At 70.0% G+C, this 220,578-nt stretch carries 223 protein-coding genes, 3 tRNA genes, 2 pseudogenes and 1 riboswitch (2 of these 229 cut by a window edge); of the genes and pseudogenes, 133 read left to right on the forward strand and 95 right to left on the reverse strand.

Annotated features, from left to right (window positions below; translation table 11 throughout):
* The 9 genes in view from Q0599_RS09550 to Q0599_RS09590 are tightly spaced (at most 44 nt apart) and all read left to right on the forward strand, a layout consistent with a single transcriptional unit that may run on beyond the window.
* Positions 1–187, forward strand: the final stretch of a protein-coding gene (locus tag Q0599_RS09550) for a pilus assembly protein PilM (protein ID WP_298828821.1). The gene continues 893 nt to the left of window position 1, outside the view; the window shows 187 of its 1,080 coding nt (coding positions 894–1,080); the start codon falls outside the window, past its left edge; it ends in the stop codon at positions 185–187.
* Complete coding sequence (locus Q0599_RS09555) at positions 184–852, forward strand: PilN domain-containing protein (RefSeq protein WP_298828824.1); 669 nt, start codon at positions 184–186, stop codon at positions 850–852. The genes Q0599_RS09550 and Q0599_RS09555 overlap by 4 nt, the downstream gene beginning before the upstream one ends.
* A 7-nt stretch (positions 853–859) precedes the next feature.
* Entirely contained in the window at positions 860–1,570 is a 711-nt protein-coding gene (locus tag Q0599_RS09560; RefSeq protein ID WP_298828827.1) for a type 4a pilus biogenesis protein PilO, read from the forward strand.
* Positions 1,571–1,575: 5 nt separating this feature from the next.
* Positions 1,576–2,112, forward strand: a complete 537-nt coding sequence (locus Q0599_RS09565) for a pilus assembly protein PilP (protein ID WP_298828830.1) — start codon at positions 1,576–1,578, stop codon at positions 2,110–2,112.
* Between the two features lie 29 nt (positions 2,113–2,141).
* Positions 2,142–4,262: a type IV pilus secretin PilQ gene (gene pilQ / locus Q0599_RS09570; RefSeq protein WP_298829331.1), complete on the forward strand. Its 2,121-nt coding sequence runs from the start codon at positions 2,142–2,144 to the stop codon at positions 4,260–4,262.
* 44 nt (positions 4,263–4,306) lie between these two features.
* A complete protein-coding gene (locus Q0599_RS09575) occupies positions 4,307–5,941 on the forward strand; it encodes an Ig-like domain-containing protein (protein WP_298828833.1) in 1,635 nt (544 codons plus the stop codon).
* 3 nt (positions 5,942–5,944) lie between these two features.
* Positions 5,945–6,514, forward strand: coding sequence for a shikimate kinase (locus tag Q0599_RS09580; protein WP_298828836.1), 570 nt, complete (start codon positions 5,945–5,947; stop codon positions 6,512–6,514).
* A 37-nt stretch (positions 6,515–6,551) separates the two neighbouring features.
* Complete coding sequence (gene aroB, locus Q0599_RS09585) at positions 6,552–7,646, forward strand: 3-dehydroquinate synthase (RefSeq protein WP_298828837.1); 1,095 nt, start codon at positions 6,552–6,554, stop codon at positions 7,644–7,646.
* Positions 7,647–7,657: 11 nt separating this feature from the next.
* Positions 7,658–8,821 carry a deoxyguanosinetriphosphate triphosphohydrolase gene (locus tag Q0599_RS09590; RefSeq protein WP_298829332.1) on the forward strand — a complete coding sequence of 388 codons (1,164 nt, stop codon included), beginning with the start codon at positions 7,658–7,660 and terminating at the stop codon, positions 8,819–8,821.
* Between the two features lie 70 nt (positions 8,822–8,891).
* On the opposite strand, the gene Q0599_RS09595 is transcribed toward Q0599_RS09590, so the two are convergent.
* The 6 genes from Q0599_RS09595 to Q0599_RS09620 are packed head-to-tail and all read right to left on the reverse strand — an operon-like array spanning position 8,892 to position 16,334.
* Positions 8,892–13,079: a PilC/PilY family type IV pilus protein gene (locus Q0599_RS09595; protein ID WP_298828840.1), complete on the reverse strand. Its 4,188-nt coding sequence runs from the start codon at positions 13,077–13,079 to the stop codon at positions 8,892–8,894.
* Positions 13,080–13,116: 37 nt separating this feature from the next.
* Positions 13,117–13,767, reverse strand: a complete 651-nt coding sequence (locus Q0599_RS09600; protein ID WP_298828843.1) for a PilX N-terminal domain-containing pilus assembly protein — start codon at positions 13,765–13,767, stop codon at positions 13,117–13,119.
* Positions 13,761–14,834: a PilW family protein gene (locus tag Q0599_RS09605; protein ID WP_298828846.1), complete on the reverse strand. Its 1,074-nt coding sequence runs from the start codon at positions 14,832–14,834 to the stop codon at positions 13,761–13,763. The genes Q0599_RS09600 and Q0599_RS09605 overlap by 7 nt, the downstream gene beginning before the upstream one ends.
* 9 nt (positions 14,835–14,843) lie before the next feature.
* Positions 14,844–15,254, reverse strand: coding sequence for a hypothetical protein (locus tag Q0599_RS09610; RefSeq protein ID WP_298828849.1), 411 nt, complete (start codon positions 15,252–15,254; stop codon positions 14,844–14,846).
* A gap of 46 nt (positions 15,255–15,300) precedes the next feature.
* Entirely contained in the window at positions 15,301–15,906 is a 606-nt protein-coding gene (locus Q0599_RS09615; protein ID WP_298828852.1) for a GspH/FimT family pseudopilin, read from the reverse strand.
* Positions 15,903–16,334 carry a type IV pilin protein gene (locus tag Q0599_RS09620; protein ID WP_298828854.1) on the reverse strand — a complete coding sequence of 144 codons (432 nt, stop codon included), beginning with the start codon at positions 16,332–16,334 and terminating at the stop codon, positions 15,903–15,905. Before Q0599_RS09620 ends, Q0599_RS09615 begins: the two co-directional genes overlap by 4 nt.
* 256 nt (positions 16,335–16,590) lie before the next feature.
* Here Q0599_RS09620 and Q0599_RS09625 point away from each other — a divergent pair, with 256 nt between their 5' ends.
* From Q0599_RS09625 to mutY, 5 genes are all read left to right on the forward strand, one after another.
* Complete coding sequence (locus Q0599_RS09625) at positions 16,591–17,310, forward strand: transposase (protein ID WP_298828857.1); 720 nt, start codon at positions 16,591–16,593, stop codon at positions 17,308–17,310.
* A gap of 116 nt (positions 17,311–17,426) precedes the next feature.
* The gene (locus Q0599_RS09630) at positions 17,427–22,175 is read left to right on the forward strand and encodes a glutamate synthase-related protein (protein WP_298828860.1); all 4,749 of its coding nucleotides are present in this window, start codon (positions 17,427–17,429) and stop codon (positions 22,173–22,175) included.
* Between the two features lie 36 nt (positions 22,176–22,211).
* The gene (locus tag Q0599_RS09635; RefSeq protein ID WP_298828863.1) at positions 22,212–23,678 is read left to right on the forward strand and encodes a glutamate synthase subunit beta; all 1,467 of its coding nucleotides are present in this window, start codon (positions 22,212–22,214) and stop codon (positions 23,676–23,678) included.
* 146 nt (positions 23,679–23,824) lie between these two features.
* Entirely contained in the window at positions 23,825–25,831 is a 2,007-nt protein-coding gene (locus Q0599_RS09640; RefSeq protein ID WP_298828866.1) for a dynamin family protein, read from the forward strand.
* A 16-nt stretch (positions 25,832–25,847) separates the two neighbouring features.
* A complete protein-coding gene (gene mutY / locus Q0599_RS09645) occupies positions 25,848–26,897 on the forward strand; it encodes an A/G-specific adenine glycosylase (RefSeq protein WP_298829334.1) in 1,050 nt (349 codons plus the stop codon).
* Between the two features lie 7 nt (positions 26,898–26,904).
* Here the strand turns inward: mutY and Q0599_RS09650 are convergent, their stop codons facing one another.
* Genes Q0599_RS09650 through Q0599_RS09665 form a run of 4 tightly spaced genes read right to left on the reverse strand, consistent with a single transcriptional unit; the run spans position 26,905 to position 31,049 of the window.
* Positions 26,905–27,507 carry an LON peptidase substrate-binding domain-containing protein gene (locus Q0599_RS09650; RefSeq protein ID WP_298828869.1) on the reverse strand — a complete coding sequence of 201 codons (603 nt, stop codon included), beginning with the start codon at positions 27,505–27,507 and terminating at the stop codon, positions 26,905–26,907.
* On the reverse strand, positions 27,500–28,495 hold the full coding sequence (gene rapZ, locus Q0599_RS09655; protein WP_298828872.1) for an RNase adapter RapZ: 996 nt from the start codon (positions 28,493–28,495) through the stop codon (positions 27,500–27,502). The genes Q0599_RS09650 and rapZ overlap by 8 nt, the downstream gene beginning before the upstream one ends.
* Entirely contained in the window at positions 28,492–30,174 is a 1,683-nt protein-coding gene (gene recN, locus Q0599_RS09660; RefSeq protein ID WP_298828875.1) for a DNA repair protein RecN, read from the reverse strand. Before recN ends, rapZ begins: the two co-directional genes overlap by 4 nt.
* On the reverse strand, positions 30,174–31,049 hold the full coding sequence (locus Q0599_RS09665; protein WP_298828878.1) for an NAD kinase: 876 nt from the start codon (positions 31,047–31,049) through the stop codon (positions 30,174–30,176). Before Q0599_RS09665 ends, recN begins: the two co-directional genes overlap by 1 nt.
* Before the next feature lie 69 nt (positions 31,050–31,118).
* Between Q0599_RS09665 and hrcA the strand changes: the two genes are divergently transcribed.
* The 18 genes from hrcA to Q0599_RS09755 all read left to right on the forward strand — a co-directional run bounded on the left by hrcA (position 31,119) and on the right by Q0599_RS09755 (position 43,559).
* On the forward strand, positions 31,119–32,129 hold the full coding sequence (gene hrcA / locus Q0599_RS09670; protein ID WP_298829337.1) for a heat-inducible transcriptional repressor HrcA: 1,011 nt from the start codon (positions 31,119–31,121) through the stop codon (positions 32,127–32,129).
* Between the two features lie 25 nt (positions 32,130–32,154).
* Positions 32,155–32,231 (forward strand) — tRNA-Ile (locus tag Q0599_RS09675).
* 480 nt (positions 32,232–32,711) lie between these two features.
* The gene (nifB, locus tag Q0599_RS09680) at positions 32,712–34,283 is read left to right on the forward strand and encodes a nitrogenase cofactor biosynthesis protein NifB (RefSeq protein ID WP_298828881.1); all 1,572 of its coding nucleotides are present in this window, start codon (positions 32,712–32,714) and stop codon (positions 34,281–34,283) included.
* 25 nt (positions 34,284–34,308) lie between these two features.
* Positions 34,309–34,503 (forward strand): 4Fe-4S binding protein, encoded by a 195-nt coding sequence (locus Q0599_RS09685; RefSeq protein WP_298828884.1) that lies wholly within the window; start codon positions 34,309–34,311, stop codon positions 34,501–34,503.
* An 8-nt stretch (positions 34,504–34,511) separates the two neighbouring features.
* Entirely contained in the window at positions 34,512–34,892 is a 381-nt protein-coding gene (locus tag Q0599_RS09690; protein ID WP_298828887.1) for an iron-sulfur cluster assembly accessory protein, read from the forward strand.
* 14 nt (positions 34,893–34,906) lie between these two features.
* Positions 34,907–35,467, forward strand: coding sequence for a hypothetical protein (locus tag Q0599_RS09695; protein ID WP_298828890.1), 561 nt, complete (start codon positions 34,907–34,909; stop codon positions 35,465–35,467).
* An 11-nt stretch (positions 35,468–35,478) separates the two neighbouring features.
* Entirely contained in the window at positions 35,479–36,252 is a 774-nt protein-coding gene (locus Q0599_RS09700) for a 4Fe4S-binding leucine-rich repeat protein (RefSeq protein ID WP_298828892.1), read from the forward strand.
* The gene (locus tag Q0599_RS09705) at positions 36,245–36,580 is read left to right on the forward strand and encodes a nitrogen fixation protein NifZ (RefSeq protein ID WP_298828895.1); all 336 of its coding nucleotides are present in this window, start codon (positions 36,245–36,247) and stop codon (positions 36,578–36,580) included. The genes Q0599_RS09700 and Q0599_RS09705 overlap by 8 nt, the downstream gene beginning before the upstream one ends.
* Positions 36,581–36,592: 12 nt before the next feature.
* The gene (locus Q0599_RS09710) at positions 36,593–36,847 is read left to right on the forward strand and encodes a nitrogen fixation protein NifZ (protein WP_298828898.1); all 255 of its coding nucleotides are present in this window, start codon (positions 36,593–36,595) and stop codon (positions 36,845–36,847) included.
* Positions 36,844–37,182: a hypothetical protein gene (locus tag Q0599_RS09715; protein ID WP_298828901.1), complete on the forward strand. Its 339-nt coding sequence runs from the start codon at positions 36,844–36,846 to the stop codon at positions 37,180–37,182. Before Q0599_RS09710 ends, Q0599_RS09715 begins: the two co-directional genes overlap by 4 nt.
* A complete protein-coding gene (locus Q0599_RS09720; protein WP_298828904.1) occupies positions 37,179–38,345 on the forward strand; it encodes a cysteine desulfurase family protein in 1,167 nt (388 codons plus the stop codon). Before Q0599_RS09715 ends, Q0599_RS09720 begins: the two co-directional genes overlap by 4 nt.
* 15 nt (positions 38,346–38,360) lie before the next feature.
* Positions 38,361–38,573, forward strand: coding sequence for a putative nitrogen fixation protein NifT (gene nifT, locus Q0599_RS09725; protein ID WP_298828907.1), 213 nt, complete (start codon positions 38,361–38,363; stop codon positions 38,571–38,573).
* Position 38,574: 1 nt separating this feature from the next.
* Positions 38,575–38,832, forward strand: a complete 258-nt coding sequence (locus Q0599_RS09730; RefSeq protein ID WP_298828910.1) for a hypothetical protein — start codon at positions 38,575–38,577, stop codon at positions 38,830–38,832.
* A 12-nt stretch (positions 38,833–38,844) separates the two neighbouring features.
* Positions 38,845–39,993 carry a DegT/DnrJ/EryC1/StrS aminotransferase family protein gene (locus tag Q0599_RS09735; RefSeq protein ID WP_298829339.1) on the forward strand — a complete coding sequence of 383 codons (1,149 nt, stop codon included), beginning with the start codon at positions 38,845–38,847 and terminating at the stop codon, positions 39,991–39,993.
* A gap of 29 nt (positions 39,994–40,022) precedes the next feature.
* The gene (locus Q0599_RS09740) at positions 40,023–40,847 is read left to right on the forward strand and encodes an SIR2 family protein (RefSeq protein WP_298828913.1); all 825 of its coding nucleotides are present in this window, start codon (positions 40,023–40,025) and stop codon (positions 40,845–40,847) included.
* Between the two features lie 22 nt (positions 40,848–40,869).
* Positions 40,870–41,175 (forward strand): 2Fe-2S iron-sulfur cluster-binding protein, encoded by a 306-nt coding sequence (locus Q0599_RS09745; protein WP_298828916.1) that lies wholly within the window; start codon positions 40,870–40,872, stop codon positions 41,173–41,175.
* A 629-nt stretch (positions 41,176–41,804) separates the two neighbouring features.
* Positions 41,805–41,916, forward strand: a riboswitch (cyclic di-GMP riboswitch).
* Positions 41,917–41,974: 58 nt separating this feature from the next.
* A complete protein-coding gene (locus Q0599_RS09750) occupies positions 41,975–43,267 on the forward strand; it encodes a serine hydrolase (protein ID WP_298828919.1) in 1,293 nt (430 codons plus the stop codon).
* Positions 43,268–43,349: 82 nt separating this feature from the next.
* Positions 43,350–43,559, forward strand: coding sequence for a hypothetical protein (locus Q0599_RS09755; protein ID WP_367180921.1), 210 nt, complete (start codon positions 43,350–43,352; stop codon positions 43,557–43,559).
* Positions 43,560–44,249: 690 nt separating this feature from the next.
* On the opposite strand, the gene Q0599_RS09760 is transcribed toward Q0599_RS09755, so the two are convergent.
* The 6 genes from Q0599_RS09760 to Q0599_RS09785 all read right to left on the reverse strand — a co-directional run bounded on the left by Q0599_RS09760 (position 44,250) and on the right by Q0599_RS09785 (position 48,384).
* Entirely contained in the window at positions 44,250–44,792 is a 543-nt protein-coding gene (locus Q0599_RS09760; RefSeq protein WP_298828921.1) for a hypothetical protein, read from the reverse strand.
* Positions 44,793–45,177: 385 nt separating this feature from the next.
* Positions 45,178–45,414: a zinc ribbon domain-containing protein gene (locus Q0599_RS09765; protein ID WP_298828924.1), complete on the reverse strand. Its 237-nt coding sequence runs from the start codon at positions 45,412–45,414 to the stop codon at positions 45,178–45,180.
* A gap of 10 nt (positions 45,415–45,424) precedes the next feature.
* On the reverse strand, positions 45,425–46,387 hold the full coding sequence (gene draG / locus Q0599_RS09770; protein WP_298828927.1) for an ADP-ribosyl-[dinitrogen reductase] hydrolase: 963 nt from the start codon (positions 46,385–46,387) through the stop codon (positions 45,425–45,427).
* Positions 46,380–47,228 (reverse strand): NAD(+)--dinitrogen-reductase ADP-D-ribosyltransferase, encoded by an 849-nt coding sequence (locus Q0599_RS09775; RefSeq protein ID WP_298828930.1) that lies wholly within the window; start codon positions 47,226–47,228, stop codon positions 46,380–46,382. Before Q0599_RS09775 ends, draG begins: the two co-directional genes overlap by 8 nt.
* A gap of 53 nt (positions 47,229–47,281) precedes the next feature.
* Positions 47,282–47,890 carry a hypothetical protein gene (locus Q0599_RS09780; protein ID WP_298828933.1) on the reverse strand — a complete coding sequence of 203 codons (609 nt, stop codon included), beginning with the start codon at positions 47,888–47,890 and terminating at the stop codon, positions 47,282–47,284.
* Positions 47,890–48,384 (reverse strand): group II truncated hemoglobin, encoded by a 495-nt coding sequence (locus Q0599_RS09785; protein ID WP_367180922.1) that lies wholly within the window; start codon positions 48,382–48,384, stop codon positions 47,890–47,892. The genes Q0599_RS09780 and Q0599_RS09785 overlap by 1 nt, the downstream gene beginning before the upstream one ends.
* A 286-nt stretch (positions 48,385–48,670) precedes the next feature.
* Between Q0599_RS09785 and nifH the strand changes: the two genes are divergently transcribed.
* From nifH to nifK, 3 genes are all read left to right on the forward strand, one after another.
* A complete protein-coding gene (nifH, locus tag Q0599_RS09790) occupies positions 48,671–49,555 on the forward strand; it encodes a nitrogenase iron protein (protein WP_298828936.1) in 885 nt (294 codons plus the stop codon).
* Between the two features lie 78 nt (positions 49,556–49,633).
* Positions 49,634–51,097: a nitrogenase molybdenum-iron protein alpha chain gene (gene nifD / locus Q0599_RS09795; protein WP_298828939.1), complete on the forward strand. Its 1,464-nt coding sequence runs from the start codon at positions 49,634–49,636 to the stop codon at positions 51,095–51,097.
* Between the two features lie 27 nt (positions 51,098–51,124).
* Positions 51,125–52,684 (forward strand): nitrogenase molybdenum-iron protein subunit beta, encoded by a 1,560-nt coding sequence (nifK, locus tag Q0599_RS09800; RefSeq protein ID WP_298828942.1) that lies wholly within the window; start codon positions 51,125–51,127, stop codon positions 52,682–52,684.
* Between the two features lie 75 nt (positions 52,685–52,759).
* On the opposite strand, the gene Q0599_RS09805 is transcribed toward nifK, so the two are convergent.
* Positions 52,760–53,935, reverse strand: coding sequence for an AI-2E family transporter (locus Q0599_RS09805; protein ID WP_298828945.1), 1,176 nt, complete (start codon positions 53,933–53,935; stop codon positions 52,760–52,762).
* 165 nt (positions 53,936–54,100) lie between these two features.
* Here Q0599_RS09805 and Q0599_RS09810 point away from each other — a divergent pair.
* Positions 54,101–54,540 (forward strand): annotated as a pseudogene (locus tag Q0599_RS09810) (glutathione S-transferase family protein).
* Between the two features lie 4 nt (positions 54,541–54,544).
* Here Q0599_RS09810 and Q0599_RS09815 read toward each other — a convergent pair.
* Both Q0599_RS09815 and Q0599_RS09820 read right to left on the reverse strand, forming a co-directional pair.
* Positions 54,545–55,306 (reverse strand): ABC transporter permease, encoded by a 762-nt coding sequence (locus tag Q0599_RS09815; RefSeq protein ID WP_298829343.1) that lies wholly within the window; start codon positions 55,304–55,306, stop codon positions 54,545–54,547.
* 2 nt (positions 55,307–55,308) lie between these two features.
* Positions 55,309–56,235, reverse strand: a complete 927-nt coding sequence (locus Q0599_RS09820) for an ABC transporter ATP-binding protein (protein ID WP_298828948.1) — start codon at positions 56,233–56,235, stop codon at positions 55,309–55,311.
* A gap of 148 nt (positions 56,236–56,383) precedes the next feature.
* Between Q0599_RS09820 and Q0599_RS09825 the strand changes: the two genes are divergently transcribed.
* The 27 genes from Q0599_RS09825 (at position 56,384) to nifA (ending at position 77,731) form a co-directional block, all read left to right on the forward strand.
* Complete coding sequence (locus tag Q0599_RS09825; protein ID WP_298828951.1) at positions 56,384–56,707, forward strand: hypothetical protein; 324 nt, start codon at positions 56,384–56,386, stop codon at positions 56,705–56,707.
* 6 nt (positions 56,708–56,713) lie between these two features.
* Positions 56,714–56,980, forward strand: coding sequence for a hypothetical protein (locus Q0599_RS09830; protein ID WP_298828954.1), 267 nt, complete (start codon positions 56,714–56,716; stop codon positions 56,978–56,980).
* Between the two features lie 166 nt (positions 56,981–57,146).
* Positions 57,147–58,559 (forward strand): nitrogenase iron-molybdenum cofactor biosynthesis protein NifE, encoded by a 1,413-nt coding sequence (gene nifE / locus Q0599_RS09835; RefSeq protein ID WP_298828957.1) that lies wholly within the window; start codon positions 57,147–57,149, stop codon positions 58,557–58,559.
* A gap of 1 nt (position 58,560) precedes the next feature.
* Positions 58,561–59,979: a nitrogenase iron-molybdenum cofactor biosynthesis protein NifN gene (nifN, locus tag Q0599_RS09840; RefSeq protein ID WP_298828959.1), complete on the forward strand. Its 1,419-nt coding sequence runs from the start codon at positions 58,561–58,563 to the stop codon at positions 59,977–59,979.
* A gap of 22 nt (positions 59,980–60,001) precedes the next feature.
* On the forward strand, positions 60,002–60,415 hold the full coding sequence (nifX, locus tag Q0599_RS09845) for a nitrogen fixation protein NifX (RefSeq protein ID WP_298828962.1): 414 nt from the start codon (positions 60,002–60,004) through the stop codon (positions 60,413–60,415).
* Entirely contained in the window at positions 60,412–60,888 is a 477-nt protein-coding gene (locus Q0599_RS09850; RefSeq protein WP_298828964.1) for a NifX-associated nitrogen fixation protein, read from the forward strand. Before nifX ends, Q0599_RS09850 begins: the two co-directional genes overlap by 4 nt.
* Positions 60,881–61,078, forward strand: a complete 198-nt coding sequence (locus Q0599_RS09855; RefSeq protein WP_298828966.1) for a CCE_0567 family metalloprotein — start codon at positions 60,881–60,883, stop codon at positions 61,076–61,078. The genes Q0599_RS09850 and Q0599_RS09855 overlap by 8 nt, the downstream gene beginning before the upstream one ends.
* Positions 61,075–61,380 (forward strand): ferredoxin III, nif-specific, encoded by a 306-nt coding sequence (gene fdxB / locus Q0599_RS09860; protein ID WP_298828968.1) that lies wholly within the window; start codon positions 61,075–61,077, stop codon positions 61,378–61,380. The genes Q0599_RS09855 and fdxB overlap by 4 nt, the downstream gene beginning before the upstream one ends.
* 6 nt (positions 61,381–61,386) lie before the next feature.
* The gene (locus Q0599_RS09865) at positions 61,387–61,746 is read left to right on the forward strand and encodes a nitrogen fixation protein NifQ (protein WP_298828970.1); all 360 of its coding nucleotides are present in this window, start codon (positions 61,387–61,389) and stop codon (positions 61,744–61,746) included.
* 108 nt (positions 61,747–61,854) lie between these two features.
* Positions 61,855–62,676: a molybdate ABC transporter substrate-binding protein gene (gene modA / locus Q0599_RS09870; protein WP_298828972.1), complete on the forward strand. Its 822-nt coding sequence runs from the start codon at positions 61,855–61,857 to the stop codon at positions 62,674–62,676.
* Positions 62,677–62,679: 3 nt separating this feature from the next.
* Entirely contained in the window at positions 62,680–63,360 is a 681-nt protein-coding gene (gene modB, locus Q0599_RS09875) for a molybdate ABC transporter permease subunit (RefSeq protein WP_298828974.1), read from the forward strand.
* Complete coding sequence (gene modC, locus Q0599_RS09880; RefSeq protein ID WP_298828976.1) at positions 63,357–64,433, forward strand: molybdenum ABC transporter ATP-binding protein; 1,077 nt, start codon at positions 63,357–63,359, stop codon at positions 64,431–64,433. Before modB ends, modC begins: the two co-directional genes overlap by 4 nt.
* Positions 64,430–65,218, forward strand: coding sequence for a TOBE domain-containing protein (locus Q0599_RS09885; RefSeq protein ID WP_298828978.1), 789 nt, complete (start codon positions 64,430–64,432; stop codon positions 65,216–65,218). Before modC ends, Q0599_RS09885 begins: the two co-directional genes overlap by 4 nt.
* Before the next feature lie 191 nt (positions 65,219–65,409).
* Positions 65,410–66,630 carry an IscS subfamily cysteine desulfurase gene (locus tag Q0599_RS09890; RefSeq protein WP_298828981.1) on the forward strand — a complete coding sequence of 407 codons (1,221 nt, stop codon included), beginning with the start codon at positions 65,410–65,412 and terminating at the stop codon, positions 66,628–66,630.
* 19 nt (positions 66,631–66,649) lie between these two features.
* Positions 66,650–67,078, forward strand: a complete 429-nt coding sequence (gene iscU, locus Q0599_RS09895; RefSeq protein WP_298828983.1) for a Fe-S cluster assembly scaffold IscU — start codon at positions 66,650–66,652, stop codon at positions 67,076–67,078.
* A gap of 24 nt (positions 67,079–67,102) precedes the next feature.
* Positions 67,103–67,531 carry an iron-sulfur cluster insertion protein ErpA gene (erpA, locus tag Q0599_RS09900; RefSeq protein ID WP_298828986.1) on the forward strand — a complete coding sequence of 143 codons (429 nt, stop codon included), beginning with the start codon at positions 67,103–67,105 and terminating at the stop codon, positions 67,529–67,531.
* Positions 67,532–67,542: 11 nt separating this feature from the next.
* Positions 67,543–67,866 carry an iron-sulfur cluster assembly accessory protein gene (locus Q0599_RS09905; protein WP_298828989.1) on the forward strand — a complete coding sequence of 108 codons (324 nt, stop codon included), beginning with the start codon at positions 67,543–67,545 and terminating at the stop codon, positions 67,864–67,866.
* A 15-nt stretch (positions 67,867–67,881) separates the two neighbouring features.
* Positions 67,882–69,789, forward strand: a complete 1,908-nt coding sequence (gene hscA, locus Q0599_RS09910; RefSeq protein ID WP_298828992.1) for a Fe-S protein assembly chaperone HscA — start codon at positions 67,882–67,884, stop codon at positions 69,787–69,789.
* A gap of 109 nt (positions 69,790–69,898) precedes the next feature.
* A complete protein-coding gene (gene fdx, locus Q0599_RS09915; protein ID WP_298828995.1) occupies positions 69,899–70,234 on the forward strand; it encodes an ISC system 2Fe-2S type ferredoxin in 336 nt (111 codons plus the stop codon).
* Between the two features lie 148 nt (positions 70,235–70,382).
* Entirely contained in the window at positions 70,383–71,534 is a 1,152-nt protein-coding gene (gene nifV, locus Q0599_RS09920; protein ID WP_298828998.1) for a homocitrate synthase, read from the forward strand.
* Positions 71,522–71,869, forward strand: a complete 348-nt coding sequence (gene nifW / locus Q0599_RS09925) for a nitrogenase stabilizing/protective protein NifW (RefSeq protein WP_298829000.1) — start codon at positions 71,522–71,524, stop codon at positions 71,867–71,869. The genes nifV and nifW overlap by 13 nt, the downstream gene beginning before the upstream one ends.
* Positions 71,870–71,888: 19 nt before the next feature.
* Positions 71,889–72,737, forward strand: a complete 849-nt coding sequence (locus Q0599_RS09930; protein WP_298829002.1) for an electron transfer flavoprotein subunit beta/FixA family protein — start codon at positions 71,889–71,891, stop codon at positions 72,735–72,737.
* Positions 72,738–72,748: 11 nt separating this feature from the next.
* The gene (locus Q0599_RS09935; protein ID WP_298829004.1) at positions 72,749–73,867 is read left to right on the forward strand and encodes an electron transfer flavoprotein subunit alpha/FixB family protein; all 1,119 of its coding nucleotides are present in this window, start codon (positions 72,749–72,751) and stop codon (positions 73,865–73,867) included.
* 16 nt (positions 73,868–73,883) lie between these two features.
* On the forward strand, positions 73,884–75,191 hold the full coding sequence (locus Q0599_RS09940) for an FAD-dependent oxidoreductase (protein WP_298829006.1): 1,308 nt from the start codon (positions 73,884–73,886) through the stop codon (positions 75,189–75,191).
* A complete protein-coding gene (locus Q0599_RS09945; RefSeq protein ID WP_298829008.1) occupies positions 75,188–75,481 on the forward strand; it encodes a ferredoxin family protein in 294 nt (97 codons plus the stop codon). Before Q0599_RS09940 ends, Q0599_RS09945 begins: the two co-directional genes overlap by 4 nt.
* Positions 75,478–75,933 (forward strand): ferritin family protein, encoded by a 456-nt coding sequence (locus tag Q0599_RS09950; RefSeq protein WP_298829010.1) that lies wholly within the window; start codon positions 75,478–75,480, stop codon positions 75,931–75,933. The genes Q0599_RS09945 and Q0599_RS09950 overlap by 4 nt, the downstream gene beginning before the upstream one ends.
* A 112-nt stretch (positions 75,934–76,045) precedes the next feature.
* Positions 76,046–77,731 (forward strand): nif-specific transcriptional activator NifA, encoded by a 1,686-nt coding sequence (gene nifA / locus Q0599_RS09955; RefSeq protein WP_298829013.1) that lies wholly within the window; start codon positions 76,046–76,048, stop codon positions 77,729–77,731.
* 159 nt (positions 77,732–77,890) lie between these two features.
* On the opposite strand, the gene Q0599_RS09960 is transcribed toward nifA, so the two are convergent.
* A complete protein-coding gene (locus tag Q0599_RS09960; RefSeq protein WP_298829016.1) occupies positions 77,891–79,663 on the reverse strand; it encodes a DUF885 family protein in 1,773 nt (590 codons plus the stop codon).
* 331 nt (positions 79,664–79,994) lie between these two features.
* Here Q0599_RS09960 and Q0599_RS09965 point away from each other — a divergent pair, with 331 nt between their 5' ends.
* Both Q0599_RS09965 and Q0599_RS09970 read left to right on the forward strand, forming a co-directional pair.
* Positions 79,995–83,150 (forward strand): amidohydrolase family protein, encoded by a 3,156-nt coding sequence (locus Q0599_RS09965; protein ID WP_298829018.1) that lies wholly within the window; start codon positions 79,995–79,997, stop codon positions 83,148–83,150.
* Complete coding sequence (locus Q0599_RS09970; protein ID WP_298829020.1) at positions 83,147–84,508, forward strand: amidohydrolase family protein; 1,362 nt, start codon at positions 83,147–83,149, stop codon at positions 84,506–84,508. Before Q0599_RS09965 ends, Q0599_RS09970 begins: the two co-directional genes overlap by 4 nt.
* A gap of 172 nt (positions 84,509–84,680) precedes the next feature.
* Here the strand turns inward: Q0599_RS09970 and Q0599_RS09975 are convergent, their stop codons facing one another.
* From Q0599_RS09975 to Q0599_RS10000, 6 genes are all read right to left on the reverse strand, one after another.
* Complete coding sequence (locus Q0599_RS09975) at positions 84,681–85,397, reverse strand: hypothetical protein (RefSeq protein WP_298829023.1); 717 nt, start codon at positions 85,395–85,397, stop codon at positions 84,681–84,683.
* Complete coding sequence (locus Q0599_RS09980; RefSeq protein ID WP_298829026.1) at positions 85,390–85,830, reverse strand: hypothetical protein; 441 nt, start codon at positions 85,828–85,830, stop codon at positions 85,390–85,392. The genes Q0599_RS09975 and Q0599_RS09980 overlap by 8 nt, the downstream gene beginning before the upstream one ends.
* A 44-nt stretch (positions 85,831–85,874) precedes the next feature.
* A complete protein-coding gene (locus Q0599_RS09985; RefSeq protein WP_298829029.1) occupies positions 85,875–87,365 on the reverse strand; it encodes a cysteine synthase in 1,491 nt (496 codons plus the stop codon).
* Positions 87,366–87,397: 32 nt separating this feature from the next.
* Complete coding sequence (locus Q0599_RS09990) at positions 87,398–88,894, reverse strand: aminotransferase class V-fold PLP-dependent enzyme (RefSeq protein ID WP_298829032.1); 1,497 nt, start codon at positions 88,892–88,894, stop codon at positions 87,398–87,400.
* Between the two features lie 72 nt (positions 88,895–88,966).
* Positions 88,967–89,341, reverse strand: coding sequence for a DsrE family protein (locus Q0599_RS09995; RefSeq protein ID WP_298829035.1), 375 nt, complete (start codon positions 89,339–89,341; stop codon positions 88,967–88,969).
* A 34-nt stretch (positions 89,342–89,375) separates the two neighbouring features.
* Positions 89,376–89,741 carry a hypothetical protein gene (locus Q0599_RS10000; protein WP_298829043.1) on the reverse strand — a complete coding sequence of 122 codons (366 nt, stop codon included), beginning with the start codon at positions 89,739–89,741 and terminating at the stop codon, positions 89,376–89,378.
* 265 nt (positions 89,742–90,006) lie between these two features.
* Between Q0599_RS10000 and Q0599_RS10005 the strand changes: the two genes are divergently transcribed.
* Positions 90,007–91,608 carry a winged helix-turn-helix domain-containing protein gene (locus tag Q0599_RS10005; RefSeq protein ID WP_298829047.1) on the forward strand — a complete coding sequence of 534 codons (1,602 nt, stop codon included), beginning with the start codon at positions 90,007–90,009 and terminating at the stop codon, positions 91,606–91,608.
* Positions 91,609–91,745: 137 nt separating this feature from the next.
* Complete coding sequence (locus tag Q0599_RS10010) at positions 91,746–93,014, forward strand: hypothetical protein (protein WP_298829051.1); 1,269 nt, start codon at positions 91,746–91,748, stop codon at positions 93,012–93,014.
* Between the two features lie 49 nt (positions 93,015–93,063).
* On the opposite strand, the gene Q0599_RS10015 is transcribed toward Q0599_RS10010, so the two are convergent.
* A complete protein-coding gene (locus Q0599_RS10015) occupies positions 93,064–93,576 on the reverse strand; it encodes a glycine zipper 2TM domain-containing protein (RefSeq protein WP_298829053.1) in 513 nt (170 codons plus the stop codon).
* Between the two features lie 109 nt (positions 93,577–93,685).
* Positions 93,686–94,243, reverse strand: a complete 558-nt coding sequence (locus Q0599_RS10020) for an HNH endonuclease (RefSeq protein ID WP_298829055.1) — start codon at positions 94,241–94,243, stop codon at positions 93,686–93,688.
* Positions 94,244–94,404: 161 nt separating this feature from the next.
* Between Q0599_RS10020 and Q0599_RS10025 the strand changes: the two genes are divergently transcribed.
* From Q0599_RS10025 to Q0599_RS10065, 9 genes are read left to right on the forward strand one after another with little or no spacing between them, the layout of a single operon-like run.
* Positions 94,405–95,073 (forward strand): TetR/AcrR family transcriptional regulator, encoded by a 669-nt coding sequence (locus tag Q0599_RS10025; RefSeq protein WP_298829057.1) that lies wholly within the window; start codon positions 94,405–94,407, stop codon positions 95,071–95,073.
* Positions 95,074–95,098: 25 nt separating this feature from the next.
* Positions 95,099–96,889 (forward strand): acyl-CoA dehydrogenase C-terminal domain-containing protein, encoded by a 1,791-nt coding sequence (locus Q0599_RS10030; RefSeq protein ID WP_298829059.1) that lies wholly within the window; start codon positions 95,099–95,101, stop codon positions 96,887–96,889.
* Positions 96,890–96,912: 23 nt separating this feature from the next.
* Positions 96,913–97,350, forward strand: a complete 438-nt coding sequence (locus tag Q0599_RS10035) for a DUF2147 domain-containing protein (RefSeq protein ID WP_298829061.1) — start codon at positions 96,913–96,915, stop codon at positions 97,348–97,350.
* A 5-nt stretch (positions 97,351–97,355) separates the two neighbouring features.
* Positions 97,356–99,740 (forward strand): 3-hydroxyacyl-CoA dehydrogenase/enoyl-CoA hydratase family protein, encoded by a 2,385-nt coding sequence (locus Q0599_RS10040; RefSeq protein WP_298829063.1) that lies wholly within the window; start codon positions 97,356–97,358, stop codon positions 99,738–99,740.
* A 24-nt stretch (positions 99,741–99,764) separates the two neighbouring features.
* Positions 99,765–100,964: an acetyl-CoA C-acyltransferase gene (locus Q0599_RS10045; protein WP_298829065.1), complete on the forward strand. Its 1,200-nt coding sequence runs from the start codon at positions 99,765–99,767 to the stop codon at positions 100,962–100,964.
* Positions 100,965–101,020: 56 nt separating this feature from the next.
* Entirely contained in the window at positions 101,021–101,902 is an 882-nt protein-coding gene (locus tag Q0599_RS10050) for an alpha/beta fold hydrolase (protein ID WP_298829067.1), read from the forward strand.
* Positions 101,899–102,675, forward strand: coding sequence for an enoyl-CoA hydratase (locus Q0599_RS10055; protein WP_298829069.1), 777 nt, complete (start codon positions 101,899–101,901; stop codon positions 102,673–102,675). The genes Q0599_RS10050 and Q0599_RS10055 overlap by 4 nt, the downstream gene beginning before the upstream one ends.
* A 12-nt stretch (positions 102,676–102,687) precedes the next feature.
* Entirely contained in the window at positions 102,688–103,416 is a 729-nt protein-coding gene (locus Q0599_RS10060) for an SGNH/GDSL hydrolase family protein (protein WP_298829071.1), read from the forward strand.
* On the forward strand, positions 103,413–104,243 hold the full coding sequence (locus tag Q0599_RS10065) for an NAD(P)-dependent oxidoreductase (protein WP_298829073.1): 831 nt from the start codon (positions 103,413–103,415) through the stop codon (positions 104,241–104,243). Before Q0599_RS10060 ends, Q0599_RS10065 begins: the two co-directional genes overlap by 4 nt.
* On the opposite strand, the gene Q0599_RS10070 is transcribed toward Q0599_RS10065, so the two are convergent.
* The 15 genes from Q0599_RS10070 to Q0599_RS10140 all read right to left on the reverse strand — a co-directional run bounded on the left by Q0599_RS10070 (position 104,244) and on the right by Q0599_RS10140 (position 120,087).
* On the reverse strand, positions 104,244–104,837 hold the full coding sequence (locus tag Q0599_RS10070; protein ID WP_298829075.1) for a flavin reductase family protein: 594 nt from the start codon (positions 104,835–104,837) through the stop codon (positions 104,244–104,246).
* A complete protein-coding gene (locus Q0599_RS10075) occupies positions 104,834–105,733 on the reverse strand; it encodes an alpha/beta hydrolase (protein ID WP_298829077.1) in 900 nt (299 codons plus the stop codon). The genes Q0599_RS10070 and Q0599_RS10075 overlap by 4 nt, the downstream gene beginning before the upstream one ends.
* A gap of 11 nt (positions 105,734–105,744) precedes the next feature.
* Positions 105,745–106,515, reverse strand: a complete 771-nt coding sequence (locus tag Q0599_RS10080; RefSeq protein WP_298829079.1) for an SDR family NAD(P)-dependent oxidoreductase — start codon at positions 106,513–106,515, stop codon at positions 105,745–105,747.
* Complete coding sequence (locus Q0599_RS10085; protein ID WP_298829081.1) at positions 106,512–107,900, reverse strand: four-carbon acid sugar kinase family protein; 1,389 nt, start codon at positions 107,898–107,900, stop codon at positions 106,512–106,514. Before Q0599_RS10085 ends, Q0599_RS10080 begins: the two co-directional genes overlap by 4 nt.
* A 5-nt stretch (positions 107,901–107,905) precedes the next feature.
* Positions 107,906–109,180 (reverse strand): ribulose-bisphosphate carboxylase large subunit family protein, encoded by a 1,275-nt coding sequence (locus tag Q0599_RS10090; protein ID WP_298829082.1) that lies wholly within the window; start codon positions 109,178–109,180, stop codon positions 107,906–107,908.
* Between the two features lie 27 nt (positions 109,181–109,207).
* Positions 109,208–110,182: a quinone oxidoreductase gene (locus Q0599_RS10095; RefSeq protein ID WP_298829083.1), complete on the reverse strand. Its 975-nt coding sequence runs from the start codon at positions 110,180–110,182 to the stop codon at positions 109,208–109,210.
* A 4-nt stretch (positions 110,183–110,186) separates the two neighbouring features.
* Entirely contained in the window at positions 110,187–110,417 is a 231-nt protein-coding gene (locus tag Q0599_RS10100) for a hypothetical protein (RefSeq protein ID WP_298829084.1), read from the reverse strand.
* A gap of 16 nt (positions 110,418–110,433) precedes the next feature.
* Positions 110,434–111,867 (reverse strand): aldehyde dehydrogenase, encoded by a 1,434-nt coding sequence (gene aldA, locus Q0599_RS10105; RefSeq protein WP_298829085.1) that lies wholly within the window; start codon positions 111,865–111,867, stop codon positions 110,434–110,436.
* 26 nt (positions 111,868–111,893) lie between these two features.
* Complete coding sequence (locus Q0599_RS10110; RefSeq protein ID WP_298829087.1) at positions 111,894–113,636, reverse strand: PQQ-dependent dehydrogenase, methanol/ethanol family; 1,743 nt, start codon at positions 113,634–113,636, stop codon at positions 111,894–111,896.
* Positions 113,637–113,685: 49 nt separating this feature from the next.
* On the reverse strand, positions 113,686–114,264 hold the full coding sequence (locus Q0599_RS10115) for a Rieske (2Fe-2S) protein (RefSeq protein ID WP_298829088.1): 579 nt from the start codon (positions 114,262–114,264) through the stop codon (positions 113,686–113,688).
* A gap of 128 nt (positions 114,265–114,392) precedes the next feature.
* Positions 114,393–115,352, reverse strand: coding sequence for an AEC family transporter (locus Q0599_RS10120; RefSeq protein WP_298829089.1), 960 nt, complete (start codon positions 115,350–115,352; stop codon positions 114,393–114,395).
* A gap of 10 nt (positions 115,353–115,362) precedes the next feature.
* On the reverse strand, positions 115,363–116,355 hold the full coding sequence (locus Q0599_RS10125) for a phosphotransferase (protein ID WP_298829345.1): 993 nt from the start codon (positions 116,353–116,355) through the stop codon (positions 115,363–115,365).
* Positions 116,356–116,387: 32 nt separating this feature from the next.
* Positions 116,388–117,164: an SDR family NAD(P)-dependent oxidoreductase gene (locus Q0599_RS10130; protein WP_298829091.1), complete on the reverse strand. Its 777-nt coding sequence runs from the start codon at positions 117,162–117,164 to the stop codon at positions 116,388–116,390.
* Positions 117,161–118,342 (reverse strand): acyl-CoA dehydrogenase family protein, encoded by a 1,182-nt coding sequence (locus tag Q0599_RS10135; protein ID WP_298829347.1) that lies wholly within the window; start codon positions 118,340–118,342, stop codon positions 117,161–117,163. The genes Q0599_RS10130 and Q0599_RS10135 overlap by 4 nt, the downstream gene beginning before the upstream one ends.
* Complete coding sequence (locus Q0599_RS10140) at positions 118,342–120,087, reverse strand: thiamine pyrophosphate-binding protein (protein WP_298829092.1); 1,746 nt, start codon at positions 120,085–120,087, stop codon at positions 118,342–118,344. The genes Q0599_RS10135 and Q0599_RS10140 overlap by 1 nt, the downstream gene beginning before the upstream one ends.
* A gap of 127 nt (positions 120,088–120,214) precedes the next feature.
* Here Q0599_RS10140 and Q0599_RS10145 point away from each other — a divergent pair, with 127 nt between their 5' ends.
* From Q0599_RS10145 to Q0599_RS10165, 5 genes are all read left to right on the forward strand, one after another.
* Complete coding sequence (locus Q0599_RS10145) at positions 120,215–121,768, forward strand: class I adenylate-forming enzyme family protein (RefSeq protein WP_298829093.1); 1,554 nt, start codon at positions 120,215–120,217, stop codon at positions 121,766–121,768.
* 88 nt (positions 121,769–121,856) lie between these two features.
* On the forward strand, positions 121,857–122,534 hold the full coding sequence (locus tag Q0599_RS10150; protein WP_298829094.1) for a GntR family transcriptional regulator: 678 nt from the start codon (positions 121,857–121,859) through the stop codon (positions 122,532–122,534).
* A gap of 163 nt (positions 122,535–122,697) precedes the next feature.
* Positions 122,698–124,581: an ABC transporter ATP-binding protein gene (locus Q0599_RS10155; RefSeq protein WP_298829096.1), complete on the forward strand. Its 1,884-nt coding sequence runs from the start codon at positions 122,698–122,700 to the stop codon at positions 124,579–124,581.
* A gap of 71 nt (positions 124,582–124,652) precedes the next feature.
* The gene (locus Q0599_RS10160) at positions 124,653–125,360 is read left to right on the forward strand and encodes an NAD(P)-dependent oxidoreductase (protein WP_298829098.1); all 708 of its coding nucleotides are present in this window, start codon (positions 124,653–124,655) and stop codon (positions 125,358–125,360) included.
* Between the two features lie 182 nt (positions 125,361–125,542).
* Positions 125,543–125,758, forward strand: coding sequence for a hypothetical protein (locus Q0599_RS10165; protein WP_298829100.1), 216 nt, complete (start codon positions 125,543–125,545; stop codon positions 125,756–125,758).
* A 64-nt stretch (positions 125,759–125,822) separates the two neighbouring features.
* Here the strand turns inward: Q0599_RS10165 and Q0599_RS10170 are convergent, their stop codons facing one another.
* The gene (locus Q0599_RS10170; protein WP_298829102.1) at positions 125,823–127,253 is read right to left on the reverse strand and encodes a toll/interleukin-1 receptor domain-containing protein; all 1,431 of its coding nucleotides are present in this window, start codon (positions 127,251–127,253) and stop codon (positions 125,823–125,825) included.
* 131 nt (positions 127,254–127,384) lie between these two features.
* Here Q0599_RS10170 and Q0599_RS10175 point away from each other — a divergent pair, with 131 nt between their 5' ends.
* Both Q0599_RS10175 and Q0599_RS10180 read left to right on the forward strand, forming a co-directional pair.
* On the forward strand, positions 127,385–128,293 hold the full coding sequence (locus Q0599_RS10175; RefSeq protein ID WP_298829103.1) for a DUF808 domain-containing protein: 909 nt from the start codon (positions 127,385–127,387) through the stop codon (positions 128,291–128,293).
* A gap of 184 nt (positions 128,294–128,477) precedes the next feature.
* Complete coding sequence (locus Q0599_RS10180) at positions 128,478–128,777, forward strand: flagellar basal body protein (RefSeq protein ID WP_298829105.1); 300 nt, start codon at positions 128,478–128,480, stop codon at positions 128,775–128,777.
* A gap of 7 nt (positions 128,778–128,784) precedes the next feature.
* On the opposite strand, the gene Q0599_RS10185 is transcribed toward Q0599_RS10180, so the two are convergent.
* The 3 genes from Q0599_RS10185 to Q0599_RS10195 form a co-directional block, all read right to left on the reverse strand.
* On the reverse strand, positions 128,785–129,432 hold the full coding sequence (locus Q0599_RS10185) for a cold shock and DUF1294 domain-containing protein (protein ID WP_298829106.1): 648 nt from the start codon (positions 129,430–129,432) through the stop codon (positions 128,785–128,787).
* 108 nt (positions 129,433–129,540) lie between these two features.
* A complete protein-coding gene (locus Q0599_RS10190) occupies positions 129,541–130,242 on the reverse strand; it encodes a DUF2726 domain-containing protein (protein ID WP_298829108.1) in 702 nt (233 codons plus the stop codon).
* A gap of 108 nt (positions 130,243–130,350) precedes the next feature.
* Entirely contained in the window at positions 130,351–130,848 is a 498-nt protein-coding gene (locus Q0599_RS10195) for a DUF3016 domain-containing protein (protein WP_298829110.1), read from the reverse strand.
* A 103-nt stretch (positions 130,849–130,951) separates the two neighbouring features.
* On the opposite strand from Q0599_RS10195, the gene Q0599_RS10200 reads away from it, so the two are divergent.
* The gene (locus Q0599_RS10200; protein ID WP_298829112.1) at positions 130,952–131,521 is read left to right on the forward strand and encodes a hypothetical protein; all 570 of its coding nucleotides are present in this window, start codon (positions 130,952–130,954) and stop codon (positions 131,519–131,521) included.
* Positions 131,522–131,569: 48 nt separating this feature from the next.
* The gene (locus Q0599_RS10205) at positions 131,570–132,721 is read left to right on the forward strand and encodes a tetratricopeptide repeat protein (RefSeq protein WP_298829114.1); all 1,152 of its coding nucleotides are present in this window, start codon (positions 131,570–131,572) and stop codon (positions 132,719–132,721) included.
* 10 nt (positions 132,722–132,731) lie between these two features.
* Here the strand turns inward: Q0599_RS10205 and Q0599_RS10210 are convergent, their stop codons facing one another.
* Positions 132,732–134,762, reverse strand: coding sequence for a S9 family peptidase (locus Q0599_RS10210; RefSeq protein ID WP_298829115.1), 2,031 nt, complete (start codon positions 134,760–134,762; stop codon positions 132,732–132,734).
* 38 nt (positions 134,763–134,800) lie between these two features.
* On the opposite strand from Q0599_RS10210, the gene Q0599_RS10215 reads away from it, so the two are divergent.
* Entirely contained in the window at positions 134,801–135,613 is an 813-nt protein-coding gene (locus tag Q0599_RS10215) for a cobalamin-binding protein (protein ID WP_298829116.1), read from the forward strand.
* On the opposite strand, the gene Q0599_RS10220 is transcribed toward Q0599_RS10215, so the two are convergent.
* Complete coding sequence (locus Q0599_RS10220; protein WP_298829118.1) at positions 135,601–136,962, reverse strand: class II 3-deoxy-7-phosphoheptulonate synthase; 1,362 nt, start codon at positions 136,960–136,962, stop codon at positions 135,601–135,603. The genes Q0599_RS10215 and Q0599_RS10220 overlap by 13 nt on opposite strands.
* A gap of 95 nt (positions 136,963–137,057) precedes the next feature.
* Here Q0599_RS10220 and malQ point away from each other — a divergent pair, with 95 nt between their 5' ends.
* Complete coding sequence (gene malQ, locus Q0599_RS10225) at positions 137,058–138,569, forward strand: 4-alpha-glucanotransferase (RefSeq protein WP_298829120.1); 1,512 nt, start codon at positions 137,058–137,060, stop codon at positions 138,567–138,569.
* On the opposite strand, the gene Q0599_RS10230 is transcribed toward malQ, so the two are convergent.
* The 3 genes from Q0599_RS10230 to Q0599_RS10240 all read right to left on the reverse strand — a co-directional run bounded on the left by Q0599_RS10230 (position 138,566) and on the right by Q0599_RS10240 (position 140,384).
* Positions 138,566–139,393, reverse strand: coding sequence for a metal-dependent hydrolase (locus Q0599_RS10230; protein ID WP_298829122.1), 828 nt, complete (start codon positions 139,391–139,393; stop codon positions 138,566–138,568). The two genes, malQ and Q0599_RS10230, sit on opposite strands and share 4 nt — an antisense overlap.
* Positions 139,394–139,445: 52 nt before the next feature.
* A tRNA-Ser gene (locus tag Q0599_RS10235) sits at positions 139,446–139,533 on the reverse strand.
* Between the two features lie 29 nt (positions 139,534–139,562).
* Positions 139,563–140,384 carry a symmetrical bis(5'-nucleosyl)-tetraphosphatase gene (locus Q0599_RS10240; RefSeq protein ID WP_298829123.1) on the reverse strand — a complete coding sequence of 274 codons (822 nt, stop codon included), beginning with the start codon at positions 140,382–140,384 and terminating at the stop codon, positions 139,563–139,565.
* Between the two features lie 48 nt (positions 140,385–140,432).
* Here Q0599_RS10240 and Q0599_RS10245 point away from each other — a divergent pair, with 48 nt between their 5' ends.
* The 7 genes from Q0599_RS10245 (at position 140,433) to Q0599_RS10275 (ending at position 146,340) form a co-directional block, all read left to right on the forward strand.
* Positions 140,433–141,749, forward strand: a complete 1,317-nt coding sequence (locus tag Q0599_RS10245) for a hemolysin family protein (RefSeq protein WP_298829124.1) — start codon at positions 140,433–140,435, stop codon at positions 141,747–141,749.
* A gap of 44 nt (positions 141,750–141,793) precedes the next feature.
* Positions 141,794–142,999, forward strand: a complete 1,206-nt coding sequence (locus Q0599_RS10250; RefSeq protein WP_298829126.1) for an alpha/beta fold hydrolase — start codon at positions 141,794–141,796, stop codon at positions 142,997–142,999.
* A 67-nt stretch (positions 143,000–143,066) separates the two neighbouring features.
* Positions 143,067–143,618, forward strand: a complete 552-nt coding sequence (locus tag Q0599_RS10255; protein ID WP_298829127.1) for a Spy/CpxP family protein refolding chaperone — start codon at positions 143,067–143,069, stop codon at positions 143,616–143,618.
* Between the two features lie 58 nt (positions 143,619–143,676).
* A complete protein-coding gene (locus Q0599_RS10260) occupies positions 143,677–144,324 on the forward strand; it encodes a DUF502 domain-containing protein (RefSeq protein ID WP_298829128.1) in 648 nt (215 codons plus the stop codon).
* A 45-nt stretch (positions 144,325–144,369) separates the two neighbouring features.
* Positions 144,370–144,582, forward strand: a complete 213-nt coding sequence (locus tag Q0599_RS10265; RefSeq protein ID WP_298829129.1) for a hypothetical protein — start codon at positions 144,370–144,372, stop codon at positions 144,580–144,582.
* A gap of 8 nt (positions 144,583–144,590) precedes the next feature.
* On the forward strand, positions 144,591–145,748 hold the full coding sequence (locus Q0599_RS10270; protein ID WP_298829130.1) for a cache domain-containing protein: 1,158 nt from the start codon (positions 144,591–144,593) through the stop codon (positions 145,746–145,748).
* Entirely contained in the window at positions 145,684–146,340 is a 657-nt protein-coding gene (locus Q0599_RS10275; RefSeq protein WP_298829132.1) for a GGDEF domain-containing protein, read from the forward strand. Before Q0599_RS10270 ends, Q0599_RS10275 begins: the two co-directional genes overlap by 65 nt.
* A 12-nt stretch (positions 146,341–146,352) precedes the next feature.
* Here the strand turns inward: Q0599_RS10275 and Q0599_RS10280 are convergent, their stop codons facing one another.
* Positions 146,353–148,662: an NADP-dependent malic enzyme gene (locus Q0599_RS10280; RefSeq protein WP_298829133.1), complete on the reverse strand. Its 2,310-nt coding sequence runs from the start codon at positions 148,660–148,662 to the stop codon at positions 146,353–146,355.
* Between the two features lie 110 nt (positions 148,663–148,772).
* Complete coding sequence (locus Q0599_RS10285) at positions 148,773–149,531, reverse strand: hypothetical protein (protein WP_298829135.1); 759 nt, start codon at positions 149,529–149,531, stop codon at positions 148,773–148,775.
* A 109-nt stretch (positions 149,532–149,640) separates the two neighbouring features.
* Between Q0599_RS10285 and Q0599_RS10290 the strand changes: the two genes are divergently transcribed.
* Complete coding sequence (locus Q0599_RS10290) at positions 149,641–150,000, forward strand: hypothetical protein (protein WP_298829137.1); 360 nt, start codon at positions 149,641–149,643, stop codon at positions 149,998–150,000.
* Here the strand turns inward: Q0599_RS10290 and Q0599_RS10295 are convergent.
* Together Q0599_RS10295 and Q0599_RS10300 are read right to left on the reverse strand one after the other, a co-directional pair.
* A complete protein-coding gene (locus tag Q0599_RS10295; RefSeq protein WP_298829139.1) occupies positions 149,997–150,317 on the reverse strand; it encodes a hypothetical protein in 321 nt (106 codons plus the stop codon). The two genes, Q0599_RS10290 and Q0599_RS10295, sit on opposite strands and share 4 nt — an antisense overlap.
* A complete protein-coding gene (locus Q0599_RS10300; RefSeq protein WP_298829142.1) occupies positions 150,314–151,519 on the reverse strand; it encodes an alpha/beta hydrolase in 1,206 nt (401 codons plus the stop codon). Before Q0599_RS10300 ends, Q0599_RS10295 begins: the two co-directional genes overlap by 4 nt.
* Before the next feature lie 183 nt (positions 151,520–151,702).
* Between Q0599_RS10300 and Q0599_RS10305 the strand changes: the two genes are divergently transcribed.
* The 3 genes from Q0599_RS10305 to Q0599_RS10315 are packed head-to-tail and all read left to right on the forward strand — an operon-like array spanning position 151,703 to position 153,488.
* On the forward strand, positions 151,703–152,260 hold the full coding sequence (locus tag Q0599_RS10305) for an HPF/RaiA family ribosome-associated protein (RefSeq protein ID WP_298829143.1): 558 nt from the start codon (positions 151,703–151,705) through the stop codon (positions 152,258–152,260).
* Positions 152,257–152,580, forward strand: a complete 324-nt coding sequence (locus Q0599_RS10310) for a hypothetical protein (RefSeq protein WP_298829145.1) — start codon at positions 152,257–152,259, stop codon at positions 152,578–152,580. The genes Q0599_RS10305 and Q0599_RS10310 overlap by 4 nt, the downstream gene beginning before the upstream one ends.
* Positions 152,577–153,488: a hypothetical protein gene (locus Q0599_RS10315; RefSeq protein ID WP_298829147.1), complete on the forward strand. Its 912-nt coding sequence runs from the start codon at positions 152,577–152,579 to the stop codon at positions 153,486–153,488. Before Q0599_RS10310 ends, Q0599_RS10315 begins: the two co-directional genes overlap by 4 nt.
* Here the strand turns inward: Q0599_RS10315 and Q0599_RS10320 are convergent.
* From Q0599_RS10320 to prfB, 9 genes are all read right to left on the reverse strand, one after another.
* Positions 153,485–153,952 carry a YbhB/YbcL family Raf kinase inhibitor-like protein gene (locus Q0599_RS10320; protein ID WP_298829149.1) on the reverse strand — a complete coding sequence of 156 codons (468 nt, stop codon included), beginning with the start codon at positions 153,950–153,952 and terminating at the stop codon, positions 153,485–153,487. The genes Q0599_RS10315 and Q0599_RS10320 overlap by 4 nt on opposite strands.
* Complete coding sequence (locus tag Q0599_RS10325) at positions 153,949–154,890, reverse strand: helix-hairpin-helix domain-containing protein (protein WP_298829152.1); 942 nt, start codon at positions 154,888–154,890, stop codon at positions 153,949–153,951. Before Q0599_RS10325 ends, Q0599_RS10320 begins: the two co-directional genes overlap by 4 nt.
* A gap of 153 nt (positions 154,891–155,043) precedes the next feature.
* Complete coding sequence (locus Q0599_RS10330; RefSeq protein WP_298829154.1) at positions 155,044–155,241, reverse strand: hypothetical protein; 198 nt, start codon at positions 155,239–155,241, stop codon at positions 155,044–155,046.
* A 244-nt stretch (positions 155,242–155,485) separates the two neighbouring features.
* Positions 155,486–155,561 (reverse strand) — tRNA-Thr (locus tag Q0599_RS10335).
* 25 nt (positions 155,562–155,586) lie between these two features.
* The gene (locus Q0599_RS10340) at positions 155,587–156,255 is read right to left on the reverse strand and encodes a histidine phosphatase family protein (RefSeq protein ID WP_298829156.1); all 669 of its coding nucleotides are present in this window, start codon (positions 156,253–156,255) and stop codon (positions 155,587–155,589) included.
* A gap of 10 nt (positions 156,256–156,265) precedes the next feature.
* Positions 156,266–157,276: a class 1 fructose-bisphosphatase gene (locus Q0599_RS10345; RefSeq protein WP_298829158.1), complete on the reverse strand. Its 1,011-nt coding sequence runs from the start codon at positions 157,274–157,276 to the stop codon at positions 156,266–156,268.
* A 3-nt stretch (positions 157,277–157,279) separates the two neighbouring features.
* Positions 157,280–159,955, reverse strand: a complete 2,676-nt coding sequence (gene pepN / locus Q0599_RS10350) for an aminopeptidase N (RefSeq protein ID WP_298829159.1) — start codon at positions 159,953–159,955, stop codon at positions 157,280–157,282.
* Positions 159,948–160,649 carry an HAD family phosphatase gene (locus Q0599_RS10355; RefSeq protein WP_298829161.1) on the reverse strand — a complete coding sequence of 234 codons (702 nt, stop codon included), beginning with the start codon at positions 160,647–160,649 and terminating at the stop codon, positions 159,948–159,950. Before Q0599_RS10355 ends, pepN begins: the two co-directional genes overlap by 8 nt.
* A gap of 13 nt (positions 160,650–160,662) precedes the next feature.
* Positions 160,663–161,767, reverse strand: a protein-coding gene (gene prfB, locus Q0599_RS10360; protein WP_298829162.1) for a peptide chain release factor 2 whose coding sequence is annotated in 2 segments (ribosomal slippage) — positions 160,663–161,685 and positions 161,687–161,767 — 1,104 coding nt in all. Because the reading frame shifts where the segments join, the coding sequence is not laid out codon by codon here.
* 184 nt (positions 161,768–161,951) lie between these two features.
* Between prfB and Q0599_RS10365 the strand changes: the two genes are divergently transcribed.
* The 6 genes from Q0599_RS10365 to Q0599_RS10390 all read left to right on the forward strand — a co-directional run bounded on the left by Q0599_RS10365 (position 161,952) and on the right by Q0599_RS10390 (position 167,972).
* Entirely contained in the window at positions 161,952–162,248 is a 297-nt protein-coding gene (locus Q0599_RS10365) for a hypothetical protein (protein ID WP_298829163.1), read from the forward strand.
* Positions 162,239–162,817 carry a tetratricopeptide repeat protein gene (locus Q0599_RS10370; protein ID WP_298829165.1) on the forward strand — a complete coding sequence of 193 codons (579 nt, stop codon included), beginning with the start codon at positions 162,239–162,241 and terminating at the stop codon, positions 162,815–162,817. The genes Q0599_RS10365 and Q0599_RS10370 overlap by 10 nt, the downstream gene beginning before the upstream one ends.
* An 89-nt stretch (positions 162,818–162,906) precedes the next feature.
* Positions 162,907–163,164 carry a DUF4212 domain-containing protein gene (locus tag Q0599_RS10375; RefSeq protein ID WP_298829167.1) on the forward strand — a complete coding sequence of 86 codons (258 nt, stop codon included), beginning with the start codon at positions 162,907–162,909 and terminating at the stop codon, positions 163,162–163,164.
* Position 163,165: 1 nt separating this feature from the next.
* Positions 163,166–165,289 carry a sodium:solute symporter family protein gene (locus Q0599_RS10380; protein WP_298829169.1) on the forward strand — a complete coding sequence of 708 codons (2,124 nt, stop codon included), beginning with the start codon at positions 163,166–163,168 and terminating at the stop codon, positions 165,287–165,289.
* A gap of 140 nt (positions 165,290–165,429) precedes the next feature.
* Positions 165,430–167,337 carry a DUF294 nucleotidyltransferase-like domain-containing protein gene (locus tag Q0599_RS10385; protein WP_298829171.1) on the forward strand — a complete coding sequence of 636 codons (1,908 nt, stop codon included), beginning with the start codon at positions 165,430–165,432 and terminating at the stop codon, positions 167,335–167,337.
* Positions 167,334–167,972 (forward strand): PolC-type DNA polymerase III, encoded by a 639-nt coding sequence (locus Q0599_RS10390; RefSeq protein WP_298829174.1) that lies wholly within the window; start codon positions 167,334–167,336, stop codon positions 167,970–167,972. The genes Q0599_RS10385 and Q0599_RS10390 overlap by 4 nt, the downstream gene beginning before the upstream one ends.
* A gap of 7 nt (positions 167,973–167,979) precedes the next feature.
* Here the strand turns inward: Q0599_RS10390 and Q0599_RS10395 are convergent, their stop codons facing one another.
* The 3 genes from Q0599_RS10395 to Q0599_RS10405 all read right to left on the reverse strand — a co-directional run bounded on the left by Q0599_RS10395 (position 167,980) and on the right by Q0599_RS10405 (position 169,985).
* Entirely contained in the window at positions 167,980–168,480 is a 501-nt protein-coding gene (locus Q0599_RS10395; protein ID WP_298829176.1) for a hypothetical protein, read from the reverse strand.
* A 134-nt stretch (positions 168,481–168,614) separates the two neighbouring features.
* Positions 168,615–168,989: a hypothetical protein gene (locus tag Q0599_RS10400; protein ID WP_298829178.1), complete on the reverse strand. Its 375-nt coding sequence runs from the start codon at positions 168,987–168,989 to the stop codon at positions 168,615–168,617.
* A gap of 45 nt (positions 168,990–169,034) precedes the next feature.
* Positions 169,035–169,985: an alpha/beta fold hydrolase gene (locus Q0599_RS10405; protein ID WP_298829180.1), complete on the reverse strand. Its 951-nt coding sequence runs from the start codon at positions 169,983–169,985 to the stop codon at positions 169,035–169,037.
* Positions 169,986–170,060: 75 nt separating this feature from the next.
* On the opposite strand from Q0599_RS10405, the gene Q0599_RS10410 reads away from it, so the two are divergent.
* Positions 170,061–170,549: a GNAT family N-acetyltransferase gene (locus Q0599_RS10410; protein WP_298829182.1), complete on the forward strand. Its 489-nt coding sequence runs from the start codon at positions 170,061–170,063 to the stop codon at positions 170,547–170,549.
* A 41-nt stretch (positions 170,550–170,590) separates the two neighbouring features.
* Positions 170,591–172,294: an acyl-CoA synthetase gene (locus tag Q0599_RS10415; RefSeq protein WP_298829183.1), complete on the forward strand. Its 1,704-nt coding sequence runs from the start codon at positions 170,591–170,593 to the stop codon at positions 172,292–172,294.
* On the opposite strand, the gene Q0599_RS10420 is transcribed toward Q0599_RS10415, so the two are convergent.
* A complete protein-coding gene (locus tag Q0599_RS10420) occupies positions 172,281–172,793 on the reverse strand; it encodes a hypothetical protein (RefSeq protein WP_298829185.1) in 513 nt (170 codons plus the stop codon). The two genes, Q0599_RS10415 and Q0599_RS10420, sit on opposite strands and share 14 nt — an antisense overlap.
* A 20-nt stretch (positions 172,794–172,813) precedes the next feature.
* Positions 172,814–173,899, reverse strand: a complete 1,086-nt coding sequence (locus tag Q0599_RS10425; protein WP_298829187.1) for a Tat pathway signal protein — start codon at positions 173,897–173,899, stop codon at positions 172,814–172,816.
* A 141-nt stretch (positions 173,900–174,040) separates the two neighbouring features.
* Between Q0599_RS10425 and Q0599_RS10430 the strand changes: the two genes are divergently transcribed.
* The gene (locus Q0599_RS10430; RefSeq protein ID WP_298829189.1) at positions 174,041–174,724 is read left to right on the forward strand and encodes a transglutaminase family protein; all 684 of its coding nucleotides are present in this window, start codon (positions 174,041–174,043) and stop codon (positions 174,722–174,724) included.
* Positions 174,721–175,176, forward strand: a complete 456-nt coding sequence (locus tag Q0599_RS10435) for a PaaI family thioesterase (RefSeq protein ID WP_298829190.1) — start codon at positions 174,721–174,723, stop codon at positions 175,174–175,176. Before Q0599_RS10430 ends, Q0599_RS10435 begins: the two co-directional genes overlap by 4 nt.
* A gap of 19 nt (positions 175,177–175,195) precedes the next feature.
* On the opposite strand, the gene Q0599_RS10440 is transcribed toward Q0599_RS10435, so the two are convergent.
* Positions 175,196–175,930, reverse strand: coding sequence for a response regulator (locus Q0599_RS10440; RefSeq protein ID WP_298829192.1), 735 nt, complete (start codon positions 175,928–175,930; stop codon positions 175,196–175,198).
* A 177-nt stretch (positions 175,931–176,107) separates the two neighbouring features.
* Here Q0599_RS10440 and Q0599_RS10445 point away from each other — a divergent pair, with 177 nt between their 5' ends.
* From Q0599_RS10445 to Q0599_RS10455, 3 genes are read left to right on the forward strand one after another with little or no spacing between them, the layout of a single operon-like run.
* Positions 176,108–177,088 carry a hypothetical protein gene (locus Q0599_RS10445; protein WP_298829193.1) on the forward strand — a complete coding sequence of 327 codons (981 nt, stop codon included), beginning with the start codon at positions 176,108–176,110 and terminating at the stop codon, positions 177,086–177,088.
* 12 nt (positions 177,089–177,100) lie between these two features.
* The gene (locus tag Q0599_RS10450) at positions 177,101–177,364 is read left to right on the forward strand and encodes a hypothetical protein (protein ID WP_298829194.1); all 264 of its coding nucleotides are present in this window, start codon (positions 177,101–177,103) and stop codon (positions 177,362–177,364) included.
* Positions 177,361–178,545, forward strand: a complete 1,185-nt coding sequence (locus Q0599_RS10455; protein WP_298829195.1) for an MFS transporter — start codon at positions 177,361–177,363, stop codon at positions 178,543–178,545. The genes Q0599_RS10450 and Q0599_RS10455 overlap by 4 nt, the downstream gene beginning before the upstream one ends.
* Here the strand turns inward: Q0599_RS10455 and Q0599_RS10460 are convergent, their stop codons facing one another.
* A complete protein-coding gene (locus Q0599_RS10460; protein ID WP_298829196.1) occupies positions 178,546–182,157 on the reverse strand; it encodes a PAS domain S-box protein in 3,612 nt (1,203 codons plus the stop codon).
* Between the two features lie 202 nt (positions 182,158–182,359).
* On the opposite strand from Q0599_RS10460, the gene Q0599_RS10465 reads away from it, so the two are divergent.
* Both Q0599_RS10465 and Q0599_RS10470 read left to right on the forward strand, forming a co-directional pair.
* Entirely contained in the window at positions 182,360–183,172 is an 813-nt protein-coding gene (locus Q0599_RS10465) for an alpha/beta hydrolase (RefSeq protein WP_298829197.1), read from the forward strand.
* An 11-nt stretch (positions 183,173–183,183) separates the two neighbouring features.
* The gene (locus Q0599_RS10470; protein ID WP_298829198.1) at positions 183,184–183,615 is read left to right on the forward strand and encodes a hypothetical protein; all 432 of its coding nucleotides are present in this window, start codon (positions 183,184–183,186) and stop codon (positions 183,613–183,615) included.
* Here the strand turns inward: Q0599_RS10470 and Q0599_RS10475 are convergent.
* From Q0599_RS10475 to Q0599_RS10485, 3 genes are read right to left on the reverse strand one after another with little or no spacing between them, the layout of a single operon-like run.
* Complete coding sequence (locus Q0599_RS10475) at positions 183,600–184,565, reverse strand: NAD-dependent epimerase/dehydratase family protein (RefSeq protein ID WP_298829200.1); 966 nt, start codon at positions 184,563–184,565, stop codon at positions 183,600–183,602. The genes Q0599_RS10470 and Q0599_RS10475 overlap by 16 nt on opposite strands.
* Positions 184,562–185,785: an MFS transporter gene (locus Q0599_RS10480; RefSeq protein WP_298829201.1), complete on the reverse strand. Its 1,224-nt coding sequence runs from the start codon at positions 185,783–185,785 to the stop codon at positions 184,562–184,564. Before Q0599_RS10480 ends, Q0599_RS10475 begins: the two co-directional genes overlap by 4 nt.
* Positions 185,778–187,265 (reverse strand): PLP-dependent aminotransferase family protein, encoded by a 1,488-nt coding sequence (locus Q0599_RS10485; RefSeq protein WP_298829203.1) that lies wholly within the window; start codon positions 187,263–187,265, stop codon positions 185,778–185,780. Before Q0599_RS10485 ends, Q0599_RS10480 begins: the two co-directional genes overlap by 8 nt.
* A gap of 175 nt (positions 187,266–187,440) precedes the next feature.
* Between Q0599_RS10485 and Q0599_RS26155 the strand changes: the two are divergent.
* A pseudogene (locus Q0599_RS26155) lies at positions 187,441–187,629 on the forward strand (DUF2917 domain-containing protein); the annotation flags it as partial.
* Positions 187,630–187,649: 20 nt separating this feature from the next.
* Here the strand turns inward: Q0599_RS26155 and Q0599_RS10490 are convergent.
* From Q0599_RS10490 to Q0599_RS10515, 6 genes are all read right to left on the reverse strand, one after another.
* Positions 187,650–188,165 carry a VOC family protein gene (locus tag Q0599_RS10490; protein WP_298829205.1) on the reverse strand — a complete coding sequence of 172 codons (516 nt, stop codon included), beginning with the start codon at positions 188,163–188,165 and terminating at the stop codon, positions 187,650–187,652.
* 31 nt (positions 188,166–188,196) lie between these two features.
* On the reverse strand, positions 188,197–189,171 hold the full coding sequence (locus Q0599_RS10495; protein WP_298829207.1) for a pyruvate dehydrogenase complex E1 component subunit beta: 975 nt from the start codon (positions 189,169–189,171) through the stop codon (positions 188,197–188,199).
* A gap of 20 nt (positions 189,172–189,191) precedes the next feature.
* Entirely contained in the window at positions 189,192–190,148 is a 957-nt protein-coding gene (locus Q0599_RS10500; protein ID WP_298829209.1) for a thiamine pyrophosphate-dependent dehydrogenase E1 component subunit alpha, read from the reverse strand.
* 118 nt (positions 190,149–190,266) lie between these two features.
* A complete protein-coding gene (locus tag Q0599_RS10505) occupies positions 190,267–190,857 on the reverse strand; it encodes a hypothetical protein (RefSeq protein WP_298829211.1) in 591 nt (196 codons plus the stop codon).
* Complete coding sequence (locus tag Q0599_RS10510) at positions 190,854–191,081, reverse strand: helix-turn-helix transcriptional regulator (protein ID WP_298829213.1); 228 nt, start codon at positions 191,079–191,081, stop codon at positions 190,854–190,856. The genes Q0599_RS10505 and Q0599_RS10510 overlap by 4 nt, the downstream gene beginning before the upstream one ends.
* 16 nt (positions 191,082–191,097) lie before the next feature.
* The gene (locus Q0599_RS10515) at positions 191,098–191,526 is read right to left on the reverse strand and encodes a DUF2975 domain-containing protein (protein ID WP_298829217.1); all 429 of its coding nucleotides are present in this window, start codon (positions 191,524–191,526) and stop codon (positions 191,098–191,100) included.
* Between the two features lie 113 nt (positions 191,527–191,639).
* On the opposite strand from Q0599_RS10515, the gene Q0599_RS10520 reads away from it, so the two are divergent.
* Positions 191,640–192,710 (forward strand): aldo/keto reductase, encoded by a 1,071-nt coding sequence (locus Q0599_RS10520; protein WP_298829219.1) that lies wholly within the window; start codon positions 191,640–191,642, stop codon positions 192,708–192,710.
* A gap of 6 nt (positions 192,711–192,716) precedes the next feature.
* Here the strand turns inward: Q0599_RS10520 and Q0599_RS10525 are convergent, their stop codons facing one another.
* A complete protein-coding gene (locus Q0599_RS10525) occupies positions 192,717–193,769 on the reverse strand; it encodes a DUF2332 domain-containing protein (RefSeq protein ID WP_298829221.1) in 1,053 nt (350 codons plus the stop codon).
* Between the two features lie 33 nt (positions 193,770–193,802).
* Between Q0599_RS10525 and Q0599_RS10530 the strand changes: the two genes are divergently transcribed.
* Complete coding sequence (locus Q0599_RS10530) at positions 193,803–194,429, forward strand: rhomboid family intramembrane serine protease (protein ID WP_298829223.1); 627 nt, start codon at positions 193,803–193,805, stop codon at positions 194,427–194,429.
* 13 nt (positions 194,430–194,442) lie between these two features.
* Here the strand turns inward: Q0599_RS10530 and Q0599_RS10535 are convergent, their stop codons facing one another.
* A complete protein-coding gene (locus Q0599_RS10535; protein ID WP_298829225.1) occupies positions 194,443–195,456 on the reverse strand; it encodes an AraC family transcriptional regulator in 1,014 nt (337 codons plus the stop codon).
* 195 nt (positions 195,457–195,651) lie between these two features.
* Here Q0599_RS10535 and Q0599_RS10540 point away from each other — a divergent pair, with 195 nt between their 5' ends.
* The 4 genes from Q0599_RS10540 to ybaK are packed head-to-tail and all read left to right on the forward strand — an operon-like array spanning position 195,652 to position 198,768.
* Positions 195,652–196,482: a class I SAM-dependent methyltransferase gene (locus Q0599_RS10540; RefSeq protein WP_298829227.1), complete on the forward strand. Its 831-nt coding sequence runs from the start codon at positions 195,652–195,654 to the stop codon at positions 196,480–196,482.
* Positions 196,483–196,503: 21 nt separating this feature from the next.
* Entirely contained in the window at positions 196,504–197,703 is a 1,200-nt protein-coding gene (locus Q0599_RS10545) for a vanadium-dependent haloperoxidase (protein WP_298829230.1), read from the forward strand.
* A 2-nt stretch (positions 197,704–197,705) separates the two neighbouring features.
* On the forward strand, positions 197,706–198,230 hold the full coding sequence (locus tag Q0599_RS10550; protein ID WP_298829231.1) for an N-acetyltransferase: 525 nt from the start codon (positions 197,706–197,708) through the stop codon (positions 198,228–198,230).
* 49 nt (positions 198,231–198,279) lie between these two features.
* Complete coding sequence (gene ybaK / locus Q0599_RS10555) at positions 198,280–198,768, forward strand: Cys-tRNA(Pro) deacylase (RefSeq protein WP_298829232.1); 489 nt, start codon at positions 198,280–198,282, stop codon at positions 198,766–198,768.
* Here ybaK and Q0599_RS10560 read toward each other — a convergent pair.
* Together Q0599_RS10560 and Q0599_RS10565 are read right to left on the reverse strand one after the other, a co-directional pair.
* A complete protein-coding gene (locus Q0599_RS10560; protein WP_298829233.1) occupies positions 198,725–200,113 on the reverse strand; it encodes an MATE family efflux transporter in 1,389 nt (462 codons plus the stop codon). The two genes, ybaK and Q0599_RS10560, sit on opposite strands and share 44 nt — an antisense overlap.
* Positions 200,114–200,201: 88 nt before the next feature.
* Positions 200,202–200,615, reverse strand: coding sequence for a DUF3717 domain-containing protein (locus tag Q0599_RS10565; protein WP_298829235.1), 414 nt, complete (start codon positions 200,613–200,615; stop codon positions 200,202–200,204).
* Between the two features lie 89 nt (positions 200,616–200,704).
* Here Q0599_RS10565 and senA point away from each other — a divergent pair, with 89 nt between their 5' ends.
* Together senA and Q0599_RS10575 are read left to right on the forward strand one after the other, a co-directional pair.
* Positions 200,705–201,928: a selenoneine synthase SenA gene (senA, locus tag Q0599_RS10570; protein WP_367180924.1), complete on the forward strand. Its 1,224-nt coding sequence runs from the start codon at positions 200,705–200,707 to the stop codon at positions 201,926–201,928.
* A 14-nt stretch (positions 201,929–201,942) separates the two neighbouring features.
* On the forward strand, positions 201,943–203,148 hold the full coding sequence (locus Q0599_RS10575; RefSeq protein WP_298829236.1) for an alkane 1-monooxygenase: 1,206 nt from the start codon (positions 201,943–201,945) through the stop codon (positions 203,146–203,148).
* Here Q0599_RS10575 and Q0599_RS10580 read toward each other — a convergent pair.
* On the reverse strand, positions 203,127–204,227 hold the full coding sequence (locus tag Q0599_RS10580) for a substrate-binding domain-containing protein (protein ID WP_298829237.1): 1,101 nt from the start codon (positions 204,225–204,227) through the stop codon (positions 203,127–203,129). The genes Q0599_RS10575 and Q0599_RS10580 overlap by 22 nt on opposite strands.
* A gap of 64 nt (positions 204,228–204,291) precedes the next feature.
* Here Q0599_RS10580 and Q0599_RS10585 point away from each other — a divergent pair, with 64 nt between their 5' ends.
* From Q0599_RS10585 to Q0599_RS10620, 8 genes are all read left to right on the forward strand, one after another.
* Positions 204,292–205,005 carry an ABC transporter permease gene (locus Q0599_RS10585; protein WP_298829238.1) on the forward strand — a complete coding sequence of 238 codons (714 nt, stop codon included), beginning with the start codon at positions 204,292–204,294 and terminating at the stop codon, positions 205,003–205,005.
* Positions 205,006–205,007: 2 nt separating this feature from the next.
* Positions 205,008–205,688 (forward strand): phosphate ABC transporter ATP-binding protein, encoded by a 681-nt coding sequence (locus tag Q0599_RS10590; protein WP_298829239.1) that lies wholly within the window; start codon positions 205,008–205,010, stop codon positions 205,686–205,688.
* Positions 205,685–206,530 carry a substrate-binding domain-containing protein gene (locus Q0599_RS10595; RefSeq protein WP_298829240.1) on the forward strand — a complete coding sequence of 282 codons (846 nt, stop codon included), beginning with the start codon at positions 205,685–205,687 and terminating at the stop codon, positions 206,528–206,530. Before Q0599_RS10590 ends, Q0599_RS10595 begins: the two co-directional genes overlap by 4 nt.
* Positions 206,531–206,613: 83 nt before the next feature.
* Positions 206,614–207,408, forward strand: a complete 795-nt coding sequence (locus Q0599_RS10600) for a xanthine dehydrogenase family protein subunit M (RefSeq protein ID WP_298829241.1) — start codon at positions 206,614–206,616, stop codon at positions 207,406–207,408.
* Between the two features lie 55 nt (positions 207,409–207,463).
* Positions 207,464–208,393: a MoxR family ATPase gene (locus Q0599_RS10605; RefSeq protein WP_298829243.1), complete on the forward strand. Its 930-nt coding sequence runs from the start codon at positions 207,464–207,466 to the stop codon at positions 208,391–208,393.
* 263 nt (positions 208,394–208,656) lie between these two features.
* Positions 208,657–209,835, forward strand: coding sequence for a VWA domain-containing protein (locus tag Q0599_RS10610; RefSeq protein ID WP_298829245.1), 1,179 nt, complete (start codon positions 208,657–208,659; stop codon positions 209,833–209,835).
* A 3-nt stretch (positions 209,836–209,838) separates the two neighbouring features.
* Positions 209,839–210,387: a CoxG family protein gene (locus Q0599_RS10615; protein WP_298829247.1), complete on the forward strand. Its 549-nt coding sequence runs from the start codon at positions 209,839–209,841 to the stop codon at positions 210,385–210,387.
* Between the two features lie 10 nt (positions 210,388–210,397).
* Complete coding sequence (locus tag Q0599_RS10620; RefSeq protein WP_298829250.1) at positions 210,398–211,399, forward strand: XdhC family protein; 1,002 nt, start codon at positions 210,398–210,400, stop codon at positions 211,397–211,399.
* Between the two features lie 23 nt (positions 211,400–211,422).
* Here Q0599_RS10620 and Q0599_RS10625 read toward each other — a convergent pair whose 3' ends face one another.
* From Q0599_RS10625 to Q0599_RS10655, 7 genes are all read right to left on the reverse strand, one after another.
* Positions 211,423–213,114, reverse strand: coding sequence for a winged helix-turn-helix domain-containing protein (locus Q0599_RS10625; protein ID WP_298829252.1), 1,692 nt, complete (start codon positions 213,112–213,114; stop codon positions 211,423–211,425).
* 80 nt (positions 213,115–213,194) lie between these two features.
* Positions 213,195–213,614, reverse strand: a complete 420-nt coding sequence (locus Q0599_RS10630; protein WP_298829254.1) for a VOC family protein — start codon at positions 213,612–213,614, stop codon at positions 213,195–213,197.
* A 54-nt stretch (positions 213,615–213,668) separates the two neighbouring features.
* Positions 213,669–213,941 (reverse strand): DUF4242 domain-containing protein, encoded by a 273-nt coding sequence (locus Q0599_RS10635; RefSeq protein ID WP_298829256.1) that lies wholly within the window; start codon positions 213,939–213,941, stop codon positions 213,669–213,671.
* Positions 213,942–214,035: 94 nt separating this feature from the next.
* Complete coding sequence (locus Q0599_RS10640) at positions 214,036–214,383, reverse strand: DUF1127 domain-containing protein (protein ID WP_367180926.1); 348 nt, start codon at positions 214,381–214,383, stop codon at positions 214,036–214,038.
* On the reverse strand, positions 214,283–214,834 hold the full coding sequence (locus Q0599_RS10645; RefSeq protein ID WP_298829260.1) for a hypothetical protein: 552 nt from the start codon (positions 214,832–214,834) through the stop codon (positions 214,283–214,285). The genes Q0599_RS10640 and Q0599_RS10645 overlap by 101 nt, the downstream gene beginning before the upstream one ends.
* A 31-nt stretch (positions 214,835–214,865) precedes the next feature.
* Positions 214,866–215,468, reverse strand: coding sequence for a nickel-binding protein (locus Q0599_RS10650; protein WP_298829262.1), 603 nt, complete (start codon positions 215,466–215,468; stop codon positions 214,866–214,868).
* A 414-nt stretch (positions 215,469–215,882) separates the two neighbouring features.
* A complete protein-coding gene (locus Q0599_RS10655) occupies positions 215,883–216,770 on the reverse strand; it encodes a VCBS repeat-containing protein (protein WP_298829264.1) in 888 nt (295 codons plus the stop codon).
* A gap of 206 nt (positions 216,771–216,976) precedes the next feature.
* On the opposite strand from Q0599_RS10655, the gene Q0599_RS10660 reads away from it, so the two are divergent.
* The gene (locus Q0599_RS10660) at positions 216,977–217,759 is read left to right on the forward strand and encodes a quinoprotein dehydrogenase-associated SoxYZ-like carrier (RefSeq protein ID WP_298829266.1); all 783 of its coding nucleotides are present in this window, start codon (positions 216,977–216,979) and stop codon (positions 217,757–217,759) included.
* Positions 217,756–218,721 carry a quinoprotein relay system zinc metallohydrolase 1 gene (locus tag Q0599_RS10665; RefSeq protein ID WP_298829267.1) on the forward strand — a complete coding sequence of 322 codons (966 nt, stop codon included), beginning with the start codon at positions 217,756–217,758 and terminating at the stop codon, positions 218,719–218,721. Before Q0599_RS10660 ends, Q0599_RS10665 begins: the two co-directional genes overlap by 4 nt.
* Here the strand turns inward: Q0599_RS10665 and Q0599_RS10670 are convergent.
* Both Q0599_RS10670 and Q0599_RS10675 read right to left on the reverse strand, forming a co-directional pair.
* The gene (locus Q0599_RS10670) at positions 218,718–219,128 is read right to left on the reverse strand and encodes a phage tail protein (protein WP_298829268.1); all 411 of its coding nucleotides are present in this window, start codon (positions 219,126–219,128) and stop codon (positions 218,718–218,720) included. The two genes, Q0599_RS10665 and Q0599_RS10670, sit on opposite strands and share 4 nt — an antisense overlap.
* Positions 219,125–219,577 (reverse strand): phage tail protein, encoded by a 453-nt coding sequence (locus Q0599_RS10675; protein ID WP_298829269.1) that lies wholly within the window; start codon positions 219,575–219,577, stop codon positions 219,125–219,127. The genes Q0599_RS10670 and Q0599_RS10675 overlap by 4 nt, the downstream gene beginning before the upstream one ends.
* Before the next feature lie 275 nt (positions 219,578–219,852).
* Here Q0599_RS10675 and Q0599_RS10680 point away from each other — a divergent pair, with 275 nt between their 5' ends.
* Positions 219,853–220,578, forward strand: partial view of a PQQ-dependent methanol/ethanol family dehydrogenase gene (locus Q0599_RS10680; protein WP_298829271.1) — the beginning only. Its footprint extends 1,014 nt past the window's final position; only the first 726 of its 1,740 coding nucleotides appear in the window; it begins with the start codon at positions 219,853–219,855; its stop codon lies off the right edge, out of view.

A 220,578-nucleotide genomic window follows, 5' to 3' on the forward strand; every position in this document is an offset into this window, starting at 1 on the left:
CGGCGGCACCGCGACGCTGCCGGGGCTGAAGGACCGCGTCACCGAACTCACCGGCTTTGCCTCGATGGTGGTGAATCCGTTCGAGAACATGAAGCTCGGCTCGGCCGTGCGCGAGAGCAAGCTGCGCCGCGAGGCGCCGTCCTACCTGACCGCCTGCGGCCTGGCGATGCGGAGGTTCCTGCAGTGATCCTGATCAACCTTCTTCCCCACCGGGAAGAAAAGCGCCAGCGCAGGAAGATTGCCTTCTTCGCCGGCCTGGGCGTTGCGGCGGCGGCGGGCTTGGCCGTGGTCGGCCTGTGGTACCTCGTCGTGCAGCAACTCACGTCGGCCCAGCAGGCACGCAACGACTTCCTCACCGCCGAGATCAGGAAGCTGGAGGTGCAGATCAAGGACATCGCCACGCTGCGCGCCGAGATCGAGTCGTTGAAGGCGCGCCAGAAGGCCGTGGAGGACCTGCAGCTCGACCGCAACGTCCCGGTCCACCTGCTGAACGAACTCGTCAAGCAGACCCCCGAAGGCATCTACTTCAAGTCCATCAAGCAGGATGGGCAGGGACTGACCGTGGCCGGCATCGCTCAGACCCAGGAGCGGATTTCCGAGCTGCTGCGCAACACCGCCTACAGCTCGGAGTGGCTGGTCAAGCCCGAGCTGGTCGAGAGCAAGTCCACCACGGCGCAGGGTGCGAACAAGGAGCAGCGCAAGCTGTTCGAGTTCGCCATGCGCCTGTCGGTGAAGCGGCCGCAGGACGCGGCTTCGGCTCCTGCGGGCGCGTCGGCGCCTGCAGGTGGGGCTTCGGCAGCGGCTCCGGCGGCGGCTGCATCGCTGCCGGCAGCGACACCCAAGAAGGCGTGAGGATGTCATGGCAGTCAAGCGAGGCATGAACGTCGACCTGAACTCGGTGTTCGAAGGCGCCGCGTCGCAGTTCCGCGGCCTGAATCCGAATGAGCCCGGGCAATGGCCAGTGCTTCCCAAGCTCATGACCTGGGGTGGTCTGGCCCTGGTGATGGTGGTGCTGGGCTGGTTCTTCCTGCTGTCCGATGCACACGATGGACTCGAGGCGGAACGCAACAAGGAAGCGAGCCTGAAGAGCGACTACCGCAACAAGCTGGCGCAGGCTGTCAACCTGGGCGAGTTGCGCAAGCAGAAGCTGCAGGTCGAGGAATACGTGACGCAGCTCGAGAAGCAGCTTCCCGGCAAGGCCGAGATGGATGCGCTGCTTTCCGACATCAACCAGGCAGGCATCGGGCGCGGGCTGCAGTTCGAACTGTTCCGACCCGGAAACGTGATCATCAGAGACTATTACGCTGAACTGCCGATCGCGATCAAGGTGTCCGGTCGCTATCACGACATCGGGGCGTTTGCGGCGGACATCGCCAACCTCTCGCGCATCGTCACCCTGCACAACCTCAACATCGCGGCCGCATCGAAGACCAGCGACGGCGCCCTCGGCATGGACGCCACGGCGCGGACCTACCGCTACCTGGATCCGGCCGAGATCGAGACCATGAAGGCCGAGAAGGCCAAGGCGGCCAAGGGAGCGCGGCCCGGCGCGGCGGGGGCGAAGAAATGAGGGTCATGACGATGGGCATTCTGCGTCCGGCGCTCCCGGTCCTCGCGCTGGCGTTGCTCGCCGGTTGCGCCGCGGAGCAGGAAGAACTGACGCAGTGGATGGAGCAGCAGCGGCGCGAAGTCAAGCCGAACGTGACGCCGCTGACCCCACCGAAGAAGTTCGTGCCCCAGGCCTACACGGCCATCGGCGGTGTCGAGCCCTTCAGCGCGCAGAAGCTCACCGTGGCGCTCAAGCAGGAAGCGCGTCAGCCCAACTCGCTGCTCGCGGCGGAGATCAATCGGCGCAAAGAGCCGCTGGAAGCCTACCCGCTGGACAGCATGCGCATGGTCGGCAGCGTGACTCGCAGTGGCAGGCCCTATGCCCTGCTCAAGGTGGACAACCTGCTCTACCAGGTCAAGCAAGGCGACTACATCGGCCAGAACTACGGAAAGATCACCGGCATTTCGGAGACGGACGTGACGCTCCGGGAAATCGTCCAGGACGCAGCAGGCGAGTGGATCGAGCGCGCCAGCGCCCTCCAACTCCAGGAGACGGCGCGATGAAGAGCAACCAGGAGAATCGGATCATGAGCATGTGGCGCGTTCGCGCACTGGCACTCGTATTGGGCATCGGCGCGCCGCTGGCGGGCTGGGCCCAGAACGCCATCCAGTCGATCAACAGCACGCAGCAGGGCACGGCCGAAGTGGTTCGCATCGAACTGAGCGAGCCCCTGACGGCGATCCCTGCCGGCTTCACGATCCAGACTCCGCCGCGCATCGCCATCGATCTGCCGGGTGTCGCGAACGCGCTCGGGCGGAACTCCGTCGAGATCAACCAGGGCAACCTGCGCAGCGTCAACGTTGCCCAGGCCGGCGAACGTACCCGCCTGGTCCTGAACCTGAAGCAGGCCACCAACTACAAGGCACAGCTGCAGGGCAAGGCCCTGGTGCTGGTGCTCGACACATCGCCTGCGCAGGCGGCGCAGCCGACGCAGTCCGGCGAGCCCGTGCGATTCGCGGAAAGTCTCAACCGCGAACAGCTGGCCCTCAAGGACATCGACTTCCGCCGCGGCACCGACGGTGCCGGGCGCGTGGTCGTCGAGTTGGCGAACAATCAGGTCGGTGTCGACATCCGCCAGCAAGGGCAGAGCCTGGTGGTCGAGTTCCTGCGCTCGACGCTGCCGGAAAACCTGCGCAAGCGCTTCGACGTCACGGACTTCGGCACGCCGGTGCAGTCGATCACCACCGCGCAGCAGGGCGACCGCGTGCGCATGACGGTGAACCCGCGTGGCAACTGGGAGCACAGCGCCTACCAGAGCGACAACCAGTTCGTGCTGGAGGTGCGTCCGCAGAAGGTCGACCCGAACAAGCTGACCCAGGGCCCGGGCTACGCGGGCGAGAAGCTTTCGCTGAACTTCCAGAACATCGAAGTTCGCGCCCTGCTGCAGGTGATCGCCGACTTCACCAACTTCAACGTCGTGACCAGCGACACCGTGACCGGCAACGTGACCTTGCGGTTGAAGGACGTGCCCTGGGACCAGGCGCTGGACATCATCCTTCAGGCCAAGGGCCTGGGCCTGCGCAAGTCGGGCAATGTCATCTGGATCGCGCCCAAGGACGAACTCGCCGCCAAAGAGAAGGTCGAGCTGGAGTCGAAGGCACAGGTTGCCCAGCTGGAGCCGCTGCGCACGCAGTCGTTCCAGCTGAACTATGCGAAGGCGGAAGAGGTGGCCAAGGGCCTCAGTGGCCAGGGGCAGGGCGGCGGAGGCAGCTCCGGCATGAAGATCCTCTCGCCGCGCGGCAGCGTGATCTTCGAGACGCGCACCAACCAGATCTTCGTCAGCGACATCCCCTCGAAGCTCGAGGAGATCCAGATGCTGATCAGCAAGATCGATGTGCCCGTGCGCCAAGTGCTCATCGAAGCACGCATCGTGATCGCCGACGACAGCTTCGGCAGTTCGCTGGGCGTCAAGCTCGGCGCCGTCGATCTGCGCGGTGTGCGCGGCGGCCTGCCGGGCTACCGCGTGTCCGGCGACACCCGAGTGTCGGTCGGCGGCAACCTCAACGCCGTGGGCGGCCAGACGCTTCAGACCGACCAGCTCAACTTCAGCGACACCACTTTCGTCTCGCTGCCGGCCATTGGGCAGGGCGGCTACAACCCTGCCACGTTCGCGCTGTCGCTGTTCGGCGCCTCGTCGAATCGCTTCCTGAATCTGGAGATCTCCGCGCTCGAGGCCGACGGCAAGGGCAAGGTGGTGTCGAGCCCGCGGGTCGTCACCGCCGACCAGCAGAAGGCGCTGATCGAACAAGGCACCGAACTGCCGTATCAGACGGCGACTTCCAGCGGTGCGACGGCGCTGCAGTTCCGCAAGGCCAACCTCAAGCTCGAGGTCACGCCCCAGATCACGCCGGAGGGCAGTGTGATCCTCGACGTCGACGTCAACAAGGACAGCGTCGGCCAGGCCACGGCGGCCGGTTTCGCGATCGACACCAAGCACGTGAAGACGCAGGTGCTGGTGGAGAACGGCGGCACTGTCGTGATCGGCGGCATCTTCGAGCAGACCGACCGCACCGACGTGTCGAAGGTGCCGTTCCTCGGCGACGTGCCGGTACTCGGCCACCTGTTCAAGACGACCACCAAGTCTTCCGAGCGCACCGAACTGCTGATCTTCCTCACGCCCAAGGTCGTGACTGACCGCACCGGCGCCCTTTGACGGGCGCCCACCGAGACATCTTTGCAAGAGAGCGAGCAATCGTGATGAAACTGGCCAAGGCGATCTGGATCCTTTTGTGCGCGTTCGCGCTTGCGTCCTGTGGCGGAAGCGGCGACGCGGGGGACTCGCCGTTCACGCCGGGTGACGGAACCGGTACGGTTCAGGTAGGGGATGTCGTGCTGACGCTGTCGAGCGCGCTGCTTGCCAACACGGGATCCGAGACTTCGTCGGTCACCGTCACCGTCCTCGACGGCTCGCGCAACGTGATCGCAGCCGTCCCGGTCACGATCACGGCGGACTCCGACGCCGTGCTGCAGGTGAGCGCGGCGGAGACGGACGACACGGGCAACATCACGGCGACCCTGTCGATCGGCGCCAATCGTGCCAACCGCGTCATCACGGTGACGGCCTCGGCGGGCGGCGTCACCCGCACTGCAAACGTTCAGGTGTTCGGCGCGAAGATCCAGGCGACGGTGTCGCCGGCGCTGCTCGATCCGTCGGAGGCCGGCGTCGTCCGCTACACCGCCGTGGATAATGCCGGCAACCCGATGCCCGGGCAGCAGGTGCAGATTACTGCGGCAGGAATGGATCCGGCCTCGGCATCCGGCGTCACCGACGCCAGCGGCGAGTTCGTCTTCAACTACACGGCGCCCGCCACGCCCGGCGACTACACGATCAGTGCAACGGTGGCGGGAGCCACCGATGTGCAGACCATTCAGGTTCAGATAGCAGGTGTGGTGCCGGTGGTCACGACCACGATCGACTCCGGATCCGTGCGGGTCAGCCCGAGTGTCGTGGCCGTCAACCTGCCAGGCAGCCAGTCGAACCGAGCCGAGGTGCGCGCATTGTTCGTTGGTCCGGACAACCAGCCGATCAAGAACGTTCGTGTCCGCTTCGACCTCGCCGGTGATCCGCTCAATGTCGGCGGGTCGTTCACGGTCGGCAGTGCGCCGGACATCCTGTACAGCAATGCCGACGGCGTCGTCACGACCTTCTACGTCCCTGGCACGCGTTCAAGCCCGACGGACGGAGTCACGATTCGAGCCTGCTACGGCGTGAGCGAATCGGATCCCAACCTCCTCAACTGCACCACGTTCGCCACCCAGACTTTGACGGTCAGCTCCGACCCGCTCAGTGTGACGATCGGTACGAACGGCCTGGTCACAGTGGGAGACCTGACCTACACGAAGCGCTTCAACATCGTGGTTGTCGATGCCGCAGGCAATGTGGTGCCTGACGTCAGTCTGGTGGCATCGGTCGATCTCCCCTCCTACCGCAAGGGGGGCTATACCCTCGCCGGCGCCTGGGTTCAGAGTCTGCAGGCGATCTGTCCGAACGAGGACCTCAACCGCAATGGCGTGCTGGAGGCCGGGGAGGATGCCAATGGCGACGGCATTCTCTGGCCCCGCAAGGCGGACGTGAGCATCCGGCTGCTGTCCCAGAAGACCGATGCGGCCGGCAGTGCGATTCTGGAAGTGACGTACAACCAGGACCATGGCACTTGGGTGGACGCGCTGATCACGGTCGCCGCCTCAGGAATCGCCGGCACGGAGGGCCGGGCCTCCTACCTCCTCTCGCCCGTCCCCGTGGATGCGGCGTCGGCTGCCAATACCAGCGCGTCTCCGGCGTATCGGCTCAGTCCGTATGGGGTGTCCAACGACTGCGCAAGTCCCAACTGAAGCTTGTCCAGAGCGATCGCCCTCATCGGCATGCCCGGCGGTGGCAAGTCCACCGTCGGTCGACAACTGGCCCGCCGACTTGGCTGGGCCTTTGTCGATTCCGATGCGCTGATCGAGCAGCGCATCGGCGGTTCGATCCGCAGCTTCTTCGATCGTGAGGGCGAGGAGCGGTTTCGCGACATCGAGCAGGCAACGATCGACGAACTGACCCGCGAGCCGGAGCCCCGCGTCATCGCCACCGGCGGCGGGGTCTGCCTGCGCGAGGCCAATCGGCAGGCACTGAACTCGCGCTGCACCGTCGTCTACTTGCGCTCGACGCCCGACGAACTGCACCGTCGGCTGCGCCACGACACCCAGCGCCCCCTGCTGCAGGTGGCTGATCCGCTGACGAAGCTGCGGGAGCTGTTCGCGAAGAGAGATCCGCTCTACCGCGCATGCAGCCACTTCGTCATCGAAACCGGACGACCGTCGGTGCCGACGCTCGTCAACATGATCCTGATGCAGCTCGAGCTGGCCGGCATCGTCGCTCCCCACCTGGCCGAGTCGCCGGTGGACCCGCGGCCGAAGCGCTGAGTCAGGGGATCGGCGCTGCGCGCCGTACACTCGCCGCATGAGTCTCTTCGCTCCGGAGCGCGTCCGCATCGAGCTGGCGGAGCGCAGCTACGACATCCTCATCGGCTCTGGTCTGCTCGGCGATCGGGCCAGCTACGACGGCCTGCCGCTCGGCGCCGACGCGATGATCGTCACCAACACGACGATCGCGCCCTTGTATGCCGAGCGCCTGCGAGCGATGCTGGCGGACAGGTATCGACACGTGCACGTCGTCGAACTGCCCGACGGCGAGAACCACAAGGACTGGACGACACTCAACCGGATCTTCGACGCCTTGCTCGGCGCGGGCTGCGACCGCAAGACGGTGCTGTTTGCCCTCGGCGGCGGTGTGATCGGTGACATGACCGGCTTCGCGGCCGCGAGCTACATGCGCGGCGTGCCGTTCGTGCAGGTCCCGACGACGCTGCTCGCGCAGGTGGACTCCTCGGTTGGCGGCAAGACGGCCATCAACCATCCGCTGGGCAAGAACATGATCGGCGCCTTCTACCAGCCCGTGCGTGTGATTGCCGACCTGGAGACACTGGCCAGCCTGCCCAAGCGCGAGATTGCAGCCGGGCTGGCCGAGGTCATCAAGTACGGGCCAATTGCCGACGACGACTTCCTGGCCTGGATCGAGGCGCATGCGGACGACTTGCTCGCCCTCGATCGTGCGGCGCTCGCGCATGCCGTCAGGCGCTCCTGCGAGATCAAGGCGGATGTCGTGGCGCAGGATGAACGCGAGTCGGGCCTTCGCGCCATTCTCAACTTCGGCCACACCTTCGGCCACGCCATCGAGGCCGGGTTGGGCTATGGCGAATGGCTGCATGGCGAGGCGGTGGGCTGCGGCATGGTGATGGCGGCCGACCTGTCGCGCCGACTGGGTCTGATCGACACGTCGTACGCGCAGCGGATCCGCCGCCTGGTCGAGCGCTGCGGTCTGCCCGTGCGCGGGCCCGGTCTCGGAGCTGACCGCTACCTCGAACTGATGCGAGTGGACAAGAAGTCCGAAGGCGGCGAGATCCGCTTCGTCGTCATCGAAGTGCCGGGCCGCGCTGGCGTGCGCGCGGCGCCCGATGCGATGGTGCGCGAGGTGCTCCAGTCGAACTGCGCGTGAGCGCGGACGAGATGACGTTCCCCTACGCCAGCCGCCCGGCGCTGACGCGTGGCCGACGTCACCCGGAGACGCCGTCGCCGCCGCGCGATGACTTCCAGCGCGATCGAGATCGCATCGTGCACTGCACGGCGTTCCGCCGACTCGTCTACAAGACTCAGGTCTTCCTGAACCACGAAGGCGACCTGTTCCGCACCCGCCTCACGCACTCCCTCGAGGTGGCGCAACTGGGGCGCTCGATCGGGCGAGCCCTCGGCCTCAACGAAGACCTGATCGAAGCCATCGCCCTGGCCCATGACCTCGGGCACACGCCCTTCGGCCACGCGGGCCAGGACGCGCTGCACGCCTGCATGGTCGCCCACGACCCTCACGGCGGGGGCTTCGAGCACAACTTCCAGAGCCTGCGCGTCGTCGACCGGCTCGAGGAGCGCTATGCCGCCTTCGACGGCTTGAACCTCACGTTCGAGACGCGCGAAGGAATCCTCAAGCATTGCAGCCGGCGCAATGCCGAGTGGCTGCTGTCCCATGACCCGACCGGGGTGGGCCGACGCTTCGTCGAGCGCAGCCAGCCGAGCCTCGAGGCCCAGCTGTGCAACCTCGCCGACGAGATCGCCTACAACGCGCACGACATCGACGACGGCGTGCGCTCCGGCCTGCTCTCGCTCGATCAGCTCGAGGACCTGACGCTGATCCGTCGCTTCCTCCAGGAGGTGCGCCGCACCCACCCTGCGTTGACGGGCCGGCGCGTGCTCTTCGAGACCTTGCGCCGGGTGCTCTCGCAGCAGGTCCACGATGTTGTCGACACGACGCGGGAAGCGCTCGTGCGTCGGGGTGTGGCGTCTGCCGACCAGGCACGCGAATTGCCACCGCTGGTCAGGTTCGGCGATGAGATGCGTCAGCTGACTGACGAGGTGCAGCGCTTCCTGCGCGTCAATCTCTACCGCCATCCGCAAGTGGTGGCCACCACCGGGCTGGCCCGCGACGTGCTGCGCGAACTGTTCGAGCTGTATGTCGCTGACCCGCGGCAGGTGCAGAGCCAGCGGCCTGGGGGCCGCAGCCTGCCCAGGACGGTGGCCGACTACATCGCCGGCATGACCGACCGGTTCGCGCTCCAAGAGCATCTACGGTTGACCGGCCGCCACCTGGAATGGCCGGCGCGGCCGCGCGCAACGGACTGAGCACCGACGGCGCCCCCCCGAAAAAGAAGCCCCGGCCGGAGCCGGGGCGGATGACCGAAGTCCGGGTCGATCAGTTGGCCAGCTCGCGCCACGAGATGCGACGCGTCGAGCCCGGCGTCGTGCCGACCGGGATCGGTGACACCACGGTGCGGTCGTCGGACAGCCGGGTCAGGCTGATCACCTTGCCACTGGGCAGACGAACGATGGTCGGCCTCGTGGCGACGGCGTTGCCCAGCAGTGTCGAGACGACGCCTGTCGACGACGTGACTGCGCCACCGGTGCGGTAATCGAAGAAGTTGATGTAGCTGGTGCCGCCCACCGTGCACGCACCCGGGTTGATGACGTTGGTGGTGAAGACCAGCGTCCCCAGGGCGAGCTGCGGGTCGGTGTTGGCGCGCTCGCTTGGCTCGGGCAGGTCGATGAACCAGCCGCCGTTGATGGCGAAGTCCACGGGGTTCGAGGTTCCGAACCGCACCGTCTGCGAAGGCGCGCACACGGTTGCACCCGCCGGGCAGCTGCCCGAAGTCATGAACTGCTGAACGAAGTTGCCCGCTGCGCGCGGACTGCCCCAGCCGGTCGATCCGAGATCGTCCTTGATGGCATAGATGGTCTGCTGCCTCGTGTCGGTCAGATCGCTCACGCCGAGATAGCGGCCGGTGCCGACGTAGACGACGGCCTTGCCGCTGACCAGGCCGAGTTCCGGGCGCGCCGTGACCGGCTGCGGGTTCGACAGCGAGTCGCGCAAGGTGGCGAGCAACTGGGCGTCGTAGCCGCTGGCACCGATGTCGCCGTTGACGTCGAAACGCCAGACGTTGCCGAGGTTGTCGCCGCCGTAGACGCGCAACGTGGTGTTGTTGACATCCGTGCGGTCCACCCAGGCACGGATGTGCGCCAGGCCGCTCGGCGTGATGGCGTCGCCCGCGCCGGTGTCGATGGTGCGCAGCAGCGTGCCGTCGCTGGCCCGCACCACGTAGAGCCGTCCGCGACCATCGCCGGGGGAGACGTTGTTGTAGCCAGACGCGAAGATCACCACCCAGGTGCCATCCTTCAGCTTGGTGATTTCCGGCTTTCCGAAGCTCAGACCGAGGTTGGCGTCGGTGAACTCCCACAGGGCCCGAGGAGCGTTCGGATCGGTGACGTCCAGCGCGTAGTAGCCGCGCCCGCCCGCCCCGAGGCCACCGACCAGGATGGTCTTCCACGCGCCGCCGATTTGGATGTCGCCGCCGATCGGGCTGCCGTCGACGTAGTACTGGTGAGCGTTGCCGTAATTCTTGTCGGCCAGTCGGTACAGGTTTGGCATCACCATGCTCGGCACGTAGGCCCAGATCTCCGCGCCGTTGGTCGCATCGAAGGCGTGCAGCATGCCGTCGTTCGCCCCGACGTAGACGACGGCGCGGCGGCTCTCGGTGCTCGTCTTGAAAGCACTGTAGCCGGTGTCGGCATAGTTGAAGAGCGCCTTCTTCACGTACAGCGCCTCGGAGTTCACGATGTCGCCGAGCAGGTGTGCACGCGCCCGGTAGTACTTCGCGATGTCGCTGAGCGATCCCTCGTTGCTGCGGTCGCCCCGAATGAAGTCGACGAGTTTCTCTCCCGCTGCGTCGTACTGGTCGGCGGTGGACAGGCAGGTGGCAGCCCAGTTGCAGAACTGGCTCAGCCCGCGGCCTGTCGCGGTGATGTGTGCGGTCTCGAAGTAGGACTGCTCGCCGGTCGTCAGGTTGCCCCAGGCGAAGGTCTTGAGCTTGTTGCCCGAACTGCCGTCGAAGGTGTAGATGGTGCGAGACGTGTTCGCGTCCAGCGCCGACTGCGCCGACCAGTCGCCGGCCTGGTTGACGATCTGTCCGGTGTCGACATTGATCTGCTGCCCGGCCAGTTCGCCGGTCCATTCGTTCCTGCCCGCGGTGAAGCGCGAGATGAACACGTAGTTGTCTGCCGCCGAGATGTTCGGGTTGCTGGTCGTGGCTGCGGCGGCAGCCCCGCGGCGCGTCTCGATGGCGGCCAGCGCGGCCGAGAGGCCCGAAAAGAGGCCGGCGGGGTCCTTGGCGCTGAAGTAGGTGCCTCGGCCGTTCACGGCGGCGTGCCACAGGTCGTCGATGTTCGGCGGCGAGTTGTTGACCGGGATCGGCCAGTTGCACGCGCCGCTGGACTGCCAGGTGCAGATGCCGTTGGCGGGATTCGCTGCCGTCCCGTTGGCGACGTCGAAGAAGTCGCCGCTGATGGCGCTGCGGTAGTTCTCGTCGAACAGCATGTAGCCCGACACGCCCAGGCCCAGCGTGAAGGTGGTCATGTGCTGGTGGCGCGCGACGTCGGCGCCGCCGACCGGCACGTTGTTGTCGCACAGGTCGCCGCCGTTGGCCGCGGCACACACGCCGGCGCCGGCGGTGCCGGTGCGCAGGTCGGTCTCGTAGTAGTACGCCGCGACGTCGGCCAGCGTGTTGCTGGTGCCGGTGCCGTCGAGCAGCGGTCGGGGCAGCGCGCCGTCGGCGTCACCGATCGCGGTCGATCCGTTCAGTTGCACGGGCGTGCCGGTCTCGTTCCAGTAACCGTCGGTGGACAGCAGGGTGAAGTTCTGCTGGCAGGAGTACTGCATCGGATCGACCACCGTCGAGCCATTCAGCGTCGTGCCGTTGAGCCGGCCGCCGAACAGCCGCCCGACGCGCGACAGCGTGCCGCGCAACGGGGTCGCATTGCTGGGCCGCGCCGCGGTCAGCTTGCTGAACCAGTTCTCCTTGTGGGTCAGTTCGAACTGGTTGAAGTTCAGGTAGTCGCTGCCGGTGTTGTTGTTGATGCTGATGTAGCCGAGCCGGTACTGGTTCGAGAGGTTGCCGAACGCGAAGCTGGCCGAGGTCTTCATCGACTGCATACGTGTGCGGTAGTAGGTGAACCAGTTGGCGAAGTTGGTCATCTCCTCGGCATAGGTGCAACTGGCGGCAGCGGCGCAGTCCGAGCGCGAGGCGGCGCGGGGATAGCTCGTCACCGTCGGGATGATCTCGACGCGGCTGAAGGAGCCGGGGTAGCCGCCCGGCGTGGCCGGCGTGCCTGGACTCGGCGCCACATAACCCCCGAACACGGGCGTGGCGGGGTTGGTGCTGAAGCAGGTGCCGGTTCGCGTGAAGGACACTGCATAGGAGATGTTGCCGGCACTGACCGGCGCCTGGATGCGCACCGTGTCCCCGCCATTGCTGGTGCTGGCCGTGTAGCCGGTGCCGCCGGCGTTGATGAGGTCGCGGATCGAGTTGCCCAGGGTGTCGCGGTTGTTCGTCGTGACCGTGCTGGCCGACAGCAGATTCACGCCGTTGACGGTGACCGCACTGACGGTGACGTTGCAGTTGAGCGAGTTGATGCGGAACTGCGCCGATGCGGCGACTTCGGTGACCGGCGGGGTGCCGGCGACGCCGGCGGTGAAAAACTTCGTCGGGATGCGCAGTTCCGAGTAGGTCGGCGTCTGCAGCGCCTGGCACGAGCCGGCGGGTGGCGCCGCGGCGCGCGCGTTCGCGTCGCTGTTGCACCAGCGCACCGGCGCCGGATACCTGAAGGCAACGGTCGCGGTGGCCTGGCAGTTGCGCAGGTTGGGCGCGTCGCAGTACTCGCCCGGGTTCATGGTGTAGTAGTGCGGGCCGAAGGTGCGGGCCTGGGTGGTGGCCGCGTCCGGTGCCCCGATGGCGAGGAAGCCGGCGCCGGTGGCCGTGGTCGCACGGCGCGTCGTGTAGTTCTTGCCCGCCACCGTGCCCGGCAGCACGTAGTTGCCGTTGCGCAGGCAGTCGGCGTAGGTGGAGTCGGTGCAGTACTCGACGTCGGCGTAGCCGCTGATGAGGTTCGTGGTGGCGGCGGACTGGACGCCATAGGCGTCGTTGCGGACGCTCGTCCAACCCGTCGTATTGGCCGAGTTCTGCGTCGGCCAGGACGTGCCGTTGGCGTACAGCGGCGGCATGTAGGTGATGGCCGGGTTGTAGTAGGAACCGTTGAAGCTCGGGCTGCGGTACGGCGGCTCGTTGACGCAGCTTGCGTCGAAGCTGCCGCTGTTGTCGGGCGCGGCGCCGCTGGAGCGGCAGATGTTGTCGTTGGCCGAATCCGGCAGGTAGTCCCAGTCCATGCTCCCCGAGTCGTCGAGGATGAACATCAGGTTGGGCAGCACGGCGTTCGGTGCCGAAGTGACCAGGGGGACCTGGGCGATGTCGGTGGTCGCGGCGTGCGACACGCCGGCCAGCGCCGCTGCCGCCAGCAAAGGCAGCAGGGGGAGGAAGTTGCGGGGGGTCTTCATCGTCGTTTCCCTGATCGTTCGTTGCTCGGCGTCTCGATCACATCGCCACGATGGATTGCACGAAACTCACTGTGTTGCGCGGGCCGTCCACCCGCACCGTGATGCGGTAGTAGCGCTGGCTGGGGACGGCGAGGCCGACGACGCCGGAGCCGCGGCTGCCCCCCTCGGAGCCGACCGACACCGGCGAGGCGCTGCAGCCGATGCCCGACTCCGGCGGTCCTTCGGCGTTGCAGAGGCGATGGATGACGAAGCGCACGCGATTGCCCGTGGTGGCGTCGCGCGCGATCTCGTTGACGCGGCCGGTGCTCTCCCACGCCGTCCAGGCCTGCTCCCAGCTGGTGCTGGCATCGGTAGGGTCGGTATTGAGGGGCCGATTGGCGAAGTAGGCCAGGTTGCCGCCGCCCGGGTCCTTCCCCGTGTGCAGCGTCGCCGGGGCATTGGCGTTGCGGTCCTCGAGCCAGGCGATGGCGGTCTCGATGCCGGTGTCGGCGGCATGCGTCGCCGACTGCTGGAACGCCAGGTTGCCAGCCACCCGGTTGCCGGTGAACACCGAGCGCATCAGGCCAATGCCGGCCAGCGTCATCGCCGCGAGCACGATCAGCGCCAGCACCAGCACGACACCCTGCTGGCCGCGCCGACTCGTGGCACGGCGAGCTGCCGTGCGGTGGTGAAGGGTAGGGGTCAGCATCCTGTCTGTGCTCCTAGCCACGCCATGTTGCGCACCGGCACCGTGGTCTCGAAGACCTTGTAGCGGTAGCTCTGCCACTCGGCGTTCGCGCTGAGGTCGATCGGCGCCGCGTCGCTGGCTCGCCACTGCGGCGGCGGAATGACCGGGTCGTCGACGCCGAGCTTCTTGTCGAATTCGCCGCTGCGGGCGACGACGACCATCTGCATCGCCGAGACGCGGGCCCAGTCGCACTGCGTCGCGGGTGTCGCGCGGACGTATTCGTCCACCGCGCCGTCCATCGGGATGGTGGCGTCACGCCCGTAGACCGCACGCAGACTGACGATGCCGTGGCTGATCGGCGTCCATACCGCGGGGTCGTCGGCGCCGTTGCGGCAGTCGTTGGCGCGGTAGTCGCACACGGTCAGGTTGCCGTTGCGGATCGCGTACGCGAGGAAGCGGGGGTTGCGCCCCAGGTTGTAGAGCGTTCCGTTGACCATGCCCGGCACGCCCACCCCGACCGTGACGGTCGGCGGGCTCGGCGCGTTCGTGGCCAGAACCTCCTCGAGCGTGAGGACGCACGGTGCCGGTCGCACCTCGGCGGCGGCGATGACGAGATGGCCACGGTCGAACGAGGTGGGCGTGGCCACCGAGTAGACGTTCTGGGATGTCTGTGCGGAGATCAGGTCTCCCTCGGGCGACCCGCCGGTGTCGCCGTACATCACCAGCAGGGTGTCGGTGTTGGGGTCGCCGTCCGGAATCACTGCCGCTCCCGGGTTGACGACGACCGGCGCCAGCGCCGGCAGCGTCCAGCCACCCGGCATGGTGATGCGACAGCCGAGGATGGGGAACGCATTGCCTCCGTAGCCCGCCTGGCGCAGTTCCCGCTGCAAGGATGTGAGCGTCAGCGTGCCGGCCATCTGTGCGTCGTCGCCGCCGACGGTGGCGCGGCGCGAGCCCTCGGAAAGCTGGAAGACCTGCATGACGACGAGCACGGCGATCAGACCGATGACCAGGCCGACCATGACCTCGACCAGGCTGAGGCCGCGGGCACGACGCATGCGCTTGTGGGGATGGAGCTGTGTGTTCACGGACCGCTCCTACTTGATCTGTGCCACGACCGTGACGAAGTGCACCGGGTCGGCTGCTGGCTCGTTCGGCGCCTTCCAGTTGACGCGCACCGTCACGAGGGTGCTCGGGTCGCCTGCCGGACCGGCGGCAACCGGATCGACGGTCGGCGGGTTGTCCGCGACGCCGGGCAGCATGTTGCCGTCGGTGATTCTGGCCAGCCAGGCGTTGTACTCCGGCCCGCCCGTGGCGAAATTGGCGCTCAGGTTGGCAAAGCTGCGGTTCCCCACCCACATCTGGCCGATCAGTTCGTTGGCCAGCAGTACGGCGTCGGCACGGTACTTGGCCTCGCTCGACTGCTTGATCGATACGGTCTGCAGGCCGACGAGTGCAAGCACGCCGAGCGAGAAGATGAGGATCGCGATGAGGGCCTCGAGAAGCATGACGCCAGCCTGGCCGGCTGGAGGGCGACGAAGGCGTTGGTTCATGTCAGCAGGCCTGAGGATCGCCGGGGTCCCGGGCGGGGTTGCACATGCGCGCCTGGCCCGCCGGCGAGACGACGATGCGCAGGCAGCTCACGTCGCCGCCGATGTCGGCGCAGGTGCCGCCAGCGGGATTGGTGAGGTTGATGACGACGTTGCCAGCGGGCACCTCGGCCAGTCGGCCGAGACCGCTGAACACCAGGCTCGACTGCGTGGCTGCGACCTGCGTGCTGCCGGAACCGCTGGCAGCCGGTCGCGTCTGCAGGATGAAGGGTGCCGCCGCGTCGCTCGGCGCGGCATTGCATCGGCCTTCGACCTCGGTGGCATCGGCGTTCGGGTCGAGGTTGATGACCCAGTTGGCCCCGGTGGTGGACAGCGCGCAGGAGCCGTCCAGCGTGCTGGTGAGCTGGAACCGCACGCGCGCGTTGCGCGCGACAGCCTCGGACTTGGCCAGCTGGATGCCCGTCAGGATGGCTTCCCCGGTGGCGCGGATGCGCGAGTTCACGATGGCGCCGGTGAAGGACGGCACGGCGGCCATCACCAGCATGGCCACGATCGCCAGCGTGACGAGCAGCTCGACGAGCGTCAGACCACGTTGCGGCCGCGCGCTCATGAGCACAGTCCGCCCTTGCGTGAAACCCAGCAGTTGTTCGGCGCAGGCACCGTCCAGCCTGCCGGCACGGCCGCCGTAGCGCGCTGATTCGCCTGGTTCACGGTGAAGCTGAAGCCGAGCACGCCAGCCTTTCCCGTCGCGGTGAGCGTGTAGCCGACGGCCGTCTCGGTGCCGTTGCAGGAGAAGTCGAAATTACGGTTCGTGGCGTCGTTCGCGCAGGCCGGGGAGCCGACGTAGGTGCGGCGGTCCTGGAACCACTGCTCGAGCTGCACCTGCTTCGACGCCAGCGTCGAAGTGGCATCCTGCAGTCGGCCGCGGGTCACGTAGTCGTTGTACCCAGGCACGGCGAACGCGCTGATGATGGCGATGATCGCGACGACGATCATCACTTCGATCAAGGTGAAACCGCTGGCGAGTGTTCTCTTCACTGTGCTCTTCCCATGCGCCGCTGTCCGGCAATGGCTTCCCGAAACCGAAGGTCTGCACACGCAGCGCGTACGGACCGACTCCTGTGGCAGCGGACTGTAGACAACCCCACCGCGCGGCAGCGCTGGCGCCCGACGGACGGGCGGGGCAGCCCGACGAGTGGCGCGGCACGTCGGCGCGGTGCCAACTATTCACGCACCATGCCACCGGCAGAATGGAGGTCGTGGAGCCTTATTCCTTTGCCGCTGGAAAGCACTGATGGCGCGTCTGCCCCGCCTCTGCGTCCCCGGTCTGCCTCACCTCGTGGAGCAGAGCGGCCACAACGCGCAGCCCGTCTTCCTCGACGGCGTTGACCGCGGCAGTTATCGCGCCGCCCTGGCGCGAGCCGCCGTCGACTGCGGCGTGGCCATCCATGCATACTGCCTCGAGCCCGGGCGCGTGCTGCTGCTGGCCACCCCGCGAGAGGCAGAAGGCCTGAGCCGCGTCATGCAGCGCGTCGGCAGGCGCTACACGGCCGAATTCAACCGCCGCCATGGCCGCAGCGGTACGCTCTGGGCCGGGCGCTTCCGCGCGACGGTGCTCGATGCCGACAGCGAGATGGTCGCGGCGATGTGCCACGTCGAATCGGACGCGGCGCTGGCGGGCGATGGCGCAGTGGCGGCTGGCGAGCGCATTTCCAGTGCCGCGCACCATCTCGGCCTCGCGGTCGACCCACTGGTCACGGATCACGCGCGATTCTGGGCGCTGGGCAACACACCGTTCGAACGGCATGCGGCATATCGCTTGCTAGTCACACATCCGCTGCATCCGGAGCAGCGGCGGCGCTTCGACGATGCCGTGCGCAAGGGCTGGGCATTGGGCTCGGCCGCGTTCCTCGCGGCGCTGGCGACTTCGACGGCACGCAGGCTGCGGCCGTTGTCGCCAGGGCGGCCGCGACGCCGTCTCGATCGCAGTGTTGATAAAGCTGTCCCCAATTAATTGCCCCACTCTGGGAAACCAGATATTAATTAGGGTCAGGATCCAATTAATCTTCTTGTGACGCTTGCTGCACTGCAGTATCCTGCGGATCGATTCCGCCATGCATGGAGAGCGCCATGTCGCAAGCCCACCCCCTCACCGCCGCCTCGCAGACATTGGCGCAAGCCGTCGACCAGGGCCTGTACAGCCCCGTCAACGAACACGATGCCTGCGGCGTCGGTTTCGTCGCGCACATCAAGGGGCAGAAGGCCCATGCAATCGTCGAGCAGGGCCTGAAGATCCTCGAGAACCTGGATCACCGCGGTGCGGTCGGCGCCGACAAGCTGATGGGCGATGGCGCCGGCATCCTGATCCAGATCCCCGACGAGTACTACCGCGCCGAGATGGCGAGCAAGGGTGTGGAACTTCCTCCCCCCGGCGAGTACGGCGTGGGCATGATCTTCCTGCCCAAGGAGCACGCCTCGCGGCTGGCCTGCGTGCAGGAACTGGAGCGCGCCGTGAAGGCCGAAGGCCAGGTGCTGCTCGGCTGGCGCGACGTGCCGGTGGACAGCGAGATGCCGATGTCGCCGGCGGTGCGCACCAAGGAACCGGTGATTCGCCAGATCTTCATTGGCCGCGGCCCTGACGTGATCGTGCCCGATGCGCTGGAGCGCAAGCTCTACGTGATCCGCAAGACGGCGTCGGCGGCGATCCAGCGACTCAAGCTGACGCACAGCCGCGAGTACTACGTGCCCAGCATGAGCTGCCGCACGATCATCTACAAGGGTCTGCTGCTGGCCGACCAGGTCGGCAGGTACTACAAGGATCTGCAGGACCCGCGCGTGGTCTCGGCGCTCGCCCTCGTCCACCAGCGCTTCTCGACCAACACCTTCCCCGAGTGGCCGCTCGCGCACCCGTATCGCATGGTTGCGCACAACGGCGAGATCAACACCGTCAAGGGCAACTTCAACTGGATGCGCGCTCGCGAAGGCGTGATGAAGTCGCCGGTGCTCGGCGATGACCTTAGAAAGCTCTATCCGATCAGCTTCGAAGGCCAGTCCGACACCGCGACCTTCGACAACGCGCTCGAGTTGCTGACGATGAGCGGCTACTCGCTGGCCCATGCCGCGATGATGATGATCCCGGAGGCGTGGGAGCAGCACGAAGGCATGGACGCCCGCCGCCGCGCGTTCTACGAGTACCACGCCGCGATGATCGAGCCGTGGGACGGCCCGGCGGCGATGGTCTTCACCGACGGCCGCCAGATCGGCGCCACGCTGGACCGCAATGGCCTGCGGCCGGCGCGTTACATCGTCACCGACGACGACTTGGTGGTGATGGCGTCCGAGTCCGGCGTGCTGCCCATCCCCGAGAACCGCATCGTGCGCAAGTGGCGCCTGCAGCCGGGCAAGATGTTCCTCATCGATTTCGAGCAGGGCCGCATCGTCGACGACGAGGAACTGAAGAACCAGTTCGCCTCGGCCAAGCCCTACCGGCAGTGGATCGAGAGCGTGCGCGTCAAGCTCGAAGAGACGCCGCTGGAGCCCGAGTCGCTCGGCTTCCGCGAGTCGCTGCTCGACCGCCAGCAGGCCTTCGGCTACACGCAGGAGGACATCAAGTTCCTGCTCAGCCCGATGGCCGCGGCCGGCGAGGAAGCGATCGGCTCCATGGGCAACGACTCGCCGTTGGCGGTGCTGTCGGACAAGAACAAGCCGCTGTACAACTACTTCAAGCAGCTGTTCGCGCAGGTCACCAATCCGCCGATCGACCCGATCCGCGAGGCGATCGTCATGTCGCTGGTCTCCTTCATCGGCCCGAAGCCGAATCTGCTGGACATCAACGCGGTGAACCCGCCGATGCGCCTGGAGGTGCCGCAGCCGATCCTCGACTTCGGGGACATGGCGCGGCTGCGCCAGATCGAGAAGCACACCGGCGCGAAATTCAAGAGCTACGTGCTCGACATCACCTACCCGCTCGCCTGGGGGGGCGAAGGCGTGGAGGCCAAGCTCGCGTCGCTGTGCGCAGAAGCGGTGGACGCGATCGCCAGCGGCCACAACATCCTCATCATCAGCGACCGCGCGATGGACCGCGACAACGTCGCGATCCCCGCCCTGCTGGCGCTGTCGGCGATCCACCTGCACCTGGTGCGCGAGGGTCTGCGCACCACCGCTGGCCTGGTCGTCGAGACGGCCTCCGCGCGCGAAGTGCACCACTTCGCCGTGCTGGCGGGCTATGGCGCCGAGGCCGTTCATCCCTACCTGGCGATGGAGACGCTGGCTTCCCTGCACAAGGAGCTGCCCGGCGATCTGTCGGCCGAGAAGGCGATCTACAACTACGTGAAGGCGATCGGCAAGGGGCTGTCGAAGATCATGTCCAAGATGGGCGTGTCGACGTACATGAGCTACTGCGGCGCTCAGCTCTTCGAGGCGATCGGCCTGGACAGGCCGCTGATCGACAAGTACTTCCGCGGCACCGCCAGCCAGGTGGGCGGCATCGGTGTGTTCGAGGTCGCGGAGGAGGCGATCCGCATGCACCGGGCGGCCTTCGGCAACGACCCGGTGCTCGCCGGCATGCTCGACGCCGGCGGCGAATACGCCTGGCGCGTGCGCGGCGAGGAACACATGTGGACGCCCGACGCGATTGCCAAGCTGCAGCACAGCGTGCGCGGCAACAGGTTCGAGACCTACAAGGAGTACGCGCAGATCATCAACGACCAGTCGCAGCGCCACATGACGCTGCGTGGCCTGTTCGAGTTCAGGGTCGACCCGGGCAAGGCGATCCCCCTGGACGAGGTGGAGCCGGCGTCCGAGATTGTCAAGCGCTTTGCCACCGGCGCGATGTCGCTGGGTTCCATCTCTACCGAGGCGCACACCACGTTGGCGCTCGCGATGAACCGCATCGGCGGCAAGAGCAACACCGGTGAAGGCGGCGAGGACCCGGCACGCTACCGCAACGAGATGAAGGGCATCGCGATCGCCGACGGCACCAAGGTCAGCGAGGTGATCGGCACCAAGGTCATCGCGGCCGACTACGCGATGAAGGCCGGCGACTCGCTGCGCTCGAAGATCAAGCAGGTCGCCTCGGGCCGCTTCGGCGTGACGACCGAGTACCTCGTCTCGGCCGACCAGATCCAGATCAAGATGGCCCAGGGCGCCAAGCCGGGTGAGGGCGGCCAGCTGCCGGGCGGCAAGGTGTCCGAGTACATCGGCTTCCTGCGCTACAGCGTGCCGGGCGTCGGACTGATCTCGCCGCCGCCGCATCACGACATCTACTCGATCGAGGACCTGGCGCAGCTCATCCACGACCTGAAGAACGCCAACGCGCGCGCCAGCATCAGCGTGAAGCTGGTGTCCGAAGTCGGGGTCGGCACCGTCGCGGCCGGCGTGGCCAAGGCCAAGGCCGACCACGTGGTGATCGCCGGCCACGACGGCGGCACGGGCGCGTCGCCGTGGAGCTCGATCAAGCACGCCGGCACGCCCTGGGAACTGGGCCTCGCGGAGACGCAGCAGACCCTGGTGCTCAACCGCCTGCGCGGCCGCATCCGCGTGCAGGCCGACGGCCAGATGAAGACGGGCCGCGACGTGGTGATCGGCGCGCTGCTCGGTGCCGACGAGTTCGGCTTCGCCACCGCGCCGCTGGTGGCCGAAGGCTGCATCATGATGCGCAAGTGCCACCTGAACACCTGCCCGGTCGGCGTGGCCACGCAGGACCCGGTGCTGCGTGCCAAGTTCGCCGGCAAGCCCGAGCATGTCGTCAACTACTTCTTCTTCGTCGCCGAGGAGGCGCGCCAGATCATGGCGCAGCTGGGCATCCGCAGGTTCGACGACCTGGTCGGCCGCGCCGACCTGCTCGACACGAGGAAAGGCATCGCCCACTGGAAGGCGCGCGGGCTGGACTTCAGCCGCGTGTTCTACCAGCCGGAGATGCCGGCCGAGGTGTCGCGCCGCCACGTCGAGAGCCAGGACCATGGCCTCGACCGCGCGCTCGACGTGCGGTTGATCGAGAAGGCGAAGGCCGCGCTCGAGCGCGGCGAGAAGGTGCAGTTCCTCGAGGATGCGCGCAACGTCAACCGCACCGTCGGCGCGATGCTGTCGGGTGAGCTGATTCGCCGCCACCCGGAAGGCCTGCCCGACCAGACCATCTTCATCCAGATGGAAGGCACGGGCGGGCAGAGCTTCGGCGCCTTCCTCGCCAAGGGCATCACCATCTACCTGATCGGCGACGCCAACGACTACACCGGCAAGGGCCTGTCGGGCGGCCGCATCGCCATCCGCCCGAGCATCGAGTTCCGCGGCGACGCGACGAACAACATCATCGTCGGCAACACCGTGCTCTACGGTGCGACCAGCGGCGAGGCCTTCTTCCGCGGCGTGGCCGGCGAGCGCTTCGCGGTTCGATTGTCGGGTGCCACGGCGGTGGTGGAGGGCACGGGGGACCACGGCTGCGAGTACATGACCGGCGGCACGGTGGTCGTGCTCGGCAAGACCGGCCGCAACTTCGCCGCCGGCATGAGCGGCGGCATCGCCTACGTCTACGACGAGGACGGTTCGTTCGCCACGCGCTGCAACACGGCGATGGTCGCGCTCGACAAGGTGCCGACCAAGGCCGGGCAGGAGGCGGGCAGCGATCGCTCCATCTGGCACAGGGGCGAGGCCGACGAGGTGCAGCTCAAGCGTCTGATCGAGGACCACCACAAGTGGACGGGCAGCCTGCGGGCCCGGCACATCCTCGACCACTGGAACGAGTCGCGCGGCAGATTCGTGAAGGTCTTCCCGCACGAGTACAAGCGGGCCCTGGGCGAGATCAACGCGGCCAAGGAAGCCGGCGACACGATCGCCAAGGCGAAGTTGTCCGAGAAGAAGTCGAAGACGGTGCCGGCGAAGTAAGCCGCGCTCCGACGAACAGCAAGAGCAGGAACGATCATGGGAAAAGTCACCGGCTTCATGGAGTACGAGCGCCTCGAGGAGGGCTACGCACCCGTCGGCGAGCGCCTGAAGAACTACAAGGAGTTCGTCATCGGGCTCAAGGCCGACGAGTCGAAGATCCAGGCGGCGCGCTGCATGGACTGTGGCACGCCGTTCTGCAACAACGGCTGCCCGGTCAACAACATCATCCCGGACTTCAACGACCTGGTGTATCGCGGTGACTGGAAGAATGCCTTCGCGGTGCTCGACTCCACCAACAACTTCCCCGAGTTCACCGGCCGCATCTGCCCCGCCCCCTGCGAGGCCGCGTGCACGCTGAACGTCAACGACGACGCGGTGGGCATCAAGAGCATCGAGCACGCCATTGTCGACCGCGCCTGGGCCGAGGGCTGGGTCGTCCCCCGTCCGCCGACGGCGAAGACGGGCAAGAAGGTGGCAGTGATCGGCTCGGGCCCGGCCGGCTTGGCCGCGGCGCAGCAGCTCGCGCGCGCCGGCCACGACGTCACCGTGTTCGAGAAGAACGACGCCCCCGGCGGCCTGCTGCGCTACGGCATCCCCGACTTCAAGATGGAGAAGTCGCACATCGACCGCCGCGTCGAGCAGATGAAGTCCGAGGGCGTGAGCTTCCGTACGAACACCCTGGTCGGCCAGCTGCCCGAGGGCAGCAAGGTCACCAATTGGGCGAAGGAGATCGTCTCCGCGGAGCAGCTCAAGAGCGAGTTCGACGCCGTGCTGCTGGCCGGCGGGGCGGAGCAGTCGCGCGATCTGCCGGTGCCCGGCCGCGACCTCGAGGGCATCCACTTCGCGATGGAGTTCCTGCCGCAGCAGAACCGGCTCAACGCGGGTGGCAAGGTGAAGGGCCAGATCCGCGCCGACGGCAAGCATGTCGTCGTGATCGGCGGCGGGGACACCGGCAGCGACTGCGTCGGCACGAGCAACCGCCACGGCGCGAAGAGCGTGACCCAGTTCGAGCTGCTGCCGATGCCGCCCGAGCACGAAGACAAGCCGCTGGTCTGGCCCTACTGGCCGATCAAGCTGCGCACCTCGTCCAGCCACGAGGAAGGCTGCGACCGCGAGTTCGCCATCGCCACCAAGGAGTTCATCGGCGAGAAGGGCAAGGTCTCGGCGCTGAAGTCGGTGCGCGTCGAGTGGAGCAACGGCAAGATGACCGAGGTGCCGGGCAGCGAGAAGATCATCCCGGCCGACCTGGTGCTGCTGGCCATGGGCTTCGTCAGTCCGGTGGGCAGCGTGCTCGAGGCCTTCGGCGTCGACAAGGACGCGCGCGGCAACGCCCGCGCAGGCACCGAGGCCGCCGGCGGCTACAAGACCAATGTCGACAAGGTGTTCGCCGCCGGCGACATGCGCCGCGGCCAGTCGCTGGTGGTGTGGGCGATCCGCGAAGGCCGCCAGGCTGCGCGAGCCGTCGACCTGTACCTGATGGGCTGCAGCGAGCTGCCGCGCTGAGGCGCCCCGGCGCCGCAGCGTGACCAATCCGTCACGCCGCGCGCCGCGGTGGTGAGCAGTTGTTTCGCCGCGAGGGAGACAGGGCAGGAGGGTGGGGGCCATGGGCTACCATCCCCCCGATTCAAGGGATCTGCCTGCCACCGCTCATGACGCATTCGTTTGCCAGCAGCCTCGACGCCCTGAGCGGATGGCGCCGCTCGCTCGTGAGCCGCCTGGACGAGGTCGGCCGCTTCCTTTCCGACCACGACCTCTCCGATGCCACCGCGCAGGCGCAGCTCGAGGGCCTGCGCGAGCGGCTTGGCCAGGAGAAGCTGGTCGTCGCCTTCGTCGCCGAGTTCTCGCGCGGGAAGTCCGAGCTGATCAACGCCATCTTCTTCGCCGACGCCGGCCGGCGCATCCTGCCGGCGACGCCGGGCCGCACCACGATGTGCCCGGTCGAGCTGGCCTGGGATGCGAGCGAGCCGCCGGCGCTGTCGCTGCTGCCCATCGACACGCGCCTGACCGGGCAGTCGCTCGGTGAGCTGCGCAAGCTGCCCAAGGCCTGGAAGCTGGTCAGGCTGGATGTCGGCGACCCGCAGCGCCTGGCCGAGTCGCTGCGCGAGGTGATGCGCACCGACTGGGTCAGCAAGGACCAGGCGCGCGAGCTCGGCTTCTGGAACGACGAGGCGCAGGACGAGAACCCGCCGCTGGACGAACTCGGCCGTGTCGAGGTGCCGGCCTGGCGCCATGCGCTGATCAACTATCCGCACCCGTTGCTCAAGCAGGGGCTGGTGGTGCTGGACACACCGGGCCTGAACGCGATCGGTGCGGAGCCCGAGCTGACCCTGAGCCTGTTGCCGACCGCGCATGCCACGGTGTTCATCCTCGGCGCCGATGCCGGTGTGACCAAGTCCGACCTCGCGATTTGGCGCGACCATCTCAGCGGCGACGCCTTCTCGCGCTTCGTGGTGCTGAACAAGATCGACGCGATGATCGACCCGCTGGCCACGGCCGAGCAGGTGCGCGAGCAGATCGAGGGCCAGCGCCGCGAGACGGCGCGCACGCTCGCCGTGCCGGCCGAGCGTGTCTACCCGCTCTCCGCACGCCAGGCGCTGGCGGCCCGTGTCGAAGGCGATGCCGCGGCGCTCGAACGCAGTCGACTGCCCGCGCTCGAGACGGCTCTCGGCGAGCAGTTGATGCCGCAGCGGCGAGCGCTGCTCGAGCGCGTCGTGCTCGACGTCGCGCAGCAGATCGAGTCGCACGTCGCGCGGCGCCTGAACGACAACCGGCGCCAGCTCGCCGAACAGACGCTGGAGCTGCGCGGATTGCGCGGCAAGAGCGGCGCCAAGCTGCAGATCATGCTGCAGCGCGTCGAGGCGGAGACTGCGGAGTTCGAGGCCTGCACGACCAAGCTGCAGGCGATGCGCATGGTGCACAGCCGCATGCTGAAGGACGCCATGGTGGGCCTGTCGTCCGACCGGCTGCGCGAGGAAGTGGCGACGATGCAGCAGCAGATGTCGGCCAGCCTGCTCAACCTCGGCGCGAAGAGGTCCTTCGTCGCGCTGTGCCAGCGGCTGCGCGCGCTGCTCGCGGCGGCGCAGAAGAAGTCGATCGAGATCCGCCAGATGCTGGAGGCCACGTTCAGCAAGCTGAACGCGGAGTTCGGCTTCGGACTGGCGCTGAATCCCGGCCCCGATCTCGACCGCTTCGCCGGCGAGCTGGACCTGATCGAAAAGAGCTATGTGCAATACCTCGGCCTGACGCAGGCGCTGCGCCTGTCGCAGCCCAAGTTCATGGAGCAGTTCCGTCGCATGCTGATGTCCAAGCTGCGCGTCGTGTTCGAGAGCGCCAGCGCCGAGCTGGAGATGTGGAACAAGTCGGCCTCGGCGCAGGTCGACGCGCAGCTGCGTGAGCGCCGCCGCGGCTTCCGCCGCCGGCGCGAGTCGCTCGAGCGCATCCAGGCCGCCGCCAGCGAACTGGAGACGCGCCTCTCCGAGCTCGACACGCACGACCAGCGGCTGCAAGGCTTCGAGACGCGCTGCGCGGAACTGCTCGATGCGCTGCGTCAGCAGGCGCGCAGCGGCACGCGCGGCGAGGTGCCGTCGATGATCACCATCGACCTGCCGCTGGACGACCTCCCCGCGCCGCCGTCGCTGCGCCTCGTGAAGGCCTGATCCGCCGGTGCCGCCGGTGTCTTCGGGCGGCTTCGCTCGGCAGGTGATCGCCTGGCAGCGTTCGCACGGACGCCATGCGCTGCCCTGGCAGCGCACGCGTGATCCCTACCGCGTGTGGCTTTCCGAGATCATGCTGCAGCAGACGCAGGTGGCTACGGTGCTCGGCTACTACGAACGTTTCCTGCAGCGATTCCCCGACGTGCAGACGCTGGCCGCGGCGCCGCAGGACGATGTGCTGGCATTGTGGAGCGGCCTGGGCTACTACAGCCGCGCGCGCAATCTGCACCGCTGCGCGCAGGTGGTGGTGGCCGAGCACGGTGGAAGCTTCCCTGCCGACAGCAGCATGCTGACCCAGTTGCCTGGCATCGGCCGTTCGACCGCCGCAGCCATCGCCGCCTTCTGTTTCGGAGAGCGCGTGGCCATCCTCGACGGCAACGTGAAGCGGGTGCTCACCCGCGTGCTCGGCTTCGACGGCGATCTCACCGAGTCGGCGCAGGAGCGAGCGCTGTGGAGCCGCGCCACCGACTTGCTGCCAGAGCAGGGCATCGAGGCCTACACCCAGGGCCTGATGGACCTGGGCGCGACGCTGTGTCTCGCGCGCACGCCGCAGTGCCCGGTCTGCCCGGTCAGGGAGCGCTGCGTCGCGGCGAACGAGGGCCGGCCCGAGCGCTACCCGGTGAAGACGCGCAGGCTCAGGCGCGGCACGCGCGAGCATGTCTGGCTCTGGCTGCGCTGGGGTGAGCGCATCTGGCTGGTGCAGCGGCCCGACCGCGGCGTGTGGGCCGGGCTGTGGAGCCTGCCGGAGTTCGATTCGACCGAAGCGCTGGGCGCGGCGTCGGCGAGCTGGCCGGGCCAGGGCGAGGCGTTGCCGAGCTTCACCCACGTGCTCACGCACCTGGACTGGACGCTGCATCCGCGCCGCTGGACGCTGCCCGCGGGTACACCCGCGACGCGCGTCGAGGGGATCGTCTCGCCCTGGCCCAGCGGCCGCTGGTTCACGCCGGACGAGGCGCTGGGCGCGGGCCTGCCCGCGCCACTGCGCAGGCTGCTCGCGAACGCGCGCTGAGCGCGCGCTACTTGACCACGCCCTTGCCGCGCAGGTATTCGTCGACGAGGCCGAGACGCACGCGGCCATCGGGCAACTCCATCAGCTTCTGCTTGGCCGCCAGCGGGATGGGCAGGATCTCGCACCAGCGGTTCGCCACCCAGCCGGCCTTGTCGAACTGATAGGGCTCTTCGAAGGGCTCGACCCCCTTGCCTTTCAGCGAGGCGATGGCGTTGGCCAGTCCGCGCACCGTCTCCAGCATCGGCTCCGCAGGCGCCACCGCGTCGTCGTCGGGCAGCAGTTCGACCTCGCCGATCCACAGGCCGTCGGCCTGCTGCCGCGTGCCCCCGATGCGAAAGCGCTGCGTCCCGCGACAGCGCAACTGCAGGATGCCGGGTCGTGCGCTGTCGACCTCGAGCAGTTCGGCGACCACGCCGATGTCCTCGAACACCACGGTGTCGTCGCCGCGGCGGACCTCGTGGCCCCTGAGCAGCGCCACCACGCCGAAGGGGCGACGCTCGCGCAGGCAGGCGGCGGCGAGGTCGAGATAGCGCGCCTCGAACACCTTCAGGCTCAACAGCCCGCCCGGGAACAGCACGGTCTGCAGGGGGAACAGCGGCAGCTCAGTCACGCTCGTCGAGCTCGCGATGCCGCACCAGCGTGCCGGAGCGCGCGCCGAAACGCTTCGCCAGCATTTCGGCGAAGTACACCGAGCGATGCTGGCCACCGGTGCAACCGATGGCCACGGTCAGATAGCTGCGCTGGTCGGCCTCGAAGGCAGGCAGCCAGCGCGCGAGGAAGGATTCGATCTGCATCAGCATCTCGGCGGCTTCGGGCTGGGCCTGCAGGTACTCGATCACCGGCGCGTCGCGTCCGGACTGCGGGCGCAACTCGCGGATGTAGTAGGGGTTGGGCAGCACGCGGACGTCGAACACGTAGTCGGCGTCCAGCGGCACGCCGTGCTTGAAGGCGAAGCTCTCGAACACCAGCGTGAGGCGGTGCGCATCGGCCTTCACGAGGTCACGCATCCAGGCGCGCAGCTGTGCCGGGCGCAGCTGGCTGGTGTCGATCACGGTGGACACCTCGCGCAGCTCGGAGAGCAGTTCGCGCTCGAGCTCGATCGCGTCGATCAGCGCGCGGCGCCCGTCGATGGCGTTGTCGCCGCGCCGCCGCGCCGGACCGGGCCTGGGCTGATCGTCCGACAGCGGGTGCGGGCGGCGCGTTTCGGAGAATCGACGCACCAGCGCATCGGTGGTGGCGTCGAGGAAGACCGAGATGATCGCCACCCCCTCTCCGCGCAGCTGTTCCAGCAGGGGCAGCAGATGGGGCAGCGAACCGGCACTGCGCACGTCCACGGCGATGGCGACACGGCGATCCGAGCGAGCGTGTTCGATGCGCAGGAACTCGCGCAGCAGTTCGGGCGGAAGATTGTCGACGCAGTAGAAGCCGGCGTCCTCCAGCGCGTGCAGCGCGACCGACTTGCCCGAGCCGGAAATGCCCGTGACCAGCACCACTTCACTCGGCGCGCTGACCAAAGCGCTGGCCGCATCTCCTTCGGGACTGAAGTCCTCGAGGTTGTCGAGCACTTCGCGCAGGTTGTCGCCGCGCGGCTCGTTCATGGCTTGCGCCCCTTGCGCGTCGGTGGCGCCGTCGAGGCGCCCACCGACAGCATCTCCTGGGCGTGAGCCAGGCTGGTGCCGGACAGCCGCTCGCCGCCGAGCATGCGAGCCACCTCGGCGACGCGCGCCTCGCTGGCCACCGCGCGCACCTCGCTGCGCACGCCGCCGCCCTGCGCCAGCTTGGCGACGACGAGGTGATGGTCGGCGCAGGCCGCCACCTGCGGCAGGTGCGTGACGGCAAGCACCTGGCGGTCGCGACCGAGCTGCTTCATCAGTCGGCCCACCGTCTCGGCCACCGCGCCGCCCACGCCGGCGTCGACCTCGTCGAAGATCAGCGTGCCGGCCTCACCGAGCTGGCTGGTGGTGACGGCGATGGCCAGCGCGATGCGCGACAGTTCGCCACCCGAGGCCACCTTGGCCAGCGGCCGCGGCGTGCTGCCGGCATGGCCGGCGACGAGGAACTCGGCGGACTCCATCCCGAAGGACTGAGCGGCCTCTTGCGCCTGCAGCGTGACCTCGAAGCGGCCGCCGGCCATGCCGAGCTGCTGCATCGCCTGCGTCACGGCGGCGGCGAGCTTCGGCGCCGCGGCACGGCGCTGCTTCGAGACCTGAGTCGCCTCCCTGTCGAAGGTCGCCTTCGCGATGTCGGCGTCGCGCTGCAGGCCGTCGAGGTCGGTCGCCGCGTCGAGCGCCGTCAGCTCGGCGCGCCATTGCGCCAGCAGCATCGGCAGTTCCATCGGCGGCCGCCGATAGCGGCGTGCCAGGCTCATCCAGGCGGACAGACGCTCGTCCAGCGCCTGCAGGCGCTGCGGGTCGAGATCGGCGCGGTTCAGATAGCCCGACAGCGTGTGCGAAGCATCCTGCAACTGCGCCAGCGCGCCCTGCAGCACCTCGACGACGCCCGCCAGCGCAGCGTCGTACTCGGCGACGTCCTGCAGCTTGTCGATCGCCAAGCCGGCGAGGCGTTCGGCGTTCTCCTCGGCCTCGGACAGCGCGTCGAGCGCGGTGCGCGCGCCGTCCATCAGCGCCTGGGCATGGGACAGGCGCCGGTGCTCGGCGTCGAGCTCGTCCCACTCGCCCTGGCCGGGCGCGAGCCTGTCGAGCTCGCCGATCTGCCAGGCCAGGCGCTCGCGCTCGCGCTCCAGATCGGCCTGCGCGCCGCGCGCCCTGTCCAGCGATTCCTGCGCCGCGCGCCACTGTTGCCAGGCCGCCGCGAGCGGCGCGGTGGCGATGCCGCCGTAGGCGTCGAGCAGGGCGCGCACCGAGGTGGTCCGCGTCAGGCTCTGCCAGGCATGCTGGCCATGGATGTCGACGAGGTGGTCGGCCACCTCGCGCAACTGCGCCAGCGTGGCGGGACTGCCGTTGATCCAGGCGCGGCTCTTGCCCTGGAGATCGATCGTGCGGCGCAGCAGCAGGCTGTCGGCGTCGTCGAAGCCGGCCTCGTCCAGCCAGTCGGCGAGGCTCGCCGGCCGATCGAACTCAGCGCCGATCTCGGTGCGCGCCGCACCCTCGCGCACCATGCCGGCGTCGCCGCGGCTGCCGAGCGCGAGCTGCAGCGCGTCGATGAGGATGGACTTGCCCGCACCGGTCTCACCGGTAAGCACGGTGAAGCCGCCGTCGAGCTCGACCTCGAGCTCGGTGACGATGACGAAGTCCCGCAGGGTCAGGCGCCTCAGCATCAGGTCACTCCGGCGTTCCAGTGCAGCTTGCGGCGCAGCGTCGCGTAGTAGCTCCAGCCGCGCGGATGCAGGAAGCGCACCTGGTCGCGCGATCGCCGCACGGCGATGCGGTCGCCATGCAGCAGGCTGGCCAGTGCGTGCATGTCGAAGGACACGCTGGTGTCACGGCCGGTGACGATCTCGATGACGATCTCGCCGGTGTCGGGCAGCACGATGGGGCGGTTGGACAGGTCGTGAGGCGCGATCGGCACCATCACGAAGCCGGCGATGCCGGGGTGCAGGATCGGCCCGCCGGCCGACAGCGCATAGGCCGTCGAGCCGGTGGGCGAGGCGAGGATGAGGCCGTCGGCGCGGAAGTTGGCGACGAACTCGGCGCCGATCTCCACCTTCAGCTCGACCATGCTGCTGGCCGCGCCGCGGCTGACCACCACGTCGTTGACGGCGAAACCCTCGAAGATGCGCTCGTCGTCGCGCAGCACGCAGCCGGTCAGCATGGTGCGGCGCTCCTCCTCGTAGTCGCCGGCGATCATCGGCGCGAGCGCCTGGGCGAACTGGCCGATGGGCACGTCGGTGATGAAGCCGAGCCGACCCTGGTTGATGCCCACCAGCGGCGTGCCGTGGCGCGCCAGTTCGCGTGCGATGCCGAGCATGGTGCCGTCGCCGCCGACCACCACGGCCAGGTCGCAATGGCGACCGAGTTCGTCGGCCGTGAAGGCGCCGTAGTCGGCGATGCCGGTGTTCTGCGCCGTCTGCTCCTCCAGCGACACCTCCAGGCCCTGCCGCACGAGGAAATGCGCAATCTCCTCGAGCACCGGGCGGATGCCCCGCGCCTGGTACTTGCCCACCAGCGCGGCGTGTCGGAAACGGCTTGACATGCGAGGAATTACACCACAGGGCCCTCGGGCGAATCGGGGAGAAAGTCCGTCGCGCCTACAATGAAAACCATGCTGGACGAGCGCGCCAAGACGCTGTTGAAGACCCTGGTCGAACGCTACATCGCCGACGGTCAGCCGGTGGGTTCGCGCACGCTTTCGCGCGCCAGCGGTCTGGAGCTGTCGCCGGCGACCATCCGCAACGTGATGGCCGACCTGGAAGAGCTCGGCCTCATCGCCAGCCCGCACACCAGCGCCGGCCGCGTGCCCACGGCGCGCGGCTACCGGCTTTTCGTCGACACCATGCTGACGGCGCAGCCGCTCAATCTCGAGACGCCGCCGGCTGCCGCGTTGCCGCCCGACCAGCCGCAGCGGGTGATCGCCAACGCGGCGCAGTTGCTGTCCAGCCTGTCGAGCTTCGTCGGTGTGGTGACGGCGCCGCGCAAGCCGAGCGTGTTCCACCACATCGAGTTCATGCGCCTGTCGGAGAAGCGCGTGCTGGTGATCATCGTCGCCCCCGACGGCGACGTGCAGAACCGCGTCATCTTCACCGCGCAGGACTACACGCAGGCGCAGCTGATCGAGGCGAGCAACTACCTGACCGCGCACTATGCCGGCCTGACCATCGAGCAGGTGCGCGAAAGGCTGAAGACGGAAGTGGAGGCGCTGCGCGGCGAGATCGCTGCACTGATGCAGGCCGCGGTGCAAGCCGGCAGCGAGGCCATCGCCGACAGCCAGGAACAGGTGGTGATCTCCGGCGAGCGCAACCTGCTCACCGTGCAGGACCTCGCCAGCGACATGGGATCTCTGCGCAAGCTTTTCGACCTGTTCGAGCAGAAGACGCAGCTGATGCGCCTGCTCGAGGTCAGCAGCCGCGCCGAGGGCGTGCGCATCTACATCGGTGGCGAGAGCATGGTGGTGCCCTACGAGGAGCTGTCGGTGGTCTCGGCGCCCTACGTCGTCGACGGGCAGGTGGTCGGCACGCTCGGGGTGATCGGACCGACGCGCATGGCCTACGACCGCATGATCCAGATCGTCGACATCACTTCGCGACTGGTCAGCAACGCACTCAGCACGAAATAGGTGCCTGCCTACAATCGGCCCTCCCGGGCCGTTAGCTCAGCTGGTCAGAGCAGAGGACTCATAATCCTTTGGTCGTTGGTTCAAGTCCAACACGGCCTACCACGGAAATCAAGGGCTTGTCGCTGAACGCGAAGGCCGGATCCCACGACTCGCGCCCAGGGGCGCCGTGGCCCGCTGCAACCGTGCAAGAGTTTGCCGTGTGCGCGATTGACGGTTCATCGTGACCGTCCATGCCGAGCACCTTGCCTCCGGTCGGCCTCACCTGATCTGACCGTCGCACCGGCCACGCTGGCGCCTCATCCAGGCGTTCGCTTCGGCCTGAATTGAGCACACCCTCGCGGCGGCGCGGGGCGTTCGAGGGCGACGCGGGACGCGGATGCCGGTCCGGCGCCGAGGGGAGGCCCAGGCCAGACCGCTTCGAAGTCGGGCCAGCAGCCCTGGACTGCTGTGCCGTTTGTCGCAAACAGCACAGCGTGCCGCGCCGGCCGCCATCGCCTAAGTCTCTGATTCTCAAGGCTTCTCGCTCTGGCACGGCTCTCGCAATGGGGGCTTCGCAATCACCACGCGACGAAGGCCCGCGCCATGAGCAACACAGCGTTCGTATCGATCGGCGATCTCAAGCGCGGCCGCCAGGTCGTCAGCCAGATCCTCGAGACGGCAGCCTCGGGCGGATGCTCGACCAGCGGCGGTGCCGGCAAGGCGAGCTGCGGCTCGTCGGGCGGGCCGGACGACATGCCGGCGGAGATCTGGGAGAAGGTGAAGAACCATCCCTGCTACTCCGAGGAGGCGCATCACCATTACGCGCGCATGCATGTGGCGGTCGCGCCGGCGTGCAACATCCAGTGCAACTACTGCAATCGCAAGTACGACTGCAGCAACGAATCGCGCCCCGGCGTGGTCAGCCAGAAGCTCACGCCCGAGCAGGCGGTGAAGAAGGTCGTTGCGGTGGCCAGCGAGATCCCGCAGATGACGGTGCTGGGCATCGCCGGCCCCGGCGACGCGCTGGCGAATCCGAAGAAGACCTTCGACACCTTCCGCATGCTGCAGGAGCAGGCGCCCGACATCAAGCTGTGCCTGTCGACCAACGGCCTGGCGCTGCCGCAGATGGTCGACGAGATCTGCAAGTACAACATCGACCACGTCACCATCACCATCAACATGGTCGACCCGGCGGTGGGCGAGAAGATCTACCCGTGGATCTTCTGGGACCACCGGCGCGTGACCGGCCGCGAGGCTGCCGAGATCCTGCACCGCCAGCAGATGCTGGGCCTGGAGATGCTCACCGCGCGCGGCGTGCTCACCAAGATCAACTCGGTGCTGATCCCCGGACTCAACGACGAGCACCTGTACGAGGTCAACCGCGAGGTGAAGAAGCGCGGCGCCTTCCTGCACAACATCATGCCGCTGATCAGCGAGGCCGAGCACGGCACGGTGTTCGGCCTGACCGGGCAGCGCGGCCCCACGGCCCAGGAGCTGAAGGCGGTGCAGGACGCCTGCATGGGCGGCGCCAACCTGATGCGCCACTGCCGCCAGTGCCGCGCCGATGCGGTGGGCCTGCTCGGCGAGGACCGCAGCGACGAGTTCACGCTCGACAAGATCGACCAGATGGAGGTCGTCTACGACCTCGACAAGCGCCGCGCCTACCAGGAGCGCGTCGAGGCCGAGCGGCAGGCGCAGCACGACGCCAAGCAGTCCGCGCTCGAGGCCGCGGCGGTCGACGACGGCGTCGATGCCGCGATGAAGGTGCTGGTGGCCGTCGCCACCGAGGGCCACGGCAAGGTCAACCAGCACTTCGGGCACGCGACCGAGTTCCAGATCTTCGAGGTCAGCCAGGCCGAAGCCCTGTTCGTCGGTCACCGCCGCGTCGACCTCTACTGCCAGGGCGGCTACGGCGAGGACGAGCAGCTGCCGTCCATCGTCGGCGCCATCAACGACTGCCATGCGGTGCTGGTGTCGAAGATCGGCGCCTGTCCGCGCGACGAACTGACGGCTGCCGGCATCGAGCCGGTGGACGAGTACGCGCACGAGTTCATCGAGAAGGCCGCGCTGTCCTGGTTCGCGCAGTACCGCGAGCGCATCGCGCGCGGAGAGATCACCCACCAGCCGCGCGGCGACGCGCGCATCCGCCAGGGCGCGTTCACCGCCGCGGCCTGAGTTCCGTCAGTCAAAGGAGACCGTCATGGCCTTGAAGATCATCGCCTCCATGTGCACCGGCTGCTCGGCCTGCGAGCCCGAGTGCCCCAACGTCGCCATCCGCGAGAAGGGCGGCACCTTCATCATCGACCCGGCCAAGTGCACCGAGTGCGAGGGCCATTTCGACTCGCCGCAATGCATCGCGGTGTGCCCGGTCGACGGCTGCATCAAGAAGGTATGAGCGCCGCCATGATCCAGCCGAACCTGACCGTGACCGCCGCGGCGGAGAAGTTCATGCGCCGCATGGTGCGCTTCTCCGATCATCCTGCCGGCGGGTTCCGCCTCAGCGTCGCACCGGGCGGCTGCTCGGGCTACACGTCCGAGTTCAGCGTCGAGTCGGCACCGCAGGGCGGCGACAGCGAACTTGCGGTCAACGGCCTGCGCCTCTTCCTGCCCGCCGAGAGCCGACTGCTGCTCGATGGCGTGACGGTCGACTTCGCCGAGACGCCGACCAGCGCCGGGCTGACTTTCGTGAACCCGAACGCCGAGGCCTGCGGTTGCTCGACGGCCGGCGACGCCAAGCCGCCGGCACAGGCCACGGTGTCGCTGGCGTCGATCAAGCGGCTCTGAGGGAGACGCGCGCCATGGATGCCGACTTCGACACCGCCGTGCTTGGCCTGGCCCTGCCGCCGGCGGTCGAGGCGGCGCTGGCCGAGGCCGGCGCGCTGCGCGGCGACCCGGTGGGGGCGATGGCAGCGCTGATGCGCGCGCAGTCGCTCGCCCCCGAGCATCCGGCGGTGCTGATCGCGTTCTACCGCCACCATTTCTACGGCCACCGGCCGATGATGGCGCGCGACGTGGCGCGGCGCGCGCTGCGCGTCGGTGCGCGCGCACTGGGTCTGCCCGCCGTGTGGCGCGAGGTACCGAGGCAGCCGCTGGCCGGCGCCCGCCACGATGCGGCGACGCGCTTCTACCTGTTCGTGCTGAAGGGCTATGCCTACCTCAGCCTGCGGCTGGACGATCCGGTGGAGGCGCGCGACGCGCTCGGGCTGCTGCGCGCGCTCGACCCGGACGACTGCGTCGGTGCGGCGCTGCTGGAGGCCGTGCGCCAGCGATCGCTGTCCGGCCGCGACGATGACGACGAGACCGTCTACGTGCAGGCCACCGGCGCCGCTGCCTGGGCGCGCCTGCCGGAAGCCGCCTGAAGGTGCCGGCGATGCAGCCCAGCGACGCCAACGACATCCCGGCGATGGACTGGCGCGGCGCGCCGATCGACGACGCCAGCTGCGCGCGCTGCGAGCATGCCGCGCTGCGCACCGACGGCCGGTGCGAGCCCGGGCGCTGCTGCATGCACGACGTCTACGCGCGCCGCATCGACCGCTTCTTCCGCACCCATCCGCAACTCGCCAACGACTACCTCGGGCACGACTATTTCGAGGTGCGCGCGATCGCCGCACGCCACGCCGATGTGTTCCGCCTCGGCGCGATGCTGGGAGACCCCGACGAGACCGTGCGTCTGCAGGCGGCGCTGCGCGTGCCGCAGCGCCTGCTGATGAAGCTGCGCGACGACCCGCACCGCGAGGTGCGCATCCGCGTCGCGCTGCGCATCGAGATGGCGCAACTGGCGACGCTGGTGCACGACCCCGACTACCAGGTGCGCTGCATCGTCGCCCGCCGCGCGCCGCAGGGGCTGCTGCCGCTGCTGATGCACGACAGCGACCTGCAGGTGCGGCAGGAGGTGGCGCGCCGTCTGAGCATGCCGGCGCTGTGGCGCCTGGCCGCCGACGCCGCGCCCGAAGTGCGGCGCATCGTCGCCGGGCGGCTGCCGGTGTCGCTGCTCGACGGGCTGGCGACGGACGCCGACTGGACGGTGCGGTGGGAGGCCGCCGGCCGCGCCGTCGGCGCCACGCTCGATCGACTGCGCGAGGACGACGAACCCGAGGTGCGCGAGCGGGCGCGAGAGCGGGCCCTGGAGGCTGTGAATGGCTGACATCGCCCGCGACGACGACGTCATCGAGATCGCCCACCCGCCGCGCTTCGAGATGGGCGAGCGCGTCATCAGCCGCAGCGTCGTGCGCAACGACGGCACCTACAACGGCAAGGACATCGGCGAGGTGCTGGTGCGCAAGGGCGAGGTCGGCTTCGTGCGCTCGATCGGCACCTTCCTGCAGCAGTTCTACATCTACGCCGTCGAGTTCACCGAGAGCGGCCACCGCGTCGGCATGCGCGCCAAGGAGCTGTGCACGCTGGACCACCTGCCCGAGGAGGTGCTCGCCCAGCTCGGTGAGCGCGCGGCGCAGCTCGATGCCATCCGCTGAAGGAGACCCGCCATGATCGAACCGCGCGAACCGAAGTACAAGTGGGGCCAGCCGGTGGTGGCCGCCGTCGACCTCTACAACGACGGCAGCCTGCCCGACGCGCCGGCGGAAGACATCCTGCTCGTCGTCGCCGGCGGCCCCGGCGAGATCGTGCAGATCGGCCACCAAGGCGAGGCCAACGTGCCGGTCTACCTGGTCGACTTCGGCGTGGCCGTGCTCGGCTGCCTGGAGGAAGAGATCGCGCCGATGGTGGAGGTGCTGGCGTGAACGCCGTGCTGCAGAGCGCTCCGCAGGTGCTCGCGCTGGACCGCGCCCGCATCGCGCGGGCGCTCGGCCGGCGCGAACGCTACAAGTACGTGCGCCCGCGCGTGGAGCGCGAAGGCCTGGGCTGGAAGGTGATCAGCCCGAACTGCTCGCGCAGCGTCGATCCCGCCGGCGGCGAGATCGAGATCGCCTGGCTGGTGCCGGCCAGCAATGGGCAGTGGCTGCTGCACGCACGCGACCACGGCGCCGGCTGTTGGGTGCTGAAGGCGGCCGGACTGCGCATGGACGAGGCGCTGCAGCGCCTGTGCAGCGACCCGCAGCGGGAGTTCTGGCGATGACTCCGGCCATCTACCTGGATCACAACGCGACGACGCAACCTGCACCGCAGGTGGTGGCCGAGATGCTCGATGCCTTGCAGCTTGCCTGGGCCAACCCGTCGTCGACGCACGCACCGGGACAGGCGGCGCGCCGCCTGCTCGCCGATGCGCGGGCGCGGGTCGCCGCCTTCCTCGGCTGCCAGGGCGCCGAGCTGGTCTTCACCAGCGGCGCGACCGAGGCCAACCACATGGCGGTGCTCGGCGCGCTGGCCGCGGCGCGCGCGGGCGGAGCGCAGGGCCGGCGGCGCTGGGTGCTGTCGGCGGTGGAACACCCCGGCCTGCTCGCGCTCGCACAGCGCCTGACCGACGAGGGCGTGCCGGTGGACCGCATCGGCGTGGACGCTCAGGGCCGGCTCGATCTGGCGCAGGCGCGCGCGCTGATCGGCGGCGACGTGGCACTGGTCAGCCTGATGGGCGCGAACAACGAGACCGGCGTGCTGATGCCGCTGGGCGAGATTGCCGCGCTCGCGCAGGCACGCGGCGCGCTGCTGCACGTCGATGCGACGCAGCTCGCCGGCAAGACGCCGCTGTGCTTCGCCACCAGCGGGGCCGACCTGATGTCGGTCTCGGCGCACAAGCTCGCCGGCCCCAAGGGCACGGGTGCGCTGCTTGTCCGCAAGGGCCTGGCGCTGCCGCCCTTGTTGTCCGGCCGCCAGGAGCGGCACCGTCGCGGCGGCACCGAGAACCTGCCCGGCATCGCCGGTTTCGGCGCTGCCTGCGATCTCGCCGCCGCGACGCTCGGCGACGACCTGTCCCGCGTGCAGGCGCTGCATGAACGGCTCGAAGACGGACTGACGGCCATCGACGGCGTGCACCTCTATGGCCGCCACGCCGCTCGCCTGCCCAACACCAGTTGCCTGCGCTTCGGCGAGCTCGACGCCGAGCAGGTGCTGTCGCGGCTCGAACGTGCCGGCATCGTCGCCAGTTCGGGCGCGGCCTGCAGTGCCGGCGGCACGCAGCCCTCGCACGTGCTGCTGGCAATGGGCGCGAGCGCGGCGCAGGCCAAGGCCGGCGTCCGCTTCTCGCTCGGCCGCAGCACCACGGCCGCCGACATCGACGCCGCGCTCGCCACCGTGCAGCGCGTCATCGTCCCCCTGCTCGAACCCCAGCCCCTGGCCGCCTGACCGCAAGGAAGACCCATGAAGGTGATGATCCGCAAGACCTCGACCGGCGCGCTGTCGGCCTACGTGCCGAAGAAGGACCTGGAGGAACCCATCGTCGCGCAGGAGCGCGCCGACCTGTGGGGCGGCACGGTCACGCTGGCCAACGGCTGGACTCTGGCCTTGCCCGAGATGGCGCCGGGCACGGCGCTGCCGATCACCGTCGAGGCGCGTCGCCTGTCGGGCGACTGAGATGGAAGCGACCACGCTTTCCGAAGCGATGGCGATCGCGGATGCCGCCAGCGGCGTGCGCGAAGCCGCCGCGGCGTTGCGCGAGCGGTTCGCCGGCCTGCGTGTGGTGGTCGTCGATGCCTTCGACATGCGCGAGGAGACGCCCGCCGCCGTCGGCGCGAAGCGCCAGCTCTACCTCGGCGCCAGCGACGGCCACTGCTGGTCGGTGACCCGCGACGCGGGCGAGGCGGCCGGCTTCTTCATCGCCGAGCGGTCCTGAGCCATGTCCGAACTGCCCGACGACTGGCTGCTGCTCGCCGAGCCCGACACCAGCGAGCTCGAAAGCCAGCTGGTGCAGGCTGCGCTGGCCTCGCCGCGCTGGTCGGCCGGGCGCATGGTCGAGCGCTTCGAGGCCGGCTTCGCGCGCGAACTGGGCCGCGCACAGGCGGTGGCGGTGGCCAGCGGCACCATCGGCACCTGGCTGGCGCTGCGCGCGCTGGGCATCGGGCCGGGCGACGAGGTGATCGCCTCGCCCTACGGCTGGCACCAGGTGGCGCATGCGGTCACGCTGACCGGCGCACGGCTGGTCTTCGCCGACATCGACTACTGGTCGGGTTGCCTCGACGTGACGCGCACCGCGGCGCAGCTCACGCCGGCCACGCGCGCCATCCTCGCCGGCAACGTCAACGGGCATCCGGCCGCCTGGACGGGCTTTCGCGAACTGGCCGACGCCCACGGCATCGCGCTGATCGAGGACTCGACCGAGGCCATCGGCTCGGTCTATCGCGGCCGCCCGGTGGGCAGCTTCGGCGACCTCGCGGTTTTCGACTTCTCGCAGCCCTGCGCGCTGTGCTGCGGCGAAGGCGGCATGGTGGTGACCGACGACGAGCGCCTCGCCTCCGAACTGCGCTACCTGCGCTCGCGCTCGCTGGCCGACCGGCGTTCGGTGTCGGTCGGTTCGCGGGTGCCGCTGCAGGCCGCGATGAGCGAGTTCAGCGCGGCGCTCGGCGTCGCGCAGCTCGCGCGCCTGGATGAGATCCTCGAGCGGCGCAAGGCGGTCGAGGCGAACTACCTGGCACAGATGCTCAGCTTCGAGGGCATCAAGCCGCCGTACGTGGCCCCGGGCGTCGACGCGGTGCACTGGATGCTCTACATCGTCCACCTCGGCAAGCGCTTCACCGCGAGTGCCTGCGCCGAGGTCGTCGAGGACCTGGCCACCGAGTGCATCGAGTCGGTCATGTACTGCCAGCCGATGCACCAGCAGCACCACTACATGCAGCAGGGCTGGAAGCGCGGCGCGCTGCCGCTGACCGAGCGCATCGCCGACCGCGCGCTGGCATTGCCGCTGCACGGGGCGCTGACGGCCGAGCACGTCGAGTTCATCGTCAAGACGCTGAAGGACTCGTCGGTCAACGTCGGCGCCGGCGCGGCGATCTACTGACGACCCTCCAGACTCCACCGGGACTCCCCATGAACCTCACCGACATCGCCACCGGCCTCGAGCGCGGCACGCTCGCCCCCTACCTCGGCCCCGGCATGCTGTCGCTGTGCAGCGGCGTCGTGCCGCCGGCTGACCCGCTGGCGCTGGCCGCCGTGCTGACCGCCAGGGTCTCGGTGCCGGGCAAGATCAAGAACCGCCTGACCGCGGCGGCGCAATTCATCGAGAACTTCAAGCACCGCCAGACGCTGGTCAAGGCGATGAACGAGGCCTGCGCGAAGCAGGCCGTGCCTTCGGCGCTGCATTACTGGCTGGCCGCGCTGAATGCGCCGCTGATCGTCGACGCCTGGTACGACGACACGATGCGCGGTGCGCTCGCCGCGCACAGCGGCACCGCCTGGGCCGAGGTGCAGGGCCTGAGCCAGAGCGAGCACTTCGGCACCTGGACCGGCTGGTACGACGCCGCCGGCGGCACGCTGCCGGACGCGGCCGATGCCCCGACCGTGCTCTACAAGCCCTGGGGCGGCCATGCGCCGGTCGGCAACTACCTGGTCTCGGACAGCGACTTCGTCGAGGTGCTCACCGAGATCGATATCCAGACGCCGATTCCTGCGCTCGTGCAGCAGCGCCGCACCGGCCTCGGCTTCGTCTTCCTCGGCTGCCGCTTCAACGACCAGCTGCCGCGTGCCTTCGCGCGCCAGGTGATGAAGCGCTCGGCCGGCCCGCACTTCGCGGTGCTGCCCGACGAGCCGACGCGCATGGAAGCGCGCTTCCTCGCCGAGCAGGGCATCGCGCGCATCGATCTTCCGCTGGCCGAGGTGGCCGCCGCGCTGTGCGGCGCCGCCGTGGCGGCCTGACTTCGCCTAGGAGAGAAACCCCATGACCACGCTCACCATCAACCCCGGCGGCCTGACCATCGACGTTGCGGCCGGCACCAACCTGCTCAAGGCCATCGTCGAGGCCGGTGGCCACCTGATCAGCAAGTGCGGCGGCGATGCCCAGTGCGGCGCCTGCCACCTGTTCGTCGTCGAGGGCCGCAAGGGCATCAGCAAGTTGACGCCGGCGGAGAACGCCAAGCTCGACACCCTCGTCGGCGTCGGCAGCAAGTCGCGACTGGCCTGCCAGGTGACGCTGCTGGGCACCGAGCCGGTGACGGTGGAACTGTTGGGCGCGCTGTCGGGGTGAGGGGCCATGGCCCAGTGGTGGAGGGGTGATGAGGCTCCTTCCGACCCCGAAGCGACCTCCACGGCTCTGAATCGACCGCCGCGAAGCCGTCGGCGGCGTGGGTTCTCGCCTGCAACGCTGCAGGGGCGCGATACCCGGAGTGCGAAGCGAAGGCAACGGGAAGTGACCACCACAATCTGCAGCCGCCGCGCCATCTGCGCCTCGTCCCCATCCGCGCCGTGCTCGCCCAGACAGGCCTGACCCACCTCCTTGACCGCCACGCCTCGGCACATAAGAAGCTTCATCAACCGGCCGATTGCCGACCGGCAAGCAAGGCGCGGCCGCCCGGGCCTGGGTCGTGACGCTGCGTTGCGCGGCGAAGCGGCGCGCTTACTGCGCACGCCTGCCTGCGCGCCGTGTGCGTAGCGGTTTCGACTCCTGCATGGCCAGGTCTTCACGTCAGGCTCGCGGTTCTCGCGAATGCTTTCAGGTCGACCGCCAATCGCCCTTGCTGCGGCTGCCGAGGTCCGATCCGCCGCGACAGTCGCCCGAGGCGATCGCGGCTTCCTTGCGCTTGAGTTCGACGTGAAGCGCACTATGGTTACTTCTGCTAACCGTGACCCTCAACCAAGCGCGATATCCGTCCGGAGTCTTGATGTAGGCAAATCTGACGAATGGCAGGGACGTAAGGACACGGGTCTCGTTTCCTTCGAGAAGCCAGGGGAGACCTTCCGAAGGAGGCAAGACGGCCGGGCTGCCGTTCTTGTTGATCGGGCCTCACGGCCGGATTGCAGCGCCGCAATAGAGAAAGAAGGTTGTGATGCTCCGCCCCTCCCGTTTCACCATCCCCCTTCTCGTCTCTCTGCTGCTGTTCCTCGCCAGCTGCGCGTCGCTGCAGCCGGCCGCGCCCGAATCGGTCGGGCTTTCAAGTGCCCGACTGAAGGAAGTGGCCGCCATCGCGCAAGAGGGCGTCGACAAGCTCGAGATTCCGGGCGCCGTGGTGCTGCTCGCACGACGGGGCAAGGTCGCCTACCTGGAATCGTTCGGCTATCGCGACCGCGAGGCGAACGCGCCGATGACGCGCGACACCATCTTCCGCATCGCCTCCATGACCAAGCCGATCGTCACGACTGCGGCGATGATCCTGGTGGAGGAAGGGCGCTTGAATCTCTCAGACCCGGTTTCAAAGTACATACCGGAGTTCAAGGACGCGATGGTCGGCGTCGAGAAGAAGGACGCCGCGGGCAATGTCACGCTCGCGCTGGAGCCGGCGCAGCGCGAAATGACGATCATCGACCTGATGCGCCACACCTCGGGGCTGACCTACGGCCAATTCGGCAAGTCGTTGGTGAAGGACCGGTACGGCGCCGCGAAGGTGATCGATCCAGGCCAGACCAATGCGGAAATGGCCGCCAAGCTCGCGCGCCTGCCGCTGCAGAATCAGCCGGGCACCCGCTGGGACTACAGCATGTCTACAGACGTGCTCGGGCGCGTGATCGAGGTCGTGAGCAGCATGGAGCTCGGGCAATTCATCGATCTGCGCATCCTGAAACCGCTCGGCATGGCGGACACCGGCTTCTGGGTCAGCGATCCAGCCAAGCACGGCCGCATCGCGCAGGCGCTCTCTGACCCTGCGACCGGAAAGCGCCCGCCGCTTCCGGACAGGACCGTAAAGGGCTGGCAATCGGGCGGCGGCGGCATGGTGTCCACCGTCGGCGACTACGCGCGCTTCTGCCAGATGCTGCTCGGCGGCGGCGAGCTGGACGGCACACGCATCCTGTCGCGCAAGTCGGTCGAGCAGATGACCCGGGACCAGCTGCCGCCCGGCATCCCGACGAACAGTTTCAAGCTCCCGGTCATCGATGTGAGGCAGGAAGCCGGCAACGGCTTCGGCCTGGGCTTCATGGTGCGCACGGCAGAAGGTCGCAGTCCCGTCAGCGGCAGCCTCGGCGACTACACCTGGAACGGCTTCTTAGGCACCTATTTCTGGATCGACCCGAAGAAAGAGTTCTTCGGCATCTTCCTGATCCAGACGCCCGGCACCGCCTACGTGCGCACCGCGGGTTACTGGGTGAGGCTCCGCAACGCCGCCTATCAGGCACTCACCGACTGATCGTCAGGACCAGCACATATCCGGCGGGCCGGCGGAGCGGAAGCTCGAGGCTCCGTGGCGCGACGGCAGCACGCGGCTGCTCATGAGCCCGCTGGAGTTCATGCAGCGATTGGCGGGGCTGGTGGCGCGATCGAGGCTGCAGCTGATCCGTCTCCATGGCGTGCTGACCTCCACCGCCATCGCGGCCCTTCTGGAGCGCCCGGTGATCGAGAAGATCCTCAGCCACCTGGGGCTGAATCCGCAGCCGCCGCCCAAAGGCCGGGCGCGCGAGCCGGTGCACTTCGCTGCCTGAGTCGCGCCCGCCGTCGGCAACACATTGCCACAGGCTGCCACGCAGAAATGCAGCCGGATTGGCATTGCACGGCGTGTCGGCACGACGCTGTCGAAGTGCGGGGCAACCCTGAGGCCGGGGCCGAAAGCCCCCCATGTGAACAGCCACGGCCCTGCCGACCCAGCACAACGCAACGCCACGGGCGTCAAATCCAAGCACTTCAGGCCGCGGCCGCTGCAGGCGCCGACCTTGCCCGAGTCCGGGAACTCGCAGATCTCGGGATCTTTGGAACTGCTGATGGCCAGGTAGCGCAACTCGGTGCTGCCGGTGTTGACGAACTGGTGCGCCGTGCCGGCGTCGCCCAGCAGGCAGCCGATCAGGTCGCCAGTCTTGACCGCGTGGCGGCCAGAGCCACCCGACCCTCCGCGCCGTCGACGGTCCTGCTGTGCGCGTCGGCAAGCCTCGAGGTCGGCGGCCGACTCATCCCCTGCGACATCCGCATGGGCGTCGGGGCGACGGCGAGGAGGCTCCACGGTCTGGGTCAAACAGCAGCCGGCCCAGACGGCCTCGGCCTGTCGGTTGCGGCGCGCGAGGGAGCGTTCGGTCCCGCCGGGCAGAGTGAGACGCGCGCGACCAAGCGCGCGCGTCCATGCGCCCTTCCCGCCGATGCGTGCCGCCCTGCGGCACGCCCTCATCGGGGGACCTCGGTGCTCAGTCGTCGTCGCGCTCGAGGATGCCAGCAGCGAACCAGCCGCCGGCCGCACCTGTGGTGGGGTTGGCGGCGCGAATGAGCAACTGCGGGTTGTCGCAAGGCACGGGCAGCACGGCCTGGTTGACGCCGTCGAGCAGCGGACCGCTGATCGTGAAGTTGCCCGCCGCGTCCAGCGGCGCCGGCGCCGTGGTGTACCGCGTCGCGGTGTTGTTCGCGGGGCCGCAGGCCAGCGTCGCGGCGACGTGCGTGACCGGCCCGCGCGTGGCGATCACGTCGCCGCTCGAGAACAGCAGGCCCTTGCCGCGGGCGGCGATGCTGCCATCGGAATACACGGTGGCGTCGAACTTGCGGATGACCCAGGCGCGGCCGCCGGGGTCGATGCCGCGCACGACGTTCAAGGCGTCGACACCGCCGGCCGCGGTCAGCGGATCGACTCCGATGGCGCCTTCGAACTTCAGCACAGGGACGGGGGCCGCGAAGGCGGCGGTGGCCGCCAGGACGAGCGTGGCGCCGATCAGGTGGCGCGAGAGCGAACGGGACATGTCGGTACTCCTCAGGGGACGATGGATGGGGACGGGCGTGATGTGCAGCGGCTCGTCGCGACGCGGATTGCGCGAAGACCCCTGCCACACGGTGTGTCTACGCGCGGCGGTGGCGGATCATTCCGCGCTTTCCGACGAGCGGGTGCAAGTCAACGCGGCCGATCAGGTGGAATTGAAGCTCAAGACGCCGTGGCGCGACGGCACGACGCACCCCGTGATGTCGCCACCGGAGTTCATGCAGCGGCTGGCGGCACTGGTGCCGCGTCAGCCGTCGCAACTGACGAGCTGGCCGGACAGCCGCCCGTCGCCAATGGCAACTCCTGGCCGCGAGCCGCCCTTCAACCGTGACCTCAGCCGCACAAGACACGCTCCCGCTGCGTGCCGCCTACTTCGAAACCTTCGCCCGCTCTGCCTTCGAGTAGTGGCTGAAGTGCCCCTCGCGTGCCGCCGCGCGGCGCGCGCTGGCGATGATCGCCCGGCTGCTGCCCTGCGGCGCGGTCAGCGACACCAGCTTGTCGAGCGCCTTGCTCGCGCAATGCGGGCAGGCCGGTACGGTGCTGCCGCGCACCAGCAGTTCGAACTGCTGGCCGCAGGCGCTGCAGCGGTAGTCGTGGATGGGCATGCTGGACTCCTCAGTCGATGGTGGTGGTGGCCTGGCGGGCCAGCGACAGGGCCATCAGCGCGCTGGCCTGGTCGGTGATGCGCTGCGCCGCCTCGCGGTTCAGCCGGCCCAGCCAGCGCCTCGGCAGCACATGCGCGCCGCAGCGCGCGCCGGCGAGCATGCCGACCAGCGCGCCGATGGTGTCGGCGTCCTCGCCGAAGTTGACGGCGGTGGTCACCGCCGCTTCGAAGTCGTCGTGCAGGCAGACGCAGTGCAGCACCGTCTGCACGGTGTCGACCACGTAGCCGCTGGCGCGGCCGGGGTAGGGCTGGAAGCGGAACGCAGGTTGCGCGGCGACGAAGGCGACGGCCTGGCGCGCCAGAGCGTGCGCATCGCCGCCGGCCAGCAGCAGGCGCAGCAGGCGGCCGATGCCGAGCACCGCGGCGTCCGACAGCGGGTGGTGGTGGGTGAATCGGGCCTGCGCGAGCGACACGCGCTCGAACGCCGCGTCGTCGCCCAGCGTGGCCAGCACCGCCGGCAGGTTGCGCATCAGCGCGCCGTTGCCGGCATCGCCGTCGTTGGGCGGCCCGATCAGGCTGCCGTCGCGCAGGTAGCGCTGGATGCCGCGCCGGCAGGTGTTGCCGCAATCCACCGGCTTGTCGCGCCACCAGGCGAGGAAGGCCTCGGCGACGAGCTGCGTGTCGAACGGGCGGCCGAGCCGCTCGCCGCGCAGCAGCGCGTCGCCCAGTGCCAGGCTCATCGTCGTGTCGTCGGTGACCTGCCCCGGCGGCAGCTTCAACCAGCCGCTGCCGATGATGTGGCGGTGCACACCGCCCTGCGCGGCGAAACGCTGCACGATCTCGCGGGGTGTCATGAACTCGACCGTGGCGCCGAGTGCGTCGCCGATGGCCAGGCCCAGGTAGGCGCCCAGGGCGCGATCGAAGATCGTGCCCACCGAGCCTCCACGGGCGAGCCACTCGGCCACGCTAGTCATAGCGCGCCTCGACCTCGAAGTCGCCGCCGATCGACAGCACTTCCGACTCGCCGTGCAGCGAAGTCGTGTTCAGCAGTCCCGGCACGAGCAGCAGCTTGACCCGTGGCACGCGCGCTTCGAGCACCCAGTCGCCGAAGCACTGCGCCTGCGCGGCCGTGGTGCTGAACGAGACCAGGTTGTTCAGGCGCACCGTGCAGCGCCGCTCGCGCAGCGAGCCGGCGATCACCTGCTCCTCGCAGCGTGTGCTGCCGCGCCACAGGGTGACATGCGTGCCGGCGCCGAGCAAGGCGAAGCGCGCCAGCATCCATTGGCAGAACTCGAACAGCAGGTCGAGCTGCTGGAAGATGCTGTTGTTGTGATAGCGGCTCGCGGCCTTCTGCTCCAGGTAGGTGATCCATGCCGCCGACGGGAAGCGCGCCAGCGGCGCGGCATGGAAGGCCGGCACGAGGCCGAAGCGGCTCTCCACCCAGCCCTTGAGCACCGCGCCTGCGGGGCCGTTCGCGTCGAGTCCCCAGCCTTGCAGCAGCTTCAGGTAGCTCGAGCGCCAGCGCCGCGACCCGCCCTCGCCAGGATCCGGCCGCGCCAGCCCGAAGGCCAGGCTCAGGTAGTGCGCGAACACGTCGCGGGCCTCGTCGGGCGCGTTGCAGCGCTGCAGCAGCGCGAACAGGCCGGCGCTGGTTTCGCGCGCGCCGGCGATGTGCAGCGGCTGCGGGTGCGCGTTGAAGGCCGCGCCCGCCAGCACCGGCGCCGGCACGCCGACCAGATTGGTCGTGTACCACCGACGCGGGTCCGCCTCGGCGGCGGCCTCCAGGCGCGAGGGTCCGGCGCCGGGCCGCCCCAAGCCGGACGCTCCCCCTCGGGGGGACGACGTCGAAGTCGTCCTGGAGGCCACATCTATACGGGGCGGTTCTCGTTCGGGTTGCGCACCGGCCCCATCAGCTTCAGGCCTTCCTCGTAGGTGATGGTGTCGAAGGTGATGTCGAACTTCAGCGCGGCGTCGGCCACGCGGTCGGTCTTGCCGGCGGTGTCGAGCTTCTTCAGTTCGTTCTTCTCGAGGTAGAGCAACTCGAGCAGTTCGTTGTAGACCGTGGCCTCGTCGATCGGCAGCACATAGAACATCGCGCCCTTCAGCGGCACCTGGTACTTCTTGCTCAGGTCGATGTTGTTGCAGAAGAGGAAGTACTTGCCGCCGGCCGACAGCGTGTCGCCGAGCGTCTCGGCCACGTCCTTCAGGTGCTCGAAGCTGAGCAGGTAGCCGGCGAAGAAGGCCAGCTTCGGGTCGCCGGCCTGCGCCACCGCGATGACCTGGTCGCAGGTCAGCTCGGGCGGGCGCGCCTCGTCGGCCAGCTTGGGCGAGAAGCGCAGCGCCAGCTCGCCGCGGAAGCCGAAGCGACCCGGCTTCTTCGTCGGCGCCTTCAGCACCGGATTGAGCAGGCGGCCTTCGAACTCGAGGCGGGCGAAGGCGGTGTCGGCAAGGCCGGGTTCGGCGACGGTGATGCTCATCAGGGGCTCCGGTGGGTTGATGCGGTGTTGACCAGGTGATCGGCGACCTTGCCGAACGCGGCGAGCAGCTCGCTGCGCAACGCCTCGTCGGCACAGGTCTCTTGCAGGGCATCGCGCATGCAGGCCAGCCAGGCATCGCGCGCGGTGGTGTCGATGGCGAACGGCGCGTGCATGCGACGCAGCCGCGGTGGGCCGCGCTCGGGCGAGTAGCGCTTCGGCCCGCCCAGCCATTCGCCGAGGTACATACGCAGCACGGCTTTCGTGGCGGCCAGTTCGGGCGCATGCATCGCGCGGATGGCCCGGGCGTCCTCGCGCCGGTCCATCGCCGCATAGAAGGCATCGACCAGGCGCGCGATCGCGGTCTCGCCGCCGAGCCGCTGGTAGTGCGGATTCGACGTCACAGGGACGATGGGCAGGGCGCTCATGGCGTGGCACAGAGCAACCGCCGTACCACCGGCCAGCGCACGCCGCTGACGCCCGGTGGCGCCAGCCACGCGACGCGCGGCGAGCACGTCGCGGACCTCGGGTTTGTCGTGTTTCGAACAATCGCACAGCGCCCCGCCCGGACCCTGCGATCAGCGGGTTTCCCTCGTGAAAACAATCACTTGGGTCGAGACGGATGGGGTGGCACGCGCATTGCGATGTGAAGGCTGCGCGGACCCCATGTCAGGCCCCGAGGGACCTTCCAAGAAGACCCATAGAGGCACCGAAGGCTGCATAGAGATCGCGACGACCGAACCGCATCGTCAACTTCTCAATTGAATCGACAGGAGCACTGAAATGGCATCACTTCGTCAGATCGCCTTCTATGGCAAGGGTGGCATCGGCAAGTCCACCACCTCGCAGAACACGCTGGCCGCCCTCTCGGAGATGGGCCAGAAGATCCTCATCGTCGGCTGCGATCCGAAGGCCGATTCGACCCGCCTGATCCTGCACGCCAAGGCGCAGGACACCATCCTCTCGCTGGCCGCCGAAGCGGGTTCGGTGGAGGACCTCGAGCTCGAGGACGTGATGAAGATCGGCTACCGCGACATTCGCTGCGTCGAGTCCGGCGGCCCGGAACCGGGCGTGGGCTGCGCCGGCCGTGGCGTCATCACCTCGATCAACTTCCTGGAAGAGAACGGGGCCTACGACGGTGTCGACTACGTCTCCTACGACGTGCTCGGCGACGTGGTCTGCGGCGGCTTCGCGATGCCGATCCGCGAGAACAAGGCGCAGGAGATCTACATCGTCATGTCCGGCGAGATGATGGCCATGTACGCGGCCAACAACATCTCCAAGGGCATCCTGAAGTACGCCAACAGCGGCGGCGTGCGCCTGGGCGGGCTGGTCTGCAACGAGCGCCAGACCGACAAGGAGCTCGAACTGGCCGAATCGCTGGCCAAGATGCTGGGCAGCAAGCTGATCCACTTCGTGCCGCGCGACAACATCGTGCAGCACGCCGAGCTGCGCCGCATGACCGTGCTCGAGTACGCGCCGGAGTCCAAGCAGGCCGAGGAGTACCGCCAGCTCGCGCAGAAGATCCACGCCAACGCCGGCAACGGCACCATCCCCACCCCCATCACGATGGACCAGCTGGAAGACCTGCTGATGGAGCACGGGATCATGAAGTCGATCGACGAGAGCCAGGTCGGGAAGACCGCCGCCGAACTGGCCGCCGCCTGACGCTTCGCGAGACACGATGAGGGTGGCGACGAGTCACCACCCTCATCGCAAGCCAGACATTCACTGAGGAGTGACCCCATGTCCATGACGGTTGAAGAGCGCAAGGCCGCCAACAAGGCCTTGATCGACGAGGTCCTGAAGGCCTACCCCGACAAGATGGCCAAGCGCCGCGCCAAGCACCTCGGCCAGTACGAGGAAGGCAAGCCGGACTGCGGCGTCAAGTCCAACATCAAATCGCTGCCCGGCGTGATGACCATCCGCGGCTGCGCCTACGCCGGCTCGAAGGGCGTGGTCTGGGGCCCGATCAAGGACATGGTGCACATCTCGCACGGCCCGGTGGGCTGCGGCCAGTACAGCTGGGCGGCGCGCCGCAACTACTACATCGGCACGACCGGCATCGACACCTTCGTGACGATGCAGTTCACCTCCGACTTCCAGGAGAAGGACATCGTCTTCGGTGGCGACAAGAAGCTCGACAAGATCATCGACGAGATCCAGGAACTGTTCCCGCTGAACAAGGGCATCTCGATCCAGAGCGAATGCCCGATCGGCCTGATCGGCGACGACATCGAGGCGGTGTCGAAGAAGAAGTCCAAGGAGCTCGGCGGCCACACCATCGTGCCGGTGCGCTGCGAGGGCTTCCGCGGCGTCAGCCAATCGCTCGGCCACCACCTGGCGAACGACGCGATCCGCGACTGGGTGTTCGACAAGATGGACGCCGACAAGCGCCCCGAGTTCGTCAGCACGCCCTACGACGTCACCATCATCGGCGACTACAACATCGGCGGCGACGCCTGGTCGAGCCGCATCCTGCTCGAGGAGATCGGCCTGCGCGTGATCGCGCAGTGGTCGGGTGACGGCACGATCGCCGAGCTGGAGAACACGCCGAAGGCGAAGTTGAACTTGATCCACTGCTACCGCTCGATGAACTACATCAGCCGGCACATGGAAGAGAAGTACGGCATCCCCTGGGTCGAGTACAACTTCTTCGGCCCGACGAAGATCGCCGCCAGCCTGCGCGAGATCGCCAGCCACTTCGACGACACCATCAAGGCGAATGCCGAGAAGGTCATCGCCAAGTACCAGCCGCTGGTCGACGCGGTGATCGCCAAGTACAAGCCGCGCCTGCTGGACAAGACGGTGATGCTGTATGTCGGCGGCCTGCGCCCGCGCCACGTCATCGGCGCCTACGAGGACCTGGGCATGAAGGTGGTCGGCACCGGCTACGAGTTCGGCCACAACGACGACTACCAGCGCACCACGCACTACATCGGCGACGCCACGCTGATCTACGACGACGTGACCGGCTACGAGTTCGAGAAGTTCGTCGAGAAGATCCAGCCGGACCTGATCGGCTCGGGCATCAAGGAAAAGTACGTGTTCCAGAAGATGGGCGTGCCGTTCCGGCAGATGCACAGCTGGGACTACTCCGGCCCGTACCACGGCTACGACGGCTTCGCGATCTTCGCGCGCGACATGGACATGGCGATCAGCTCGCCGGTCTGGAAGCTGGCGAAAGCCCCCTGGAAGGTCGCAGCGTAGTCACCCACGTTCAAGCAGGAGCACACCATGCCGCAATCCGCCGAAAAGGTCATCGACCACGAACTGCTGTTCCGCGAGCCGGAGTACCAGAAGATCTTCGCCGACAAGAAGGCGAACTTCGAGTTCAACCATTCCGACGTGAAGATCGCGGAGATCCGCGACTGGACGAAGAGCAAGGAGTACAAGGAGAAGAACTTCGCCCGCGAGGCGCTGACGGTCAACCCCGCCAAGGCCTGCCAGCCGCTGGGCGCGGTCTACGTCGCCAACGGATTCGCGAAGACGCTGTCCTTCGTGCACGGCTCGCAGGGCTGCGTGGCCTACTACCGCAGCCACTTCTCGCGCCACTTCAAGGAGCCGACGTCGTGCGTCAGCTCCTCGATGACCGAGGACGCCGCGGTGTTCGGCGGCCTGAACAACATGGTCGACGGCCTGGCCAACGCCTACAGCCTGTACAAGCCGGAGATGATCGCCGTCAGCACCACCTGCATGGCGGAAGTCATCGGCGACGACCTCAACGCCTTCATCAAGACGGCCAAGGAGAAGGGCAGCGTACCGGCCGAGTTCGACGTGCCCTTCGCGCACACGCCGGCCTTCGTCGGCAGCCACGTGACCGGCTACGACAATGCGCTGCTCGGCGTGCTGCAGCATTTCTGGGACGGCAAGAGCAAGACCGCCGAGCCGCTGGTGCGCGTGCCCAACGACAGCATCAACTTCATCGGCGGCTTCGACGGCTTCGTCGTCGGCAACATGAAGGAGATCAAGCGCATCTTCTCGCTGTTCGGCGCGACGGTGAACGTGATCTGCGATCCGTCGGAGGTGTGGAACACGCCCACCGACGGCGAATTCCGCATGTATGACGGCGGCACCACCAAGGCCGAGGTCGAGGCGGCGCTGCACGCCAAGGCGACCATCGTCTTCCAGGAGTTCTGCTGCGAGAAGACGGCCAAGTACGTCGCCGAGAAGGGCCAGGAAGTTGTCGTGCTCAACGCGCCGGTGGGCGTGGCCGGCACCGACCGCTTCATCATGGAAGTGGCGCGCCTGACCGGCAAGCCGGTGCCCGCCGAACTGGAGAAGGAGCGCGGCCAGCTGGTCGACGCGATGGCCGACAGCCAGGCCCACCTGCACGGCAAGCGCTACGCGCTGTACGGCGACCCGGACCAGATGCTCGGCTACACCGAGTTCCTGCTCGAGCTGGGCGCCGAGCCGGCCCACGTGCTGGCCACCAACGGCGGCGAGGAGTGGGCGGCCAAGGTGCAGAAGGTGTTCGACGCCTCGCCCTACGGCGCCGGCTGCAAGGCCTACCCGAAGCGCGACCTGTGGCACCTGCGCTCGCTGCTGCACACCGAGCCGGTGGACTTCCTGATCGGCAACACCTACGGCAAGTACCTGGAGCGCGACGTCGGCACCCCGCTGATCCGCCTGGTGTTCCCGATCTTCGACCGCCACCACTACCACCGCTTCCCGACCTGGGGCTACAACGGCGCGCTGTGGCTGCTGACGATGCTGCTCGACGAGTTCTTCGAGACGCTCGACGCGAACACCATCGTGCCGGGCAAGACGGACTACTCGTACGACATCATCCGCTGAGGAGGGAGTTCGCAGGAAATGGGCCGGAGCGCTCGGGCGTTCCGGCTCGGCCCGGTTCGTCGGCGGGCCGTCGGTTCACTCGCCGAGCAACTCGCCGATGGGCTTGAGGTCGTCGACGCGGTCGCACACCGACTTCGCCACCATCAGCAGGGGCGGACCCAGCAGCAGGCCCCAGATGCCCCACAGCCAGCCCCAGGCGAGCACGCCGACGAAGACCACCACCGGGTTCATGCGGCTGGCACGCCCCGTCAACCAGGGGGTCAGCAGGTTGCCTTCGAGCGTGTTGATGAACAGCGAGACGCTGCCCACCAGCAGCGCCATCTCCATCGTGCCGAACTGCAGGAAACCCACCAGCGCCAGGCCGCCGGCAGTCGCGACCGAGCCGAGGTAGGGCACGAGGTTGAGCACGGCCGCCACGATGCCCCACACGGCCGCGTGCTCCAGCCCGATCCACAGCATGGACAGCCAGGTGGCCACGCCGACCAGGACACTGGTGAAGGCCTGGATCATCAGGTAGCGCTGAACCTGCTCGGTGATCTCGTCGAGCATCTGGATCGTGATCTTCTTCTTGCTGAACGTGGGGCCGGCCAGCCTGACCATCTTGCGGCGGAAGCGGTCACCCGAGGTGAGCAGGAAGAAGCTGATGAACAGCACCACCATCGCCTGGCCGACCAGGCCGACCAGCCCCAGGGTGCCGCTCCACAGGTAGTCCCGGATGTTGAAGCGCGCGCGTTCGATCTGCACGCGCGTCACGCCCTTGGAGGCCGGTGGTGCCTTCGCGACACCTTCCTCGGCGGCCTGCTCGAGCTTCGCCGCAGCCCGCTGCATCTTGTCGATCGAGCTCTCGGGCGCGCCGCGCCGGCTCTGCACCGCCTCGCGCAGCTTCTGCGCAGCGTCGGGCAGCGAATCGGCCAGTGCGCCGGCATCGTCGCTGAGTGAATACGAGATCGAGCCGAGGCCGGCAACGATCCCCAGCAGCAGCACGGCCGCGCCGATCGCGCGCGGCAGGCGCCAGCGCTGCAGCCGCTCGACCGCCGGCGACAGCGCGTAGCTCAGCATCACGCCCAGCAGCAGGGGAATGAACACGGCGCTGGCCCAGTGCAGGGCATAGACGCTGGCCAGCAGCGCGAGCACCGCCAGCGATAGGCTGCGCACGTCGATGGGCATGCGCAATTGCGCTCGTTCGGTTTCCTGCCCGGGTGCCGTGGCGTCGTGACCGGGCTCGAGCGGAACGGAGGGTTCGTGTTCCATGGAGTAGGGGCCCTCCCGCGGCCACGGCCCAGTCTACGCCCTGCCGTCAGGTCCGATTCCCACCCAAGCGGTGCCGTTGACGCTGTCGATTCCGTCGGCCATCGTTCGTCGACGCAGGGTGCGGCCGGTTGTGGCCGCACCCCGTGCATGCAGGAGGCTGCATCGATGGCTCTGCAGCTGTCTTTCCACCCGTTCTCGTCGTGCTGCCGGAAGGCACTGTCGCGCTGTACGAGAACGCCGTCCCGTTCGAGCTGCAGCGGCTCGAGGGGCCCGACAGCCCGGCGGCGCGCCGGCTGGCCGAGTTGTGGCCGATGAAGCGCTTCCCGGTGCTGGTGCATGGGGAGCGCACGATCCTCGAGGCCAGCTGCATCGTCGAGTACGTCGGGCTGCAGATATCGGGCCCGGTGCGGCTGATCCCGGCCGACAGCGGCGCGGCGCCGTTCCTCTTCTATGCCCACTGGACGCAGCCGATCGGCGACGCCCATCCGCACGTGACCGCCTGCCGCCGCCGATCGCTGCAGCGTCCCTCGTTCGCGCGCGCCGTCGACGAAGAGCGGCCGTACCGGCCCTTCTTCCCGCTCGGCGCCCCCCCCGACCGCGCCTGAGGCCCTACGCCTTGAGCCGGTAGCCCGTGCGGAACATCCAGACCACGATGGCCAGCGACGCACCAAGGAAGGCGAAGGTCATGCCCAGGCTCAGGCCCAGGTGCACGTCGGCCAGCCCGTAGAAGCTCCAGCGGAAGCCGCTGACCAGGTAGACCACCGGGTTGAACAGTGCCACCGTCTGCCAGAACGGCGGCAGCATGTCGATGGAATAGAAGCTGCCGCCCAGGAAGGTCAGCGGCGTGACGATCAGCAGCGGGATCACCTGCAGCTTCTCGAAGCCGTCCGCCCAGATGCCGATGATGAAGCCGAACAGGCTGAAGGTGACCGCCGTGAGCACCAGGAACAGCAGCATCCAGAACGGGTGCTCGATGCGCAGCGGCACGAACAGCCACGCCGTGGCCAGGATGATCAGACCGAGGATGACCGATTTGGTGGCGGCCGCGCCCACGTAGCTCAGCACGATCTCGAAGGCCGAGACCGGCGCCGACAGCAGCTCGTAGATCGTGCCGGTGAACTTGGGGAAGTAGATGCCGAACGACGCGTTCGAGATGCTCTGCGTCAGCAGCGACAGCATCACCAGCCCCGGCACGATGAAGGCGCCGTAGCTCACGCCGCCCACCTCGGGGATGCGCGTGCCGATCGCCGCGCCGAACACGATGAAGTACAGCGAGGTGGAGATCACCGGCGAGACGATGCTCTGCATCAGCGTGCGCCAGGCGCGCGCCATCTCGAAGCGGTAGATGGCGCGCACGGCGTGCCAGTTCATGCTCATGGGCCGTCCTTCAGCAGTCCGACGAAGATGTCTTCCAGCGAGCTCTGCGTGGTGTGCAGGTCCTTGAAGCCGATGCCCAGGTCGTCCAGGGCCTGGAGCAGCGTGTCGATGCCGGCGTGCCCGCCGTGCGTCTCGTAGCGGTAGGTGAGCTCGGTGCCGTCGGCCGACAGCGACAGGTCGTGCGCGGCCAGCGCCGGCGGCAGCTGCGCCAGCGGGGCGGCGAGCTGCAGCGTCAGCTGCTTGCGGCCGAGCTTGCGCATCAGCTCGGTCTTCTCCTCGACGAGGATCAGCCGGCCCTTGTCGATGACGCCGATGCGGTCGGCCATCTCCTCGGCCTCTTCGATGTAGTGCGTGGTCAGGATGATCGTCACGCCGCTGCCGCGCAGCTCGCGCACCAGCTGCCACATGTCGCGCCGCAGGTTGACGTCGACGCCGGCGGTGGGCTCGTCGAGGAACAGCAGCTGCGGCTCGTGCGACAGCGCCTTGGCGATCATCAGCCGGCGCTTCATGCCGCCCGACAGCGCCATGATGCGGCTGTCCTTCTTGTCCCACAGCGACAGCGCCTTCAGCACCTTCTCGATGTGCGCCGGGTTGGGCGCCTTGCCGAACAGGCCGCGGCTGAAGCTCACGGTGTTCCACACCGACTCGAAGGCGTCGGTGCTCAGCTCCTGCGGCACCAGGCCGATCAGCGAGCGTGCCGCGCGGAAGTCTCGCACGATGTCGTGGCCGTCGACGAGCACGCGGCCCGTGCTCGCAGTGACGATGCCGCAGATGATGCTGATCAGCGTGGTCTTGCCGGCGCCGTTGGGCCCGAGCAGCGCGAAGATCTCGCCGCGGCGGATCGCCAGGTCGATGCCCTTGAGCGCCTGGAAGCCCGACGCATAGGTCTTGGCGACGCCCGTGGCCGAGAGGATGTCCTGCATGCGGGCCAGGATAGCCGGATATTCCCGGCGCCGGGCCCTGCGCGGGCGCCGTGGCATCAAAGCTGCATGGGTGACGCAGGCACGGCGGCGAACCGACAGAGCGATGTTGCAAAGCCGACAAGGTCCAGAATCCCTTCGCGAGGCGACGATGCAGGCTCATCCCGTACTGATCCGCACCACCCGCGACGGCCGTCGCATCGAGGTGATCGGGCGCCATGTGTGCCTGGACGGCCGACCGGAGGCCGATGCGCTGGTGGTGCTCGACGAACACCCGAACCGGCAGGCCATCCTGAGGGCGGTGCCGTTGGCCACGCATGTGGCCGGCCGGCTGCCGCTGACGCTGGCCGAGGCCTCGGTGGTGCAGGCGGCGCTGCGCCGCGCGAACGACGGTTTCGACGGCACGCCGCAGGCGGCGCGCGAGCGGCTGCGCCAGGTGGTGTGGCGCAAGTCGATCGGCGACGGCGTGGAGTAGCGCGCGGTGATCCACGTCCTCGAAATGCCCGAAGGGGCTGCGCCGCGCGCCTGGTTCGCCTTCGATGCCGACGACCTGTTGCGCAAGCTCGCCGGCAGCCAGGCCGCCGAGCTGCATGCACAAGGCCGCTGCCGCATGTTCGCCGACGAATCGGCTGCGCTGGCCGCCTTCGAGCGCGCCGACGATCCGGCCTGGCAGGGCGACGGCTGGCGTGCACGCTGGGCGCTGCGCGAGCAACTGGTCGCGCTCGAGGTGCTGGCCGACGACCTGTAGCCGGCGCACGCGCGAGCCCGCGCGTCCCGTTTGTCGCAAACCTTCCATCGTGCCGGCGCCGCGACAACATTGCTAAGTCGTTGATGCACAAGCCCGGGAGCGCGACGCCGGGGTTGGCATCGATCCTGCGAAGAGCGCCTCAACCGCACCGCATCGAAAGGCTGCCATGTCTGCCACGCTCAACGCCAAGATCGCCCAGGTCTTCGACGAGCCGGGGTGCGACATCAACCAGAAGAAGTCGGACAAGGAACGCAAGAAGGGCTGCACCAAGCAGCTCACGCCGGGCGCGGCGGCCGGCGGCTGCGCCTTCGACGGCGCGAAGATCGCGCTGCAGCCGATCGTCGACGTGGCCCACCTGGTGCACGGGCCGATCGCCTGCGAGGGCAACAGCTGGGACAACCGGCACAGTGCGTCCAGTGGTGCGATGACATACCGCACCGGCTTCACCACCGACATCAACGAGTTCGACGTGGTCTACGGCGGCGAGAAGCGCCTGTTCAAGGCGATCCGCGAGATCGTCGAGAAGGTCAACCCGCCGGCGGTGTTCGTCTACCAGACCTGCGTCACGGCGATGATCGGCGACGACGTCGAGGCCGTCTGCAAGCGTGCTGCCGAGAAGTTCGGCACGCCGGTGATCCCGGTCAACTCGCCCGGCTTCGCCGGGCCGAAGAACCTGGGCAACAAGCTCGGCGCCGAGGCGCTGCTCGACCACGTGATCGGCACGGTCGAGCCCGAGCTCACCACGCCCTACGACATCAACATCATCGGCGAGTACAACCTGTCGGGCGAGCTGTGGCAGGTCAAGCCGCTGCTCGACGCCTTGGGCGTGCGCGTGCAGTCGTGCATCTCGGGCGATGGCCGCTACCGCGAGATCGCCTCGGCGCACCGGGCGCGCGCCAACATGATGGTGTGCAGCAAGTCGATGATCAATGTCGCCACGCGCATGCAGCAGCGCTGGGGCACCCCGTACTTCGAAGGCTCGTTCTACGGCATCAGCGACATGAGCACCACGCTGCGCGAGATCGCGCGGCTGCTCGTCGAGCGCGGCGCGCCGGCGGAGCTGCTGGCACGCACCGAATCGCTGGTCGCCGCCGAGGAGGCGCGCGCCTGGGAGCGCATCCGCGCCTACCGCGAGCGGCTGTCGGGCAAGAAGGTGCTGTTGATCACCGGCGGGGTGAAGAGCTGGTCGGTCGTCTCGGCGCTGCAGGAGGCCGGGCTGCAGGTGGTGGGCACCAGCACGAAGAAGAGCACCAAGGAAGACAAGGAGAAGATCAAGGAGATCATGGGCGACGACGCGCACATGATCGACGACATGACGCCGCGCGAGATGTACGCGATGCTGCGTGACGCGAAGGCCGACATCATGCTCAGCGGCGGGCGCAGCCAGTTCGTCGCCCTGAAGGCGCGCATGCCCTGGATGGACATCAACCAGGAACGCCACCACGCCTTCGCCGGCTACGAGGGCATGGTCACGATGGTGGCCGAGATCGACAAGGCGCTGTTCAACCCGGTGTGGCAGCAGGTGCGCACCCCGGCGCCATGGGCGTCGACGGACGCGCTGCTCGCGGTGGAGGCCTGACATGGCCCTCGTCACCGAATCGAAGAAGGCCTGCGCCGTCAACCCGCTGAAGATGAGCCAGCCGCTGGGCGCGAGCTATGCGTTCATGGGGCTGGAGTCGTGCATGCCGATGATGCACGGCTCGCAGGGCTGCACGTCGTTCGGCGTTGTGCTGCTGGTGCGCCACTTCAAGGAGGCCATCCCGCTGCAGACCACGGCGATGAACGAGGTCACCACCATCCTCGGCGGCTACGACAACCTCGAGAAGGCGCTGCTCAACATCCGCAGCCGCGCCAAGCCGGCGATCATCGCGATCTGCTCGACGGGCCTGACCGAGACCAAGGGCGACGACGTCGACGCCTACATCCACCTGGCCAGGCAGAGGCACCCGGAGCTGTCCGACACCGAGATCGTCTACGTGTCCACGCCGGATTACGTCGGCGCCTTCCAGGACGGCTGGGCGCGCGCGGTGCAGATGCTGGTGTCGAAGTTGCCGGTGCAGCAGGTCGAGAAGCGCGCGCGCCAGGTCAACGTGCTGCCCGGCAGCCACCTCACGCCCGGTGACCTGGAAGAGCTGCGCGAGCTCATCGAACTCTTCGGCCTGCAGCCTGTGTTCGTGCCCGACGTGTCAGGCTCGCTGGACGGCCACATTCCCGAGCAGTGGCTGGGCACGACGATCGGCGGCACGCCCCTGGCCGAACTGCGCTCGCTCGGTGCGGCCGCGCACACGCTGGCCATCGGCGAGCAGATGCGCCCGGCCGCGATGGCGCTGGCCGAGCGCTGCGGCGTGCCGTTCACGCTGTTCGACCGGCTCACCGGGCTGACCGCGAGCGATGCCTTCGTCGCCTGCCTTGCCGAACTCTCCGGCCAGCCGGTGCCGGCGAAGCTGCGCCGCCAGCGCAGCCAGCTGGTCGATGCGATGCTCGATGGCCACTTCCATCTCGGCAACGTGAAGCTCGCCATCGCCGCCGAGCCCGACCTGCTGTGGTCCACCGGCATGTTCCTCGCGGAGATGGGGGTGGAGCTGGCGGTGTGCGTCACCACCACGCACTCGCCGCTGCTCGAACGGCTGCCCGCCAGCGAGGTGCTGATCGGCGACCTGGAAGACTTCGAGCGTTGCGCCGCCGTGGCGGGCTGCGACCTGCTGATGACGCACTCGCACGGCCGGCAGGCGGCGCAGCGCCTCGCCAAGCCGCTGTTCCGCCTCGGCATCCCGATGTTCGACCGCGTCGGCAACGCGCACCTCTGCCAAGTCGGCTACCGCGGCACGCGCAACCTCGTCTACGCGGTGGGCAACATGATGATGGAGCAGATCGACCACCACGCCCCGGACGACTGGCCTCTGCCGGCCGCGTCACGGCTGGCCGCCGTCGCGCACCTGCCGGCGCGCATCGAGCGCCTGCCGAAGCCGGGCGACCAGCTCGCGCCGGCCAGCGCATGACCCTCACGTTTCAGGAGCAGCCATGAAGATCGCCTTTGCGACCCAGGACCAGCAGCGCGTCGACGCGCACTTCGGCTGGGCCAAGCACCTCGCGGTGTACGAGATCACGCCCGATGGTTACGACTTCGTGCACGACCACGGCTTCGGCGAAGACCTCGCCGAGGACGGCAACGAAGACAAGCTCGCGCCCAAGCTCGAGGCCATCAAGGACTGCGCGATCGTCTACGTCGCCGCCATCGGCGGTTCGGCAGCGGCGCGCGTGGTCGCCAGCAGGATCCACCCCATCAAGGTCAGCTCGCCCGAACCCATCCTCGACATCCTCGACAGGCTGCAGGAGGTGCTCAAGGGCACGCCGCCGCCCTGGCTGCGCAAGGCGCTGCTGAAGGATCAGCCGCGCACGGCGGACTTCGAGAGCGACGACGAGGTGCAGTCGTGAGCGCGGTCGTGAGCGAGGCGCCGAACGACGAGGCCCTGCTTCAGGACCCGTTCATCCGCGAACTGGTCAAGCAGCTGCGCGCGCAGGACACCCATGGCACCTGGGAGGGCAAGAGCGACGCCACACTGCTCGAGCCCTTCATCCTCAGCGCTGAACAGCGCCGCGCGATGCCGATCATGGGCGACCCGGACCCGGACACGCTGTGGCGCCTGGACCTGTTCCACAACGCCATCGGCCTGGCCATCGAGCGCGCCACCGGCTGCATGGTGGCGCCGATGACGAAGATGAGCCACGAGGGCTTCGGCCGCACGGTGCTGACCACCGGCCGGCTGATCGTGGTCAACCGCTACCTGCGCGACGTGCACCGCTTCGGCTTTCCCAGCCTGGCCAAGCTGGCCGAGGCCGGCAACAAGCTGGTGAACGAAGGCGTGCAGATGATCGAGAAGTACAAGGAGGTTGCGACCTATGGATGACGCCGAGACCCTCAAGGCCGAGATCAAGAAGCTCAATGCCCGCGCCACGCAGGCGAAGATGGACCTGCACGATCTCAGCGAGGAGCTGCCGACGAACTGGGAGCGCATCCCCGAGGTGGCGAGGATCGCGCACGAGGCGCATGGGTCGCTGATGGCGGCGCGCAGGAAGCTGGCGGAGTCGGCGTCATGAGCAGCTTCACCGTCACGCTGCCTTCCGGTTCCACCTGGACGCCGACCTTCGTGCAGTCGATCAACGAGGAGAAGTGCATCGGCTGCGGACGGTGCTTCCGGGTCTGCCCGCGCGGCGTGCTCGAACTCGTCGGCCTGAACGACGAGGGCGAGCGCATCGCCGTCGACCCGGACGGCGACGAGGAGGAAGAGTACGAGAAGAAGGTGATGACGATCGCGCACGGCGAGCTGTGCATCGGCTGCACCGCCTGCTCGAAGATCTGCCCGAAGAAGTGCTACACGCACGCGGCGGCCAACGCCTGAGCTGATGTGAACACGGTGGCGATGCAGCGCGCGGACGAGGTGGTCGACCTCGTCGCGCTGCTGCTCGATCATGCCGACCCCGCGGCCGGCACGCGCGAACAGGTCGCCGCGGTGGCCGAGCGCGTGGCCGTCGGCTGCCTCGGCGACAACCACCTCTGGCAGGACATGCAGCTGGCTTCGCGCGCCGAACTCACGGCACTGATGCGCCGCTGGTTCCCGTCGCTGGTGGCGAGGAACCACGCCGACATGAAGTGGAAGAAGTTCCTCTACAAGCAGCTGTGCGAGCGCGAGGAACTGTTCATCTGCAAGGCGCCGAGCTGTGCGGTCTGCGTCGACCGGCCGGTGTGCTTCGGGCCGGAGGACTGAGCCCGCGCGCCGGGGACCGGAAGGGCCTCGCGGCCGGTCCGGCGCCGACTGGCCAGGATCTTGCTCCAAGCGTTGTGTATTAGACTACACAACGATGGAGAAGTCCTGATGGCATGCCGTCTGTCTGCATTCCTGCTGTCGCTGCTGGTCGCCACCGTCGCGCAGGCGGGAGAAGTCCAGGTGGCGGTCGCCGCCAACTTCGCCGGCCCGATCGGCAGGATCGGTGAGGCGTTCACGGCGGCCACCGGGCACACGCTGAAGGTGTCGAGTGGCGCAACCGGCAAGTTCTACACGCAGATCATCTCGGGCGCGCCGTTCGAGGTGCTGCTCTCCGCCGACGACGAGACGCCGAAGAAGCTGATCGCCGAAGGCCATGCCGTGAGCGGCAGCACCTTCACCTACGCGATCGGCCGGCTGGTGCTGTGGAGCGCGCAACCCGGCCTCGTCGACGCGGAGGGCGCCGTGCTGGCGTCCGGGCGGGTGAAGCATGTCGCGATCGCCAACCCCAAGGTGGCGCCCTACGGCGCCGCGGCCATGGAGGTGATCCGGGCGCGCGGCCTGGCCGACACCGTGACGCCCAAGTTGGTGACGGCGGAGAGCATCGCGCAGGCCTACCAGTTCGCCTTCACCGGCAATGCGGAGGTCGGCTTCGTCGCCCTGTCGCAGCTCATCGGCGCTGGGCCGCCCCGAGCCGATGAGCGCCTCCTTGGGGGGGCGCCGCCGAAGGCGGCTGGGGGGCAATCGTCTCTGCCGGGCAGGCCGGTGACCGGCTCGTACTGGCTGGTGCCGCCCTCTCTGTACGGCGAGATCCGCCAAGATGCCGTCCTGCTCAAGGCGGGAGCGAAGAACCCGGCCGCCGCGGCGCTGCTCGCCTACCTGAAGAGCGACGCCGCCAGGCAGCTCATCCGCGACGCGGGCTACGGCGCCTGAGCGATGACGCCTGCCGACTGGAGCGCCATCCGGCTCACCGCGCAACTGGCCGCGGTCAGCACGCTGCTGCTGCTGATCGTCGGCACGCCGCTGGCGTGGTGGCTGGCCGGCACGCGCTCGCGTCTGAAGCCGGTGTGGGCCGCGCTGGTGGCCATGCCGCTGGTGCTGCCGCCGACCGTGATCGGCTTCTACCTGCTGCTGCTGATGGGGCCGCAGGGTCCGGTGGGGCAGTTCACGCAGTGGCTCGGCCTCGGCCGCCTGCCGTTCACCTTCGCCGGGCTGGTGGTGGCCTCGGTGATCTACTCGCTGCCCTTCGTCGTGCAGCCGCTGCAGCAGGCCTTCGAGGCGATTCCGCCGCGCACGCTGGAGGCGGCGGCCACGCTGCGCGCGAGCCCGTGGGATCGCTTCTTCAGTGTCGCGGTGCCGCTGGCCCGGCCCGGCTTCGTGACGGCCAGCGTGCTCGGCTTCGCGCACACCGTCGGCGAGTTCGGCGTGGTGCTGATGATCGGCGGCAACATCCCCGACAAGACCCGCGTGCTCTCGGTGGCGATCTACGACCACGTCGAGGCCACCGAGTTCGCCGATGCGCACCGCCTCGCCGCCGGCATGGTGGCATTCGCGCTGGTGGTGCTGGTCACGCTGTACGTGGTGAACCGGCCCCGGGCCGGGGAGAGCCGCGCATGATCGAGGCCCGCCTGCGCCTGCCGCGCCGCGGCTTCACGCTCGACGTGGCGCTGAACCTTCCTGCGCACGGCGTCAGCGCGCTGTTCGGTCCGTCCGGCTGCGGCAAGACCACGGTGCTGCGCGCACTGGCCGGGCTGGAGCGCGCGCAGGGCCGTGTCGCGCTCGGCGGCACGGTCTGGCAGGACGACGCGCAGCCGTGCTTCGTGCCCACGCATCGGCGCCCGCTCGGCTACGTGATCCAGGAATCCGCGCTGTTCCCGCACCTGGACGTGCGGCGCAACCTCGCCTATGGGCTGAATCGAATCCCGGCCGTCGAGCGCCGCATTGCGCTCGACCAGGTGGTGGACCTGCTCGGTATTGCCCACCTGCTGGATCGCCGGCCCGACACGCTGTCCGGCGGCGAGCGCCAGCGCGTGGCGATCGCCCGTGCGCTGGCCACCAGCCCCCGCCTGCTGCTGATGGACGAGCCGCTGGCCGCGCTGGACGCGCAGCGCAAGGCCGAAGTGCTGCCCTACCTCGACCGGCTGCACGAGGAACTGGGCATCCCGGTGGTCTACGTCAGCCACTCGATCGACGAGGTGGCGCGTCTGGCCGACCACCTGGTGATCTTGGAGGCCGGCCGCGTGCTCGCGGACGGCCCGCTGCCCGACATGCTGGCGCGGCTGGACCTGCCGGTGGCCTTCGGCGACGACGCCGGCGTGGTGCTCGATGCGACGATCGGCGAGCGCGATGCACGCTGGCAGCTGGTGCGGCTCGACGTCGATGGCGAGGCCTGCCGGCTGTGGACGCGCGACCAGGGTCTGCCGGTCGGCCGGCGCGTGCGCCTGCGCGTGCTGGCGCGCGACGTCAGCTTGACGCGCACGCCGCAGACCGGCACCAGCATCGGCAACCAGCTGCGCGGCACCATCGAGGCGATCGCCGACGACGCGCACCCGGCGCTGGCGCTGGTGCGCGTGCGCGTCGGCGCCGCGCCGGTCGTGGCACGGCTGACGCGGCGCTCCGCCCATGCGCTCGAACTCGCCGTCGGCATGCCGGTGTGGGCGCAGGTGAAGACCGTGGCGCTGATGGAATGAGCGGCGACCTGCTCAGTGGCGAACTGCGCCTGGCCGGCCGGCTCGACGCGCGCTTCTTCGCGCTGCTCGAGGCGCTGGACGCCACCGGCTCGATCAACAAGGCCGCGCGCACCGCGGGCCTCAGCTACAAGGGCGCGTGGCTGCTGCTGGAGACCGCCTGCAACCTCGCCAACGAGCCGCTGCTCGAGACCGTCACCGGCGGCGCCGGTGGCGGCGGCACGCAGCTCACCGTCGCCGCGCGAGGCCTGCTCGGCGCCTGGCGCACGCTGCAGGACGAACACCGCGAGTTCCTGCGCGCCCAGGAGGCGCGCCTCGCCCAACTGCCGGCCCTCAGCGGGCTGCTTCGGAGAATGGCCATGAAGACCACCGCACGCAACCAGTTCGCCGGCACCGTCAAGGCGATCGAGCTCGGGCCGGTCTCGGCCACCGTGGTGATCGCGCTGAAGAGCGGCGACGAGATCACCGCGACGATGACCGCGGCCGCCGCGCAGCGCCTGAAGCTGAAGAAGGGCAAGGAAGCGCTGGCGCTGATCAAGGCCTCGGCGGTGGTGCTGGTGACCGACTTCGCCGGCTGGCAGCTGTCGGCACGCAACCAGCTCGCCGGCACCGTCTCGCGCATCGAGCGGGGTGCGGTGTCGTCGCTGGTCATCCTCACCCTGCCCGGCGGCGCCACGCTGACCGCCAGCGTCACCAACGAGGGCGTGGAGGCGCTGGACCTGAAGGTCGGCGCGGCGGCGACCGCGGTGTTCAAGGCGTACGCGGTGATGGTGGCGGCACAGCCCTGATCGCCGGCGCAGCAGGCGCGTCGCACTCCCGACAAAGTCGACAAGCGTCGCCTTCCGACGCTCGCCGAGGCCGCGGCACGCGACCGCGACGACGCGCCAAGTGACTGATCCGCCGGCCTTTTTCGACCAGGCCGCGGTTGGCACGCTCCATGCGAAAGAGTGCTCCAGACGCACCCGCCGGAGCGAGCCCCATGGACCTGCCGACCGCCAAGCCGATCTACCTGGACTACGCCGCCACCACGCCGGTGGATCCGCGCGTCGTGCAGCAGATGCTGCCCTTCCTCTACGAGCAGTTCGGCAACCCGGCCTCGCGCAGCCACGCCTACGGCTGGGCCGCGGAGGAGGCGGTGGAGATCGCCCGCGAGCAGGTCGCCGCGCTGATCGGCGCCGACCCGCGCGAAATCGTCTGGACCTCCGGCGCCACCGAGTCGAACAACCTCGCCATCAAGGGCGCGGCGCAGTTCCACCGGGGCAGGGGCAGGCACCTGATCACGCTGAAGACCGAGCACAAGGCGGTGCTCGACACGATGCGTGAACTCGAACGCGAAGGCTTCGAGGTCAGCTACCTCGACGTGATGGGCAACGGTCTCGTGGACCTCGAGGTGTTGAAGGCGGCGCTGCGGCCCGACACCATCCTGGTGTCGGTCATGTACGTGAACAACGAGATCGGCGTGATCCAGGACATCCCGGCCATCGGCGCGCTGTGCCGCGCGCGCGGCATCCTGCTGCACGTCGATGCGGCGCAGGCCAGCGGCAAGCTGGCGATCGACCTGAGCGCCTTGCCGGTCGACCTGATGAGCCTGTCGGCGCACAAGACCTACGGCCCCAAGGGCATCGGCGCGCTGTATGTGCGCCGCAAGCCGCGGGTGCGCATCGAGGCGCAGATCCACGGCGGTGGCCACGAGCGCGGCATGCGCTCGGGCACGCTGCCCACCCACCAGATCGTCGGCATGGGCGAGGCCTACCGGCTGGCGCGCGAGGCGATGGGCAGCGAGAACGAGCGCATCCGGTCCTTGCGCGACCGGCTGCTCGCCGGGCTGCAGTGCATTCCCGAGGTGCGCATCAACGGTGACCTGGAGCGGCGCGTGCCGCACAACCTGAACATCAGCTTCCGGTTCGTCGAGGGCGAGTCGCTGCTGATGGGCATGAAGGGCATCGCGGTGTCGTCGGGCTCGGCCTGCACCTCGGCCAGCCTGGAGCCGAGCTACGTGCTGCGCGCGCTCGGCCTGTCCGACGAGATCGCACACAGCTCGATCCGCTTCTCGGTGGGCCGCTTCACCACCGAGACCGAGATCGACCGCGCCGTCGCACAGGTCCAGGGCACGGTCGAGCGGCTGCGATCGCTCAGCCCGCTGTGGGACATGCACCAGGCCGGCATCGATCTGGCGTCCATCCAGTGGGCCGAACACTGACCAGCAAGGGAACGACACCATGGCATACAGCGACAGGGTCATCGACCACTACGAGAACCCGCGCAACGTCGGCGGCTTCGACGGCAGCGACGGCGAGGTCGGTACCGGCATGGTCGGCGCGCCGGCCTGCGGCGACGTGATGAAGCTGCAGATCAAGGTCAACCCGGCCACCGGCGTGATCGAGGACGCCAAGTTCAAGACTTACGGCTGCGGCTCGGCGATCGCCTCGAGCTCGCTGGTCACCGAGTGGGTCAAGGGCAAGACGCTGGACCAGGCGCTGGCGATCAAGAACACCGCCATTGCCGAGGAACTGGCGCTGCCGCCGGTGAAGATCCACTGCTCGATTCTCGCCGAGGACGCGATCAAGGCCGCGGTGTCCGACTACCGCGCGCGCCACGACGCGGCGCTCGAACAACCCGCCTGTGCGCCTGTCGCGAAGGCGGCCTGAGTCTTCCACGTCAAGGAGAACCGAATGTCCGCCTGCCAATCCCAGCCCGGTGCCGGCTCGTCCTGCGCCACCTCCAACCCGCTGGCCGCCGGCAGCTTCGTGCCGCCGGTGCTGCCCGAAGGCGCGTCGCCGCTGAACATCAGCGACAGCGTGGTCGGCAAGGTCGCCGAGATGCTCGCCGAAGAGGGCGACCCGGCGCTGCAACTGCGCATCTTCGTCACCGGCGGCGGCTGCTCCGGCTTCCAGTACGGCTTCGCCTTCGACGACGAGAAGAAGGACGACGACGTCCGCGTCGAGCGCGGCCCGATCACCGTGGTCGTCGACGCGATGAGCCTGCAGTACCTGATGGGTGCGGAGATCGACTACGAGGACAACCTGGAAGGCGCGCGCTTCGTGATTCGCAACCCGAACGCGGCCAGCACCTGCGGCTGCGGCAGCTCGTTCTCGGTCTGAAGGAGCCCGCCATGTCGCTCTCCGTGACCCCCAAGGCCGCCACGCAGATCCGCAAGGCCATCGACAAGCGCGGCGGCGGCGTCGGCCTGCGCGTGGCGATCAAGACCAGCGGCTGCTCGGGCTACGCCTATGCGCTGGAGTTCGCCGACGCGATCGGCAGCGAGGACCTGACGTTCGAGAGCGAGGGCGTGCAACTGCTCGTCGACGCCAAGAGCCTGGCGATGATCGACGGCACGCAGCTCGACTGGGTGCGCGAAGGCCTCAACGAAGGCTTCAAGTTCAACAACCCGAACGCCAGCGCCACCTGCGGCTGCGGCGAGAGCTTCGCCGTCTAGGCCGCGGAGAAGTCAATGGCCCTGCTGCAGATCGCCGAACCGGGCCGCGCCGCAGCGCCGCACCAGCACCGGCTGGCCGTCGGCATCGACCTGGGCACGACCAACTCGCTGGTGGCGACGGTGCGCAGTGCCGTGCCCACGGTGCTGGCCGACGCGCGTGGCCGGATGCTGCTGCCCTCGGTGGTGCACTACGGCGAGGAAGACGTCGTGCGTGTCGGCGACGACGCGCGCGAATGCGCCGCCGAGGATCCGGCCAACACCATTGCGTCCGCGAAAAGGCTGATCGGCCGCTCGCTCGCCGACGTCAACGCCGAGGGCTTCCCGTACGCCGTCGTCGCGATGTCCGACAGCGCCGTCGGCGTGCGCACGCGGCACGGCCTGAAGAGCCCGGTGGAGGTGGGTGCGGAGGTGCTGCGCGCGCTGCGCGAGCGCGCCGAAGCCGCGCTCGGCGGCATGCTGGCGGGCGCGGTGATCACCGTGCCGGCCTACTTCGACGACGCACAACGCCAGGCCACCAAGGACGCTGCCGCGAAGGCCGGCCTGACCGTGCTGCGACTGCTCAACGAGCCGACCGCCGCGGCGGTGGCGTACGGACTGGACCATGCCGAGGAAGGCCTCTACGTCGTCTACGACCTCGGCGGCGGCACCTTCGACGTCTCCATCCTGCGCCTGATGCGCGGCGTCTTCGAGGTCGTCGCCACCAGCGGCGATGCGCGGCTCGGCGGCGACGACTTCGACCACCGCCTGGCCGCCTGGTTCGCCGCGGCCACCGGCGGCGGCTGGGGCGCGCTGGACATCGGCGCGCTGCACGCCGCGGCGCGCGCGGCCAAGGAAGCGCTGACCGACCGGCTCGAGGTGAGCATGCAATGCCGCCGCGCCGACGGCACGCTGGAGTCGCAAACCGTCGACCGCACGCTGTTCGACGACCTGACGCAGGACCTCGTCGAGCGCACGCTCGGCCCGGTCAAGCGCGCGTTGCGCGACGCCAGGCTCAAGCCGGCCGACGTGAACGGCGTGGTGCTCGTCGGCGGCTCGACGCGCATGCCGCAGGTGCGCGCCGCGGTGAAACGCCTGCTCGGCCACGAGCCCTTCACCGGCATCGACCCCGACCAGGCCGTCGCTCTGGGTGCGGCCATCCAGGCCGACCAGCTGGCCGGCAACCGCGCCAGCGGCGACGAACTGCTGCTGCTCGACGTCAGCCCGCTGTCGCTGGGGCTGGAGACCATGGGCGGGCTGGTCGAGAAGATCATCCCGCGCAACAGCAGCATCCCGACCGCGCGGGCGCAGGAATTCACCACCTTCAAGGACGGCCAGACGGCCATGGCGCTGCACGTGGTGCAGGGCGAACGCGAGCTGGTGGCCGAATGCCGCTCGCTGGCGCGCTTCACGCTGCGCGGCATCCCGCCGATGGTGGCGGGTGCGGCGCGCATCCGCGTGACGTTCCAGATCGATGCCGACGGCCTGCTGTCGGTCAGCGCGGTCGAGCAGAACAGCGGCGTGCACGCGCAGGTGGAGGTCAAGCCGAGCTACGGCCTGGCACAGGATGCCGTGGCCGGCATGCTGATGGAGGCGATCGGCAGCGCCGAGGCCGACGCGGCGGCGCGCATGCTGCGCGAAGCCGAGGTCGACGCGCGTCGCCTGCACGACGCCACCGAGGCCGCACTGCACGAGGACGGCAACCAGTTGCTGCAGCCGCGCGAGCAGTTCGAGATCCTCACTGCGATGCAGGCGGTGGCCGACCTGCTCGAGCAATGCGCCGAAGGCGAAGGCAGCTCGCTCGCCGAGCACAGGAGCCTGCGCGCCGCGCTGCGCGACGCCACCGAGGCGCTGAACCGTGCCACCACGCCGTTCGCTGGCAAACGCATGGATGCGCGCGTGCGCCAGGCCTTGTCGGGCCAGCGCATCGACCAGCTCGCCGCATGAGCCAGACCGTGCCAGTCCATTGCGCGCGGGCCGGGCGCCGGGTCGCTCCCGAGCCGGCCCGCATCCCCTCGCGGGATGGGCCGCGGTACGCCGCGGACGAGGGGGGGTCATGACGCACGTGCGCGTGATGCCGCACGCGGAGCTGTGTCCCGACGGTCTCGCGTTCGAAGCGCGGCAGGGCCGCAAGCTCGTCGACGAACTGCTCGCGCACGGCATCGCGATCGAGCACGCCTGCGAGAAGGTCTGTGCCTGTGCGACCTGCCATGTGCATGTGCGCGGCGGTGCCGAGATGATCGCGCCGCCCGACGACGAAGAGGAAGACCAGCTCGACGACGCCTGGGGCCTGGACGCACAGTCACGCCTGTCGTGCTGCGTGCGCGTGAAGGGCGACGAGCTGGTGATCGAGCTGCCGAAGTTCTCGCGCAATCACGCGCGCGAGAAGTAGCCGCGCCCTGTCGGCAATCCGACAAAGGGCACAGCCGCCGCGCGGCCCCGTTCGAAACCGAAAAGCTCATGCAGATCAAGCACTTGGGCGGCGAGCAGAACGTGGCACAGCGCTTGCGTTGAAGCGATCGTCAACGCCTGGAGCCGACATGACCTCCCGAACCGACGGCATCCCCTTGCTCACCATCAACGACACCACCTTGCGTGATGGCGAGCAGACCGCGGGCGTGGCCTTCACCGACGAGGAGAAGCTCGCCATCGCGGCCGCGCTCGACGCGGCCGGCGTGCCGGAGATGGAGGTCGGCATCCCGGCCATGGGCGAGCACGAGGCCGAGCTGATCCGCGAGATCGCCGCGGCGACGAAGCGCGCCCGCACCATGGTCTGGGCGCGCATGGTCGACAGCGACCTGGACAGCGCGCTGCGCTGCGGCGCCGACATCGTGCACCTGTCGGTCAGCGTGTCGGACCTGCAGATCGAGCGCAAGCTCGGCCGCGACCGCGACTGGGTGCTGGCCACCATCCGCCGCTTCGTCGACCGCGCCGCGGATGCGGGTGCCACGGTCAGCGTCGGCTTCGAGGACGCCTCGCGCGCCGACGGCGACTTCCTCGTGCGCGCCGCGCAGCTCGCGCAGCGGCATGGCGCGGTGCGCGTGCGCTATGCCGACACGCTGGGCCTGCTCGAGCCCTTCGGCACGCACGAGCGCATCGGCCGGCTGCGCCGCGAGATCGACATCGGCATCGAGATGCATGCCCACAACGACCTGGGGCTGGCCACCGCGAACACGCTGGCCGCCGTGCTCGCCGGCGCCACCCACGCCAGCACCACCGTCAACGGCCTGGGCGAGCGTGCCGGCAACGCCGCGCTGGAGGAGGTGGTGATGGCGGCGCGGCACCTCTACGCCGTCGACTGCGGCGTGGATACGACGAGGCTGCCGCGCATCTCGCAGCTCGTCGCGCAGGCCTCGGGCCGGCCGGTGGCGGCAGGCAAGAGCATCGTCGGCGCGGCGGTGTTCACGCACGAATCGGGCATCCACGTCGACGGTCTGCTGAAGGACCGCGGCAACTACGAGGCCTTCCAGCCCGAGGAACTGGGCCGACAGCACTCGCTGGTGCTCGGCAAGCACTCGGGCTCGCACGGCGTGCGCGTTGCCTACGCGAAGCTGGGCATGCAGCTCAGCGTGCAGCAGGCACACGCGCTGCTCGAATGCATCCGCTCCCACGTGGCCGCCACCAAGCGCGCCCCCACCGACGCGGAGCTGCTCCGCTTCTACTTCGACGAGGAATCCGCATGGACAGCCTGACCGACCGACTCAAGGCGCTGTCGAGCGCCGAGGACTTCTTCGCCTTCTTCGCCGTGCCCTTCGACGAGCGCATCGTGCAGGTCAACCGGCTGCACATCCTCAAGCGCTTCTACCAGTACCTGCACAAGACGGAAGGCCTGAACGGTCTCGGCGAGGTCGAGATGTTCAAGCGCTACCGCGAGCTGCTGGCGCGTGCCTACCAGGACTTCGTCACCTCCACGCCGGCGCGCGAGAAGGTGTTCAAGGTGTTCCAGGATGCCGAGGGCACGCAGCACGTGCAGCTGGCGTCGCTGCGCGACAGCCTGGCCGAGCGGCGTGCGCCGCGCGTCGCCTGACACGGACAAGGAGCCGACCATGCACATCGTCGTCTGCATCAAGCAGGTGCCGGACTCGGCGCAGATCCGCGTCCACCCGGTCACCAACACCATCATGCGGCAGGGCGTGCCGGCGATCGTCAATCCCTACGACCTGTTCGCGCTGGAAGAGGCGCTGCGCCTGAAGGACCGGTTCGGTGGCCGCGTCACCATGCTGTGCATGGGCCCGCCGCAGGCGGAGGAAGCGCTGCGCAAGTGCATCAGCTTCGGCGCGACGGACGCCGTGCTGGTCACCGACCGCGCCTTCGCCGGCGCCGACACGCTGGCCACCAGCTACGCGCTGGCGGCGGCGATCCGCCGCATCGGCCAGGAGCAGGCGGTGGACCTGGTGTTCACCGGCAAGCAGACCATCGACGGCGACACAGCGCAGGTCGGCCCGGGCATCGCCAAGCGGCTGGGACTGAACCTGCTGACCTACGTGAGCAGGATCGTCGAGGTCGATCTCGACGCGCGGCGCCTGAAGGTCGAGCGCCGCGCCGAAGGCGGCGTGCAACTGCTCGACACCACGCTGCCCTCGCTGGTCACGATGCTCGAGGGCACCAACCAGATGCGCTTCGCGACCATGGACGACATGCTGCGCGCCGGCCGCTTCGCGGTGCGCAAGTGGAACAAGGACGATGCCGGCATCGAGGACGTGGCGAAGATCGGCCTGAAGGGCTCGCCGACCATCGTCAGCAAGGTGTTCGGGCCGACGCCACGCACCGACAAGGCCGACATGCAGGTGGTGGCCGACACCAACGTGCAGGACGTGACGCTGAACCTGCTGCAGAAGATCTTCACCACGCATCCGCAGATCGAGGCGGAGCTGGTGGAGCGCCTGTCGGCCTGAAGGAGAACGGCATGAACGACACCACCAAGCCCGCGACACCGGCGCCCCCTGCCGCACCCCGGGCGGCAGGCCGTGCCGGGCGCAACACCGAACTGCCCGAGCACCTGAAGGCCTACAAGCATGTCTGGGTGTTCGTCGAGCACGACCGCGGCCATGTCAACCCGGTCAGCTGGGAGCTCATGGGCGAGGCGCGCAAGCTGGCCGACAAGCTGCAGGTGCAGGTGGCCGGGGTGATCCTCGGCGGGCCGGACGAACCGCTGGACGCCTACGCGAAGGAGGCCTGTGCCTACGGCGCCGACCGCTGCTACGTGATGCGCGACCCGGTGCTCAAGGGTTACCGCAACGAGCCGTTCACGAAGGGTCTGACCGACCTCGTCAACTCCCACCAGCCGGAGATCATGCTGCTGGGCGCCACCGCGATGGGGCGCGATCTCGCCGGTTCGGTCGCCACCACGCTGGGCACCGGCCTGACGGCCGACTGCACCGAACTGAACATCGACGGCCGCGCGCTGGCGGCGACGCGGCCGACCTTCGGCGGCTCGCTGCTGTGCACGATCATGACGCTGGCCTACCGGCCGCAGATGGCCACGGTGAGACCGCGCGTGATGCAGTTGCCGCGGCGCGACGAGACGCGCAGCGGCGACGTCGTCGAGATGCCGCTGGGCATGGTGGAGACCGACGTGGTCACCAAGCTGCTCGACTTCATCCCGGACGCCAACCGCAACACCGTCAACCTGGCCTATGCCGACGTGATCGTCAGCGGCGGCAAGGGCCTGAAGAACGCCGACAACTTCAAGCTGGTCTGGGAGCTGGCGCGTGTGCTCGGCGCCGAGGTCGGCGCGACGCGCGCGGTGGTGCAGGCCGGCTGGGCCGAGGCCGAGCGCCAGGTCGGGCAGACCGGCAAGACGGTGCGGCCCAAGCTGTACATCGCTGCGGGCATCAGCGGCGCGATCCAGCACCGTGTCGGCATGGAGGGCTCGGACGTGATCGTCGCGATCAACACCGACCCGAACGCGCCGATCTTCGACGTGGCGCACTACGGCATCGTCGGCAGCGCGATGCAGGTGCTGCCGGTGCTGACGCAGGCGTTCCGCACCCACCTCGACAAGCGTGTCCGCAAGGTCGCCTGACGCAAGGAGATCACCGATGGCAAAGGAGAAGTTCGACGCGATCGTGGTCGGCGCGGGGCCTTCGGGCAACACCGCGGCCTACACGATGGCCAAGGCAGGGCTCAGGGTGCTGCAGATCGAGCGCGGCGAGTACCCGGGCAGCAAGAACGTGCAGGGCGCGATCCTCTACGCCGACGCGCTGGAGAAGGTCATCCCCGACTTTCGCGACGATGCACCGCTGGAGCGCCACATCATCGAGCAGCGCATCTGGGTGCTCGACGACAGCAGCTTCGTGGGTACGCACTACCGCAGCGACGATTACAACAAGCCACCCTACAACCGCTACACCATCATCCGCGCGCAGTTCGACAAGTGGTTCAGCTCGAAGGTGCGCGAGGCCGGCGCACTGCTGATCTGCGAGACCACCGTCGAGGAGCTGCTGATGGACGGCGAGCGCTGCATCGGCGTGCGCTGCGACCGCCAGGGGGGCGAGGTCTACGCCGACGTGGTGATCCTCGCCGACGGCGTGAACAGCACGCTGGCGCGCAAGGCCGGCTTCCACGGCGAGCTGAAGGCGGGCAACGTGGCGCTGGCGGTGAAGGAGATCCTCTTCATGCCGGAGGAGGTGATCCAGCAGCGCTTCAACATCAAGGAAGAGGAGGGCGTGGTCATCGAGATGATGGGCACGGTCACCGAGGGCATGGTCGGCACCGGCTTCCTCTACACCAACAGGGATTCGCTGACCATCGGCGTGGGCTGCATGCTCAGCGACTTCAAGTCCAACCCGCAGAGGACGGCGCCCTATGCGCTGCTCGAGAAGCTGAAGAAGCACCCGAGCATCGCGCCGCTGATCGAGGGCGGCGAGATGAAGGAGTACTGCGCGCACCTGATCCCCGAAGGGGGGTTCCACGCCGTGCCCAAGGTGTACGGCGAGGGCTGGATGATCGTCGGCGACTCGGGCGGCTTCGTCAACGCGGCGCACCGCGAAGGCAGCAACCTGGCGATGACCACCGGGCGACTGGCCGCCGAGACGGCGATCGCTGCCAAGGCGGCCGGCAAGCCGATGCACGCGAAGACGCTGAAGGCCTACAAGGACCGCCTCGACGACAGCTTCGTGATGAAGGACCTGCACAAGTACCGCGACCTGCCGCGGGTGCTGCACGAGAGTCCGCAGTTCTTCACCACCTATCCCGAGCTGATGAGCCGTGCCGCCAAGACGATGTTCACCGTCGACGGCGTCGACAAGAAGACCAAGGAGCGCGAGATCCTCGGCAGCTTCAGGTCGGCGCGCCGCTGGCGTGGCCTGGTGGGCGATGCGTTCAAGCTGTGGAGGGCCTTCCGATGATCGCCGTGAACGTCGAAGAGAAGCTCTTCCAGAACCGCTACAAGGTCGACCATGGGCGGCCGCACATCCAGATCAAGGATGCGGACATCTGCAAGAACATCTGCCAGTCTCAGGCCTGCACCTACGTGTGCCCGGCGGCCTGCTACAAGGCCGAGGGCAACCGTGCGGTGACGCTGATCACCGACGGCTGCCTGGAGTGCGGCAGCTGCCGCGTGATCTGCACCGAGCACGCCAACGTGGCGTGGGAGTACCCGCGCGGCGGGCACGGCATCCTCTTCAAGTTCGGATGAACACGGTCGAACGCTTCCTCGCCCACGCCGTCCAGCTCGAACGCGAAGCGGCGCGCCGCTACGAGGAACTGGCCGCGGCGATGGGCGCAGAGGGCAACCGCGAGCTGGGCGTGTTCTTCACGCGCATGGCGCACTACTCGCGGCTGCACCTGGCCGACGCGATGGCGCGTGGCGGCTTCCGCAAGCTGCCGCCGCTGGCGCCGCACGAGTACGAGTGGCCCGAGGGCACCTCGCCGGAGACCGCCGACTGGGCCGGCGTCGATGCCCAGATGGGTGCACGCGAGGCCCTGCAGCTGGCGCTCGAGGGCGAACGCCGCGGCCATGCGTACTACGCGGGCATCGCCGCTACCTGCAGCGACGCCGAACTGCGCAGCATCGCCATGCAGTTCGCCGACGAGGAAACCGGGCACGTGAGCGAGCTCGAGAGGCTGCTCGCCACCTGTCCCGTTTGACTTGCGTCAAGCGAGACGCTTCGTCACGATTTCCCCCGGGGACGGCCCGTTTCCGGCTTGCTTCTTGCACGCTTCGCAGCAACCACGGTGGCAGGCTCCAAGGAGGTGCGCGATGGTGAGCCGAACGAGTCACGATCAGCGCTCGCACATGGAGCTGATCACGGTCTACGAGATCTGCCGCATCCTGACGGCGTCACTCGACATCGACCGCAGTTTCCGCGCCGCGCTGAACGTGCTGACGGCGCACATGGACCTGCCGCGCGCCATGATCGTGCTGAACGATGCCGATGACAACGTGCTGCAGGTGCACAGCTCGGTGGGCCTGTCGCGCGAGCAGGAACTGCGCGGCCGCTGGCAGCCGGGCGAGGGCGTCATCGGCCATGTGACGGCCTCGGGCATGCCGGTGGTCGTGCCCGACGTCGCGCAGGCCAGCGAGTTCATCGACCGCACCGGCGCCTTCAGCGCGCGGGGCGAGCACATGATGGCCTTCGTCGTCGTGCCGCTGAAGACCGACAAGGCGGTGCTCGGCGCGCTGGCAGCGCAGCGCGAGGTGCGCGGCGGCGCGCGCCTGTCGGACGACCAGCGCATCCTGACCATGGTGGCGTCGCTGCTCGCCCAGGCGGCGCAGTTGCACGATGCGGTGCGCGACGAGCACCAGCGCCTGCAGCTCGAGGCCACGCGGCTGCAGAAGGCGCTCAAGCGCGAGCCGCGCGGCCGCTACGCGCTGGACAACGTGGTCGGCGACTCCAGGCCGATGCAGCAGGTGTTCGTCGAGGTTCACCAGGCGGCGCCCTCGCGTGCCACCGTGCTGCTGCGCGGCGAGAGCGGCACCGGAAAGGAAGCCATCGCCCGTGCCATCCACTTCCTCAGCCCGCGCAAGGACGCGCCCTTCATCAAGGTGAACTGCGCGGCGCTGACGGAGAGCCTGCTCGAGTCCGAGCTGTTCGGCCACGAGAAGGGTGCCTTCACCGGGGCCGCGGGCGAGCGCAAGGGTCGCTTCGAGCTGGCGCATGGCGGCACGCTGTTCCTCGACGAGATCGGCGACGTATCGCCCGCCTTCCAGGCCAAGCTGCTGCGCGTGCTGCAGGAGCGCGAGTTCGAGCGCGTCGGTGGCAGCAAGGCGGTGAAGGTCGACGTGCGGCTGATCTGCGCGACCAACCGCGATCTGGAGAAGATGGTGCAGCGTGGCGAGTACCGCGCCGACCTGTACTACCGCATCAACGTGGTGTCGATCTTCCTGCCGCCGCTGCGCGAGCGGCGCGCCGACATTCCGGCACTGGTGGCCCACTTCATCGACCGCTACAACAAGGAGAACCGGCGTCAGCTGAAGGTGTCGCTCGACGCGATGAAGGTGCTCACCAGCTGCTACTGGCCCGGCAACGTGCGCGAGCTGGAGAACTGCATCGAGCGGACGGCCACGATGGTGCAGGGCGACACGATCAACGACCTCGCGTTCCCGTGCCGGCAGAACCGTTGCCTGACGCAGACGCTGCACTTCCTCGACAAGGCCGACGCCGTGGCTGCTGCGGCCAACAACGCCGCGCCGGCGCGGCGGGAGCCTGTGCATGTCGATGCCCCTGGCGACGAGGTCACCCGCATCGGCCCCACGCACCGCCTGCCGTCCGCGCCGCCGGCAGCAAGCGCGGCCGAGCCGCCCGAATCAGAGCGTGACCGACTCATCTGGGCGATGGAGCAGTGCGGATGGGTGCAGGCCAAGGCGGCGCGGCTGCTGCGCGTCACGCCGCGGCAGCTCGGCTACGCGTTGCAGAAGAACCGCATCGAGGTGAGGAAGTTCTAGGCCTGACGGTCCGCCGCATGCGCAGGGCGCATGCCGGCTGTCCGTCATGTCCCTCGGGCCTCGGACCGCCGACCCTTCCGGTGCGCGTGCCGTGCTCACTCGACGCCTCCGGGGCCCGATCGCTCGCCGGACACGTCGCCCTGCGTGAGGCGGCGTCGCTCATCGGCCGGCCGATTGCTCGGCGATCCAGCCGTCGATGTGCGTCTCCAGCACGACCAGCGGCACCGAGCCGGTGGCCAGCACCGTGTCGTTGAACTCGCGCAGGTCGAACTTCGCGCCGAGCTTCACGCGAGCACGCTCACGCAACTCCGAGATCTTCATCTGTCCGATCTTGTAGGCGAGGGCTTGGCCTGGCCTGCCGATGTAACGGTCGACCTCGTTGACGATGTCCTGTTCGGTCTTGGGAGCGTTGGCCTTGAAGTAGTCGATCGCCTGCTCGCGGCTCCAGCCCTTCAGGTGCATGCCGGTGTCGATCACCAGTCGCACCGCACGCCACATCTCGTAGGTGAGTTGGCCGAAGCGGTCGTAGGCGTCGTCGTACAGGCCCATCTCGTAGCCCAGCTGCTCGGCATACAGGGCCCAGCCCTCGCCGTAGGCGACGAAGTAGGCATTGCGCAGCAGGGCGGGCGCAGCTTCCAGCTCCTGAGCGCGGCTGATCTGGAAGTGGTGGCCGGGCACGGCCTCGTGCAGGCTCAGCGGCAGCATCTCCCAGCGCGGCCGCACCTCTGGCCTGTAGAGGTTGACGTAGTAGTAGCCGGGCCGCGTGCCGTCGGCAGCGCCGCCCTGGTAGTAGGCGGTGGACGTGTGCGGCGCGATGTTCTCCGGAATGGGCCGCACGCCGTAGGGCAGGCGCGGGATGGTCTTGAAGACCTTGACCAGCTCCGGGTCGATGCGCTTGGCCGTCGCGCGGTAGGCGTCCAGCAGCTCGGCCGGCGTCGTGTAGAAGAAGCGCGGATCGCTGCGCAGGTAGGTGAAGAACTCCGCCAGGTCGCCCTTGAAGCCGGCCTCGTCCTTGGTCTTCTCCATCGCCGCGCGAAGCCGGTCCACCTCGCGCAGCCCGACCGCATGGATCTGCTCGCCGCTGAGCGGGGTCGTCGTGTAGTCGCGCGCCAGGAAGTTGTAGTACGCCGTGCCGCCGCGGCCGTCACTGGCGGCGATCGACGGGCGCGCTCGCGGCAGGTACTCGGCGCTGAAGAAGTCGCCGAGCTCGCGGTAGGCCGGCACGAGCCGGTCGCGGATCAGCGCCAGGGCCTCGGCCCGAAGCGCCGCCTGTTCCGCGTCGGCCATGGCCGTGGGCATGCGCTTGAAGGGCCGGTAGAACGGGCTCGCGGCCGGGTCGTCGACGCGCTGCGCGGCAAACTGCGGCGGCACACGCTCCATCAGCACGCGCGGCGGCAGATGACCGGCCTTCAGGCCTTCCTGCATCAGCACGCGCACCTGGGCGAGCTGGCGAGGCAGCGCGGACAGGCGCTTCAGGTAGCGGCGGTAGTCGGCCGCGCTGTTGAAGGGCATCACCTCGGCGATGCGGTCGGCCGTCTGCGGCCCGCTCTGGTGCCCGACCGGCAGCAGGTATTCGCGAAAGGCCTGGCGGTCGACCTGGGCCTGCAGCAGCCACAGGAAGCTGTCGTACTGGATCTGCTCGGCCGTCGCGAGCCTGGCGCGCGGGATGGCCTTCAGGCGCCCCAGTGCCTCGCGTTCGGCCGCTTCGCGCGCCGCGATCGCTTCGAGGCTGAGGTCGGTCCAGCGCTCGTCGTAGCGCGTGTCGCCGTAATAGCTCGCGGCCTCGGGTTCGTCGCGCAGCCGCCGTTCCCATTCGGCGTCGAACAGTGCGCGCAGGGCGGCGCCGGGCGCGACGGGATCGGCGGCCTGCACGGGCGCGAAACCACAGCAGCCGGCAAGCAGCCAGCTGAGCAAACGTGCGGGACTCTTCATTCGCTCACCTCGGTGGATGGCTGCGGATTCAGCCGGGCCATCAGTATGCGATCCGCCTGCGCCGACCCTGCGGGATGTCCGGCCGCGTGCGTGCCCCGTGGTGTTCCCGGCGCAATCACCCCCGCGCCGCGCGAGGCGGGGTCCGAGATGTGTCCGCCCCGCGCAGTCGTCCGGCCGGTGCGGAATGGATACAGCGGCAAGTGTGGCCGCTGGGCCCTGGATTCGGGCCACTTCTCAGAGGGATCGTCTCCGGCTAGCATCCGCGCCGAGTTCTGCGGAGGTCGCAATGGCTTACTCGCGATGGTGCGCGGCGTTGGCGACGACGCGGAGCTTGAAGCTCGTCGGCTGTGTGCTGATGTCTGCGCCGTGGCTGACGCAGGCGCAGACGGCCACCGAGCGGGAGCAGGGCTTGCGCGACGCCACGCCGCGCTGGCATGTGTTGACCGAGGTGCGACTCGTCGTGGCACCCGGCCGCGTCGTCGAGAACGGCATGCTGGTCCTGAAGGACGGCCTGGTGGTTGCGGCAGGCCCGGCTGCAACGCCGCCCGAGGGGGCGCGCGTGTGGCGACTTCCGGGTCGTACCGTCTACCCTGGGTTCATCGATCTGGCCAGCTCGATCGGCGTGCCCGCTTCGCTGCGACCGCCGGCACCGGAACCACCGCGGTGGGGACGGGGTTCCGAATTGCCGCCGCCGAAGGCAAAGCCGCCCGAACCGCGGCCGCTCGTCGGGCGCGCGCTGGCGGCGTCGAACCCCTTCGTGCGCCCGGAACAGGATGTGGCGCAGCAGCTCGAGTGGAAGGCCGAGGACGCCCGGGACGCGCGGGCGCTCGGATTCACGGCCGTGCTGGCGGCGCCCGCCGCGGGTGTCTTCCGCGGCCAGGGCGCCCTGCTGGCGCTCGGCGACGCGAAGGATCCGAAGTTGCTCGTGATTGCACCCCGGGCCGCCCAGCACACTGCATTCGACATCGATCGCTCGCGCGAGCCGGGGTACCCGTCATCGCTGATGGGGTCGGTCGCGCTGGCAAGGCAGGTGCTGTACGACGCACGTTGGCATCGAGACCGGTCCGCGTCGGCGCGCGCGGACGCCGAACGCATCGCCCCCAACGCCTCGCTGGCGGGGCTGGCGCCGGTGCTCGAGGGCCGGCAGACGGTGATCCATGCGACGAGCGACGAACTGGACTACCCGCGCGCCGTGGCGCTGCGCGACGAGTTCAAGCTGCGCATGGTGCTGCAGGGCAACGGCCATGAATACCGGCGCGCGGCGCAGCTCAAGTCTGCCGCGCTGCCGGTGATCGTGCCGCTGACCTTTCCCACGACGCCGGACGTCACGCACCCGGACCGGGCGCTGGACGTGCCGCTGGACGCGCTGCAGCACTGGGAGCAGGCGCCGTCGAACCTGGCCTGGCTGACGAGCGCGGGTGTGCCGGTGGCGGTCACCGCCGCGGGGCTGAAGGACGCGGGCAAGGAGTTCTGGCCGCGGCTGCGGCAGGCGGTTCGGCGCGGGTTGCCGGCGCAGCAGGCGCTGGCGGCGCTGACGACGCAGCCGGCCTCCTTCATCGGCCAGTCTGCTCGCCTGGGGAGCCTGGAGCCGGGCCGCATCGCGAATGTCGTGGTCGCGCGGGGGGACCTGTTCACCGAGGACGACGCCGCGGTCGAACTGGTGTTCGTCGATGGCCGGCCGCTGCCCAACGATGCATTCAGGCCATCCGACCCGCGCGGCACCTGGGCGGTGGACGGTGGCAGCGCGACGCTCGTCATCGCCGGCACGCGCAGTGCGCCGAAGCTCGAACAGGACGGCGTCGCCTGCGAACTCGCCGCGCAGGGTGCCGCGTGGGTGTTGCGCCTGCCCTGCACCCGTCCCGCGGACTCCGCGCCGCGGGCCACCGTCGTCGCGGAACTGCGCGACGATCGCCTGGCCGGCACCGTGCAGGACGCCGGGGGCACGCTGAAGGCGTGGTCGGCGCGCCGTGTCGCGCCGGCGGCTGCGCCTGCGGCGTCGGCGGCCGAGCCGGCGGTCGCCGGGCCGCCCGCCACCTATCCGGCCGGAGCCTTCGGCGTGGCGGTGGCGGCGGCGCGGCCTGCGCTGCTGCTGGTGCGCAATGCCACCGTATGGGCGATGGGCGGGGCCGGCAAGCTGGAACGCGCCGATCTGCTGGTGCGCGACGGCAAGGTCAGCGCCATCGGCACGGCGCTGTCGGCGCCATCCGGCGCCGAGGTGATCGATGCCACCGGCAAGCACGTCACGCCCGGGCTGATCGACGCGCATTCGCACATCACGATGAACGGGGGCTACAACGAACAGAGCCACTCGGTGACCGCCGAGGTGCGGGTCGGCGACATCGTCGACCCCACCGACATCAACATCTACCGGCAGCTGGCTGGCGGCCTGACGGTCGCGCACGTGCTGCACGGCTCGTCCAACACCATCGGCGGCCAGAGCCAGCTCATCAAGCTGCGCTGGGGCAGCGATGCCCCGGGCTTGGCCTTCGAAGGGGCGGCGCCGACCATCAAGTTCGCGCTCGGCGAGAACGTCAAAGGTTCCAACTGGGGTCCGGGAACGCGCTACCCGGCGACGCGCATGGGCGTCGAGCAGGTGCTGCGCGACGCCTTTGCCGGCGCGCGCGAGTACGCCCGCGAGCAGCGTGCCTGGCGCACCGGCCCCAGGCGCGGGCCCGAGCCGCGGCGCGACCTGCAGCTCGAGGCGCTGAGCGAGGTGCTCGACGGCACCCGCCTCGTGCACATCCACTCGTACCGCGCCGACGAGATCCTGATGTTCGCCCGGCTGGCCAAGGAACTGGGCATCACGGTCGGGGCCTTCCAGCATGTGTTGGAAGGCTACAAGGTGGCCGACGCGATCGCCGGCATCGGCGCCGGGGGCTCCACCTTCTCCGACTGGTGGGGCTACAAGATGGAGGTGCAGGACGCGATCCCGGGCAACGCCGCGCTGATGCACCGCGCCGGTGTGCTGGTCAGCATCAACTCCGACGATGCCGAGCTGGCCCGGCGGCTGAACAGCGAAGCCGCCAAGGCGATGAAGTACGGCGGCCTGTCCGAACTGGAGGCGCTTGCGCTGGTGACGATCAATCCGGCGCGCCAGCTGCGCATCGACCGGCGTGTCGGTTCGCTGGAGCCGGGCAAGGACGCCGACTTCGTGATCTGGAGCGGCCATCCGCTGTCCAACTACTCGCGTGCCGAGCAGACCTGGATCGACGGACGGCGGCACTTCGATCTCGACAGCGACCGCCGCCTCCGCGCCGCTGCCGCCCGCGAGCGCCTGCGGCTCGTGGAGCTGGCACTGCGCGCGCCGCCGCCGCCACGCGGCGATGCGCCGCCACCGAAGGAGGCAGGCGATGCCCCGCGGCCGGTGATCGCGGCGCACGCGCTGGGTGAACTGCCCTGGCGCCAGTGGCTCGACCGCGCGCACGCGCTGCGGCCGGCCTATGCCGACCTGCCGGCCTGGCACGAGTGCACGGAGCACGCGCCATGACGGGCGCCAACGCCTTTCGGCCGGGCTGCCTCTGGGCCGGACTGGCCCTGGCATCGGCGCTGACGGCCCAGGCGTCCGACACGATTCCTCCGCCACCCCAGACGCAGCCGATCCTGGTTACCGGTGCCACGCTGCACACGGTCAGCGGGCCGGTGCTCGTCGGCGGCCGCATGCTGATCGAGCGCGGGCGCATCACCGCGATCGTCGCTGCCGGCGAACCGCTGCCACCGCAGAGCGGGAGCGCGCAAGTCGTCGACCTCGGCGGACGCCACGTCTATCCGGGCTTCATCGCGGCCAACTCCGCCATCGGGCTGACCGAGATCAGTGCCGTTCGCGCCACCGTGGACCACGCCGAGGTGGGGGCGCTCAACCCCAACGCCAGGGCCGTGGTCGCCGTCAACGCGGACAGCGACCTGCTGCCGGTGGCACGCGCCAACGGGGTGCTGGCTGCGCTCGTGGTGCCCGGGGGCGGACAGCGCGGGCTCATCGCCGGCACTTCGGCACTCATGCAGCTCGATGGCTGGAACTGGGAGGAAATGGCGGTCGAGCGCGAGACGGCGCTGCACGTCGTGCTGCCGTCGATGCGCCTGACCCCGCAGGCGCTGGAGCCCCTGCCCGCGACGATCCAGGTCGAACTGCGCAAGTTCACCGAGGAGCGACTGCGCCAGATCGACGACGCCTTCGACGCCGCGGCCGCCTACCTGCGTGCGCGCACGGGCGCGCCGGACAGCCCCGCGGACCAGCGCTGGGAGGCGATGCTGCCGGTGCTGCAGGGCCGTCGTCCGGTCTTCGTGCACGCCGACGAACTGCCGCAGATCCGCCATGCGCTGGGCCTGGCCGAACGACACCGGCTGAAGCTGGTGATCGTCGGCGGCGCCGATGCCTGGCGCATCACCGAGTTGCTGCGCGAGCGACGCGTGCCCGTGGTCATCGGCGGCGTGAACGAACTGCCGTTGCGGCGCGACGAAGACGTCGACGCGCGATTCCGCCTGCCAGCGCTGCTGGCGCAAGCCGGTGTCACCTTCTGCATCGCGCGGGAAGGTGGCATCTTCGCCGCGCCCAATGAGCGCAACCTGCCCTATGAGGCAGCAACGGCCGCAGCCCACGGCCTGCCGCGCGACGAGGCCTTGAAGGCGATCACGCTGTATCCGGCGCAGATCCTGGGCGTGGCCGATCGCCTGGGATCGCTGGCGCCCGGGCGGCTGGCCAGTTTCATCGTCACCGACGGCGACCCGCTGGAAACGACGACGCGCGTGGAGCGCGTGTTCATCCAGGGGCGGGAGGTCAGCACGGCCAACCGCCAGACGCGCCTGACCGACAAGTACGAACAGCGCTATCGCCAGTTGGACCCCCGGTGAAGGTGGCGCGGGCATGCGCCATGGGGTTGCCGGTGGCGGCTGCCTGCGAGGCGCCGCCCCGCCGGTGCGCCGGCCGACGGCGGTTTCCCGAGCCGTCGCACCGCACACCGGGCTTCGGCCTCGGCCATGCCGCGCCAGGCCGGCAGCGGCTCGGCCGGGACGAACGCGGCGCTCAGGCCCTGCCGAGCCAGAGCAGCATCAAGGGCAGCGGGCTGGTGGCCAGCGCGCTCAGCACGAGAAAGCGCGCCAGGCCGAACAGGCGACTGGATCCGGCGAGCAGCGCGATGCCGCCCGCGCCGCCGAGGAGCGCATTGCCGGGCAGGTTGAGCAGCAGCACCAGCGCCACGCCGCGGCGCCGCAGCACGCGCCGCAGCCATGGTGCCGCAGGGTGCGCAGCCAGGCGGGCGATGCGCTCGGGCGGTGGCAGCGCGTCGGCACCGTCCAGCAGGGTCTTCGCGCCGCCCGGCCGCAGGGTCTCGATCAGGCGCGTCAACTGCGCCCGGGGCAGGAAGCGCCCGCACAGGAAGCTCGCCGCCAGCGCCAGCTGGGTGCCTGCGTAGACCAGCACGATGCCGTCGACACCCATCGCCAGCATCAGCGCGAGGCCGATCTCGATGCCCGGCACGAAGGGCAGCGCCATCGCGATCACGTAGACGACCAGCATCCCGATCCAGACTAGGCGCCCCGGGCTGCCCGACATCGTCCAGGCCGGAGAGGCCGTGAACTCGGCGAGCCAGCCGCCGAGGCCGCTGCCGAACGCGGCGAGCAGCAGCAGGCCGGCCACTGCGGTGCCCAGGCGCGTGGGTGCCCATGCCGGCGCCGGGCCGGGGCGTGCCCGCGCCGACCGCTCGGTGCACGGGGCCGGCTCATGCACGGCCATGTCACTCATGGCGGTGCGCGCCGCGATCGCTCGGCCCGCATCGTGTGCAGCGCCGGCGCTCGATCACGACGGCTGCCAGCAGCAGCGCGAAGGCCAGCGCTTCCAGCCACCGGTTCATGTGCCAGAACATCAAGATCGCCAGCAGCGCGGCACCTGCCGCGGCCAGGCCGGTGGGCAGCCACGACGCGCGGCGCCTGGCATGCCCGCCGAGCGAGACGACCACCAGCGCCGCGGGCGCGACGATGGCCACGCGCCACAGCGTGTCGTCGGGCGCCAGGGCCATGCCGAACATCGGCATCACCAGCACCGCCGCCAGCGTGCCATAGCAGGCCAGCATCGACATCGCCAGGGCCACGCCGCTGGGCCACGGCCACTGGCGGTCTGCCTCGTCAGGCGCACGCACGCGTGCGGCGGCAGTGCAAGAACGGCTCGGCGTGCTCATGGGCTTGTCCTGTGCGGGGTCCGGCGGCGGGCAGGGCATCTGGCTCACGCGGCACGGCGCGGATGCAGCCACTTGGGCAGGAAGCTGTACGGGTCGCTGCGCACCGTGGCATCGAAGGCCACGCCGTGGCGATGCAGCCGCGCCGCGAACGTGCCGGCCTTCAGGCCGTCGAAGACATCGGTCGCGCCGCCGACGTAGTCGCCGCCGACGAAGATCTGCGGCAGGGTCACCGAGCCGGTGCGGCGCTGCAGCTCGGCGCGCACGCGGCCGCCCCGGTTGCCTTCCTGGTACGCCACCGAGTCGAGATCGACCGACTCGAGCGCGATGCCGTACGCCGCAAAGGCCTTCTTCACCGACCAGCAGAATTCGCACCACTCGAGGGCGAACATCAGCACCGGGTGCCGAATGTCGCCGAGCAGGGCGTCGACTTCGGCCGCCGCGGCGGCATCGTCGGCCTGCGGCGCTTCGACGGGCGCCGGCGCCGGCGCTGCATCGAAGCGGTATCCCGCGGTCGACTTCGACAGCGCCATTTCCTCGTCTGTCATCTCGGCAGCCACACCGTCGAACAGCGGCGTCGACAGATAGCGCTCGCCGGTGTCCGGCAGCATGCACAGGATGTTCGAGCCCTCCGGGGCGCTGCGGGCCACCTGGAGCGCGCCGGCCAGCGTGGCGCCGGCCGAGATGCCGACGAAGATGCCTTCCCTCATGGCCAGTTCGCGTGCGCAGCGCAACGCATCGTTGCCGTTGATCGGCACGAAGCCGTCGATGCGCCCGTCGCGCTGCACCTGCTCGGCCAGCGCCGGAATGAAGTCGGGCGACCAGCCCTGCATCGGATGCGGCCGGAACGCCGGGTGGCTGGCGCTGTGCGAGCCGTCCGTGTTGCGGGCCTGCGGCACGCCGCTGGCCAGGACGGCCGAGTTGTCGGGCTCGGCCACGATGATCCGGGTGTGCGGGCTGCGCTGCCGCAGCACGCGCGAGATGCCGTTCAGGGTGCCGCCGGTGCCGAAGCCGCTGACGAAGTAGTCGAGCGACACGTCGGCGAAGTCATCGAGGATCTCCACCGCCGTCGTGCGCGCGTGCACGTCCGCATTGGCCGGGTTCTCGAACTGGCGCGGCTGCCACCAGCCATGCGCGCGCGCCAGCTCGGCGGCCTTGGCGACCATGCCGGAGCCCTTCAGCGACGCGGGGGTGAGCACGACCTTGGCGCCGAGGAAGCGCATCAGCCTGCGCCGCTCGACGCTGAAGTTCTCCGCCATCGTCACCACGAGCGGGTAGCCGCGCTGCGCACAGACCATGGCCAGCGCGATGCCGGTGTTGCCGCTGGTGGCTTCGACGATGGTCTGGCCGGGCTTGAGTTCGCCGCGCCGTTCGGCGTCTTCGATCACGCCCAGGGCCAGGCGGTCCTTCACCGAGCCCATCGGGTTGAACGACTCGACCTTGGCGTACAGGTTGACGCCGCTCGGGCCGAGTTTGTTGATGCGCACCACCGGCGTGTGGCCGATCGTGCCGAGGATGTTTTCGTGGCGCTTGCCCATGTCGGTTCCTTGGTGTGGTGTGGCGGATGGACTCAAACGATGCGCATCGGCATCGGCGGCGCGGCGCTGGCGAGGTCGCCGCGGAAGCTGGTGACGAGCCGGTCGCCGACGTCGATGACCTCGTCGACCAGGGCGTCGGCGTGTTCGGCCTGCGACCGCGCGCCGACGAAGCAGGGCCGGATCGCCAGCACGCCGTTGATCACGGCGGTGCTCGGCAGGTTGCGGCCGCGGCGCAGCAGTTCGTGGTGGATGCGCTTGTTCAGGACGTTGGCGTCGATCGCGGCCGGGGCGCGGTAGCGGAAGCAGCAGATCGACAGCGTGGGCGCCTGCACCAGCTCCAGCCTAGGGTGCGCCTGGGCGCGCTGCGCGATGTGGCGTGCCATGCTGTTGTGGCGGCACACGCGCTCGCGCAGTCCCTGCACGCCGATCTCGCGGATCAGCGCCCAGACCACCGCGCCACGCGCGGGCGCCGACAGTTCGACGCCGAAGTCGGCATAGGGCACGCCCAGGCTGGCCATCGAATGATCGACCTCGCCGCTCAGGCACGATCCCTCGAGGTAGTCGGCCGGCTCCTGGGTGAAGGCGCGGTGCAGCAGGCTGCGGTCGCGCACCAACGTGGCGCCGATGCCGACCGGGGCGCCGAGCCACTTGTGCGGGTCGACGACGACCGAGTCGGCGAGGTGCAGCCCGTCGTACAGCGGCCGCACGCGCGGATCGAGAATCCCTGGCAGGCCATAGGCGCCGTCGACGTGGAACCAGACGCCGTGCTCGCGCGCGATCTCGCCGAGCTCGCGCAGCGGATCGATGGCGCCGGTGCTGGTCATGCCGGCCGTGGCCACCACGGCGACGCGGACCTCGTCGCCGCTCGCGTCCTGCGCCAGGCGGCGGCGCAGCGCATCGGGACGCATGCGGCCCATCGCGTCGGTATCGATCAGGACGACGGCGCTGCGGCCCATGCCGAGCGCTGCCGCGGCGCGCCGGATGGTGTGGTGGCTCGAGGCGGTGGCGTACAGGCGGCACGGCAGCCGCAACCCGTCGCGCGCCGGGTCCAGCCCCAGGCGCTCGAATGCCCATTGGCGGGCACCGCCGAGGGCGACCAGGTTGGCCGTCGATCCGCCGCTGCTGAACAGCCCGCGGAAGTCACGCGGCAGCTCGAACATCTCCACCAGCCAGCGCAGGGCCACCTCTTCCAGGTGGGCGAACGCGGTGGCGCCCAGGCGCTGCGGCGAGGCCACCGAGCCGGCCAGGGTGGCCAACGCGCCGATCGTGGTGGCGCCGGTGGTGATGAAGGCGCTGCTGCCCGGGTTGGGGATCTGCGAGCCGTTGGGAATCACGTGGCGACCCATCTCGGCCAGCACGGTGTCGATGCCGACGCCCGCGCTCGGCACCTCGCGGTCCAGCGCCTGTCGCCAGCGCGCCGGCTCGCGCATGGCGTCGGCATGCTCGAAGCGCTGGTAGCGCTCCAGCGCGCCGGCCAGCGTGGCCAGGTGGGCGCTCAGATGGCCGCATTCGGCACGGTCTTGATCCATGAACTGCTCCCGATGTCGGTGGGCTTGGCCGTGGCACGTTGGCGAGTGCGGGGCTGCGGCGGCGGCAGTGCGTCACGCCAGCAGGCGGGCGCCGCTGGCGAGGAAGGCCATCGTGCGCGGCGCGCCGGCGATCTCGGCGCCCTCGATCAGGTCGCCCTGCGTGATGCCCTTGGCCTTGGCGCAGGCCGGGCAGAGCCACAGCTTGCCGCCGTTGGCGATGAAGGCGTCGAGCAGGTCCTGCATGGGTTCGTAGCCTTCGGCGCGCAACGATGCGACGCCATGCTTGACGCAGATGTCCGATGCGCCGGACGCGAGGAACAGCGCCGTGTCGCTGGTCTTGGACGCCGTGACGGCGAGGATCAGCGAAATGGTTGCGCGCTCGACGTCGTCCGTGCCGTGGCTGCAGTTGATCAGGTACTTGTCCGGGGTATTCGTGGCGGTGGTCATGGCTTGTCTCCGTGAAGGTGATCTGGGGCGGCGATCAATGGCTGCGGGGCACCGGGCGGCGGCGGTCGGCCCGTTCGGGCCAGACCAGCTCCAGCTGCGTGGCGCGAATGGCCATCGTGGTGATCGAGCCGCTCTGGCCGATGCAGATCTGCTCGCCGGCGGCGACGCCGACGCTGCACTGCTCCGCAGGGTCCGGCACCCACAGGCAGCCGGCGTGCACGCGAATGACGGCGCCGGCTTCGGCGTCGATGCGCAGGGCACCCCGTTCGAACACCGAGATGCGTCCGCCGGTGTTGGCGCGCGTCAGCGCGAAGCCGAGGGGCAGCGCTTCGGCGTCGTGGGTCGCAGAAGCGGATTCGGGCCGGGGGGAGATGTCGGCACGCAGGGCGGTAGGGGTCATGGTCGGTCTCGCTTTCAGAGGTCGGTGGCGGGATGCCGGTGCGGTGAGAGGTGGGGCATCGGCATGGACAAATGCTAGGGATCGAGGCCTCGCGCTGCTTGCAGGGGGGGTGGTGTTGTCGCGGAGAAAGTCTGTAGGGGTCTGCAGAATTGCGGTACGGAGGCCGCCTTGGCCTTGCCTGCGCCCTTGCCATCGACGCGGCCAGCGCTGTATGGTCCGAGGGCGAAGGGGATTGATCTTCGGAGGGCAAGCAGGAGCTCGCGCCATGCGCTACCGGTTCAGCGGATTCACACTCGACACGGCGCTGTTCGAGTTGTCGCGCGACGGCCAGCCGGTTCGCGCGGAGCCCCAGGTCATCGAACTGCTGGCGCTGCTGGTGGAACACCGGGGCCGCATGGTGGACAAGGACGAGATCAATCAGAAGGTCTGGCGCGGCCGCGTGGTGTCCGACGCGGCGCTCAGCAGCCGCATCAAGACGGCACGGCAGCTTCTGGGGGACGATGGGCAGGCGCAGCGGCTGATCCGCACGGTGCACAAGAGGGGCTTCCGCTTCGTCGGCGAAGTGAGCCCGCTCGAGGGTCCCGCGCCGGAAGCCGATGGCAGGCAGGCCGAGCCGGTCGCGGCGTCGGCGCAAGGTCGCGCCGCGGCGGCCGAGGTGCCCGAGCACTTCGACCGCCCCGCCATCGCCGTGCTGCCGTTCGTCAATCTGTCTGGTCAACCCGAGCAGGAATACTTCTCCGACGGCGTGACCACGGACATCATCACCCGCCTGTCCAAGCACCGCTGGCTCGACGTACTGGCGCGCAACACCAGCTTCGGCTTTCGCGGCAAGGCCATCGACGTGCGCGAGTTCAAGGCCCTGCTGGATGTCGACTATGTCGTCGAGGGCAGCGTGCAGCGCGGCGGCGACCGGGTGCGCATCAACGTGCAACTGGTCGACACGCGCACCGGGCATACACGCTGGAGCGAGCGCTACGAGCGCGAGCTGTCCGACATCTTCGCGCTGCAGGACGACATCACCGAAACCATCGTCGCCCGCCTCGAACCCGAGATCGGCTTTGCCGAACGCCATCGCGTCGTGCAGGCGCGGCATGCCGACCTGCAGGCCTGGGAGTGCTACCACCTCGGCACGCACCATCTTTTCAAGTTCACCGGCCCCGACAACCTGGCAGCCCAGCGCCTGTTGCGCCGCAGCCAGGAACTCGACCCCTTGCTCGGCGAGGCGTACGCCTGGTGGGCCTATGCAGTCGTGCTGGGCATGGTGTATTGGGACACTTCGCCTTCCACATCGGCGCTGGACGACGCGCTGGCCGCGTGCACGCGCGCGCTGTCGCTGGACCCGCAGAACGCCACCTTCCACGCCATGCGCGCACGCGTTCATCTGGCGCGCTGCGAGTACGACCTGGCCATTGCCGACAACGAGACGGCGATCCACCTGAACCCGACCTTTGCCGCGGCGCATTGCGGCATGGGCGACTCGCTGGCCTACGAGATGCGCTACGACGAGGCCATCGAGCGCTTTCGCAAGGCGATCGACCTGAGTCCGAACGATCCGCAGTTGTGGGCCTTCCTGAGCTACGGCGCGCTGGCCTTGATCTTCAAGGGCGACTTCGCCACTGCACTGCAATGGGCCGACCGCGCCAGCGGCATCCCGAACTGCCAGTACTGGACGACTGCCCACCGCATCGTCGCGCTGGCCGGCCTGGACCGGCTGCCGCAGGCGCGCAGCGCTGCGGCCCAGTTGATGGCCGGCATGCCGGAGTTCACCTGCGCCTTCGTGCGCGACAAGCTCTTCTACGTGAAGGATGCGGGTCAGGTCGAACGCTACATCGACGGACTGCGGGTCGCCGGCGTGCCGCCGAACTAGGGGCGGGGTCGGCCAGCGCCGACCCATGGCTGATCGTCCTTCGGCGTCGGCCCAACGGGCTGCCAGCTGCACCTGGCGTTGGCCGTGAGGCGGGTCAACCCGGCGGTGGCCGACTGCGATAGCCTGTTGGCATGCTCATGGCCGCGCGCGCTTGTCTCGCACTTGGCCTCGGTGCCATGCTCGCTGGCTGTTCGACGCCGGCGCCGCCGCCTGGGCCGCCGACGGTCTACGGGCCGTCGCTGGCGATGCAGGTGACGGCGTCACCGCCGTTTGACCTGGCCACCGTCGCGATGGATGCCGTGGCCGGCGACATCGCTGCGGATGGACGGGCTCACTTGCTGGTGCGGCCGAAGGGCTCGTCGCAGGTGCAGCATCGGGTGGTGGGCCCGGCCGGCGTCGGGCGTCGGTGGGTGCCTGCGTTCGAAGCGTCGGGTTCGCTTGCCGTGGCCTTCGACGAGGCCGGTGTGTTGCACGCGGTCGCCGGTCGGCAGCACCGCGTGATGCGCGACGGCGTCTGGTCAGAGGCACAGCCTGGCCCGCCATGCCTGAAGCTGGTGCGGTCCGGCGTATCGCTCTACTGTGGTTACCTGACCGGGGGCGATCGCTTCGGCCAGGGCTGGCGCATCGATCTCTGGCCACTGATGGCGCCCGTGCCGGTGCCCGCGCGCATCCACAAGCTGGTGCTGGCGTGTCTCGGTTCGGAAGGATGGGCCGATGTCGCGGTCGTCGAGCCAGCGCTCGATCGAGACACCTATCAGTTTGCCTTCGCCGGCGATGACGGTGGTGCCTTGCATGTCCTCTACGCATGGAGCCGGGGGATGATGTTCGGCAAGACTGGCGTCTCAAGCGCCTGGCTGCCGCCTGTCGTCGATTGCGATGAACGGGTACGTGCCGGGAAGCTTGCTGCGATGGCGGGCGAGACGGTGTTCAACAGCCTGGCGGATCAAGTCGGCTATGTCTTCGACGTCGCCGCAGATCCGGGGACGGGCACGTCGCTGAACATCGGCGCTTTCGCCGGGACCACCCTGGAGGTCTTTCTGCGTCAATCCGACCGCATTGGCACGACCCAGCTGATGGAAACACCCGACAGGCGCGGGCCGCGCTTCGTCGGCCCGGTGCGCGCCGGCGCCGCTGGTGATGACCGTTTCCAGGTGCTCGTGGCCGACACGAAGTTCGGGAGCATGGTCTCGACGCTGTATCACCTCGCCTTTCGTGACGGCGCCTGGTCGTCACCGCTGGCTGTTGGCGACACGCCTACCGGGATCCTGCACAACGATGCGGTGCAGCTCTTCGTCGACAGGCGAGGCAACGCGCTGGCGGTCTGGCCCGAAGGCACGAAATCGACGCTGCTGCGAGCACGCTGGGTGGTGCTGCCGCACGGACACCCGCAACGCGCGGAACCGTAGGCGAGACGGCCGGCCAGGATGCGCCGGCCACGGCGCGCGGGTGCTTGCCTCAGCCTTTCGTCGCCGGCGGCACCGGCGTGCCCACGGGGGCATTGCTGCCCGCCGGCGCTGCGGCCGGGGCGCGCGTCACGCGCGTCTTGCCGCCGGTGGTGACGAGAATCACCGCGTCACCGGGGTTCAGCGTCTCGTTGCCCTTGGCCTGCACGATGGCGCGGCGCTCGCCGTTGCGCAACTGCAGCAGGATCTCCACCGCCTCTTCGCGCGTGCTGGCGCGCTCGACCGCATTGCCGACCACGGCGCCGGCCACGGCACCGAGCACGCCCACGACGACGGCTTCGCGGTGGCCGCCCACCGAGGAGCCGGCGACGGCGCCGGCAACGCCGCCGGCGGTGGCACCGATGCCGCTCTGGTTGCCTTCGACCGTGACCGGTCGCACCGAGAGCACGGTGGCATCCTGCACCTGGGACATGCGCTGCGCGTCGCCGCGCTGGATGACGTCCGGACTGGTGGTCGAGCAGGCGGCCAGCGAGGCCACGGCGACGGCGAGGAGGATCTTCTTCATGGGGACTCTCGGATCGGATGGGTGAGGCCAAGGCCCTCTCGGGCGTCTGCCTTGACCGGTGGATGTGACTGTACGCCCGCAGTTCCCGGCGCGGATGTAAAGAACCTTGTCAAGCGTGCAGGCGGCTGGTGCGCGGCACGCTGGCGAGCAGGAACTCCATCTGGTCGGCGAGGATGCGTCGGCCGCGCAGGATCATGTCCTCGTGCAGGCTGGGCACGTAGGGCAGGTACATCAGGCTCATGCGCGCCTCTTCGGGCATGCGGTTGCCCTTGCGCCCGTTGCAGGGCCGACAGGCGGTGATGCAGTTCATCCAGCCGTCCTGGCCGCCGCGGGAGGTCGGCACGATGTGTTCGCGCGTCAGGTCGTCGACGTGGAAGCGATGGCCGCAGTAGGCGCAGACCTGGCGATCGCGTGCGAACAGCTTGGGGTTGGACAGCGCCGGCGCCTGCCGCCATGCCTTGCTGGGGATCGCGCCACGCACGGCCACGATCGGGTGCACCTCGATGCGGCTCTGCAGCCCGGTGCGACGCTGCGTGCCGCCGCGCAGCACGTAGAAGGCATCGCCCAGGGTCCAGGCCACGCCGTCGCTGGCGTAGAGGATGGCGGCCTCCTTGGCCGAGATCCACGCCTGCGGGCGACCGGAAACGTCAAGCTGCAGCACTTCCATGATGCCGTCGAGCGTACTGCATCCGCCTCGTTTCGCTCAAGTCGCGGGCATGGCGGGCCCGAACTAGGGGCGAAAGCCTAGAAATTCCGCAGGGCTGTTCGGCGCACCGCCGCGCTTTTCTGCAGAATAGAACGATCGTTCGTTTCTGGGTCCGTCCCCCGATGGCCGACAGTCCGACCTCCGTCCGCACGCTGCACAAGGGGCAGCAGACCCGCGCCACCATCCTCGATGCGGCGTTGACGCTGGCCTCGCACATGGGGCTGGAGGGCCTGTCCATCGGCGCGCTCGCCGAGGTCACGGGCATGAGCAAGTCGGGCGTGTTCGCGCACTTCGGCTCGCGCGACGAACTGCAGATCGCCGTGGTGCGCGAGTACCACAACAAGTTCGAGGAAGAGGTCTTCTACCCGGCGCTGCGCGAGCCGCGCGGCCTGCCGCGCCTGCGCGCGCTGTTCGACAACTGGGTGCGCCGCGTGGCGGTGGAGATCGACTCGGGCTGCATCTACATCAGCGGCGCGGTCGAGTTCGACGACCGGCCCGGCCCGGTGCGCGACGCGCTGGTCGACATGGTTCAGACCTGGCAGGACGCGCTCGAGCGTGCCATCCGCATCGCGGTCGAGGAAGGCCACCTCAAGCCCGACACCGACCCGCCGCAGATGCTGTTCGAGGTACACGGTCTGATCCTCGCGCTGCATCACGATGCGCGCTTCCTGCGCCACCCCGGCGCCGTCGATCGCGCCAAGGCCGCCTTCCGCCGCGTGCTGGAGAACTATGCCGCGCCCGGCGCACTCGACGCCAAGCCCGCTGCGCGAAAGCGCACGGTGCGTTCCTGATTTCCCGTCCCCGGAGCCTGAGCCCATGCCCACCTACACCCCGCCCCTGCGCGACATGCAGTTCGTCATGCACGAGGTGCTCAACGTCGTCGACGAACTGAAGATGCTCCCGGCCCACGCCGACATCGATGCCGACACGATCAATGCGGTGCTGGAAGAGGGCGGCAAGTTCGCCGCCGAAGTGCTGGCGCCGCTGAACGTGCCCGGCGACGCCGAGGGATGCACGCTCGACAAGGCCAGCCATGAAGTCAAGGCGCCCAAGGGCTTCAAGGAGGCCTATGCCCGCTATGTCGAAGGCGGCTGGCCGGCGCTGTCCTGCGACCCGGCCTACGGCGGCCAGGGCCTGCCGCACGTCGTGAACCAGAGCTTCTACGAGATGCTCAATTCCGCCAACCAGGCCTGGACCATGTACCCCGGCCTGTCGCATGGCGCCTACGAGGCGCTGCATGCGCATGGCTCCGAAGCGCAGAAGGCGCTGTACCTGCCCAAGCTCACCAGCGGACAATGGACCGGCACCATGTGCCTGACCGAGCCGCACTGCGGCACCGACCTCGGTCTGCTGCGCAGCAAGGCCGAGCCGCAGGCCGACGGCACCTACCGGATCACCGGTCAGAAGATCTTCATCTCGGCTGGCGAGCATGACCTCGCCGAGAACATCGTCCACCTGGTCCTGGCCCGCCTGCCCGACGCGCCGGCCGGCTCCAAGGGCATCTCGCTTTTCGTGGTGCCGAAGTTCATCCCCAACGCCGACGGTACGCCGGGCAAGCGCAACGGCATCTTCTGCGCTGCGCTCGAGCACAAGATGGGCATCCATGGCAACGCCACCGCGCAGCTCGTGCTCGAGGGCGCGGTCGGCACCATGGTCGGCGAGCCCAACAAGGGCCTGGCCGCGATGTTCGTGATGATGAACGCCGCGCGCCTGGGCGTGGGCATGCAGTCGCTCGGACTCACCGAGGTCGCCTACCAGAACGCCGTGGCCTACGCGAAGGAGCGCATCCAGATGCGCGCGCTGTCCGGCCCGAAGAACCCCGACAAGCCGGCCGACACCATCATCGTGCACCCCGACGTGCGCAAGATGCTGCTGACCGCCAGGGCGTATGCCGAGGGCGCGCGCGCCTTCGCCATGTGGACCACGCTGCAGATCGACAAGGAACTCGCCAGCGACGACGAGGAGGAGCGCCGCGAGTGCGCCGACCTGGTGGCGCTGGTCACGCCCATCGTCAAGGCCTTCCTGACGGACAACGCCTGGATCGCCACCTCGCACTGCATGCAGGTGTATGGCGGCCACGGCTACATCCGCGAATGGGGCATGGAGCAGTTCGTGCGCGACGCGCGCATCAACATGATCTACGAGGGCACCAACACCATCCAGTCGCTCGACCTGCTGGGCCGCAAGGTGCTCGGCGACAACGGCAAGAAGCTGAAGAAGTTCGGCAAGCTGGTGCAGGCGTTCGTCGAGGACGAAGGCACCGACGAGGCGATGCAGGAGTTCGTCAATCCGCTCGCCGACCTCGGCGACAAGCTCACCAAGCTGACCACCGAGATCGGCATGAAGGCGATGGGCAATGCCGACGAGGTGGGCGCCGCGGCGGTGGACTACCTGCGTGTCTGCGGCCACCTGGTGTTCGCCTACTTCTGGGCGCGCATGGCCAAGGTGGCGCTGGCGAAGAAGGACAGCGGCGACCCGTTCTACACCGCCAAGCTGGCCACGGCACGCTTCTACTATGCCAAGCTGCTGCCGGAAACCGCCGGTCTGATCCGCAGCTGCCGCGCCGGCCTGGCGCCGCTGATGGAGATGGAAGAGGCCCTGTTCTGAACCATCCACAAGGGGAGACAACGATGAACAAGAAGATTGCCGTGGCGCTGGCCGCGATCGTCGTCCACGCCGCCGCGCTGGCGCAGACCACGCCGGTGGGGCTGTGGAAGACGATCGACGACGAGACCAAGACCGAGAAGTCGCTGGTGCGCATCACCGACGGCGGCGGCGTGCTGAGCGGCAAGATCGAGAAGCTGCTCGACCCGTCCAAGCAGAACGACGTGTGCGACAAGTGCAGCGACGAGCGCAAGGGCCAGCCCATCGTGGGCCTGAGCATCATTCGCAACGCCAAGCCGGACGGGGACGACAAGTCGGTCTGGACCGGCGGCGAGATCCTCGACCCCAACAACGGCAAGACCTACCGCCTGCGGCTCAAGCCGCTGGACGGCGGAAAGCATCTGGAGGTGCGCGGCTACATCGGCCCGTTCTTCCGCAACCAGACCTGGATCCGCGTGGAGTGAACAACATGAATCGATTCAACGTTCGCAAGGTGGCCGTGCTCGGCGCCGGCGTGATGGGCGCACAGATCGCCGCCCATCTGGTCAACGTCAAGGTGCCGGTGGTGCTGTTCGACCTCCCCGCCAAGGAAGGGCCGAAGAACGGCATCGTCACGAAGGCGGTCGAGGGGCTGAAGAAGCTCAAGCCCTCGCCGCTGGGCATCCCCGAGGACGCCGCGCTGATCGAGCAGGCGAACTACGAGGAGCACCTCGACAGGCTGAAGGACTGCGACCTGATCATCGAGGCCATCGCCGAGCGCATGGACTGGAAGCTCGACCTCTACAAGCGCATCGCGCCGGCCATCGCGCCGCACGCGATCGTCGCCTCGAACACCTCGGGCCTGTCGATCACCAGGCTGAGCGAGGCGCTGCCGGAAGAGATCAAGCCGCGCTTCTGCGGCATCCACTTCTTCAACCCGCCGCGCTACATGTACCTCGTCGAGCTGATCCCGACGCCGACGACGCGGCCGGAGATCCTCGACCAGCTCGAGAGCTTCGTGACGAGTTCGGTCGGCAAGGGCGTGGTGCGCGCCAAGGACACGCCGAACTTCATCGCCAACCGCGTCGGCATCGCCGGCATGCTGGCCACCATCAAGGAGGCCGGGACCTTCGGCCTGAGTGTCGACGTCGTCGACGACCTGACCGGCAAGAAGCTCGGCCGGGCCAGCAGCGGCACCTTTCGCACCGCCGACGTGGTGGGCCTGGACACCATGGCGCACGTCATCAAGACGTTGCAGGACAACCTGAAGGACGACCCGTTCTTCGAGAGCTACGGCACGCCGCCGGTGCTCGCCAAGCTGATCGAGCAGGGTGCGCTGGGCCAGAAGAGCGGCGCAGGCTTCTACAAGAAGGCCGGCAAGGACATCCTGCGCCTCGACCCGGCCAAGGGCGAGTACGTGCCGGCCGGCGGCAAGGCCGAGCCGATCGTCGAGCGCATGCTGAAAAAGGCACCGGCCGAGCGCCTGAAGCTGCTGCGCGAATCGACCAACCCGCAGGCGCAGTTCCTCTGGGCCATCCTGCGCGACGGTTTCCACTATGCCGCGGTGCACCTGGCCGACATCGCAGAGTGCGCGCGCGACGTGGACTTCGCGATGCGCTGGGGCTTCGGCGTGCAGCAGGGCCCGTTCGAGCTGTGGCAGCAGGCCGGCTGGAAGCAGGTGGCCGAGTGGGTGAAGTCCGACATCGACGCCGGCAAGGCGCTGTCCAAGGCGCCGCTGCCGGCCTGGGTGTTCGATGGCCGCGACGGGGTGCACACCGCCGAAGGCTCGTGGAGCCCCAGTCAGGGCAAGTACATCCCGCGCCCGAGCCTGGCCGTGTACCAGCGCCAGCACTTCCCCGAGAACGTGGCGGGCTCCGGCGCCGCGGCGCCGCTGCAGTCGGGCACCGAAGTCTTCAGGAACGACGAGGTGCGCGTCTGGACGCTGGACGGCGAGGTGCTGATCGCCAGCATCACCGCCAAGTTGCACCTCATCAGCCCGACCGTGGCCGAGGGCCTGCAGACCGCGCTGGAGAAGGCCGAAGCCGGCTACAAGGGCCTGGTGATCTGGTCGCCGGACGACGTGTTCTCCGCTGGTGCCAACCTCGAGGCGCTGATGCCCGTCTTCATGAAGAGCGGCGCCAAGGGCATCGCGCCGGAACTGAAGAAGTTCCAGGACTTCATGCTGCGCGTCCGCTACGCGCAGGTGCCGGTGGTGAGTGCCATCCGCGGCATCGCGCTGGGCGGCGGCTGCGAGCTGGCGGTGTACTCCAGCAAGCGCGTGGCGGCCATGGAGTCGTACATGGGCCTGGTCGAAGTGGGCGTGGGCCTGGTGCCCGGCGCCGGCGGGCTGACCTACATCGCGCGCCGCGCCGCCGAGATGGCCGCCGCGGGCAACGCCAACGCCGACGTCTTCAAGTTCGTCACCGACGGATTCACCAACGCGGCGATGGCCAAGGTCGGCACCAGCGCCATCGAGTCGCGCAAGCTCGGCTACCTGCTGTGGAGCGACGTGATCGTGCCGAACAAGGACGAGCTGCTCTACGTGGCCATCCAGCAGGCCAAGGCGATGGCCGACAGCGGCTACCGCGCGCCAGCGAAGTCGCTGTTCCCGGTGGCCGGCCGCAGCGGCATCGCCACCATCAAGGGCCAGCTGGCGAACATGCGCGACGGCGGCTTCATCAGCGCGCACGACTTCCACATCAGCGCGCTGATCGCCGACGTGGTGTGCGGCGGCGAGGTCGAGGCCGGCTCGCTCGTGACCGAGGAGTACCTGATGTCGCTCGAGCGCAAGCACTTCTGCAGCCTGCTCGAGAACCCGAAGAGCCAGGAACGCATCATGGGCATGCTGCAGACCGGCAAGCCCGTCCGCAACTGATCCGGCAACGACACGGAGACTGACATGACCAAGCAAGTGCAAGACGCCTACATCGTTGCCGCCACCCGCACGCCGATCGGCAAGTCGGGCCGGGGCTACTTCAAGAACACGCGGCCGGACGACCTGCTCGTCGCCGCGGTGCAGAACGCGCTGAAGCAGGTGCCGACGCTGGACCCGAAGGCGATCGAGGACGCGGTGATCGGCTGCTCCTTCCCCGAGGCCGAGCAGGGCATCAACATGGCACGCGTGGCGATGGTGCTGGCCGGGCTGCCGAACACGGTGGGCGGCGTCACGGTGAACCGCTTCTGCGCCTCGGGCCTGACCGCGCTGCAGATGGCGGCGGACCGCATCCGCGTCGGCGAGGCCGACGTGATGATCGCCGGCGGTGCCGAGTCGATGAGCATGGTGCCGATGGGCGGCAACAAGCCTTCGTTCAACCCGGCGATCTTCGCCAAGGACGAGAACGTGGGCATCGCCTACGGCATGGGCCTGACCGCCGAGAAGGTGGCCAGCCAGTGGAAGGTGACGCGCGAGGCGCAGGACGCCTTCGCGCTGGCCTCTCACCAGAAGGCGCTGAAGGCGATGGCCGCCGGCGAGTTCGGCGACGAGATGACGCCGGTGGAGATCGTCGAGCGCTTCCCGAACCTCGCCACCGGCGAAGTGAACGTCAAGACGCGCACCGTCAACCTCGACGAAGGCGCGCGCCCCGACACCTCGCTCGAGGGCCTGGCCAAGCTCAGGCCGGTGTTCGCCGCCAAGGGCAGCGTCACCGCCGGCAACAGCTCGCAGACCAGCGACGGCGCCGGTGCGCTGATCCTGGCCTCGGAGAAGGCCATCAAGCAGTACGACCTCAAGCCGCTGGCGCGCTTCGTCAGCTTTGCCGCGCGCGGCGTGCCGCCGGAGATCATGGGCATCGGTCCGATCGAGGCCATCCCCGCGGCGCTGCGTTCGGCCGGCCTGAAGCTCGACGACCTCGGCTGGATCGAGCTGAACGAAGCCTTTGCGGCGCAGGCGCTGGCGGTGATCAACAGCGTCGGCCTCGACCCGGCCAAGGTGAACCCGATGGGCGGTGCGATCGCGCTCGGCCACCCGCTGGGCGCCACCGGCGCCATCCGCGCCGCCACCGTCGTGCATGCGCTGCGCCGCCACAACCTCAAGTACGGCATGGTCACCATGTGCGTCGGCATGGGGCAGGGCGCGGCGGGCATCCTCGAGCGCGTCTGAGTCGCAACCCAGGGAAGCCGCCAGCGGGCGGCTTCACGTGTTCTGGAGCAGCCATCATGAATGCGCACACGCTTGCTGCCGACGACGGCACGCCGCTGGCCGTTCGCTTCTTCGAACCCGCCGACGGCGAAGCGCGCCGCGGCGCGGTGGTGATCGGCGGCGCGATGGGCGTGCGCCAGGACTACTACCGTCCCTTCGCCGCCTGGCTGTCGGCACAGGGGTTCGTGGTCGCGACCTTCGACTACCGCGGCTCGGGCGACTCTCGCCCGGAGACGGGCTCGCTGCGCGGCTTTCGCGCCGACCTGTTCGACTGGGCGGCGGACACCGACACGGTGATCGAGGCGCTCGCCGCGCGCAGCGACGACCTGCCGCTCTACCTGGTCGGTCACAGCCTGGGTGCGCAGCTGCCGGGTCTGCTGCGGCACCGCGACCGCCTCGCCGGGCTGCTGTCGGTGGCCGCGGGCAGCGGCTACTGGCGCGACAACGCGCCGCAGCTGCGCCGCTACGTGCTGTACTTCTGGCACGTGCTGGTGCCGCTGGGCACGGCGCTGTTCGGCTACTTCCCGGGCCGGCGCATCGGCAAGGTCGGCGACCTGCCCAGGGGCGTGGTGCTGCAGTGGCGCAGGTGGTGCATGCACCCTCGCTATCACGTCGGTGCCGAGGGTGCGACGGTGCGCGAGCGTTTCGAGGCGGCGCGCTTCCCGGTGGTGGCGATCTCGATCACCGACGACGAACTGATGACCGAGCGCGGCACGCGTGTGCTGGTGGACTGTTACGCCAATGCGCCTCGGCGCATCGAGCGCATCGCGCCGCACGAGGTGCAGGCCCGGCGCATCGGGCACTTCGGCTTCTTCCGCGAGCAGTTCCAGACGACACTGTGGCGGCGCAGCGCGCAACTGCTGCAAGGCTTCCAACACCTCCAGGAGACACGCGCATGAGCATCAAGACCGCCACGCTGAACGGCGTGGCCACCCTCGAGATCGCCCGCCCCGAGAAGAAGAATGCGCTGACCGTGGCGATGTACCAGGCCATGGCCGATGCGCTGAACGCGGCGCAGGCCGACGGCGCCGTGCGCGCGGTGCTGATCACCGGCCAGCCAGGCATCTTCACCAGCGGCAACGACATCGAGGATTTCATGAGCCGCTCGCCCGGACAGGGCAGCAACAACATGGACTCGCCGGTGTTCCGGTTCATGCGCGCGCTGCTCGGCATCGACAAGCCGGTGGTCGCCGCCGTCACCGGCGCGGCGATCGGCATCGGCACGACGATGCTGCTGCATTGCGACCTGGTCTACGTGTCGGACGAGGCGAGGCTGGCGATGCCCTTCGTCAGCCTGGGCCTGGTGCCGGAGTTCGCCTCCAGCCTGGTCGTGCCGCGCCTGCTCGGCAACGTCAAGGCGGCCGAGAAGCTGCTGCTCGGTGATCCGTTCTCGCCGGAAGAGGCGGTCGACGCGCGCATCGCCAATGCCGTGCTGCCGGCCGGCGAGGTGGTCAACCATGCGCGCCGCGTGGCCGAGCGCTTCAACAGCCTGCCGCCCGGTGCGGTGCGCGAGACGAAGAAACTGCTGCGCCGCGCCAGCGCCGACGAGGTGCTGAAGACCATCGCCATCGAAGGCGAGCTGTTCGGTTCCCGGCTGCGCAGCCCCGAGGCGATGGAGGCCTTCCAGGCCTTCTTCCAGAAGCGCAAGCCGGACTTCTCCAAGTTCTCCTGACGACGCGGCGCCATGTCGCTCGCGCTCAAGCTCGCCCTGGCACCGCTGCTGGTGGCGCAGGCGGTGGCGACGAGGCGGCGTGCCCCGCGGCTGCCCGAGGCCGACGGGCCGCGCGAGGGACGCCTGGGCGAGGGCGAGCGGCTGTCGCTGCTGATCGTCGGCGACTCCTCGGCGGCCGGTGTCGGCGTGGCCACGCAGGACGAGGCGCTGGCCGGGCACCTGGTGCGCGCGCTCGCGCAGCGCAGTTCGCGCCGGGTGCACTGGCAGCTGGTGGCTCGAAGCGGCATCACCACCGCGCAGGCGCTCGCACTGCTGCGCGACGTGCGGCCGGCGCCGGCCGAGATCGCCATCGTGGTGCTCGGCGTCAACGACGTCATCGAGCAGGTGCCCTCGCACCGCGCCGTTCAGCAGCGTGCCGCACTGGCGGACTGGCTGCGCCATGCGGCCGGCGTGCGCCACGTGGTGTTCGCGCCGCTGCCGCCGGTGCACCGCTTTCCCTTGCTGCCGCAGCCGCTGCGCCACGTGATGGGCCGCGACGCCATGCGCCACGACGCGGCACTGGCCGGCTGGGCGGCCACGCGCGATGACGTCTCGCACGTGCCGATCGCGCTCGAGCTCGGGCCCGAGCACATGGCCGAAGACGGCTTCCATCCCGGCGAACCGGTCTACCGCGCCACGGGCGAGGCGCTGGCGCGCTTCATCGCCGATCGACTGATCCATCTGGAGGAGACGAACCCATGAACCTGCACGGCAAGACGCTCTTCATCACCGGCGCCTCGCGCGGCATCGGCCTGGCCATCGCGCTGCGCGCGGCACGCGACGGCGCGAACGTCGTCATCGCGGCGAAGACCGCCGAGACCAACCCCAAGCTGCCCGGCACCATCCACAGCGCCGCGGCCGAGATCGAGGCCAGCGGCGGCCGGGCGCTCGCGCTGCAGACCGACATCCGCGACGAGGCCAACGTGCTCGCCGCGGTGGAGCAGGCGGTGGCGCGCTTCGGCGGCATCGACATCCTGGTCAACAACGCCAGCGCGATCAGCCTCACGCCCACCGACGCCACGCCGATGAAGCGCTTCGACCTGATGTTCGGCGTCAACGTGCGCGGCACCTATCTCTGCACCCAGGCCTGCCTGCCGCACCTGATCAAGTCTGCGCGGGACGGGCGCAACCCGCACGTGCTGAACATGTCGCCGCCCTTGTCGATGCGCGAGCACTGGTTCGCGCCGCATGTCGCCTACACGATGGCCAAGTACGGCATGAGCGAGTGCACGCTGGGCCATGCCGGCGAGTTCCGCAAGCACGGCATCGGCGTCAACAGCCTGTGGCCGCGCACCGCGATTGCCACCGCGGCGCTGCAGATGATCCCGGGCGTGGATGTCTCGAAGTGCCGCACGCCGGAGATCCTGGCCGACGCGGCCTGGCACGTCCTGACCAGCGACGCCAAGACCACCACCGGCAACTTCTTCATCGACGACGCGCTGCTGGTGCAGCACGGCGTCACCGACTTCGACCGCTACAGCGTCACGCCGGGCAACCGCGACTTCATCCCCGACTTCTTCGTCGACTGATCAGCCACCCGGACTGCGAGCCTGCACCGTCTCGCCAGCCACGAAGAAGGCGCCGCCGGACTGGTGGTGCAGCGTGCGCAGTTCGGCCGGCGAGTCGGGCCGCCAGCGGCCGTTCGCGAAGACGCGCTCGTCGGCCTGCGCCGCGAGCACTTCGGCGACGAACAGGTCGTAGGCCTGCTGGTGGTGAGGCTCGACGATCACGCGGCATTCCAGCCAGGCCACGCAGCCTTCCACCAGCGGGGTGTCGATGCGCTGGGCGGGAAAGCTCGCCAGGCCACAGTCGGCCAGCTTGTCGGCACGCGCCGCGCCCGACAGGGTGCCGGCGGCAAAGGTGGCGTCGGCCAGTGCACGGCAGGGCACGCTGAGCGCGAAGTGGCCGCTGGCCTCGATCAACGTCCGCGTGAAGGTGTTCCTGTCGATCACCACCGTCACCTTCGGCGGGTCGAAGTCCAGCGGCATGGCCCAGGCGGCGGCCATCACGTTGCGGCGTCCGCCCTGCGCGGCGCTGACCAGCACGGTGGGGCCGTGGTTGAGCAGGCGGTAGGCCTGCGGGAGGGGCACCTCGCGGCGGTGGGCGGAAGTGGTGAAGCTCATGCGCCGGATTGTGGGCGCTGCGCGAGGCCGTCGAAGAAGGCAGCGATCGCCTCGGCGGCCACGTCGGGCGCCTCGAGATGCACGAAGTGGCCGGCATCGGGCTGCATCTCGAACTGCAGGTCGCTGAAGAACTCGGGCAGCCGGTCGGTCCACGACCCCTTCAGCACCGGGTCGTGCGCACCCCACAGCACACGCGTCGGCGTGGCGATGGGCGGCGGCGGCGTGCTGCGGCCTTCGATCACCACCATGCGCGCCGCGTGGATGCTGCGATACCAGTTGAATCCGCCCTGCAGGTTGCCGGGCTGCATGAAGTTGTCGACCCAGGTCTCCAGTTCCGGCGCGATCCAGTCCTGCCGGTGCGACCAGTGGGCGAGGAAGTTGCGCAGGTAGATCCGGCAGGCCTCGCGCGAGGACCCCACCAGCTCGGCGGCCCAGGTCTGCTGGTGGAAGAACTGGTACCAGGTCTCGAGCAGGTGGCCGGGTTCCACCCAGCGCGTGCCGATGCCCGGGTAGGCGCAGTTGAAGAAGAACAGCCCGTTGATGCGCTCCGGGGCGCGCCGAGCGATGGTCTGTGCGACGAAGGAACCGACGTCGTGCGCGACCAGGCCGAAGCGCTGCAACCCCAGCGCGTCGGCCAGCGCCAGCGTGTCGGCGGCGAGCTGCTCGGGCGTGGCGTCGCGCGAGGGCATGAGCGAGGTCTTGGCCGAGTCGCCGAAGCCGCGGAAGTCCGGCGCCGTCAGCGCGTAGCGGCCGGCCAGGCGCGCCATCACCGGCCGCCAGGCATGCGACCACTCGGGCCAGCCGTGCAGCAGCACCAGCGGCATGCCGCTGCCGGCCTGCAGGCAGTGCAGTCGCAGGCCGTTGGCGTCGACGAAGCGGGAGTCGATGGCTGTCATGTGGTGTCCTCTCACAGGCCGCGCGCGCCGGAGGCCAGGAAGCCGCCATCCACCGGCAGCACGGTGCCCGAGATGTAGGCCGCGTCCTCCGAGGCGAGGTAGATCACCGCGGAGGCGATCTCGCCGGTGCTGCCGTAGCGGGCCATCGGGATGGCGCGCGAGTACTCCTGGCGGAACTGCTCGGTGTGCAGCGTGCGCGTCATCGGCGTGTCCACCGGCCCCGGCGCCACCGCATTGGCGGTGATGCCGTGCTCGGCCAGCTCGACGGCCATCTGCCGCGTGAGTGCGATCACCGCGCCCTTCGAGGTGCCGTAGGCGGTGCGCCCACTGCCCACCGCGCGCAGGCCGGCCACCGAGGCGATGTTGACGATGCGGCCCCAGCGCCGGCGCAGCATCAGCCGCGCCGCATGCTGCGAACACAGCAGCGTGCCGGTGACGTTGACCGCCATCGTGGCGATGAAGTTGTCGAGCGGGAAGTCGAGGAAGGGGAAGACCTTGGCGATGCCGGCGCAGTTGACCAGCACGTCGCAGCGGCCGTGCGTCTCGTCCACCTGAGCGAAGGCGCGCGCCACCGAAGCGGCGTCGGCCACGTCCACCGGCAGCGCGCGGGCGTCGGCGCCGCCCTCGCGCAAGGCCCGGGCGGTGGCCTCGGCGGCGGCGACGTCGCGGTCGGCCACCCAAAGCGCGTCGCCGCCGGCGGCGAGCCGGTGGCAGACCTCGGCGCCGATGCCCATCGCGCCGCCGGTGACGACGGCGACGCGCGAAGCGGAAGAAGGGGTCATGGGGAAGGATCTCCGGAGTGGCCGCGCCAGGCGCGGACGAAGTAGTCGGTGCCGCCCATCTGGCCGCCCTTGAGCGCGACCTGCACGCCGTCGACATGGGCGGCGCCGCCCACGAAGCGACACAGCGGCGCGCCGGGAGCGAGCCGAGCCTCGATCTGCAGCGCCTGCGGCGCGAGTGCTTGGGCGATGCGGCTGGACGTGTCGCCGCCCGAGAGCAGCAGGCGCGGCAGGGGCGTACGCTGCAGCAGCGCCTCGACCACCTCGCCGAGGCGCTGCCCGAGGCGGCGTCCGCCTTCGTGTCGGGCCTGCTCGCGGGTGACTCCGTGGGCTTCGAGTGCTGCCAGCATGGCTTCGATGCGCACATCGTGCGGGCCGCGCGCGGTGTGCAGCATCACGCTGCGGCCGGCGGCCAGCGCGGTGCCCGCCGCGTCGACCAGCGCATCCCGGGCAGCGTGCCAGCCGTTGTCGGCGACCAGCGCGCGGGCATCGACAGGCAGGTCGGCGAAGCCGGCAGCCAGTGCGGCCTCGATCTGCAGCGCGCTCAGCGGCGAGGCGCTGCCCGAGACGGCGAGCACGCGGTCGACCGGCTCCACCGTGCCGGCGGCGGTCGCCGCGGGCAACTGGCCGCTGTCGCGCCACCACTGCGTCAGCGCATACTCCAGGCCCGAGGAGCCGACCGCGAAGCGTGCGTGCCCGGCCGGCGACGACAGCCTCTCGAGCTGGCGCCCGAGTGCGGTGAGGTGCGAAGGCTCGCTGCCGTCGAACAGCAGCGCGGCGGGCCGGTGCGCCAGCACGCGGTCCACTTCCGCATCCAGCGCCGCGCGCCCGGCGGCGATGTGCGGCAGCGTCACGCTCTCGATGCGCAGTGCCGTCTGCGCGCCGAGGTGGCGAATCAGGTCGGCCTCGCCCATGGGCGTGACAGGATGCTGCGCCATGACCGGATGGCGGTCGATGCGGTGCACGCGGCCGTCGGTGCCCGAGCGCGCGAACAGGTTCCCGAAGACACAGTAGCGGCCCAGCGCCGGCGTGGCGGCGACGATGGGCATTGGCCCGTCCCCGAAGGCCTCGCGCGCGAGCTCCATCACCGTGCCGATGCTGCCCATGTGCGGCGCGCTGTCGAAGGTCGAGCAGACCTTGTAGTGCATCCAGGGCACGGGCAGCGCGGCCAGCGCGCGCAGCACCGCGGGCAGTTGCGCGCGCATCTCGGCCGGAGTCATCGCGCGGCTGTCGATTGCCACGCCGATCGCATCGAAGGGGCCGAGTGCCGTCAGCGTCGCCTTGTCGGGCACCTGCAGGAACAAGGCGCTACGCAGCCCGGCGAAGTGCAGCACCTCCAGCGCGTCGGTGGCGCCGGTGAAGTCGTCCGCGAGGAAGGCCAGACGCATCGGGGTCAGGCCTTGCCGAAGTGCGCCAGCGCCGCGCGCAGCGCCGGGTGCGTCTTCGCGTACTCAGCCAGCGGCACGCCGGAGCGGGCCGCCTCCCAGCCCTCGCGCAGGCTGGCCACGCCGGCGGCGATGCCATCGGGGTGGGCGATGATGCCGCCTCCGGCCAGGTGCATCAGATCGGTCGAGCCCAGCGCGGCCCACAGGTCGGGCGCCTGCTCGGCCCACTGGCCCGAGGAGAACACCGGCATCATCGGCTTCACGCCGGCCCAGGGCGCGAGGCAGGCGCGCGCCGAGCGGATCACCGACTCGTCGCTTTCCCAGAACTTGCTGCGGATGCCGTTGACATGGAGGTGATCCACGCCGGCCAGCCGCCACAGCTTCTGCCAGGCGGTGAACTCGATGCCCAGCGACGGATGCCGGGTCAGCGCGCCCCAGCCGTTGCGGTGGCCGTGGATCGGCAGCTGCGCATGACGGCGCAGGTGCTCCACGCCGGCGAAGCCCACGGCCTGGATGCTGACCATCACGCAGCTGCCGCCGGCGGCCAGCACCGCTTCGTGCCGGTGCAGCATCTCGTCGATCGATCCGGAGATGTTGAAGGCGTACATCGGCATGCGGCCGAGGCGGTCGGCATGGCGGTGCAGCACCGGCAGCACCGCGGCCAGGCGCTGCTCGAAGGGCGCGTAGGGCGGGTCGGCCATCAGCTCGTCGTCCTTGACGAAGTCGATGCCGCCGTCGCACAGCGCGTCGACCAGTTCGGCGGTCTGCGGGGGCGTGAGGCCGATGCTCGGCTTGACGATGGTGCCGATCAGCGGCCGGCCGTGCACGCCGGCGTGCTCGCGCGTGCCGGTGATGCCGAACTGCGGGCCGCCGAACCGCGCCGCGTAGTCGTCGGGCAGATCGAGGTCGAGCAGTCGCAAGCCTGTGACCTCGCCGAGCTCGAACAGGTTGCCGGCCACGGTGGCCAGCAGCGTGGCGAGGTTGGCGCCGACGTTGGCCACCGGGAAGGCGATCTCGATTTCGGCGCGGTGGTGCACGCCGGCATGCGCGCGGCGCTCGACGAAGGCGCTGGGCAGCGAGGCGGTGTTCGCAGGCTCCAGCGGCTGGATGGCAACGACGCGCGCGCGGGACCGTTGCTTCAGTTCATCGGTCTCGCCGGGCAGCGCGAGAAAGGTGCCGCTGGACTGCTCGCCGGCGATGACCTCCGCCACCTGCTCGGGGGGCCAGGGGCTCTCGACGACGTAGCGGGCGGTGAACTCGGCGCGGGGAGGCTGGCTGGACATGGCCTGCTGAGTGTCGCCGGGGTTCGCTCAGGGCACCAGCAGCAGCGGCGTCGTCGCTCCCTCGGCCTCGAGCGCACGATGCGCCTGCGCGGCCTCGGCCAGCGCGAACAGCCGGGGCGTGCCGACGCCGAGCACGCCGGAGCCCAGCGCCGCGAACACACGACCGGCCATCGCTTCGCGCACGGCGGCCTCGCGCAGGTGGTGGAAGATGATCGGCCGCGTCAGACTCAGCGAGCGTGTGGCCAGCTGCGCCACCTCGAAGGGCGCCACCGCGCCCGAGGCCTGGCCGAAGTTGACGAGGTGGCCGCAGAAGCCCAGCGACTGCAGCGAGCCCTCGAAGGTGTCGCGGCCGACTCCGTCGTAGGCCACCGCCACGCCGGCGCCACCGGTGGCTTCGCGCACGCGCTGCGCCACATCGTCGCGCCGGCTGTCCAGCACCAGCGTGCAGCCGGCCCGTGCGGCCGCCTCGGCCTGGCCGGCATGCGCCACGGTGCCGATCACCTTCGCGCCGAGGTGCTGCGCCCAGCGGCACAGCAGCTGGCCCACGCCCCCGGCCGCCGCCTGCACCAGCACCCAGTCGCCGGCGCTGACGCGGTGCACGCGCCGCAGCAGCATGTCGGCGGTCAGCCCGCGCAGCAGCACCGAGGCCGCCGCGTCGTCGCTCACTCCGTCGGGCAATCGCAGCAGCAGCGCGGCGTCGATCAGCCGCTCGCTCGCGTAGACGCCGTAGGCGCCGCTGACGTAGGCCGCGCGGTCACCCGGCCGCCACGTCGTCACTCCTTCGCCGCACTCGACGACGACGCCGGCCGCCTCGATGCCCGGCGTTCCGGGCAGGTCCAGCGTGCGGTACATGCCGTTGCGCACGTAGACGTCGTGGAAGTTCACGCCGATGCGCGTGTGCCGCAGCCGCACCTGGCCGGGGCCGGGCGATGGCACATCGATGCGGCGCAACTGCATCACCTCGGGCGCGCCGTACGCTTCGATGACGATGGCGTCGGTCATGAAGTCATCCGTGCGCTGCGGCCCGCGGCGAGGCGTCGCCGGGGCCGCTCAGGTCCGACGCGTTCAGCTCGATTCGGTGCGCGAGCCGGCTCATGACCGGATGCCACGCATGCGACCACTCCGGCCAGCCGTGCAGCAGCAGGAGGGACGCCGCAGCGCGGCCGGCCTGCAGGCCGTGGACCTGCAGGCCGGCGCCCGGGAGCCCGACTGAAAACGCGTCGATCTTCGCTGTCATGGACTCCGGTTCCGCCTCACTGCGTCTGCAGGTAGACGACCTGGGTCTCCATGTACTCGTACAGGCCGTGCTTGCCGTCGGCGCCGCCGATGCCGCTCTTGCGGCGGCCGGCGTGGAAGCCCTGCATCGCCTCGAAGTGCTCGCGGTTGACGTAGGTCTCGCCGAAGCGAAGCTCGCGTGCTGCCTTCATCGCCGCGTTCAGGTTCTGCGTGAACACCGACGAGGTCAGGCCGTACTCGCTGTCGTTGGCCAGGGCCAGCGCCTCGTCCAGATCGTCGACGACACGGATCGGCAGCACCGGGCCGAAGATCTCCTTCGTCATCACGTCCATGTCGTCCCTGCAGCCGACCAGCACGGTGGGCTCGTAGTGGAAGCCCGGACGGTCGGCGACGCGGCCGCCGGTGCGCACCTGCGCGCCCTGCTTCTTCGCCGCTTCCACCAGCGCGGCCACCTTGTCCAGGCCGGCCTGGTTCATCAGCGGGCCCATGTGCAGGTTGGGGTCGGTCAGCGGGTTGCCGTACTGCGTCTCGGCCATCAGGCGCGTCACGCGGTCGGCCAACTTGTCGGCGATGCCGCGCTGCACGTAGACGCGCTCGGCGGCGTTGCAGACCTGCCCTGTGTTGAGCACGCGGCTGTTGAACAGGGCGTTGGCGGTGAGTTCCAGGTCGGCGTCGTCGAGCACGATCGCCGGCGCCTTGCCGCCGAGCTCGAGGTTCACGCGCGTCAGGTTCTTCGCGGCGGCCTCCATGATCTTCATGCCCGTGCCGACGTGGCCGGTGAAGGAGATCAGGCCCACGTCCTTGTGCGCCGACAGCGCCGCGCCGGTGTCGCGCCCGCCGGTGACGAGGTTGAACACGCCCTTGGGCAGGCCGCACTCTGCCAGCAGCTCGGTGAAGTCGAAGGCGTTGAGCGGTGTCTCCTCGCTCGACTTGATCACGATGGTGTTGCCCGCGACGAGCGCCGGTGCCATCTTGCGGGCGATCAGGAAGAACGGGAAGTTCCACGGCAGGATGCCGGCGACCACGCCGATCGGGCGGCGGTGCAGGTAGATCGTCTCGCCGGGGCGGTCGCTGTTGAGGATCTCGCCCTCGATGCGGCGCGCCCACTCGGCCATGTAGTCCATGTAGCTGGCGGTGAAGTCGATCTCGACCTCGGCCAGCGGCAGGATCTTGCCCTGCTCCAGTGAGATGCGGCGCGCCAGGCGCGTCTTGTGCTCGCGCAGCTTCTGCGCCACCGTGCGGATGAAGCCGGCGCGCTGGATCGCCGGCAGGCGCTCCCAGGCCGGCTGCGCGGCGCGCGCGGCGGCCACCGCGCGGTCGACGTCGGCCGCGTTGGAGTCGGGCACCGTGGCGATGAACTCCTGGGTCGACGGGTTGTCGACGTTGATCGTCTTCGTGGACGAGGGCTTCACCCACTCGCCGTCGATGTAGTTGCGTTCAAACTTGTCCATGTCGTCTCTCCTGTTGGCGGGTGGGATCACTTCTCGAGCTTGTAGACGAGCACCGTGCCGCCCTGCGGCACGGGCTGCGGCTTGCCGGTCAGGCTGTCGATGCCGCTTTGCATGCGCTGGGCGTCCACGCCCCAGCCGGACTGCACCGCGATGTACTGCTCGCCCTTGACCTGGAAGGAGGTCGGCACGCCGGTCACGCCGGACGGCGTGGCGGTCTCCCACAGCACCTTGCCGGTGCTGGCGTCGAACGCCCGGAACTTGCGGTCGTTGGTGCCGCCGGCGAACACCAGGTTGCCGGCCGTGGTGAGCAGCGGCGCCCACAGGTGCGTGTCGAACTTGTGCACCCAGGCCATCTTGCCGGTCTTCAGGTCCCAGGCCTGCAGCTCGCCGATGGTCGAGGGCTTCTTGCCGTCCTTGTAGCGCAGGCTGCCCAGCACGCCCTCGATCGGGTAGCCGATGTAGAGGTCGCCCTTCTTGTACTTGGTCGGCTCGGCCTCGGGCAGCTCGGCGCACAGGTTGTTGTTGGCCGGGATGTAGAACAGGCCGGTCTTCGGGTTCCAGGCCTCCGGCGGCCAGTCCTTGCCGCCCCACAGCGACGGGCAGAAGCCCACCGCCTTGCCCATGCCCGGCGTCTTCGCCGGGTCGTAGCTCGGCCGGCCGGTCTTCTTGTCGATCGCCGTGAAGACGTCGTTGTGGACGTAGGGCTGGGCGTCGATGAAGCCGATCTTGCCGTTGGGCTGGCGCTCCAGCATCCACAGGTAGCCGTTGCGGCCGGCGTGGATCGCGGCCTTGACCTGGCGGCCCTTGACCTCGGTGTCGATCAGCACGGGCGCGCTGACCTCGTCCCAGTCCCAGGCGTCGTTGTGGTGGTACTGGTGGTGGCCCTTGATGGCGCCGGTGTCCACGTCCAGCGCGATCGCGCTGGTGGTGTAGAGGTTGTCGCCCTTGCGGCCTTCGGTCGGCCACGGCGCCGGGTTGCCGGTGCCCCAGTAGGCGAGGTTGGTGGCCGGGTCGTAGGTGCCGGTGATCCAGATGCTGCCGCCGCCGTTCTTGTACGACTCGCCCGGCCAGGTGTCGCCGCCCGGCTCGCCGGGGGCGGCGGTGGTGAAGGTGCGCCAGGCTTCCTTGCCGGTGGCGGCGTCGTAGGCGGCCACGAAGCCGCGCACGCCGGTCTCGCCGCCGGAGGAGCCGACCATGATCTTGCCCTTGGCGGCCAGCGGCGCGAGGGTGATGTACTGCAGCGCCTTCGGGTCGCCCACCTGGACCGTCCAGGCGACCTTGCCCGTCTTCGCATCCAGCGCCACGAGGGCCGCGTCCACGGTGGCCACGTAGACCTTGTCGCCGTACAGCGCGACCCCGCGGTTGGTCGGGTGCAGCTGCATCAGGTCGCCGGGCAGTTCCTTCTTCCAGCGCCACAGCTCGATGCCGCTGGCGGCGTCGAGCGCGATCACCTGCGCGCCGGGCGTGGTCACGTACATGTAGCCGTTGTTGACGATCGGCGGGGCCTGGTGGCCTTCGGTCTGCCCGGTGGACAGCGACCACGCCAGGCGCAGCTTGCCGACGTTCTTGCTGGTGATCTGCTCCAGCGGGCTGTAGCCCCAGCCGCCGTAGTTGCCGCGGTACTGCAGCCAGTTGCCCGGCTCGGGATGGGCCAGGCGGGCGTCGGTCACCGGCGCGTACGGCGCGAGGTCGACCTCGCCCTGCGCGGCAGCGAGCAGGGGCATCGCCAGCGCGACGGCCGCGGCGAGCTGGTTCAGGGGCATCTTCATTCGTCTCTCTCCTTGGGTTGTCGAGGGTCGTTGCGGGGCGATGTGGCGTTCAGGCGCTGCCGCCGGGGTCGGCACTGAAGCCGCCGGCGACGACGAGCTGGTCGCCGTCGAGCTTCAGCGGGACGAAGGGCAGGGCGCGGCTGGCCGGGCCGGCGACGACCTTGCCGTCGTCGAACAGGTTGAACTTCGACGAGTGGCAGAAGCACACCAGCACCTTCTCCTTGGACAGCCAGGTCTTGACGTCGCAGGCTTGGTGGGTGCAGATCGCCGAGTAGGCGAGCACGCCGCCGACGGCGCGCGCACGCGTTTCGGGGCTCATGTCGGCCTCCGGCAGGCGCACCAGCACGACCTTGTTCAGCCGCGTCTCGTCGCGCCGCTTGCCGGTCTGGGCGTCGAACGGATAGGCCAGCACCGGCTTGCCCGGCTTGAGATCGGCCACGCGCAACGGCACCGGCGTGCCTTCGGCGTCCTCCTCGACGAGGCGGTCGCCGGCCGTGGCCGCCACGGCCGGGCGGCCGACCACCGCGAGCGGTGCGACGAAGCCGGCGGCGGCGATGCGGATCACCCTGCGGCGGGGGTGGCTGACGGGCGGGTGGTCGGTGCAGCAGCAAGAAGGCGTCGATGACATGGGCAGTCTCCAGGCTATGGACTTACTGTAGTCTGAATTCAGAATTCCGCACCCCGTAGATTCCCTGAGTTCTGAATTCAGAGTGCCTTGTTGCACGTCGGTGTTCGGTCCGCGGCCGGGCGTGCGCCTCAGCGCGACGCCAGCAGCGCGACGGCGGCGGAGAAGCTGAGGAAGGCGCCGGCCGTGCTGAACAGGACGATGCGCGCCAGGCGGCCGGCGTCGGCGCGGAAGCGCTCGGCCAGCATCGGCACGTTGCTCGCGCTGGGCAGCGCGGCCACCAGCACCAGCACCGTCGCGGCGAAGGGATCGAGCGGCAGGCCCAGCGCGATGGCCAGCCGCCCGAGCGCGAGGACGAGCAACGGGTGCACCAGCAGCTTGTAGGCGACCACCTGGGCGACGCCGCCGGGCATCGCGCTGCGCTGCGTGCTCATCTGCGCGCGTGCCAGCACGCCGCCGAGCGCGAACAGCGCCACCGGCGAGGCGGCGCCTGCCAGCAGCTCCACCACGCCCATCACCGCAGGCGGCGCCTGCAGGCTGCTGGCCGACGAGAGGCTGCCGAGCACGATGGCCCAGGGCAGCGGGTTGGAGACCATGCCGCGCAGCGCGCCGGCCACGGCGTGGGCTGCACCCTGCGAGCCGGCCGCGCCGAGCCGCGACAGTGCGATGCACAGCGATGAGGTCGCCACCATGTCGATGGCCAGGGCCACGATCGCCGGCGCCGCGGCCCGCTCGCCGAGCAGGGCCACGAGCAGCGGCACGCCGATGAAGCCGGAGTTGGGGAAGGCCGCCACCAGCGCGCCGAACGAGGCGTCGTTCCATCCGCCCACACGTCGCCGCGTCGTCGCCACGCTCAGCGCGACCATCACGCCGGCGCTGAGCAGGTACAGCGAGACCACGCCGGCGTCCATCAGCTTGGCGATCGGGGTGCTCGCGGCGAAGCGGAACAGCATGCAGGGCAACGCGAAGAAGAGCACGAAGCCGTTGAGGCCGGGAATCGACTCCAGCGGCATCCAGCGCAAGCGCGTCGCCGCCCAGCCGGCAAGCACGAGGCCGAAGAAGGGCGCGGTGACGGCGAAGATGTCGAGCATGGCGGCAGGCTCAGGCGAGCCCTGCTTCCTCGACCAGCCGCCAGCCCGCCTCGGCCAAGCGGCGGGCGCGCTGCCCGGTGGCTTCGGCATCGGCCGCCGTGGCATTGCCCTGGCGCGCGCGGGCGAGGATGCCTTGCAGGATCGCCGCCATGCGGAACATGTTGAAGGCCAGCAGGTAGTGCCACTGCGCCGGTTCCGGCGCGACGCCGCCGCGGCGCGCAGCGTAGCGCGCCAGGTACTCGGCCTCGCCGGGGATGCCCAGCGCCGCCAGGTCGTGGCCACGCAGGCCGCGAAACTCGTCCGGGCTCAGCCGCCAGGCCATGCCGTGGTAGGCGAAGTCGACGGCCGCGTCGCCCAGGGTCGAGAGCTCCCAGTCGATCACCGCCAGAGCGCGCGGCTCGCTGGGGTGGAAGATCAGGTTGTCGAGGCGGTAGTCGCCGTGCACCAGCGCCGGCGCCGCGTCATCAGCGGGGCGATGCGCCGGCAGCCAGTCGATCAGGCGTTCCATGGCCCCGATGCACTCGGTCTCGCTGGCGCGGTACTGGCGCGTCCATCGTTCGAGCTGGCGGCCGAGGTAGTTCTGCGGCCGCCCGTAGTCCGCCAGGCCCGCAGCCGCCGGATCGATGGCGTGGATCGCCGCGATCACGCGGTTGAGCTCGTCGTAGATCGCGGCACGCTCGTCGCGGTGCAGGCCCGGCAGCGACGGGTCGGCGAACACGCGGCCATCGAGGAAGTCCATCACGTAGAAGGGCGAGCCGATCACGCCGGCGTCCTCGCACAGCGCGTGCACCTTCGGCACCGGCACCTCGCTGCCGTGCAGCGCGGCGAGCACGCGGTGCTCGCGCTCGACGGCATGCGCCGAGGCGAGCAGCACGCCCGGCGGCTTGCGCCGCAGCACCCAGTGGTGCTCGCCGGCCTCGACGCGGTAGGTCGGGTTCGACTGGCCGCCGGCCAGCGGCGTGAGCCGCGGCGTGCCGCGGAAGTCGCCGGAGTGGGCGCGCAGCCAGCCGCCCAGGCGCTCGACGTCCTGCGGGCTCACAGGCTGCTCACCAGGTGACCGCCGTCGACCGCCAGCACCGCGCCGGTGACGAAGCGGCCGGCATCGCCGGCCAGCAGCAGCAGCGGACCGTCGAGGTCCTCGGGCTGGCCGAAGCGCTGCTGCGGGATGCGGGCGCGCAGCCGCTCTCCGGCCGGCGAGGCGAGGAAGTCGCGGTTCAGCTCGGTGACCACGTAGCCGGGCGCCAGCGCGTTGACACGGATGCCGTGCCGCGCCAGCTCGAGCGCCATCGCGCGCGTCAGGTGCAGCAGCCCCGCCTTCGAGGCGCAGTAGGGTGCCACGCCGCCGGCGATGCGCTCGCCGGTGATCGAGGCGATGTTGACGACGGCCCCCGGCCGCTGCGCCGCCACCAGGCGCCGCGCGCCTTCCTGCGCCACGCACCAGGCGCCCTTGAGGTTGGTGTCGACCACGCCGTCCCAATCGGCCTCGCTCTGTTCGAGCAGCGGCCGCGAGACGGCGACGCCGGCGTTGTTGACGATCAGGTCGGGCGCGGCGCGCCAGGCGGCGACGGCGTCGAAGCCTGCGCGCACGCTGGCGGCATCGGACACGTCCATTGCCACGGCATGGGCCGCGCCGCCGCTGGCGGCAATCTCGTCCACGACCGCCTGCAGCTTGTCGGCCCGGCGTGCCGCCACCGCCACCGCGGCGCCGGCGGTGGCCAGCGTGCGTGCGAAGTGCCGGCCCAGGCCGCTGGAGGCACCGGTGACCAGCGCGACGCGGCCGTCGAGCCGGAAAGCGGTGTCCAGCCCGCTCATGCGGGCGCTCCGGCCGGGCGCACACCCTTGAGGATGTGCTTGGCGAGGCTCCAGCGGTGCACTTCCGACGGGCCGTCGTAGATGCGGAAGCCGCGCATGTCGGCGAAGATCTTCGCCACGATGGTCTCGCCGGTGACGCCCTGGCCGCCGAGGATCTGCACGCAGCGGTCGGCCACGCGCCACACCGCTTCGGACACCATCACCTTGGCGCGGCTCGATTCGTGCAGCGCCAGGTGGCCCTGGTCGAGCACCCAGGCGCAGTGCCAGATGGTCAGGCGGGCGAGGTGCATGTCCATCTCGTTGTCGGCGAGCATGAAGCCCACGCCCTCGTGATGGCCGAGCGGCTTGCCGAAGGCCTCGCGGCGCCGCGCGTAGTCGGTGGCGACATCGTGCGCGCGGCGTGCCGCGCCGAGCCAGCGCATGCAGTGCGTCAGCCGCGCCGGCGACAGCCGCACCTGCGCGTAGCGGAAGCCCTGGCCGACTTCGCCGAGCACGTCGTCGGCGTGCACGCGCAGGCCGCTGAAGCGCACCACGCCATGGCCACCGGGGAAGCAGGTGTCCAGCGTGTCCATGTTGCGCTCCAGCGTGATGCCGGGCGCGTCCATCGGCGCGAGGAACATCGTCGCGCCGGCATCGGGCACGCGGGCCATGACGATCGCGAAGGCCGCGCCGTCGGCGCCGGTGATGAACCACTTCAGGCCGTCGATGACGTAGTGGTCGCCGTCGCGCACCGCGGTGGTGGCGAGCATCGACGGATCGGAGCCCGCGCCCGGCGCCGGCTCGGTCATGCAGAAGCAGGAGCGCGCGCGGCCTTCGGCCAGCGGGCGCAGGAAGCGCTCCTTCTGTGCCGGCGTGGCCACCTCCTCCAGCAGGTGCATGTTGCCCTCGTCGGGCGCGAACACGTTGAGCGCGATGGGGCCGAGCGGCGAGTAGCCGGCCTCCTCGAAGGCGATGGCGCGGCCGACGTGGCCGAGTCCCAGGCCGCCGTACTCGGGCGAGGCGTGCGGCGAGAGCAGTCCGGCCGAACGTGCGCGGGCGGTCAGATCCTCGCGCAGCGCTTCGTGCGGGCCGTGCGCGCCGTGGCGCGGGTCGCCCTCGAGGGGAATTACCTCGTCGGCGACGAAGCGACGGATGCGGGCCTGCAGGTCGGCCAGATCAGGGGGCAGGGCAAAGTCGATCATGGCTTCTTGGCTCCATCGCGCCAGGCCTGCTCGGCCTCGTCCCAGGCGCCGAGGGCCTGCAGGTCGGGCACCCAGGCGAGACCGGACTTCGCGTCCGACGACGCGGCTTCGGGCGTCACCAGCACGTCCAGCAGGGCCGGACCACCGGCCCGGAGCGCCTCGAGCGCGCGGGTGATGGCACCGGGCAGGTCCTCGGCGCGCTCGACCCGCTCGCCATGGGCGCCGAAGGCGCGGGCCATCGCCGCGTGGTCGGCGAACTGCAGCCGCGTGCCGACCACCTTGCCGTGCGTCTCCTGCTGGTCGCGCACCTCGATCGCCCAGGAGCCGTTGTTGGCCACCACCACCAGCACGGGCGCGCGATGGCGCACCGCGGTGTCGATCTCCATCGCGTTGAAACCGAACGAACCGTCGCCGGTGGCCACCACCACGGTGCGGCCGGGGCAGGCCAGCGCTGCGGCCACGCCGAAAGGCGTGCCCACGCCGATGCAGCCCAGTGGGCCGGGGTCGAGGTAGGTGGCGGCGGCCAGGCCGACGCGCGCGAAGCTGAGGAAGTCGCCGCCGTCGGCCACCAGCACGGCGTCGCGCGGCAGCGCGCTGCGCAGCGCGGCGAGCAGGCGGTTGGGGTGCATCAGGCCGTCGCTGCCAGCCTGTGCCTCGGCCATTGCGCCGACCAGCTTGTCGGCGCGCGCCAGGTGCTTGCGGCGCAGTTCCTGCGCCCAGGCGCGGTCGACCGCGGGCGCGCGCGCGCCGGCCGCGGCGACGATCGCCTCCAGCGCTGCCGAGGGCGTGGCGAGGATCTCGGCCGCGCCGCGGCGGTTGTCGCGCAATTCGCTGGCGCAGTCGGCGATGCGCACGAAGCGCGCCGGGCCGAACACGGCCGGTGAGCCGTAGGCCAGCTGAAAGTCGAGCCGGCGCCCGATGGTCAGCACCACGTCGGCTTCGCTCATCACCGTGCCGCGCATCGCCGCCACCACGGAAGGGTGGTCGTCGCCGACCAGGCCGCGGCTCTCACCAGTGTCGAGGTAGGGCGCGCCGAGGCGGTCGAGCAACTGCCGCAGAGCACCCTCGGCGCCGCGCGCGCCTCGTCCGGTGATGACCAGCGGCCGCTTCGCGTTCCACAGCAGATCGACGGCCTGCGCCACCGAAACGGGGTCGGGCAGCAGCCGGCGCGGCACTCGCGGCGCGAACAACTCCGGCAGCAGCACTGCGGGCGAAGGCTCGGCGCGCAGCGTGTCGACGGGAAAGTCGAGGTAGGCCGGGCCCGGCTCGCCGCCCTGGCCGAGCGCGCGCGCGACCGCCTCGTCGAGCTCCTGCAGCACCAGGTCGGGCTCTCGCACGGTGCGGGCGTAGCGCGTCAGCGGCCGCACGAACTCGGTGTGGACCATGTCCTGAAGCGCGCCGCGGTTCTCCTGCGCGCGCGGCGGCGTGCCGGAAAGGATGAGCACCGGCGCGCGCGCCACGTGGGCATTGGCGATGCCGGTCATCGCGTTGGTCACGCCGGGGCCGGCGGTGACCATCGCCACGCCGAGGCCACCGCTCATCTCGGCGTGCGCGTGCGCCATGTAGACGGCGGCACGCTCGTCGCGCACGTCGACGATGCGGATGCCCTCGGCATCCAGCCGCATCCAGATCGGCATGATGTGGCCGCCGCACAGCGCGAACACGCGGTCGACGCCGCGCGCCTTGAGGAAGCGCGCGACCAGCGCGGCGCTGCAATGTTCGGTGACGGTAGGGCTGCTCATGGGCCTCTCCAACGCAAGACGGGACCCGATAGTAGCACTCTGAATTCAGAATGCGAATATCCGTGAAAATCCTTATAGAACTCTGAATTCAGAGTTCTACGATGCAGGCCATCAGCCGGAGAACCTCATGAACCATCTGCTCACCGTGGCCGACGCCGTGGCCACCCACGCCCGCCTGACCCCGCTCAAGCTCGGCGCACGCGACTCCAGGCGCGAACTCAGCTTCGCGCAATGGCACGAGCGTGCCACCCGTCTGGCCAACGGCCTGCTCGGGCTCGGTCTGGCCAAGGGCGACCGGGTGGCGCTGCTGGCCTACAACTGCGTCGAGTGGATGGAGATCTACGTGGCGCTGGCCCGCGCCGGGCTCGTGGCCGTGCCGCTCAACTTCCGCCTGACCGCGCCGGAGATTTCCTACATCGTTCAGGACAGCGAAGCGCGGGCCTTCATCGTGCAGGACGACCTGACCGAGCGCGTCGGCCCGCTGCGCGACGAGGGCCTGATCGCGCCGCAACGCTGGGTGCACTTCGGTGCCGCCACACCTGCGGGCTGGAGCGGCTACGAAGCGATGATCGCCACCGCCTCGGCGCAGGCGACCGAGATGCGCGTGCGGCCGGCAGACCCCTGCGCGCTGATGTACACCTCGGGCACCACCGGCCGGCCCAAGGGCGCGATCCGCAGCCACGAGGGCAACACGCTGATCGCGATGGCCACGGCGCTGGAGATGGGTTTCACCCGCGACGACACCGCGCTGCTGGTGATGCCGATGTGCCATGCCAACTCGCTGTACTTCAGCCACACGTTCACGCACCTGGGCGCCGCCTGCGTGATCGACGACCGCAAGAGCTTCGACGCCGAGGCGCTGCTGGCCACCCTGGCCAGCCAGAGGATCACCTTCACCTCGCTGGTGCCGACCCACTACATCATGATGCTGGGCCTGCCGGCGGCGACGAAGGCGCGCTACGACGTCAGTGCGGTCGAGAAGCTGATGATCTCGTCGGCGCCGGCACGCAAGGAGACCAAGCTCGCCATCCTCGAGCACTTCCGCAACGGCAAGCTCTACGAACTGTACGGATCGACGGAGGCTGGCTGGGTCACACTGCTGCGCCCGCACGAGCAGATCGACCGCCTCGGCTCGGTGGGCCGCGAGTGGCTGGGCTCGGGGCCGATCCGGCTGCTCGATCCGCAAGGCCGCGAGGTGCCCGACGGCGAGGTCGGCGAGCTGTTCTCGCGCACGCCCTACGTGTTCGACGGCTACTGGAAGAACCCGCAGAAGACCGCCGAGGCTTTCCGCGGCGACTGGTGTTCGGTGGGCGACATGGCACGCCGCGACGAGCACGGCTACATCCACCTGGTCGACCGCAAGAGCAACATGATCATCAGCGGCGGGGAGAACATCTACCCTTCCGAGGTGGAGAGCGTGATCGGCGCGCACCCCAAGGTGAAGGACGTGGCGGTGATCGGCGTGCCGCACGAGAAGTGGGGGGAGGCCGTGAAGGCGGTGGTGGTGCTGCACGAGAAGGCGCAGGTCGACGAGAAGGAACTCTTCGACTGGTGCCGCACGCGCATGGCCGGGTATAAGCGGCCGCAGTCGGTGCTGTTCCTTGCCGAGACCGAGATGCCGCGCACGGCCACGGGAAAGATCCTGCATCGCGTGCTTCGCGACCGGTTGGTGGCCGGATAGGCAGGACGCCCTCCAAGGCCGGGTCGGAGGCAGGGCTAGACTAGAGCTTGCGCATGCCGAAATCCAACCCGTCGGTGCGCCTCTTCCGATGAAGGCACTGTCCATCCAACCCAACCTGGTCGAACAGGTGCGCGACGCGCTGCTCGACGAGATCGCCTCGGGCCAGTTGGCGCCGGGCGACCGCATCATCCAGGAGCAGATTGCGCACGCGCTGGGCGTGTCGCGACAGCCGGTGCAGCAGGCGCTGGCGCTGCTGCGCAACCAGGGCGTGCTGCAGGATGCGCCGGGCCGCGGACTGATCGTCGCGCCGCTCGACCCCGACCACGCCCAGCACATGTACGACATGCGCGCGGTCATCGAGGGCATGGCCTCGCGACGTGCCGCCGAGACCAACGCCGAGAAGGCCGCGAAGTTGGGGCCGGCACTGATCGAGGCCGGACGCAAGGCGGTGGCCAGCGGTTCGGTGGCCAGGATGATCGCCGCCGACATGAAGTTCCACGAGTTCATCTACGGCCTGTCGGGCAACCCGCTGGTGGCGCCGGCGTTGGCCACGCACCTGACCTACACCCAGCGCGTGATGGGCGAAGTGCTGCTGCGCGACGAGAAGCCCCGCGACATCTGGGACCAGCACGCCGCCATCCTCGACGCCATCGCCGAAGGCGACGGCGAGCGTGCCGAAGCACTGGTGCGCGCGCACATCACCCAGGCCGCGGGCTTCATGGTTGCGCGCCTGCGCGGCCAGGCCGAGACGCCGAGCATCGGCTAGGCGCGGGCTGCTGCCATGACGATGTCGGCAGGATTGCGCTAACCTGCGCGCTCCGCCACGCGCGGCGGGCCGCCTCACCGGGCCGCCCGCCGCTTTGTTTTCGGTGGGCCGGCCTGCCGACCGCAGGTGCGGCCCGGCAGCATCCCGACCCCGGAGAGCCCGCGTGTTCCGCTTCTTCGAGAAGTTCGTCCATCCGTATCCCGACGCCGAGTCTGGCGAGCCGCCCAAGGGCCTGCTCGCCTTCGTCTGGCACTGCACCGAGGGGATGCGACCCTACATCCTGGTGATGACGCTGGCCACCGCGGTGATCGGCGCGTTCGAGGCGCTGCTGTTCGCCTTCCTCGGCAGGGTGGTGGACTGGCTGGCCCAGGTCGCGCCGGCGCAGCTGTGGGCCACGCACGGCGGCACGCTCGCGCTGCTGGCGGGCGTGCTCGCCGGCAGCCTCGCGCTGGTGGCACTGCAGTCGATGCTCAAGCAGCAATCGCTGGCCGGGAACTTCCCGATGCGGCTGCGCTGGAACTTCCACCGCCGCATGCTCGGCCAGAGCATGGCCTTCTACCAGGACGAGTTCGCAGGCCGCATCGCCACCAAGGTGATGCAGACCGCCCTGGCGGTGCGCGACACGGTGATGGTGATCACCGACATCCTCGTCTTCGTGGTCATCTATTTCGTCACCATGGTGGCGGTGGTGGGCAGCTTCGACGCGTGGATGCTCGCGCCCTTCGTCGGCTGGGTGGCGCTGTACATCGTGGCACTCGCGTACTTCGTGCCGCGCCTGGGGAAGGTGGCGCAGGAGCAGGCCGATGCGCGCTCGCTGATGACCGGGCGCATCACCGACGCCTACACCAACATCGCCACGGTCAAGCTGTTCTCGCACTCGCGCCGCGAGGCCGGCTATGCGCGCTCGGCGATGCAGGAGTTCCTCGTCACCGTGTACCGCCAGATGCGGCTGGTGACCGCCTTCGAGATCGTCAATCACACGCTGTCGATGCTGCTGGTGGCTGGCACCACCGGCATGGCGCTGTGGTTATGGACGCAGGGGCAGGTGGGTGTGGGCGCGATCGCCGCCGCCACCGCGATGGCGCTGCGTCTGAACGGTATCTCGCACTGGATCATGTGGGAGATGGCCTCGCTGTTCGAGCACATCGGCACGGTGCAGGATGGCATCAACACGCTGTCGCGGCCGCATCTCGTGGTCGACCGGCCGGACGCCAAGCCGCTCACGGTGCCGCGCGGCGAGATCCGCTTCGAGGCGGTGGACTTCGCCTACGGTCGCGCGGCGGGCACGGCTGCGCGGGTGATCGAGAAGCTCTCGCTGACCATCCGACCGGGCGAGAAAATCGGCCTGGTGGGACGATCGGGCGCGGGCAAGTCGACCATCGTCAACCTGCTGCTGCGCTTCTACGACCTCGAGTCCGGCTGCATCCTCATCGATGGCCAGGACATTGCCGGCGTCACGCAGGATTCGCTGCGCGCTCAGGTGGGCATGGTGACGCAGGACACCTCGCTGCTGCACCGATCGGTGCGCGACAACATTCTTTACGGCCGCCCCGACGCCACCGACGCGCAAATGGTCGCCGCGGCGCAGCGCGCTGAGGCGCACGAGTTCGTGCAGGACCTCACCGACCCGAAGGGGCGCAACGGCTACGACGCGCACGTCGGCGAGCGCGGCGTCAAGCTTTCCGGTGGGCAGCGCCAGCGCATCGCCATCGCCCGCGTGATGCTCAAGGACGCGCCCATCCTGCTGCTCGACGAGGCGACCAGCGCGCTCGACAGCGAGGTCGAGGCGGCGATCCAGGCGAGCCTGTACCGCTTGATGGAGGGCAAGACGGTGGTGGCCATCGCGCATCGCCTGTCGACCATCGCGGCGATGGACCGCCTGATCGTGCTCGACCGCGGCCGCATCGTCGAGGAAGGCGACCACCGCAGCCTGCTCGCGCGCGGCGGCATCTACGCGCGGCTGTGGGCGCATCAGAGCGGCGGGTTCCTCGGCGAGGACGTCGGCGACGAGGACGAGCCGCAGCGCGCCGAGGCCACGACGGCCTGACGGGGTAGGGATTCGCCGCTGCGGCGGGCTTGGGCACAGTGGCGCGCTGCGCCGCTGTGCCGCCCCGACCGATGGCCACGATGACCTACCGCTTCCCGTCCCGCGCGCCGGCGCCGCCGCCGTTGGACACGCGGCCGCGCATCGCGGTGTTCGGCGCGGCCGGTGCCACCGGCCAGCTGGCGGTGCGCTGCGCACTCGCCGCCGGGCACCGCGTCACCGCGGTCCTCGTCGAGCCGACTCTGTGGGCGTTGGCACACGAGGGCTTGGCGATCGTGCACGCCGACCCACTGTTGCCGTGCAGCCTGCAAGGATTGCTCGAGGGCCACGATGCGGTGCTGTGTCTCGTCGGTCACAAGCCCGAGGCGTGGCACGAGCGCGAATCGCGGCGGCGCGTCGTGCCGCGGGCGGCGCTGGCCACGCGGCATGTGGTCGCGGCGATGAGCGAGGCCGGCGTGTCGCGCCTTGTGCTGATGGGTTCGGCCGGCGTGGGCAACTCGGTGGCCGCCGGTGTGCTCGGCCTCGGCCACTGCCTGCAGTGGCTGATGCCCGAGGTGATGGCCGACAGGGAGCGCCAGGAAGCGCTGGTGCGCGGCAGCGCGCTGCGCTGGACCGTGCTGCGCCCGGCGCGCCTGTCGCACGCGCCGGCCGGCGGCGTGCTCCATGTCGGCGAGAACCTGCGCTGGGGCTGGCGCGGCATCCCGCGCGAAGACCTGGCGGCGCTGATGGTGCGCCTGGTCGACGACCCTTCCGCCATCGGCAAGGTGCTCACGGTCGCCTGAGCGTCCACCGCCCGAATAGGGAGGTCTCCCTCCCGCGTCAGCGGGATGTGCTGTCAGCGCGTTTCGTACACGATGCATGGACATGCACGGACAGCCGCTCGCGGCGGGCGTCCATGGCGACACCGCCAATGGCTGCCTAGTCTTGCATCGTGTGCACCGTACTGTTGCAGGAGGATCGCAACATGGACACAGGCATGATGCCCCTGCCGGGGCAGGTCGGCTACGAACTGCGGTTCCAGTCGCTGTTCAACGAAGGCCGGGCGCTGGCGTTCCCCTGCGACGCCGAGGGTCATGTCGACATGGATGCGCTCAGCGAGCGTGCCCGCGGCAACTACCTCTACGCCCGCGCCGTGGTCGGTCGCGAGTTCGCCACGCCGGCCGTGCAGCGTTGCCACTGAGTTTCGCCGGATGAGTGGCCATCGGGACGTCCGGGCCGCTCGATCCGCCTTCGACCACAGTCCGTCATGAACCCGGGGGTTTGCCGAGCTGCACGAGCAACTGCGTGGTGGCGCGGCTGAGACGACTGTCCGACCCCTCCGCCTTCAACGCCTTGTGCAGCGCCTCCAGCGCGTCGCGTGCCTCCTCGTGCCGGCCGACGCGCGCGCGCAGCAGCGCCAGCGCGTAGCGGTGCAGTGGCTGTCGGTCCGCCACCGTCTGCGCCTCGGGATAGAGCCACTCGAAGGTGGCCAGCGCATCGGCCGGGCTGAGGAATGACAGCACCTGTTCGCGCTCGGTCTCGGGCGCAAGCAGCGACCAGTCGATCAATCGGCGCCAGACCAGGTCGCGCTGCGCGGCATCGGGCGTCTCGCCGTTGGCGCGCATCTGGTTGGCCACCTCGAGCGCATAGCCGTGGTGCATGGCACGGTTGAAGGCGATGGAAAATTGCAGGCGCCGCAGCCAAGGCCGCTCTCGCGTGCTCTTCACGGCCGCTTCGAGGTGACTGCGCACCTCGTCGTCGAGTCGGCCGGTGGTCCATGCGATGTGGTGCGCCCACATGCCGTGCGCGTAGATGTTGGCCGGGTCATCGGCCAGCGCGGCCTTGTACAGGGGCACCGGGTCGGGCGCGGTCACGCCGTCGCGGCTGCGCAGGAAGGCGGCCCAGCCGAGGTGAGCGGCGAGGTCGGCGCGCCGCTCACCGTGCGCCGTGGCCAGGCCCTGCGCCAGCACCGGCTGGACGGCTTCGACCAGCGCCGAGAACGTCTCCTTGTCGCCGGCGATGCGCATCTCGCGCAGCCAGCGCATGCCACAGTCCTCGCGCGCGATGCGCACCGCGTCGTCGCCCGGGCGGCTGGCGAGGAGGGTGGCGAACTGCTTCCACGCCACCGCGTGGCTGCCCGCCTCGCACAGCTGGACCACGGCGGCCAGCTCGGCCGTCTGCAGCTCGACGCGCGCCTTCTCCTGCGCGCGCTTCTCCTGGGTGTGCTGGATGCCGTAGAGCACGGCGGCCGCGACGAGCACCAGGATGCCGGCTGCGCCGATCCACCGGCGCAGCGGCGGCGTGCGGGGCAGGCGGTCGACCGCGGCGAGCGTCTCGGCGACGAGATCGCCCTTCGGCTGCAGCAGCGTCACCGAGCGCAGGTAGGGTGGGATGCTGTCCATCGGCGTGGGCGCGGCCATCACTGGCAGCACGCGGCCGCGAGCGCTGCGCCAGCGCCGCTGCGCGACGTCGAGCTCGGTCAGCGCATAGCTGCCCGGTGCCACCGAGCGCGGCGTGATCAGAAATACCAGCGCGTCGGCATCCTCGATCGCCTCGCGCAGCGCTTCGTGGTAAGGCTCACCTTCCTTGAGCTCGGCACGGTCGGTGAAGACCTCGTGGTCCTCGGCCTCGAGCGCGAGGCGCAGCCGCTCGGCCAGGTTCTTCTGGTCGGACGGGTAGGAGATGAAGAGCTTCAAGCGGTGGTCTCCGAGGGGCGAGCGATTGTTGTGCCGATCCGCCAGCGGCGCAACGCGGTGCGGCTACGATGCGGGCACCCCGCGGGCGCGTCCATCCCTCCCCCTCGCAGCCGCATCGACAAGAACATCCCATGGCCAGCAGCCTTCTTGCCTTGCTCGACGATATCGCCACCGTGCTCGACGACGTGGCCATTCTCTCCAAGGTGGCGGCCAAGAAGACCGCCGGGGTGCTCGGCGACGACCTCGCGCTGAACGCGCAGCAGGTCACCGGCGTGAGCGCCGACCGCGAGCTGCCGGTGGTCTGGGCGGTGGCCAAGGGCTCGCTGCTGAACAAGGTGATGCTGGTCCCGGCGGCGCTGGTCATCAGTGCCCTGTTGCCGATGCTGATCACGCCGCTGCTGATGGTCGGTGGTGCGTTCCTGTGCTTCGAGGGCTTCGAGAAGCTCGCCCACCGGTTCCTGCACGGTGCCCAGGCGGACGAGGCGCACAAGGCGCAACTGGCCAGGGCGCTGACCGACCCATCGGTCGACCTGGTCGCCTTCGAGCGCGACAAGATCAAGGGTGCGGTGCGTACCGACTTTATCCTCTCCGCGGAGATCATCGCCATCACGCTGGGTACGGTGGCCACGGCCCCTTTCGTGACCCAGGCCTCGGTGGTGGCCGGCATCGCGCTGGTGATGACGGTGGGCGTGTACGGCGTGGTGGCCGGCATCGTCAAGCTCGACGACGCCGGCCTGTGGCTGAGCCGCTGCGACGGCGGCTACGCGCGTGCACTCGGCGCCGGCATCCTGCGCGCCGCGCCGTGGTTGATGAAGGGACTGTCGATCGCCGGCACCGCGGCGATGTTCCTCGTCGGCGGCGGCATCCTGGTGCACGGTGTCCCGCCGCTGCACCACGCGATGCAGGCCTGGACGCACGGCATGGGCCCGCTGGCGGCGACCCTGCTGCCGACGCTGGCCGACGGCCTCGCCGGCATCGTTGCAGGCGCGCTGGTGCTGACAGGCGTGTCGTTGTTCCAGCGCCTGCGCCGCGGCGCGTGAACGGCGCCGCGGCAGTTGCACCCAGCTCCACCAGATCGAGCCCTCGCTCTGGGTGCGGGGCACCGATCCAATCGAACGATGACAACCGTATGAGTGACGCACTGCTCGGGTTCGACCAGGGCGGCGCGCCGCCGGGCTCAAGTTCCGCCGGCAACGGCCGAACACCGTGCCGAAGGAGCGCGCCATGAGCCCGATCTCGTCGACCGCCCTGTCGGGGCTGAACGCCGCGTCGCTACACCTGCAGAGTGCGGCGCACAACATCGCCAACGCGCAGACGCCGGGCTTTCACCGCCAGCAGGTGCTGCAGCGCGCCGAGCCGGCTGGCGGCGTGCACACCAGCCTCATGCGTGCCGCCGCGCCAGGCGATGCGCTGGCCGAGGACATCGTCGATCGGATGGTGTCGAGCGTCGTCTACCGCGCCAACCTGCAGACGCTGCGTGTCGAGCGCGACATGACGGGAAGTCTGCTCGACGTGCTGGTGTGAAAGCCGCTCATCGAGCCGGCGCGCTGTACAGCCACAGGGCCAGCATCGCCCAGTGCATCGCCACCGTGCCCCAGTAGACCTGCCGGAAGGCTACCTTCGCCGACTTGTGGCGCAGCAGCCGCTGCGCGAACCAGGCCCCCGGCCAGCCGCCGGCCAGGCTCACCGCGTGCAGCAGGTTCTCCGGCGTTCTCCAGGCGCCACGCTGGGCGGCGAACTTGTCGCGCCAGTAGAGGTAGAAGGTCAGCACGCTGACCAGCGGCGCCGCCAGCACCACCGGCACCAGCAGGCGCTGTGTCCATGCCGCCCACACCAGCAGCGCGACATAGGCCGGCACGAGCAGCAGCATGGCGCGCATCTCGGCGGCCACGTGCGGCGGTGGCGGCACGCGGCGGCTGCCGCTGCGGCGGCCCGTCTCGACGGGCGGCGGCGGTCGGCGCGGATCGATATAGTCGAGCGGCGTCACCGCCATCGCGCGCGGCCCCTTGCCGCCGACGTGGATCTCCTCGTAACGCACCTGCAGGCCCTCGGCGGGCGCGGTGCGGCCGCCCCGGAAGTCGCGAACGTGGAAGAACACGTCGGCGTCGGTACCCGCGCCGCGCACGAAGCCGAAGCCGCGGTCGGCATCCCAGCGGACGATGGTGCCCTGCTTGTTCATGGCGATGGTGACTTGCGCCGGTTCTTGTCTCTTGGCGACGGCATGGCGCCGATGCTAGCGGTCCGGCCCGCTACGCGATGTTGCCCGCTGTAGCCGCTTGTTGCGGGGTCAATTTCGCGAGCCGCCGACGCGCGGCGCCAGCGCCTCGAGGTCGTCGAAGTAGTCCGACGAGACGGGGTCGAACTGCGGACCGGCGAGCGCGGCCTCGTCGCCGTCGGCCAGCACCTCGACCATCTCGGGCACCGGCAACAGGCGTTTGCCACCCGGGCCGAGCACCTCCTCTTCGGCCTCGGCACCCTGAACTCGGAAGAGGGCGCGCACTTCGGCCGGGCTGGGGAGCGCGTCCGCGTTCCATTGCAGCACCCGCACACCGGCGGCTTGCAGCACCTGTGCCATGCGCTCGTGGCGGCGCACACTGCGCGGCGACTGAGCGGCAGCACGGATGTCGACGACGGCGACCACCCGTGAGCTCTTGTCACACACCAGCAGGTCCACCGTGAGGCGACCGACGCGGGTGAGCCAGTCGCTGTACGAGTGCCGTGTCGGGACACTGATGAAGCGCGCCAGCGGCACCTGCGCGAGTACCAGGCGGTTCGGCAGCGCCCTGTTCACCAGGTCGTAGGCCTGGCGCTCCGGCAGCGTGAGCACGCGCACTGCCTGTGGCGTCCAGGACTGCACGGTGTCCAGCGCTTCGGCCGGCCTCTTGCGGGCCGCGGAACGGCCGCTGCCGCGACGGCGCGCCCACAGCCAGGCGAGGAGCAGCGCCGAGATCGTCAGTGCGGCGATGGAATTGATGTCGAATGGAGCCACGGCGATGTACGGCGAGTGGGATGCGTGCACAGACTACCGCTGCCCGGCCGCTGCCGGTCGTTGGAACAGCGGCAGGATTTCACGCCGGCCCGACGTGAACCGTGGTCGTCACTGCGGGCGGCCGAAGCGGGCCTCGAACCACTGGTCGAGCAGCTTCTTCTCGTGACGCAGCGGATCGGCGCCGGTGGCGTCCTGGGGGCGATCGATGCGCGGCAGACTGGCATTGTGCAGCGTCTCCCGGCCGGCAGCGATCTCCTTGGACGCATCGCGCAGCACGTAGCGCAGCTCGATGCGCGGGCCGTCGGCGCGGCTCTGCACCACGCGCACATCGCCCGATGGGTGACGCGACGGTCGCAGCGTGCCGGTGAGGTCGAGGTCGATCAGCTCCACGCTGAGCGTGCGGTCCGGCCCGAGGCGCTTCTCGCCCAGCGCCTTCAGGTGCGCGGCGAGCTCAGCCAGCCGCTGCTCACGCTCGGTCGGCGTGGTGCCGGCATCGGTGTACGTGCCCTGCGCGTCGTAGCTCACGGTGACGGTGCCGGCGGCGGCGATCGGTGCGGCCAGGCTGGCCGCGAGCGCCAGGGCCAGGCGACGGAAGGTTGAAGTCATGGCGGTCCTCGCAATCGGGATTAATTCGTGGAAGAGGCCGCTTCATCACCTCGGGACGCAATAAAGCGTGGCAATCTCCCATCTCACAATCCTCCTCCTCGCCATGCCGTCCCGCAAGCCCACCACCGGCCCCCAAGCCACCCGAAGCGCCCAATGGATGAGCGGGCTGTTCAAGAGGCCCCTGAAGATCGAGCGGCGCGGCGTCCAACTGCACCTGGTCTTCGGCGAGGCGCCGAAAGACGTGTCGGCGACGAGCACTTCGGCCTCTGCGGGCGAGGCGCTGCGGCGAGGTCACGAAGAGTTGCGCGCGCTGCTGCGGCGCCACCCCGAGGCGCGGCATCTGATGCGTCACCTGGGCTACATCGAGCAGCAGCTGGCGTGCTTCGGCTCGCGCGCGCTCAGGCAAGAAGTGCCCGTGCCGGTGCTGGCCAAGGGCCTGGAGCAACTCGACTTGCTTGCGCGCGACGAGCCGTCGGAAGCGCTTTCGGAGTTGCGCAGGCGCATCGCCTCGGCGATCGCGCGCCGTTCGCCTGCGGCAGCCGACGAAGACACCGAAACCCGCCCAGGCAGCCTGGAAGTCACGGAAGCCTCGCACTCCCTGTTCGACGAGATGGAGCGCAGTTGGATCGGCCAGATGCCGGTCGTCGAGCCGGGACCTGCAGGGCGCGACTGAGTGGAGTAAGGTATCCGGTTGTCGCGCCTGGTGCGCGCGGAGGCCCGCATGAAGCGCCTGCTCGCCGTCGTCCTTGCCCTGCTGCTGTCGTCGTGCGCGACGGCACCTCCACCAGCGCCCGAGGCGACGGTGTTGGACGACACGCTGTTCGCTCCCCCCTCCGAGCCGGTCGAAGCCTCGCAGCTGTTCGCACTGTCCGACGCCATGCGGCATTACCTGGACGTGGACCTCGCCGCCGCCGTGCGCACCAAGGGCGCTCGCGCGGCCCTGGTCGACGCCCTGTACCGCCGCGGCGAACTCCGCCTGGAATACGACGCCGCGGTGACGCGCAACGCGGCCCAGGCCTTCGAGGCGCGCAGCGGCAATTGCCTCTCGCTGGTGATCATGACCACGGCACTGGCACGTCACCTCGGCGTGCCGGTGCAGTACCACCATGTGTTCGTGGAGGAGACCTGGGGACGCAGCGGTGACCTGCTGGTGTCCAGCGGCCATGTCAACCTGACCTTGTCCAGCCCGATGGCGGAGCGGCGCGCGCGCTTCGACATGGTCGAGGCGGCGACGATCGACTTCGACCCGCCGTTGCCCGGCCAGCGCCAGCACTCCCGCGTGATCGGCGAGTCCACCGTGGTGGCGATGTTCATGAACAACCGTGCCGCCGAGAGCTTGGCCGCGGGGCGGACGGACGATGCCTACTGGTGGGCGCGTGCGGCCATCGGCACCGAAGCCACCTTCCTCGCCGCCCACAACACGCTGGCGGTGGTCTACCTGCGGCGCGGTGCGCTGGCGCAGGCCGAGCGCGTGCTGACGCGGCTGCTCGAGGTCGAGCCTGCCAATGTCGCGGCGCTCTCGAACCTGGCGAAGACCTATGCCGAGCAGGGCAGGGTCGCGCAGGCGCAGGCCGTGCTGGCGCAGCTGGCGCGCGTCGAGCCGGTGGCGCCGTTCCACTACTTCCACGCCGGCGTCGCGGCGCTGGAGCGGCGCGACTATGCGCAGGCCAAGGTGCTGTTCGAGAAGGAGGTGGCGCGCGCCGCCTACTACCACGAGTTCCACTTCGGCCTGGCGGTCGCGCTGCACGGTCTCGGCGAGTTCGAGGCCGCACAGCGGCAGCTGGCGCTGGCACTGCAGTCCAGCACGCGCCCGGTCGATCGCGAGCTCTATGCGGGCAAGCTGGAGCGTCTGAAGGCGTCGCGCCTGCAGTGAATGCAGGCCGTCAGGCCAGTCCCCATGTCGCGAGCATGAAGCTCAACACCTCGGCGCGCTCGCTCAGCGCGTCGTAGCGTCCCGAGGCGCCGCCATGGCCGGCGTCCATGTTGATCGCCAGCAGCACAGGGCGGTCGTCGGTCTTCAGCGTCCGCAGCCGGGCGGCGAACTTGGCGGCCTCCCAGTAGGGCACCTGGCTGTCGTGCAGTCCGGCGCGCAGGTACATCGCCGGATAGTCGGTCGCGCGCAGGTTGTCGTAGGGTGAATAGCGCCGCATCGCCTCGTAGTCCTCGCGCCGCTTCGGATTGCCCCATTCGAGGAACTCGCCAACCGTCAGCGGCAGCGACTCGTCGAGCATGGTGTTGATGACGTCGACGAACGGTACCTCGGCCACCACCGCGCGGAACAGGTCCGGACGCTGGTTGGCCGAGGCCGTCACCAGCAGGCCGCCGGCGCTGCCGCCTTCGACGATGAGTTGCGCCGGCGAGGTCCAGCCCTGATCGATCAGCGCACGGGCGCAGGCGACGAAGTCGCCGAAGCTGTTCGACTTCCTGGACAGCTTGCCCTCGTCGTACCAGATCCGGCCGCGGTCGCCGCCGCCGCGCACGTGGGCGATCGCGAACACCACGCCACGGTCGAGCAGGGACAGTCGCGATGACGAGAAGTAGACGTCCATCGGGATGCCGTAGGCGCCGTAGCCGTACATCAGCAGCGGCTGCGGCGCACCGTGGCGGAGGTCGCGGCGCCACACCAGCGAGACGGGCACTTCGGTGCCGTCGTCGGCGCGCGCCAGCATCTGCTCGCTCGCATAGCGCGCTGGGTCGTAGCCGCCGAGCACCGGCTGGCGCTTCCTCAGCGTGCGCTCGCCGCTGCGCATGTCGACGTCGTAGACCGAGTGTGGCGTGACCAGCGAGGTGTAGCCGATGCGGTAGACGTCGCTGTCGAACTCCTCGTTGATGTCGCCGGCGGCCGCATACACCGTCTCGTCGAACGGGATATGCCAGTCGCGTCCGCTGGCGAGTTCGCGCACGCGCAGCTTCTGCACGCCGCGGTCGCGCTCCTGCACCACCATCCAGCGTTCGAACAGGTCCACATCCTCCAGCATCACGTCGTCGCGGTGGGCGATCAGCTCGCGCGCGTCGTCGAGCGAAGGGTAAAGGTCCGCGGTCTCGACGAGTCGGAAATTGCGGCCGCGGTCGTTGACGAGCAGGTAGAAGCGGCCGTGGCGGTGGTCCATCGACATCTCGATGCCGGGGCGGCGAGGCAGCACCACGCGCGGCCTCGCACGCGGGTCGTCCGCGTCGATGACGTGCAGCTCGGTGGTGTCCTTGCTTGCGCTGGAGATCACCACGTAGCGCTCATCGCGCGTCTTGCCGAGGTCCAGCCAGAACAGTTCGTCGGACTCTTCCAGCAGCAGTTCGTCGGGCCCGGCCGCGCCGAGGCGATGGCGCCAGACGCGGTGCGTGCGCCGCGCCGCGTCCTTGGTCAGGTAATACAGCGTGCGGCTGTCGTTGCCCCAGGCGGCGCCTTCGGTCTTCTCGATCGCCAGAGGCAGGTCCTCGCCGCTGGCGAGGTCGCGCACGCGCAGCGTGTAGTCCAGTGCGCCGGTCTCGTCCAGCGAGTAGGCGAGCAGGGTCGAGTCCGGACTGACGTCGAACGCGCCAAGCTGCAGGAAGGGCTTGCCCTCGCCGAGCTCGTTGAGGTCGAGCATCTCCTGCTCGGCGGCGCCTGGCTCGTCGCGCCGGCGCAGCCAGGTCTCGTACTGGCGGCCCTTGCCGGTGCGGCTCCAGTACCACCAGCCATTCTTGCGCCACGGCACCTCGTCGTCGTCCTCCTGGATGCGGCCGAGCATCTCGTCGTAGAGGCTCGCCTTCAACTCTTGCAGTGGCGCGAACCAGGCCTGCGTATGGGCGTTCTCGGCATGAAGGTGGGCGATGACCTCCGGATCGTCGCGGTCGCGCAGCCAGTACCAGTCGTCGACGCGCGTCTCGCCGTGCAGGGAGACGTCGTGCGGCTTGCGGGCGGGGATCGGCGGGCTCATGGCCCGCGAGCATACGCGGCATCGTATGCTCGCGGGCCATGTCGGAATCTGCGCACGGTCCCCGCCGCATCGTCTGCCTCACCGAGGAGACGACCGAGTGGCTCTACCTGCTCGGCGAGGAATCGCGCATCGTCGGCATCTCAGGCTACACCGTGCGGCCGCGCCGCGCCCGCCAGGAGAAGCCGCGTGTCTCGGCCTTCCTCGACGGCAAGGTCGAGCGCATCGTCGAGCTGCGGCCGGACCTTGTCGTCGGCTTTTCCGACATGCAGGCGGCGCTGGCCGACAAGCTGATCCGCGCCGGCCTCGTCGTGCTGGTCACGAACCAACGCAGCGTCGCGGAGATCTTCGCCACCTTGCGCATGGTGGCCGCGCTGGTCGGTCGCAGCGCCGAGGCCGAGGCCTGGGTGAGCGGCTGCGCGCGGCGACATCGCGAGATCGCGGCGACGGCCGCGGACTGGCCGCGCCGACCGCGCGTCTACTTCGAGGAATGGGACGAGCCGATGATCAGCGCGATCCAGTGGGTCAGCGAGCTGATCACGATCGCCGGCGGCGACGATGTCTTTCCCGAACTCGCCGTGCAGCGCATGGGCCGCGACCGTGTCGTCGCCAACGCGCTGGAGCCGGCACGTCGCGCGCCGGACCTCATCGTCGGCAGCTGGTGCGGCAAGAAGTTCCGCTCCGAGCGCGTCGGCGAGCGGCCCGGCTGGCAGGACGTGCCGGCCGTGCGGGAGCATGAGCTGCACGAGATCAAGAGCTGCGACATCCTGCAGCCGGGCCCAGCGGCGCTGACCGACGGCCTCGAACAGCTGCACCGGCTGTTTGCCGCGTGGGCGGCGCGTCAGGCCGCCTGACGGCGCCCGGCCTTCAGCATCTCGGCCACCATGAAGGCGAGTTCCAGGCTCTGCGAACCGTTCAGCCGCGGGTCGCAGGCGCTGCGGTAGCGCTGCGCCAGGCCCTGGTCGGTGATGCCTTGCGCCCCGCCCCGGCACTCGGTGACGTCCTGTCCGGTCATCTCGAAGTGCAGGCCGCCGGCATGGCTGCCCTCGGCGGCGTGCACCGCGAAGAATTCGCGCACCTCGGCGGCGATGCTGGCGAAGTCGCGCGTCTTGTAGCCGCTCGCGCTGGTCACGGTGTTGCCGTGCATCGGATCGCAGCACCACACCGGCGTGCGGCCGGCAGCGCGCACCGCGCGCACCAGCGACGGCAGCCGCTCGGGCAGCCGGCCCGCGCCCATGCGCGTGATGAGCACGACGCGGCCGCTGACCCGCTGCGGGTCCAGCCGGTCGAGCAGGGGCAGCAGCTCGTCCGTCGTGACCTTCGGTCCCAGCTTCACGCCGATCGGGTTGGCCAGGCCGCGCAGGTACTCCACATGCGCACCGTCGAGCTCGCGCGTGCGCTCGCCGATCCACAGCAGGTGCGCTGAACCGCCGTACCAGCGATCGCTGCCCTCGTAGCGCCGCGTCAGCGCCTGTTCGTAGTGCAGGTGCAGCGCCTCGTGCGAGGTCCAGAACTCCACCGCGTGCAGCTGCGGCGTGCGTGCCGCGTCGAAGCCGCAGGCTTCCATGAAGGCGAGGCAGTCGGTGATGCGACCCGCCAGCGCCTCGAAGCGCTCGCCCTGCGGGCTCTGCCGCACGAAGTCGGCGGTCCAGCGGTGCACCTGGTGCAGGTCGGCGAAGCCGCCATGCGCCAGCGCACGCAGCAGGTTCAGCACCGAGGCCGAGTGCGAGTAGGCGCGCAGCAACCGCTGCGGGTCGGGCGTGCGTGCCGCCGCGCTGAACTCGCTGCCGTTGACGATGTCGCCGCGGTAGGAAGGCAGGGTGACGTCGCCGACGGATTCCACGTCCGACGAGCGCGGCTTGGCGAACTGCCCGGCGATGCGCCCGAGCTTGACCACCGGGCAGGCGGCGCCGTAGGTCAGCACCACCGCCATCTGCAGGATGACGCGAAAGGTGTCGCTCACGGTGGCGCTGCCGAGCTCGTCGAAGCTCTCGGCACAGTCGCCGCCCTGCAGCAGGAAGGCCTCGCCGCGCGCCACCGCGGCGAGGCGCTCGCGCAGGGCATCGGCTTCCCCGGGGAAGATCAGCGCCGGCCAGGCGGCGAGCCGATGCTCGGCATCGGCCAGCGCTCCGGTGTCGGGATAGGCCGGCAGCTGCCGCGCCGGACGCTGTCGCCAGCTCGCGGGCGACCAGGTTTCGTTCATGCGATGTAACTCGGAGAGGGCCTGCAGCCGGTTCGGCACTGTAGCCTCTCGCCTGCACGCGCCGACACCGCGCGCGACCCAAGGACGGAGACCCCATGCGCTTCCCGCGTCGCAGCGGCATCCTGCTGCATCCCACCTCGCTGCCCGGCCCGCACGGCAGCGGCGACTTCGGTCCCGACGCCGACCGCTTCGTCGACTGGCTGGCCGAGGCCGGCCAGTCGCTCTGGCAGGTTCTGCCGCTGGGCGGCATCGGCCCGGGCGACTCGCCCTACATGAGCAATTCGGCCTTCGCCGGCAACGTGCTGTTGATCGAGCTCGGCGAGCTGCAGCGGCGCGGCTGGCTGCGTGCCGACGAGATCGCGCCCGACGCAGGCCTGCAGGCGCGGCGCGTGGACTTCGCTGCCATGGTGCCGTTCCGCATGGCGCGCCTTGCCCTGGCCGCTGAACGTTTTGCCGCGAGCGCCCGCGCCGAAGAGCGCGCCGACCTGGACGACTTCGTGCGGCGCCATGCGGACTGGCTGCCGGACTACGCGCTGTTCATGGCGCTGGCCGAGCACCAGGGCTGGCGCGACTGGTGCGAGTGGCCCGACGGCCTCGCCTCGCGCGAGCCGGCGGCACTCGAGGCGGCACGACGCGTGCATGCCACGCGCATCGCCTTCTGGACCTTCTGCCAGTGGTGCTTCTTCCGCCAGTGGGCGCGCGTGCGCGAGCACGCTCATGCGCGCGGCGTGCGCATCGTCGGCGACATGCCGATCTTCCTCGCCTACCAGAGCGCCGACGTGTGGGCACAGCCGCATCTGTTCGACCTGGACGCGCAGGGCCGTCCCACGGTCGTCGCCGGCGTGCCGCCGGACGGCTTCAGCGCCACCGGCCAGCGCTGGGGCAACCCGCTGTACCGCTGGAGCGCGCATGCCCAGGCGGGCTATGCCTGGTGGATCGAGCGCGTGCGGCGCACCTTCGAACTGGTCGACATCGTGCGCATCGACCACTTCCGCGGCTTTGCCGCACATTGGGAGATCCGGGTCTCGGAGCCCACGGCGCAGAGGGGCCACTGGGAGCCCGGCCCCGGCGAGGCGCTGTTCCGCGCCGTCGCCGACGCGCTGGGACCCTTGCCCATCATTGCCGAAGACCTCGGCGTGATCACGCCGGACGTGGATGCCCTGCGCCGTGCCTTCGCTTTCCCCGGCATGCGCATCCTGCAGTTCGCCTGGGGGGAGGACCAGGCCGCCGAGCGGCGTTTCCTGCCGCACCGGTACGAGCCCGACACCGTCGTCTACACCGGCAGCCACGACAACGACACCACCGTCGGCTGGTGGGCCAGCGCGCCTGAAGGCACGCGCCACCACCTGCGCGAGTATCTCGCCACCGACGGCCGGGCCATCCACTGGGACATGGTCCGCGCGGCCTGTGCGAGCGTGGCCGACACCGCCGTCTACCCGCTGCAGGACGTGATGGGCCTGGACAGCGCACACCGCATGAACTTCCCCGGCCAGCCGGCGGGCTGGTGGGCGTGGCGCTTCGTCTGGGAGCAGCTGCCGGCGGACGCGGCGTCGCGGCTGCGCCGCATGGGCGAGCTGTACGACCGGTTGCCGCCAGCGCCGCGCTAGAAGCTCGCCTTGCCGCCGGGCTCGAGCACCAGCACCTTGGTCGGCGCGCTGCCCATCGCCTCGATGTATTCCTTCGGCGTGCCGCGCAGCAGCGCGTTGGTGCCGTAGTGGATCGGGATGGCGAACTTCGGCTTGAGCATGTCGCGAGTGGCCATCGCCGCCACCTGCGGCGGCATCACGAAGTGGTTGCCGATCGGGATCAGGATCAGGTCCGGCTTGTAGAGCTCGCCAATCAGCTTCATGTCGCCGAAGATGCCGGTGTCGCCCATGTGGTAGATGCGGAAGCCGTTCTCCAGTTCGACGATGAAGCCCAGCGGCTCGCCGCCCAGGCGCATTTCGTCCTTGCCGGTCTCGGGGTTCTTCCAGCGGTACTCGCTGCTGTGCTCGGCATGCGTGGCGATGACGCGGATGCCGCCGTTCGCGCCGAAGGGCAGCACCTCGCCGCCCTTGTTGAAACGCGGCGCCATGTCGGCAGGCATCACGCCCAGCGTGGCCATCGAGTCGGCCAGGCCGGCGGGCGCATAGACCGGTGCCTTGTTCAGGGCCGACAGCGCCGGCGCATCGGCCATGTGGTCGAAGTGCGCGTGCGTGACGAGGATCAGGTCGACCTTGCCGAGCGCCTCGAGCTTCTTGAACTCGGGCGGGGTTTTCGGGTTGGTGAGCAGCCAGGGGTCGATGACGATGACCTTGCCGCCGGGCGAAGTGATCTTCACGGCGGCCTGGCCCAGCCACTGGACCTCGACCTTGGGCTGCTGCGCGGCGGCCAGCGTGGCCAGCGCGGCGCAGGCGAGTGCGACGGCGGCGCGGATCAGACGATGGATCACGGTGCGGGTCCTCCTGAGCGGCGTTGGGAAGAATGCGCAACGATGCGCCTGGTGGCGGAAGCGGTGAGATTCGAACTCACGGGCCCTTGCGAGCCGCCGGTTTTCAAGACCGGTGCAATCGACCACTCTGCCACGCTTCCGGGAGCGCGGATTGTAGGCGCGCGCTTGCTCAGCCGGGGCGTTGCGCCCGCTCGCAGCGCACCTGGAACACCTCGCGCCGTCCGCCGTCCACGCGCACGGCGGTGAGGCTGCCGCCCCACACGCAGCCGGTGTCCAGCGCCAGCAGGTCGGGCCGCGTCACCAGGCCGAGGGTGGACCAGTGGCCGAAGGCGACCGGCATGCCTTCGGTGCGCCGGCCCGGCGCGTCGAACCAGGGAAAGAAGCCCGGCGGCGCTCCCCCCGCGCCCTCCTTGGTCTGCAGGTCCAGGCGGCCTTCGGCATCGACGAAGCGGATCCGCGTCAGCACGTTGATGATGAAGCGCAGCCGTTCGTCGCCGGACAGCGTCGTGCTCCAGCGCACCGGCTCGTCGGCGTACATGACGTGCAGGAAGTCGGCCAGCTCGTCGCTGGCGAGCATGGCCTCGACCTCGGCGGCGCGCGCGAGCGTCTCGTCGCGGTCCCACTGCGGCACGATGCCGGCATGCACGCACAGCCAGCCAGCCTCGACCACCGCCATGCGGCGCCGACGCAGCCATTCGAGCCAGGCGTCGCGGTCGGGCGCCTGCAGCACGTCGGCGAAGGTGTCGCTGCGGTGTGCCTTGCGGCCGCCGCAGGCCACGGCGAGCAGATGCAGGTCGTGGTTGCCGAGCAGGCAGGTGGCGGCGTCGCCGAGTTCGCGCAGCCGCCTCAGGGTGGCGAGTGACCGGGGGCCGCGGTTGACGAGGTCGCCGAGCACGACGAGACGGTCGCGCGAGGGCGAGAAGCCGATGCCGGCGAGCAGCCGCTCGAATGCATCGCAGCAGCCCTGCAGGTCTCCGACGAGGTAATGCATCGCGCGATTCTGCTACGCTGGCCCTCCCTGCGTTGTCGCACGCCCTGCATGGACGTTGCCCTTCTCACCTTCCTGATCCTGCTCAACGGCCTGTTCGCCATGTCGGAGATGGCCCTCACCGCCGCCCGCAAGGCGCGGCTGCACGTGATGGTGGAGGCTGGCGATGCCGGCGCTCGGCGCGCCATGGCGCTGCACGACGACCCGACCAAGTTCCTCTCCGTCGTGCAGATCGGCATCACCTCGATCGGCGTGCTCAACGGCATCGTCGGCGAGGCGGCCTTTTCCGCACCGTTCGCGCAGTGGCTGGTGGCCACGTTCGGCCTGCAGGATCGTGCCGCGCAACTGTCGGCCACGGGCATGGTGGTGGTGGTGATCACCTTCCTGACCATCATCTTCGGCGAACTGGTGCCCAAGCGGCTGGGACAGATGTTCCCCGAGGCGGTCGCGCGGCTGGTGGCGCGGCCGATGGAGTGGCTGTCGATCGGGGCGCGGCCCTTCGTCAAGCTGCTGTCGTTCAGCACCGAAGGCACGCTGCGCCTGCTCGGCATCCGCGGCGGCCCGGACCGCAGCGTCACCGAGGAGGAAATCGCCGCCAGCCTGGTCGAAGGCGTGGACGCCGGTGTCATCGAGGCGCAGGAGCACCAGATGGTGCGCAACGTCTTCCGCCTCGACGACCGTCAGGTCGGCTCGATGATGATCCCGCGCGCCGAGATCGTCTGGATCGACGTGACGGCCACGCGCGAGGAACTGCTGTCGGTGCTGATGGCCGAGGGCCATACGCGCTACCCGGTGTGCCGCGGCAGCCTGGACGATGTGCTCGGCGTGGTCAGCGCGCACCGCCTGCTGCAGCAGGCGATGGAAGGGCGCGAGCTGTCGCTGGCTGACAGTCTGGAGTCGCCGGTGTTCGTGCCCGAGACGCTGTCCGGCATGGAACTGCTCGAGCACTTCAAGGCCTCGTCGACTCAGCTCGTCTTCGTCGTCGACGAGTACGGTGCGGTGCAGGGCATGATCACCGTGCTCGACGTGCTGGAGGCGATCACCGGCGAGTTCACGACGCCCACGGCCGAAGACGCCTGGGCGGTGAAGCGCGAGGACGGCAGCTGGCTGTTTGACGGCCTGATCCCCGTGCCCGAACTGAAGGATCGCCTCGATCTGAAGGAGTTGCCCGAGGAGGACCGCGGGCGCTACAACACGCTGGCCGGCATGGTCATGCTGCTGCTCGGCCGGCTGCCGCAGACGACCGACTCGGTCGAGTGGGACGGCTGGCGCTTCGAGGTGGTCGACATGGACGGCAAGCGTGTCGACAAGGTGCTGGTCAGCGCGCTTGCGCCTCGCCCGGCCGACGCCGAGCATGGCGACACGTGAGGCGCGAGCGCGCCGTGCCCCTTCCCCACGACGAGGAGTCCCGCATGGACCGCAGTGACGATTTCGAACGCGGCGTGAGGCACCGCCGCGCGGTGCTTGGCGACGAGTGGGTGGATCAGTCGCTGTCCGGCACGACGCAGTTCAACGCCGACTTCCAGGACCTGGTGACGCGCCACGCCTGGCTGGACATCTGGGGTCGGCCGGGGCTCGACGTGGTGACGCGGCGGCTGCTCGTGCTGGGCATGACCATGGCCGGCGCCCGCTGGGAGGAGTTCGAACTGCACTGCCGCGCCTCGGTGCGCGGCGGCGTGCCGCTGGAGAAGATCCGCGAGACGTTGATGCAGGGGGCGATTTACTGCGGCGTGCCGGCGGCCAACACGGCGTTCAAGATCACCACCAAAATCCTGCGCGACGAGGGCCTGCTGCCGCCGCCCGCACCGCTGAGCGCCGGCGTACGCGCCGCGCTCCATCACACCTTCAGCGCGCCGCAGATCCGCGTTGCGCTGCAGGGCGGGGGCACGCCGGTGGTGCTGAGCCACGCGCTCGGCGCCGACCTGCACCTGTGGGACGACTTCGCCGCCGTGCTGGCCGGTCGCCATGAGGTGCTGCGCTACGACCACCGCGGTCACGGCGGCTCGGCCGTGCCGAGCGGGCCCTACGCGCAGGATGACCTCGTCGATGACGCTGCGCGCGTGATCCGCGAGTGGGGCCGCGGTCCGGTGGTGTTCGTCGGCCTGTCGATGGGCGGCATGGTCGCGCAGGGGCTGGCGGTGCGCCACCCCGAGTTGCTGCGCGGCGTGGTCATCGCCAACAGCAGCGCGAGCTACCCCGACGAGGCACGCGCGGCGTGGGCGCAGCGCATCGCCGCCATCGAGCAGGGCGGCCTGGCCGCCATTGCCGACGCCACGATGGAGCGCTGGTTCACGCCCGCCTTCCGTGCCGCCCAGCCAGGTGCGGTGCAACGCGTGCGCGACACCTTCCTGCGCACGTCCGCCGACGGCTACATCGCCTGCGGCCGTGCGGTGGCCGCGGTCGACTGGCTGTCCCGCCTCGACGGTGTGTCGCTGCCGGCGCTGGTCATCGCCGGCGCGCAGGATGTCGGGGCGCCGGTGGCGATGTCCGAGGCCATCGCCCAGCGCATCGGCGGCGCCGAGCTGCGCGTCCTGGATGCGGCGCATCTGAGCGTGGTCGAGCGCCCGGAAGAGTTCGCGCAGGCGGTGCAGGATTTCGTCTCGCGACGCTGTTCTTGACCGAGCGCAATCCTCCCGCCGTGCCGGGGTGCATCCTCGGCGTCCTGCACTGAGACAGGAGATCGAGATGAGATTGGCAGTGGCAAGCACCCTGGCCGGTTTGGTCATGGCCACGTCGGCGTGCGCGCAGCCCTATGGCATGGGGCCGGGCATGATGGGCGGTTACGGGCCGGGTTACGGCATGGGGCCGGGCATGATGGGCGGCTACGGCATGGGGCCGGGCATGATGGGTGGGTACGGACCGGGCTACGGCATGGGGCCGGGCATGATGGGCGGCTACGGCATGGGCCCGGGGATGATGTGGGGCCGCGGTGGCGGCGGACTGTACGACCTCGACCTCTCGGCCGAGCAGCGCAGCAAGATCGAGGAGATCCGCCGCGACATGTCGCGCCGGCAATGGGAGTTGATGCGCAGCATGCACGAGCAGGACTGGCACATGGGTGATGCGTGGCGCGATGGCAGCTTCGACGAGAAGGCGGCGCGCAAGTCCTACGAGACGATGACCGAGGCGCACAAGAAGATGTTCGAGGCGTCGATCGAGGCGCGCAAGCGCATCGACGCGGTGCTCACTGCGCAGCAGCGCGAGCAACTGAAGAACCGCGGCACGGCACCTCGTTGAGCGGGGCGGCCCGCGCAGGCATGCCAGACTCCGGCGTCGATCACGCCGAGTCACCGCCATGCGCCGCACCTCCCGCCACCTGCTCAACGTCTTCGTCACCGGGCTGCTGGCCGCGCTGCCGCTGGCCGCGACGATCCTGATCTTCGTCTGGGGCGCGCGCCTGGTGGTGGCTTACGTCGGCCCGCAGAGCCTGGTCGGCGGCACCTTGATGCGCATCGGACTCGGGCTCACCGGCTCCGAACTGGTCGGGTATGCGATCGGCGTGCTGGCCGTGGCGCTCGCCGTCTTCGCGCTCGGCCTGCTGGTGCAGACACGTCTGCATGTCGTGCTGGAGGCGCTCACCGACGGCGTGATGCAGCGCATTCCGCTCGTGCGCAGCGTCTACGACATGGTGAAGAAGTTCGTCGAGCTGTTCGGCCAGCGCGAAGACTCGAAACTCAGGTCGATGAGCCCGGTGTGGTTGCACTTCGGCGGCGGCGGGGGCGCGGCGGTGCTGGGGCTGCTGTCTACGCCCGAGCCGGTGCGCCTGGGCGAGATCGACTACCTCGCTGTCCTGGTGCCCACGGCGCCGGTGCCGGTGGGGGGGGGCCTGCTTTACGTGCCGGCCGGCTGGGTAACGCCGGCCGACGTGGGCATGGATGGGCTGACGAGCATCTACGTCTCGATGGGCATCACCTCATCGCAACACATCGGCACGAAGAAATGAGCCGAACGGCCTAAAGTCTGACGCGGCAGTGCCCGATACCGCTGCATGGATGTCTTTGCGCGCCGGCTCGCTGCCGCGTTCGGTTCGATCAAGCTGCGCATCATGCTTTCGGCCATCGCCGCGATGGCGGCGGGCGTGCTGCTCACTGCCATGGTGCTGGTCGAACGGGCCGAGCGCGACACCCTGGAGAACCATCGCGAGCGGCAGCTCGCCACGGTGGTGAACACGGCCGCCGAGGTCTCGACGCGTCCACGCTGAAGGACCCGGTGCGGCTGAAGTTCTTCCTCGACAGCAAGCCGCTGCTCCGCGGCATGTTCTCGAACATCTTCGTCGCCGCCGCCGACGGCCGCATGCGGGCCTACGCCGACGAAGGCGGGGTGCGCCTGCCGGCCGTCGACCTGTCGGACCGCGCCTACTTCCGGCGCACCGTCGGCGACGGGCGTCCGATGATCTCGGAGCCGTTGCCGGGGCGCGTGTCCGGCGAACCGGTGATCGTCTTCACCCATCCCCTGGTCAATGCCGAGGGCGTCTACGGCGTGATCGGCGGCGCCCTGAGGCTGGCCAGCCGTGACCTGCTCGGCGAGCTGGCCGGCACGGTCGACAGCGACGTGGCGGAGATGCTGACCGTGGTCACCGACGCGCAGGGCCGGGTGCTCGCCCACCCGATGCGACGCACCCTGCTGCAGCCGCTGTCGATCGAGACCCGGCTGAGCGAAGCGCACACGCAGTGGGTGCGCAGCGGCAGCCCGGTCGAACCCGCCGGCCTGCTGCTCGAGCAGCATGGCGAGGTGGTCAGCGTGGCCGGCGTGGCCGGCACCGACTGGCTGGTCTGGAACGCCTTGCCGGAGGGCGCACTGCTCGAGCCGCTGCACGCGGCGCGCCGCCAGGCGCTGGTCTGGGCGGGCGGCCTGGTCGCCCTGCTGTCGTTGGCGATCCTGGCCATCGTGTCGTGGCTGTTGCGGCCGCTGGCGCAACTTGCGCTTCGGGCTCAGCACCTGTTCGACGGGTCGCAGGACGTTCACCGTGGCTGGCCGCGCGCCGGCGGCGAGATCGAGCGGCTGTCGCGCGTGCTGCGCCACGTCAGTGCCGAGCGGGCGCAGCTGGAGTCGTTCAACGCCGAGGTGCTGCGCAAGCTGTCCTCGGTGATGGCGGCCGCGCCGGTGGGCATCTGCTTCACGCGCGACAGGCGCTTCGAGCTGGTGAGCGAGGAGTTCTGCAGGCTGTTCGGCCGCAGCGAAGCGCAACTGCTCGGGCAATCGGCGAGCATCATCTACGCGTCCAGCGAGGACTACCTGGTGCTCGGTCCCCGGGTGATCGACGCCTTCAGCGCAGGGCATGCCTACGTGGGGGGAATGGCAGATGGTGCGTGCCGACGGCTCGCGCTTCTGGGGCCAGCTGCGCGGGCGGCCGGTGTCCGACGGTGACCCCGCGGCCGGCACGATCTGGACCATCGCCGACATCACCGATCAGGTGGCTGCTCGCGAACAGCTGGAATGGTCGGCCACCCACGACCCGCTCACCGGTCTGGCCAATCGCAAGCTGTTCGCGCAGCGCCTGGCCCGCGTGCTGGAGGGGCGCCCGCGCTCGATTCCCGCCGAGGTGGTGATGATCGACCTCGACCACTTCAAGCCGATCAACGACAGGGCCGGCCATGCTGCCGGCGACGCGATGCTCAAGGCGGTGGCCGCGGCGATCACCTCGCGGGTGCGTGCCAGCGACCTGGTGGTGCGGCTCGGCGGCGACGAGTTCGCCCTGCTGCTCGAGCGCTGCGCGCACGAGACCGCGCTGCGCATCGCCGAGAACGTGCGCCAGGCGATCGGCGCGATCGCACTCGACTGGGAGGGACAGACGCTGCGCGTCGGCGCCAGCCTGGGCGTGGCGTCGCTGGCGGTCGAAACGGCGGGCGTCGACGACTGGCTGGCGCAGGCCGACGCGGCCTGCTATGCCGCCAAGGCGGCCGGCCGCGATGCGGTGAAGGCGGCGGCACGCCGGCCTGCGCTGCGCGTCGTCAACTGAGCCCGCGCCGGCTCAGGCGCGTGAGCGCCCGCCGGCGTCGGCCACGGCCAGCGCCGTCATGTTGACGATGCGGCGCACCGTGGCCGCCGGCGTGAGGATGTGCACCGGCGATCTCACGCCGAGCAGCATCGGCCCCACGGTGACGCCCTTGCCGCCGGTCATCTTCAGCACGTTGAAGAGGATGTTCGCGGCGTCCAGGTTGGGCAGGATGAGCACGTTGGCGGCGCCGGCCAGGCGCGAGTCCGGAACGATGGCGCTGCGCAGCTCTTCGCTGAACACCGCGTCGCCCTGCAGTTCGCCGTCGGCCGGCACGTCGGGATGGCGCTGCACGAACAGGTCGCGCGCCGCGCGCATCTTGATCGCCGAGGCGCGCTTGCTGCTGCCGTACATCGAGTGCGAGACGAAGGCCAGCTTGGGCGGGATGCCGAAGCGCCGCACTTCCTCCGCAGCCATCGCGGCGATGTCGGCGAGTTGCTCGGCGTCCGGGTCATCGTTGACGAAGGTGTCGGCGATGAACAGCGTGTGCTTGTCCAGCATCAGCGCGTTCATGGTGGCGTAGCAGCGCGCGCCGGGCGCTGCACCGATGACTTCCTTGACGTGGTCGAAGTGGGCGTCGAAGCGGCCGACCAGGCCGCACAGCATCGCGTCGGCGTCGCCGAGGCGGACCATCAGCGAGCCGATGGTGGTGTTGGAGCGGCGCACCGCGGCCTTGGCCATGTCCGGCGTCACACCGTTGCGCGCGTTGGGTCGGTGATAGGCCTCCCAGTATTGCCGGAAGCGCACGTCGTCCTCGGGGTTGACCACCTCGAAGTCGCGCCCCGCCGCGAGGCGCAGACCGGCGCGCTCGATGCGCGAGCTGATCACCGCCGGCCGGCCGATGAGAATGGGCTTGACCAGCCTTTCATCGAGCGCGATCTGCACCGCGCGCAGCACGCGCTCGTCCTCGCCCTCGGCGTAGGCGATCCGCCGAGGCGCCGAGCGCGCGGCGGCGAACACCGGCCGCATGAACATGCCGGTGTGGGTGACGAAGCGGGTGAGCGACTGGCGGTAGGCCTCGAGGTCGGCGATCGGCCGCGTGGCCACGCCCGATTCCGCCGCCGCCCTGGCCACCGCCGGGGCGATGCGCAGGATGAGGCGCGAGTCGAACGGCGTGGGGATGATGTAGTCGGGGCCGAAGCGCAGCTCGCGACCGGCATAGGCCGAAGCCACCTCGGCGCTGATCTCGGCCTTGGCCAGCTCGGCGATCTCGCGCACGCAGGCCACCTTCATCGCCTCGGTGATGCGTGTCGCGCCGCAGTCCAGTGCGCCGCGGAAGATGTAGGGGAAGCACAGGACGTTGTTGACCTGGTTCGGGTAGTCCGAGCGGCCGGTGGCGATGATGCAATCGGACCGCGCCTGCTTGGCGAGTTCCGGGCGGATCTCCGGCTCCGGGTTGGCCAGCGCGAGGATGATCGGCTTGGGCGCCATGCCCGTGACCATCTCCGGCGTGATCGCGCCGGCCGCCGAGCAGCCCAGCACCACGTCGGCGCCGACCATGACGTCGGCCAGCGTGCGCGCGGAGGTCTTCTGCTGGTAGCGCTTCTTGGACTCGTCGAGCTTGTCCTCGCGGCGGTCGTGGATCACCCCTTTTGAATCGCAGACGAAGATGTTCTCCCGCTTCACGCCGAGTTCGACCAGCAGGTCCAGGCAGGCGATCGCCGCCGCACCGGCCCCGGAGACGGCGAGCTTGACCTCGCCGATCTTCTTGCCCACCAGTTCCAGCCCGTTGATGACCGCGGCGGCGGAGATGATCGCGGTGCCGTGCTGGTCGTCGTGGAAGACCGGGATGGTCATGCGTTCGCGCAGCTTGCGCTCGATGTAGAAGCACTCCGGCGCCTTGATGTCCTCGAGGTTGACGCCTCCCAAGGTGGGCTCGAGTGCGGCGATGATGTCGACCAGCTTGTCCGGGTCGTGCTCGGCGAGCTCGATGTCGAACACGTCGATGCCGGCGAATTTCTGGAACAGGCAGCCCTTGCCCTCCATCACCGGCTTGCCAGCCAGCGGCCCGATGTCGCCCAGGCCGAGCACCGCGGTGCCGTTGGTGACCACGCCGACCAGGTTGCCGCGCGAGGTGTACTCGGCGGCGAGCGACGGATCCTGCTCGATGGCCAGGCAGGCATAGGCCACGCCGGGCGAGTAGGCGAGCGAGAGGTCCCGCTGGTTGGACAGCGGCTTGGTCGGCGTGACCGAGATTTTGCCGCGCACCGGCATGCGGTGGTATTCGAGCGCGGCGTCACGCAGTGCCAGTTCGGCAGGTGACAGCGGTGCCTTGTTCTTTTCCATGGCGTCCTTCCTTCGGGGCAGCGGATCATCGACGACGTCATGGTGCGCCTTCGGCGGGGACGCGGCATCCGCGTTTCCCACGATCTTCACCGGCCGGTCCGCGCGCGCTCTCAGACTCCGAAGGCGAGCAGCCAGTCCGTCACTGCCTGCCAGGCCGCGGTCGGCCCGAGGAACACGCGCGCGACCTGCAACGTCACCAGGCAGGCGCCGGCCACCAGGTAAGTGCGGTGGAAGCGACCTTCACGGCGGCGGTCCCAGACCATCGCAGCCAGCAGCGGCAGGTCCGCGGCGAAACTCGGCAGAAGCGAGAACATCAGCGGAGGCGGATGGCCCGGCGAGAAGGGCACGCCGGCAGCCAGCGCGAGCAGGCGCGCGAAGGCCGGGGGCAGAATCGAAATGGTGGCCACCAGCATGAGCCGCTTGTGCACGTCGGGCCGCGGGAGGTTCGCCAGCGCCACCGCCACGGTGGCGGCAAAGAACACCACGATGCTGATCGGCACGATGGAGAACGCGCGGTTCTGCGCCTCCAGCCCGAGCGCCGCTCCGATCCGGATGCTGTGCAGCGCGGCCAAGATGCCGACGAAGAGCATGGCCGTGGCCAGCGAGACGCCCAGCAGGCCCAGCGAGCGGTGGCGGGCGACACGACCGCTGGCGACCCACAGGGTCTGCAGGATGAAGTACACCATCCAGGCGGAGAACAGCAGCCCGTGCAGGTGCAGGATCGACGCGCCGGTGAAGCGGCCGGAGGCCAGCGGTGCCCAGTAGGTCGGGGTGAAGCCAGCGAATGCGATCACGGCGCAGACCCAGGCCATGACCACGTACAGGCCGCTGGCCTTGCGCTTGGCGCCGGGGAGGACTGCGGTCGTCATGGGCTGCTGCCCTGGTGGCACGCCGGACTGGCAGCGCCGATGGTGCACCTTGCTCCGGACCGCAGCAAGGGCGTTTTCCGCCGGGGCGGGCAGGGTCTACCATTGCCGCATGATGTCCGCGTCCCGCTGCATCCTGCCGCTCGTGCTCGCGTTACCCGCAGTCGCCCTGCCGGCGGAAGAGGCCTGGCCGTTGGCCGGGCAGCAGGGTCTGGTGCGCTTCGTCATCGTGCCGGCTGCACAGGCCAGGGATGCGCAGGCCTACGCCCGCCAGATCCAGCTGCTGTGCGAGCCCGACCGCACCTGCTTCATCAACTTCTACACCAACAGCAGCGGTGCCCCAGTGGCCATGCCGCTGCCCGAAGCGATTGCCGACGAGGCCACCGCCACCTACCGGCGCTCGTCCAAGCAGGGCGCCGAGCGCTTCCTGTGGAGCTGCCGGATGAAGATGCCCCAGGAAGGCTGCTTCTAGTCGACGAACTGGGCGCGCACCACGCGCCACTCCTGCGTGCCGGCGTCGCTGCGCGAGCAGCCCAGCGGCTCGGGTTCGGCGCCGGGGGCCAACTCCGAGCGTGATCGGTCGCCGGTGCCCACGCCCATGTGATAGCGGTCGAGCCAGACGCGGATCCTGCGCGTCGGATGCGTGTTTTTCACCTGGATCTGCGTGGCGTTGCGCATCACGCAGTTCGCCGCATGCTCCTCGACAAACTTCAAGTACTTCGCCGGATCGTCCTGCGCGTGCGCCGCGGCGCACGCGAGCAGGGTGAGGGCGCTCAGCGCTTGCCTCATGACAACCACTCCTTCAAGGTCGCGTACACCTCGGCGCGGTCGAGCAGGTCGAGGTGGTTCATGCCGTGGCCGATCCATTGTCGTTCGGCCGGGAAGGCCAGGGTGCGCGCGGGGTCGCTGTGGCGGCCTAGCGCACTGTCCAGCGGCACCAGCCCGTCGCCGAGCAACCGCTCCTTCAGCGTGCCGCGGTGTGCGCCCAGGCTCGCGGCCAGCGCGTAGCAGCGCACGCCCTCGGGCAGCGGCACCGGCTGGCGGCGGTCGCCGCCGCGAGCGAAGCGGTCGCGGCCGACCCAGTCCTCGTCGAGCAGGTGGCCGTGGCGCAAATCGGTGATGCCGGCGCTGCGCACGCGGCCGAGCCGTGCGAACGGCGCCGCATAGGGCGTGGCGCCAAGCACCAGGTCGACCCAGTGGCCGGCGCGCTCCAGTGGTGCGCCGTGGTGCGGCGTGCCGAGGAAGACCAGGTCGCCGACCTTCTCGCTCCAGTGCTGTCCCGCCTGGTCGGCCAGGTGCAGCGCGCTGCGCGCCACCAGCCCGCCCATGCTGTGGCCGACGATGGCCAGGCGTTGCAGCGGCTGCGGCCAGGCCTCGACCAGCCGCGCCATCAGCTGCGCGAAGGCATGGCCATTGATCGAGACGTGCTGGCCGCTGTTGTAGCGCAGGTAGACCGGCGTCCAGCCGAGGTCGCGCGCCAGCGCCTCGCCGTGGTCGTGGCCGTTGCGCTGCCATTGCAGGTCGCTCATGCACAGGCCATGGACCAGCACGAGCAGTCGACCGCTCGGCGCGCCCAGTGCGGCGGCGAGCGCCTCGCGCTCCAGCGTCAGCGCCTGGCCGTCGCGACGCAGCGCCATCGGCGTGGCCAGCGGATTGCCGCTGGCCACCAGGTAATCGCCGAGCACGCCGTTGAGCGCGGCGACGATGGCTTCGCGCTCGCGGCCGGTCTCGTAGTGGCCCAGCGCCGGGGCGAGCAGGCCGAGCAGCGCTTCGATGCTGCCGCCGGCCACGCGCGTGACGCCGCGGATGGTCTTGTAGACGAGGCCGCTGAGGCCGTCGGTGCGGCCGTCGAGGGCCGCACGCGAGCCCGGCAGCCGTGCGATGCGTTCGTGCATCGCCTCGACCAGGCTGGCCAGGCCGGCGGTGGCGTCGGTGGCCAGGCGGGCCGCGCCGCGCAGGTCGTGGGCCTTGGAAGGCGGGGTGGTGCTCATCGGTCCGGCCGCAGTGGTGGAGGGGCCAGTATCGGCGACGGACCGTGCCCGGCGCGGCGGCGGCTGGCGGGCACGCCGAAGGCTCAGCCGCCGTCCCCGCGATGCGCCAGCGCATTGACGCAGCGCAGCGACGGCCTCGCCATGGAGGTCACCATGGAACCCCTGTCTCCTCCGGAGTCGCGCATGAAGCAGCCTGTGCAGATCACTTTTCATGGCATGGACCGTTCCGATGCCGTCGAGGACGCGGTGCGCAAGCGGGTCGAACACCTCGATCGCTTCGCCAGCGACGTCATGAGTTGCCGTGTCGTCGTCGACCTGCTGCAGAAGCACAAGCACCAGGGCCGGCCGTTCGGCGTGCGCATCGACCTGACGTTGCCCGGGCACGAACTGGTGGTGGACCGGGTCGAGCACGAGGACGTCTATGTCGCGCTGCGCGACGCCTTCGACGACATGACGCGCCAGCTCGAGGACGTGGTGCGACAGCGCCGTGGCGACGAGAAGCAGCACCCGCGCGAGCTGCACGGGGAGGTCGTGAGGCTGAACGACGACGGGGGCTTCGGCTTCATCCGCGCGGCCGATGGCCAGGAGTACTACTTCGGCCGCGACAACCTCGCCTCGGGGCGTTTCGAGCAGTTGCAGATCGGCACGGCCGTACAGTTCATCGCCGAGCTGGCGGCACAGGGTCTGCAGGCGAAGCGGGTCAGCCTGGGCAAGCACGGCATGGGTGGGGTGCAGGCATGAACGCACCGAAGCATGCGAAACCGCCCGTGCCGCCCGCGGTGGCGGCCATTCCGGAGGCGGTGCCGGCCGAGCCCGAACGCATCGTGCAGCGGCCCGACGGCTACCACTGGATCGCTCCCGACGGCCGGCAGGAGTTCGGCCCGTTCGAGACGCTGGAGGACGCGCGCGCCGACATGCTCGATGCGGCCGACGAAAGCGCGCCCCAGCCCGGCGAGGCGCTGCAGGAAGCCGAGAGCGAGATCGGCATCGCCGACTGGATCGACCCCGAGACCGGCGAACCCGCCGAAGGCACGAGCCCGCCGCATCTGGACGAGGAATGACGCGCCTGCGGCTGGCGGTGGTCGGCTGGGGGCGGCTGGGCAGGGCCTGCGCGGCGGCGCTTCGTGAGGCCCCGCAACTCACGCTGGCAGGGGTGGTGCGACGAGCTGCATCCCTGGACGAAACCTCGCTCAGCGGTGCCCATGGTGCGCCCTTCGTGTCGCACGTGCGCGACCTCGTCGGGGTCGACGCCGCACTGCTGTGCGTGCGCACCGAGGCGGCCCCCGACGCCGCGCGGGAACTGCTGCAGATGCGCGTGCCGATCGTCGAATGCGCCGCCTTCGAGGGGCAGGCGCTGCGCGAGCACCACGCGCACATCGCGCACCTGGCCGAGCGGTATCGCGTCACCGCGGTGGTCGGTGCCGGCTGGGACCCCGGCGTGCTGCCGCAGCTGCGGCATCTGTTCGAGCTGCTGATCCCGAACGGCCAGACGCACGTCAGCCGGCACCTCGCGCCCGGTCTGCATCACAGCGCCGAGGCCGAACGCGTGCCCGGCGTGCAGGGCGCTCTGAGCAGCGAGCTGCCCGATGCCGCCGGCGGCGCGCAACGCATCGTCTACGTGCAGCTGGCGCGCGGCGCCGAGTTCGAGCGCGTCCGCCGGCAGATCGAGGGCGACCCACTGTACGCCGACGAGCCCACCCAGGTGCTGCCCGTGCCCGACCTGGCGACGCTGGAGACCGAGCAGCGCGGCGTGCTGATCGAGCGTGTGCAGGAAGGCGCCGCCGGGCCGCACGCCAGCCTCCTGCTCGAGGCGCGCGTCGACGACGCGGCCTTCAGCGCGCGCCTGATGCTCGATGCCGCGGGCGCCATTGCCGGGCTGTCGCATCAGGCCTGGCGCTACACGCCGTCCGGGCTGGTGCCGCTGACCGAGGCGCCGGCGCATGGGGCGGGCGCGCGGCGACGCGCCTAGGGGTGCTGCCTCGCGTAGGTGCCGACCAGTTCCGCCTGCGCGAGCACATGGCCGCGCATCGCCTGTTCGAGCGCGTGCTTGTCGGGTTGGCCGAGGTCGTGCAACACGGCATCGAGGGCGTAAAGCTTGAAGAAGTAGCGGTGCCGGCCGATCGGCGGGCAGGGGCCGCCCCAGCCGCTGCGGTGCCAGTCGTTGCGCCCTTCGCGCGTGCCGATCGGCAACGGGCGGCCGCCCTCGGGCAGGCCGGCGGCAGCAGGCGGGATGTCGTAGAGCACCCAATGCACCCAGGTGCGCTGCGGCGCGGCCGGGTCCGGTGCGTCGGGATCGTCGACGATCAGGGCTAGGCTCAGGGTACCGGCGGGAAGCCCGCTCCATTGCAGCGCCGGCGCGATGTCGTCGCCATCGCAGGTGTGACGGCGCGGGATCTCGCCGTGCGGCGCAAAGGCCGTGGAGCCGAGTTTCATGGTGAACTCTCCTGGGTGGTCGGCGCGTAGAACGAGCGGCACTCGTCCTCGCGCCCGCGCACCACGCGCCGCCCCGCGAGCGTGCCGCGGCCGGCGGTCACCACGGTGTACTGACGTTCGTGATGCGACCCGTCCTCGGCATAGATCACCACCCAGTCGCGCACGCGGCCGAGTTGGTGGGCGCGCGCCGTGTTCGAGAACAGCGCGGTGAAGCCCCAGTCGCCGCGCCGCGTGTGCAGCACCGGCAGCCAGGCCTTGCCTTCGGGATTGAAGCGCCGTGGTGCGATGGTGGGCAGCGTGCCGGCCTCGGCGCCGGCGCGGAAGGCACGGTCGACATCGAGCAAGGCCTCGATCGGCGGCGCATGGTCCGCTCCCGCCGCAGGGTGGCGGCGGCGCATCGCGCGCTCGCGGTCGAGCATTTGCGTCAGGGCGGCCCGGATCGCAGCGGCGCGGCGCGCGCCGAGCCCGGGCAGTCGCTCCAGCCGGCCGTCGTGCGCGGCGACCTCCAGCGCCTCCAGCGTGTCGACGCCGAGTTCGTCGTGCAGTTGCAGCGCGAGCCGCGGCCCCACGCCGGGGATGGTGCGGAACAGCGCTTCCGGGTTCGCCCCACCGCGCAGGCGCTCCAGCTTGCCCCAGCGGCCGGACTGCAGAATTTCGCCGATCGCGGCTGCGATGCCCGCGCCGACGGTCGGCATGGCGTCCAGCCCGGCCAGCCCGTGGCGTTCGAAGATCGTGCGCACGCTCTCCGGCCACGCCGCCACCGTGTCGGCGGCATGGCGGTAGGCGGCGATGCGAAACGCGTTGTCCTCGCCCTGCGCCTGCAGCAGCGCCGCCATCTCGCGCAGCAGATCGGCGACGGCGGCGTTGCCGGACGCCGGCACTGCGGTGGCGGTCGCCGCGCTGCCGCGCGTGTCGGGCATCGAGACTGGACTGGGCATCGGGACACTCTGGTCGACCGGTGTCAGCGTGCCGCTCGGCCCCGTGGCGGCGATTGAGGGGAATCAACGCTGACCGCCGCAGGGCGGCGCGTCGCGTTGCCCGGCTGGACCGTGCCCGAAAGGGCCGCGGCTGCCCGGCGATCCGTTCGCTCTCTAGGACTGGAGCTCGATGTAGGCGATGGCGAAGGCCGACGCCACGACGAGGGCCACCAACAAGCCGACGCCGAGCGTCGTCACGCGCGCTCGCCGAGTCGACGCGCTGTCGTAGTCGATGGCCCAGCCGCAGGCGCGGCAGCGTGCATCCTTTCTGGGCAGCGGCCGACTGCAGCCGGCACACGTGTACTTTGCCATCCCATCCTTGCAGCCAGGGCCAGCGTCATCGTGACCGTCGATCCCGCCTGGCTGCCCCTCCTGCCGCGATTAGGCCGGGCCCGGGCGGCGCGCGCCAGCGGGATAAGTGTGCATACCACCCAGTTGAGGGGTCCCGCCGGATCTGCCGGAGGACGTCCGGAGGTGCCGCCGCGCCCCGCACCATCGTGCGCTGGGGGGGCGTACAAAAGAAAAGGGGTTAGCAGCTGCTAACCCCTTTCCAGGTTGGTGCCGGTGAAGAGAGTCGAACTCCCGACCTTCGCATTACGAATGCGCTGCTCTACCAACTGAGCTACACCGGCGATAACCGCGCATTATAGCCAGGCCTCAACTGTAGGTGACCCAGCCCTCCAGCGCCGGGTCGCTCAGGTGGGGCAGGGTGTTGAAGCTGAGCAGCGAATGCCGCTTCGGGCTGAAAACGAACTCGGTCACCGCGCTGTTGCGGATGCGCATGTTCAGCTCGATGGCCGCGGGGTTCGGCGCACCGAGCACGTCGGCCACCGCAGTGGCGATCGGTCCGCCGCTGGAGACGATCAGCACCGCACCCGCGTGGCTCGTCCGCACGTGGTCGAGCGTCTCGCGGATGCCGGCGACGAACTCGGCATGGCTGGGCATGCCCTGCGGCCGGGTGCGGCCGTCCATCCAGGCCTGCAAGCCCTCGCGCAGCAGCCGGAAATGCGCCCGCGCGCCGTCGGGCGTGTGCAGCGGTGCGATCGGCTCGGGGTTCAGCGCGGCGACCAGCGCGTCGCCGTCGTATTCGTTCAGCCCCGGCCAGGCCTGCGCCTCGGGCGCCATCTGCATGCCCTGGGCGATGCAGGCCAGCGAGTCGACCTGGCGTCTCAGCGTGCCCGTCAGCGCCACCTCGAAGACGATGCCCGCCTGGCGGAAGAACTCGCCCAGGCGCACGCACTGGCGGCGGCCGAGATCGCTGAGCCGGTCGTAGTCCTCGCTCCCGAACGAGGCCTGTCCATGACGCACGAGAAAGAGCTGGCCCATCGGTCCGGGCCTATGCCGCGTCGCGGTGGTAGGCGGTGACGCGCTCGACCTCGTTCTTCGAGCCGAGCACCACGCTGACGCGTTCGTGCAGCTTGCCCGGCACGATGTCGAGGATGCGCTGCGTGCCGCTGGTGGCCATGCCGCCGGCCTGCTCGATGAGGAAGCTCATCGGGTTGGCCTCGTAGAGCAGGCGCAGCTTGCCGGGCTTGTCGGGCTCGCGGCGGTCCCAGGGGTACATGAAGATGCCCCCGCGCGTCAGGATGCGGTGCACGTCGGCCACCATGCTGGCCACCCAGCGCATGTTGAAATCCTTGCCGCGCGGACCTTCCTTGCCGGCCAGGCATTCGTCGATGTAGCGGCGCATCGGAGGCGCCCAGTGGCGCATGTTCGACATGTTGATGGCGAACTCCCGGGTGTCCGCCGGGACCTGCACCTGTTCGGCGGTCAGCACCCACGAGCCCATTTCCCGGTCCAGCGTGAACATGGCGACGCCCTCGCCGACGGTGAGCACCAGCGTGGTCTGCGGGCCATAGACACAGTAGCCGGCCGCGGCCTGCTGCTTGCCGGGCTGCAGGAAGTCTTCCTCGCTGATGCCGCGGCTGTTGGTGACCTTGCGCAGCACCGAGAAGATGGTGCCGATGCTGACGTTGACGTCGATGTTGGACGAACCGTCCAGCGGGTCGAACAGCAACAGGTACTCGCCCTGCGGATAGCGGTCGGGCACGACATGGATCGAGTCCATCTCCTCGCTGGCCATGGCGGCCAGGTGGCCGCCCCAGACGTTGGCCTCGATGAGCACCTCGTTGGCGATCACGTCGAGCTTCTTCTGCACCTCGCCCTGCACGTTCTCCGTGTCGGCACTGCCGAGCACGTCGCCGAGCGCGCCCTTGTTGACCGAGATGGCGATGCGCTTGCAGGCGCGGGCGACCACTTCGATGAGCAGGCGCAGTTCGGCCGAGATGTGGCCATGCTCGCGCTGCTGTTCGACGAGGTACTGCGTGAGGCTGATCTTTCGGGGCACGGCTCAGGTCTCCAGGGCTCGCGTGACGACTTCTCGCACGTCGTTGGACAGGTCGGCTCGCGCGGCGACGCGGGCGATCGCCTCGCGCGCGGCGCTGCGGTAGGGCTCGGCGAGTTGCGCCCAGCGGTCCATCACCCGGGCAATGCGCGCAGCCAGCTGCGGGTTGAAGGCGTCGAGCTCGAGCACGCGCTCGGCCCAGAACACGTAGCCCGCCGCGTCGGTGCGATGGAAGGCCGCCGGGTTCTCGGCGCACAGCCTCTGCACCAGGCTGCGCGCGCGGTTGGGGTTGTGCAGCGTGAAGTCCGGGTGCTTGAGCAGTGCCTTGGCGCGGGCGAACACGCGGCCGTCGCGCTCGGGAGCCAGGGCCTGCAGCATGAACCACTTGTCGATGACCAGCGCGTCGTCGCGGAACAGGTCGTGAAAGCGCTTCAGCGCCAGGTCGGCCATCTCCGAATGCGAGGCCAGCAAGGCCCACAGCGCCCCCTGGCGGTCGGTCATGTTGGTCGCATCCTTGAAGCGCTGGTAGGCCCTGCCCTGCCAGAGCACGTCGCCGCGCGCGGTCGCGTCGATGCACAGCATCGCCAGCGCCTGATTGGCCAGGGCCCGACGGCCGGCGGGCGTCGGCGCGGGCGAATAGACGCCGCCGACCTGGTGTGTCTCCCAGGCCCATTCCCAGTCCCTGCGCAGGGACTGCGCAAGCTGCAGCACCATCGCTTCACGGGCGGCATGGATGCGCTGCGGGTCGACGCTGTCCAACTGCTCGGCGACGTAGGTTTCGGAGGGCGGCGTCAGCACCAGCTCCTTGAACGCGGGGTCGAGCTGTGCGTGTCGCAGCACACCGCGCATCGCGTCGACGAAGGCCTCGTCGAGCTGCAGCGGCGCATCGCCGCGCACCGTGCCGAGCAGGCGTCCCAGCGCCAGTCGCTGGCCGGCCTCCCAGCGGTTGAAGGGGTCGGTGTCGTGGGCGAGCCGCACCAGCAGGTCGGCTTCGTCGAGACCGTCGGCGAGTTGCACCGGCGCCGAGAATTGGCGCAGCAGCGAGGGCACCGGCTCGGCGTCGACGTCGACGAAGGTGAAGAAGCTGCGCTCCTCGTCCAGCACCAGCACGCGCTCGGTGCAGGCTCGCTCCGCCGGTTCGTCTTCCAGGCGCAGAGGCAGCGGCCGGCCATCCTTCGACAGCAGGCCCATCGCCACCGGAATCACGAAGGGCTGCTTTTCCGCCTGGCCGTGCGACGGCGCGCAGTGCTGTTCCAGCGCCAGCGTGTAGGTGCGCGTCGGTGCGTCGTAGCGGCCGCGCGCCGTCAGGCGCGGCGTGCCCGACTGGCTGTACCAGCGCTTGAACTGCTCCAGCGTTCGCGCGAGCTCGCTGCCGGGGTTGGCGTCGGCGACGGCCTGCACGAAGTCGTCGCAGGTCACCGCCTGGCCGTCGTGGCGCTCGAAGTACAGCGAGAGGCCGCGGGCGAAACCCTCGCGGCCCACCAGCGTCTGCATCATGCGCACCACCTCGGCGCCCTTCTCGTAGACGGTGGCGGTGTAAAAGTTGTTGATCTCGACGTACTCGTCGGGCCGCACCGGGTGCGCCATGCTGCCGGCGTCCTCGGGGAACTGCCGCTCGCGCAGCATGTGCACGTCGGCGATGCGCTTGACGGCGCGCGCCGTCGCGCTGCCGGCCATGTCCATGCTGAACTCCTGGTCACGAAAGACCGTCAGGCCTTCCTTCAGGCTGAGCTGGAACCAGTCGCGGCAGGTGATGCGATTGCCCGTCCAGTTGTGGAAGTACTCGTGGCCGACCACGCTCTCGATGGCCAGGTAGTCGGCGTCGGTGGCGGAGGCCGGGTTGGCCAGGACGTACTTCGTGTTGAAAATGTTCAGGCCCTTGTTCTCCATCGCGCCCATGTTGAAGTCGCCGACGGCGACGATCATGAAGCGGTCGAGGTCCAACGGCAGCTTGAAGCGCGCCTCGTCCCACACCACCGAGGCAATCAGCGAGTTCATCGCGTGCTCGGTCTTGTCGAGGTCGCCGCGGCGCACCCACACCTGCAGCAGGTGGTCGCGGCCGGAACGCGTGCGGATGTGCTGCTCACGCGCCACCAGGTCGGCGGCCACCAGCGCGAACAGGTAGCTGGGCTTGGGGAAGGGGTCGTGCCACTTCGCGTAGTGGCGGCCGTTGTCGAGATCGCCCTGCTCCACCAGGTTGCCGTTGGACAGCAGCACCGGGTAGCGCGACTTGCTGGCGCGCAGCGTCACCGTGTAGACCGCCATCACGTCGGGGCGGTCGAGGAAGTAGGTGATGCGGCGGAAGCCCTCCGCCTCGCACTGCGTGAAGAGACCGCCGCCGGAGGTGTACAGCCCCGCGAGTTGCGTGTTCTTCTCCGGCGCGCAGGTGTTGCGGATCTCCAGCGTGAAGTCGCCGTCCGGCGGGCTGTCGATCACCAGTTCGCCATCTTCGCTGCGGAACGACACGCTCTGGCCGTCGGCCAGCACGCGCAGCGGCTCGAGGTCCTCGCCGTGCAGGCGCAGCGAGCCGGACGGCACGTTCGCGTTGCGCACCACCGCCATGCGGCTGGCGACGATGGTGCGCGTCGGGTCGAGGTCGAAGGTCAGCTCGACGCTGCGGATCCAGTAGGCCGGCGCCGCGTAGTCGGCGCGTCGTACTGCTTGAGCAATGCCTTCACGCATGGTGGTCTTCTTTCGTCAGGGCAGAGGGCGCGAGCGGGCGGAAGTCCGGCGCGCACGCGAGCAGGTTCGGGTAGCCGGCAAAGGCAGCCGCGGGCAAGGTGGTGGTCAGCGCCACCGCGCCCATGCCGGCACGGCGCGCAGCCTCGATGCCCAGCGGGGCGTCCTCGAAGACGATGCAGCGCGAGGGTTCGAGGCCGAGCCGGCGTGCCGCCTCGAGGAAGATGTCGGGGTGCGGCTTGCCGCGCAGGCCGTCGCCGGCGCGGCGCCCCGGTGACGGCCCGGAGGCCTTGTCCGCGGGGCTGACGACCGTCTCGACCCAGCGGTCGATCGGAAAGCGCGCGAAGGCGAGTTTCATGTTCTCGGGCGTCGAAGCGGTACACACCGCGAGGCGAAGGCCCTCGGCCAGCGAGCGCTCGACGAATTCCTGCGCGCCGGCCACCATCGCCAGCCGTGGCGCGGCGAACTCGCGGTACAGCGTCTCCTTCTCGTCGGCCATGGCCACCCGTTCGCCGGGCGTGGCGTGCGGGAACATCTCCGACAGGATCTCGTCGTTCGAGCGCCCGGCGGTCGCGGCGAAGAACGCGTCGGCGTCGAGGGTCATGCCGCGCCGCGCATGCCACGCCACCCAGGCGTCGTGGTGGTGCGGCATGCTGTCGATCAGCGTGCCGTCGAGGTCGAAGAGAAAGCCTTGCACGCCGACCACGTCGTCACACGCCCTGCTTGAGGCTCGCCTCGATGAAGGCGTCGAGGTCGCCGTCGAGCACCTTCTGCGTGTTGCTGATCTCGACGTTGGTGCGCAGGTCCTTGATGCGGCTCTGGTCGAGCACGTAGCTGCGGATCTGGTGGCCCCAGCCGACGTCGGTCTTGCTGTCCTCGAGCTTTTGCTGCTCGGCCATCTGCTTGCGCATCTCGTGCTCGTACAGGCGCGAGCGCAGCATCTGCCAGGCCTCGTCCCGATTGCGGTGCTGGCTGCGGTCGTTCTGGCACTGCACGACGATGCCGGTGGGAATGTGCGTCAAGCGCACCGCCGAGTCGGTCTTGTTGATGTGCTGTCCGCCGGCGCCGCTGGCGCGGAAGGTGTCGGTGCGAACGTCGGCCGGGTTGATCTCGATCTCGATCGAGTCGTCGACTTCCGGATAGACGAACAGGCTGGCGAAGCTGGTGTGCCGGCCGCCGGACGAGTCGAACGGGCTCTTGCGCACCAGGCGATGCACGCCGGTCTCGGTGCGCAGCAGGCCGAATGCGTACTCGCCCTCGACCTTGATGGTGGCGCTGCGGATGCCGGCGACGTCGCCCTCGGTCTCTTCCATCACCTCGGTCTTGAAGCCCTTGCGTTCGCAGTACTTGAGGTACTGGCGCAGCAGCATCTGCGCCCAGTCGCAGGCCTCAGTGCCACCGGCACCGGCCTGGATGTCGATGAAGCAGTTGCTCGGGTCCGCCGGGTTGTTGAACATGCGGCGGAACTCGAGCTGCTCGACGATCTCGCGCAGCTTGGCCGCTTCGTCCTCGATCGCGGCCAGGCCGTCGAAGTCCGCGTCGGCCTTCGACATCTCGTACAGCTCGGTGTTGTCGGAGAGGTTGCTGGCCAGGTGGTTGATGGTGTCGACCACTGTCTCCAGCGACTTCTTCTCGCGTCCCAGCTCCTGGGCGCGCCTCGGCTCGTTCCAGACGTTCGGGTTCTCGAGCGCGGCGTTGACCTCGTTCAGCCGCAGTGCTTTGCGGTCGTAGTCAAAGATACCTCCGCAGCGCTTCGGTGCGCGAGCTCAGGTCGGCCAGGGAGGTGCCGATCTGGTTGATGCGTTCGATGTCCATGGTGTGATCTTCTGCGAAAGGGGCGCATTTTGGCATGGGGCCCCGCGGCGGCGGTCTGACAGACCTTGCAGGTTCCGACTGCGGGTTTGCCCGGAGGGGAGAAGCGAGAGATCCAGCCCTGGTTGTCAGAAACCTGTAAGGGCTCGCGGACGACAGTCTCGCACCTTCCTGGCAAGGGTTTTGGATGCTGCTGTTCGTGTCTGCGGTGAAGCTGGTGACCGAGATTGCACTGATGGCACTGGCAGGGCAATTCCTGCTCGGGCTGCTGGCCGGCCAGAAGCGCGAGAGCAACTTCTTCTACAAGCTGCTGCAGGTGCTCACCGGCCCGTTCGTGAAGGGCACGCGCCTGATCACGCCCCGCATCGTCATCGACCGCCACATTCCGCTGGCCGCCTTCGTGCTGCTGTCGATGGTGTGGGTGCTGAGCACGATCGTGAAGATCAACCTGTGCCTGCAGATCGGAGTCGAACAATGTCGCTGAGGTCCAAGCCGCTGGCCTACTGGGGCCTGAAGCTGCGCGCGATCACGGAGCTGGTGTTCGGCCGCCACGCCGCCGCCGAGCGCAGCTTCGACGCCATGCTGGCGCGGTGGCCGGCCGATCCCTACGCGCTGGCCAGCCGCACCATGGTGCGCGCGCAGCGCGGCGCCGTCGAGGCGGCGATTGCCGATGCGCAGGCCCTGGTCGCCCACCATCCGGCGCGCAGCGCCGCCGACTGGTTCAATCTCGCCTACCTGCTCGAGGATGCCGGCCGCTACGACGAGGCCCTCCCCGCCTTCCGCCGTGCCGTCGAGCTCAATCCGAATCTGGACCGCGCCTGGTACGGGCTGGGCCTGACCCTGATCCGCCTGCGCCGCCTGGACGAAGCCGTCGAGGCGCTGGAGCGCAACACCAAGCTGCAGCCGATGAGCCCGTACGGCTGGTACCAGCTGGCCCGCGTCCAACTGGACCGGCAGCAGCCCGACGAGACGCGCAAGATCATCCGCCACCTGCAGCGCTTCGAGCCCAAGGTGGCGGCGCAGCTCGAACGCGAGACCGGGCTGGCGCCGTGAACCGAGTGTGAGTGAGTAGTGAGCCGCGCCACGCGGCGGATCGAGGGGCGGGCGCAAGCCCGGAGATTGGCAACCTAGGAGGCACTGCGATGCAATTGTCGGAAAGGCATCACCAGTACTGGCGGGCGAACCTGCGGATCACCGCAGTTCTGCTCGCCATCTGGTTCTTCGTGACGTTCGTGATCGGGTACTTCGCCCGTGACCTGAACTTCACGTTCTTTGGCTGGCCGTTCAGCTTCTGGGTCGCGGCCCAGGGAGCGCTGATCGTCTATGTCGCGATCATCTGGTACTACGCCCGGCACATGAACCGGCTGGACCAGCAGTTCGGCGTTGCCGAGGAGGAATGACATGGCTGGCGTGAGTTTCGATCATGGCTCCGGCGGCGGGGCTGCGGCCAACAGGGCCTTCAAGGCACAGCTGAACAAGGTCTACGGCTGGTACACCGGCGGCTTCGTCGTCTTCGTGCTGGTCCTCGCGGTGCTCGAGCAGATGGGGCTGCCGCGCAACTGGATCGGCTTCATCTTCCTTCTCGCCACCGTGGCGCTGTATGCCGGCATCGGCATCATGAGCCGCACCTCGGATGCGGCCGAGTACTACGTGGCGGGCCGGCGCGTGCCCGCGATCTACAACGGCATGGCCACCGGCGCCGACTGGATGAGCGCGGCGTCGTTCATCGGCATGGCCGGCACGCTGTACCTGACCGGCTTCGGAGGCCTGGCGTTCATCCTCGGTTGGACCGGCGGCTACTGTCTGGTGGCGCTGTTCCTGGCACCGTACCTGCGCAAGTTCGGGCAGTTCACCATCCCCGACTTCCTGGGCGCACGCTTCGAGGGCAACGTGCCGCGCTTCCTGGGCATCGTCGCGGCGATCCTGTGCTCGTTCACCTACGTGGTGGCGCAGATCTACGGCGTGGGCGTGATCACCGCGCGGCTGTCCGGCCTGGCGTTCGAGATCGGCATCTTCGTCGGCCTCGGCGGCATCCTGGTGTGTTCGTTCCTCGGCGGCATGCGCGCCGTGACCTGGACGCAGGTGGCCCAGTACATCATTCTCATCATTGCCTACATGATCCCGGTGGTGTGGCTGTCGGTGAAGCAGACCGGCGTGCCGATCCCGCAAGCCATCTACGGCTACCAGCTGCAGAAGGTCACCGCCAAGGGTGACGCACTGCGCGCGGACCCGAAGGAACTCGAGGTCGTTGCCGCGTTCAAGGCCAAGGCGGACGAATTCGGCGCCAAGCTGAAGGACATCCCGGCCGCGCTGGTCGCCGACAAGGCCGCCGCCGAGGCCAAGCTGGCCGAGCTGAAGGCCGCCAACGCCCCGGTGGCCGAAGTGCAGGCGGCCGAGAAGGCGCTCGCCGCGGTGCCGGCCAACGAGGCCGATGCGAAGAAGGCCTGGACGGCGGCCAAGGCGGCCAACGATGCGCGCGCCAAGCCGCTGGGCGGCATGCCCAACCACGCGCAGGTGTTCGCCGGCGACCCGAACGGGGATGACGCGGCGAAGAAGGCCTTCGATGTGTCGCGCCGCAACTTCCTCGCCCTGGTGTTCTGCCTGATGGTGGGTACGGCCGCGCTGCCGCACATCCTGATGCGCTACTACACCACGCCGTCGGTGCGAGAGGCGCGCGAGTCGGTGTTCTGGAGCCTGTTCTTCATCTTCCTGCTGTACTTCACCGCGCCGGCGCTGGCGGTGCTGGTCAAGTACGAGGTGTTCAACGTGCTGGTGGGCACGCCGTTCGATCAGCTGCCGCGCTGGATCTCCAGCTGGTCGCGGGTCGACCCGGCGCTGCTGTCGGTGGTGGACGTCAACAAGGACGGCATCTTCCAGCTCGGCGAGATGAAGATCGGCGGCGACATCATCGTGCTGGCCACGCCGGAAATCGGTGGCCTGCCCTATGTGGTGTCGGGCATGGTGGCGGCGGGCGGCCTCGCGGCGGCGCTGTCGACCGCCGACGGCCTGCTGCTGACGATCGCCAACGCGCTGTCGCACGACCTGTACTACAAGATGATCGATCCGAACGCGCCTACCGCACGCCGGGTGATGATCTCGAAGATCCTGCTGCTGATCGTGGCCCTCGCGGCCGCCTCGGTGGCGGCGCAGAAGCCGGCGGACATCCTGTTCCTGGTCTCGGCGGCGTTCTCGTTCGCGGCGGCGGCGTTCTTCCCGGCGCTCACGCTCGGTATCTTCTGGAAGCGCGCCAACAGGTGGGGCGCGTCGCTGGGCATGATCGCCGGCCTGGGCACCACGTTCTACTACATGGCCACGACGCAGACCTGGCTGCGCGGCGTGTTCGGCGTGACCAAGCCGGTGGAACTGTGGTGGGACATCCAGCCGATCTCGGCCGGCCTGTTCGGCGTGCCGATCGGCTTCGCGGTGATCATCATCGTCAGCCTGCTGACGCCGGCCCCGAAGAAGGAGACCCAGGAACTGGTGGAGCACGTGCGCTACCCCGACCTGAAGCTGGGCAACGCCTGACGAAGGTCCGACGCTTTCTTCGTGAAGCGCGGGGCCCCGCTCGAGAGAGCGGGGCCCTTTTCGTTGGGCGGCCGGACCGGTCGCCGGATTGATCCAGGCCCTGATCCGACCGAGGCTCTGTCCGTACCATCCGCATCATCATGAGCAACGCCACCACGCCGTCGGCCAGCCTGCTGGCCAACCTGCGCAGCGAACTGATGGCGCATGCGCCGTTCGCGCAGATGAGGGCCGAGGACGTCGACCGCTTCATCGGCGGCGCGCAGCAGGCCTACTTCGCGCCGGACGAGGCGCTGCTCTCCCCCGGGGCCGGGGTTGCCCAGCACCTGCTCTACCTGCGCCAGGGCAGCGTCACCGGCCACCGCGGCCTGGCTGAGGCCGCCGGCGGCTTCCACTACGAGGTGGGCGACCTGTTTCCGGTCGGCGCGGTGATGGGCGAGCGCGCCGTCACCGCCACCTACCAGGCCAACGAGGACTGCTTCTGCCTGATGGTGCCGGCGGCGCTGGTGCGCGAGCTGGCGACGCACAGCGCGCCGTTCGCAGACTTCCTCAACCGCCGCGTCGCGCAGTACCTGGAACTGTCGCGGCGCACGCTGCAGGCCGCGTTCGCCTCGCAGACGCTGGCCGAGCAGTCGCTCGAGGCGCCGCTGTCCGCGCTGCCGCGCAAGGCGCCGGTGTGCGCGTCGCCCGAGACGCCGCTGGCGCAGGCGCTGGCCACCATGCACGAGCGCCGCGTCGGCTCGGTGCTCGTCGCCGACGGCGAGGGCCGGCCGCTGGGCATCCTGACGCGGCACGACATCCTCGGCCGCGTGACGCTGCCGCAACTGCCGCTGTCCACGCCGATCGAGGCGGTGATGACGGCGCCGCTGCGCACGTTGAGGGTGGAGGACACGGCGCAGGACGCAGCGCTGCTGATGTCGCGCCACGGCATCCGCCACGTGCCGATCACCGAAGCGGGACGCGCGGTGAGCATCGTCTCGGAGCGTGACCTGTTCGCGCTGCAGCGCCTGTCGCTCAAGCAGGTCAGCACCACGTTGCGTGCCGCGCCCGACGTGGCCGCGTTGCGCCAGGCCGCCGCCGACATCCGTCGCTTCGCGCGCAACCTGCTCGGTCAGGGCGTACGCGCGCGCCAGCTCACCGAACTGATCAGCCACCTCAACGACGTGCTCACCGAGCGGCTCGTGGTGCTCGTCGCCGAGCGTCGCGCTCTGGACCTGGATCGCGCCTGCTGGCTCGCCTTCGGATCCGAAGGCCGCGGCGAGCAGACCATCTCCACCGACCAGGACAATGGACTGGTGTTCGACAGCGACGAGCCGGAGCGCGACCGTCCGCAATGGCTGGAGTTTGCCCGCGAGGTCAACGAGGCGCTGGACGAGTGCGGCTACCCGCTGTGCAAGGGCAACGTGATGGCCTCCAACCCCCAGTGCTGCCTGACCGCGGCCGAGTGGGCGCAGCGCTTCGGGCGCTGGATGGAGCATGGGGCGCCCGAAGATCTGCTCAATGCCAGCATCTACTTCGACCTGAGGCCGTTGGCTGGTTGCGCCGAACTGGCCGCGCCATTGCGCGAGCTGCTCACCGAGCAGGCGCCGCGCCTGCCGCGGTTCATGAAGCAGCTCGCGCTCAATGCGCTGGAGCACCGCGCGCCGCTGAACTGGCGAGGCGCGATCGAGACCCGCCAGGTCGCCGGCCGCGAGGCCATCGACCTCAAGCTGCAGGGCACGGCGATCTTCGTCGACGTGGCGCGCCTGTACGCGCTGGCCAACGGCGTGCCGGCCACCGGCACGCGGGCGCGACTCCAGGCGGCGGCGATCGCACTGGGTGCCGGGGCAAGGGAGGGCGAGGCCTGGGCCGCCGCCTTCGAGTTCCTCCAGTTGCTGCGCCTGCAGGTGCAGCTCGACGCCGCCAGCCCCGGCGCCGTGGGCGCGCCCGACGGCAACGCCAATCTGGTCGACGTGGGCGCGCTCAACGACATCGATCGCCGCATGCTGAAGGAGAGCCTGCGCGTGGCGCGCACGCTGCAGCAGCGCCTGGAACTGGACTACCAGCGATGATCGGCTGGTTCAGGCCCCGAGGTGCCGGCGCGGCCGACGACCGGCGCTGGGTGGTGCTGGACGTGGAGTCGAGCGGGCTCGACCCCTCCTGCGACCGCTTGCTCGCCATCGCGGCGATTGCGCTGAGCCGCGACGCCGGCGCGCCGCGCATCGACCTGGCCGACAGCTTCGAGGTGGTGATCCGCCAGCAGGCCGCGCCTGTGGACAAGGCCAACATTCTCGTGCACGGCATCGGCGTCGGCGCGCAGCGCGACGGCGTGGAACCGGTGGAGGCGCTGGCCGCCTTCGAGCGATGGGCCGGCCGCTCGCCGCTGATCGGATTTCACGTCGGCTTCGATGAGGTGCTGATCCAGCGGGCCATGCGTTCCGTGCTCGGCCGGACCTTGGCCAACCCCTGGGTCGACCTCGCCGACGTGGCGCAGGTGGTGCGCCCCGACGTCAACGCTCGCTCGCTCGACGAGTGGATGGCATCGTTGGGCGTGCGCTGTGCGGTGCGCCACCAGGCGGCATCGGACACGCTGGCCACCGCCGAACTGCTGCTCAAGCTGTGGCCGCACGTGCGGGCGCAGCGCGAGGGCGACGGCTGGAGGGCCTTGTCGCGCCTGGCAGGGACGCGCCGCTGGCTGCCGCGCTGAGCCGCGGCTAGCCGATCAGGAACTTGGCGGTGAATTGCGCCGCCGCGCCGCCGCCGCGGGCGTTGGCGATGTAGGCGACGGCGCGCTCCAGCGCGGCGCGCAACTGCAGCTCGTCGTTGGCGCGTTCGATCTTCAGCGCCAGCATCTCGGCTTCCGGCCCGAGCAGGTCGGTGATGGCGCGCACTGCCTCGCGACGCAAGGCCACGAACTCGACCTTGGCCATGGTCGCGGAAGGCAGGGAAGAGCCCGGCAGCGACGACGGACCCGACACCGAGGCAGGACCCTCGTCCCTTGGCGAACTTTTCGAGGGTGCCACCACCTCGATGAGGCCCTGCTCGAGCAGCGCCTGCAGCGCCTCGTCCGCCTGCTGCACGAGCTTGGACAGATCGGCGTCGCTGCGCTTGCCGTCCACGAGGATCAGCGCAGACCGGGCCCGCGGCGTGAGGCGACGTGCACGTGTCTCGATTTCGTGCTGGCCGTCTGCGGTCTTGGAGTAGATGGTCGCCATAGGTGTCCGTAGCAGACCGCATCCTACCTAAAACTGACCCGGCGCTGACACGGGTTCATGGCAGCAGATCACGTTTCCGGCGACTGCAGCGACTGTCACCAAGTGAGTCGCGTGCGCCACCAAGTGATGAAGAATCAGAGCTCGATGTGCCACTCGTGCCTGCACTTGCGGCAGCGCACCTGCAGTCGCGAACCGTGCTCGCCGAGCAACTCGAAGCGCGCATAGGTGCCGCAGTGCTCGCAGTCCGCCTGGTTGGCAACGTACTCGGCGTGACTGAGCAGGTAGAGGTAGCGGCGCAGCGCAAACACGCCGATGACGCTACTGGCCAATGCCGCCAGGACGATCTGGATCTGGTCGAGGAAGGGCAGGCGCGCGCTGTAGGCCTCGGCCGCACCGAGCAGGCCGAGACAGGCCAGCAGCAGCAGAACGAGGTTGGCATGGCTCTGCAGCAACTCTCGTTCGTACCACTTGCGAAAACCGAGGCGTCGAATCGTCTTCGCGGCACTCATCGCGACCTCCCCGGTACCTGACAGCAGAGCCTATCTTCTCACTTCTCACGCTGCCGGCGCGGTCGCATCGCCCCTTGCGTCGAGGAAGGCTTCCAGCCGGTGCGCCAGTGCCTGCGGCTGGTCGTGGTGCAGCATGTGGCCGGCGGGCGAGAGCACGTGGCGCTCGACCCGCGGCACGGCGGCGAGGCGCTGATCGAACTCGCTGCGCGGGTAGCGGTGGCCCCACCACTTCTCGACGTCGGTACGGTCGCCCTCCAGCCACAGCAGGGGCGCGCGGATCTGCGCCCAGCAGGCCAGGACCTCGTCGACGCGGTAAAGCAGCGGGTTGACGCGCTTGTGCGCCGGGTCGCCGAGGATCTGCCAGCGCCCGTCCTCGTCCTGGCGCGACCAGTGCGGCGCCAGCCAGGCGGCCTTGTCCTCGGCAAGCAGCGGATTGGTCTTGCGCAGACGTTCGGCCACCGCGGCGAGGCTGTCGTAGGGGCGCAGCTGTGCCGGCTCGCGCAGTTCGTCCAGCCACTGCCGGTAGCGCTTGGGGGCCTGGGCGGGCACCGTCTGCGGCATGCCGAAACCTTCGAGGTTGACGAGCCTGCGGACGCGCTCGGGGCGGATGCCGGCATAGAGCATCACCACGTTGCCGCCCATGCTGTGGCCGAGCAGGTCGACCGGCGCGCCGGCCAGGGCGATGTCGGGGTGGTCGAGCAGGGCGTCGAGGTCGCCCAGGTAGTCCGGGAACCAGTAGCTGTCGCTGCCACCGGCGTCGCTGAGGCCGAAGCCGCGCCAGTCGGCGGCCACCACGTAGCGGTCGGCGGCGAGCGCGTCCACCATGAACTGGAACGAGGCGGCCACGTCCATCCAGCCGTGCAGCAACACCAGCGGCGGGCGCTGCGGCGTGACGAGCGAGGCATCGCCCCAGGCGAGCAAGTGGTAGCGCAAGCCGCGCAGGTGAAGGAACAGACTGCGCGCCGTGCGGCGCGGAAGGTAGACGGGAGCGGTCATGACGCGCGACTGTAGGCCGATTCACCCGCGCATGCTGTCGGTGCCGCGACAGGCGCGACTGAGACAATGGGCGCCATGGACACCGTGCCCGACTTCACCCTGCGCGCCGCCGAGCCGCGCGACGTGGCCGACATCGTCGGCCTGATCCGCGAGCTCGCCGAGTTCGAGAAGCTGACCCATCTGCTGCAGGTCACGCCCGAAACGCTGCACCCGCACCTCTTCGGCGAGCGCCCGGTGGTTGAGGCGCTGGTGGCGCAGGTGGAGTCGACGGTGGTCGGCTTCGCGCTGTTCTTCACCAACTTCTCCACCTTCCTGTCGCGCCCCGGGCTCTACCTGGAAGACCTCTACGTGCAGCCGGCGCAGCGTGGACGCGGCATCGGTGAAGCGCTGCTGTCGCGCCTGGGCGCGATCGCGGTGGAGCGAGGCTATGGCCGCTTCGAGTGGAGCGTGCTCGACTGGAACGAGAACGCCATCCGCTTCTACGAGAGGATGGGCGCGACGCTGCTGCCCGACTGGCGCATCTGCCGCGTCAGCGGCGATGCGCTGCGGCGCTTCGGTGCTTGACCCGATGCGCCCGGCGCCGGCGCGCCCCTAAGCTCGCCGCCATGCCGTCCCACGATCGATACGCCGCACTGCACGCCGGCTTCCGCTGGCAGGTGCCCGAGCACTTCAACATCGCCGAGGTGTGCTCGGCGCGCTGGGCGCGCGAACGGCCGCAGGCGGTGGCGATCCGCTACGAGCACGAAGACGGGCGATCGGCGCAGTTCACCTACGGCGACCTGCAGTGCAACGCGAACCGCCTGTCGAACGCACTCGCGCGGCTCGGCGTGCGGCGAGGCGACCGCGTCGCCATCGTGATGCCGCAGCGCTTCGAGACCGCGGTGGCGAACATGGCCGTCTTCCAGCTTGGCGCGGTGGCCATGCCGCTGTCGATGCTGTTCGGCCCCGATGCGCTCGAGTACCGCCTGCAGCACAGCGATGCGGTCGCGGCGATCGTCGACGAGAGCGCCATCGTCAACCTGCTCGCCGCGCGGCCGCATTGCCCTGGGTTGCGCCACCTGATCGCGGCCGGCGACGCGGCAGGGCAGGGCGACATCGACTGGCAGGCAGCGCTGGCCGCCGAGCCTGCCGAGTTCGCGGCGGCGCGCACCCGGGCCGACGAGGCGGCGGTGCTCATCTACACCAGCGGGACCACCGGCCCGCCCAAGGGCGCGCTGATCCCACACCGCGCGCTGATCGGCAACCTCACCGGCTTCGTGTGCAGCCAGAACTGGTTCCCGCAGCACGATGCGGTGTTCTGGTCGCCGGCCGACTGGGCCTGGACCGGCGGGCTGATGGATGCGCTGCTGCCGACGCTGTACTTCGGCCGCGAGATCGTCGCCTACCAGGGCCGCTTCGGCGCCGAGAGCGCGCTCGAGCTGATGGCGCGCCACGGCGTCACGCACACCTTCCTGTTCCCCACCGCGCTGAAGGCGATGATGAAGGCGGTTCCGGACCCGCGCGAGCACCATGCGCTGAAGCTGCGCGCCATCATGAGCGCCGGCGAGGCGGTGGGCGACGCGGTGTTCGCCTGGTGCCGTGATGCACTCGGCGTGGTCGTCAACGAGATGTTCGGACAGACCGAGATCAACTACATCGTCGGCAACTGCGGCCGCTACGTCGACGCCCACGGCCGCGAACATCCCGCCTGGCCGGCACGCGCCGGCAGCATGGGCCGCGCCTATCCCGGACACCGCATCTCGGTGATCGACGACGACGGCCGCGAGTGCCCACGCGGCACGCCGGGCGACGTGGCGGTGCACCGCCTCGACGTGCACGGCCACCCGGACCCGGTGTTCTTCCTCGGCTACTGGAAGAACGAGGAGGCCACGCGCAGCAAGTTCACCGCCGACCCGGACAGTTCCTGGTGCCGCACCGGCGACACCGCGGTGATGGACGAGGATGGCTACCTCTGGTACCAGGGGCGCAGCGACGACGTCTTCAAGGCCGCGGGCTATCGCATCGGGCCGAGCGAGGTGGAGAACTGCCTGGTCAAGCACCCGGCCGTGGCCAACGCCGCTGTCGTTCCGAAGCCCGACCCCGAGCGTGGTGCCGTGGTCAAGGCCTACGTGGTGCTCGCGTCCGGCCACGCGCCGGGCGATGCGCTGGTCGGGGAACTGCAGCGCCACGTGCGTGGCAAGCTCGCGCCCTACGAGTACCCGAAAGAGATCGAGTTCATCGCCGCGCTGCCGATGACCACCACCGGCAAAGTGCAACGCAAGGTGCTGCGGCTGCAGGAAGAGGAGCGCGCCCGCCTCAGGGCTTCCTGACCGGCAGGTCGCCACCGTATGGGTTGGGCGGCGTGGCCCCCGGGGCGCGCTCGCCGATCGCCTCGCCAGTATCGAAGTACAACAGCAGCTGGTGGCGGTCGTTGGGGTGGATGGTGGTGGTGCCGCGCTGCACCTCGATGCGGCCGAGTCGCAGGTCCTGCAGCGTCGCGTCGATCTCGTACTGGCCTACTGGCAGCCTGGCGAAAAGCCACGGCCCGTCCATGCGGTGGTCGAGCACGAGCAGGCCGGTCTCGGCCTCGCGGATGCGCACCAGCACGCCGGAGAGGTGCGCGCCGCTCTTGCGCACCGCCGTCGTGAGCCAGAAGCTGTAGTCGCCGCGCTCGGCGAGCAGGGCCTGCTGCTCGTCCTGGCCGACGCCGCCGGAGACGTGATCCACGCCGGTCGCACTGGTGCCGCGCTGGGCGGCCCAGGCGTTCGATCCGGCAAGGGTCCACGACGCGCACAGGACGGCGAGAACGGCGTGCAGCAGCTTCGGCATGGTGTCACTTTCGAGATTCGTCAGACCAGGACCGCCGGCAGCGGCCGGCGCAGCGACGCGGGCAGGCGCGGGCCACGACCGAAGCGTACGACGATGTCGGGGCGCCGCGAGCCGATGCCGAGCAGGGCCGCCAGCTGCGCTCGAAGCGCGGCGACCTCGACCGGCTGGTTGACGTAGGCATGGCGGATGTCCAGCGCCGTCGCCTGCAGCGCAAAACGTTCGACGCTGCGGCCCACCTCGACCCAATGCGCGGCGTCGTCGGCCTCCGAGAAGAACACCGCGATGCCTGCCGACGAGCGGACCTGCCGGCGGTACTTGTCGTTCTCGCCGTCCGCCGTGACGAACAGGTCGAACAGTCGCGATCCCAGCCAGCGTGGCGCAGTCGGGTTGCCCGACGAGGCGGCGTACAGGCCGTCGCCGCGGCGCACCGCCTCGTCGCCGCTGAAGCGGATCCAGGCCTTCAGTTCCTCGACGAAGGCACTGTCCTGCAGCTGCGCGGTGTTGCCGGCAAGCACGAGCTCGAGCACCTGCTCCATGGCCGGCTTGGCGGTGAGCAGCATCACCTGCGTGCCGCGACCGCTGCCTGCCGCCTCGAGCAGGCGCAACTCGTCCGTGCCGAGCGGCCGGCCGTCGTAGTCGCCGCGCGTGCTCTGGCGCTGCGCGATCGCCGCGTAGAGCGGCGGGATCGAGGCCGATGCGGCCTGCAGCGCGACACGGATGCCCATCGTCGCGTCGAAGCTGGCTTCGGCGTGCAGTCCGTGGCGCGGCGCGGCCTGGATCAGGTTCTCGGCGGCGCAGCCGAGCGACACGTGCAGGTGATGGTCGTCCGGGTCGACCACCGGGCAGCGCCTGGACAGGTCGGCAACGATGTCGATGCTGGACGCGGCGATGCGGAACTTCCAGCACTGCGTGTTGTGGCTCGAGGGCGCGAGCGTGGCGCAGCGCACCAGCTCGCGGCGCACCGCTGTGGCCTCGGCAGGCAGCTTCTGCGGCAGCTGCCAGGTGGCCGTCACGGCCTGCTCGTAGGCCTGTTCCGCACCGCAGGCGGCCAGCGGCGCGGCCGCGCCGACGGCCGCGGCCCGCATCCACTGTCGACGCGTCTGCATTCGCACTCCCTCGAACTGGCCCGGGCGCCGATTGCAGCGCAGCGCTTCGGCCGCGGGCATGACATGGCGCAAGCGAAGGTCCGACGCCGTGCAAGCGCCTGCGCGACAGCCACCGTGGGGCGCTCACGGCACACTGTGGTCATGCAACCCCTGCCACCCTCCGCCGCCGCCCTCGCCCCCACCGCGCTGCTCGACAGCGACCACCCCGAGGTGATCGCCTTCGCGCGGCACCATGCCGTCGGCGCCGGCACGCGCGAGCGCGCCGTGGCGCTGGCGCTCGCGGTGCGTGACGGCTTCCGCTACGACCCCTACCGCATCGACCTGTCGGTGCAGGGCATGCGCGCCAGCACCGTGCTCGCACAGGGCCATGGCTGGTGCGTGCCGAAGGCCGCGCTGCTTGTCGCGGCCGCGCGTGCTGCCGGCATCCCGGCGCGCGTGGGCTATGCCGACGTGCGCAACCACCTCAGCACCGAACGGCTGCGCCGCACGCTGCAGACCGACCTGTTCGTCTGGCACGGCTATGCGGATCTCTGGATCGATGGCCGCTGGGTGAAGGCCACGCCGGCCTTCAACATCGAGCTGTGCGAGCGCTTCGGCCTGCTGCCGCTGCACTTCGACGGCCGCAGCGATTCGATCTACCACCCCTTCGACAAGGCCGGACACCGCCACATGGAATACGTGAACCAGCATGGCGCCTTCGACGACATGCCGCTGGCGCGCATCGTCGCCGCCTTCGAGGCGACCTACCCCGCCTGGCGGCCCGGGCAGGCGGCGATGCACTCGGCCAGCTTCGATGCCGACGTGGCGCGCGAGGTGCAGCGATGAGCACGCCGGCGATCCCTGCAGGCTTCGCGCCGCTCACGCTCGGCGGCGAGTTCATCGTCGCCAACGGGCCGCTGTTCGAGCGATGCGAGGGCGAGGCCTACCAGCTCGGCTTTCGCGTAGAGAAGCGGCACACCAACACGATGGGCATCTGCCACGGCGGCATGATGGCCACCTTCTGCGACATGCTGCTGCCGATCACTGCCTTCCGCCGCAACAACGGCCTGCGCGCACGCTTCCTGCCGACCGTGAGCCTGGACATCGACTACCTGGCGCCGGCGCCGCTGGGCGCCTGGGTGCAGGGCGAGGCCCAGGTGCTGCGCACGACGCGCAGCATGGTCTTTGCGCAGGGCCTGGTCAGCGCCGACGGCGAACCGGTGGCGCGCGTCAGCGGCGTGTTCAAGATCGGCGCGGCCTTCGCGGCGGCCCTCGCGGAGGGCGGCGCGGCGGGCTGACGCCGGCCGCGCCGCGCCCTCAGGGCAGCGGCACGTACATGTAGCCGGCGTTGCGCACCGTGCGGATGCAGCGCGGCTCGCCGCCCGGTTCGGGCTCCACCTTGCGGCGCAGCCGCCCGATGCGGATGTCGATCGAGCGGTCGAACGGCTCCCACTCGCGGTTGCGCGTGTGCATGAGCAGCTGGTCGCGTGACAGCACGCGGTTGGGGTTGGCGAGGAAGACGCGGATCAGGTCGTACTCCATCGCCGTCATTGCCACCTCCTCGCCACCGGCGGCGAGGTCGAACAGGCGGCGCGAGTCCAGCTCCACCTCGCAGCGGCCGAAACGTTGCCGCGTGCCGGCGGAGGCCGCCGCCGGCTCGGCGGCGGTCTCCTGCGCCTTCGCCTGCATGCGGCGCAACACGCTCTTCACGCGCGCAAGCAGCTCGCGCGGGTCGAAAGGCTTGCCGATGTAATCGTCGGCACCGACCTCCAGGCCGACGACGCGATCGATCACGTCGTCCGAGCCGGTCACCATGACGATGCCGACGTCGTAGCGCTCGCGCAGGAACCGCGCCAGCGTCAGGCCGTCCTCGCCGGGCAGGCGCAGGTCGAGCAGCACGAGGTCGGGCAGTTCGCGCTCCATCTCCTCGCGCATCGCCGCACCGTCGGCGGCGGCGCGCACGGCGTAGCCGTGGCCGCCCAGGTACTCCATCAGCATGCTGCGCACCGAGGGGTCGTCGTCGACGACGAGCAGGTTCGCGGATCGGTCCATGTCGCCGATTGTGCCGCCGCGACGCAACGGATGAAACACGGCCGTACACGGCAGCTACAAGTCCGCGCCAATCGGGAGCGGCATTGCCGCAAGGCGGATACGGCAGCCGCCCACAGTCCCACTCCATGCCGGACGACGCGGTGTCGACCGGCAGACCCGAACCGAGGAACCCCGACCATGAGCCAGACCACCACCCTTCCCACCACCGTCTCGCGTCACGCCAAGGTGATCGAAGTCTCCAAGCGCGTGCGCTGGGAGATCGAGCGCGACGTCATCCGCGGCCGCCGCTTCGACTACGGCAAGTCCTTCCTGCCCGCCGGCCTGTCGCTGGTCGACGAGCTGCCCTTCCTGAGCAGCGGCGAGCGCCGCCTGCTCAGCCAGGTGCAGGGCCGCACCTACGCCTACATCTTCGGGCTGGTCGAGCGCTTCATCGCCGCCAAGGTGATGGACCTGGGCCGCGAGCAGGCCTTCGGCGACCAGACCGCGCTGGAAGCGCTGGTGCGCATGACCGACGAGGAGCTGAAGCACCAGGCGCTGTTCCGCCGCCTGGAGGACATGATGGCCGAGGACATGCCTGCCGGCTACGTGCAGAGCGCCGACGCCAACGCGGTGGCCGGGGCGGTGCTGTCCAAGAGCGACTGGGCGGTGCTGGCGCTGACGCTGGACATCGAGCTGTTCACGCAGGCGCACTACCGCGCCAGCATCGAGCCCGATGCCCAGCTCTCCGAACTGTGGAAGGACGTGTTCCTGTTCCACTGGAAGGAAGAAGCGCAGCACGCCATCCTCGACGAGATCGAACTGCAGCGCATCGACGCCACGCTGACGCCTGCGCAGCGCGACGCGGCGGTGGACGACCTGATCGCCCTGGTGGGGGCGGTCGACGGCATCCTGCAGGCGCAGGCTGCGGCCGACGCGCGCTACTTCGTGCAATGCGCTGGCCGCAGCTTCAGCGAAGCGCAGGCGCAGGAGGTGCATGCGCTGGTGCTGAAGGCCTACCGCTGGCAGTACATCGTCTCCGGCGTGATGGAGCCGCGCTTCCAGAAGACGCTGTTCGCGCTGCTCGACGAGGCGCAGGGAGCGCGTATCCACCATGCGCTCGCACCGCTGACCTACGCCGTGCCGCTGCAGGCCGCGATGCCGCTGCCGATGGCGGCCTGAGGGGAGGCAGTCATGTCCACCTTCGCCGCCCCATCGACGGCCATCACGGCGCCCGGGCGGCGGCTGGCCAGGTTGCGTGACCGCGTGCGCGCCTGGCTGGCGCGCGGTCGCGAGCGCAGCGCCACGGTCGCGCTCGAATCGCTCGACGAGCGCAGCCTGCGCGACATCGGCCTGGCCCGCAGCGAGCTCGGCTCGGTGCGCGCCGAGCTGGAGGGCCGGGTCGAGGCGACTCGCCTGCGCGTGCTGCAGGACCTCCCCCGTGGGGGAGCGGCATGAACGCCGCCTGGCGCCTCACGCTGGCCGCCGCCGCCCTGATGGCGCTGGCCAGCGGCGGGCGCGCCGCCACCGGTCTGTTCGTCTCGCCGCTGAACGGCGCCTCCGGCCTCGGCCTGGCGGCGCTCAGCCTCCTCCTCGCCCTCGGCCAGCTGGCCGTGGGCTTCGCGCAGCCACTGGTCGGCCACTGGGCCGACCGCTTCGGCGCCGCGCGCGTCATCGTCGTCGGCGCCGTGGCTCTGGCGGCGAGCACGGCGCTGCCGGCCTGGTCGGTGCTGCCCGGCGCGGTGGCGCTGTCGCTGATCGCCAGCGCCGTGGCCAGCAGCGCGGTGGGCAGCAACGGTCTGCTGCTCGGCGAGGTGAGCCGTCGCCTCGGCCCGGCCCGCTCCGGTGCAGCGGTCGGCCTGATCGGCGCCGGCGCCTCGGTCGGGCAGATGCTCGCCGGACCGGCGCTGCAGGGCGCGATCGACTGGCGCGGCTGGCCGTGGGCCATGCTCGCGCTGGCGGCGCTGTCGCTGCTCGCCTGGCCGCTGGCGCTGCCGCTGCGCCGCAGCCCGAGCGCGGCACCGCGCGCGCCCGCCCAGCCGGTCGCCGACGTGCTGCGCGACGCCCGCTTCTGGCGCGTCGCCGCCAGCTTCGGCGTGTGCGGCTTCCACGTCGCCTTCCTCACCGTGCACATGCCCGGCGTGATCGAACGCTGCGGCCTGCCGGCCTCGCTGGCGGGCAGCTGGATCGCGGTGGCCGGCGCCGCCAACATCGCCGGCAGCCTGCTCGTCGGGGCGGCCCTGCGCCGCCACGACGCGGGCTGGCTGCTCGTGGCGCTGTACGGCGTGCGCGCGCTCGGCATCGTGATGCTGCTGCTGCTGCCGCCGACGGCCGAGCTGATGATCGCCTTCGCCCTGGTGATGGGCGCCAGCCACATGGCGACGCTGCCGCCGACCACGCAGCTCGTCGCGCGCGCCCACGGCGTCGAGCGCCTGGGCACGCTGTTCGGCGTGGTCATGCTGGTGCACCAGCTCGGCAGCTTTGCCGGCATCTGGCTGGGCGGCGTGCTCGCCGAGGCCAGCGGCAGCGACCGGCCGCTGTGGTCGATCGACATCGCGCTGGCGCTGCTCGCCGCGGCGCTGGTGTGGCCGCAGCGTGCGCGGCACGCGTTCCCCGCGGCCGTCGCGCACGGCGCGTGATCAGTGCCGCACGGCGAGCGTTTCGTGCAGCAGCGCGCGCAGCCGCTCGACGTCGATCGGCTTGGGCAGGGCGGCGCGCACGCCATTGTCGGCCAGGACTGCCGCGTCGAAGCCGTCGGCGTTGCCGCTGACCAGCAGCACCGGCAGGCCGGCGCGCAGCCGCGTCGCCTGGCGGGCGAGCTGCAGGCCGGTCATCTGCGGCATGGTGTAGTCGGTGATCAGCAGGTCGGTGCGAAGAGCGTCCTGCGCCAGCCAGTCCAGCGCGGTGTGAGGGTCACGGTGCAGCGTCACCGCCAGGCCCCAGTGGCGCAGCTGCTCGGCGAGGTAGTCGCCGACCAGCGTCTCGTCCTCGACCAGCAGCACGCGGCCGGCCAGCCTCCGGTGCACCGGCTCGGGCGCGGCGGCCACGACGGTGCCTTGTGCCGACGCACCGTCGGCGCTCGGCAGCAGCACGCGGAAGCGCGCGCCGTGGCCGGGCACGCTGTCGACGCAGATATGGCCGCGGTGGTCGTGCACGATGCCATGCACCATCGCCAGGCCCATGCCCGACCCCTTGCCGACCTCCTTGGTGGAGTAGAAGGGGTCGAACATGCGTGGCATCACGTCGGCGCCGATGCCCGCGCCGTCGTCGGTGACCGACAGCTCCACCCAGCGGCCGCCGTCGATGCGCTCGCCGCAGGAGCGGCAGTGCCAGCCGCCGGAGGCTTCGCGCAGGCCGATGCGGATGCGGCCGGCGCCGTCCATCGCGTCACGCGCGTTGATGCACAGGTTGAACAGCACCTGCTCGAGCTGCACCGCGTCGCCTTCCACCTGCGGCATCGCCTCGTCGTCCGCGGCGCCGAGCTCGACGGCGTCGAGCACGATCGACGAAGGCAGCGTGGCGCGCAGCAACTGCACCGACTGGCGCAGCAGCGGCGCCAGAGCCAGCGGCTGCCGGCGCGACGGCCGGCGGCGCGCAAAGGCGAGCATCTGCGCGATCAGCTCGCGGGCGCGCTGTGCGGCAAGCTGTGCCTGGCCGAGCTGGCGCGACAGCGTCGCGTCGGCCAGTGACTCGGCGCGCTCCTGTCCCATCACCAGATAGCCGATCACGCTGGTGAGGATGTTGTTGAAGTCGTGGGCGATGCCGCCGGTGAGCTGGCCGATCGCCTCCATCTTCTGCGCCTGGCGCAGCTGCGCCTCGAGCGCGGCGCGCTCGGCCTCGGCGGCGCGGCGCGCGCTGATGTCGCGCAGGTGGCCGACGAAGATGCTGCCCTCGGGCACGGCGGCGACGCTGATCGCCAGCTCGATGGGAATCTCGCGCCCGTCGGCGGTCACCGCGGTGGTCTCGACGAGGCGGCCGACCATCGGCCCGCGGCCGGTGGCGGGGAAGTGCTTCAGGCCGCGCTCGTGCGCTGCGCGGTGCCGCTCGGGCAGGATGAGCGCAGCCAGCGAGCGGCCCAGCACCTGCTCGCGGCGGTGACCGAAGATGCGCTCGGCGGCGGCGTTGAACTCGACCACGCGGCCCTCGCCGTCCATGCCGATCACCGCATCGAAGGCCGCCTCGACGGTGGCGCGCAGGCGCGCCTCGCTGCGTTGCAGCGCCTGCTCGCGATCGAGCCGCTCGGTGATGTCGCGTGCGATCTGCAGGACGTGGGGCTCGCCGCGGTGCCGGATGGGAACCGTGCGCAGCTCCGTGACGATGCGCCGGCCGTCCTTGCGAAGCGCCTCCAGTTCGGCGCGCGACGCCTCGCCGGCGAGTGCTCGCCGCAACATGTCCATCCGTGGCTGCACGAACTCGTCGGGATACGGAAGGCTCTCGAAGGCCTTGCCGACGACATCGTCGCGCGTGAAGCCGAAGATCTGCTCGTGCGCCGAATTGACGTCCACGCGCAGCAGCTGGCTGTTCCACAGCATCAGTGCGTCCGCAGAGGCGTTGAAGATCGCACGGTATTGCGCCTCGCTGTCCCGCAGCGCCTGCTCGGCCTGCATCGCCTGGGTGATGTCGCGCCCCATGTAGAGAACGTGGGGCCGGCCGCCGTGTTCGACCGGCACCCCGCGCAACTCCAGCTCGTAGCGCAGGCCGTCGCGCCGCACGAGCTGGGTGCGCAGCGCGATCGGCTCGCCCGCGAGGGCCTGGGCATGCAGGCCGCGGATCGTCGCCTCGGTCTCGGGCGGGTTGGCGAGCACGCGGTCGATCCCGATCACCTCTTCGCGCCGGTAGCCGCTCATCTGCTCGTAGGTCGCGTTGACATCGACGATGCTGAAGTCGGCCGCGCGCAGCACCAGCGCGTCGGCCGAGGCGTTGAAGATGCCCCGGTACTGCGCTTCGCTGCGCTCGAGGGCGCGCTCGCGCTCGCGCCGCTCGGTGATGTCGCGGCCGATCGCGAGCACGTGCGGGGAATCGGCATAGCGGATCGGCAGGTAGCGCAGCTCGATCTCGAAGCGGCTGCCGTCCTTGCGCACCGCCTCGGTCTCCATCACCCCCTCGTCGCCGGCGAGCGCAGCGCGCAGCAGCGCGGTGCGGCGCGCCACGGCCTCCGCGCCGATGCTGCGCGGGAAGCTCGCGCCGACCACCTCGTCGGGGCGATAGCCGAACATGCGCGTAAACGCGCGGTTGATGTCGACGATGCGCAGTTCCCGGTTCCACAGCGCGAGGGCGTCAGCGCTGCCGTCGAAGATCGCGCGGTACTGCGCCTCGCGAGCCTGCAGCGCGCCAATCGCGCCCTTGCGCTCGGTGATGTCGCGCGTGAACGCGAGCAGGTGCGGCCGACCGTTGATCGTCGCCGGCTTCAGGCGCACTTCGTCCCAGTGCAGGCTGCCGTCCTGGCTGCGGCGGCTGCGTTCGTAGGGCGGGCAGCGGCCCTGCCGGGCCAGCGCCATCCAGTGCGCCGCATCCGCGCCGGCGCAGGGGGGCGCGCCGTTGCTGATGTCGGCCAGCGACAGCCGGCGCAGCTCGTCGCGGCTGCAGCCGTAGGTCTCGCAGGCCTTGGGGTTGGCGTCGAGGATGGCTCCGCTGTCCCAGTCGTGGATGAACACCGCGTCCTCGGCGGCGGCGAAGATGGCGCGGTAGCTGGCTTCGGATCGGCGCAATGCTTCGCCGGCGGCGAGCCGCTCGATCTCCGCCGCGGCGCGCACGGCCACGACCTTGAGAATCGCCTCGGCATGGCCGGCGTCGCCCTCGGCGATCGCTTCCCGGTCCATCGCCACCAGCAGGCCCAGCGGCGCGCCTTCGCCGCCGTGCAGCGGGTAGGCGGCATAGGAGTCCATGCCTTTCGCGGCGAACATCGTGCCGGGGCGGAACTCGGCGGACACGCCGCGCGCCACGTAGCGGAAGTCGCGGCCCACCACCTTCGCGCAGGGCGACCCCTCCAGCGGGTAGTCGAAGCAGGCCAGCGGCCGATCGTCCAGCCGCGCCGCCAAGGTACGCAGCGTCTGGCGCGTGTCGTCGGCGAACACCGCGACGAAGGCGGTGTCGACCTGCAGCGCCTCGACCAGCTCGCCGACGAGCATCTCGAACGGTGCCTCGCCGCCCGGCTGTGCCACGGCCAGCGCGATGCGGCGCAGCGCGGCGAGCTGCGCCTCGAGGCGCGTGGCGCTCGCAGCCAGGTCGCGGGGCGGCGTGTCGGGCGGCATGCGCGCAGTCTAGGGCGCGGCCTCCGCGCCGTGGTGGGTTTTGCCGGCCCGATACGTGCCGGATACATGCGGATTGCAGGGTCGCGCCGCGCGCAACCAATGCAACCTCTTGGGGTGGCGCGGCGACATCGCCGCGTTACCAGCGCTGGCGAAGCTCTCTTGCCAACGCAGCCGTCGTGCCACACCCACCGAGGAGATTGCCATGCCCGCCACCCTGTCGCCGCTCACGTCCACCGCCCCCGTCCTGATCGCACTGCACAGCAGCGGCGCGGGAGGTCGCCAGTGGGATGCCTGGCGCCGCCTGCCGCCGCATGGCGCCACCTGGCACACGCCCGACCTGATCGGCTACGGCGCGGGCGCGATCTGGCTGCCCGGCGCGACGCTGGAGCTGGACACCGAGGCGCTCGGCCTGGTCGGCCTGCTGCAGTCCGCGCCCGCCGGCGTGCACCTCGTCGGCCACTCGTACGGCGGCAGCGTCGCGCTGCAGCTGGCGCTGCGCTGGCCGCAGCACGTGCGCAGCCTGACCGTCTACGAACCGGTGCGCTTCGCGCTGCTGCGCGACGGCGACGGCAGGGATCGCCGCCTGTTCGAGGACATCGTCGCCGTCGGCCGCGAGATCGGTGCGCGCGTGCTGCAGGGGCGCGGCCGCGACGCGGCCGCGCTGTTCATCGACTACTGGTCGAGCGAGGGCAGCTGGGCGGCGCTGTCGCCCTCTCGCCAGGATGCGGTCGTCGCACGCATGCCCAAGGTGCGCGCCGAATTCGAGGCGCTGTTCGGCGACCCGCTGCGCCTGTCCGACTTCCGCCGCCTCGAGTTGCCGGTGCGTCTGTTGTGCGGCACGCGCTCGCCGGCGCCGGCGCTGCGCGTCACCGAACGGCTCGCGCAGACCTTGCCGGACGCGAGGCTGGAGCGTCTGGACGGCCTCGGCCACCTCGGGCCAATCGAGGCGCCGCAGCGCGTGGCCGCGCACATGGCGGTGCACGACGCTTGGGCCGGCATGGGCCTGGCGGCCTGAGCGAGGCGACGATGCCGCCGCGCCTGGCCCGCCTGTACTGGCAGCTCACCGCGCTGCTGTTGGCAGCGCACTTCGCCGGCGCCCCGCACGCGCTGGCAGCGGCGATGGCGCTGACGGCGCTGAACGCGGCACACGCGCTGGTGCGGCTGCGGCATCCATTGGCGCTGCCAGTGCAGGTGCGCGTCAGCTACCTCGGCTTGCTGCTGGCCGGCTGCTGGCCGCCGCTGCAGGTGCTGCACCCGCTGCAGTTCATCGGTGTCAACCTGCTGCTGGTGGCCGACTACTGCGTGCTTGCACGCCTGCTTGCGCTGCTGCCCTGGAACCGCACGGTGCCGCTGTCGCGGCGCCTGCTCGTCTGGCTGCTCATGGCGCCGCCGGCGCCCGGCGCGATCACCGCGCGCCTGCGCGAGGCCATGGAGCGCGAGGTTCAGGCCGTCGGCTGAGCTGCCAGCACCGCCGCCTCGCGCTGCGCGCTCATCGCCGGCGTGCCGAGGCTGGCCTGACCCTCGGGCGTGCGCGCCCAGTCCAGCGTGTCGTGCACCGTCTCGGCCAGCGGACGGGTGCGCAGGCCGGCGGCGCGGGCACGGGCGTTCGAGCCGAGCAGCATGCCGCCAAAGTGCGGGTCGTCTTCCGGGATCCACAGCGGCAGTTCGCTCCAGGGCTGGACCCCGGCTTCGAGCAGCGCGCGGTCGTCGATCCAGCGCAAGCGCGCGTCGCTGCGTGCCATCTCGCGGCAGGTCATCAACAGCTCCTCCATCGGCAGGGTGTCGCCGATCGCGTGGAAGCTGCCGGTGGTGCCCCGCTCGACCAGCCGCAGGCACCAGTGGGCGAGGTCGCGCGCGTCGATGAACTGCACCGGCCGCCCGGGCCGACCCGGCGCTAGCAGCTCGCCGCCGATCGCCACCCGCATCGGCCAGTGCGTGAAGCGCCCGGTCGGGTCGTGCGGACCGACGATGAGGCCGGGCCGCACGATGGTGGCGCGGCCGGGCCGCGCCGTGAGCAGCGCATCTTCGGCACGGGCCTTGCCCGGTCCGTAACCCTCGTGTCCGGGCAGACGCGGCAGCGCCTCATCGTAGGCCCGGCCAGGCGGAAAGGCGGCACCCACCGAGATGCTCGACACGAACAGGTAGTGCGGCACCGCTGCCAGCAGCGCCGTGCTGCGCTCGAGCTGTGCAGCGGTGTGGCCGCTGCAGTCGATCACCGCGTCGAAGTGGCGGCCGCGCAGTGCCGAGAGGTCGCCGTCGCGGTCGCCGATCAGCGTGCTGGCGGCCGGGAACAGGCCGACACCGCGCCGCCCGCGGTGCAGCAGTGTGACCTGATCGTCACGGGCCAGTGCCTGTGCCACCACGTGGCGGCCGAGGAACACCGTGCCGCCGAGCACCAGCAGCTTCACGCCGCCACCGCCATGCGCCGGCGTACGCCCCACAGGAGCAGCAGCACGATGCCGAGGTTGAGCAGGTTCCACGCGATGCCGTTGACGAAGGCGGCGTCGTAGGAGCCGGTCAGGTCGAACACCTTGCCCGACATCCAGCCGCCCAGCGCCATGCCGAACAGCGTGCACATCAGCACCGTGCCGACGCGCGCGCCGGCCTCGGCGGGCGGGAAGTACTCGCGCACGATGATTGCGTAACTCGGCACGATGCCGCCCTGGAACAGGCCGAACAGCGCCGACACCACGTACAGCGAGCCCAGCGAGTCGAAGGGCAGGAACAGCAGCAGCGCCGTGCCCTGCAGCACCGAGCCGAGCAGCAGCGTGCGCAGCCCGCCGATGCGGTCGCAGATCATCCCCGAGACCAGCCGGCTGACGATGCCGGCGGCCAGCATCAGCGAGAGCATCTGCGCGCCCCGCGCGGCGCCGTAGCCGAGGTCGCTGCAGTAGGCGACGATGTGCACCTGCGGCATCGACATCGCCACGCAGCAGGCCACGCCGGCGATGCACAGCAGCCCTTGCGCCTGGTTCATCGAGAAGCCGAACGGCCGCGTCGACGGCTGCGCCACCGTGCCGCCGCGTGCCATGCCGGGCACCGCCGCCGGCGGACGCGGCTTCAGCGCCAGCGCGAGCAGCGGCATGGCCACGGCACTGACGATCGCCAGCGTGCTGTAGGCACCGCGCCAGCCGACGGTCTCGACCAGGTGCTGCACGATCGGCGGCCAGATCGCGCCGGCCAGGTAGTTGCCGCTGGCGCAGATCGCCACCGCGATGCCGCGCCGGCGCACGAACCACAGCGAGGTGTCGGCGACCAGCGGTGCGAAGGTCGCCGAGCTGCCGAGCAGGCCGAGCAGCAGACCGGAGACGACCGCGAAGCCGAGGATGCTGCTGCTGGCTGCCGCGAGGGCGAAGCCGCTGCCCAGCCCGGCCGCACCGATCAGCACCGGCACCATCACCCCGAAGCGGTCGGCCAGCTTGCCCATCAGCACGCCGCCGAGGCCGAAGCCGACCATCAGCAGCGTGTAGGGCAGCGAGGCGTCGGCGCGTGCCACGCCGAACTCGGCCTGCACCGCCGGCAGCACGACGGCGACGACGTACATCGCCGCCGAGCCGATGGTCATCAGCCCCAGCGTGGCGGCCAGGCGCAGCCAGGCGTAGCGCGAGTCGGCGCCGTGCTCAGGCATGGAGCGAGGCTTGCATGTCGCGTGGCTCCTCCCGGCGCGGCGACCGTTCGGCCAGCCGCTTGACGATGTGGCCGAGCCGCTTCATCGCCGCCTCGGTGGCCGGCGTGAAGGGCTCCCCGTACTGCAGGCGGATGAAGTGGTCGAAGCGGCGCGTGGTCGAGAAGGCCGCGCCCGGCGCCACGCCGATGTGCTCGAGCCGCGCCAGCGCGAACACCTCGCGCGAATCGACGTGTTTCGGCAGCTCGATCCACAGCATCATGCCGCCCTGCGGCAGGCTCATGCGGCAGCCCATCGGGAAGTGGCGCGCCACCGCGTCGACCATCTGGTGCATCTGCGTCTTCAGCGCGGCGCGCAGGCGGCGCAGGTGGTGGTCGTAACCGCCGTCGCGGATGAACTGCGCCAGCACCTCCTGCGTGAGCATCGGGCAGGCCACCGAGGTGCGGAACTTCAGCGCCTGCGTCTTCAGGAAGTGCCGCCCCGGCGCCACCCAGCCGATGCGGTAGCCGGGCGCGACGGTCTTGGTGAAGGCGGAGCACAGGATCACGTCAGCCTCGGCATCGAAGCTCTTCAGCACAGGGGGCCTTTGCTCGCCGAAATGCAACTCGCCGTAGATGTCGCTCTCGATCAGCGTGATCTGCCGCTCGGCCGCCAGCTGCACCAGCGCACGCTTGCGTTCCACCGGCATCAGGCTGCCCATCGGGTTGGGGAAGTTGGGCAGCAGCACGCAGGCCTTCACCGCGCCGCGCTCGCGGGTGGCGAACTCCAGCGCCTCCAGCGAGATGCCGTCGCGCGGGTGGGTGGGAATCTCGAGCGCACGCATGCCCAGGCTCTCGATCACCTGCAGCAGGTGGAAGTAGGTCGGCGACTCCAGCACGATGGTGTCGCCGGCACTGGCCACCGAGCGCAGCGCGAGGTAGATCGCCTCCAGGCCGCCATTGGTGATGACGATCTCGTCGGGCCGCAGCGGCACGCCGGAGGCGACCGCGCGCCGGGCGATTTCCTGGCGCAGCGCGGCGCTGCCTTCCATCTGGCAGCGCGAGGCGTACTCCGGGTGGCGCCGGTTCACGCCGGCCAGCAGGTGCTGCAGCTTGGCTTCGGGCAGCAGCTCGCGCGCCGGTTGCGCATGAAACGAGGGCACCGCCAGCGGATCGTTGACGATCCACAGGAACTCCTGCAGCACCTGGTCCATGTTGACCAGCGACGGTGCCTCCATGCGCAGGTCCAGCATCGGTTCGGGCAGCACCGGGGCGCGCGGCGCGACGAAGTAGCCGGACTTCGGCCGGGCCTCGACCACGCCGCGGTTCTCCAGGCAGCGGTAGACCTGCATGGCGGTGCTCATGCTGACCCCGTGCTGCTGGCTGAGCTGGCGCACCGAGGGCAGCCGCGCGCCGGCGCGCATCGCGCCGCTGGCGATCGCCGCCTGGATGCGGGCAGCGATGCGCTGGTACAAGGGGCCGGAGGCGTCGTCGGCAGCGTCCATGCGGGCCATTGTGAACCTCGGCGGCGGGTGGGTACCGGTACAGAGGTGGCCATCTGTCAGCAGTACAGACGGCTGCCGCGCCTTCTGTACCGGCGCACTTTGCCGGGCACTGGATCTGTCGGCGCGGCCGGCCGGCGGGGACACTGGCTGGCATCCCGTTGACGAGGAATCGGCCATGCTGGAATTCGAATCGCCTGTCGTCCTGCAACTCGCCGACGGCCAGTTGCTGCGCTGGCGCCGCAGCGGCGGCGCGCAGCTGAGCGTGCTGGGCGGGCGCGTGTGGGTGACGCAGTCCGATGACGCCGAGGACCACTTCCTCGACCCCGGCGCACGGATGCACCTGCGGCCCCGCGCGCAGGTGCTGATCGGCGCGGAAGGGCCGGCTCAGCTCGCGTTCGAGGCCGAGGCCGGCGCGCTGCGCCGCGCACTCGGACGCTGGCTCCAGCGTGCCAGCTCCTCGCGGGCACGGCGCGGGTCCATCGCCGTGTCGGTGTGCCCGGCCACCGGCGCGGTCAGCTCGATCACGTAGCCGTTCGGATCGCGCAGGTAGATCGAGCGGATGAAGCCGTGGTCGGAGATGCCGCGCACCTCGATGCCGGCGTCCTGCGCGAGCAGGATCATCGCGCCGAGCGCGGCTTCGTCGACGGACAGCGCGATGTGCAGGTCGAAATCGTGCTGCGGCCGGAAGTCGAAAGGCATGTCCGGCGCCTCGAAGAAGGCGAGGAAGGAGCCGTCGCCGAGGCGGAAGAAGGTGTGCAGCACGTCGGTGGCGCGGCCGGTCTTGGTGCTCTCGATGCGCAGCGCGCCGGCCAGCGGCAGGCCGAGGAAGTCCTCGTAGAAGCGGCGCGTCTGCTCCGAGTCGCGGCAGCGGTAGGCGTTGTGGTGCAGTCCGTGGATCATGGCGTCTCCTGGCTCACGGTGTGCGGACGGGTCACGCGGGCACGGCTTGCCCGAGCACGATGTCCAGCACGGCACGCTGCACCGCCTCGGCCTGCGGCACGCCGGCCTGCTCGAGTATCCACGACGAAGGCGAAGGCGCGTCGGGGCCGGTGACGCGGCGCACCGGCGCCTTCAGCGTGGCGAAGGCCTTCTCGCTGACGATCGCCGCCACCTCGGCGCCGACGCCGCAGGGCGCCGCTGCCTCGTGCACCACCACCAGCCGGCCCGTCTTGCGCACCGAGCGCAGGATCGTCGCCTCGTCCAGCGGCTTGAGCGTGCGCAGGTCGATCACCTCGGCGGAGATGCCCTGCGCGGCGAGCTGCTCGGCGGCGCCCAGGCAGGCGGCCACGGTCTTCGAGTAGGACACCAGCGTCACGTCGCGGCCGGCGCGCAGCACCGCGGCCTGGCCGATGGGTACCAGGTGCTCGCCCTCGGGCACCTCGCCGGGCGTGTAGCCCAGCGTCATGTCCATGAAGAACATCACCGGGTTGTCGTCGCGGATGGCGCTCTTCAGCAGGCCCTTGAAGTCGGCGGCGCTGCTGGGCATGACCACCTTCAGCCCGGGCGTGTGCACGAACATCGCCTCGAGGTTGTGGTTGTGCTGCGCGCCCACGCTCCAGCCCGCGCCGGTCTTGGCCATCACCACCATCGGGAAGGCGAACTGGCCCCCCGACAGGTAGCGCAGCTTGCCGGCGCTGTTCATGATCGCGTCCATCGACAGCGTGAGGAAGGGCGCGTAAAGCAGGTCGATGACCGGGCGCAGGCCCATGGCGGCAGCCCCAGCGGCAGCGCCGGCGATGATGCCCTCGGCCAGCGGTGTGTTGCGCACGCGATCCCGGCCGAACTCGGCGACCAGGTCGTGGCGCGCGGTGGCGACGCCTTCGCCGAAGGTTAGCACGCGCGGGTCGCGGTGCATCTCCTCGGCCAGGGCTTGCGAGACGGCATCGTTGACGGTGATGGTTGGCATGGTGGTGGACCTCGGTTCGTTCAGGCGTAGACGTCGGTGATCAGCTCGCGGGCATCGGGCCAGGGCGAGTTCTGCGCGAAGGCGAAGGCGGCCTCGACGGTGTCGTCGACGCGCTGCTGCAGGTGCGCCACCTCGCCCGGGGCGAGCACGCCTGCGGCGAGCAGGCGCTCGCGCTGCAGCGTGATCGGATCGCGGGCCTTCCAGCGCGCCAGCTCGTCCGGGTCGACATAAGCCTGGTCGTCCGGCTCGTAGTGGCCGCGGGTGCGGTAGGTGACGAGCTCGAGGAAGTAGGGCGTGCCGGTGCGGCGCACATGCTCGGCGGCGGCCTGCGCGGCGGCGTGCACCGCCTCGACGTCGTTGCCGTCCACGCTCACCGCCGGCAGGCCATGGGATTCGGCCCACACGCGCACATGCTCGTGCGGCATGGTCTCGTCGCGGCGCACGAAGGCCTGCCACTGGTTGTTCTCGCAGACGTAGAGCACCGGCAGCTGCCAGGTCACGGCGAGGTTGATCGACTCGTGGAAGATTCCCTCGCAGGCTGCACCGTCGCCGAAGAACACGGTGGTGATGCCGCCGGCCTCGGTGCCCTCGCCGCCCATCTTCTGCGCCAGCGCCACGCCCGGCGCCAGCGACAGCTCGCCGCCGACGATGGTGGAGGTGAGCACCACGCCCAGCTCCTTGGCCGACACGTGCAGCGAGCCGCTCTTGCCCTTGCAGTAGCCGTCGGCGCGGCCCATCACCTCGGCCATCAGGCGGCCGGGTTCGGCGCCGCGCGCGAGCAGATGGCCGGCGCTGCGATGGTTGGTGAGGATGCGGTCGCGCGGCTGCAGGGCGCTCACCACACCGACCGCGGCGGCCTCCTGGCCAACGGCGGTGCAGGTGCCGGGCGTCTGGCCGGCATTGCCGGCAAGGCGCTCCTCGTGGGCGCGGATCAGCATCATGGTTTCGAGCATCGAGAGGCGGCTGGGCTGGGGCATGGTGGACCTCGGGTGGTGCGGTGAGCGAATTCTCGAAGTCCACCCGCGGCGGGGCATCGCCCGAAGGAGCCAATGGCCCGGCCGCGACGGGCCATGGCCCGCCGGCGTCAGCGCCGCCTCAGTGCCGGCATTGGTCGCGCAGCGCGGCGGCGGCGAGGAAGGGCAGGCTGAGCAGGCCCATGCCGCCGCCGAGGTACTCGCCTTTCAGGCAGTCGCCCTTGGCACCTTGCTGCACGACAGCGCCGAGGCGCTCGTCGGGGCTGGGCCGTGGCGTGCCGATGCGGCCGGCACGTGCGGCGAGACCGGGGTCGCGCGCGCTGGCGCGGATGGCGCGGCGGGTCGCGTCGCCGTCGAGCAGCGAAGGCGGGGTGTCGAGGGGGGCGGGCTGCGAGGCGGCGGCCTCGGCGGTGGCCGCCGTCGGCATCGGAGCGACCACCTCGGCGGGCACCGCCGGGGCCGGGGACGTTGCGGCGGTCGTTCGCGCCGGCGAGCGACGGGGCGTCGGCCGGTCGGGCGTCGGCACCCGCGCCGGCTCGGCGACCGGCGCGGGCGGCGGTGCGATGGCGAGCAGCCGGACCGCGACGCGCGACACCGGTGCAACGCGCGCTGCCGGCGGCGCGCCGTGCATCCAGCCCCACAGCATCAGCAGGTGCAGTGCCGCGACGAGCAGCACCACGGCGGGCCGCAGGCGGACCTGGCGAGAGTTCACTCGCCCGCCGGCTCGTCCGGTCCTGGCCGGTGTTCGAGCAGATCGCCGGGCTGGCAGTCCAGCACCTCGCAGATGCGTGCCAGCGTGTCGAAGCGCACGCCGCGCACCTTGCCCGACTTCAGCAGCGAGATGTTCTGCTCGGTGATGCCCACGCGCTCGGCGAGTTCGCGCGAGCGCATCTTGCGCTTCGCGAGCATCACGTCGAGGTTGACCACGATCGGCATGTCGGCGCCACCAAGCTCAGACGAAGCCCTCGTTCTCTTCTGCGACGCGCACCGCTTCGGCCATCACCGTGGCGATGGCGATGAGCACGGCGGCGAGCAGCACCGCCATGTAGTCGTTCCACGAGAAGCCGAGCACGAGCATGCGCCGGCCCGGCGGATTGCCCATCGTGAGCGCCACCGAAGTGGCCGCGCGGACCAGCGGCGCCAGCACGGCGATGCCGAGCAGCGCCCAGGCGAAGCGGCGCAGGTGCGCGAGCGCGACGCGGCCGAACACGCGGCCGGCGCCGTACTCGGCGAACAGTCTCCACAACTGCCACAGCGCGTACAGGCCGAGCGCCACGGGCAGCAGCGACAGCAGCGCGCCGAGCACGCACAGCGCGCGCACGATGACGACGAGCCGGGCGAGCGAGCCGGGCATGGGGCGGGGCAGGGCAGGGATCGTCATGAGACTCCCGCAAATGGCTGTGCGAGACCCATAGTTTACTGTTTAACAGTAAAAATGCAATGTAAGACAGTGAAATCGGCGGGATCGGGCGGCAGCCCGTAGACTCCCGCCGAATGAATTCCACCCTGCCCCTGCGCGCCCTCGGGCGCAGCGACCTGCGCGTCACCCCGATCTGCCTCGGCACCATGACCTTCGGCGAACAGGTCGCCGAGAAGGATGCGCACGCCATCCTCGACCTCGCCGTCGAGCGCGGCATCAACTTCATCGACACCGCCGAGATGTACTCGGTGCCGGCGCGGGCCGAGACCTTCGGCGCCACCGAACGCATCATCGGCAACTGGTTCGCGGCGCGCCCCGGCGCGCGCGCCAAGCTGGTGCTGGCCACCAAGGTGTCGGGCCCGGCGCGCGGCATGGACTGGATCCGCGGCGGCGTGGCCGACATGACGAAGGCCGACATCCTCGCCTCCTGCGATGCCAGCCTGCAGCGCCTGCGCACCGACGTGATCGACCTCTACCAGATCCACTGGCCGGCGCGCAACGTGCCGACCTTCGGCGCGATCTACTTCGACCCGGCGAAGGACCGTGCGATGGCCAGCACCCACGAGCAGCTCGATGCGATGGCCACGCTGGTGAAGGCCGGCAAGGTGCGCCATGTCGGCCTGTCCAACGAGTCGCCCTACGGCGTGATGGAGTTCGTGCGCAGCGCCGAGCAGCACGGCCTGCCGCGTGTGGCCACCGTGCAGAACCCCTATGCGCTGACCAGCCGCGCGCTGGACAACGGCCTGGACGAGGTGCTGCACCGGCTGAACGTCTCGCTGCTGGCCTACTCGCCGCTGGCCTTCGGCGCGCTGACGGGCAAGTACGACCACGTTGGTCTGCACGGCGCCGAGCAGCCCGGCCGGCTGGCGAAGTTCGAGACCATGAAGAAACAGCGCTGGGGCCGGCCCGAGGCGCTGGAGGCGGCGAAGCTCTACAACGCGCTGGCCAGGAAGCACGGCCTGACGCCGACGCAGCTCGCGCTGGCCTTCTGCTACACCAGCTGGCGCGTGGCCAGCACCATCATCGGCGTGACCAGCAAGGCCCACCTGGACGAGAACCTCGCCGCCTGGAGCACGACACTGTCGCGCGAACTGCTCGCCGAGATCGACGCGATCCGCTGGACGCACCGCGACCCGGCGCAGTGAACCGACTCAGCCGAGCCACTCCACCCACTCGCCGTGCGGGTGGGCCTCGGCGAGCGTGCGTTCGTTGCCCTCGGGCCAGAGCGTCAGGCGCAATTCGGCGGGCGCACCCGGTGCGAAGAGCTCCATGCGCAGCCAGGCCAGCGGCGCCGTGCGCGTGGACCGCGCCGCCGCGGCCAGCAGCGCTGCCTCGATGCGATCGCGCGTGGCCTGCGGCAGGTACTGCCAGACCACCGAGTGGACGAGCACCGTCGCCATGCCCTCGCGCGGCGCCGCGAGCTGCCGCTCCACCCAGTCGGCGGCATCGCCGGCATCGATGACCGGCGGCTGCCGGCCTGCCAGCGCGATCGCACCCTGCAGGCGCGCCGCGCGCGCCGCCTGGTCGGGCCAGACGTAGCTGCGCAGGCGCAGCACCGCCGCCGGGTCGCGCAGGTCCACAGGCAGCAGGTCGTTGCCGCGGCGATCGGCGACGGCGATGCGCGCGGGCAGCGCCGGCACCGCGCCGTGCCACTCCGACACGATGTGCACCGGGCTCGCGGCATCGCCCCAGCGCTGGCCGCCGAGCTGGTAGTGGAAGCGGTCCCAGCAGAGGTTCAGCCCCGCGCTCGCGCCGATCTCGCGCAACGCCAGCGGCAGCCCGGTGGCGCGGGCGATCGCCGCGTAGCCGCCGAGCAGCACGGCGCTGCGCATCGTCTCGTTGGTCTGCGGCGCGCTGGCGAGGAAGGCGCGCAGCTGAGGCGACTCGTCGACCAGCAGGCGCCGCAACAGCGGGGCGAGCGCATCGGCATCGAAGGCCTGCGCCGCCGGCGGGTAGCGCCGCGCGAGTTCCGGGTGCCGGCCCGACAGCGCCAGCGCATGCAGGGCGCCGGCCAGCCGCAGCGGCACCAGGTCCTGCGCCGGCGGGCCCGCGGTCCAGGCCGGCAGCAAGGTGCGCGTCGGCCCGCCGGCAAGCCAGTCCTCGGCCAGCCACGCCAGCAGCCGCGCATTGAACGGCGAGCCGAGCCGGTCGCACCAGCGCACCTGCTCGTGGAAGGCGTCGATCAAGGCGTCGGCATCGGGCAAGGGAGGGTCCCGCGTGTCGCTAGAGTGCCGGCCATGATGCATGAACTCCTCGGCCCTTTCGCGGACGCGCCCGCGGCCACGCTGATCCTCGCCGGCTTCGTGATCGTCAGCCTGCTCGGCCTGAGCGGCATGCCGCAGCTGGTCGAGCGCAACCTGCTGCGCCCGCACGGCCTGGTGGCGCGGCGCGAGTGGGCGACGCTCGTCACCAGCGGCTTCATCCACGCCGACCTGCCGCACCTGTTCTTCAACGGCTTCAGCTTCTGGGCCTTCGGCTTCGACCTCGAGCGCCACCTCGGCACGCCGCGCTTCGTCGTGCTGTACGCGTTCGGCCTGCTGGCCAGCAGCGTCGCCACATGGGCCCTGCATCGCCGCAACCCCGGCTACTCGAGCCTCGGCGCCTCGGGGGCCATCCTCGCGGTGGTCTTCGCGGCCATCGTCGTCAACCCCGGCTCGTCGCTGTACATCCTGCCGATCCCGTTCCCCATCCCCGCGCCGCTGTTCGCCGTGGGCTACCTCGCCTTCAGCATGATGGCCAGCCGCAGCGGGCTCGGCCGCATCAACCACGACGCGCACATCGCCGGGGCCGTCGCCGGGCTGCTGTTCATGGCGCTGGCCGTGCCCGGTTCGATCATGCGCGCCCTGGCCGCGATCTTCGGCTGAGCGCCGCGCCGGCTCAGGCGGCGCGTTCGCGGCTCGCCTGCTCGCGCCGCCAGGTGGCTGGAGGCCGTCCGGTGGCGCGCTTGAAGGCGCGGGTGAAGGCCGCCTCGGACTCGTAGCCGACGTCCAGCGCGATCGCCGCCACGCTGGCGTGGCCGCTGCGCAGCTGATTCGCCGCCAGCTGCATGCGCCAGTTCGCCAGGTACTGCATGGGCGGCTGCCCGACGAAGCGCACGAAGCGCTCGTGCAACGCCGAACGCGACAGCCCCGCTTCGCGGCCGAGGGCCTCCAGCGTCCATTCGCGCGACGGCGACTGGTGCAGCGCGCCTATCGCCTTGCCGACGTGGCGGTCGCGCAGCCCGGCCAGCCAGCCCGAGGCGTCCTCCGGCAGCGTCTCGAGGTAGCGCCGCGCCGCGTCGACGAAGACCATCTCGCTGACACGCTCCAGCACCGCGTCGCTGCCCGGACGCCGCTCGCGCGACTCCTGCACGGCCTGGTGCAGCACGCCGCGCACCCAGTCGCCGACGCCGCTGGCGGGCAGGTGCAGCAGGCGAGGCAGCGTGGCGATCAGCGGATTGAACGGCCGCAGGTCGCAGCCGACGAAGCCGCAGACGACGATGTTGCGCGCCTCGTCCACCGGCACCGCGGCGCCGGGGCGCAGCACGCCGCCGTGGTAGGCCACGGCGATCGGCTTGGGCTCGTCGCGCATCTCGAAGATCCAGTCGGCGCGGTCCGGCATGGCGCGCATGCCCGGCGCGCTGGACAGCACGTGGGCGTCGCCGCGCGGGAACATGACGATGTCGCCGGCGGACAGGCGCACCGGCGACTCGCCGGCGGTGGCGGCCCAGCCATCGCCCTTGGCCATCAGGTGGTACTCGAGCAGGTGCTCGGCGCCGGGCATCACCGCGTCGGCGATGTCGCGCGCCGGCGGTGCCTCGGCCACCCATTCGTCCCGGTAGCTGACGTAGTAGAAGACCGCGCCGCGCAGGCGCACGCTGCGCAGCACGTCGGACAAGGGGTCGTGGGGCATGGGTGGACGTTGGGTCAAGCGCGGTGGACGAACGATCAAGCCGCGCCGCGGTACGGCCCGCATTTCGGACGGGCGAGCAAATCTGCACGACGGCGGGCACGGCGTCAATGCACCGCGCTTCGAAGAATGCAGCGCATCGGCGCGATCCATCGAGTGAGCGCCGAACTTCCCTGCCCTCATCCCACGGAGCATCCCATGACCGTCATCGACCACTGCCACACCACGCCGGCGTTCGACGCCATCAAGCAGCGCCAGCAGGCCACCTGGGCCAGCGGCGACTTCGCCGTCATCGGCACCACGCTGCAGATCGTCGGCGAGCAGCTCGCGGAGAGCATCGACCTGCGCGCCGGCGAGCGCGTCATCGACATCGCCGCCGGCAACGGCAACGCCACGCTGGCCGCCGCGCGGCGCTTCGCCAAGGTGACCTCGACCGACTACGTGCCCGCGCTGCTCGGGCGCGGCGCCGAGCGTGCGCGCGCCGAGGCCCTGCCCGTCGAGTTCGTCGAGGCCGATGCCGAGGCGCTGCCCTTCGACGACAGCTCGTTCGACGTCGCCCTGTCGACCTTCGGTGCGATGTTCACGCCGCAGCACGAGCGGCCGGCGCAGGAGATGCTGCGCGTGGTGCGCTCGGGCGGCCGCATCGGCCTGGCCAACTGGACGCCCGAGGGCTTCATCGGCGAACTGTTCAAGGTCATCGGCGCCTACCTGCCGCCGCCGGCGGGCCTGAAGTCGCCGGCGCTGTGGGGCACCGAGACGCACATCGTCGAGCTGTTCGGTGCGCGTGCCGCCGATATCCGTTGCCAGCGGCGCGACTTCAATTTCCGCTACGCCTCGCCGGCCCACTGGCTGCAGGTGTTCCGTGACTACTACGGCCCGACGCACAAGGCCTTCGCCGCGCTCGATGCGGCCGCGCAGAAGCGCCTCGCCGCCGACATCACCGCGCTGCTGGAACGCCGCAACCGCGGCGGTGCGCATTCGCTGGTGGTGCCCAGCGAGTACCTCGAGGTCATCGTCCACGTGCGCTGAGCGCCAGGAAAGGAAACGTCCATGAACAAGATCTTCGCAAACCTCGCGCGGTCCGCCGTCGCGACCCTGCTGGGACTGGCCGCCGTGCACGGCGCGCGGGCCGACGTCGTCACCGACTGGAACGACAAGGCCTGCACCATCGTCGCCAAGCTCGGCCCCGGCGTGCCGGGCCACCGTGCGATGGCGGTCGTGCAGTCCGCTGTGCTCGAGGCGGTGCATGCCGTCGGGCCGCAGCGCGGCGCGGTCGAGGCTGCCATCGCCGCGGCCAACCGTGCCACGCTGCTGGCGCTGGTGCCCGCCGAGAAGGCGGCGATCGAGTCCGCCTACCAGGGTGCCGTGGCCGGCCTGCCCGAGGGGGAGGCGAGCGCCGCTGGCCTGGCCGCCGGCGAGCGTGCCGCGGCGCGCCTGCTGGCGCGGGCGGCCGCGGACGGCGCGGCGGCGCCCGATCGCTATCAGTGGACCTCCGCTCCGGGCCGCTACGTGCCGACGGTGGTGCCTGCCGCGGCGCAGTGGCCCGGCCGCAAGACATGGTTGATCGACTCGGCCGCGCAGTTCCGGCCCGGCCCGCCGCCCGAGCTGGGCAGCGAGCTGTGGGCGCGCGACCTGCAGGAAGTGCGCCGCCTCGGCGAGCGCGGCAGCACGCAGCGCACGGCGGCGCAGACCGAGACGGCCCGCTTCTGGGAGGAGACGCGGCCGCTGGTGTACTTCCCGCTGTTGCGCTCGGTGGCCGAGATGCCGGGCCGCACGGTGGCGCGTAACGCGAGGCTGTACGCCGCCGCCGCGCTGGCCAACGACGACGCGCTGATCGCGGTGTTCGACGCCAAGTACCACCACCAGTTCTGGCGTCCGATCGCGGCGGCGCGCACCACGCACCGTGCCGGCACGGCGGTGGCCGAGGCCGAGCCCGGCTGGACGTCGCTCGTGCCCACACCGCTGCATCCGGAGTATCCCTGCGCGCACTGCGTGCTGGCCGGCGCGCTGGCGGCGGTGATCGACGGCGAACTGCGCGGTCAGGACGCGCCCGTGCTGCGGACCACCAGCCCGAGCGCGCCCGGCGTGGTGCGCGAGTGGCGCAGCACCGCCGCGATGGTGGAGGAGGTGAAGTCGGCGCGCATCCTCGGCGGCGTGCACTTCCGTCACTCGACCGAGGTCGGCGCGCAGATGGGCGCGGCGATCGGCCGGCTGGTGCAGCAGCGCCTGCCCGGCGGCGCGGAGCACTGAGCATGGCGGCCGCGCTGACCATCCGCGAGGCCCGGCCCGACGAGTTCGCGGCCATCGGCCGCCTGCTCGTCGCGGTGTATGCCGCGCTGCCGGGCTTTCCCGCGCCGCACGAGCAGCCGGCCTACTACGGCATGCTGGCCGACGTCGCGGGGCTGGCGGCGCGGCCCGGCGTGCGGGTGCTGGTGGCGCAGTCGTCCGCCGCCGGCCTCGCCGCCGCGGTCGTCTACTTCGGCGACATGGCGCAGTACGGCGCCGGCGACCGGAGCACGTCGATCCGAGACGCCGCAGGCATCCGTCTGCTGGCGGTCGACCCGGCTTGCCGCGGCGGCGGCGTCGGTCGGAGGCTGACGCAGGCCTGCATCGATCTGGCACGCGCCGACGGGCAGGGCCAGGTCATCCTGCACACCACCCGTGCCATGCAGGTGGCCTGGGGGCTCTACGAGCGGCTCGGCTTCGTGCGAGCGGAGGAGCTCGACTTCCAGCAGCAGGACCTGCCGGTGTTCGGCTTCAGGCTGGCGCTGCGCTGAGACCGGCCGGCGCACGCCTGCGGGGGCCGGCTGGGGCACACTTCGCGCCATGGCCAAGAAGGACAAGCACGTCAGCGAAACGCCGGCGACCGCGTGGCTGCGCGAGCGCGGCATCGTCTTCAGCGAACATGTCTACGACTATGTCGAGCATGGCGGCACCGAGGAGTCGTCGCGCCAGCTCGGCGTGAACGAGCACGAGGTGGTGAAGACGCTGGTGATGCAGGACGACAAGCGCGAGCCGCTGATCATGCTGATGCACGGCGACCGGCAGGTGAGCACGAAGAACCTGGCACGAGCCATCGGCGCGAAGTCGGTGGAGCCGTGCACGCCCGAAGTGGCGCAGCGCCACAGCGGCTACCAGGTCGGCGGCACCTCGCCGTTCGGCACGCGCAAGGCGATGCCGGTGTACGTGGAAGCCACGGTGCTCGCGCTGCCGCGAATCTGCATCAACGGCGGGCGGCGCGGCTACCTCGTCGGCATCCCGCCGTCGGTCCTCACGTCGCACCTGGGCGCGAAGCCCGTCTCCTGCGCGATCTGATCATCCAGCCGAGGAAGCCGCACATCCCGGTGGCCGCGACGACCAGCCCGGTGGTCGCCGCCGACCACATGCCCGCCGCGCCGAGCAGCGCGGGCGGCGTCAGCCCGGTGAGGTTGAAGCCCACCGCATAGCCTCCTGCCAGCCCCACGCCCCAGATCGCCAGCGCGTAGATGAGGAGCGGCACCAGCGCGATGCGGTAGGCGCGCAGCACGAAGCCGGCGACGGCCTGGGCGGCGTCGGCGATGTGGAACGCCGCCACCCAGGCCAGCAGCGGCATCGCCGCAGCGACGATCACCGCGTCGGCCGTGTACAGGCCGATGATCGGCTCGCGCAGCAGATAGACCGCGCCGCCCATCAGCGCCGCGATCGCCACGCCGATCTCCACGCCGTGCCAGCCGATGCGGTGCGCGTCGCCCTCGTCGCCCGCGCCGATGCGCTGCGCGACCAGCGTGCTCGCCGCATTGGCGATGGCCAGCGGCATCATGAACATCAGCGAGACCAGGTTCACCGCGATCTGGTGGCCGGCCACGGGCGTGGCGCCGAGGCGCGAGATGAAGAAGGCCATGAAGGTGAAGCCGGTCACCTCGATCATGATCGAGCCGCCCATCGGCACCCCCAGGCGCACCAGCGCGAGCAGGCTGCCGCGGTGCGGCCGCGAGAAGCGGTCGCCGATGTGGAACCGCGCGTAGAACGGGTCGCGTGTCAGGATCGTCCACACCGCGGCGAGCTGCAGCACCATGCACGACGCCGTGGCCACGCCGCAGCCCGGTGCGCCGAGCGCCGGCACCGGGCCGGCGCCGAAGACGAACAGCGCCGTCAGCGGCACCTTCAGCGCCAGCGCGCCGAGCTGCAGCAGCATGACGATCTTCGGACGCGATACCGCGATGTTGAAGCCGCGGAAGGCCGTGAAGAGCAGCGCAGGGGGCAGCGCCACCGCCAGCGCCGCGAGGTGACCGCGCACCTTCTCGGCCACCGCCGGCTCGGCGCGCGCCAGGTCGAGGAAGGGCTGCGGGAACAGCAGCAGCAGGCAGCCCGGCACCGACAGCAGCAACGCCAGCCACATCGCCTGGTGCAGCTGCGCACCGCAGGCCTCGAAGTGCTGCGCGCCGAACAGCTGCCCGGCGATCGGGCTGATCGCCAGCACGATGCCCATCAGCCCGATGAACACCGTGATGTAGGCAGCGCCGCCGATGGCCAGCGCGGCGAGGTCGGTGCCGCCGGCGCGTGCCGCCATCATCGTGTCGACGGTGGAGAAGGCGAGCACCGCCACCTGGCCGACGAACACCGGCCAGGCCAGCGGCGCGATGCGCTTCGCGCTGCCGGCCAGCTTCGCCAAGCGGCTCATGTCCGCCCCTCGTCCGTCGCATGCGGCGGACGATCCCCCGAGGGGCAGCGGGCCGGCCTCGGCGCGGCCCGTCGCGCGGCGCGCGGCGTCACTCCGATGCCCCGCCGCCGCGCTCGGCGTAGCGGTTGAAGCGCCAGGCCGTGCCTTCCATGGTGATGCGCCGCCAGGTGGCGCGCTTCTCGCCCGGGCTCATCACGGTCCAGTTCTGCACCTCGTCGAAGCTGCGGCCGCAGCCCTTGCAGACGTCGTCGCCCTGGCTGGTGGAGCAGATCGCGATGCACGGCGCGTCGGGCGTGGTCGCGTACCAGTCCAGCCAGGCCTCGCGGGCGCGTGCCGGCAGGCCATCCTCGTCGACCTCCATCTCATGGTGGTAGACCATCAGCGCATAGACCTCGGCCAGCGCGCGCACCTCGGGGCAGGCGGTGATGCCGTCGGGCGAGGGCGAGCGAGCGCGCCACCAGTTGATGGCGGCCTCGATGTCGGTGATGTGCAGGGCGGCCATGGTCGGGAGGGCGGCAAGAATAGCAGCGTGGCGCGATCGGCGCAGGCTGCGCAGGCAGTGCCACAATGGGCTCCGCACCGAGGTCCGCCGTGCTCGACATCGAAGCTCCGTCCATCGACTCCGCGCGCATGCGCCGCGCGGGACGCGAGCTGTTGTCGCTGGCGCTGATGGACTCGCGCAACCACACGCTGCGCTGGATCGCCGCCTACGAGCGTGCGCTGTCCACGCCCGAGCTGGAGGTGCCGCAGCAGGCCGAGCTGAGCCCGCCGCTGTGGGAGCTGGGCCATCTCGGCTGGTTCCAGGAACGCTGGATCGCGCGCAACGTGCAGCGCCAGCGCGGCGCACGCTGCGATCCGACGCAGTCGCGCCTGCCTTCCATGCTGCCCGACGCCGACCGCTGCTTCGACCCCGCCGAGGTGTCGCACGCCGGGCGCTGGAAGCTCGAGTTGCCGGACCTGCAATCCACCCGGCAGTACCTCGTCGACACGCTGGAGACCACGCTCGAGCTGCTCGAGTCCACGCCCGAGGACGACGACGCGCTGTACTTCTACCGCCTCGCGCTGTTCCACGAGGACCTGCGCGGCGAGTGGTTCGCGCAGATGTCGCAGACGCTGGGCTTCGATGCCGGCCTGCTGGGCGCGCCGGCGGCAGTCAATGCGCGCGATGCACTGCTCTTCCCGGCCACGCGCTGGACGCTGGGCTGCGAGCCCGGCGGCTTCGTGTTCGACAACGAGAAGTGGGTGCACGAGGTCGACGTGCCCGAGTTCGAGATCGATGCGCAGCCGGTGAGCTGGTCGCAGTTCGCCGAGTTCGTCGAAGACGGCGGCTACGACGCGCAGGAGTTCTGGCACCCGCAGGGCTGGGAGCGGCTGCAGCGCGAAGGCCGGCGCTCGCCGCGCCATGTCGATCAGATGCGCCATGGCGTGCTGGCGCAGCGCTTCGGCAAGCTGATGCGCGTGCCGATGGCACAACCGGCGATGCACGTGAGCTGGTACGAGGCCGATGCCTGGTGCCGCTGGTCCGGCCGCCGCCTGCCCAGCGAGGTGGAGTGGGAGGCCGCCGCCCACCAGGGGGCGAGCCGCGGTTTCCGCTGGGGCGACCTGTGGGAGTGGACGGCCACCACCTTCCGGCCCTATCCCGGCTTCGCGCCGGGACCGCTGCGCGACTACTCGCAAGCCGCCTTCGGCACGCACAAGGTGCTTCGCGGTGCCTCGTTCGCGACGCGCGCGCGGGTGCGCAGCGCCAAGTTCCGCCACTTCGCGATGCCCGAGCGGGACGATCTGTTCTGCGGCTTCCGCAGCTGCGCGCTCTGAGCGCCGGCACGGCGATGGGCCTGCTGTCCGCAAGCTACGCCGCCACGGGGTCCGACGGCCGTACCGTCGTCTGGCGCGACGGCAAGCGCCTCGCCTGGCTGCTGTCGGTGGTCTATCCGCTGGTGCCGCTGATCGGTGTGGCGCTTCATGCCTACACCGGAGCGCCGATCGCGCTGGCACTGCCGCTGCTCATCGGCTACGGCCTCATGCCGCTGCTCGACGCGCTGATCGGCGAGGACCTGAACAACCCGCCCGAGGCGGTGGTGCCGCAACTCGAGGCCGACCGCTACTACCGCTGGCTGACCTGGGCCACGGTGCCGCTGTACTTCGTCACGCTGATCGTCTGTGCCTGGTGGGCCGGCACGCAGCACCTGCCGGGATGGGCATTGCTCGTGCTCGCCTACGTCGCCGGCACCAACTCCGGCATGGGCCTGACCACCGGCCACGAGCTCGGCCACAAGCACAACGCCGTCGAGCAGTGGCTGGCGAAGCTGATCCTCGCCGTGCCGGCCTACGGCCACTTCACGGTCGAGCACGGCCGCGGCCACCACCGCTGGGTGTCGACGCCGGAAGACTATGCGAGCGCGCGCATGGGCGAGAGCATCTACCGCTTCGCGCTGCGCGAGCTGCCCGGCGGCATCCGCCGCGCCTGGCAGCTCGAGTCGCGGCGCCTGACCGCGCTGGGCTTCTCGCCGTGGAGCTGGCGCAACGGCATGCTGCAGTCGTATGCGATCACCGCCGTGCTGCAACTCGGCCTGCTCGCCGCGTTCGGGCCGGTGATGCTGGTCTTTCTCGCCATTCACAACGTCGTGGCCTGGTGGCAGCTCACCTCGGCCAACTACGTCGAGCACTACGGACTGCTGCGCGACAAGCTGCCGGACGGCCAGTACGAGGCGCCGCAGCCGCACCATTCCTGGAACACCAACCACCTAGTCACCAACCTGGCGCTGTTCCACCTGCAGCGCCATTCGGACCACCACGCGAACCCCTCGCGGCGCTACCAGAGCCTGCGCCACTTCCCCGACCTGCCGCAGCTGCCCAGCGGCTACTTCGGCATGTTCACGATGGCCTACTTCCCGCGCTGGTGGTTCCGCGTGATGGACCCGCGGCTGCTCGCCCTGCCGCATGTGCAGGGAGACCTCGGCAAGGTGAACATCGACCCGGCCTCGCGCGCGCGCCTCGAGGCTCGGTACGGCGATCAGCGCTTGGGCTTGCGGTAGCTCCACCACGGCAGCACGCGGCGCAGCGACAGCACCTCGCCGCTGCCCTCGGCGGCATAACCAGGGATCGCATTGAGCTGCGCACGCCAGGCCTCGCTGCGCAGCAGCGTGAGCAGCGTCTGCACCTGCGGCTGGTCCAGCGCGTGCTGCAGCGTGACGAGGAAGTAGAGCTCCTGGGCGATCGGCACGAAGCCGAGACCGCGCGCGCGCGCCGCGGCCTCGATGCCGAAGGCGGCGTCGGCGCTGCCGCTGGCCACCGCCTCGGCGGCCGCGCGGTGCGAGGGTTCGGTGCGGTCCAGCTCGGCAATCGCAGCGGCCGCGATCTTCTGCGCCGCAAGCAGTTCCTCGAGCACCACGCGCGTGCCGCTGCCGCGCGCGCGGTTGGCGAAGCGCAGGCCGCTGCGGCACAGGTCGGCCAGCGTGGCGATGCCCAGCGGATTGCCCGGTGCGACCATCAGGCCCTGCGTGCGCCGCGCGAAGCTCACCAGCTTGTGGTGGCCCGGCCTGAGCATCGGCCGGTACACCCCGGCGGTGGGCGAGCGCGGCGGCGAGTCGGTCAGCGCGTGAAAGCCGGCCATCAGGCAGCGGCCGTCGTTGAGCGCCGCCAGCGCGTCGACACTGCCGGTGAACTGGATGTCCAGGTGCAGCTGGTGCCGAGACTGCGCGAGCGCGCGCAGCAAGGGCAGCGCGTCGTCGTGGCTGGCGGTCATGGCTATCACGCCGGCGCTGTCGTCGAAGGCGATCGCGAAGGCCTGCTCCAGTTCGCTGCGCAAGGCCTCGATCTGCGGCGCGAGGCGCGCCTGCGCGCGCCGCTCGGCCCACAGCAGCTTCTCGCCGAAGGGTGAGAGCAGCGCCGGCTGACCCTTGACCCACTGCACCAGCGTCTGGCCGAGCTCGCCTTCCCAGCGCTTGAGCTCGCCCCACACGTGGCGGTAGGACAGACCGAGCTGACGCGCCGCGCCGCTGATCGAGCCGGTGTCGTGCACCGCGGCGAGCAGCGCCATCAGCGGGTGGTGCAGGTCGCGCTGCTGCGCCGTGTCGCGGCCGGCGAGCGTATAGGTGAGCTGCACCCTATGCATGTCTGTTCATATCGTCTGGGTTCATCGGCGCATCGACAATCCGCGCGAGTATGAGAGAAGTTGGATGAGTGCCTTTGCCGAGAGTGCCCGTACCGCCGTCGACCTGATCGTCCATGCCGATGTCGTCCTGCTCCACACCGTGTGGCTGTCGCTGCAGGTCAGCGGCATGGCCTGCCTGGTCGCGGCGGGCTTCGGCCTTGCGTTCGGCGCCTGGCTGGCCATCGCGCACTTCCCGGGGCACCGGCTGCTGGTCTGGCTGCTGAACACGCTGCTCGCGCTGCCCTCGGTGGTGGTGGGACTGGTCGTCTACCTGCTGCTGTCGCGCAGCGGACCGCTCGGTGCCTGGGGCATCCTGTTCACGCCGACGGCGATGGTGATCGCGCAGACCATGCTCGTGCTGCCGGTGATCGCCGCGCTGACGCGCCAGCTCGTCGGCGACTCGCTGCGCGACGGCGGCGACCAGCTGCGCTCGATGGGCGCCCGCCCGATCGCCTGCGCGCTGCTGATGCTGGTGCACGACCGCTGGGCGGTGCTGACCATCCTGATCGCCGCCTTCGGCCGCGCCATTGCCGAGGTCGGCGCGGTGATGGTGGTGGGCGGCAACATCGACGGCGTCACCCGCGTGATGACGACCACCATCGCCCTGGAGACGAGCAAGGGCGACCTGCCGCTGGCGATGGCGCTGGGCATCGTGCTGCTCGGCGTGGTCGGCCTCGTCAACCTGCTGATCGGCTTCGCGCAGCGCGGCCACGGCTCGGCCCTGGCGGGAGTGCGCTGACCATGATCACGATGCAGGACGTGTCGGTGCGCTTCGGCAACGTGCACGCACTCAAGGGGGTGTCGATCAGCGTTTCGCGCGGCGAGTTCGTCGCCCTGGTCGGCCCCAACGGCTCGGGCAAGACCACGCTGCTGCGCGCCATGCACGGCATGCTGCGCCATCGTGGCGGCCGCGACGTCGCTGCCGAGGCCGGCCGCCAGGCGATGGTGTTCCAGCGTCCCTTCGTGATGCGGCTGTCGGTGCGCAACAACCTGCGCCTGGCGCTGTGGCTGGGCGGCGTGCCGCGCGCGCAATGGCACGGGCGCATCGCGGCGGCGCTGCAGCGCGTCGCCCTGCAGGGGCTGGAGGAGCGCCCAGCGCGCGCGCTCTCCGGCGGCCAGCAGCAGCGCCTGGCGCTGGCGCGCGCCTGGGCCATCCAGCCGGCGCTGCTGTTCCTCGACGAGCCCACTGCCAGCCTCGACCCGACGGCCAAGCGCGAGGTCGAGGCGCTGCTCGCCGGCTTCGCCGCCGACGGCATGACGCTGGTGATGAGCACCCACAACCTCGGCCAGGCCAAGCGCCTGGCCAGCCGCGTGGTCTACCTGGAGGACGGCGAGATCCACGCCGACCTGCCCACCGCGGCCTTCTTCGACGGGCGGCTGCAAGGCCGCGCGCAACAGTTCCTGAAAGGAGAACTGGCATGACCCTTCGTACCCACCTGGCTCGTCTCACCCGCCGCGGCGCTCTCGCACTCGGCCTGGCCGCCTCGCTGCTGCCGTTGTCCGCGCCCGCGCAGGACAAGTTCATCGTGATGTCCTCGACCACCAGCACCGAGCAGTCGGGCCTGTTCGGCCACCTGCTGCCGGTCTTCAAGAAGACCAGCGGCATCCACATCCGCGTCGTCGCGCAGGGCACCGGCCAGGCGCTGGACTTGGGCCGCCGTGGTGACGCCGACGTGCTGTTCGTGCACGACCAGGTGGCCGAGGAGAAGTTCGTCGCCGAGGGCTTCGGCCTCGAGCGCCGAGCGGTCATGTACAACGACTTCGTCGTCGTCGGCCCGAAGGGCGACCCTGCCGGGGTGAAGGGCAATGACGTGGTCGAAGCCCTGAAGCAGCTCGGCGCCTCCAAGGCCGAGTTCGTTTCGCGCGGCGACAAGAGTGGCACGCATGCGGCCGAACTGCGCTACTGGAAGGCCGCCGGCATCGACAAGCCGGCCGGTGCGGTGGCCGGCTACAAGGAATGCGGCTGCGGCATGGGCCCGGCGCTGAACATCGCGTCCTCGACCAACGCCTACGTGCTGACGGACCGCGGCACCTGGCTGTCGTTCAAGAACCGCGGCGACCTCGTCGTCCTTGTCGAGGGCGACAAACGCCTGTTCAACCAGTACGGCGTGATCGTGGTGAACCCGGCCAAGCACCCGCACGTGAAGAAGGACATGGCGCAGGCCTTCGCCGACTGGGTGGTGTCGCCGGCCGGCCAGGCGGCGATCGCCGACTACAAGATCGGCGGCGAGCAGCTGTTCTTCCCCAACGCCCGGTCGCACTGAACGTCGGGGCGGACAGATCGCCGGCAGCCGGACGCGGCGATGTGTACGATGAGGCCGGCGGACCGAACGATTCCGGAGTGGACATGTACACCTTCGACTACCAGCGTCCCCTCAGTGCGGCCGATGCCGCGGCAGCCATGCAGGGCGACGCGCGCTATCTCGCCGGCGGCCAGAGCCTGGTGCAGGCGATGAAGCTGCGCCTGTCGTCCAGCGAGCGCCTCGTCGACCTCGGCGGCATCGCCGAACTCAAGGGCATCTCGCTGGACGGCGGCCACGTGATCATCGGCGCGATGACCACGCACGCCACCGTCGCGGCGTCGGACGAGGTGAAGAAGGCCGTGCCGGCCCTGGCCGAACTGGCCGGGGGCATCGGCGACCCGATGGTGCGCCACATGGGCACCCTCGGCGGCTCGATCGCCAATGCCGACCCGGCGGCCTGCTACCCGGCGGCCGTGCTGGGCCTCGGTGCGACGGTCAGGACCAACCAGCGCACGATCGCCGGCGATCACTTCTTCACCGGCCTGTACGAGACGGCGCTGAAGCCGAACGAGCTGATCGTCTCGGTCAGCTTCCCGGCCCTGACCCGCGCTGCCTACGTCAGGTACAAGCAGCCGGCGTCGCGCTTCGCGCTGGTCGGTGTGTTCGTCGCGCAGACCGCCGGCGGCGTGCGCGTCGCGGTCACCGGCGCGGCCGGCAGCGTGTTCCGCTGCAAGCCGCTGGAGGATGCGCTGGGCAAGAGCTTCACGCCTGCATCCGCCAAGGCGGTGAAGGTCGGCGCCGACGGCCTGAACAGCGACCTGCACGGCTCGGCCGCCTACCGCGCCGCGATGATCAGCGTGATGGCCTCGCGCGCGGTTGCCGCCGTGCTCGCCCGCTGAGGCCGGCGCCCGCGTCCGGTGACCGGCCCATGACGCGAGCCTTGGAGTTCCGCCGATGACCGCCCCGGCGCTGCGCCTGCCTGAATCGGTCGATGCCGTCGTCGAACTGCTCGCCACCGGGAACTACGTCTGCGACCGCCGTCTGGCCACCGCGCTGTTCCTCGCGCTGAGGCTGCGCCGGCCGTTGTTCCTCGAAGGCGAGCCGGGCGTGGGCAAGACCGAACTGGCGAAGACGCTGGCAAGCGCGCTGGGCACGGTCTTGCTGCGCGTGCAGTGCTACGAAGGCCTGGACGTGGCGCAGACCGCCTACGAATGGAACGTGGCGCGGCAGATGGTGGAGATCCGCCTGGCCGAGGCGTCGCACGCGATCACCGACTCGTCCGATCGCGACCGCCTGGCGCACAGCCTCTACTCACGCGCCATGCTCATCGAGCGGCCGCTGCTGCAGGCGCTGACTCAGCCACGCTCGCCGGTGCTGCTGATCGACGAACTGGACCGCGCCGACGAGCCCTTCGATGCCTTCCTGCTCGAGGTGCTGGCCGAGAACCAGATCACCATCCCGGAGATCGGCGCGATCAAGGCGAGCGCTCCGCCGATCACCATCATCACCAGCAACCGCACGCGCGAGATCCACGATGCGCTGAAACGCCGCTGCCTGTACCACTGGGTCGAGTTTCCCGACGTCGAGCGCGAACTCGAGATCGTGCGGCGCAAGGCGCCGGGTGCGTCGGAGCGGCTGAATCGGCAGGTGGTCGAGTTCGTGCAGCGCATGCGCACGCTGGACCTGTTCAAGGCGCCCGGCGTGGCCGAGACGATCGACTGGGTCCATGCGCTCGTCGCGCTCAACGCGTTGCGGCTCGACCCGGCGACGGTGCACGACACGCTGGGCGTGCTGCTCAAGTATCAGGACGACATCGCGCGCATGGGCGATGGCGACACGGCGAAGATCCTTGATGAGTTGAAGGCTCGCGCCGTGCTCGACTGACATGCGGCTGGATCGTTTCGTGTCGCTCGCCCGTCGCGCGACCGCCGAGCGTGGCGGCCCGCCGGGGTATGCCTGCTCCGGCCCACGCTCGCGGGCGACCAGCCGGGTACGTACACGCCGTGGCGGCGACGCCGCGCCTGCCATGCCGACGTCAGGGCGACCGCGAAGGAGGCCTGCGCAGACATACCCCGAGCACCTGCCCAAACACACCGCCCTGGTGAACCACTCGCAGCAGGCAGACTTCCGATAGCGAAGAAGCGGCCATGCTCGCCGACAACATCGTCCACTTCTCGCGCATCCTGCGCGACGCCGGCATGGCCGTCGGCCCCGACCGCGTGCTTGCCGCCATCGCCGCCGTGGAAGCGGTGGGCATCGAGCGAAGCGAGGACGTTCGCGCAGCGCTCGCTGCGGTGATGCTCGAACGCCACGAGCAGCAGACCATCTTCGACGCCGCCTTCGACGCCTTCTTCCGCGATCCCAAGCTGCTCGAGCAGATGATGTATGGGCTGCTGCCGAAGATCCAGGACCGCGGCGACAAGCCGCCGGCGCCGCGCGCCAACCGCCTGGCCGAAGCATTCGCGCCACCCGCGTTGGCGCGCCAGCCCAAGCCGGCGGATGAGACGGCGAAGGAAGAGATCCAGTTCGAGACCGAGTTCAGCTTCTCCGAACGCGAGCGCCTGGCGCAGGCGGACTTCGAGAGCATGACCAGCGCCGAGTACGAGCTGGCGAAGAAGCTGGCCGAACGCGCGCCGCTGCCGCTGCAGCCGGTGCGGCGGCGCCGTCACGAGGCCGGGCCGCGCGGCGCGCTGGACCTGCGCCGCACGCTGCAGGGCATGGCGCGCCAGCCGCACACGCTGACGCCGGCCTTCACCCATGCGCGCACCGAGCTGCCGCCGGTGGTCGTGCTGCTCGACATCTCCGGTTCGATGGAGCGCTACTCGCGCCTGTTCCTGCACTACGTGCACGGCCTGACGCGGCGCCACCTCAAGGTCCACACCTTCGTGTTCGGCACACGGCTGACGAACATCACCCGCTGCCTGCGCCACCGCGACCCCGACGTGGCGCTGAAGCTGGCCGACGAGCAGGTGCACGACTGGAAGGGCGGCACGCGCATCGCGTCCAGCCTCGACGAGTTCAACCGCCGCTGGGCACGCCGCGTGCTCGGCGCGAATGCGGCGGTGCTGCTCGTCAGCGACGGACTGGAGCGCGACGACGGGGGAGCACTCGAACGCGCCGCGGCCCAGCTCCAGCGCATGGCCCCCCAGATCGTCTGGCTCAACCCGCTGCTGCGCTTCGACGGCTTCGAGCCGCGTGCGGCCGGCATCCGCACGCTGCTCGCCCATGTCGACCGCTTCCTGCCAGTACACAACCTGGCGAGCCTGGCCGACCTGGCCCGCGCTCTGCAGAAGCCGGCGCTGAATCCCTCCACATTGCTCCACTGAACCATGGAACTCAAAGGCGAACGACTCATTCCGGCTCCCATCGACACCACCTGGGCCGGCCTCAACGACCCGGAGATCCTCAAGGCCTGCATCGCCGGCTGCGAGTCGCTCGAACGCACGGCGGACGATGCCTTCCAGGCGCTGGTGGCGGTGCGCGTCGGCCCGGTGGCGGCGAAGTTCAAGGGCAATCTCAAGCTCACCGACGTCAAGCCGCCGTCGAGCTACACCATCCACTTCGACGGCCAGGGCGGCGCGGCCGGCTTCGGCAAGGGTTCGGCCGACGTGCAACTCGTGCCGCAAGCAGGGGGAACCCGGCTCAGCTACAGTGCGCGGGCCCAGGTCGGCGGCAAGATGGCCCAGGTGGGCTCGCGGCTGATCGACGCCGCCGCAGGCAAGATCGCGGAGGACTTCTTCGCCGCTTTCGAGGCGAAGCTGGCGCCGGCCGCGGCGGCCGAGGCTGTGCCGGCACCGGCCGCGGGGGGCGGCAGGCTGGTCTGGTGGATCGTCGGCGCCGTGCTGACGCTGGCGGCCCTCTGGTACTTCACGCGTTAGGAGGTACGGCATGGACAGTCTCGATCTGCAGGTGCTGCAACAGGCTCGCGATTGGCGCGCCGCCGGCGAAGCGGTGTGGCTGGTCACCGTCATCGAGACCTGGGGCTCGGCGCCGCGCCCCCCCGGCGCCCTGCTGGCGATGCGCGGCGACGGCCTGGTGGTCGGCTCGGTCTCCGGCGGCTGCGTGGAAGACGACCTGATCGACCGCGTGCGCCATGGCGAACGTGTCGACAAGCCCTCACTGGTCACCTACGGCGTCACCAAGGAAGAGGCAGCACGGTTCGGCCTGCCCTGCGGCGGCAACCTGCGTCTGGTGCAGGAGCCGCTGCTGGACACCGCCTGGGTCGACGAGGTGCTCGCGCGCACCGCGCGCCACGAACTGGTGGCACGCCGGCTCGACCTCGCCAGCGGCGCCGTCAGCGTCGAGCCGGCCGCGCGCGGCGAGGTCTTCCAGTTCGACGGCAAGGCGCTGCGTGCCCTGTTCGGCCCGCGCTGGCGGATGCTCATCATCGGCGCGGGGCAGCTGGCGCGCGCCGTGGCACAGATGGCGCTGGCGCTGGACTTCGAGGTGATCTGCTGCGACCCGCGCGAGGAGTACCACCTCACCTGGGACGTCCCGAACACCAGCTTCAGCAAGTCCATGCCCGACGACCTGGTCACCGAGCTGCAGCTCGACCCGCACAGCGCGGTGATCGCCGTCACCCACGACCCCAAGCTCGACGACATGGTGCTGCTCGAGGCGCTGAAGTCACCGGCCTTCTACGTGGGCGCGCTCGGCTCGCGCAGCAACACCGCGGCGCGCAAGCAGCGTCTGGCCTTGTTCGACCTGAGCCCGGCCGAGATCGACCGGCTGCATGGCCCGATCGGACTGGACCTGGGCAGCAAGACGCCGGCCGAGATCGCCGTGTCCATCGTCGCCGAGATCGTCGCGGTGAAGAACGGCGTGGCCCTGGTGCAGAAGAAGGAGGGTTCGGCGCTGCCGGAATCGTCCGGCGTGTGCGCGCGCTCCTGACTCCCGGCCGCCAGCCGATCAAGTCAGCCAGCGCGGTTCAGCAGCCGGGCGCGCAGCGCATCGACCCGCCCGCGGTGCGCACGCGCAGCCGGTGCCAGCGTGGTCTGCAGCGCATGCAGTTCCAGCTCGGCGCCCCGTGGATCGCCGTCCGCGAGCAGGCATTCGGCCAGACGCAGTCGCGCTTCCACCTCGCCCACGGGTGAGCCCACCTCGTGCCAATCACGGATCGCGCGGCGCAGACTCGACGTGGCCAGCCTCAGGTTGCCCTCGGCCAGCGCCAGCTCGGCCTGGGCGGCGTTGCGCATCGCGGTGAGCGACTCGTTGTCCAGGCGATGCGCCTCACCATCGAGGCTCGCCATCGCCTCGCGTGCGCGCGTCGTGTCGCCCGCAGCCACCGCGGCGTGCACCAGCAGGCACAGCAGCTGCGCACGTCGCTCTCGCAGCGTGAAGTCGGGCGCGTCGAGCGCCTGTTCGAGCCCGCGCTGCGCCTCGGCGGCGCGGCCGGCCAGCAGGTGCAGCCGCGCCAGGCCGGGCTGCGGGTTCCAGCCCAACGCGTGTGCCTGACGGTACGAGGCCTCGGCGTCTTCGAGGTCGCCCACGCTCAGCTGGATGTCGCCCAGCACGCAGTAGGCGTCGCCCTCGGCCCAGGGGGCGGCCTGGGCGAGCATTGCAGCCGCGGAGCGCACTTCGGCCGCGGCCTGTTCGAGTTCGCCCTGCACGTTCAGGACCGCAGCGCGATGCAGCTGGCAGGTGCCTGGAAACGCAGGCATGCGGCTTGCCCGGCTCCACTCCTCGAAGGCCTGCGCGAACTGCGCGGCGCGCAGCCAGTCATTGCGGTAGCGCGCGGCATAGAGGATCGAGCACAGCGACCAGCCCGCTGCCCACGGGCACACGCCGCCCAGACGGATCATCGCGGCAGCTTCGTCGTGTTGCGCCAGGCCTTCGGCCACGTCGCCGCGTGACATGAGGCCGTGCCCGAGATAGGTGAGACCAAGGCACTCGACGTCGGCGTCGTGCAGCGCGCGGCCGATGCGGCAGGCCTCTCTGGCCTGGGCGAGCGCACCCTCGGCATCGCCGCCGGCCAGCGCCATGCGCGCCGACATCCATGCGCAGTGGCCGAGCTCGATGGTGTCGGCCTGCCCGTCGAGGAAGCGCGATGCGCGCTGCAGCAGGCCGCGAGCGATCGCGCTCTGGCGCTGATCGATGCGGATCTGTGCCAGCAGCAGCATGGCGCGCGCGGCGGTGAGCGCGTCACCGGCCGTGCTGCGCTCGGCCACCAGGCGCTCGAGCGCGCCCACGGCGCCCGGCCCCTGGCCGCCGCAAATGGCGGCGCGGCCCCAGATCTCGATGTCCTCGGCCGCCAACGGGGCATGCGCATCGGCGGCGGCGAAGGCCTCGCATGCGGCGGCCCAGTCGCTGCGTTCGCAGGCGGCGTGCGCGGCAGCCAGTCGATCGTCTGCAGGCAACGGCTCGGCTGCCCGTTGGCCATCGTCGATGCAGAACCGATAGCCGTGTCGCGGGTAGGTGCGGATGGCGTCTGCGAGTCCCGCCTCGGCCAGCGCGTTGCGCGCCAGGCTCACCACGCGTTGCAGCGCGTTGTCGACCACGATCGTGCGCGGCCACAGCGCTTCGAGGAGTTCGTCCTTGGTCACCACCCGCTCGCGATGTCGCACCAGGTAGCACAGCAGGTCGAACACCAGCGGTTGCAGCTTCAACTCGCGGCCGTGCGCGGTCAGCGAGCGACACGACGCGTCGAGCTCGCAAGGACCGAATCTGTACGTTGTGGCAGCAACCGTCACGGGCGAATTGTGCCAATTTGGCTTGGCGCCAGCGGCTGCCAGAGGCCGAGCACGGCGCCGACCGCGTCTTCGATCAGGGCGATGCGTGCGATGCGCTCCACATCGAACGGCGCCACCAGCACACGTCCTCCCAGTCGCGCCACGCGCTGTGCGAGCGAGTCGGCATCATCGACGCGGATGTACGGCGTCCAGTGCGAGGGCACACCGCGTTCGCGCTGCGCCTGCTTGATCGGATAGAGCGAGCCCACGTCGCGCGTGCCGATGCGGCAGCGCACGAATCGCCCGCCATTGGCATGCTGGGTCGCGAAGCTCCATCCGAAGGCCTGCGCGTAGAAGTCCATCGCCACGGCGATGTCGCTGGCCGCCAGGTCGAGCCAGCAGAAGCTGTTGGGCGGCATGGTGTCGAGCAAGGACATGTTGGAGGATCCGGGTCGGCCGCCCCGACGGAGCCCGGGGCGGCCCGTGGGTCGTCACGCAGCGGTCATCGGCTCGATGATGCTGCGCACTTCGCTCACCTTGCTGGCAGGGAACCCGCTCAGCCGGGCGTGCTCCTGCACCTGCGACTCGTCGTCGGCCAGGTAGATGCAGAAGGTCTTGTCGTCGACGACGTACGACTGCACCCACTGCACCTTGCCGTCCAGCTTGGCCAGCGCGGCATTGGAGGTGGCCGAGGCGTCCTTGAGTTGCGCGCCGTTGAGGCCGCCGACGCCGGGAATGTTGCGTTCGATCACATAGCGTTTCATGGTGATTGCTTTCGAGACAGAGGAACCGCAGCGGCAAAGGAAGGTCTCGCGGTCGTGCTGCGGGAATGCGACCGCGCGACGGGAGAAGCAGAGTTCAGCCGCGAATGTCGAGCCGGCTCCGGACGCACCAGCGCGTGCGCTCGAGGAGGCCGGCAGCTTCATGTGCAACCGACGCGAGCTCGCTGGCGTCCAGCCCGATGTCGCGCAGCGCGCGCGCGTCCAGGCCGTTCAGCGAGCGCAGCGTGCGGCGCACGAGGCGCTCCTGGGCGACACGGCCGGCGAGCTGTCGCAGTACGTCGAGCAGTGCGGCCGGCCTTCGGGGCCGGTGCGCGAGGCGAGGGTCATTGGCAGCGGACACGGGCATTCCAGTCGTTGAACAGTCCATCGGGGTTGTGCTCCCACAGCCAGACATGCAGCGTGTAGAGCGGCGTGGTGAGCCCATAGCGGTTGGGCACACGCAGCAGGTGGAAGGAGTGGCCGAACAGCGATGGCGGCTGCGGGTGCGCCGCATCCCACACCGGGGCAGGCACCACGTACTCGAGGGCGGCGAGTTCCAGCTTGCCGTCGGCGGCCTGGCGATAGACCAGCAGCTCGGGGCGCAGCGGATCGAGCTCGCCGTCGACCAGCGCGCCGTTGAGATAGTGGATGCCCATGCCGCCCTGGCCGGGCTGCGCCACGCAGTCGCCGGCGAGGTCGGGAAACTTGACGTAGTTCGCCGCGACCGCGGCGTTGACGTCGGTGAAGGGCGCGGTGGCCTTGCGCGCGTCGGCCAGCGCCTTCTGAAGGGTGAAGCCGGGGGCCGGCGTGTCGACGTGCGCGCGCAGCGGCGTGACCGCCGCGCAGGCGGCCAGGGCGACGGCCAGCGGCAGGGTGGAGCGAAGGAAGCGTTTCATGGGCAGGTCCTCGAGGAGGTGGCAGTGAAGGTCAGGCCGACATGGCCTGGTCGGGGCGGGAAGGGGCGGGGTCATCACGAAAGACGAGACGGCCGAACACCGGGGTGATCTCGTCGACGGGCAGCCCGGCGCGCGACGCGTGCTCGCGCAGCGCGCCGGGGTCCACGGCCTGGTAGAGGCAGACGGTGCCGAGTACACCACCGTCTTCCTGCAGCGCGTAGCTGTGCAGCCAGCTCACCTGCCGAGGCATGTCCTCGTCGGCGATGCGGCGCGCCGTGCCAAGGCGCTGCTCGAATTGCGCCGCATCGCGGCCGACACCCTGCCGCCGCACCAGGTACACCTTGGTCGGCGCGAAGGGGCGCAGCATCCGCGTCGCCTGCACCGCCACGATGTCCCGAACCGGCAGTGCGGCCAGCATGGCGTGGCGGCGCAGCGTGTCGGCGGCATCGGCGCGAAAGACGCACGCCAGGCCGAATCGGCCATCGGCCTCGCGCAGCGCGTAGGAGTGCAGCCAGCGCGCGTCGAGCGCGGCGGATGGCTGCTCCTCGAGCGAGCGCATCCGCCTCAGCGCGGCGTCGAGCTCGCTGGCGCTGGCAGCCACGGTGCCACGGCGAACGAAGTAGATCTGAGTCATCGAAGAAGCCTTGGGATGCGTCGAACCAGTGGAGCAAGCGTAGGCAGCGCGGGCAGCGGCGTCCTTGCGCGGACCTGATCAATCACTGATGCTTTGCTCCGACGCGCTTCGAAGCGCTCCACGGCGCCGGCAGGGGAGCGGACCGCAAGGGGGGTACCGCCGGCGCGGTCGTGACCATGTGCCGGGTCCCATCACCGAGCGGCGACGCCTCGACGTCGGCCGCAGCGCTGCCCGAACTGCGGCCGCGAACCGAACGTCATCGCCGCGACGAGGTGGGCGGCCTGTCTTCGAGAAGCGCCTCGCGCACGCCTCGATGCGTGCGCAGCCACGGCGTGGCCTGGTGGCCCGCGTCAGAATCGCGCGCCCCGCGGCGCCAAGGGCGGCTGCGATCGCTACCTGTCGGCTGCGCTGCGTTCAGCGGGCGACCAGCACGGCAGCAAGGAACTGGCCCGGAAACGACGCATCCTGCAGGCGGATGTACAGCCCATTGCTCTGGCCGATGACGAGGTCCGGCCGGTCATCGCCGTCGACGTCGGCGGCCTCCACCCAGGTGATGAAGCCGCCGTCCAGCGGCAGGTAGTGCACCGGTGGCAGGTAGGTGCCCGGAGCCGCGGGATTCTGCAGGACCACCGCCACGTAGGTGTCGATGTAGTGGCAGTCGAATGCCGTGCAGCCTGGATTGACGGTGCCTGAGTACGCGATGGCCTGATCGACGAGGCTGTCCCCGTTCAGGTCCGTTCGGACCGAGTTCACGCTGAAGTCACCCGGCAGGTTCAGCGTGTCGCACATCGGATCCACGGGCGCGGCCGTGCCGTCGCCGTAGACGCCGAAGCAACTGATCGCCGGCAGGAACTCACCGGGCGCCGTGGAGCTTTGCAGCAGGACCGACACGTCGTCGATGCCCGCGCCGCTTGTCGCCAGGATCTCGTTGTCGGTGGCCAGATCGACGCGGCCGTCGCCATTGAAATCCCCCGCCGTCAGCGCGAACGGATCATTGCCGACGCTGTAGACCTGGGCCGGCAGGAAATGACCCGGCGATGTCACGCTCTGCAGGAAGACGGCCACATGACCGGGGTGGGGTGGTGCGCCGTCACCGGCAAAGGTGCCAGCGATGTCGATTCGTCCGTCACCGTCGAAGTCGGCCGCGGTCACGGACCAGTAGGCGCGTCCCACCGTGTAGTCCTCGGGGGATCCGCCACAGCCGGCGGTGGTCGCCACGGCCAACAGCAGGCCCGCGAAGCCGGTGCAGCGCCTGGCGAGGCGTCGTTCACTGGGGCGCACGCAATCCTCCTTGCGGAACATGAGCCATTCAATGCTGCTTGGGCGCTGGAACGGGGCGTTGCGTCGGGTCAATGCCGACCCCAGGGCCGCTTCGCGGGCATGGCACTGCGACGCTCGACATTCGCCGCGGCAGGCCCGCGCTTGCTCCCTGCTGGCCCCTCCTGGCGCACCGGCCGCGGGTTCGCCCTGACTGGAAGTGCCGCCGTCGTGCCGCCACGATGCCGGCCATGCTCCATCGCCGTGCCGCCTTGACCCTGCTCGCCGCGAGTGCCGTGGGCCGCGCCGCCCACGCCGACCCGACCGGTGGCGACCCCTTCGGCTCGCTGCAGTGGCCCGACCTGCAGCGCGAGTTCTTCGGCAGCGCGCCCGTGGTGTTCGACGAGCGTGTGGTGGTGCGCGGCCCGTCCTTCGCCGAGGACCCGATGAACGTGCCGATCAGCGTCTCGGCCACCGGCCTGCCCGAGGTGGAGACGCTGGTCGTCTTCGTCGACCGCAATCCGATCCGCAAGGTGCTGGAGTACCAGCCGCTGGCCGCGCTGGCGAGCCTGGGCTTCCGCTTCAAGCTGGAGCAGGCCAGCCCGGTGCGCGCGGCGGCGAAGACGAAGGACGGCATCTGGCATGTCGGCGGCACGCGCGTCGATTCGGCCGGCGGCGGCTGCACCGTCGCCGGCGCGACGCGCAAGGACGGCAGCTGGGCGCAGACGCTCGGCCAGGCCCGCGGCAAGGTGTTCGCGAGCAGCCCGGCCGCCGGCGGTGGCGCCGCCTCGCGGCTGCGCGTGATGGTGATGCACCCGATGGACACCGGCCTGGTCGGCGGCATCCCGGCCTTCTACGTCAACCGGCTCAGCGTGCGCGACGCGCAGGGCCGCGAGCTGCTGCGCCTGGCCACCTTCGAGCCGGTCAGCGAGAACCCGGTGTTCAGCTTCGACTTCCCCGGCCTCGTGGCCGGCGGCCTGCGCCTGGTCGGCAGCGACAACAACGGCAACCGCATCGACAGCCGCATCGAATGAAGCGGCTGCTGCCCCTTTGGCTGATGGTCGTCCTGCCGGCCGCGTTCGCGCAGCTCGCGCCGAAGGTCGACGTGGCAGGGCTCGACTACGGCCTGAGCGCGCGTGCGCTGGCGCCGGGCGTGTTCGTCGTCGAAGGCGCGAACGCCGACTTCTCGCCCGCCAATGGCTGCAACATCATCAACACCGGCTTCATCGCCACCGGCGCGGGCGTGGTGGTGATCAACACCGGGCCGTCAAGGCGCTACGGCGAGCAGTTGCGCGCGCTGATCGCGAAGACGACGCACGAGCCGATCGTGCAGGTCATCCACCTCAACCTGCACCCCGATTACTTCCTCGGCAACCAGGCCTTCGTGGACGTGCCGCGGCTGGCCACCGACGCCACCCGCGCCGGCATGTCGCGCGAGGCGAAGGCCTACGAGGACAACCTCTACCGGCTGTGCGGCGACTGGATGAAGGGCACCGAAGCCGTGTTGCCCAGCGGCACGGTCGCGCTGGGGCCGCTGCGCATCGGCGGCCGAGAGATGGAACTGCGCGAGTACCGCGGCCACACCGACAGCGACCTGGTGCTGATCGACAAGGGCTCGGGCGTGGTCTTCGCCGGAGGGCTGGTGTTCGCGCAGCGCATCCCGACCACGCCGCATGCCCGGCTCGGCCCCTGGCTGCAGAGCCTGCAGGCCTTCGCCACCGTGCCGGTGAAGACGCTGGTGCCCAGCCATGGTCCGGTGCGCGCCGACACGAGCGCGGTCGACCAGACGCAGCGCTACCTGCAGTGGCTGGACCGCAGCTTCCGGGCGATGGCGGAGCAGGGCGCGGAGATGAACGACGTGCTGCGCGCCGAGGTGCCGGCGGAGTTCCGCGGCTGGGCAGCCTTCGGCACCGAGTACACGCGCAACGTGGCGCACCTCTACCCGCGCTACGAGCAGGCGGTGCTGAACCTCGGTGGGCGTGGCAGCAAGCCTTAGCCGATGTCCACGCTGTCGAAGGCGATGGCCAGCGATTCGATCACCAGCGCGCTGTCCATGGCGTTCAGCGGCGAGTAGTGCAGCGTCACCGGCCGCGCGTTGCGGAACCGCCACTGCATCACGGCACGTTCCTGGTCGGCCGACAGCAGCGTCACGCGCACGCTGCGACGTTGCGGCGCGCGGCCGCGGCAGGCCTTCTGCCACCAGTCGTGCAGCAGGCGGTCACCACCGGCGGCGCGGCGGATCAGCAACTGCTCCTCGGTGACCGAGGCCTGCGCCTCGGCGTGCGCAGACAGCGGCGGGAACACCACCTCCGAACAGCCGAACTCGACCGTGCGGCCGTTGGCGTCGGCCAGCTCGACGCGGAAGCGGCAGCCCGGCACGGGCGGCAGGTCGTGCCCGTTCACTCGACCTCCAGCCGCTCGCAGGCGAGCACCATCTCCTCGATGGCCACGTCCTTGCCCTTTGCGTTCAGCGGGCCGCAGACGTACTTGACGATGCGCGCGCGCAGCAGCTTCCAGGTCTGCACGACGGCGCTGTGATCCTCGCTGCGCAGCTGGATCGTCACCGTGCGCATCGCGTTCGCATCGCCGTTGCGGATCTGGTCCAGCCACTGATAGAGGTTCAAGGAGCCGATCAGGCCGCGCCTGAGCGTGACGTCGCCGCACTTCGCCAGGCCGGTGATCTTCATCGTCTGGTTCTCCTTCGAGTTGCCGTTGCGGTACTCGATCACCTCGACCTCCAGTCCCAGGCCGCTGACCTCGGCGAAGCCGGCCAGCGGCCCTTCGGTGTTGCCGTCGCCGAGGTCGACGAGGAAGTTGAAGCCGTGGTAGGGACGGTCGCGCAGCGTGGCCATGGGACTCCTCGCGGGTGGGTCGGAACGCGGCGAGTGTGACACCGTGGCCGCGGCTGCGGCGCTCCCTAGCCTGTCACAACGCGACGCGGGGGTTGCTCCTTGCTGTGACAGCGCGCGGGGAAACCCTGACGAAACCGGCGGAAAGCGGCCTCCGGCACGGGGGGTTTCGGGGTCTGCTCCGCCGCTTGACGTTTGGCACGCTTGTTGCCCTTCGGGGTTTGGAGAAGCAGCCGGCGAGGCTGTCCCCAACCCTCTCAAACCCTCGAGGAGACACGATGCGAATCAAGCAGCTCACCACCTGGGTCGCGCTGGCGCTGGGCACGATGAGTGCCCAGTCGGCGGTGACCGACAAGATGATCGAAGACGATGCGAAGACGCCGGGCGACATCGTCTCCTGGGGCATTGGCCAGCAGGGCCAGCGCTATTCGCCGCTCAAGCAGATCAACCCGCAGACGATCGGCAAGCTGGTGCCGGCGTGGTCGTTCTCGTTCGGCGGCGAGAAGCAGCGCGGCCAGGAGTCGCAGCCGCTGATCCACAACGGCGTGATGTTCGTCACCGCGTCGTACTCGCGCATCTTCGCGCTCGACGCGAAGACCGGCGCCAAGCTGTGGAAGTACGAGCACCGTCTGCCCGAGGGCATCATGCCCTGCTGCGACGTGATCAACCGTGGCGCGGCGCTGTACGACAACCTGGTCATCTTCGCCACGCTCGACGCGCAGCTCGTCGCGCTCGACCAGAAGACCGGCGACGTGGTGTGGAAGGAGAAGATCGACGACTACGCCGCCGGTTACTCGGCCTCGGCCGCACCGCTGATCGCCGGTGGCCTGTTGCTGACCGGCGTGTCCGGCGGCGAATTCGGCGTGGTCGGCCGCGTCGAGGCGCGCAACCCGAAGACCGGCGCGCTGGTCTGGGTGCGCCCGGTGGTCGAAGGCCACATGGGCTACACCTACGACAAGGACGGCAACAAGAAGGAGAACGGGATCTCCGGCACGACCGGCAAG

Source organism: uncultured Piscinibacter sp. (assembly GCF_937952055.1).
Lineage (GTDB): Bacteria > Pseudomonadota > Gammaproteobacteria > Burkholderiales > Burkholderiaceae_C > Piscinibacter.

Coding starts and splice junctions, on each gene's coding strand:
- Q0599_RS09560 (WP_298828827.1), top strand. CDS start 860: ATGGCAGTCAAGCGAGGCATGAACGTCGACCTGAACTCGGTGTTCGAA.
- Q0599_RS09565 (WP_298828830.1), top strand. CDS start 1,576: ATGACGATGGGCATTCTGCGTCCGGCGCTCCCGGTCCTCGCGCTGGCG.
- pilQ (WP_298829331.1), top strand. CDS start 2,142: ATGTGGCGCGTTCGCGCACTGGCACTCGTATTGGGCATCGGCGCGCCG.
- Q0599_RS09575 (WP_298828833.1), top strand. CDS start 4,307: ATGAAACTGGCCAAGGCGATCTGGATCCTTTTGTGCGCGTTCGCGCTT.
- aroB (WP_298828837.1), top strand. CDS start 6,552: ATGAGTCTCTTCGCTCCGGAGCGCGTCCGCATCGAGCTGGCGGAGCGC.
- Q0599_RS09590 (WP_298829332.1), top strand. CDS start 7,658: ATGACGTTCCCCTACGCCAGCCGCCCGGCGCTGACGCGTGGCCGACGT.
- Q0599_RS09595 (WP_298828840.1), bottom strand. CDS start 13,079: ATGAAGACCCCCCGCAACTTCCTCCCCCTGCTGCCTTTGCTGGCGGCA.
- Q0599_RS09600 (WP_298828843.1), bottom strand. CDS start 13,767: ATGCTGACCCCTACCCTTCACCACCGCACGGCAGCTCGCCGTGCCACG.
- Q0599_RS09610 (WP_298828849.1), bottom strand. CDS start 15,254: ATGCTTCTCGAGGCCCTCATCGCGATCCTCATCTTCTCGCTCGGCGTG.
- Q0599_RS09615 (WP_298828852.1), bottom strand. CDS start 15,906: ATGAGCGCGCGGCCGCAACGTGGTCTGACGCTCGTCGAGCTGCTCGTC.
- Q0599_RS09625 (WP_298828857.1), top strand. CDS start 16,591: ATGGCGCGTCTGCCCCGCCTCTGCGTCCCCGGTCTGCCTCACCTCGTG.
- Q0599_RS09630 (WP_298828860.1), top strand. CDS start 17,427: ATGTCGCAAGCCCACCCCCTCACCGCCGCCTCGCAGACATTGGCGCAA.
- Q0599_RS09635 (WP_298828863.1), top strand. CDS start 22,212: ATGGGAAAAGTCACCGGCTTCATGGAGTACGAGCGCCTCGAGGAGGGC.
- Q0599_RS09640 (WP_298828866.1), top strand. CDS start 23,825: ATGACGCATTCGTTTGCCAGCAGCCTCGACGCCCTGAGCGGATGGCGC.
- rapZ (WP_298828872.1), bottom strand. CDS start 28,495: ATGAACGAGCCGCGCGGCGACAACCTGCGCGAAGTGCTCGACAACCTC.
- recN (WP_298828875.1), bottom strand. CDS start 30,174: ATGCTGAGGCGCCTGACCCTGCGGGACTTCGTCATCGTCACCGAGCTC.
- Q0599_RS09665 (WP_298828878.1), bottom strand. CDS start 31,049: ATGTCAAGCCGTTTCCGACACGCCGCGCTGGTGGGCAAGTACCAGGCG.
- hrcA (WP_298829337.1), top strand. CDS start 31,119: ATGCTGGACGAGCGCGCCAAGACGCTGTTGAAGACCCTGGTCGAACGC.
- nifB (WP_298828881.1), top strand. CDS start 32,712: ATGAGCAACACAGCGTTCGTATCGATCGGCGATCTCAAGCGCGGCCGC.
- Q0599_RS09685 (WP_298828884.1), top strand. CDS start 34,309: ATGGCCTTGAAGATCATCGCCTCCATGTGCACCGGCTGCTCGGCCTGC.
- Q0599_RS09690 (WP_298828887.1), top strand. CDS start 34,512: ATGATCCAGCCGAACCTGACCGTGACCGCCGCGGCGGAGAAGTTCATG.
- Q0599_RS09695 (WP_298828890.1), top strand. CDS start 34,907: ATGGATGCCGACTTCGACACCGCCGTGCTTGGCCTGGCCCTGCCGCCG.
- Q0599_RS09700 (WP_298828892.1), top strand. CDS start 35,479: ATGCAGCCCAGCGACGCCAACGACATCCCGGCGATGGACTGGCGCGGC.
- Q0599_RS09705 (WP_298828895.1), top strand. CDS start 36,245: ATGGCTGACATCGCCCGCGACGACGACGTCATCGAGATCGCCCACCCG.
- Q0599_RS09710 (WP_298828898.1), top strand. CDS start 36,593: ATGATCGAACCGCGCGAACCGAAGTACAAGTGGGGCCAGCCGGTGGTG.
- Q0599_RS09720 (WP_298828904.1), top strand. CDS start 37,179: ATGACTCCGGCCATCTACCTGGATCACAACGCGACGACGCAACCTGCA.
- nifT (WP_298828907.1), top strand. CDS start 38,361: ATGAAGGTGATGATCCGCAAGACCTCGACCGGCGCGCTGTCGGCCTAC.
- Q0599_RS09730 (WP_298828910.1), top strand. CDS start 38,575: ATGGAAGCGACCACGCTTTCCGAAGCGATGGCGATCGCGGATGCCGCC.
- Q0599_RS09740 (WP_298828913.1), top strand. CDS start 40,023: ATGAACCTCACCGACATCGCCACCGGCCTCGAGCGCGGCACGCTCGCC.
- Q0599_RS09745 (WP_298828916.1), top strand. CDS start 40,870: ATGACCACGCTCACCATCAACCCCGGCGGCCTGACCATCGACGTTGCG.
- Q0599_RS09750 (WP_298828919.1), top strand. CDS start 41,975: ATGCTCCGCCCCTCCCGTTTCACCATCCCCCTTCTCGTCTCTCTGCTG.
- Q0599_RS09755 (WP_367180921.1), top strand. CDS start 43,350: ATGAGCCCGCTGGAGTTCATGCAGCGATTGGCGGGGCTGGTGGCGCGA.
- Q0599_RS09760 (WP_298828921.1), bottom strand. CDS start 44,792: ATGTCCCGTTCGCTCTCGCGCCACCTGATCGGCGCCACGCTCGTCCTG.
- Q0599_RS09765 (WP_298828924.1), bottom strand. CDS start 45,414: ATGCCCATCCACGACTACCGCTGCAGCGCCTGCGGCCAGCAGTTCGAA.
- draG (WP_298828927.1), bottom strand. CDS start 46,387: ATGACTAGCGTGGCCGAGTGGCTCGCCCGTGGAGGCTCGGTGGGCACG.
- Q0599_RS09780 (WP_298828933.1), bottom strand. CDS start 47,890: ATGAGCATCACCGTCGCCGAACCCGGCCTTGCCGACACCGCCTTCGCC.
- nifH (WP_298828936.1), top strand. CDS start 48,671: ATGGCATCACTTCGTCAGATCGCCTTCTATGGCAAGGGTGGCATCGGC.
- nifD (WP_298828939.1), top strand. CDS start 49,634: ATGTCCATGACGGTTGAAGAGCGCAAGGCCGCCAACAAGGCCTTGATC.
- nifK (WP_298828942.1), top strand. CDS start 51,125: ATGCCGCAATCCGCCGAAAAGGTCATCGACCACGAACTGCTGTTCCGC.
- Q0599_RS09805 (WP_298828945.1), bottom strand. CDS start 53,935: ATGGAACACGAACCCTCCGTTCCGCTCGAGCCCGGTCACGACGCCACG.
- Q0599_RS09815 (WP_298829343.1), bottom strand. CDS start 55,306: ATGAACTGGCACGCCGTGCGCGCCATCTACCGCTTCGAGATGGCGCGC.
- Q0599_RS09820 (WP_298828948.1), bottom strand. CDS start 56,235: ATGCAGGACATCCTCTCGGCCACGGGCGTCGCCAAGACCTATGCGTCG.
- Q0599_RS09825 (WP_298828951.1), top strand. CDS start 56,384: ATGCAGGCTCATCCCGTACTGATCCGCACCACCCGCGACGGCCGTCGC.
- nifE (WP_298828957.1), top strand. CDS start 57,147: ATGTCTGCCACGCTCAACGCCAAGATCGCCCAGGTCTTCGACGAGCCG.
- nifN (WP_298828959.1), top strand. CDS start 58,561: ATGGCCCTCGTCACCGAATCGAAGAAGGCCTGCGCCGTCAACCCGCTG.
- nifX (WP_298828962.1), top strand. CDS start 60,002: ATGAAGATCGCCTTTGCGACCCAGGACCAGCAGCGCGTCGACGCGCAC.
- Q0599_RS09855 (WP_298828966.1), top strand. CDS start 60,881: ATGGATGACGCCGAGACCCTCAAGGCCGAGATCAAGAAGCTCAATGCC.
- fdxB (WP_298828968.1), top strand. CDS start 61,075: ATGAGCAGCTTCACCGTCACGCTGCCTTCCGGTTCCACCTGGACGCCG.
- modA (WP_298828972.1), top strand. CDS start 61,855: ATGGCATGCCGTCTGTCTGCATTCCTGCTGTCGCTGCTGGTCGCCACC.
- modB (WP_298828974.1), top strand. CDS start 62,680: ATGACGCCTGCCGACTGGAGCGCCATCCGGCTCACCGCGCAACTGGCC.
- modC (WP_298828976.1), top strand. CDS start 63,357: ATGATCGAGGCCCGCCTGCGCCTGCCGCGCCGCGGCTTCACGCTCGAC.
- Q0599_RS09885 (WP_298828978.1), top strand. CDS start 64,430: ATGAGCGGCGACCTGCTCAGTGGCGAACTGCGCCTGGCCGGCCGGCTC.
- Q0599_RS09890 (WP_298828981.1), top strand. CDS start 65,410: ATGGACCTGCCGACCGCCAAGCCGATCTACCTGGACTACGCCGCCACC.
- iscU (WP_298828983.1), top strand. CDS start 66,650: ATGGCATACAGCGACAGGGTCATCGACCACTACGAGAACCCGCGCAAC.
- erpA (WP_298828986.1), top strand. CDS start 67,103: ATGTCCGCCTGCCAATCCCAGCCCGGTGCCGGCTCGTCCTGCGCCACC.
- Q0599_RS09905 (WP_298828989.1), top strand. CDS start 67,543: ATGTCGCTCTCCGTGACCCCCAAGGCCGCCACGCAGATCCGCAAGGCC.
- hscA (WP_298828992.1), top strand. CDS start 67,882: ATGGCCCTGCTGCAGATCGCCGAACCGGGCCGCGCCGCAGCGCCGCAC.
- fdx (WP_298828995.1), top strand. CDS start 69,899: ATGACGCACGTGCGCGTGATGCCGCACGCGGAGCTGTGTCCCGACGGT.
- nifV (WP_298828998.1), top strand. CDS start 70,383: ATGACCTCCCGAACCGACGGCATCCCCTTGCTCACCATCAACGACACC.
- nifW (WP_298829000.1), top strand. CDS start 71,522: ATGGACAGCCTGACCGACCGACTCAAGGCGCTGTCGAGCGCCGAGGAC.
- Q0599_RS09930 (WP_298829002.1), top strand. CDS start 71,889: ATGCACATCGTCGTCTGCATCAAGCAGGTGCCGGACTCGGCGCAGATC.
- Q0599_RS09935 (WP_298829004.1), top strand. CDS start 72,749: ATGAACGACACCACCAAGCCCGCGACACCGGCGCCCCCTGCCGCACCC.
- Q0599_RS09940 (WP_298829006.1), top strand. CDS start 73,884: ATGGCAAAGGAGAAGTTCGACGCGATCGTGGTCGGCGCGGGGCCTTCG.
- Q0599_RS09945 (WP_298829008.1), top strand. CDS start 75,188: ATGATCGCCGTGAACGTCGAAGAGAAGCTCTTCCAGAACCGCTACAAG.
- Q0599_RS09950 (WP_298829010.1), top strand. CDS start 75,478: ATGAACACGGTCGAACGCTTCCTCGCCCACGCCGTCCAGCTCGAACGC.
- nifA (WP_298829013.1), top strand. CDS start 76,046: ATGGTGAGCCGAACGAGTCACGATCAGCGCTCGCACATGGAGCTGATC.
- Q0599_RS09960 (WP_298829016.1), bottom strand. CDS start 79,663: ATGAAGAGTCCCGCACGTTTGCTCAGCTGGCTGCTTGCCGGCTGCTGT.
- Q0599_RS09970 (WP_298829020.1), top strand. CDS start 83,147: ATGACGGGCGCCAACGCCTTTCGGCCGGGCTGCCTCTGGGCCGGACTG.
- Q0599_RS09975 (WP_298829023.1), bottom strand. CDS start 85,397: ATGAGTGACATGGCCGTGCATGAGCCGGCCCCGTGCACCGAGCGGTCG.
- Q0599_RS09980 (WP_298829026.1), bottom strand. CDS start 85,830: ATGAGCACGCCGAGCCGTTCTTGCACTGCCGCCGCACGCGTGCGTGCG.
- Q0599_RS09985 (WP_298829029.1), bottom strand. CDS start 87,365: ATGGGCAAGCGCCACGAAAACATCCTCGGCACGATCGGCCACACGCCG.
- Q0599_RS09990 (WP_298829032.1), bottom strand. CDS start 88,894: ATGGATCAAGACCGTGCCGAATGCGGCCATCTGAGCGCCCACCTGGCC.
- Q0599_RS09995 (WP_298829035.1), bottom strand. CDS start 89,341: ATGACCACCGCCACGAATACCCCGGACAAGTACCTGATCAACTGCAGC.
- Q0599_RS10000 (WP_298829043.1), bottom strand. CDS start 89,741: ATGACCCCTACCGCCCTGCGTGCCGACATCTCCCCCCGGCCCGAATCC.
- Q0599_RS10005 (WP_298829047.1), top strand. CDS start 90,007: ATGCGCTACCGGTTCAGCGGATTCACACTCGACACGGCGCTGTTCGAG.
- Q0599_RS10010 (WP_298829051.1), top strand. CDS start 91,746: ATGGCCGCGCGCGCTTGTCTCGCACTTGGCCTCGGTGCCATGCTCGCT.
- Q0599_RS10015 (WP_298829053.1), bottom strand. CDS start 93,576: ATGAAGAAGATCCTCCTCGCCGTCGCCGTGGCCTCGCTGGCCGCCTGC.
- Q0599_RS10020 (WP_298829055.1), bottom strand. CDS start 94,243: ATGGAAGTGCTGCAGCTTGACGTTTCCGGTCGCCCGCAGGCGTGGATC.
- Q0599_RS10025 (WP_298829057.1), top strand. CDS start 94,405: ATGGCCGACAGTCCGACCTCCGTCCGCACGCTGCACAAGGGGCAGCAG.
- Q0599_RS10030 (WP_298829059.1), top strand. CDS start 95,099: ATGCCCACCTACACCCCGCCCCTGCGCGACATGCAGTTCGTCATGCAC.
- Q0599_RS10035 (WP_298829061.1), top strand. CDS start 96,913: ATGAACAAGAAGATTGCCGTGGCGCTGGCCGCGATCGTCGTCCACGCC.
- Q0599_RS10040 (WP_298829063.1), top strand. CDS start 97,356: ATGAATCGATTCAACGTTCGCAAGGTGGCCGTGCTCGGCGCCGGCGTG.
- Q0599_RS10045 (WP_298829065.1), top strand. CDS start 99,765: ATGACCAAGCAAGTGCAAGACGCCTACATCGTTGCCGCCACCCGCACG.
- Q0599_RS10050 (WP_298829067.1), top strand. CDS start 101,021: ATGAATGCGCACACGCTTGCTGCCGACGACGGCACGCCGCTGGCCGTT.
- Q0599_RS10055 (WP_298829069.1), top strand. CDS start 101,899: ATGAGCATCAAGACCGCCACGCTGAACGGCGTGGCCACCCTCGAGATC.
- Q0599_RS10060 (WP_298829071.1), top strand. CDS start 102,688: ATGTCGCTCGCGCTCAAGCTCGCCCTGGCACCGCTGCTGGTGGCGCAG.
- Q0599_RS10065 (WP_298829073.1), top strand. CDS start 103,413: ATGAACCTGCACGGCAAGACGCTCTTCATCACCGGCGCCTCGCGCGGC.
- Q0599_RS10070 (WP_298829075.1), bottom strand. CDS start 104,837: ATGAGCTTCACCACTTCCGCCCACCGCCGCGAGGTGCCCCTCCCGCAG.
- Q0599_RS10075 (WP_298829077.1), bottom strand. CDS start 105,733: ATGACAGCCATCGACTCCCGCTTCGTCGACGCCAACGGCCTGCGACTG.
- Q0599_RS10080 (WP_298829079.1), bottom strand. CDS start 106,515: ATGACCCCTTCTTCCGCTTCGCGCGTCGCCGTCGTCACCGGCGGCGCG.
- Q0599_RS10085 (WP_298829081.1), bottom strand. CDS start 107,900: ATGCGTCTGGCCTTCCTCGCGGACGACTTCACCGGCGCCACCGACGCG.
- Q0599_RS10090 (WP_298829082.1), bottom strand. CDS start 109,180: ATGTCCAGCCAGCCTCCCCGCGCCGAGTTCACCGCCCGCTACGTCGTC.
- Q0599_RS10095 (WP_298829083.1), bottom strand. CDS start 110,182: ATGACCGACGCCATCGTCATCGAAGCGTACGGCGCGCCCGAGGTGATG.
- Q0599_RS10100 (WP_298829084.1), bottom strand. CDS start 110,417: ATGACAGCGAAGATCGACGCGTTTTCAGTCGGGCTCCCGGGCGCCGGC.
- aldA (WP_298829085.1), bottom strand. CDS start 111,867: ATGGACAAGTTTGAACGCAACTACATCGACGGCGAGTGGGTGAAGCCC.
- Q0599_RS10110 (WP_298829087.1), bottom strand. CDS start 113,636: ATGAAGATGCCCCTGAACCAGCTCGCCGCGGCCGTCGCGCTGGCGATG.
- Q0599_RS10115 (WP_298829088.1), bottom strand. CDS start 114,264: ATGTCATCGACGCCTTCTTGCTGCTGCACCGACCACCCGCCCGTCAGC.
- Q0599_RS10120 (WP_298829089.1), bottom strand. CDS start 115,352: ATGCTCGACATCTTCGCCGTCACCGCGCCCTTCTTCGGCCTCGTGCTT.
- Q0599_RS10130 (WP_298829091.1), bottom strand. CDS start 117,164: ATGAGCGGGCTGGACACCGCTTTCCGGCTCGACGGCCGCGTCGCGCTG.
- Q0599_RS10140 (WP_298829092.1), bottom strand. CDS start 120,087: ATGAGCAGCCCTACCGTCACCGAACATTGCAGCGCCGCGCTGGTCGCG.
- Q0599_RS10145 (WP_298829093.1), top strand. CDS start 120,215: ATGAACCATCTGCTCACCGTGGCCGACGCCGTGGCCACCCACGCCCGC.
- Q0599_RS10150 (WP_298829094.1), top strand. CDS start 121,857: ATGAAGGCACTGTCCATCCAACCCAACCTGGTCGAACAGGTGCGCGAC.
- Q0599_RS10160 (WP_298829098.1), top strand. CDS start 124,653: ATGGCCACGATGACCTACCGCTTCCCGTCCCGCGCGCCGGCGCCGCCG.
- Q0599_RS10165 (WP_298829100.1), top strand. CDS start 125,543: ATGGACACAGGCATGATGCCCCTGCCGGGGCAGGTCGGCTACGAACTG.
- Q0599_RS10175 (WP_298829103.1), top strand. CDS start 127,385: ATGGCCAGCAGCCTTCTTGCCTTGCTCGACGATATCGCCACCGTGCTC.
- Q0599_RS10180 (WP_298829105.1), top strand. CDS start 128,478: ATGAGCCCGATCTCGTCGACCGCCCTGTCGGGGCTGAACGCCGCGTCG.
- Q0599_RS10185 (WP_298829106.1), bottom strand. CDS start 129,432: ATGAACAAGCAGGGCACCATCGTCCGCTGGGATGCCGACCGCGGCTTC.
- Q0599_RS10195 (WP_298829110.1), bottom strand. CDS start 130,848: ATGACTTCAACCTTCCGTCGCCTGGCCCTGGCGCTCGCGGCCAGCCTG.
- Q0599_RS10200 (WP_298829112.1), top strand. CDS start 130,952: ATGCCGTCCCGCAAGCCCACCACCGGCCCCCAAGCCACCCGAAGCGCC.
- Q0599_RS10205 (WP_298829114.1), top strand. CDS start 131,570: ATGAAGCGCCTGCTCGCCGTCGTCCTTGCCCTGCTGCTGTCGTCGTGC.
- Q0599_RS10210 (WP_298829115.1), bottom strand. CDS start 134,762: ATGAGCCCGCCGATCCCCGCCCGCAAGCCGCACGACGTCTCCCTGCAC.
- Q0599_RS10215 (WP_298829116.1), top strand. CDS start 134,801: ATGTCGGAATCTGCGCACGGTCCCCGCCGCATCGTCTGCCTCACCGAG.
- Q0599_RS10220 (WP_298829118.1), bottom strand. CDS start 136,962: ATGAACGAAACCTGGTCGCCCGCGAGCTGGCGACAGCGTCCGGCGCGG.
- malQ (WP_298829120.1), top strand. CDS start 137,058: ATGCGCTTCCCGCGTCGCAGCGGCATCCTGCTGCATCCCACCTCGCTG.
- Q0599_RS10240 (WP_298829123.1), bottom strand. CDS start 140,384: ATGCATTACCTCGTCGGAGACCTGCAGGGCTGCTGCGATGCATTCGAG.
- Q0599_RS10245 (WP_298829124.1), top strand. CDS start 140,433: ATGGACGTTGCCCTTCTCACCTTCCTGATCCTGCTCAACGGCCTGTTC.
- Q0599_RS10250 (WP_298829126.1), top strand. CDS start 141,794: ATGGACCGCAGTGACGATTTCGAACGCGGCGTGAGGCACCGCCGCGCG.
- Q0599_RS10255 (WP_298829127.1), top strand. CDS start 143,067: ATGAGATTGGCAGTGGCAAGCACCCTGGCCGGTTTGGTCATGGCCACG.
- Q0599_RS10260 (WP_298829128.1), top strand. CDS start 143,677: ATGCGCCGCACCTCCCGCCACCTGCTCAACGTCTTCGTCACCGGGCTG.
- Q0599_RS10265 (WP_298829129.1), top strand. CDS start 144,370: ATGGATGTCTTTGCGCGCCGGCTCGCTGCCGCGTTCGGTTCGATCAAG.
- Q0599_RS10275 (WP_298829132.1), top strand. CDS start 145,684: ATGGTGCGTGCCGACGGCTCGCGCTTCTGGGGCCAGCTGCGCGGGCGG.
- Q0599_RS10280 (WP_298829133.1), bottom strand. CDS start 148,662: ATGGAAAAGAACAAGGCACCGCTGTCACCTGCCGAACTGGCACTGCGT.
- Q0599_RS10285 (WP_298829135.1), bottom strand. CDS start 149,531: ATGACGACCGCAGTCCTCCCCGGCGCCAAGCGCAAGGCCAGCGGCCTG.
- Q0599_RS10290 (WP_298829137.1), top strand. CDS start 149,641: ATGATGTCCGCGTCCCGCTGCATCCTGCCGCTCGTGCTCGCGTTACCC.
- Q0599_RS10295 (WP_298829139.1), bottom strand. CDS start 150,317: ATGAGGCAAGCGCTGAGCGCCCTCACCCTGCTCGCGTGCGCCGCGGCG.
- Q0599_RS10300 (WP_298829142.1), bottom strand. CDS start 151,519: ATGAGCACCACCCCGCCTTCCAAGGCCCACGACCTGCGCGGCGCGGCC.
- Q0599_RS10305 (WP_298829143.1), top strand. CDS start 151,703: ATGAAGCAGCCTGTGCAGATCACTTTTCATGGCATGGACCGTTCCGAT.
- Q0599_RS10310 (WP_298829145.1), top strand. CDS start 152,257: ATGAACGCACCGAAGCATGCGAAACCGCCCGTGCCGCCCGCGGTGGCG.
- Q0599_RS10315 (WP_298829147.1), top strand. CDS start 152,577: ATGACGCGCCTGCGGCTGGCGGTGGTCGGCTGGGGGCGGCTGGGCAGG.
- Q0599_RS10320 (WP_298829149.1), bottom strand. CDS start 153,952: ATGAAACTCGGCTCCACGGCCTTTGCGCCGCACGGCGAGATCCCGCGC.
- Q0599_RS10325 (WP_298829152.1), bottom strand. CDS start 154,890: ATGCCCAGTCCAGTCTCGATGCCCGACACGCGCGGCAGCGCGGCGACC.
- Q0599_RS10330 (WP_298829154.1), bottom strand. CDS start 155,241: ATGGCAAAGTACACGTGTGCCGGCTGCAGTCGGCCGCTGCCCAGAAAG.
- Q0599_RS10340 (WP_298829156.1), bottom strand. CDS start 156,255: ATGGGCCAGCTCTTTCTCGTGCGTCATGGACAGGCCTCGTTCGGGAGC.
- pepN (WP_298829159.1), bottom strand. CDS start 159,955: ATGCGTGAAGGCATTGCTCAAGCAGTACGACGCGCCGACTACGCGGCG.
- Q0599_RS10365 (WP_298829163.1), top strand. CDS start 161,952: ATGCTGCTGTTCGTGTCTGCGGTGAAGCTGGTGACCGAGATTGCACTG.
- Q0599_RS10370 (WP_298829165.1), top strand. CDS start 162,239: ATGTCGCTGAGGTCCAAGCCGCTGGCCTACTGGGGCCTGAAGCTGCGC.
- Q0599_RS10375 (WP_298829167.1), top strand. CDS start 162,907: ATGCAATTGTCGGAAAGGCATCACCAGTACTGGCGGGCGAACCTGCGG.
- Q0599_RS10380 (WP_298829169.1), top strand. CDS start 163,166: ATGGCTGGCGTGAGTTTCGATCATGGCTCCGGCGGCGGGGCTGCGGCC.
- Q0599_RS10385 (WP_298829171.1), top strand. CDS start 165,430: ATGAGCAACGCCACCACGCCGTCGGCCAGCCTGCTGGCCAACCTGCGC.
- Q0599_RS10390 (WP_298829174.1), top strand. CDS start 167,334: ATGATCGGCTGGTTCAGGCCCCGAGGTGCCGGCGCGGCCGACGACCGG.
- Q0599_RS10395 (WP_298829176.1), bottom strand. CDS start 168,480: ATGGCGACCATCTACTCCAAGACCGCAGACGGCCAGCACGAAATCGAG.
- Q0599_RS10400 (WP_298829178.1), bottom strand. CDS start 168,989: ATGAGTGCCGCGAAGACGATTCGACGCCTCGGTTTTCGCAAGTGGTAC.
- Q0599_RS10405 (WP_298829180.1), bottom strand. CDS start 169,985: ATGACCGCTCCCGTCTACCTTCCGCGCCGCACGGCGCGCAGTCTGTTC.
- Q0599_RS10410 (WP_298829182.1), top strand. CDS start 170,061: ATGGACACCGTGCCCGACTTCACCCTGCGCGCCGCCGAGCCGCGCGAC.
- Q0599_RS10415 (WP_298829183.1), top strand. CDS start 170,591: ATGCCGTCCCACGATCGATACGCCGCACTGCACGCCGGCTTCCGCTGG.
- Q0599_RS10420 (WP_298829185.1), bottom strand. CDS start 172,793: ATGCCGAAGCTGCTGCACGCCGTTCTCGCCGTCCTGTGCGCGTCGTGG.
- Q0599_RS10425 (WP_298829187.1), bottom strand. CDS start 173,899: ATGCAGACGCGTCGACAGTGGATGCGGGCCGCGGCCGTCGGCGCGGCC.
- Q0599_RS10430 (WP_298829189.1), top strand. CDS start 174,041: ATGCAACCCCTGCCACCCTCCGCCGCCGCCCTCGCCCCCACCGCGCTG.
- Q0599_RS10435 (WP_298829190.1), top strand. CDS start 174,721: ATGAGCACGCCGGCGATCCCTGCAGGCTTCGCGCCGCTCACGCTCGGC.
- Q0599_RS10440 (WP_298829192.1), bottom strand. CDS start 175,930: ATGGACCGATCCGCGAACCTGCTCGTCGTCGACGACGACCCCTCGGTG.
- Q0599_RS10445 (WP_298829193.1), top strand. CDS start 176,108: ATGAGCCAGACCACCACCCTTCCCACCACCGTCTCGCGTCACGCCAAG.
- Q0599_RS10450 (WP_298829194.1), top strand. CDS start 177,101: ATGTCCACCTTCGCCGCCCCATCGACGGCCATCACGGCGCCCGGGCGG.
- Q0599_RS10455 (WP_298829195.1), top strand. CDS start 177,361: ATGAACGCCGCCTGGCGCCTCACGCTGGCCGCCGCCGCCCTGATGGCG.
- Q0599_RS10460 (WP_298829196.1), bottom strand. CDS start 182,157: ATGCCGCCCGACACGCCGCCCCGCGACCTGGCTGCGAGCGCCACGCGC.
- Q0599_RS10465 (WP_298829197.1), top strand. CDS start 182,360: ATGCCCGCCACCCTGTCGCCGCTCACGTCCACCGCCCCCGTCCTGATC.
- Q0599_RS10470 (WP_298829198.1), top strand. CDS start 183,184: ATGCCGCCGCGCCTGGCCCGCCTGTACTGGCAGCTCACCGCGCTGCTG.
- Q0599_RS10480 (WP_298829201.1), bottom strand. CDS start 185,785: ATGCCTGAGCACGGCGCCGACTCGCGCTACGCCTGGCTGCGCCTGGCC.
- Q0599_RS10485 (WP_298829203.1), bottom strand. CDS start 187,265: ATGGACGCTGCCGACGACGCCTCCGGCCCCTTGTACCAGCGCATCGCT.
- Q0599_RS10490 (WP_298829205.1), bottom strand. CDS start 188,165: ATGATCCACGGACTGCACCACAACGCCTACCGCTGCCGCGACTCGGAG.
- Q0599_RS10495 (WP_298829207.1), bottom strand. CDS start 189,171: ATGCCAACCATCACCGTCAACGATGCCGTCTCGCAAGCCCTGGCCGAG.
- Q0599_RS10500 (WP_298829209.1), bottom strand. CDS start 190,148: ATGCCCCAGCCCAGCCGCCTCTCGATGCTCGAAACCATGATGCTGATC.
- Q0599_RS10510 (WP_298829213.1), bottom strand. CDS start 191,081: ATGCCGATCGTGGTCAACCTCGACGTGATGCTCGCGAAGCGCAAGATG.
- Q0599_RS10515 (WP_298829217.1), bottom strand. CDS start 191,526: ATGACGATCCCTGCCCTGCCCCGCCCCATGCCCGGCTCGCTCGCCCGG.
- Q0599_RS10520 (WP_298829219.1), top strand. CDS start 191,640: ATGAATTCCACCCTGCCCCTGCGCGCCCTCGGGCGCAGCGACCTGCGC.
- Q0599_RS10530 (WP_298829223.1), top strand. CDS start 193,803: ATGATGCATGAACTCCTCGGCCCTTTCGCGGACGCGCCCGCGGCCACG.
- Q0599_RS10535 (WP_298829225.1), bottom strand. CDS start 195,456: ATGCCCCACGACCCCTTGTCCGACGTGCTGCGCAGCGTGCGCCTGCGC.
- Q0599_RS10540 (WP_298829227.1), top strand. CDS start 195,652: ATGACCGTCATCGACCACTGCCACACCACGCCGGCGTTCGACGCCATC.
- Q0599_RS10545 (WP_298829230.1), top strand. CDS start 196,504: ATGAACAAGATCTTCGCAAACCTCGCGCGGTCCGCCGTCGCGACCCTG.
- Q0599_RS10550 (WP_298829231.1), top strand. CDS start 197,706: ATGGCGGCCGCGCTGACCATCCGCGAGGCCCGGCCCGACGAGTTCGCG.
- ybaK (WP_298829232.1), top strand. CDS start 198,280: ATGGCCAAGAAGGACAAGCACGTCAGCGAAACGCCGGCGACCGCGTGG.
- Q0599_RS10560 (WP_298829233.1), bottom strand. CDS start 200,113: ATGAGCCGCTTGGCGAAGCTGGCCGGCAGCGCGAAGCGCATCGCGCCG.
- Q0599_RS10565 (WP_298829235.1), bottom strand. CDS start 200,615: ATGGCCGCCCTGCACATCACCGACATCGAGGCCGCCATCAACTGGTGG.
- Q0599_RS10575 (WP_298829236.1), top strand. CDS start 201,943: ATGGGCCTGCTGTCCGCAAGCTACGCCGCCACGGGGTCCGACGGCCGT.
- Q0599_RS10580 (WP_298829237.1), bottom strand. CDS start 204,227: ATGCATAGGGTGCAGCTCACCTATACGCTCGCCGGCCGCGACACGGCG.
- Q0599_RS10585 (WP_298829238.1), top strand. CDS start 204,292: ATGAGTGCCTTTGCCGAGAGTGCCCGTACCGCCGTCGACCTGATCGTC.
- Q0599_RS10590 (WP_298829239.1), top strand. CDS start 205,008: ATGATCACGATGCAGGACGTGTCGGTGCGCTTCGGCAACGTGCACGCA.
- Q0599_RS10595 (WP_298829240.1), top strand. CDS start 205,685: ATGACCCTTCGTACCCACCTGGCTCGTCTCACCCGCCGCGGCGCTCTC.
- Q0599_RS10600 (WP_298829241.1), top strand. CDS start 206,614: ATGTACACCTTCGACTACCAGCGTCCCCTCAGTGCGGCCGATGCCGCG.
- Q0599_RS10605 (WP_298829243.1), top strand. CDS start 207,464: ATGACCGCCCCGGCGCTGCGCCTGCCTGAATCGGTCGATGCCGTCGTC.
- Q0599_RS10610 (WP_298829245.1), top strand. CDS start 208,657: ATGCTCGCCGACAACATCGTCCACTTCTCGCGCATCCTGCGCGACGCC.
- Q0599_RS10615 (WP_298829247.1), top strand. CDS start 209,839: ATGGAACTCAAAGGCGAACGACTCATTCCGGCTCCCATCGACACCACC.
- Q0599_RS10620 (WP_298829250.1), top strand. CDS start 210,398: ATGGACAGTCTCGATCTGCAGGTGCTGCAACAGGCTCGCGATTGGCGC.
- Q0599_RS10630 (WP_298829254.1), bottom strand. CDS start 213,614: ATGTCCTTGCTCGACACCATGCCGCCCAACAGCTTCTGCTGGCTCGAC.
- Q0599_RS10635 (WP_298829256.1), bottom strand. CDS start 213,941: ATGAAACGCTATGTGATCGAACGCAACATTCCCGGCGTCGGCGGCCTC.
- Q0599_RS10640 (WP_367180926.1), bottom strand. CDS start 214,383: ATGGGCTCACCACGCCGCTCTACACGCTGCATGTCTGGCTGTGGGAGC.
- Q0599_RS10645 (WP_298829260.1), bottom strand. CDS start 214,834: ATGAAACGCTTCCTTCGCTCCACCCTGCCGCTGGCCGTCGCCCTGGCC.
- Q0599_RS10650 (WP_298829262.1), bottom strand. CDS start 215,468: ATGACTCAGATCTACTTCGTTCGCCGTGGCACCGTGGCTGCCAGCGCC.
- Q0599_RS10655 (WP_298829264.1), bottom strand. CDS start 216,770: ATGTTCCGCAAGGAGGATTGCGTGCGCCCCAGTGAACGACGCCTCGCC.
- Q0599_RS10660 (WP_298829266.1), top strand. CDS start 216,977: ATGCTCCATCGCCGTGCCGCCTTGACCCTGCTCGCCGCGAGTGCCGTG.
- Q0599_RS10665 (WP_298829267.1), top strand. CDS start 217,756: ATGAAGCGGCTGCTGCCCCTTTGGCTGATGGTCGTCCTGCCGGCCGCG.
- Q0599_RS10675 (WP_298829269.1), bottom strand. CDS start 219,577: ATGGCCACGCTGCGCGACCGTCCCTACCACGGCTTCAACTTCCTCGTC.